Raw genomic sequence first — 230,686 nt, 5'->3', positions numbered from 1 at the left:
ATCTTTGAGAGATCTTTTTTTAATTAAATTGATTAATGCTTTGAAAGGATTTATACCATATATTTTATTGAAATTTTCCATGATAGATTTAATTTCTGCAATAGCGATAAATCCAGCAATAATTCGCTGAAAAGGGATTTCTTTTACAATATATTTTTCCAATAAAAAAGCGGATAAGACAACCAAGTTGTATATGAAAAATTTGGAAACTGTATTTCCAATCTGTTCACTTGTTATAGGGACATTTTTCTTAATGGAGGCATAGGTTCCTGTGATAAAATCGACAATGATGAGAAAAGCAACTGTAAACATTACAGAAGCAATAGGAGCAATAAGTGCCATTAACCAAAATACGTAAGGCTTAATCTTCTCCATTTTTAGATAGTTTTCTATAATCCAAAACTCTATTTTTAGGATAAGCCTTGATAGAAACTCTATTGTTCTGATTGCCTCCTAAAATGTATACATAACGCTTTGTTTGTTTTACAAAAAAACCTACATGTCCTTTCCAGCTACTTGGAGATTCACGCCATAATACGACAATATCTCCTTGTTTTGGTAATGCGGTAGATTCACCAACATTTAACCAACTTCTTGCGTTTAATTTTCCACTATATGTGTAATTTTCCGTTTTAGAAACCCAGTTTACAAACGCACTGCACCAAGCGGTTTCGTCGTGTAACTTGCTACTGTCGAATCCTAATGCTTCAAAGTATCTAATAATTTGGGGATTATCAGCTTTACCATCAACTTCTCTTACTCCATATTGTGATAATGCTTTTTGAATTAAGCTCATAGTTTTTACTTTTAATAATTGAGTGACAAATACTATTGTCTGATAATAATTTGCATACAATTACCGTATGCAACTGTGCAATTCAGTGCAATGAATTAAATATTCATGAAAATGTTGGAATTTAATTTGAGAATAAAAAAACTTGTAGATGCTGCAACTCTATTTATATAATTTTCTTAACCAGAATAAGGCTTTGCGTGCATTTTAAGATTCTTCTCAACAGTGTTTTTTTAAATACGAATCGTACAAATGATGTCCGTTCATTAGAAAAGCGAGTACAAATATAAAACATATTACAATATAAAACAAACATATTACAAAATTATTATTATTTTTTTCTGTTTTTTGTTTGAATCTACATATGTAAGATTAGAAGCATAAAAAAATCCCTTATTACAAGGGATTTTTTGAATACGTATTGTACAATGAATAATTGTAATTAACCCTAAGAACTTATTTTTCATGTACCAATATCGTATTCACTGCAGGATGCATTCTGTATTGTAACAATCAGAAGGAAAACTCCTTATGGCAAGAAAAGGAGCTTTCCAGATATACATATTTTAATGAGAGTTGAGTGACTAGCTGATTACTGTTTTAAAATATTGTATATCGTCTTTTCTGAGATGAACAGTCTATCAACCAATTCGTTGATAATTACTTTCATTTGTTTTGCAGAATTGTCTTCTACATAGTTGTGAATGAATTTTTTTCTTTTGTCTAGTAGCTCTTTACTTCGTTTCATGGCTGCTGTATTATAAGGTGTTATTGTGTATTCTACTTTTTTAAAATCGTATAAGAATGTTATATTCAAAATACGTAACCGTCAGTCTATATTTTATCTCTTTTTGTGTATTTATGAAGAATAAAATCGATATTTATACTCACAAATGTTTGATTTTCAATAATAATTCATATATTAGCAACAAATTACAGTACAAATATAAACAAATTACAGAATAATTAAAACAAAAAACAGAATTATTTTGTAAAATGTTTAAATTACTAGGAGAGATATGGAAGGAATACATGAAAAAATAAAGCAGATCATCGATCATTTTCGTCTTAACAATAATTCATTTTCCAAAAGAATAGGCGTGACTAGCACAACGATAGACAGCATTACCAATGGTCGTCCACAACCTGATGGATCTAGGAAAAGAACAAAACCTGGCTATGATTTATTAACAAGTATTATTAAAGAGTTTGACATTAATCCAGAATATTTATTCGGCATAAGCTCACAAATGTTTAAAGCTGATAAAAAAGAATTTCAAACATATGCTGGAATTCCACAAGTTGTTGCCGTAAATCAGGAAGGAGAAGAAAATGTAGTATATGTTCCTGTAAAAGCAAGAGCAGGATATTTAGATGGTTATGGTGATGCAGATTATATTGAAACATTGCCTTCTTTTAGCATGCCACATTTAACCAACGGAACATACCGTTGTTTTGAAGTACAGGGAAATTCAATGGTACGTACATTTTTTGATGGCGATTTAGTCTTTGGAAAGTATGTAGAAGATTTAAACGATGTAAAAGATGGTCGCGTATACGTTATTGTAAGTCGTAATGACGGAATTGTGCTGAAACGTGTAATTAATAGAATAGAAGAACGTGGAAAGCTAATTTTAAAATCTGATAATAAAGATGGAAATTATCCAACATATACCATTAATGCAGAAGAAATCATGGAAGTTTGGTATGTAACGATGTTTGCTTCCAAACAAATGCCAGAACCTGTGGATGTATATGATAGATTACACGATTTGGAAAGTAAAATCGTATTGCTTGAAAATGCATTGCGACAAAAAAATTAACCTAAATCTTAAAAACATAAAAAAGCGAGATCATACAATTGTGATCTCGCTTTTAAGTTATATTATAATGTTTCTATTGTCTAGCAACATTGTTATCTCTGTTAATATCTGCCATTAATTGTGAAGGATCTATTTCCACACTTTTAACCGTTTTGTTAGTTTCCAAAGCATAATATGGATATGCCCAAGCCCAGTCTGCTTTTTGAGTGGCAGTTGTAGGCTTTTCTCCACGCATCATACGCAACGGAATGTAAAATTCTTCACTAGAACCATCTGCGTAATTTACGGTAATATCTATTGGCATTGGCATCAGTCCGATACGTTCTAAAACAATAGTATTTCCTTTAATTTCCTTTACTCCATAATCTATCGTATTGGTTGTCTGCGTCCAATCTGTCAAATACCAATCTAAATGAATTCCTGAAACTTTTTCGGCAGTTCTCTTAATATCATTTGGTGTTGGATGTTTAAATTTGAAATCATCAAAGTACTTTCTAAGTGTTTTTTCAACATTTTTCTTTCCAATAACATATTCTAATTGCGACATGAAAATTTCGCCTTTCCCATAAGCAGAAATACTATACGCTCTGTTGTATTCATAACGATCAGCATGTGTGGTAAGCGGTTGCTCTTTTCCAGATTTTACCAAACTAAAATATCCCATATATGAACCTTTATGCGGATTTTCCTTGTTTGTGTCCATAATATGATCCATACAACGATGAGAAATATATGAGGTAAATCCTTCGTCCATCCACTCGTGTTTTGATTCGTTGGTTGCTAGCAAAAACTGAAACCATGTATGTGCCAATTCGTGTGCCGTAACACCAACCAAACTTCCAAACTTTCTTTTTCCTGTAATTAACGTACACATTGCGTATTCCATTCCGCCATCTCCACCTTGTATTACAGAGTATTGTTTGTACGGATATTGCCCAATATATTCATTGTAATACTCAAGCATTTCTGCTGTTTTTGGCTGTAAGTTTTTCCAGTTTTCTCTAATTTCTGGATCGTTTTTATATAAAAAGTGTAGTGTGACACCATTTGGACCCTTTCGCGTATCGTGTACAAATTCAGGATCGGCAGCCCAAGTAAAGTCATGTACGTTTGGTGCTTTAAAATGCCAAGTAAGTGTATTGCCTTCAGGTCTTTTTACCGTTCCTGTTTCATAACCATATCCAATTTCATTCGGATTTTGTAAATATCCAGTTCCACCAATAACATAGTCTTTATCAATTGTAATTTTTACATCAAAATCTCCCCAAACACCATGAAATTCGCGTGCAATATATGGTGGTGTATGCCAACCTTCAAAATCGTATTCTGCCATTTTTGGATACCATTGTGTCATTGACAAAGCAACTCCTTCCTTGTTATTTCTACCAGAGCGACGAATTTGTACAGGAACTTGTCCTTCAAAATTCATATCAAACGTAGCAGAAGCTCCTGGCATAATAGGTTTTGCTAAAGTTACCTCTAAAATAGTTCCTTCTGTAGTATGTGTTAGCGCTTGCCCATTTTGGGTTAACGAGTTAATTTTTAAATATCCAATTTCAGAATCTTTCAGTTTGCTAATTCTATCTCCAATTTTTGGACTTGGATCTGCAATAGATCTAGAGCGCACATCCATCTCACTTCCTAGCTGAAAAGCATTGAAATATAAGTGATAATATACTTTGTCTAAAACATCAGGAGAATTGTTTGTGTAAACTAATTTTTGAGTTCCTGTATATTGATAGTTATTGACATTCATATCAATATCCATCGTATAATCTACGTGTTGCTGCCAATACGTAGATGATGCACTGTAAGATGTCATATTCTTGTCGCTACTCATGGTTTCTTGCTGCGGTTTGCATGATAAAACAGTAAGTGCTAGAAGGATACTTATTTTACTGAAAATTTTCATCTATTTGTGTTTTTTTGAAATGTATTTAATTAATGAGTTGTATCTACAGTTTTACTTGACCACTGTTTACTTTAGAAGCTAAAATAAGCGCATTGTAAGCGTTTACAATTTTTCCTGAACGAGACGACTTAGAGAATGGCATTGCTGGCTGAGACTGATCTACAACTACGTCTCTATTAATTGGAAGACCAGATTGAATGATGATCTGTTTTACCTGTGCCGCTGTTAGCTTTGGATATTGTGATAAAATTAATGCTGCAACTCCTGCTACTCCAGGAGCAGCCATGGAAGTTCCTCCGATAGACTTATATTCGTTTTCTGGAAATGTTGAATAAATAGCAGACCCAGGAGCAAAAACATCTACGCTACTTTGTCCGTAATTAGAGAATCCAGAAACTAGCTGCGAACCATATTTGTTTGTTATAGAACCAACAGTTAAAAAGGTATCAGATACTTCTTCACCAGTTAATATTTGATCGTTAGGATATACCGCTTTAGTGTCTAAATCTGTATTTTCATTTCCAGCAGCATTGACAATGAGCACATTGTTTTTTCCCGCGTAAGCGATAGCATCACGAACCCATTCAGAGTTTGGAGAGAAATACTTACCAAAACTTGTATTGATAATTCTTGCACCGTTGTCAACTGCATAACGAATTGCCAAAGCAACATCTTTGTCATACTCATCACCATTTGGAACCATTCTTACAGACATGATTGCTACATTATTTGCAACACCATTTACACCTTTTCCATTGTTACGCTCTGCGGCAATAATTCCAGCAACGTGTGTTCCGTGTGATTCAGTTTTTACCGAATGCTTTACATTGTTGTTTCCATAATTAGTATCTGTAATATCTAACGGATTGTCGCCTACAATAGATCGTCCTTCAAAATTTGTATTTAAGTAATAATTCAAATAATCGGTCACTGTTTCCATGTCACCTTTTATAGCTTCTACAACACCTTCTAGATTTTTATATCTTCCGCTGGCTAAAATTTGTTTCGCCAATGCAACATGCTCCATTAAGGTTTGGTTGGTTGTTTTGATAGCATTTACATCTTCAAGTGTGTAGTTATCTTTCTTTAAATGAGCTTTTAAAGCTTCGTCAGTACTTTTTACTCTGGCTAAAGTTTGGTCAAGACGTGTTTTGATACCACTGAATTTTTCATACTCAGCATCAAGTTCTTTTTTGGCTTCTGCATAATTAGGTGTGTTTGGTCCTTTTTTGACGATACGTGTTTTTTCCATGTTTTCATTGTATGAATCGCCAAGGAAATTCCAGCCGTGAACATCATCAACATAACCGTTATTATCATCATCTTTTCCATTATTTGGAATCTCGTCAGTGTTAGTCCAAATAACATCATCTAAATCTTCATGATCGATATCAATTCCAGAATCTAAAACAGCTACAATAACTTTTTTACCTTTTTTTCCTTTGATGATTTCTGCGTAAGCTTTATCAACACTCATTCCTGGAATGGTATCATTTATTAAATCTTTATGACTCCAAGTTTTGAGTTCGTCTTTCGTTAGTGCACGCTCTTTTAAAGGTGTTGCATCTATATTTTCAATAGGAGTTGATAAAATGGGTGCTGTACTTCCGCAACCTGCTAAGAGTAGGAGAGAAGCAGCAAAAATAGAGGATTTTATAAGTTTCATTATTTTAGTGTTTTTAAATAAATAGTGGGTTTTTAAAAAATATCTTTACAAGTAAAAACTTCGTTGAGTCTTACTCCTTTTTCAGTGTGTTTTACCGTAATAATTTCGTGGTGTGCATCGTGTTCTAAAAACAGGTAAAAATTTTTATCGGCTGCCATGTTTAAAAATTTTTCCTTTTCGTCTAAGGTCAACAAAGGCCTTGTGTCATATCCCATAACAAAAGGAAGTGGTAAATGTCCAACAGTTGGTAATAAATCTGCCATAAAACAAATGGTTTTTCCTTTATAGTGAATCATTGGAATCATTTGTTTTTCTGTGTGACCATTCGCAAAAAATACATCAAAACCAAGTGCAGATTGGGTTACTATATCTACTTCTGGTTGCGCAATAAAGTTGAGGTGACCACTTTCTTGCATCGGAATGATGTTTTCTTTTAGGAAAGAAGCTTTCTCACGTCTATTGGGAATTGTTGCCCATTGCCAATGGTTTTTGTTGCTCCAAAAGCGTGCATTTTTAAACGCAGGTTCATACCCAGTACGATCTTTATTCCATTGAATGCTTCCACCACAATGGTCAAAATGCAAATGTGTCATAAAAACATCGGTAATGTCATCTTTATGAAAACCGTGAGCTTTTAATGATTTTTCGATAGAATCATCGCCCCAAAGATGGTAATAGCCATAAAATTTATCACTTTGTTTGTTTCCCATGCCAGTATCGATAAGAATTAATCGATCTCCATCTTCAATAAGCAAACAGCGCGCAGCAATATCAATCATATTGTTTGCATCTGCAGGATTAGTACGTTGCCATAATGATTTAGGAACTACGCCAAACATGGCACCGCCATCCAATTTAAAATTTCCGGCAGCTATGGGATAAAGCTTCATAAAAGTTATTTCTGGTTTTGTCTTGCAAATTAACAAAACCGCAACAAAAAAGGGTAATCGTTAAGTTTTTATTAAGAAAACCAGCTGTAAATTTTTGGTTTTGAATAAAAATTATAGTGATTTCCTTTTAAATAAATGATAAAAGTTTTAGATCTTTAAAAGATTAAATAGTACTTCTGATACAGAACAAGACATGCTAACTATAGTATAAATAGAATCTAAATAAATGAACAACTATCAACTTTCTGAAAATTGTTTGCTTTTTTAGTTACAATAAGTTCTATTTAAAAAAATAGGAATCAAATACTAATCAAGCTAAATAATAATGAAAGCAACAAAAGACGAAATAATAGAAACAGCATTACAAATATTGGAACGCTATGAACCTTTAAACAGAAGCAGTATTGTTGTTAGAGAAGAAAAAGTGCCTGTTTTTACAGAAAGTAGGGAATATTACTATAAGTATGATGGTTGGTTTTTTATGATAGATGGCACAGAAATCTATGATGTAGGACCTGATAAAATATCTGATAGTTACCTTTTATATTTTTTAGAAGATGGTACCTGTATACGTTTAAGTATTGCCAATGCAGAAGGAGGTTCTGGAATTAACACTTGTATAATTTACAAAGAAGGAGTTGGTTACAAATGGGTATCAATAAAAGATTTTTTAGCTCATCACAACTTTAACTTTAACGATCCAAAGTTTGAAAAAGTTATGTTTTGAATTTATTTTATTAAATAATTTTTGAAAATAACTCCTAATGAAAGCAACAAAAGACGAAATAATAGAAATCGCATTACAAATATTGGAACGCTATGAACCTTTAAACAGAAGTAGTATTGTTGTTAGAGAAGAAAAAGTACCTATCTACATAGGGAGTAATAAATATTATTATAAACATAACGGTTGGTTTTTTATGATAAATGGTATACAAGTTTATGATATAGGACCTGATAAAATATCTGATAGTTTTCTTTTATATTTTTTAGAAGATGGTACTTGTATACGTTTAAGTATTGCCAATGCAGAAGGAGGTTCTGGAATTAAAACTTGTATGATTTACAAAGAAGGAGTTGGTTACAAATGGGTATCAATAAAAGATTTTATAGCCCATCACAACTTTGATTTTAATGATCCTAAGTTTGAAAAAGTTCTTCATTAAAGATATTTTGAACAATTTATGCCTGAGAAACAATAAAAAGTTCTTCTTAATAAAGTGCTAAAGTGTAGTCACAACTAAAAACAGAAATAACTTAAATAAAGCGAACAGTAATCAGCAAGTTGATGGTTGTTCGCTTTTTCAGGTTCTATTTGAAATATGCTCCTCAAAATACATTCTTCAAATACTTTCCAAAGTCAAAAAGGATTTTGATTTCTTTGATATTTGCCAAAAACGGTAATTCTCTAAAATCTTGATTTAAAAAGAAAGTCTTTTCTTGAAACGATCATCGTTCTTGTATTAAAATTATATTTTTAAAATATTATAGTAACGTGCGTTTTATACCATTCAATTCTTATATATTTAAAGTGTATGTATCGAAATAATATTTTGAGATAAATCCATTTCTTTTACCTTTAAAGCAAGAAATATCTTATGGAAATTAATAAAGAGCTCGATTTAGCATTTAATTTTATAGAAAAAACGAACAGAAATCTATTTCTCACAGGAAAAGCAGGTACAGGAAAAACGACTTTCTTGCATAAAATTAAAGCAACCTCTATGAAACGAATGATAGTAGTTGCGCCTACAGGTGTTGCTGCCATCAATGCGAAAGGTGTAACTATTCACTCATTTTTTCAACTGTCTTTTGATCCCTTTATTCCAAATGCCAACGAACAAAAAGCGACTACACAACGTAAATTCAGTAAAACTAAAATTGACATCATCAAATCATTAGACCTTGTCATTATTGATGAAATCAGTATGGTTCGTGCGGATGTTTTAGATGGAATTGATGCTGTATTGCGCAGATACAAAGACAGAACAAAACCTTTTGGTGGTGTACAATTATTACTTATTGGTGATTTGCAACAACTTTCGCCAGTGGTGCGCCCGAACGAATGGCAATTATTGAAAAACTATTACCAAACCGCCTATTTTTTTAGCAGCATTGCGTATCAAAAAGCCGCTATTTTAGCAATTGAATTAAAACACATTTATCGTCAGCAAAATCAAGCGTTTATTGCAATTCTTAATGAAATTCGCAACAATGCATTGTCTAAAGCTTCCGCAGAAATTCTAAACAAGCAATATCAGCCAAATTTCCACCCGAAAAAGGAAGATGGGTACATTACACTCACTACGCACAACAATCGCGCAGATGCGATCAATCAAAAACAATTAGACAGTTTAGATACACATGAACGAACGTATGTTGCAGAAATTTCAGGCGATTTCAATGAAAAAGCATATCCAAATAGTGAAAATTTAGTACTCAAAGAAGGCGCACAAGTCATGTTTATCAAAAATGATAGTTCTATAGAAAAGCGCTATTACAATGGAAAAATTGGTACAATAGTTCATTTGGATGATGAAGTTATTACGGTACAATGTTCGGATGATGATTTCATTGAAACGACCTATGAAACTTGGGAAAACATAAAATATACGCTCAACAAGGAAACCAAAGAAATTTCCAATACAATTGAAGGTACGTATACGCAAATTCCTTTGCGATTGGCGTGGGCAATTACGATTCACAAAAGTCAAGGACTCACGTTTGACAAAGCCATTATTGACGCCGAAGCTTCTTTTGCACACGGGCAAACCTATGTTGCACTGAGCAGATGTAAAACGCTGGAAGGAATTGTGTTAAAAACACCCATAAAAGCGGCAAGCATTATTAGTGATACTACGGTGAATACGTTTACGGAGCAATTAGAAGAAAACGAACCTGATGAAGCCGAATTGAAAGCTTCCAAAAAAACATTTCAGCTAGATTTAATTAGCGAAATATTTGATTACAATCCGTTTTTATATCCTGTAAAAAGATTGATTGATCTGTATTACAAAAACAAAAATTCGCTTACAGGAAATATATTGCAACCGTTGGAAACCATCAAGGATAAAGGCATTATTCCGTTGATGAAGGTAAATACAAAGTTTAAAAGTCAGTTAGCATCATTAGCAAAAAATAGTGAAAATCCTGAGCAAGATGCAACCATTCAAGCACGATTTAAAAAAGCAGTTGAATATTTTACAGCGCAAACCAAACAACACATTGCTGAGGTATTGAGTACGTTTACTTTTGCAACTGACAATCAAGCAGTTTCAAAAGATATCGAAAAACAGCTGAAAGCTATCGAAGAAAAATTAGCTGTTAAAATCAAGATTTTAGAAGGAGTATCCGATCAATTTTCAACGGAAAACTATTTAAAACTGCGTGCAAATGCCATCTTAGAAGTTTCGGAAGTAAAAGTGATAAAACGACCTGTGGCAACTTCAACATCACACGAAGAATTGTTTGAAGATTTACGATTATTTAGGTTGAGCGTTTCCAACTCAGAAAACGTTCCGCCATTTCAAATATTTACACAAAAATCATTATTTGAAATGTGCGAATTATTACCTTCAACACCAAAACAACTCAAAAAAATTCACGGAATGGGGAAAGTTCGTGTGGAGAAATATGGGGAAGAAATTTTGGAGATCATCAACGATTATGTCACTCAAAATAATCTTTCATCCATGAAAGACGACGTAATTATTAAAGTAGAAAAGAAAAATACCAAAGAAACGTCGCTCGATTTTTTTAAAGAAGGTTTTTCTATAGAAGAAATTGCAGAAAAAAGAGCCTTGGCAGCTTCTACAATTTTCGGGCATTTAGGTCACTATGTGCTAGAAGGCGTGTTGGAAATTACCGAAATATTAGCGGAAGAAAAAGTAACCAAAGGATTGGAAATTATCAAAAACAACACATTTGAAGGTCTAAATGAGCTCAAAGAAATTGCAGGCACCAATTTTTCGTATAACGAACTCCGAATATTGTTAAAGTATAGCGAGAAAAAGTAATTTCACAAAAACAGTTGTTTTAATAAGGTAATATCTAACTTATTTTAACATTTTAATTATTAAATTTACGATTCAATAAAATAAAGAATACATGCTCGAATTAGCAGGAATTATCATTTTAGGAATATTAGCACAATGGGTTGCATGGAAATTTAAAATTCCCGCAATTTTACCATTGATTTTGATTGGTTTATTGGTTGGACCAATTGCCGCAGAGTTTTTATCGGAAGATGGAACAAAATGGATTGAACCCATTTGGGACAATGAAAAAGAAAAAGGGCTATTTCCAGGAGAAAGTTTGTATTATTTCGTTTCGTTGGCAATTAGTATCATTCTGTTTGAAGGCGGATTGACCTTAAAACGTGCTGAAATTAAAAATGTAGGTCCCGTAATTACCAAGCTCATCACGCTCGGTTCGGCAATTACATTTTTTGGCGCTGGAATTGTAGCACATTTGGTTTTTGGATTGAGTTGGGAATTGTCTTTTCTATTTTCAGGATTAATCATTGTTACAGGACCGACTGTAATTACGCCAATTCTTCGAAACATTCCGCTAAAAAAAGATATTTCGACCGTGTTAAAATGGGAAGGAATTCTAATTGATCCTATTGGCGCCTTAGTTGCCGTTTTGGTCTTTGAATTTATCAGTGTAGAAGGCGATAGTGGTTTTACAAAAACAGCATTGATTGAATTTGGAAAAATTATCCTTTTCGGAACTACTTTCGGATTCACCTTTGCACATGCATTAGCGTTTGCGATTAACAAAAAATTCATTCCGCATTATTTACTAAATGTAGTATCACTTTCTGCAGTTTTATTAGTGTTTGTTGAATCGGAAATCTTTGCACACGAATCAGGATTATTGGCAGTTGTTGTTATGGGAATGGTGTTAGGAAACGGAAAATTAGAAAACATAAAAGAACTTTTATACTTTAAGGAATCGCTTAGTGTTCTTTTAATTTCAATACTTTTTATTTTGCTTTCCGCGAATATTGACATGAACGATTTGATGTTGTTATATAATTGGAAAACGGCTGCATTATTTGTGCTTGTGGTGTTTATCATACGACCATTAGGTGTTTTCTTGAGTACTGCTAACTCAAAATTAAAAACCAACGAAAAACTCTTTATCAGTTGGGTTGGACCACGAGGAATTGTAGCGGCGGGAATTGCTTCATTATTTGGAAGTAAATTGGTAAATGAAGGTGTGCCTGGCGCAGAATATATTACGCCATTGGTTTTTATGATTGTATTAGGAACCGTTTTATTGAACGCAACAACCGCACGGTTATTTGCGAAATTAGTAGGCGTTTTTCTAAAAAAATCAAATGGAATTTTAATCGTCGGTGCTTCAAAAATATCACGATTATTAGGTCATTATTTGGAAACAAATGGACGTCATGTAGTTTTAATTGATAGTAATCAAAGTAACATTGCAAAAGCACGTGAACTAGGATTGGAAGCAATTAATACAGACATATATTCGAATACATTAACCGATAATATTGAGTTAAATGATGTCGGTTATTTAATGGCAATGACAGGAAATTCAGGTATTAATAAATACGCAATTGATAAATTTGGAGCTGAGTTTGGTGAAAATGGTTCATTCAGATTGGTAACACGAGAAGAAATGCTTGATGAAAATAACAATCCGAAAGAAGGATTATTTTCTAACACCGACGATTATGTGACGCTTTCTGCGGTAACGCGTAAATATCCATCTATCCAAGAAATTGATATTAATGATGAAGAACATTATAGAGGCTTGATTGAGATTACTAATAATGATAAAGATATCATTCCGTTATTCATTAAAAAGGAAGATAATGAGTTTTATATCATTTCTTCACACAACACAGAAGTAGACAAAATTGGAGAAAATTGGAAGTTGGTATATTTAGGAAAACCGTTTGATGTAGAAGAAACAGAAACGAATTGATTTTTTATATAAATGTTTTATCTCTAACGAAAATTATCTCAGAAGAAAGTCGTGATTCTTAAAACCATACTTCTTTTTACAGAAAACTACACAAATTGATGATCGCCAAACTTCTCGTATACTTCATCTAAAACCTGAAAAACTCCTGCAGAATCATCTGTAGTAACTAAACGTTGTCGGTATTCTTTAAAATGTGGAATTCCTTTAAAATAGTTGGTATAATGTCTTCTAGTTTCAAAAACACCTAAACGTTCGCCTTTCCAATCAATAGACATCTGCAAGTGACGGCGTGCCGCTTCTATACGTTCTTCCATAGTTGGTTTTGCCATATGCTCGCCAGTTTCAAAGAAATGCTTTACTTCTCTAAAAAACCAAGGATATCCAATACTTGCACGACCAATCATAGCGCCATCTAAGCCAAATTTATCTCGCATTAACATTGCTTTTTCAGGAGAATCTACATCGCCATTTCCAAATACAGGTATGTGCATACGTGGATTGTTTTTTACCGCAGCAATTGGATGCCAATTTGCTTCACCTTTATACATTTGCGCACGCGTGCGTCCATGAATAGCAATAGAAGCACAACCAACATCTTGTAAGCGTTCGGCAACTTCTACAATTTTGATGGTGTTTTCATCCCAACCCAAACGTGTTTTTACTGTTACAGGCAATTTGGTATGTTTTACCATAGCTTCTGTCAAAGAAACCATCAAATCAATATCTTTTAAAATTCCTGCGCCTGCACCTTTGCTTACCACTTTTTTTACAGGGCAACCAAAGTTGATATCTATAATATCGGGACCAGATTTTTCAACAATTTCAACCGATTTTAACATTGAATCTAAGTTCGCACCAAATATTTGAATTCCCACAGGACGTTCTTTTTCATAAATGTCAAGTTTCATGGTACTTTTTGCGGCATCGCGAATGAGTCCTTCCGAAGAAATAAATTCTGTATACACTACATCTGCACCTTGTTCCTTGCACAATGCACGAAAAGGCGGATCACTTACATCTTCCATCGGCGCTAAAAGCAATGGAAAGTCTGGCAATTCTATGTCTCCTATTTTAACCACAATACGTTATTCTATAAAGATTGGGCAAAGATACATGAAAAATTGTAACAGAATCAATTAGTCTTTTAAACGTTCTTGCTCTGCGGAAGATTTGGTACGTTGGTTGGTTTGAAGTTTGGTGTTTCCGAAGTTATAACGGAATCCTATACGAATGGTTTGTAAATCAAGATTTGTACGGTAAAAACTATTTTGATTAAAATATCTTGTCGTGTTTGTAAATTCCTGACCGTTAAAAATATCGTTTAATGATAGCGATAATGTAACTTTTTTATTCCACAATGTCTTGCGAAGCGAAAGGTTTACTAAACTTCTATTAGAAACTTCAGAAAGTCCTTGAATTGTTGAAGAAATATATAAAAAGGAAAGATTAGCCGTTAAACTTTGATCTTTTAAAAATGTAAAATTATTATCGATGGAAGTGTAATTTGACCACTTTTTTTGCGATACTGAAACATTATCTAAAGTAAATGTATCTTCTAAATTAAATATGGAAGTAAATACAGAAACATTCCAATTGTCTACAACAGAAAAATACGTTAAAAAATCCAATCCATAATTTACGTTATTTTCTACATTAGAACTTATATATTGAATAACATCATTATCGTTGTCTTGTAGAGTTAATTCGTAAATGGCAGCTTTGTCGTATGTGTAATATGCATCTATATAGAATTTATCAGCAATTTCAACACCTAGCTTGTAATTGTTAGCAATTGCTGGTTGCAATCTTGGGTTACCTGTGGCAAATGAAAAATCGGTAAAATTATATCGAAACGGATTCAAATCGTCAAAACTTGGACGTTGAATTCTTCGACTAAAGTCGATATATACATTCAGTTTATCCGACACTTTATGACTTATATACGCCGTTGGAAATAATTCAAAATAGTTTTGTGTGTTTATTTGATTGGTACTGAGTGAATTTCCTTTAATTTCTGTCTGTTCACCTCTAAAACCGACTTTTAAACTCCATTTTTCCCAGTTTTTAGCGTAACTGACGTATCCTGCATAGATAGACTCATCATATAAAAACGTATCTGAGTTTGCAACATCTAAGGTAGAAACACCATTTTCTATATTAAATTGCCATAAATTACTGTTGGTTTCAATGCTTGCTACTTTTGCGCCTGCTTCAAAGTTTGCGGTTTCACTTATAGGCAATTCGTAATCAACTTGTCCGCTTAAAATATTGGTTGTCTGATTTGAATGTGTGGTAAATGCTGTTGAAAAATCCGTGCTTGAAACTACGGTATAATCTGTAGCAACATGCTGATCGTTTGCTTTGTCGTAATCAGTGTAATGAATATTTGCAGAAAGTTTCGCTCCTTCTCTTTCAAAATGATGTACATAATCTAAATTTAATCCTAAATTATGTTTATCTTCATTTGCTCGGTTGATCGCTGTCAAAGAAAAATCTTCATTTGCTGCGGTTTGATTGTCTATAACAGAATTGGTTACCGTGTTTCGCTTCCAATATGGTAAATACAATAAGTTTCCAGAAAAACTCAACGTATTTTTATCATCAAACTCATAATCAACATTCAAATTAAAATTATGTTGATTTGACCACCGATTTCGGTTGATATCTGAATTCCAAACGGATGTTGTTGTTGTATTCTCTAAATAGTTAATAGTTTCGTCATTATCTCTATTAATCTTTGAATGTCTGTAGTTATAGTTTCCAAAAATATTAAACTTCCCACGTTTGTAAAACTGATTAATTCCACCACTATATCGCGGAAAAACTCCTTGTGTAAAGTTCCCATAAATACTTCCATGATAACCTACAATCAAGTTTTTTGTCATCACAATATTCAAAATAGTGCCACCTTGTGCATCATAGCGCGCTGGCGGATTGGTAATAACCTCAACAGATTTCACAGTTTCAGCAGGTGTTCCTTCTAAAAGTTGATAAATTTCGCTTGCCGAAAGATGTACTTTTCGATCATTTATATAAACTGTTGGCGTACTATTTTTAATTGATAACGTATTGTTGATAACAATAACACCTGGCGTTCTTCGCAACACTTCCCAAGTATTATCTTCCGTAAGTGCAGTTCCTTGAATATTAAAAATCAAACGATCAATTTCACGTTTTAAAACAGGTTTTTTATTGGTAATAGTTACACCGTCTAAAGATTCGTTATCTTTTTGCAACGCAATCGTTCCCAAATCTAGATTTTTGGAAATTTCTAGCTGCTTGGTATACGTTGTATATCCTAAAAAACTGATTTTTAATTTGTAAGTTCCTTTAGCAACATTTGTAATGGTAAATGTTCCCGAAGTATCTGAAGAACTTCCCTTTAAAACAGTGTCGTTATGCATCAATACAGCATTCGCAAAAGAGATCGGAGTTTCCGATTCAGAAGCAATCAATTTACCGGAGACGTTGTAGGTTTCTTGTCCAAATGCGGTAAAAAATGTAAAAAACACAAATAAACTTGTGATTTTTAGGTTCATGGCGATGGTTGGTTAATTGAGAGCAAATATATTCATTTTTATTGAACGTAGAAAAAAAGCTACATGTATAATTAAAAAATCTTCGTATATACATCTAAAACGCGGGTATTTACCTAGTAAAAGGCTATATTTGCAAATTATTAGCTATAGATTTAGATGAAGCACATTAGAAACTTTTGCATTATTGCACATATCGATCACGGAAAGAGTACGTTGGCTGACAGATTGTTAGACTTTACAGGCTCAGTAACGGAACGAGAAAAGCAAGATCAATTATTAGATAGTATGGATTTGGAACGTGAACGAGGAATCACGATTAAATCACATGCCATTCAAATGGAATATACGTATGAAGGACAAGAGTATATTTTGAATTTGATTGATACTCCTGGACACGTAGATTTCTCATATGAGGTTTCTCGATCTATCGCTGCTTGCGAAGGCGCATTGCTTATTGTAGATGCTGCACAAAGTATTCAAGCGCAAACCATTTCTAATTTATATTTGGCTTTAGAAAATGATTTGGAGATCATTCCTGTATTGAACAAAGTAGATTTACCAAGCGCCAATCCTGAAGAAGTAACTGACGATATTGTAGATTTATTAGGTTGCGATCCCGAAGAAGTAATTCACGCAAGTGGAAAAACAGGTTTTGGTGTCGATAATATTTTAGCAGCCGTTATAGAACGTATTCCTGCACCAGAAGGAAGTTATGACGAACCATTACAAGCTTTGATTTTTGACTCTGTATACAATCCGTTTCGTGGAGTTGAAACGTATTTTAGAGTGATGAATGGTTCTATTAAAAAAGGACAGCGTATCAAGTTTGTTGCAACAGGTAACGAATATAACGCAGATGAGGTTGGAACGTTGAAATTGAACCAAGTTGTAAAGAAAGAAATCAAAACGGGAGATGTTGGCTATTTAATTACAGGAATTAAAGATGCACGCGAAGTAAAAGTTGGTGATACCATTACAGATGCTAAAGAACCAACAACAAATGCTATTGAAGGTTTTGAGGACGTAAAACCAATGGTTTTTGCAGGTATTTATCCTGTGGATACGGAAGATTATGAAGAACTTCGTAATTCGATGGAAAAACTGCAATTAAATGACGCCTCATTAGTATTTACACCAGAAAGTTCTGCTGCATTAGGTTTTGGTTTTCGTTGTGGATTTTTAGGAATGTTACACATGGAAATCATTCAGGAACGTTTGGAGCGTGAATTCAATATGACGGTGATTACGACAGTTCCTAACGTGTCGTATCATGCATATACAAAGAAGAATCCTGACGAAATTATTATTGTAAATAATCCTTCTGATTTGCCCGATCCGTCAAGTTTAGATCGTGTGGAGGAACCGTATATTAAAGCTACGATCATTACAAAATCGGACTTTGTTGGTAACGTGATGTCGTTGTGTATTGAAAAACGTGGTTTAATTACCAATCAAACGTATTTGACGACAGAACGTGTTGAGTTGTCTTTTGATATGCCTTTAGCAGAAATTGTATTTGATTTTTATGATCGATTGAAAACGGTTTCCAAAGGATACGCCTCGTTTGATTACTCGCCAATTGGAATGCGCGCGTCAAAACTGGTTCGTGTTGATATTTTATTGAACGCACAAACCGTAGATGCACTTTCTGCGTTGATTCACTTTGACAATGCGTACACTATTGGTAAAAAGATGTGTGAGAAGCTAAAAGAATTGATCCCAAGACAACAATTTGACATTCCGATTCAAGCTGCTATTGGAGCAAAAATCATTTCTCGTGAAACCATTAAAGCACTTCGTAAAGATGTGACGGCAAAATGTTACGGTGGTGATATCTCGCGTAAGCGTAAACTTTTGGAAAAGCAGAAAAAAGGGAAGAAGCGTATGCGTCAAGTTGGAAATGTAGAAATACCTCAACAAGCATTTATGGCAGTTTTAAAGCTGAATGATTAAGAAGTTTTAAAGGCTCATTTTTATTTAAGTTTTGGTAAATTCTCATAGTTGCAGTATATAGATTTTATTGTCCACATTAAACAGTTAAAATAAAAAAACAACGCTACGAAATCTTTTCAATCACAAATGATTGATTTCGAAACGTAATGATATCATCAACTTTTTTACCCAAAAGTAATTTTCCGATTGGCGTATTGGTCGCAATAGCGTAGAACTTCTCATTGTTTGCTGTAATTTCGCCAACACTTACCGAAATAAAATAATTAGCTTGTGAAGTATATATAACACTTCCCAAACAACCTTGAGAAACGGTAGCTGCTGCATCAACTTTATGTAGAATTTCCTTTACTTTCTGAATTTCAGCAAGTTGATTTCCCAATTTTTCACGTTCCAATTGCAACATGGCGCGACCTGTTTCATGCTTGTCGCCTGCCGAACTTTTGGTTTCCGACAACATCGCTTCCTGAATTCTAGCAAAACTTTCCTGAACCGTTTTTTGACGATTATTAACGATTTCCAAACAAGCTTTGTATAATAGTTCTTTTACGTTCATACCAATGCTGCTAATTCTTTTCCTACCAAACTTCCAATGGCAACGCCCATTCCACCAAGTCGAACACCACAAAACACATTATCTGACAAAGGCTTTACAATCGCTTTTTTTTGCGAACCAACACCCATAATTCCGCTCCAACGCTGTGCAATTTCAAAAGGAGTTTTTGGTAAAATTGTTGTTTTTAAAATTTCTTCTAGCTTTCGCTGAATTAACTCAGTTAGGTTTAATTCGGTGGTTTCTTCTGCTTTAAAATCGAGATTTCGTCCGCCGCCAAATAGAATGCGATTGTCAATATTTCTAAAGTAATAATAACCTTTGTCAAGGTGAAACGTTCCTTTGATATGTAAGTTTGGAATTGGTTTGGTAATTACTACTTGTGCGCGTGCAGGTTTTACGTGTTCGTCAAGTAACTGAGAAGCAAAACCGTTGGTAGCAATGAGCAGTTTTTTTGTGTGAAAGTCAAAATGATTGGTAGTAATGTGTACTGTATTTCCTGTTTCCGAGAAAGCATCAACCGTAACGGAATTGAGAATCTGAATGTTGTTTGATACTGCTTTTTTCAATAAAGCATTCATCATGTTCCCCGTATCGATTTGCCCTTCAAATTTATTGAAAATATACTGTGACTGAATCTGCTGAAATTGAAAGGTATTCGGAACTTCACGAAAGACATTTTCCTGAAAAACGGGAAACAGCAACTGGTTGATCTGCTGTTTTTTTGCCAAACAAGTTTCATATAATTCCGTATCTTCTTTGGTAAACAATTCGTATCCGCCCAACGGCTTATAATCAATTGTGGCATCGCCCAAAGTTTCACGAAGCAATTGCAAGCCGTTACAACGTTTTTTGACAAGATTTAGGACTTCTTCTTCAGAATGTGTATTGAGATCATCTAAAATCTCTGAGAGGCTTCCAAAACAGGCAAACCCCGCATTTTTAGTGCTTGCTCCTTGTGGCAACATTCCTCTTTCAAGAATGATAATTTTTGCTGTTGGATATTGCTTTCGAAGTTGCAATGCGCAATTGAGTCCCACAATACCGCTTCCGACAATCGTAAAATCGACATTGGTTAGCCACGTTTTATATTCCCAATAACTCAAATTCATGTACACTTATTTTGTAATTTAAGATAATAAAACTTCTGGAGTTTAATCTAAATAACAAAAAACTCCTTACTTATCGTAAGGAGCTTTTATACTATATAGAATATTGATTCTTTTTATTTTTGCATTTCAAAATCTTCCATGAATTTTGTAGTGTAGTTTCCAGCTACATAATCAGGATGATCCATGAGTTGTCTGTGGAAAGGAATCGTTGTTTTTATTCCTTCAATTACGAACTCATCTAATGCACGTTTCATCTTATTGATAGCTTCTTCACGCGTTTGCGCTGTTGTAATCAACTTTGCAATCATTGAATCGTAGTTTGGCGGAATTGAATAACCTGCGTATACGTGTGTATCTAAACGAACTCCATGTCCGCCTGGTGCGTGTAATACGGTTATTTTTCCAGGAGAAGGTCTAAAGTTATTAAACGGATCTTCTGCGTTAATTCTACATTCAATTGAGTGTAAGTTTGGCGTATAGTTTTTACCAGAAATTGGCACGCCAGCTGCTACTAATATTTGCTCACGAATCAAATCGAAATCAATTACTTGTTCTGTAATTGGATGTTCTACTTGAATACGTGTGTTCATTTCCATAAAGTAGAAGTTTCTATGTTTATCTACCAAAAACTCTACCGTTCCTGCACCTTCGTATTTGATAAATTCTGCGGCTTTTACAGCAGCTTCTCCCATACGAGCGCGCAAGTCGTCTGTCATAAACGGCGAAGGCACTTCTTCTGTTAGTTTTTGGTGACGACGTTGTACAGAACAATCACGTTCTGACAAGTGACATGCTTTTCCTGAAGAATCTCCAACCACCTGAATTTCGATATGTCTTGGTTCTTCAATTAGTTTTTCCATGTACATATCGTCGTTTCCAAAAGCGGCTTTTGATTCTTGTCGAGCAGAATCCCAAGCATCTCTTAAATCTTCTGGTTTCCAAACGGCACGCATTCCTTTTCCACCTCCACCAGCAGTTGCTTTAAGCATGACAGGATATCCTGTTTCTACTGCTAGTTTTTCGCATTCTTCAAAGCTTTCAATAATTCCTTCACTTCCAGGTACACAAGGAACACCTGCGGCTTTCATTGTGGCTTTGGCAGTGGCTTTGTCTCCCATTTTGGAGATCATTTCTTCACTTGCACCAATAAATTTGATGTTGTGTTCACCACATATTTTTGAGAATTTCGCGTTTTCAGATAAGAAACCATATCCTGGATGAATGGCATCTGCGTTTGTAATTTCTGCAGCAGCGATAATGTTTGCCATTTTTAAATACGATTCGCTACTTGGCGCTGGTCCAATACAAACTGCTTCATCAGCAAATCGAACGTGTAAGCTATCTTTGTCGGCGGTAGAATATATAGCTACCGTTTTGATACCCATTTCTTTGCAGGTTCTAATAACTCTTAGTGCTATTTCCCCTCTATTTGCAACTAATATTTTTTTGAACATCTCTTGAAATTTTAAATTTTGAAATTTAAATCATTCACTATTGAATCGTGATGAAATTACTTCCTACGATTCGCGTGTTATTTAAAACTCCTTATGATGGATCTACCAAGAATAATGGTTGATCGAATTCTACAGGTGAAGAGTCGTCTACTAAGACTTTCACTATTTTTCCTGAAACTTCTGATTCAATTTCGTTGAAAAGTTTCATTGCTTCAATTACACAAAGCACGCTTCCTTCAGAGATAGCGTCTCCAACCTCTACAAATGCAGGTTTGTCTGGAGATGGTTTTCTGTAGAAAGTACCAATAATAGGTGATTTTATTGTCACATATTTGGAATCATCGCTTGTAGTTTCAGCTGGTGCATCTTTTGCTACGGGTGCTGCTGGTTGTGCAACGGGAACTGGAGCTGCTTGTTGTTGTGGAATTCCAGCCATTGGAATTTGTTGAACTACAGTTGTCGTTTCGCCTTTAGTGTCTCCGGTTTTAATGGTAATTTTTACGTCTTCCATTTCAAGTTTTACTTCACTTGCACCAGACTTAGCTACGAATTTAATTAAGCTTTGAATTTCTTTTAAATCCATGAGATAGGTTTTAGTCGTTTCTAGTTTTAATTATATGCCCATTTTAAGTAGATAGCTCCCCATGTAAATCCACCACCAAAAGCAGCAAAAATAAGGTTATCTCCTTTTTTGAGTTGTTTTTCATAGTCATGTAAACATAACGGAAGCGTTGCAGAAGTTGTATTTCCGTAACGTTGAATATTTACCATAACTTTACTTTCATCTACGCCCATGCGTCTTGCAGTGGCATCAATGATACGTTTGTTTGCTTGGTGAGGCACCAACCATTGTACGTCTTCATTCGTCAGATTATTATCTTCCATAATTTTGGCGCTCACATCTGCCATATTGGATACTGCGAATTTGAAAACAGTTTTTCCGTCTTGAAAAACGGTATGTTGTTTGTTTTTTACGGTTTCTTCTGAAGCTGGCAATATAGATCCACCTGCATCAATTTTTAAGAATTCACGTCCAACGCCGTCACTTCTAAGATATTCATCTTGCAACCCTAAACCTTCTTCATTCGGTTCAAAAAGAATTGCGCCTCCTCCATCACCAAAGATAATACAAGTTGCTCTATCTGTGTAATCAATGATAGAAGACATTTTATCTGCACCAATCAATAATACTTTTTTGTAGCGTCCTGATTGTATGTAACTCGCTGCAACGGACATTCCGTATAAGAAACTAGAGCATGCAGCTTGTAAGTCAAAAGCAAATGCATTGGTAGCACCGATTTTGCTAGCTGTGTATACGGCTGTAGAAGCTACAGGCATATCTGGTGTTGCTGTAGCAACAATTACCATGTCTATTTCTTTTGGGTCTAAGTTTTTCTTTGCAATTAAGTCTTCTGCGGCTTTGATAGCCAAATATGAAGTTCCAGCTCCTTCTTCTTTAAGAATTCTGCGTTCTTTGATACCTGTTCGAGTAGTAATCCACTCATCGTTAGTATCAACCATTGTTTCAAGTATCTTGTTGGTTAATACATAATCAGGAGTATATGCTCCTACAGCTGTTATTGCTGCTGTAATTTTGGTCATACCTTAACGTTGGTTTTTTTTGCTTTTTAACAAAAGTTCATTAAAAACTTAACGAAATTACTAAAATTCTCTGATAATCTCAGCAAAATATATCGTTTTTACATTTTTAACAAAAAAATGAACAAATAAAAAACTCTCACGAAAGTGAGAGCTTTTATGACTAAACATGTGTTTATTATGCTAAGTTTTCTTCTGTAGTATTATCAATCAATACTTTTCCTCTGTAATATAATTTTCCTTCGTGCCAGTGAGCTCTATGGTATAAATGTGCTTCACCAGTAGTTGGGCACGTAGCGATTTGAGGAACTGATGCTTTGTAATGTGTTCTTCTCTTATCTCTTCTTGTTTTCGAGATTTTTCTCTTAGGATGTGCCATTTTCTATCTTATTTATTATCCGTTAATAGTTTTTTTAATGTATTCCAACGAGGATCTATTTCCTCTTTAGTTTCTTTTTTTTCTGTACCAGGTTGTAATTCTTCTAACTTTTCAAGTATTTCAGATTGTAATGTACCATCTTCAATACCAGGATGAATTCTTTTTGAAGGAACTGACAATACAATCATTTCATAAATATATTGTGCTACATTGATTTCATATTCTCCATGAGGTATAATGAGAATTTCTTCATTTTCATCATTGTATTCATGTCCAAATTTTACAATCAAATCTAACGTACCTTCCACAGGTTGCTCAAAAGGTTCGTTTGTCAAATCACAATGTACGTTTACCGTACCAGATGCATTGAATGTTAATTCAAGCATGGTTTGCTTTTTGTGAAACTCCAACGTTGCTTTTACCGCAGTTGCGTTGAATTCATCAAAGTTAAAAAGTTCAAAGAACGAATTATCAATTTGATAATCAAACTGGTGTTTTCCTTCTTTTAATCCTATAAAAGGAATCGTAAAGTCCTTTAGTTCCATCATCTTAAACATCAGTTTCGAGCGTGCAAAGATATAAATTTTTCTTAATCAACCTTAAGTTGTTAACATTTTTTTGTTTATATCTTGCTTGACTGCTTTTTTAAAGGGTTTTTCGCGATTTCTTTATAGATGTTTCTGTTTCTAAAAATCTGTATTCCAGTGAATACCGCTTCCTTAAATGAGTTATGATCTGCTTTGTTTTTTCCAGCAATTTCATATGCGGTTCCATGATCGGGCGATGTACGTACTTTGTTGAGTCCTGCCGTAAAGTTGACACCTTGACCAAATGATAAGGTTTTAAACGGAATGAGTCCCTGATCGTGATACGCCGCTAAAATGGCATCAAAATTTTTATAATTACTCGAAGCAAAAAAGCTATCAGCCGCGTACGGACCAAAAACTAATTTCCCTTGATTCTTTATTTTTTCTAAGGTAGGTTTTAATACCTCATCATCTTCAACACCAATCACACCATTGTCACCAACATGCGGATTGATGCCTAATACAGCAATTTTTGGTTTCGAAATTCCAAAATCCTGCTTTAACGTATTATATATAATGTTTACCTTTTTTTCTATCAGTTCTGGAGTGATTGCTGAAGAAACATCTTTTACTGCCACATGATCGGTTAGCAAACCAACGCGTAACGTATCGTTTACCATCAACATTAAACTATCACCTTCTAAGGTTTGCCCTAAATAATCGGTATGTCCAGGAAATTTGAAATCTTCCGACTGCACATTGTGTTTGTTGATAGGAGCCGTAACCAATACATCTATTGTGCCTTCTTTCAGGGCATTTGTGGCTTCTGTAAAAGATTTGATAGCAAATTTTCCAACTTCTTCTGACGATTTTCCGTATTCAATCGTAATTGGATCTTTCGTAATATTTACTACGTTTATTTTTCCGTGCTGCGCTTTATCAGCGTGAGAAATACCGTGAAAATTTGTATGTGTATTAAAATGTTTCTTCTGAAATGATAATACTTTAGTTGAACCAAAAATAACAGGCGTACACAATTCTAACATTCTATTGTCTTTGAATGTCTTCAAGATTACCTCTGTTCCAATACCATTTAAGTCACCAACTGAAATCCCTACTTTTATTTTTTCCTCTTTCTTCATCTAAGTATTCAGACTTTTATTTCTTAATTTTACATGCAAATTTAACTAAATTAATAGATGTTTACAGGGATTATTGAAGAATTAGGTGTGATTACACATTTGGAACGCGAAAAAGAAAACCTTCACATTACGGTTCAGAGCGGTTTGACCAATGAATTAAAAATAGATCAAAGCGTCGCACATAATGGTGTTTGCCTGACTGTTGTTGATAGAAACCTTGATGAAAACACGTATGTCGTAACGGCAATTCAAGAAACTTTAGATAAAACCAATGTCGGAAATTGGCAAGTAAATGATCGTGTAAATTTGGAACGCGCCATGAAATTAGGTGATCGATTGGACGGACATATTGTACAAGGACATGTAGATCAAGTGGCAACATGTACTTCTGTTGAAGAAAGTAACGGAAGTTGGTATTATACTTTTGAGTATGATTCGTCATTAAATAACATTACTATCGAGAAAGGTTCTATAACAGTAAATGGTACAAGTTTGACGGTAGTAAATTCGGAAAGAAATTCGTTTTCGGTTGCTATTATTCCATACACATATAGCCATACAGTCTTTCAATATATGAAAGTTGGCTCAATTGTAAATTTGGAATTTGATGTTATAGGGAAATATGTTGCAAGACTTCAGGGGCTGTTGAAGTAGTTACTTTTTTACTTTTTTCCGTATACCATACAAAACTCCAGCGGCTAGCACACCAATAAGTCCAGCATCTATCGGGAATCCCGGTGGAGGCGGCGGTCCAGGTGGCGGAGGTACGATTTGGGCGTGTGTTGATGTTAAAAAAGCAAATGCTACTATAACAAAACACAACAGGGTCTTTGGGTTTAACTTTGCCATAACGGTGTAAAAGTATAAAATTATAAGGTTTGACAAAATTTTTTATGTTATATCATTGCAAAATTATCTATGAAACGCCAAAAAACGGCGTCGAACGTTTATTTTACTATGATTATTTTGTATACTACTTATAATAGAAATACGTTTTGACTTCCTAAAATACAATAAAAATTAACATTATCAAGGTATATTTTACTAAGAATTCTATCTATGAAATACATCAAATTGAATTACATTCTTATAGATTGTAAATTTTATTAAGTTTTTTTTAAGAGTCTTAAAGTAAACTAATAGATAAATTTGCAGTCAAACCATCAAAATAATCCCACCAAATGCGAAACATAGTACTTTCGGTTCTTGGCGTACTTCTTATTTTAGGCGCTGTTTATGTTGGAAACATCGTTGCCAATAGCAAGAAGAAAAAAAGGCCTGTACCTGAAAAGGTTATCAAAACAGTATATACAGATACCGTTCAAAATAAAACAATCCCAATCATTATTCCGGCAAATGGAAATCTTGTTGCCAAGCGTCGTGTAGAATTGTATGCAGAAGTACAAGGTATTTTTAAAGGAACTGGAAAGTTGTTTAAGCCAGGACAAAAGTATCGTGCAGGACAAACATTAATTCGTATTGATGCTGCCGAATACTACGCAAATGTGCAGTCTTCTAAAAGTAATTTATACAATTCTATTTCTGCCATAATGCCCGATTTACGATTAGATTTTCCAGAAGTATATCCAAAGTGGCAAAAATACCTAACAAGTTTTAATTTAGATAAAACAACTCCGAAACTTCCTGAAATGTCTTCAGAGAAAGAAAAGTACTTTATTACTGGTCGAAATATTGTCACAAACTATTACAATGTAAAAAATTTAGAACAGCGATTGGCAAAATATACCATTCGTGCACCATTTTCAGGAATACTCACGGAAGCATTGGTAACAGAAGGTTCTTTGGTACGTAACGGACAAAAATTAGGAGAATTTATTGATGATGCTGTCTACGAAATGGAAGTTGCCCTCAGCAAAAAATATGCAAGTCTTTTAAAAGTTGGCGAAAAAGTAGCGCTAAACAATCTTGATAATACGGAAAGCTTTTCTGGTGTTGTTTCTCGTGTAAACGGAAGCATTGACGCTTCTACACAAACCATTACTGCTTATATTGAAGTAAAAGATGCAACACTAAAAGAAGGCATGTATTTGGAAGCTAACTTAAATGCAAAAGAAGAAGAAAATGCCATTGAAATAAACCGAAATTTAGTTTCTGACACCAATGAAATTTTTGTGGTAAGAGACAGTATTTTAGATGTAATAGAAGTAACTCCAGTGTATTTCTCTGATACCAAAGCTGTTTTAAAAAATATTCCTGATGGAACAATCATCTTATCAAAATCGGTTCCTGGTGCTTACGCAGGCATGTTGGTAAAACCATACACAACTCAAAAAACGCAGGCAAAAATTACCAAAACTAAAAACGCAGAGTAAGTCATGAGAAAAATTATTGCTTACTTTATAAAGCACAGTGTTGCTGTAAACATTGTCGTAATTATGTTTGGTCTTTTTGGGGCTTACGGCGCTTATACTTTAAACTCATCGTTTTTTCCGCTGGTAGATTCCAAAAATGTAAGCATCAACATTACGTATCCCGGTGCCTCTCCACAAGAAATTGAAGAAGGAATTGTTCTTAAGATAGAAGACAATCTAAAAGGATTGAATGGTGTTGATCGTGTAACCTCAACATCCAACGAAAATAGTGGCGTTATCAATATCGAAATCGAAAAAGGACGAGATATTGACTTTATGCTATTGGAAATAAAAAATGCTGTTGATCGTGTGCCTACTTTCCCAACAGGTATGGAACCATTGGTGGTTGCCAAACGAGAAGCCGTGCGAGAAACGATTTCTTTTGCTATAAGTGGCGATGGAATTCCGCTAGCAACTTTAAAACAAATAGGTCGCCAAATTGAAAACGATTTGCGTGGTATTGATGGAATTTCGCAAATAAATATTTCAGGTTATCCTGATGAAGAAATAGAAATTGCCATCAACGAAGCTAACTTACTTGCTTACGATTTGTCGTTTACAGAAGTATCAAACGCTATCAATCAGGCGAGTTTAATTACTACAGGTGGAACTATTAAAACAAGTGCTGAAGAATATTTAATTCGCGCCAATGCACGTTCCTATTATGCAGATGAGTTGTCAAACTTAGTCGTAAAATCAGATGCATCTGGACGAATTATTCGTTTAAAAGATGTTGCCGAAGTACGCGATCAGTTTTCTGAAACGCCAAATGCCAACTACTTTAACGGCAATTTATCAATCAATATTAGTATTACAAGTACCAATACAGAAGATTTAATTTCTTCCGCAGAAAAAACAAAAGAATATATTGAAGAATTTAATCAAAAATATGAAAATGTCCGTTTGGATGTTGTCAATGACCGATCAACAACTTTAGTACAACGTACCGCATTACTAACGGAAAACGCCATTATCGGAATGTTGTTAGTACTCGTATTTTTATCATTATTTCTCAATACACGCTTAGCTTTTTGGGTAGCTTTTGGCTTGCCTGTTGCCTTTTTAGGAATGTTTATGTTTGCGGGTTATTTTAACGTTACCATCAATGTATTATCGCTTTTCGGGATGATAATCGTAATCGGTATTTTGGTGGATGATGGAATTGTGATCGCAGAAAATATCTATCAACAATACGAAAAAGGAAAATCGCCTGAAGAAGCTGCAATTGATGGTGTTATGGAAGTATTGCCAGCTATCATTTCTGCCATTGTCACCACAATACTAGCGTTTAGTATTTTTCTATTTTTAGATGGTAGAATTGGTGACTTTTTCGGAGAAGTTTCTGTAGTAGTTATGCTTACCTTAATTGTGTCTTTGGTAGAAGCTTTAATCATTTTACCTGCGCATTTGGCACATTCTAAAGCATTGCGTGCTCAAAATAATGAACCCAAAGGCTTTTTTCCAAGACTATTTTCAAAACTACGTTACATCAACAAGTTTGGTGATGCTATTATGATTTGGTTACGTGACAAACTGTACAGTCCATCATTGAGATTTGCGTTGAAACATCAATTTTTAACCTTTTCGTTTTTTATCGTCTTTCTAATTTTAACACAAGCCAGTTTTCAAGGCGGAATTATTAGAGGTGCGTTTTTCCCAAGAATCGCGAGCGATAGAGTGACCATTACGCTCAATATGCCAAATGGTACCAATGAAAAAGTAACAGACAGCATAATTTCTTTTATTGAAGAAAAGGCAAAAGTTGTTACAAAAGAAATCAATAACGAATATTTAGGAGAAAATTCAGAGAAATATTTGGTAGAAAATATGATCCGAAAAATTGGACCTGGCGCGGCAACGGCTTCGTTAGAAATTAACTTGTTACCAGGTGAAGAACGTCCAAATGAAATTACTTCCGACTTAGTTTCCAACCAAATAAAAGATGCTGTCGGACCCATAATTGGTATTGAAAGCTTGGTGTATGGAAGTGGCGGAAACTTCGGCGGACTTCCAGTTTCTGTGTCTTTACTAGGAAATAATATTGCCGAACTAAAAGCCGTAAAAACCGAACTCAAACAAGTACTAGAAAATAATGTATTGTTAAAAGATGTTACGGACACTGATCCTGCGGGAATCAAAGAAATACGTTTGCAACTCAACGAAAGTGCCTATGCCGTTGGCTTAAACTTACGAACGGTAATGACACAAGTACGATCGGCATTTTTTGGAGCGCAAGCACAACGTTTTCAACGCGGACAAGATGAAATTCGAGTTTGGGTGCGTTATGACAGACCAAATCGTTCTTCCATCAATGATTTAGACGATATGCGTATCATCACGCCAAGTGGACAACGTGTTCCTTTAAAAGAAATTGCAAGTTACAGCATTCAGCGTGGAGAAGTTGCCATCAATCATTTGGAAGGTCGTCGCGAAATTCAGGTTTCAGCAGATATTAAAGACACCAAAAAAACAAGTGCAACCGATATTATGGCAGAACTCAAAAATGATATCATGCCCGAAATTTTATCGCGCTATCCAACAGTAACACCTTCCTACGAAGGTCAAAACAGAGAACGTAATAAATTAATGGATTCACTTGGCCCTGTAGGACTTACGGTATTAATTTTAATTTATATTGTCATTGCATTTACCTTTAGAAGCTACAGTCAACCACTTTTATTACTATTACTCATTCCGCTGAGTTTGCCAGCAGTTGCTTGGGGACATTGGATTCACGATTTCCCTGTAAACATTCTTTCCATGTTAGGAATTATTGCCTTAATTGGAATTATGGTCAATGACGGACTCGTTTTAATTGGAAAATTCAACAATAATTTACGTGAAGGTATGGTATTTAACGAAGCATTATACGAAGCCGGTCGTTCACGTTTTAGAGCTATCTTTTTAACTTCTATTACAACCGTAGCAGGTTTGGCTCCGTTGATTTTTGAGAAAAGTAGACAAGCGCAATTTTTAAAACCTATGGCAATTTCTATTGCGTACGGAATTGGTTTTGCAACCATATTAACCTTAATTGCATTGCCAATTTTCTTATCGTTTAGCAATTATATCAAACAAAACGGAAAATGGTTGTACTACAACAGAGACATTACCAAAGAAGAAGTAGAACGTGTAGTAAGAGAACAACGACATGAAGAACAACTCCTAGAAGACAAAAGAAAAAGAGCATTGGCAGCAACAATTTCTGAAACAACAATTGATACAAATACTGAAGCTAATACAGCGCTTAACGAACCAAACGAAAACGAAACAGATGAACTCTAGAAGCTACATAACTTATATTTTAGTTTTCTTCGGAATCTATATGAATGCACAAGTGCTTACGCCAGATGAAGCCGTTTTACTAACGTTAGATCATAATTACGGAATTCAAATTGCTAGTAATACCGTAAAAGTTGCCGAAAATAATACGAGTATTTTCAATTCTGGCTATTTGCCAACTTTGACAGGAAATGCTGGCGCAACGTATAATTTAGACAATACAGAAGCCGAGTTTTCTAATGGAAATACAACCGTTTTAAATGGTGCCGAAAGTTCACGTTATAATGCTTCTGTAAACCTCAACTACACACTTTTTGATGGTTTGGGACGCTTGTACAATTACAAACGTTTAAAAGAGCAATATCAACTTACAGAACTAGAAGCGCGCGAAACCATTGAAAATACTGTATTGCAATTATTTTCAGTGTATTATTCGGTAGCACAACTTTCTGAAAATACGGATGCGATCAAAGAAACTTTTCAAATTTCAAAAGATCGTTTGGTGCGATCGGAATATCAATTTGAATATGGTCAGAATACAAAATTGGATGTCTTAAACGCGCAAGTTGATATTAATAACGATAGCATTTCTATTGTAAATACTGAACAACAATTGATAAATGCTAAACGCGATTTAAATGTAATTGTTGGAAATAAATTACCCGAAGAATTTGATGTTGATACGACTATTTCTTTCCTTTTTGACTTAAATAAAGAAGATTTGTGGACAAAAACCAAGGCAAATAACGTATCATTATTACAAATTGACAAAAACATCAATATCAGTTCGTTAGATATAAAATCGAATCGATCTCAATATTTACCTACCATTGGTTTAACGGGAAGTTATGGTTGGAACCGAAATAATAATAATGCCGCTGCATTCGTTGCCGTTTCTACCAATACAGGACTTTCTGCGGGCGTAAACTTGACTTGGAATTTGTTTGATGGCGGAAGCACTTTAACACGTGTTAAAAACGCTAAAATTGCTTTAGAAAATCAGCAATTACAAAAAGAACAGATTTTAATCGATTTGGAACGTCAGTTTAACAATGCTTGGGATGATTATAAAAACAAAGTGCTGATTTACGAGTTGCAAATAGAAAACATAAAAACGGCGCAAAATAACTTTGATCGTTCAAAAGAAAAGTTCAAAATTGGACAAGTTAACTCCATTGAATTCCGACAAGCACAGCTAAATTTACTAAATGCTGAACTTAGCAGAAACCAAGCAAAATACAACGCAAAATTGGCAGAATTAGTCGTTTTGCAGTTGAGTGGCGAGTTGTTGAATGTGAAGTTTTGATATATACCGCTAGCGCTATTAGATGTTAGACCGCTGCGCTTTTAGAACGGCTTTGCCTTTTAGATTTTTGCTTACGCTTTTGTGGATTTATTTGAAACTGCCTAATTCCCAAAACCTAATACCTTAACTTTTCATATTCAATATTAAACTTTGATTTCAGCAGATTACTTCGTCATACTTCCTCGTAAAGACGTAAAATAATATGCTCGATATGACATTTGGAATTTCTTTGAAAACGTCCTTGCGAGAATTTGATAAAATTCGTGGCAATCTGCTAGTATCATAATTGAATTTGAACTTTGATTTCAGCAGATTACTTCGTCATACTTCCTCGTAAAGACGTTTCAAATATACTGTAAACATCATCTAAAAAAGCTGACAATCTAAAAACAAAAGCGCGTCTAAAAGGCAAAGCCACGTCTAAAAGATCTAACTCTCCAATTCCAATTTATACCCAACGCCATGCACATTCGTAATTTTAATGCGTTCGTCGTCTTTTAGTTTTTTGCGGAGTTTGGAAATGTAGGTGTCTAAACTTCTACCCACAATCACGCCATTATCTTCCCAAACTTTCTTAGTAAGTTCATCACGCGTCACGACTTGATTTAGATTTGCAGCAAAAATTTGCAACAATTCACATTCTTTCTTCGACAGATTGATTTCTGTAGCTTGTTTTACCAATTTATTTTGTGTCGGATAAAAATAAAAACTACCAATTGTAGCGAAGGTTTCGTCATTTTCTATGGAAGTTGCAACAGGCTTTTTTCGGAAGAAGAACAATTCCATCACAATGAAAATAATAAAAAGAAAAATATAGATTACAGTTGAAACATTCCAAAAAGTGACTGTTTTCTCCGTAAATCGCACTTGAATTTTATAACAATTTTTAGGTAACCAACGTCCGTTACATGGAATAATCGTGCTTTCTTCCTGCGCTGTTACCAAAAAACTATACGCAACTTGTTCGTCATCACATTGAATCACCTCTACAAGATATGCCAATGGCAATTGCGATTGTATAAAACTTTGCTCCATGATAAAAACCATGTTGTTTGGCTCAAATTGAAGTGGGTTTTGAAACGACAATTCGTATTTCGCTTTAGAAATTTCTACCACGGGTAAAATTAACGATGTGCTATCTTTTTCAGACAATAATAATTTGTTTCCAACATCGCGTAATGCAATTTTTACCTTCTCTGAAAATTCTGTTTCTGCTTTGCTCGGTGTTGAAAAAATCCAAGTGCATACGGCAATCATTGCCAAAACGATATATACAAAAATGCGTTGTTTGTTCATAATTGCTGTAAATAACATATAATTTCAGGACTTTTTACAACTGTTGACACTTCTTTTACACTTTTTTGACATTTTTTAATCGCGTTCGCTTCTAGTTTTACTTCAAAATCAAAACAATCAAAAATATGAACAAATTAATTTTACTCCTAAGCATTCTTGCAATTTCAATTTCAACAGTAAACGCACAAGAAAAATTACCAATTGATATTTCTAAAAGTACCATAAAATGGTCATGTGATTATAGTTTTTATTTTAATGGTCATTATGGAATTGTCACTTTTCAAAAAGGTCATTTTACGAAAACAAATGGCAAAATTACAGGCGGAACATTTACTATTGATCTCAACACAATTACGACGCAAGACATGGAAGAAGAAGGCAATAAAAATTTGACAGCACATTTAAAAGATCCTGATTTTTTTGACGTAAAAAAGTTTCCTACTGCGACTTTAGAAATGAAAAATGTATCTTACTTAGAAACGAATAAGATTCGTGTAGAAGCCGATTTAACAATTAAAGGAATTACAAAAGATGTTAAATTTGATGCGACTCTCAATTTTGATACAAAAACCATGAAAACACGCTTTAAGATTGATCGTACTCGTTGGGGAATTAATTACAATAGTGCTGTAAAAGACAGTGCCATTTCTGACGCTATTGGTTTTGAAGTAACGATAGGAATTTAATCCAATTCATTATGAAACATATACTTTCACTATTTACAATCATTTTTTGTGCTGTAACGAGTTTTTCGCAAGAAAATACAAGAGTCAATTTGTTAACTTCTGATGCTTCTTGGGGAAAAGAAATCATTTCGATGCCAATTCACTTTGCACCACAAATTCCATACAAAGGTGTAGAAGAAATTCGCTTTGCGCCCAATTGGTCAAAGCAAGGTAAAGATGATTTTTGGTCGTATGTTTTTGTGTGGGATATCAATTTAAACAAAGAACTCACAGCAACCGATTTGGAAACCTATATGCAATATTATTTTGATGGTTTGATGCGTGTTGTCAATAAAGAAAAAGAGAAGAAACTACCCAAAACCGTAGCGTTATTCATCAAAAAAGAAAAAAGTACAAATGGTAATGAGTTTATAGGAAAGCTTCAAATTTATAATGCATTTCACACCAAAGACGTGATGCTTTTACATTGTGCGGTAACACAATATTATTGTCCTAAAAAGCAAAAATCGATAGTTGTATTTCGTTTTTCACCAAAAGAATTTGAACATACTGTTTGGAATGAATTAAATGCAGTACAATTGACGAAAAAACCTTGTGAGGGTTAGTGTTATACTGTTATAAAAAATATAAAAGCCTTTCGAGAAATCGAAAGGTTTTTTACTAAAGTGGTTCTATATTTCGATATGCTCAATACCGCGCTTGGGCTCACTTCGTCTACGCTCAGCATAAACTTCTCGCCTAAAAAACTCTTAAAAAAGCAAAAAAGCTCCTTAATTTCTTAAGAAGCTTCTGTTTGCAAAAAGTGGTCCCACTTGGGCTCGAACCAAGGACCCTCTGATTATGAGTCAGTAACGAGTTACTTTCACTTTTTAGCAATTATTTGCAATTGATTGACTTTTAAAATATTAACTGTTATTTCGTTTTCACTTGATTTCATTTGTTAGCACTTTTTATTAAAAATGTTTAACCTATGTTTAACCTAGAAATTTAAATGCGCTTAGCTCTAAATCTCTTGCTATGTTTAATGACAGGTTAAATTCTTTAAATCTAAAAATGGTAAATGTTTTACCTAAATCGAGCTTTTCTCTAATTAACTTTTTATCCAAAGTCAAGTAATTATTTAGCTCTTGAAACAGGTTGTCTAAATCTTCTAAAACAAATCTGTAGGTTACTCTACAGAGTATATCTCCATTATATTGTAAGATTACATTACGTGAAAATGGTATTCCAAATAGTGTTTTAAAATCTCCTTTTATATACTCATAATTTTCATACTCTAATCCATTACTAAAAGTTGATTCTAAACTCTTAAGATTAAACTCATTTAACTCATACTGTTCTCCAATCTTAAAGCGAAACTCTTTTAATAAGGAATTACTCATATCCTCCTTAATTAAAAGTATATTGATATTGAAAACTCTGCTGGTTAATTGTTTCTTGATGAACTGTATTTTCTTCTACAGAACCATAAAACCTCATTTGAGCTTCTGATGAATCTTCTATATAAAAATCAAGTTCAAAACTTGCTGTGTTCTCTGGAATTTCAACACTTACCATATTTTCAGTATAATCAAAATCTGAATTAATTGTTGACTCTGAACCATCTTCTAAAGTTAATGTAGTAGTTAAACTTACAGACACCCAACTTTCTAGAGTACCTGTTGTAAACTCAACTATGTGAGACTGACTAATTTCTTGTTGTGGTTGTTCTTCGTTATCATCATCACTTGAACAAGCTACTAAAGATAAAATGGCTATTAATGTTAAAAATGTTTTTTTCATAATTTTAATATGTATTGATTAATTGATTTTTTGTTAAAATGGCAAGTCATTATCTGAGTCATCTATAAAACTTGCTGGTTCTGTTTGAGGTACTGGGTTAGACATTATCTCTTGAGTGTTTAAAAGCTCTATTCTCCAACCTTGAAAAGAGTTGAAGTACTTGGCTAAACCTGCAGGATTAATCCACTCTCTACCTCTTAAATTGATGCTAAGTTTCACATCTTGACCTACAGCATAATTATCTAATAATTCACATTTGTCTTGCGTAAATTCTATTAATAAATGCTGTGGATATTTTTCATCTGTGGTGATAACAACTTCACGCTTTCTAAAGCCATTATCTCCTATATTTTGAGCCTCATTTAAGACTTTTATTTTTCCTGTAATTTCCATTGATTAATACTTTATATCATTAATAATCTCATTGATATTTACTAACTCTTTATCTAGGTTTTCATCTCTATAGTATTCGGATACTTCATATAGAGACTCATAGAGCTTTATAAATTCTGATTCTCGTTTAAGTAACTTATGCCCATCTATATCAGATTTTGGAAACTCTGCTTTTAACAAGTCAAAATCTTTAGATAGACTTTGGTATCTTTTTTCATATTTAAGCAACCACCAATCTATTTTACCTCTAGTATATAAGCCTTCATTAGACAATGATTTTAGTTCTTCTATTAGTTCTTTAAATTTCATTTTAAATATCGCTTCATTTTAGATTGAAATAAATCAAGAAGAATTGTCTTTGTTAAAATCATATATATTAGCATCACGCTTATTGTTCCCATAAAAAAAGCAACCCAATTGAAATGAAATTTACCATAACCAGAATAATACCTATTACCATCTTCTCCAGTAAAAGGTTTGTTAGTACTTAATTCAAAAAAGCTGGTTCTTGCTCTAATTCTTTCTAATGCAGCATCTTTTTTCCATTCTGATGATTGACTTAAAGCATGTGCTAACATTCCTTCATTTGGCTTTTTATAATGATACCCTAGAATTATTCCTGTCGATATAGCAATAAGAATAACTATAAGTGTTTTTAACATTTTCATTTTTAGATATTTTGATTAAACAAACATACTTATTTTATCATTTATGATAACCAAAACAGCATACTTAATTATCATTTTTGGTAACTAGATAATATATATTTAATATGGATGATAAGGAACAACTTCAGTTAGCAATTGGGAAACGAGTTAAAATGCTAAGAGAAGAGAAAGGTATGGCTCAACAAGACCTTGCAGCTAAATGTAATATTGAAAAATCTAACTTAAGTCGTTTAGAAGCTGGTGGAACTAATCCTACATTATACACCTTAAAAAGAATTGCTGATAATTTAGAAATCAAACTTGAAGAATTAGTAATTAAACTTTGAACCCATATTCTCTACAAGTTCTTTAGATAAGCTATAAGGAAACTTATCAATAAAATTATAATAGGCTACTTTTCTTAACACCTCTTTTTGTGTTTTTATTTTTGATTCACAAATTTGAACAATGTCATCTTTTTGAAAAGACATCTTGTTATTTAACCTGTCTATATAAGTATCTATATTATTTTCTATATCTAACTTACCTTCTTCTTTAGCAAGAAACAAAGTCTCAAAAATATGAACATATTCATCTAAATAAACTCCCTTTTTTCCTCTTTCAGAAAGTGGTTTATAAAATTCCTCTTTAAATAATCCTGTTTCCTCTAGCCATTTGTTGAAGGTCTTTTTATCAACCCCAAACTCTTCATTAGCTATTCTCTCTTTAGAAATTGAGAACTGATTAAATAAAGACATCATCAACTCATCATCTGTGATTTCTTCATTTTTTTTTATAAAGATTGTTTTAACGATAATAGACTTTAGACCTGATTTATCATTTAAAATTTTATCAACTCCTTTTTGATTGGTTATTAATTTTTTCAGTTCAGGTACTTTTTCTTTTATGCTTTTGAAACTTCTCATAATACCGGAAATATTATTAAAGTTTAGTTCTGAATACAAAGCATTGAAAAAGTCATAATTGACTTCTCTTTTAAAAGCCTCAAGAAACTCTTCTTCTGAATTAGCTTCATCCTTTAAAGCCTGTAGCTTATTAATAGCTTTTTCTTTATTACCATCACCCAATAAATAAACAAGTGTGCTATTTAATAACACACTTGCTCTTTTTTTAGGTAAAGAATTTATTTTTTTTCTAATCTTGTTTAGCACATAAGTAAACTTAGATTATAAAAATATAAAAACTATTTAATTAATGCTTGTGTATAAGATATTTCAGCATTGCCTCCAAAATGTTTATCCCTACAAGAATTAATTCCTCCCAAAGGCTTCCAACCATCTTGAATATGCTTATTAACAACCTTTACTAAATCTTCTAAATAAATTTCTCTCAAAACTAAATATTCCATTATTTTAAATTTAAAATTAATAATGAGTCAAACATAAATAGAATGAAATTTACCAATCCAAATTCTCCCTGATAAATTCAAATTTTCGCTATTAATACCTATCTATACACTTCACATTTTTAGATTTTAACCTCAAAAAGAGGCTATTCATACACCTACATAAAAACAAAATCATTAAAAAAGTCCTACTTTTTCCAAATTACTATATATAGAAATGGAAAAAACAGGACTATTTTAATAACCCATTATCATTAAAACTAAAAAAGTCATCTTTAGTAACAATTAAATGGTCTAACAAAGTAATTTCTAAATACTTTGCTGCCTTTTTTAATTTTTCAGTAATGCTTTTATCAGATTCACTAGGATTTAGATTACCTGATGGATGATTATGTGCTATAATTATACTTGAAGCATTACATTTTAAAGCTACTGAAAACACCAATTTAGCATCTACAACAGTACTTGCTGTTCCTCCTTTAGATAAAGGATAAATACCTAATACTTGATTGCTTCTGTTAAGCAAAAGCACTTTAAATTCTTCTTGTAATTCTAATGTGGCTTTATTCCAACAAGCCATTAATATGTCATAAGACTGCTTACTATTTGTAATCTTAAGCCTGTTTTTTTTATTGTTTGAGTATGAAACTCTTATCTCGGATATTTCCATTTAAAATAAATTTAGTTTCCTAGGAAAATAATTGTCTAAAACATTGATTTTGTAAAATTTTTCGAGTAACTTTGTCAAAGAAAGTTTCTTTCTGAAACACTTCAGCGAAATTCTTCTCAAAATGACTCAAGGAAGTAAGCAGGGAAAGCCCTAAAGTTTCTTTCTTTTGGTTCTTTTCTTTCTTTAGAAGAATTAAAACTTGTCTTTTCTCAATATCACTCTATATTGACAAATACCTTCAAGAAAATAAATACTATAGTGATTAATAGGCTATTTTATTTTTCTGAAGGTAAGAGTAAATAAGTGTAAATATTTAAAGCCTAATCTATAATTAAATAGACTAGGCTAATACTTTACATTGCTGGTTCTAGGATTCCATTTTTTGAGAAAACCCCTGAATTAGCAATTACATTTTGCTCTGGCATTGCAGTAGCTTTTGGCTTTTGTAATTCTTCTTCAGATTTATAAACCCATCTATGGTTCAAGGTAATTTCCTCACCTGTTTCCTTAATAACATAATTAAAAGGTTCACACACCTCTTTAACTATGCCCCCAGGCATTTGTGTACCAATTAGAGATTGGCATACCTCTTTTCTAAATGTTGAAGGTATATAGGCTCTTTTTGCAGTTGCGTAAAAATTTCCTGTTTCTTTGGACTTAACCATTTCTATACCTCCTTGAAGTTCCAGAACAAAGAATTCTGTTCCATCTTCTTTTTGTCGTTCCTTGTAGTTTACTATTGTAACCATTCTTAAAAATTTTGAGTTGAACATAACCACCTACAGAAATGAAAACTTCTACAGCATATAAATCACAACTATCACCTTGAATTTATTTGTCCTGCCAGAAAATTTGTTTTTCCTAAAAGTGGTAGGGGAAGCTTTATCCCCAAGACTGGGTGGGGGTGTTTGTATAGGGTAGTTCAAGCTCTCACAAATGACCTCTGAAAAATAATTTTGGTAAAATTTTTTTTGCTTCTGAATAGCCTTACATTTATAGTCATATTTAAAGAATGAATGAACAACAAAGTACACAACCAAATAGTTAGCTTTATCTGGAGTATTGCTGATGATGTTTTAAGAGATGATTTTGTAAGAGGCAAATACAGAGATATAATATTACCGTTTACCGTTTTGAGAAGGTTAGATGCCTTACTTGTGCCTACTAAAGAAGATGTTTTAAAAGGTTATAAATTTTTAAAGGAAAATAAAATTGATGATTTATCTGGCTTAACCCACCAATCTGGATATCCGTTTTTTAACACCTCTGGATTTACTTTTTCAAATAGTAGCTTATTTGACTCTAATCATCCTTATACAGCATTGACTAATGATCCTGCGAATATAGATAGTAATCTTGAAGAATATCTAGATGGTTTTTCCGAAAACATACAGCAAATTATAGATAGATTTGAGATTAGGAAACAGTTACCAAAACTAAAAGAAAATGGATTAACTCCATTGTTAATTGAAAAGTTAGCTTCAAAAGAAATCAATTTAAGCCCTGTAGAAATAAAAAACACAAAAGGAGAAGTTTTACCACCTTTAACTAATTTGGGCATGGGTTATGTTTTTGAAGAATTGATTAGAAAATTTAATGAGGAAAACAATGAAGAAGCTGGAGAACACTTCACTCCAAGAGAAATTATTCAGTTAATGACCCATCTTATCTTTTTACCTATTAAAGATAAGCTTAAAGTTGCTCAATATTCCATTTATGATTCTGCTTGTGGAAGTGGTGGAATGCTAACTGAAGCTGAAAAATATGCAAAAAGAATAACCAAAAACAAAACCTCATTTAGTTTATATGGTCAAGAAGTAAATCCTGAAACTTGGGCGGTGTGTAACTCTGACATGCTTATTAAAGGTGAAAAAGATTACCATATTGCTTATGGCTCTACATTATCTAATGATAGCTTTCAATTTAAGGAATTTGACTTCATGCTGTCTAATCCTCCTTATGGAAAGGCTTGGAAAAAGGATGAGGATTCCATTGTTATTGAAAGAGGTAAAACCAATGAGTTAATAAAAGACCCAAGATTTCAAACAGGATTACCCAAAATTTCTGATGGTCAATTATTATTCTTGTCTAATATGGTTCATAAAATGAAAAAAGGAACCGAATTAGGCAGTAGAATTGCATCTGTTCATAATGGTTCGTCATTATTTACAGGAAATGCTGGTCAAGGAGAAAGTGAAATAAGAAGGTATTTAATTGAAAGTGATTTAGTTGAATGTATTGTTGCCCTACCAGAAAAGATATTTTATAATACAGGAATACCAACATATATCTGGATTTTATCAAATAGAAAGGAAAAAAGAAGACAAGGTAAAATTCAGCTCATTAACGCATTAGAGCTATCTACTCCCCTAAGAAGAAATTTAGGAGAGAAAAATTGTGAAATGCAACCTAGTCATATTAAACAAATTGAAGATTTATACTTAAACTTCAAAGAAACTAATATTTCTAAAGTTTTTGATAATGAAGATTTTGGTTATTATGATGTTACTATAGAAAGACCTTTGAGGTACAAATCACAGTTTACTAATGAAGCTATTGAGAATTTGAGATACTTAAATACTATTGCTGATGAAATGAAATGGATGTATGCTCAATTTGGAGATAATTTATATGAAGGTATTTCAAAAGAAATAAAACAAAAAACAGAATTGTGGTTAAAAGATGAAGATATCAAAATTTCTACTGCAAACAAGAAAAAACTATTTAACAATGCAACTTGGAAAACCCAAAAAGAACTAATGCGTATTGCTAAAGACATTTTTTCTAATATTGGAGACAAGTTGTTTGATAACTTTAATCTTTTTAACAAAGAAGTTGATAAGGTTTTAAAAACACTTTCTTATAAAGTTAGTGCCACAAATAAGAAAAAAGTTCTCCTAGCTGTTAGCTGGAAAGATGAAGAAGCAGAACCAGTAATTAAGAAAAAAGCAAAAGATGGAACTATAATTTATGAAGCTGACTCTGATTTAAGAGATACAGAAATTGTACCTTTAAATGAAAATATTGAGGACTATTTTAATAGAGAAGTGATTCCTTATGTGCCTGATGCTTGGATAAATTATGATAAGATTACAAAAGGTTACATGATATCATTTACAAGATATTTTTATAACTATTCTCCCCCTAAAGATTTAGAGCTCATTAAACAGGAAATCCTTGATTTAGAAAAAGAAACAGAAGGAATTCTTGAAGAGATTATTAAAAGCTAATTATATTTTTATTTTTTAATTAACATTTAATGTTAATAATTTTATTAAATTTGCAATGGATATTACATTTGGGAACAATAAGTTAAAGAAATACGCCAACAGTGATAGAGATGGACAAAAAAAGTTGGGAGAAAAAAGATTTAAGCTCTACAAAAAAAGACTTGACCAAATTAAAGCTGCTAGAACCTTAGAAGATTTAAGATATGCACCAGGAAGATTTCATGAACTAAAAGAGAATAAAAAAGGGCAATGGGCTTGTGATTTAGACCATCCTTATAGACTCATTTTTACCCCACAAGAAAATCCAATACCCACTGATGAAAATGGAAAATATATTTGGGTTGAGATTTTAGGAGTAGAAATTATCAAGATTGAAGATTACCATTAACGAAGACAAAAGAAGGGAAACAGTATGGCAACTATTAATCAGTATTACCCAGAGAGTGTTACACACCCTGGAGAAATATTATTAGAAGCATTAGAAGAAAGAGAATTAGGAGCAAAAGAATTTGCAGTAAGAACAGGAAAACCAGAAAAAACAATTACAGCAGTATTAAAAGGCGAAAGTGCTATAACATCAGATATGGCTGTGTTGTTTGAGCAAGTTCTTAAAATCCCTGCTCATTTTTGGATGGAAGCTCAAAGAAACTTTGATGAATACCAAGCCAGAGTTAACTACCAAAACACCATTGCAGAAGCTACAGATTGGGCTAAAGATGCACCTTATGCTGAAATGGCTAGATTAGGATGGGTTGAAAAAACAAGAAAACCAGAGGTTAAAGTCATTAACCTATTTGAGTATTTTGAGGTAGCAAGTTTAAAAGGGTACGAAGATTACTATTATCATCAGAGAACCAAAGTTGCTTTTAGAATTTCATTAAAAAACCAAGAGAATGCTACTGCAATTGCAGCTTGGTTAAGGCAAGGAGAAATACAAGCGGAACAATTACATGCACCAGAATTTAACAAATCTGGATTTAAAAAGTTGTTGCCAGAAATTAAAAAAATCATGGCTAAACAACCAGATGATTTTTTTGCACAATTACAAGCATTGTGTTTAACAGTAGGTGTAAAAGTAGTACACACACCTTGCTTACCTAAAACAGCCATTCATGGTTCTACTAGATGGGTTAACAATGTACCCCTTATACAATTAAGTGGTAGGTATAGGAGAAATGACATTTTTTGGTTTACATTTTTTCATGAAGTTGGGCATATATTATTGCATGGCAAAAAATACATCTCTATTGAGAATGTAGATTATGCTGGAGAAAATGCAGCGTTTGAACAAGAAGCAGATGCTTTTGCCTCTAATATTATTTTATCTGAAAAAGAAGAAGCTGAAATTTGTGATAATGTACAGCTAACCACAGATGATATAGTAAGATATGCTAAAAAATTTGGCACACATCCCGCTGCTATTATTGGTAGATTACAATACAAAGAAGTTATTGCTTATGGACAAGGAAATGAATTTTTTGAACCTATAAACTTCTGTGATTAATTGAATGCTTACCCAAAATACAAAACCATTGCTTTTGAATATGTAACACAAATCCCAGAAGATTGGGACTTACTACCTAATATTGCCATTTTTGAAGAAAGAAATGAAAAAGGGCACATTCATGAAGAGTTACTCTCTGTTACTATTGGCAAAGGTGTCATAAAACAATCTGAACTTAATAAAAAAGACTCTTCTAATCCAGATAAATCAAACTACAAACTTGTTGAAATTGGTGATATAGTTTACAGCATGAGATTTAGACAAGGTGCTTCTGGTTATAGTAATTATAAAGGTTTAGTTAGTAATGCTTGTACCGTGTTAAAACCTAAAATGAAAATTAACCCTAAATTTTTTCATTATCAATACAGATTGCCGTTTTACCAAAACTATGCTGAAAGATACTCTTATGGTATTGCAGATGGACAAAAACCTTTAAGGTGGCAAGACTTTAAAAGAATGTACGCTTTTGTACCACCTTTAGAAACTCAAAATCAAATTGTTACTTATTTAGAAGAAAAGGAAAAACAAATTAAACAATTTGTAAAAAAGAAAAACAGAATAGTTGATTTAACAGAAAACCAACTTAATAGTTTAGTGTTTGGTAAAAATAAGTATACGGATTTTAAAGATTGGAAGGATTTATTTAATACCAGTTGGAAAATAGAAAAGGCTAAATGGGTTTTTAGTGAACGAAATATTAAGAATCATCCAAGTGAAAGGCTTCTAGCATCTACCCAAGATAGAGGATTAGTTTTCAAAGATGAAATTGAAGAAAATTACGTTACTGCAACTCAAACAGATGGTTTAAAACTTGTTTGCAAAAATGATTTTGTTATTAGCTTAAGGTCTTTTGAAGGTGGTATCGAATTATCAGAAGTACAAGGCATAACAAGTCCTGCTTATAATATTTTCTATTTAAAAAAGGAGTTTAATGATATTAAAAATCTAAAATATTACTACAAATATTTATTTAAGTCAAATCAATTCATTGGACTTCTTAATACTGTAGTTTCAGGAATTAGAGAGGGTAAAAATATTAGCTTTAAAGATTTTAGAGAATTATATATTCCAATACCAGACAAAAAAACTATTGATAAGATATACAAGTTACATCTGAAGCTTATAGATTCAAAAGCTTTAATCAAAAAAGAAAATGAGCTTTCAAAAAAACTATTAACATCATTGATTGAAAATATTATAATTGGTAAAATGAAAGTTCCAAACACGTATAATTCTAAAAAAGACACTATAAGTATAGCAGCAGAATCTGTTAACACCTACAATACACCATAATATGCAAACAACAGACTATAGTGAAAAAGGGTTTCAACAACTCATAGTTAAAGAGCTATGTGAGATAGGTTATACAGAAACCTTTTCTAAAGACTTTAATAAAGAGTTTTGTTTTAATCTTAATGAGCTATGGCAGTTTATTAAAACCACACAACCCAAGAAGTTTGATTTTATTCAGGACAAAGGAGAAAGACAATTTTTGTTAAGACTTGATAAAAAAATCAGACAAGATGGTATTGTAGATACATTAAGAAAAGGCGTAAAACACTATGATAAAACCATAGACTTATTTTACCCACAACCACCATCAGTTTACAATAAAAAAGCTCAAGATTTATTTGAGAAAAATCTGTTTACAGTAACCCAAGAGTTAATGTATACAGATGCTAACCGTAATGAAATTGACCTTGTAGTATTTTTAAATGGGCTTCCAGTTGTAACAATGGAGCTTAAAAATGCTTTTACACACCAAGCAGTAAAAAATGCTATTAAACAATATAGAAATACCAGAAACCCAAAAGACCTTATTTTCAACTTTGGTAGATGTATGGTACATTTTGCAGCAGACACAGATTTAGTATATATGGCTACAGCATTAGCCAATGAAAAAACATTTTTTCTTCCTTTTAATAAAGGGCTAAATAATGGAGATTATATTGCCCCTTTTGGTGCTGGTAATCCAGAAGTAGATGAAGGCATTAAAACATCCTACCTATGGAAAGAAATTTTAGAAAAAAGGAGTTTTATTAACATAATAGGGCAATTTGCACAAGTTGTAAAAGATGATGATGATCCTTGTAATAAAAAATTAGGTATTAAGAAAAAAAGCAGTCCTAAACTTATTTTTCCAAGATACCATCAACTAAAAGTAGTTAGAGATTTATTGTATGATGTAAAGCATCAAGGTATTGGTAAACGTTATTTAATTCAGCATTCTGCTGGTTCTGGTAAATCTAATTCTATTACATGGTTGGCTCATCAATTGGTTGGTTTATATGATAAAACAAATACCAACCATCTTTTTGATTCTGTAATTGTAGTTACTGACAGAACAGTTTTAGACAGGCAAATAAGAGAAAATATTAAACGGTTTGCACAAGTAAAGTCTACAGTTGAAGCTATAACAGGAAAAAGTGGCTCTAAAACATCACAACTTAAAGTAGCATTAGCCAACAAGAAAAAAATTATTATTTGTACTGTTCAAACCTTTCCATTTTTACTCAAAGAAATGGATGATTTACAGGAATCTAATTTTGGAATTATTATAGATGAAGCTCACAGCAGTCAAAGTGGTGATACTGCTGCTAAAATGAATGCAGCTTTAGCAGGAAAAGGTTTTGATGATTTACCAAAAAATGAAGATGGTTCTATTGATACTGATGATATTGTGAACCATATAATTGAAAGTAGAAAAATGCTGAAAAATGCCAGCTATTTTGCTTTTACTGCAACACCTAAAAACAAGACTTTAGAAACCTTTGGTGTTCCTTATAAGGATTTTGGAGATAATGGTCTAGAAAAAACAAAATTCAAGCCTTTTCACACTTACTCAATGAAACAGGCTATTGAAGAAGAATTTATTTTAGATGTCTTGGCTAACTACACTACTTATAATTCCTATTACAAACTTATTTCTCAAGCTAAAAAGCATAAAGAATTTGAGATAAAAGAGGCTAATAAAAAATTAAGGTCTTATGTAGAAGGACATAAATTTGCTATTACTGAAAAAGCAAAAATAATGGTTAACCATTTTCACCAAGAAGTGCACCATTTAATAAATGGTAAAGCTAAAGCCATGATTGTATGTAAAAGCATTGCTTCTGCTATGAAATATAAGGATGCTGTTGATGATTATTTAAAGGAAATTAAATCACCATACAGGTCAATTGTAGCTTTTTCAGGAAAAGCCAAACATTATTCAACAGGTATTGAAATGACAGAGGCTTCCATGAATAATTTTGAAGATGGAGATAATGACATTCCTTGTCAATTTAAAAAAGATAAGTACCGCTTTTTAATTGTAGCAAATAAATATCAAACTGGTTTTGACCAACCATTGCTACATACCATGTATGTTGACAAACAATTATCAAGTGTTGCAGCAGTTCAAACACTATCAAGGTTAAATAGAGCTTACAAACCTCATAAAAAAGACACCTTTGTTTTAGATTTTTTTAATAAGCTGGAAGATATAAAAGTAGCTTTTCAAGATTATTATACAACTACTATTTTAAGTGAAGAAACTGATATTAATAAGCTTAATGATTTACAGGATAATTTAGCTGGCTATCAAGTTTATTCACCAGAAATAATAGAAGAGCATTTTACATTATACTATAATAATGTTGACAGAAACAAAACAGAGCCTCTTATAAAAAGAAGTGTGTATTACTTTGATAGTGAATTGACAAAAGATGAAAAAATAAACTTTAAGTCTCAAGCTAAATCTTTTGTCAGGACTTATAGCTATTTAGCTAAAATAGTAGATGTGCAAAACCCTGAATGGGAGATATTATGGTTATATCTAAAATACCTTACACCATTATTGAAAATTGAAGATGAGCCTGATGATGAAAATATTATAGAAGCTATTAATATGGATAGTTATAGAGTTTCAAGGCATCAACAAGGGAAAATAGATTTAGTTGCAGAGCCAGCTTCTATTGAGCCTATACCTGTAAGTGAAGGTGGCTTTGGTATAGAAAAAGCATATGATACTTTAGAAAGTATTTTAAATGAGTTTAACAAAAGATTTGGTGACATTGAGTGGACAGACAATGACAAGGTAAAACAACGTTTAAGTATTGAAATTCCAAAAAGAATTAGGGAAAATCAAGAGCAGATGGCAGTTTTTAATAATTCAGACAAATCCAATGCAAGAGATTATATGAACAAAATTGTTACCGATGTAATGAAAGAACTCATTTTCTCATCTAAAGGAGATTTGGTGGTAGATACTGAAATTTATAAAACCTTTGCTGATAATGCAGACTTTAAACAAAAGTATGTGGATTTAATGTTTGATATGTTTTGGAGTAAACGAAATGATGGTAATAGACCACAATAAAATAAGGTTTATGGTAGAAGAAGAATTTGAACAAGAAGACCCTATTGAGTTAATTTACACAATGCTTGTAAATGGTGAAAAAAAGGAACATGCTTTATTAATAACTAATGCTATTGCTGACATCTTGCAAAATCCTGAAATTCAAGCTGAATCAAAAGTTGCTATCAGTCATATTTTTGCAAGTATATATGTTTGGAATGATGACTACATAAACGCCAAAAGGTATCAAAAGTACTTTTTGAATAATGATGAATTTTGCTCAAAGTTCAAAAATGAAATTGTTAGTTATTTGACTTTGGTTTTTGCTAAAAACAACGATGAATTTATTAAAGATTTATTATTGGGGTACCCATTTATAAAATCTGATTTCAATTCAATCTACAAAGCTTATTTAAGTTCTATTGTTAACCCAAATAGTGAAGAACATTACAGTTTAGATTTGTTAAAGGAATACAATTTACTATTACAAGCTCAAAGGTTATATGTAGATTAAACAATATTTGAAAAAACAATGAATAGAGCACGATTTTTTAAACTACAAATAAAGGATGACACCAGAAATATCAATAGAGTTGATGAAGTATTAGCTGACAATAGAATCACATCTAATCTTGAATATTCTGGAGACACATTCAATGAATTAGAAAAAGGTGATATTATTTTAGTGCATAAGGGTAATGCTGCTGAAGCTTTAGTTGAGATACTTTATAAGATTACCGACAATAGAGAAATTAAAGGAACTTCATTTGGAGTAGATTACAAAGTTAAGGTTTTGAGCTACTTTAAAGACTCTAATAGCTTTCCTTATCACGCAATTGGTGAAAATAAAATAGGTTTTTCAAATACTTTTTCTCCATTAACAAATACAAAAACTAAAACATACAACTTCATTCTCAATTGGTATAGCACTATTGTAAAAACAAATATTATGGAAAATATCAAAGTTTCTGAAACTAGACAAGAAGAGATTAAAGTACTTTGGAATAATTATAAAAGTGAAGTTTCTGATGCTGATAAAAATTATATAAAACTAGAAGTTAAGAAATTGCTAGATGAATGGGAATTGTACCGTGATAAAATTGAATCTAACACTTTAGAGCTAGAAGATTATACTAACAGAATAAATAATCCAGATGCAACACTTCCAGGAGGCTATTTGTGTAATTTTTTAGAGCGTACTACAAGACATATTTTTGGTTCTTCAAAGCCTGGTACTGCAAATAATTTTGGTGTTAAACTCAATGAAAATAACACTTATGCAATTGGCAACGACAACCTAGAGGCTTCTAAGGAAATTGCCAATGACTTTTACCTTAATAACATAAAAGATTTAATTAGATCAATAGTAGAATCTAAAGATGTTATTGTTAAAGTTAATACACTTGAAAATAGTAATTATAAAGCAAAACAAATTTTAAGAAAACTAGCTGTTCTGGATAATCTATATGATTTCATCTATATTTATTCAGACCCTGTAATAGATGCACTTCATAATGAATTATTAGACTCTGAAACTTCTACTAATTTGGGTAAAAATTATGAAATTAGAAAAGCTTTAAATCATATTTTAGATATTGAAAACACACCTGTTGACAATATTTTACTATCAAGATTTATTTGGAAATATGGTAACACGCAGGGTATTGCTGATGTAAATACACCAAATGTAATTTTATATGGACCTCCTGGAACAGGAAAAACATATGCGGTTAAAAATAGTTTAGATTTTTTATGCCAAGGAGATAGAAGCAGGTATGAATTTGTACAGTTTCACCCATCTTTTACTTATGAAGATTTTATTGAAGGTATTAAACCTAAAGGTGTAACAGAAAATGGAAACATCAAATTTGAATTAGTTGATGGTATTTTTAAACGTTTCTGTAAAAGAGCAAAAGAAAATCCCAACAAAGACTACTATTTTGTGGTAGATGAAATCAATAGAGCAAACCTATCTTCTGTATTTGGTGAAACACTTTTATGCATTGAAAAAGATTACAGACATGATGGGATAAGTGATGATAACCTAATAAAAACTCAATATTCTTCTTTAATAGAAGATATGATAAAGGAGAGTGAGGAAAATAAAGGTTTAGCATATCATTTAGTTGATGGAAATGCTTATTTCGGGGTACCTAAAAATGTATTCTTTATAGGTATGATGAATGACGTAGATAAAAGTATTGATGCTTTTGATTTAGCACTTAGAAGACGTTTTAAATGGATAAGAAAAGATTGCGATTATGAGGTAATTGAGAATGAAGTAAAATTTAGAAATGGTGATGATTTTCATAATATTGAAAAATATTCAAAGTCTTGTAAAAACCTAAATGACTTTATAAGTGAAGAACTAGGTATGGGGAAATCCTATGAATTTGGGCATTCTTTTTTTATGAAAATTTCTGGAATAGCTAATAGCAGAACGATTTCATATAAGAACTTAAATGTGTTATTCAATTTACATTTAAGACCTACCCTAAAAGAATATTTGAGGTCTATGTTTGCAGAAAGTCAATTAGATAATAAGTTAGAAGAAGCTTTATCTGTTTTCGTAAACCCTATTAGCAAATAGTAGATGAAAATAAGTGTACCAACAAATCATAATTTTTATGAAGAAAGTCCTTTAGTTGAAAATCAATTAAAGAATAATTTTGGTGCAAAAAATAAAAAAGAATCTAGACACATTACTGAACAACTTTTTTCTTCAACCTATCATTTTACCACTAAAAAAGAAAGTCTTGAGCAAATAAAAATTTTTGGTTTTAAAGAGCAACGCAATAAGCTAGAGGATGAGGAGCAACTCATATTAAAGCTGTATGCAAAAGAGAGTAATACTGAAGAAAAAGAATATATTGTTCAAACTGGTTTATTTGCTGGTACAATTTACCATAAAGATGTTCAGTTTAATATTGTAACTCCCTATGGTGATACTTTTTTAAAACGTATGCTAAATTTTGTCAATGATATTTATGTTGACAATCAATCTACTAAAGCTGATAAAACAGAAGAAACTAATGAGTTTCAAAACATTATTGCTTTTCTATTTATACAATCTTTAGAAAAAGCAACAGTACTAGGGTTGCCTAAAAACTACCAATCAATAACAGAAAGGAGTAATAAAGTTCGTGGAAAAATTGACATCAATGCTTATTTAAAAAGAGAGATACCTTTTACAGGAAATTTAACTTCTACATTTAGAGAACAGATTTATGTTCAAGAAATTATTGATGTGCTTTACTTGGCTTGTAAAGCCTTAGAAAAAAGATTTGGTAAAGAAATACATAAAAAAATATTAGGTGTATATCAGCTTCTAAAACTGAACTATTCTGGTGTATTCCCTCAAAACTCAGTAATTGAAAAAGCAAAGAATCATTTTGTTTTACAAAACCCTATGTTTTCTGCTTTTAAAAAAACTATCGGGTATGCTGAAATAATATTAAGAGAACAAAACTTATTAGTTTCTAATACAGATAACCAGCTTACAACTAATGGTTATTTATTTGATGTTTCTCAACTTTTTGAAGTGTATTTAGAAAAGCTTTTAAGTCGTTATTTTACAGACTGGTATGTTACTGGTCAAGAGGAACTAAATGTGTATCAGAAAATGTTTTATAAGCGCAAAATGTTTCCAGATTTAGTCATGAAACATAAGCTAACTAATCAGTTAATAGTTTTCGATGCTAAGTTTAAAAAAATGAGACTTCATAAAACCCAAAGTAGTTATTCAGATTTAGATAGAAGTGATTTTTATCAAATTCACTCTTATATCCATTATTATCAACCTGATGTTATTGCAGGAGGCTTACTTTATCCTCTTTCTAATGAAATTAACATTAACACAACTTATTCCGAAAATTTATTTGATAATCAAAACATAGAAACGAGGTTTATAGTAGATGGAATTTATGTAAATAAAGAAATGGATATGTCTGAAATAATTCAAAAAGAAAATGAGTTTTTGGTGAGAATAGAGAAAATAATCAACCTTAAGTTTAATTAAAAATATATTAAATTCAAATGAAGTTTTATCATTATACCCCAACTATAAGACTTAAAGAAATTATAGAAAGTAAAGAAATTAAATTAGCCACTCAAAGTGTTTTTAATAAAAAAGAAAAACCTGTAGCATGGGTATCTACTAATCCTAATTGGGAAAATACCGCAACTAAAATGGTTTCTACAATTTTTGGCAAACCAAGACAACTAACATTTGAAGAACAAGCAGAAAACTTGGGTTGTGCAAGAATTGAAGTTAAAAGTACTGGATTAATGACATGGGCAAAACTAAAGCATAAAGCCAATATGGATTTAAAAGCAGCTAGAGCTTTTGAATTTACTGGAAAACAAAAGAAAGCTAATCCAAATGAGTGGTTTGGCAGCTTAACCCCTATAAAAAATGATAGATGGATAAAAATTGAAGTATTTGAAAATGGGAAATGGCAAGAGTTTAAAACTTCAAAATAAATTTGGTAAAGAAAAAATATAACCCTGCCTTAAAAATTTAAAGCAGGGCTGTCATCAACTCAAAAACCAAGAATAGTTAGAATCACCATTCAGGGTATTTTTAAGTCCATTAGTAAATTCAAATGCATTTACATTTCTTGATAGAAAAGAGTCAATATAAGAGCTCTTATTAGCTCCTGTAAAGAGATTATAAACATTCCAAAGGTTAATGTTTCCATCATCATTTCTACAAAAGCTATCATCTAAATAATAGTCTTTAGCAACTGTAGAAATTTGTCCATCATTAAGTAATAATTCTGGAATTATAGATTTTTCCTGTTTTGGTAAATAGTGGTACAATCTTGCTCTACCAATAAGTTGAGCAAATTGATGTTCAGTTAAGTTTTGCTCTGATAATTGCCTCATTTCCTGTAAATGGTTTTCAGGGTTGTAATTCTGAATCAACTCTAGAATTTTACTCTGCAATTCAGAATAATTTCCAACACGCATTTCCTCTTGATAGCCATCTGTAGAAATACACAAATTACAACACACCATATTTTGAAAACCTACAAAAAACTTAAATTTCTCATAAGTCTTTCTATTGTATAGATTTTCTTGATTATAGGCTCTCACACCACCTACAGTTAAAGCTACTTCATTACCATTTATAGTTTCTGTAATTGAAGGTATTCTAATAATAAATGCCATTCTTTCAAAATACTGTGTTCTTTCATGGTCTAATAAATCTTTTGCCGATTTATGAATAGCTGAAGGCACTCTACCTTTAATTTGGTGTGAGACTCTAATTTCAGGAGTTTCTATGGTATGATGAGAAAACACCTTGCCAACACAATTTTGAGCTATCTCTATAAACTCTTGATGCGCTAAAGTCTTTTCATTATCCTTACTAAATACAGGAATAATACAATCATTTTTTAAACTAGAAAGGCTAACCTCTTTAGTGTTAGCCTCTATAAATGGATTTTGTTGATATACTTTATTTTCTGAAGGTATTTGTAAATCATGTACTATTTCAGGAATACCTTCAGAAGTATTAAGTGTTCCATTACGTTGTTTATTAAGTTCTGCTACTGATACTATTTCCATTTTGGCTGAAATTTTCTGGTTTAACTAATTGCTCTAATTGTTCTTTTTTAGCTTGATACAAAGCTTTTAATGGTAACTGAAAACTAGGATATTCTTTGTACAGTTCCATTAACTGACTTACAGACAAACATTCTTCTATTCTCTGTTTTACATCTTCCTCTTTTGTAGGGGATGTACACCATTCTAAGATGCGTTTTCCTGTAGAAGTATTTATCATAAATTCTGGCTTACCAGAAAACAAGTTAGTTCTGTCTTTACTCGCTATGGCAAAATGCTTAATATCTATGTCAAAGACTATGGTAAACTCATAAGACACATCATCACGTTGTACAGCTTTTAGCCCTACTTTTTCAGGTACATATTTTCCATCTTTTTGTTGTAATACGTAATCTTGTTTAGTTCTCATTGTTGCTATAACATGAGCATTACATTGAAGTATTTTATCAATAAATGCTTTTTGTCTTGGAGTTACCTTATTCCAATTAGTGAATGAATTACCTGGCAATTTAGAATGATAATCTATAAGTTCATCCCATACTTGAGAGATTGAATCTAAAATTATCACTTCCATTCCTGCTTCTTCACAAACAGAAATAGCTTGGATGAATTTCTCTGGTGTGTAAGGTGGTTGTAATGGTAACACATTATAGTTTCCCAAGTGAGCATAAAGGTCTGCTGAGCCATTTTCTGTGTCTATTACAGCCACTTTAGTTAGATTGTCATTAGTTAGCCCTTTAGCCAATAAAAGAGAGCTTAAACTCTTCCCTGAACCTGATGAGCCTTGTAGAGCCATTTTAATTTTAGCTTGTTTTCTTTCTGATTTTCTTAATTGCATAATCTTATGATTTTGAAGGTTAATATTTAATTGAATTTTTTAAGATGAATCTGAATAGATTCAGTGTATAATGAAAAAGACCCTCAAATAATGAGAGTCTTTTAAACTGATTAAGAAGCATACCTTAACCTTGGTTCTTCAAGCAATTTATTCATCGCATTATCTATTGCATCATTCTCAAACTCTTTTAAGTAAGCATTGGTTACACTTACATCATGATGCCCCATAGTCTGGGAAATTAAATCCGATGAAATTCCCGCATATTTTAGATTAGTAGCAAAACTATGTCTGATTACATATGAGGTAACATTCTTCTTTACACCTTGAATTGAAGCTATTTCTTTGAGCTTTTTATTAAAAGCTCTTAGTGTTTTGTTTTTACGATATTCTATTTGTATTGGTGATAAGTCATTGCTTAAAAGTATTGGAAACACATAATCTGTTGGTCTGTTTTGTGCCTTATAATATTCTACTACTTTCTTTACTGGCTCAAGCATTTTAACTGTAAAGTTTCCTTTGGTTTTAGAACGTGTATAAACAATTCTGTCTTCTTGGATATTTTCCCATTTTAGCTTCATCATATCAATGAAATTCATACCTCCAGAATAATAACTGAATACCATATAGTTTTTAGCGTCTAATAAATTTGGATTTTTAATGGTATCTATTGATTCCATAAGCTTCATCTCTTTTCTTGATAATGCTCTTTTTATTCCCTTGCTTTTTAATTTAGCCGTTTTATAAACCTTAAATGGATAATATTTTTCATCTACAACTCCTTGTTTTATTGCGCTGTTAAACATTGCCTTTATATGCCTCATTCTTACACCAATACTTCCATCATCATTGTTATTGCTTCTTAAATGTATTTCAAACTTTTCTAGAAAAACAGGCGTAATATCCCTAAAATGCAGTGACTTATTTTTAGCATATTTAAAAAGTGAATTCTTCACGTATTTTTCTATTCTAGCTGTACCTGTTTTTCCTGCCTTATTTAAATCAGATAATCTTTCATTCCAAAACTCTATAACAGTAATGTTAGAGCTTGATTTCCCTCTAAACTTTGCTTCAAACTGAGCTAATGTGAAGTCAACACCATCAAGGAAGAAATCATCTATTATTTTAAGAGCTTGTTCTTTCTTTTTTAATAACGCTCTATTTCTTTGCATGTAATTTGGTTGGCTCTTTTTAAATTTTGAATTTGCCTTATCCCAATCTTTCTCTAAACATGTTATTCCTAATGTAATTACCTTTATTTTTCGGTCTTTTATAACCTTTAAAACAACTGGGTACTGTCCTTCTTTGTTGGGCTTATTTCTTAATAATATTTTGATACTTGCCATGTTTTCTATGTTTTTGATAAATGACAAATTCCCGTTATAATAACTAAGGAATTTGTCATTCCACTTTGTTAATTATTTAGTAATTCATCAAATTTTTCAATTAAACTTGCTCTTAAAAAAGTCTTGGTTTTTAGTAAGTCGTGTTTAATTAATAGTTTTTGAAACCTTTTAGCTTCTTCACTTTTTTTGTTTCTATTTTCTCTTACAGAAAGTTTGTCCCAGAAATTAAAACTTAAATAGCTTTCCAATTTTTGTTTTTCTCGATTAGACATTTTAGAGTTTGAAGGTATGTTGTCTATAATTGTTAGTTCATCAAACCTTTTTAACAAATCGTCAAACAGAGCTCTTAAAACTTCTTTGTTTTTTAAATCGTAAATGTTAAAAACACCTAGAGGATTAAAACCTTTACTACGTATATACTTAATCTCAAATCGAATAATGTGTTCTCCTAAATTATACTGTTTTGCCTTATCATAAATTTTAAAATAATAGTTGTAATGGTTAAACTGTTTGTATTCACCTCTACCATTAAATTGTTCATTGTGATTATGAATTTCTAGCTTGTGTAAACTGATGTTTTCACGAATAATAAATTCCGCAGGCATTGGTAATTTGATATTTAAACCAAATTCCAACTGTGTTAACCTCGTTTTTCTTAAGTCTATCAATTTACTACCTAGATAATCTATTGTTTGACAAATACCTGAATATTGAAAATCATTATGATTATGACCTTTGTTGCCTTTTAATTCATTATACAGTTTGTGTATTGAGTTCATTACAAATACTGATTTATCATTAATTCTAATTTCCATACTACCAATATTTGCAGTAAATGGATAGTTTATTTCTCCTGAATGATATTCCATTACAGTAAATAATTCTTCAAAATTATTTTTGTCTGTAACAAAAGGCTCTATTTTACTTTTATCTTGGTAGTATTGTCTAACATAATCTATCATGATGCTAGACTTTTGTTAGTTCTACTTAAGTAGCTATCCAACTCATCATCTACATCATTGATAGAGTCTACTCTACTATTTAGAATCCATTGCTCTAATTCTTGACGATTTAGATAAATCTTCTTGCCTCCAGGCTTGTAATGAGGAATCTCCTTATTACTTGTCATTTTATACAGCCTAGAAGTAGATAAACCTAAAAATTCTGAAGCCTCTTCAATAGTTAAAATTTCCTTTTGCTGAAGTGTTTGTTTTTTCAGCAATTCCTTTATTTCTTTTAATTCTTTCTGGATAAATTCCATAACTTTAATTGTTATGGATATGCGCATATCCTTGTTAATAATGAGACAAAGAAAGGCAACAAAAAACCCTTTGTTTACATAGTGTATCAAAGGGTTAAGGCAAAGTGTAAGGTGAAGTGTAAGGTTATTTCAAGTGCTTCTTTTTAAGTTCCGAAATCCCAGAATCTATTTTTTTCTTCTCATTAAGATATTTGTTTTTCCCTCTTGATAGTGAAGCATAAATATCGGTGCTCTTTAAAACCTTTCCCTGCTTATTAAGAAAGATTTCACTAGCTTCAATTGTGATGTGGTTAAAACCATTAAAAAATGGTTTTAATGACTCTAAAAAGTAAGATGCTATCATGTTGTTAGCCGAAAATCTAATTTTATTAATTAGTGTTGATGGCTTTGGGGAAATAAACGCTTCTACAAAATGAGATTCCTCTATTTCAATATCATCTATTAGATAAAGTGAATATGCCAACTCGTAAAGCTCTTGGTAAAAACTATATTTAAGATTTTTGTTTTTAAAAAAAGTTATGTCTGAATCCTTAACTAAATATTTAAAGACATCGTGGTTTGACACAATGAGCTGATACCGTTGCTTAACTTTACTGGTAATTTCTAAAAGTGATGTTCTTATTGCTTCACTGTCCCTATCTTCAATATTATCAATTCTTTTAAGAAGAACTTTTAAGTCATCAAAGAATTGATTTAATAAATTCAATTTCTCCTTTTTAAGACCTTTTGAATTTAACTGAGTTTCTAACTCAGAATTAATACTAGAATTTTCGAATTGCATTAAACGGTTTAAAAAATCCTCCCTTTTTATAATATCTGTAACAAAAGTTGGCATCAAATCATCATCTTCCACCATTTCATCTTTCATGTGATAGTCATGCTCCTGAATAAAAGAATAGCCTTTATTCTTTATAGTTTCATTTCCTATAAAAGAATCTCTTATAGATGCTATTCCATATGTAAATAGCAGGTCATAATAAAAGGAAAGTAATTGTTTGTTCTGCATTTGAAATTAAAAAACTCTTTATTAACAAATATAGGAAAGCTAAAAATGTTTAACCTATGTTTAACCTGAAGACATAAAAAAAGCCTCACATTTCTGCAAGGCTTGATTTTACTTGTGGTCCCACCTGGGCTCGAACCAGGGACTTTCTGATTATGAGTCAGATGCTCTAACCAGCTGAGCTATGGGACCAATGCGGGTGCAATATTACTATTTTTTTTAATTCCGTAAAAATTTAAATACCATTAAATTATTTCCTGACACAACTCTATGAGCGTACCATTGGTAGATTTTGGGTGTAAAAAAACCACCAATTTATTATCTGCGCCCTTTTTGGGCGTTTCGTTTAGCACGATGAAACCTTCATCCTTAAGTCGTGCTACCTCGGCGTGAATGTCCGTTACATCAAAAGCTATATGATGTACACCTTCGCCTTTTTTGGCTATAAACTTTGCTATGGGACTGTCGTCTCGTGTAGCTTCTAAAAGTTCTATTTTGCTTTCGCCTAATTGGAAAAAAGAGGTTTTTACACCTTCACTTTCTACTTCTTCCATTTTGTAATGTTCTTTATTGAACAACTTTGCAAATAATTGATTGGATGCTTCAATATCTTTGACCGCGATTCCGATATGTTCTATTTTATTCACGTTTTTTACTATTTTGGATGTAAAGTTATTGCAATTCAGTAGTAAAGTCAACGTTTTATAGTCTTAATATTCTATTTTTGCAGTATTATGAGTGAAACAGAAAGTAATAGACAGAAAAAAATAGCAGGAGTTTTACAAAAAGATTTGGTAGATATCTTGCAAGGAGCTGCACGCGGTGGCGGACTGACAAACGTAATTATTTCAGTAACGAAAGTAAACGTTACGGTTGATCTTTCCGTGGCGAAAGTATATTTGAGTATTTTTCCACATAACAAAGGAAAAGAATTGTTGGAAGGAATTCAGTCAAATGCGCCATTAATTAAACACGAATTGGCACAACGCGTAAAACACCAATTGCGAAAAGTACCAAGTTTAACGTTTTACGTAGACGATTCGTTGGAATATATTGAAAACATTGAAAAGTCGCTTAAAGGAGAAGAAAACCCAATTGAAGATCGTGATTTGTTAGATAAAAGAAAGAAAGCCTAGTTGAAATTCGCTTTTTACATAGCCAAGCGTTATTTGTTCTCTAAGAGTTCGCAAAATGCCATCAACATTATCAACATTTTTACAAGTGTTGTTGTGGTGATTGGTGCATTGGCTTTGTTCATTGTACTTTCAGGATTTGCAGGATTAAAGACCTTCAGTTTGTCATTTAGCAATGATTTTGATCCTGATATTAAGATTGAAGCGGCAACCGGAAAGTCCTTTCGCGTAAGCGCAACACAACTCCAACAACTGAAAGAAATTCCAGAAATTGTATCGTTTTCACAAGTGGTGGAAGAACGTGTAGTACTGAGTTTAAAGAACAAACATCATATTGCCAATATAAAAGGTGTCGATCAATATTTCCGAGACGTTAACGCTATGGACAGCATTATGTATGTTGGCAATTGGATCAATCCGAATGCGTATGATGAAGCCGTGATTGGTTTTGGTGTTTCAAACCTTTTAGGTGTAATTGCGTATGATTATAGCAATTTACTCGAAATTATTGTGCCAAAACCTGGCACTAAGAGTATTACAAGTAGTTCTAAAAACCCGTATGAAAAAGTAAAAGTTACCACCACAGGAATTTATCGCATTAATGAAGATTTAGACGATAAATATGTGTTTACAAATTTGGCTTTAGCGCAAGAATTGCTTGAATTTGATGTGAATGAAATTACCAATATTGAATTTGATTTGTTAGCTACAGCTAATGAAACTCAGGTAAAAGAAAAGATTGCTGCTGTTTTTGATAATAATGTCATTATAAAAAATCGTATTGAGCTGAATGATGCTTTATATAAGATGTTAAATACTGAAAATATAGCGATTTACCTGATTTTTACACTTGTGTTGATTCTCGCATTATTTAATGTAGTTGGCGCCATTGTGATGATGATTTTAGACAAACGTAGTAACATGAAAACCCTGTTTAGCATGGGAACTACGGTGCGACAGATTAAGCGTATTTTTTTCTACTTAGGAATTATTATAACTACTTTGGGCGGATTGCTCGGAATTATCTTAGGCGTTATTGTAGTGTTTTTACAATTGAAATTCAAACTGTTTTACATTACACCAAGTTTGCCATATCCTGTAGAATTGAAGTTTATAAATTGTGTCACGGTTTTCTTAACCATTACCATTTTAGGAATTTTGGCTTCGTATTTGGCTAGCCGACGCATTAATAAAGATTTTATACAGACTTCTTAAACTCGCTTCGCTCCATAGAACTATTGAGAAGTACTTTTCAATAAAACTTCTTAAAATGTAATTCTTCAACTTGGATTTTTGCCTACGCAGAAATGACAAAGTTTATTAAAATGACAAAACTCCAATACAATACAGCATTGGAGTTTTGATATGATTTTAAAGTTGTTTTTTAAAGTTTGATGAATTTTTGAGTAAATACTTTTCCATCAGATTCTAATCGTAAGATATAGTTTCCTTGGCGTAAGTTTGAAACATCAATTTTATGTTCTTTTAGTTTTAAATTCATCACACGTTTTCCTTCAATGTTAAAGATCGTTGCTATTTTTCCAACTAAATTTATAGGACTGTTGATGTTCATAATTTTCCCAACAGGATTTGGATGAATTGAAACAGCATTTGCCAATTCTTCATCTTCAATACTTAAAGTTTGCCCTTCTGTAATGATATGATGCGTATTGATGGTCGGATTTTCCAAATTATCAACCGTTCCTGATGGCCAGTAAATAATGATATTTGTGATAGCATCATCAGTTCCAATTCCAAAATGAGCGTTTAATGTACTCATAAAACGGAAACCTTCTCCGCTTCGCACATCACGAATTTGAACTCCAGAAGCGGTATGCACTTCAATTCTTGCACCAATTCCGTTTATATTACTTGCAACTCCAGTCGTGGTAATTTTTACCCAATTATTACTGTTGGTCGTGTTTGTGTATAACGTTGTTCCAGAAATGGCATCAATAAATCCGTCATTATTTAAATCTCCAAAAGAACCATTATTTCCAGCGAGTATGTTATCGTAGACAGTAAATGTCAAATCACCATTTCCAAATAAAATACTTCCGTTGGATGCAATGTCTAAGTTTCCATCATTATCAAAATCGTATGTTGCATTTTCAATCCCTAAATTAGTCAAATCAGGCAATATTCCAGAAGCAGCAGTAACGTTTGTAAATGTTCCGTTTCCATTATTTCTCATAAGTTTGTGCGTTCCATCTGCAGTAGAACTTGCTCCGACAAAAACGTCCATATCTCCATCGTTATCAAAATCTCCCCAAGCAGAAGACCATGTTTGTAACGGATCAGCCAAACCTGCCGCAGAAGCAACTTCTGTAAAGTTTCCTGTTCCATCATTTTGGTGCAATTCGTTAATATTGATTGTTGTCGAACCACCACGACATTTGGCAATAAACATGTCCATGTCTCGGTCATTATCATAATCAATCCAGATAGAGCCATAGTTTCCTCCACCTGCAATATCGCCCAATCCACCTTGGTTAAACGTTAGGTTTCCGCTTCCATCATTCATGTAATATACATTCGGATCAACATCATGACACACAAACGCATCTAGGTTTCCATCTTGATCTAAATCGACAAAGTTTGAACGTTGCGAGAATACATATTCTGATCCAGAGATTTCTGTAAATCCTGTTCCTGTAGCATTGGCTCTCATAAACGTGACTCCGTTTCCACCTCCATATAATAAATCTGTAAATCCGTTTCTATCGTAATCGGCAGCAGCCAAACTCCAAGAAGGTGTATTATCTGCGTTTGTTGTGGTAATATTTGTAGCTGTATTGCTCAAACCACCAATAGTTTGCTGATAAAAGATATTTACATTTGTTGATGAGATTGAAACAACATCGTCTAAAAAGTCACCATTCATATCAACAGCAGCTCTTTGACTTCCTGTGGTAGCAACCGTTGAGGTTGTAAATGTCGCAGGTGGCGGTGGTGCTAATGTTGTAAAGTTTAAAGGTCCGCCCCAAATACTATTGTCCGTTCCGCAAATAGCACGAACATATACTTCATAATTTGTTGCTGGAGTTAATGAATTGAGATTGACATTGGTTACCGTAGAAGGAGTTCCTGCACCTGATGGAATTCCTGTTCCCGCAGCTTGCACTACATATTCCCAAGCAGTTTCTCCACTATTTGGCGTCCAGCTTATATTTGCAGCATCTTGTGTAATTCCTGAAGCTACAATGCTTGAAGGTGCAATACAAAATGTTCCGCAAGTTTCTACACGAACGAAATCGATTGACATGTCTCCAGAGAAACCTGTTCCTGTTCCTGTGTGGCTAAATTCGACATAAATGACTTGTCCTAGGTAACTATCTAAGTTTATTCCGATAGGAACCCAAGCTTCGGTTCCGCTAGTTTGTAATTCCCCTGATAATGAAAATACGGTGGTAAAAGGTCCAGAAGCATTGTTTCCAATTTTCACTTCCAATGCTCCCATATCTTCTCCGTAAGCGTGTAAGTAGAATGATAATTCTGCACCATCAGTCGCAGTTGTCAAGTCAATTGCCGGACTTACCGCAGAAGCTGTTAAAGTTGTATTTCCTGAAGCTTCGTAATTCATAAAATTATCTCCACTAAAGGCAGTATCTGGTCCTGTTCCGCCAGAAGTAGATCCATCAGGAATTTCCCATGAACCGTTACCATTATTTAAATCTCCTGTCCATCCAGAAGCAGTATCAAATTCTTCTGTAAAGATATATGATGATGAACCTGATCCACAAGTAACACCTACTGGCGCTGGCGGCGGACAGTTACTCTGCGTCAAAGAACTACTACTTACATTACAGTTTGCATCTTGGTCGTTTTGAATAGAAATTACAACATCAGTTCCGTTGGCAAATGGTCCAAACTGAACCGTTCCTGCCATTGATATTCCTTGATCTGCACTTCCTTGATTGTCTGAAACGGTTACAGATGTTGCTGATCCGAGGTCAGATATGTTTACATCGACCAAAAATCCGCCACTTGTAGCACAATCGTCTACTACAGTATATGCTACTGTTGGATTTGTACAGGTTGCACAGTTTACATCAAAATCCCAATGAGTGTAGTTATTATCAGTACAATTAATTGTTCCGTCTGAGTTGATAGAAACTGTAATGGTGTCTCCACTAGATTGAAATGTCAATCCTGTTAAGTCGCCATTGTTTCCATAGCCATTGTATAATTCAGTACCATCTGTATCTAAAACAATGAGTTCATCCCAATCATTTTCGGTTTGTCCTGCGTTGAATGTTACTTGCAAATCTGATCCGTCAGAACTTACAAAAACAAAGCTTGTTGTGTCGTTATTTGTGTAACAATAAGTTGTATTTACAGCGCCAGCCGAACAATCGACTGTAGTTTGTGCGGTTACAAAAAAGCAGGATGCCAGAAAGCATATTAGTAACGTAATTTTTTTCATAGGCTGGTTTTTATACTATGCGCTCAAAAAGCGTTTCATAGCGTTGGTTTGGTTGTTAGTTTATTATTCACATTCGGTATCAATTCCATCAATCCACTGTCCGATCATGCTTACGGCTTCTTTGTGGATAATGCTTCTACCGAGTAAAGGCATTCTAAATTCTTCTGCGGTTGTATTTAATCTGTAATACATTACGGAACGTTCTTTTAGCGAAGGAGTTACAATTTTTATCATTCCAGTAATTTCTTCATCAGGATCTACACAAACACCTAAGTTGGTATCATCCGCAGATTCGTCAAAGGCAAAACGTACAGGTCTGTAATCGCAATGCGATAATTCTGAATGGCAATGTGCGCAGTTGATATCAATATAGGAACGTACACGTAAGTCGATTGGTTGCGTTTCATCACTCCATTTTACAACCGTATTGATTGTTGCAGGTAAATTATCTTCCAAATATCCTTCATCAATTAATTTTTGCAATTGATTTGCGGTTCCGCCATCATAATCAAACATACTGTTCAAGTTTTGTGGTTTTACACCAATTGGAACGGAGTTTGTGCCTTGTTTGTGACAGGTAAAGCATTCTACTTCTGATGGAATTCTGTAGTTGGTATTTTTCATTTCGCCGGCTTCCATAAAGTCTACATTTGTAAAAGAACCGTCTAAGCTAAACGTAGCTTCTGTTTGTTCGTCATTCCACACATAATCGGCAAAATACCAATCGTCAGCCTTTTTTAACATCAAGCGTGTTTCAATAATACGCTGGTTATTAGCAGGTAATACGTTTTCGTAATAAAATGTTTTTATAAGAATGGTTCCAACAGGAAACTCAATAAGTTCGCTATCTGCCACATAAGAAGCCGCTACGTTTTCTGGCATCCAAACAAAACGTTTCTTTTTGGCATAGTCTGTAAATAGTGTTGAGATTGGTTCGTAGGGAATGACACCTAAAACAGGTTCTTGATCTTTCATTTCGCCTTCAAAAAAGTTATATTCTGAAAGTGTGCTAAAAGGAAATGCGTTCATATCTAATACGACAGGCGAAGTAGGAATTGGCACATAATCGTCATCTATTGATGTTGGTGGCGTTGTAGGATCATTATCATCGCCACAAGAAAAAAGCATAGCAGAAAGTATTGCTATGGCAGCAATTTTAAGTAATTGTTGGTTCATGTTTTAGTTTAGTTAGTGCACTAATATAACAAAAAAAATTATGTGATGATTGATTATTAGTGAGTTACTCATTATATAAGACAACTGAAAGTCTTTTTGTCCTACCTTTTGAGTGGAGATTGTTTTGATTTTTGAATTTAGATTTACGAATTATAGTATTTTTAATCCAACCAAAACACCAACTTCTAAACCTTCCAAACTCTCAAAAAACACCAATTTTCTCTCATACTTCGCCAATACCAAATAATGACTTCCTTTAAAATAACTTTGTTGTACCGTTACTTTAAAATCAGATGTGTCTGAGATTTTTAGTTGATGCGGATAGACTAAGATCGTTTCTGTAGAAGCATTTATTTCAGGAAATAAACGCGCAGGCAACTCATTGACTTCGCCAAAAAGAGAAGCGATATATTTGTTTGGTGGGTTTTGAAATAAATCCTTCGAATCGTTTTGTGCGATGAGTTTTCCATGTTGTAGTACAATTGTCGAATCTGCAAAGGAAAGCGCATCCGTACGATCGTGTGTAGCTACAATACAGGTAATGTTTTCTTTTTTGAGATAACTGAATAAGTTTCTGCGCAACGCATTTTTTCGAAAGTTATCAATATGACTAAAAGGTTCATCGAGCAGTAAAACTTCGGGTTCGCGTGCTAAGGCTTTTGCCAATGCGACACGCTGTTGCTGTCCGCCACTGAGTAGTTTTGCTTTTACATCCGCAAAAGCGGTCATTTCTACCATTTCCAAGAGTTCGTGGATGCGTTGTTGTTTTTCTTCTGGATAGAAATTAGACAAATACGTTCCGATGTTTTCTGCAACCGTAGTGTAGGGCATTAAATCGAAATCTTGTGCTACATATTTCATGCGCTCAAAACCTGGTACAAGATGAAACGCTGGACCTAAGATTTGTTCGTCGTTCCAAAAAATTTCACCTTCATTTAAGTCATACAAACCATAGAGAAGTTTGAGTAAGGTACTTTTTCCGCAACCACTTTCGCCAATAATTGAAACATGTGTTCCTTGTGGAATTTTAAAAGAAATATCTTTAAGAATAGGCGTGTTTTCTAAATAGGAAAAGGAAACGTTTTGAACCTTGAGCATAGCAATTGTTTAGAAATGTAAAAATACGGAGATTATTGAAAAATTTTCCTGATGTAGAGTCAAGATTTTTTCTGATGTCATTTTTGATTGGGTAGGAAATTGTTAAGTTTCAAAGTGGATTCCGCATGAACATTGAGCGGAGTCGAAATGTTCATGCGGAATGACAAAAGTGCTTCAAAACAAAACCGCCAAACTGAACTTCAATTTGGCGGGTTTTTATGTATTCGAGTATTTCTCGATAGATCCTGAATCAAGTTCAGGACACTCGAAATAATGTTTTTTGGAATCTTAAAATTAGTCCTTAAACTTCTCTAAAACAGCTTTGTTTGGCAATTCCTTGAAGCCCATATTGTAGAGCGTGAATCCGAAGATGTCTGCATATTGCTCAATGGTTTTAGAGATTGGTGTTCCTGCGCCATGTCCAGCATCAGTTTCTATACGAATTAGCGTCGGATTGCTTCCTGTTTGTTTTGCTTGCAATTCGGCAGCAAATTTAAAACTGTGCGCTGGTACTACACGATCATCATGATCTCCCGTAGTCACCATTGTTGCAGGATATTCAACACCTTCTTTTACATTGTGTACTGGCGAGTATCCTTTTAGGTATTCAAACATTTCTTTGCTGTCTTCCGCAGTTCCGTAATCGTACGCCCAACCTGCGCCCGCAGTAAATGTATGGTAGCGCAACATGTCTAACACACCAACGGCTGGCAAGGCAACTTTCATCAAATCTGGACGTTGTGTCATGGTTGCACCTACTAACAATCCGCCGTTTGAGCCTCCACGAATAGCTAAGAAGTCGCTAGACGTATAATCTTGTTCAATTAAATATTCCGCCGCAGCGATAAAATCGTCAAATACATTTTGCTTTTGCATTTTTGTTCCAGCATCATGCCATTTTTTACCGTATTCGCCACCACCACGAAGGTTTGCTACTGCGTAAATTCCGCCTTGTTCCATCCAAACTACGTTGGCAACACTAAATGATGGTGTTAAAGAAATATTGAATCCTCCGTAACCGTATAAGATTGTTGGATTTTTCCCGTTCATTTCAATTCCTTTTTTAAACGTAATAATCATTGGAACTCTTGTGCCATCTTTGGAAGTATAAAATACTTGCTTGCTTTCGTATTCATCTGGATCAAAGTCAATTCCTGGTTTTCTGTATACTTTTGATGTTCCGTCTTTTGGGTTGTATGTATATGTTGTACCTGGTGTTTTGTAGTTTGAGAATGAGAAATACAAGGTTTCATCGTCTTTTTCTCCACTAAATCCGCCAGCGCTTCCAACGCCTGGAAGCTCTACTTCGCGGACTAATTTTCCATCGTAATCATATTGAAATACTTTAGAAACAGCGTCTACCATATATTCGGCAAAGAAATAGCCTGAACCTTTTGAAATACTTAATACATTTTCAGTTTCTGGAATAAAATCTACCCAATTTTCTGGCGCAGGATTGGAAGCATCAACCGTCACAATTTTTTGGTTTGGCGCGTCCATATTGGTCATAATGTATAATTTAGAACCTACACTTTCTACCACATACGAATCTGTATCAGTATGATCTAAAATGGTAACAATTTTGCTGTTTGGCTTCGTTAAATCTTTCATTAACAATTTACTTCCCGATGTTGAGGTTCTTGGGTAAATAAAAAGGTATTTATTATCTTCTGTAACAGTACCACCAATATATCGATGTTTTTCTTCTGGAGTTCCACCGTAGATTAATTGATCGTCTTTTTGAGCAGTTCCAAGTTTGTGGTAGTATAATTTATGCTGATCTGTTTTGGCAGATAATTCACTTCCTTTAGGTTTGTCATAGCTAGAATAGTAAAAACCATCGTTTCCTTTCCAAGAGATTCCTGAAAATTTGATGTCTACCAAAGTATCTTCTACCACTTCTTTTGAAGCAACATCCATGATGATAACTTTTCGCCAATCGCTTCCGCCTTCTGAGATTGCATACGCTACGATTTTTTTATTATCAGAAAAATTTAAACCACTTCCCATGGAAACTGTCCCATCTTCTGAAAATTTGTTAGGATCTAAAAAGACTTCAGGTTCTCCACCTTCTTTTTGTCTGTAAATTACGTATTGATTTTGCAATCCATCGTTTTTATAAAAATATTCATAATCGCCTCTTTTTACAGGCGCACTGATTTTTTCATAATTCATTAATTGTGTGTAACGTTTTTTAAGCGCATCACGAAACGGAATGTTGTCTAAGTATCCTAAAGTGGTTTTGTTTTGATCTTTTACCCAAGCTTCTGTTTCTTTAGAGCGATCGTCTTCAAGCCAACGATACGGATCTTTTACTTCGGTATCGAAATAGGTATCAACCACTTCTTTTTGTTGCGTTTCTGGGTAATTCACTTTTATTTCTGTTTTTTTGGGTTCTTTCTCGCAAGAGAAGAAAAGTACTGCGAGACAACTAATTTTTAACAACTGTTTCATCTATAATTTTTTTATTTGTCTGATGGTATTGGTATACAAAATCTAATCAAAAAGAAAAGATATTACATACACGTATTTCATTAGAACAGGATTGGTTTCCTTCAAATTTAACCTAAAAAAAACCACTTTCAATTATTCTGAAGTGGTTTTAACAAAATGCTAAGATTTTTTTTGTGAGTTTTATTAATAGAACAAGGGTTTAAATTGTGACCAATGCTTGTAAATTAAAATGCCATTTAACAACGCGACTAAAAGTGCGCCAATTATTGCGCTAGACGGATCTAAAAAGAAATGAAATAGTAAGATGTTTGCTGATATTGGAGCAAGCAGCGTTAAGGCAAAAGGCACCCATTTTTTCATGATTAATAGAATACCAATGTAAACTTCTAGCGCACCCACAACAGGTAAAATGTATCCAATATTTTCGAAGGATTCTGTAAAAGTTGTCATTTTTAATGCGGGTAAAAAGCCAGTTTCATTAAAAATCATTAAGAGCTTGTTTGCGCCAAATACGATGAGAATTAGCCCTAATACAAAACGGATAATTTTGGTAAACTTAGAATTCATACGCGAAAATTTTGAGTTAGTGTCCTATTAAGATAGGAAAAAGATACCGTATTTACCAACTATTTTCGACAATGTGAACTATAAAGTACGTTTAATAACTGACTAATTTATAGTTATTTGGAAAGAAAAAGGACACTGAGCGGAGTCGAAGTGTCCTTTTTTTAGTTTGAATATTAAACCAATTTGTGGTCTACTAAATGTTGAGCAATTTGTACTGCGTTTGTCGCAGCTCCTTTGCGTAAATTATCGGACACAATCCACATGTTTAAAGAATTTGGTTGCGAACCATCACGACGAATTCTTCCCACGAAAACTTCATCTTTTCCTTCTGCGTAAATTGGCATCGGATATTCATCTGCATCAGGATTATCTTGAACAATAATTCCAGGAGATTCTTGTAATAATTGACGAACTTCATCAACATCAAAATCATTTTCAAATTCTACATTAACACTTTCAGAATGTCCACCAACTACAGGAATACGAATGGCTGTTGCTGTAATTGCAATAGTTTTATCGTTTAAAATTTTCTGAGTTTCGCGTACCAATTTCATTTCTTCTTTGGTATAGCCGTTTTCTTCAAATACATCACAATGTGGCAATGCATTTCTGTGAATTGGGTACGGATATGCCATTTCTGCTTTCTCACCAGCATATTCACTTTCTAATTGACGAACCGCTTTTACGCCAGTTCCCGTAATAGATTGATAGGTAGAAACTACAATACGTTTTATTTTATATTTTTTGTGCAATGGTGCCAAAGCAACTACCATTTGAATGGTAGAACAGTTTGGGTTTGCAATAATTTTATCGGTTGAGGTTAATTGCGTCGCATTGATTTCTGGAACAACTAATTTTTTAGAATGATCCATTCGCCATGCCGAAGAATTGTCAATTACGGTTGTTCCTGCGGCTTCAAATTTTGGAGCCCATTCTAAGGAAGTGCCTCCGCCCGCAGAAAATAAGGCAATATCTGGTTTGGCGTCAATAGCATCTTGCATACTTACAATAGGATATGCGTTTCCTTGATAGGTAATTTCTTTTCCAATAGATCTTTCAGAAGCTACTGGAATTAAGGTTGTAACAGGAAAATTTTGTTCTGCTAATACTTTAAGCATCACGGTTCCTACCATTCCTGTTGCGCCAACGACTGCTACTTTCATGTATTTAATTTTTGGTCTTTGTAATTAGGTATATTTGGCAAAATTAGGAATAAATACAGTATGGTTTGTATAATTTTTTTGATATCTCAAAAATTTCACAAAAAGTTATATATAACACAAAAGCCACTCATTACGGAGTGGCTTTTGTTATGTGTAATGAAGTTAATTATTTCTTCAATAAATCTCTAATTTCTGCTAATAATTCTTCTTGAGAAGGTCCTGCTGGTGCTGCTGGAGCTTCTTCTTTTTTCTTTCTTACTTTGTTGTATGCTTTTACAATCATAAACATTACAAAACCTACAATAATTAAGTTTACAATAGTGTTTATCCAACTTCCCCACATAATAGCATTTTCTGGAGTAACAACTTTTCCTGTAGCATCAACCACAGCTTCACTTAAAATAATTTTCTTATCATTAAAGTCTGTTCCACCTGTAAAATATCCGACAACTGGCATCACGATATTGCTTACAAATCCTTTCACAACTGCGCCAATAGCACCTGCCATAATTACGGCAACGGCAAGATCAACAACATTGCCCGTCATGATAAATTCTTTAAATTCTTTAAACATAATATTTGATTGTTAGTTATTAATTGAATCTAAATGTAGTGAAAAATATACTAGTTTTCAATTTGTTAAAATAGACTTTTGGTACAATTACCGAAGAAATACACGTTTTATTCGTTGAGAAACCGCTGTGAGGATTTCGTAAGAGATTGTATTTATTTTTGAAGCCAATTCTTCAGCAGTTTGTCCTTCACCAAAAATGATGACTTCATCTCCTTCATTACAACGAATTCCTGTGATATTTACCATCAGCATATCCATACACACATTTCCTATGATTGGCGCTTTTTTTCCATTGATGACAACACTTCCGACGCCGTTTCCAAATTGTCTGCTGATGCCGTCTGCATGTCCAATAGGAATCGTAGCAATAGTCGTATAATCGTTTGCGACAAATGCGCGATTGTAACCTACACTTTCTCCTTTTTCAATACGATGTATTTGTGAGATGACCGATTTTAAAGAAGCAACAGGTTGTAAATGTTTGTCGTATTTCGGATCGTTTCCAAAACCATACAAACCAATTCCTGTACGAACCATGTCAAAATGTGCTTCGGGGTAGTTTAAAATCCCAGAAGTATTGGTCATGTGTAAAATAGGTTTGTAGTTGAATGTTTGTTCAAAATTGGCTACAACATCATTGAATAAGCGGATTTGATTTTTGGTAAAATCTATTTCGTTTTTATCTTCTGAGGCAGCCAAATGCGAGAATAATGAAACTGCTTTTATCTGTGAAAGTGTTTTTAGTTTTTTAAAGATATAATCGGTATCGGTATGAAAAAATCCTAAACGATTTAAGCCTGTATTGAATTTTAAATGTACAGGATAGTCTTTTTTTCCTTGTTTTGCGGCTTCTTTTGCAAACGCGTTAAAAATACGATCATTGTATAAACTAGGTTCTAAATTATATGCAATGGCGTGTTTCAAATTTACAATTTGCGGATGCAGCACTAAAATAGGTGTTGTAATTCCTGCGGCTCGTAAATATGCACCTTCTCTGATATAGGCAACGGCAAAATAATCAACATTAAGTTCGTCTTGAAGGAATTTTGCAACTTCGATGGCATCACTTCCGTAGCCAAAGGCTTTGACAACGGCTAAAAATTTTGTGTCAGCTTTTGTTTTGGATTTTAAGAATTCAAAATTTTGCTGTAGCGCTTTAAAATTAATTTCTAAAACAGATTCTTCTATGTGTAACATTATGGTAGTTAATTGTCAGGTTGTTGTTTGGGAATGATTTCTTCCGCATCATCAACTTCAATTTCTTTCACTGATTCTTTTAGCATTGCTTTGTAGTAAGCGCCGCGACTTAATGGCTCGTATTCATCAGTTTCTCCTAGCAAGACCAGATCGTCGCTTTTGGATTTTCTAAAACTGTATTGTGCTAGGTTTCCCGTTCGGGTACAAACGGCGTGTACTTTTGTTACATATTCGGCTGTCGCCATGAGTGCAGGCATTGGTCCAAAAGGATTTCCCTTAAAATCCATATCAAGTCCAGCAACAATCACTCGAATTCCTTTGTTGGCTAAATCGTTGCACACAGCAACAATTCCATCATCAAAAAACTGTGCTTCATCAATTCCAACAACATCACAATTATCGGCTAATAATCTTATATTGGCGGCAGCGGGAACAGGTGTAGAGCGTATTTCGTTTGCGTCGTGAGACACCACTTTTTCATCATCATATCGAATGTCAACAGCAGGTTTGAATATTTCTACTTTTTGCTTTGCAAATTGCGCTCGTTTGAGTCTTCGGATCAATTCTTCGGTTTTTCCAGAGAACATTGAACCACAAATAACTTCAATCCAACCAAATTGTTCTTTATGATTTACTGTATTTTCGAGAAACATTTTGTAATTTTCAGGTCGAAAACGAATTTATACTCGTTTTTGTAAAGGTGGAACAAATTTATTAAAAAACCAAAGGTTATACAACGACATTAGTTTAAAAATTATGAAGAAAAAATTAGAAGGAGATTTAATAAGTATTGCGCATCGCATCCTTAAGTTAAAGGGCAAAGAAGACGTAGTTGCATTGCATAAAGAAGCGAAGGAAGTTTTTGAAAAATTGTCGGTAATGCTGTTTTTTGAAGAACAGTTTAAAGATTCTGTACCTGACTATGCCGATTCTTCTTTTTTCCAAACATTAGAGAACGTCTACAATCATGATAAAGTAGAAAAGAATGCCGAAGAAGATGAAATTATCCGTCATCATTTGGTAAGTGAAGATCCTGAACAAGACGAACTGATAGAACCATTGATGGAAACGATTAAAAATATGGTTGCCGAAATGCCAGAAGATGATGATGCAGACAATGATACCGCTACAGCGGAAACGCCTGTAGAACCAACACCATCTCCCGCGAAAAAGGAAACTTTAGAAGATATTTTGGCAGATGTGTTGCCACAACCAACATTTGTAAAAAGTGAAGAAGTTGTACAAGAAACACCACAACCAAAAGTTACTGAAACGGTTACCAAAGAAGTAACAACGAAAGTTGAGGTAGAAATTAAAGCGACCAAAACAGAAACCAAACCTAAGTCCTTAAATGATCGGTTGAATACAGGGATTTCTATTGGATTGAACGATCGTATTGCATTTACAAAGCATTTATTTGATGGCAATCAGGAAGATTATAACCGTGTAATTTCGCAATTGAATACGACAGAAAGTGAAGCAGAAGCGAAAGATTTTATATTCAATATGATTAAACCAGATTATAACAATTGGCAAGGAAAAGAGGAATATGAAACACGTTTCTTGGAAATTATTGAACGTAAGTTTGCGTAAGGGTTTTTTGGGATTGAAAGATTGAAAATTGAATGATTGAAAGATTGGTTTCGAAGTCAAAACGTCATTCTGAGTTTGACTTAGTATCACATTTTGACTCTGCTTGATGTTATTTTGTCTGATAAATAATTTTGAATTTTTTTGTAGAAATGTTCTTTAAGAAACACCCTATTTTCTTTAAAATTTCTCAATACTCAATACTGTTTTTCAGCTTTTGATTGAATAATTGGTTTCGAAGTCAAAACATCCAAACTAATATGTCTAAAAGCAAAGCGAACCTAATTAATGTAGCAATTTGAAAATTTGGAAATGTATCAATTAGTTTCAGACAACACTCAAATTTATCTTAGAAACATATTTAAAACTTAACATTTTATATAAAACCAAATAATGATCTCGGAAACAACCTTGAATTGAGCGAAGCGATTCCTGCCTAAGCAGGAACATGTCTAAAAGCGAAGCGATCTAATATCCAACAGCGCCAGCGGTCTAACAGCAAAGCGATCTAAACACTAATAATTCAAATAAACCCAACCCGTTTTTTCAATGGTATTTCCTTGAAGCTTGAGAATGTAAAAATAAGTTCCGACAGGTAAAATATCGTCGTTGCCAATTAGTACGACATTTTGATTGCTCTGACCATTCCAGTCGTTTGTATAGTTTCTGGTTTTGTAAACAATGGTTCCGAAACGATTAAAAATCACTAATTCGTTATCTGTAAAATTATCCAAACAAGCAATTTCCCAAACATCATTTATCATATCTCCGTTTGGCGAAAAACCATTCGGAATTGCTAAACAATCTGGGAATGTAATCGCCGTTGCTGAGTTGTTGGCAGTGTTCATGTCTACTTCTGATAAACTCGTGATTTGTACAACATTTGTATAATTGTCACCACTGATAACGGTAACATTAAGTGTCAACGTTGCCGAACTTCCCGCTGTCAAGGTTGCAATATTCCATACTTGTGAGTTATTGTCGTACAAACCGTTGCTACTGATGTGTGAAATGTATTCGTAACCATTAGGAAGCAGTTCTTCCACCAAAATATTTGTAGCATCTATATCACTATTGTTGGTAATTGTAATGGTAAATTGGATGGTTTCTCCAATAGAAGGCATTTCTGTATCTACTTCTTTTTCAATACTTAAATCGACACAACTAATTGCGGTTACTGTGACGATTTCTCTCGCAATTCCCGGACAATTGTTTTCATTGATAACTTCAATTTCATAACTCGTATCTGATGAGATGATTCCCGTTTCATACATCGTTCCCGTAAATACAATTTGTGCAGGATTTGAAGCTTCATACCAATTATAGGTATAATTTACCATAGGATTATTGATGGAAAGCGTTGCCGAATTTCCAATACAAACTTCCGAAGTATCAACCGTCAAATTTACATCATTGTGAATTTCAAACACTGTTACTTCAAGCGCTGTTTCGTCATCGTCAGCAAGTCCATCGCCTAAATCATCTACATTAAAACTTGTAGCAACATCACTGTCGAAATCTGGCAAATTGGTCGCTGTAATTTCTGCGGTACTTTCATATTGATTCACAAGCGTAGCATCAACATTTATTGCTGTTGTAGTAATTTGAGCGGTAAACGTATTGTTTCCAGCATTTGCAGGAATGGTAATTCCTGAAAGTTCCCAAATTCCTGTCGCATTTGTGTACGTTCCGCCAACATCGTCACTTATATATGTAAATCCTAGTGGATTCAAAAACTGTTCTACAGCAACATTTTCAACATCGTCAGGTCCGTTATTTGTAATTGTCAGCGTAAAAATGACGTCATCGCCTTCACAGTATTGTGTTTGATTTGTGATAAGCGAAATTTCCAAATCGGCACTTGGTGGCAACGGCAAAACATTCAGCGTTGCAAACACATTTGTCGCATCAATATTATTCAGGTTTGAAAAATTGGCAAATTCGTTGGTGTATAAATTTGGCGTTTCAGAAGTAACTAAAACGGAAAATGTACAGTTGGCAACTCCTTCAGGAAATACTAGATTGGCAATTCCCACGAAAGTGTCATTGGTCAATCCCACAAAATCTGCTGTACAACCATTGCTTTGTACCCAAATTGGTTCGCCCGCTAAAACGATTCCCGCAGGTAAATTATCAGTAAACGAAATGCCCGATTGTGCCGCGTTTCCAGGAATATTTTCAATGGTAAAGGTCAGTACTGAGGTTTGTGTTGCGATAATTTCATCTGGAACAAAACTTTTACTAACCGTAGGTGAAATAACTTGAATGCTCGAAATAGAAATATTGGTACTTGGATCAAATTCTCCGTTATTAGCAGGATCGGGTTGTACTTCGGCAACATTGTTAAACGAACCACCAAAATTTGGAGCTGTGACAGGAATTCGTAATTGTACAGTAGCATCAGGATCGAGTAATGGTATGATTCCTGAAACGATGTTCGTAGACGTATCTACATTAAATGTTGTAACACAAGTTGCATTTCCGCTTGTAATAGTACAGGTTGGCGTTCCTGTGATGGTAAATGCCGAATTTACTACTGTAGAAAATGAAGCGTCTGTCGCTGTTGAGCTGATGACGCTGTTGGTAATGTCTACAACCCATTCAAAATTTGTATTGATTGGAACTGTTGGTACGGACGGAAATGTCTGAACAATTAAATCGACACATGGCGTTAAATAGCTAATTTCCGAAGCATTTTTTTCGATGCTTTCGCCGATGATTGTTGCGCTCACTCTGTTGTTTACAGAAATTACTTGGTTGGAACATTGCGGCGTCCAATTGACCACAACTTCAAAAGTAATGGAACTTTCGGGTGCTAATTCCCAGTTTTCTGCTGCTGTGATTTCCCAAAATATATCGTTGGAAAGTGTATTGTCGACACCAATATTGGCATTTATAATATCGTAACAATCGGCAGTTCCTGTTGTTTCAATACAAGTTACGGATTGTAGTGTTCCTACAACAGAAGTATTTGAATCTGGATTTCCATAAAAGTCGGAAACTTCTAGCGGAATTGGCACTAAATTATCGTTTGTAATGGTGATGTGATAGGTAATATCGCCCCAAGGAATTGGATTTCCCGCAGAACCACCAGAAGGTAATGCTGGACTGACTTGTGTTTTGGTAATTGAAAAATCGTTTGCACTGATGCATTCGTCAGTTCCCGTAGCTGTTGGAAGCAGAATGTTTCCAAATTCATTATTATCATCAGGATTACAATCAATATGTTCTAGCATATTAATCGTACTTCTGTATGGAGAAAGAAACGGAACATTAACAGGACAGATGGGTTCTAAGTAACGAACCACGGTTCTGGTAATAACCTGTCCGCCAGACGGAATCATAAAATTATTGACTTCCCAAAATTGACCAAGTCCGTCAGATTCATAGACGATATCTCCACAAGTGAGTCCGCCAGAAGCGTTAATACATTCAACCGATATAATTTCCCACTGAAATCCTAAGTTTTGCAAGAAGAAACGAATCGTTGTGTCTAATGGTCCATTATTGGTCAGTGTGGTTTCAAAGGTTACCGTTTGGCTATAATCTGTAATAAAATTACCTGTTGTTGGATCTGTAATAATCGTACTTATAGAAACATCCGTACACGGACAAAGTGTTGAAAAAAGTAAATTGGTTAGTACATTATCTGATCGTACACTTGCTATATCTAAACTTTCAAAATTGATTTGCGCAAAACTTCGTGTCACAATCTGATCGATACTTTCTCCGCATTCACCTTCAAAATACGCATACGTAACACTAAATGTAATGCTTGCTTGTGGCGGAAAAATAATTTCATTATCATAGTGATACATTTCTTGTGTGGGAATAACAGCAACAGCGTTTCCACTGATAGAGCCTAAGTTTGTGGGACAGCTTACGCCACCTGTAGCGCTAATGCAAGAAACAGAAATTAATTGTACCAAAGCTGTTCCATTGGCAGTATCAGAATGTATCGTTTGAAAAAGTCCAAAACTAGAAACGGGGAATTCTATCGTACTATTATTTGTAATGGTAAGTTCAAAAGTAACCTGATCGCCCCAAGCGGAAATTCCAGTTCCTGCAGGTGGCGAAACTTGTTGGTAATCTACTTCAAAATCAACAGCAACATTATTTACATCCATAGAAACGATGGCAATATTACTATCGGGCATGGTGTCTGTCGTGCCTGTTGGCGGAAAAACTTCGGCTGTTGTTGAAATTCCTCCTAATTCTGTTGGCGCTCTTAGGTTGATGCGAATTTGTACACTAGAATTTGTCGGCATGTTTGGAAGTATTCCTTCAACAGAATCATTACTTCCGTTAAAAGCCAAATTGGTTGCCAAAGCTGCGCCACCAAGTGGATTGATACTTTCTACAGAAACAAAAGTGACATTTGGATTGAGTTCTTGTGAAAATGTGGCATTGTTTACAGCATTCCCTGAATTGCTGATGGTAGTTACGTAGCTAAACTCTTGAAACAAAAATACATTTGGAATTGTTGTGCCGCTTGCATCGGTAACTTCAACACTTACAGATAAGTCTGTAGATTGACTCCACGACAAAGTTGCAGTAAGTAGAAAAAGTAAAAAGTAACGTTGCTTCATATATTATAAAAGATACCCAAAACTAAAAAAGGTTGCGTATATATAACATTAAAGATACAGGAATTACGACTTACTATTTTTTTAATAGCTATTTTTGAATGAAAATTTAATAATATCTTCAACCCGAAAACGCAGTATTGATGAAACTTTATATTGTACCAACACCAATAGGAAACCTGAAAGACATGACGTTTAGAGCTGTAGAAGTTTTAAAAAATGTTGATATGATTTTGGCAGAAGATACACGTACGAGTGGAAAGCTGTTGAAACATTTTGAAATTGGTACACACATGCAAAGTCATCACATGCATAACGAGCATAAAACGACAGAAACATTGATAAAACGCATGCAAGCAGGCGAAACTTTTGCGTTGATTAGTGATGCAGGAACGCCCGCAATTTCTGATCCTGGGTTTTTATTAACGCGTGAATGTATTGCCAATCAAATTCCAGTAGAATGTTTGCCAGGTGCGACCGCTTTTGTACCAGCTTTGGTAAATAGCGGATTGCCGAATGATAAATTTGTCTTTGAAGGATTTTTACCTGTGAAAAAAGGACGACAAACGCGATTTAAAATTTTGGCAGAAGAAACACGCACCATGATTTTTTACGAATCGCCACACAAATTGGTCAAAACTTTAGGACATTTTTGTGAATATTTTGGTGAAGATCGTCAGGTTTCTGTTTCTAGAGAATTGACAAAACTCTATGAAGAAACCATCCGCGGAAGCGCCAAAGAAGTGTTGGCATATTATCAAAACAAACCACCAAAAGGGGAAATTGTGGTTGTTGTGGAAGGGAAAAAGTAGGTTTTAGATACGGCTTCGCCTTTTAGACTCGTTTCTCTTTTAGACATGTTTCTGCTTTCGTTTCGACTTTGCTCAATGATCGCGCAGAAATCTTTTTGGGTATTACTTTTTAGTGAAAATATTCTTGTCAAACTGAACTTTTACACTGAGTAAAATCGAAGTGTGATTCAGTTTTTTCATTACAGTAAGCAATTCGTGATAATAGATTCCTGCCTACGCAGGAATGACAAATTGAGTAAATAAAACAATTCGTGAATTCATTGTAAAAGCTAAGATTTTTAAAGCACTTCTCGATACAATTTTTTACCAAAAATTACTCGAAGTGACATTACAGAAGTCATACTACCAACAGATTGCTACGTCATGTTGAACTCGATTCAACATCACATAAAAATCTAAAAAAGCGAAGCAATCTAAGAGATTCCCGACTACGCGGGAACAAGTCTAAAAGCAAAGCGCTCTTAAAATCTAAGCAAGTCTAAAAAGCCAATAATCTAACTCGCTTTCTCCATAATACCTCGTATCGAAAATACATTCTTCAGCATCATACGTTTGGTGTTTTTAAACAAACCTTTTACAACGCCACTTTCTTGCTGAATGACTTCAAAAACTTCATCCAGAAGTTGCATATCTTTTGCAGTGTAGTGTTGCAAACATAAAATATAAGGCAAGTCGTTTTTGCTTGTCAAGTACCGAACACCAGCTTTAATTGCCGTATTGTAACCGCTACTTTTTTTCACATCAATAATTGAAATTGGAATAGTAACTTCTTCCTGAATTTCTTTCAATACTTCCAATGTTTTATCGGTACTTCCGTTGTTTACCAAGCAAACTTGCAACTTTGTTTTTTCAGTAAATAATTTAGTAAATTGCTGTACATCAATCACGGTTTCGTCATTACGAAATATGATTAAAACTCCAATCTTCATATATAGTAGGTTTAGGGGAAATAGGGGAAAAGGGGAAAGGGGAAACGTATTATATCAATTCTAAATTTGCTTTAGTGGCAGTTTTTCTTTTGCGATTGTAATACCAAGCAATTTGCCCTAACTGACCAATAATTTTGATTGAATCTTTCATAGACAATTTCGAACCATCTGCGTGAATCCAACGTTTCAAAGGTTTCTCACACATCATCGCACGTGCAGCATCCAATCCGAAATGTTTACGCATACGCATAAAGATTTCCACATCAAACAACCATTTTGTGATAAACTTTTTATCGAAAGCTAAATGAATTACATCTTTATGGAAAATTTTCGCGCCACATTGTGTGTCTTTAAAGTTCATTGAAAGAATTGTTCTGATGATTAAATTAATTGTCAAACTAATCACTTTACGAGCCGATTCTTTTGTAATATTTGCGCCCATTCTGCTAATTCTTGATCCGCTTACAATCTTAAAATCTGAGTTTTCAATGGTAGACACTAAATCGTCAAAATCAGCCAAATCGGTAGACAAATCCGCATCCAAAAAGCCAATATAATCCAAGTCTTCTTGTTGTGCCATGTGTAGCATTCCCAAACGAACCGCTTCTGCTTTTCCGCCATTTTGCTCACAATCGTATACGGTAATAAAGTCTTCTCTACCTTTTCGCAAATCGTGCAAAACTTCCAATGTTGCATCTTTACTTCCATCATTTACAAAACACAAACGATATCCAGAATTGCGATCTACAAAATCAGTAAATTCTTTACTCAATAAACGTTCTGCTTCATTGTAGCAAGGAATTACCACACCAACACATCGTTGTTGAATCATCACATTATTTGTATTAGAAACAGCTTCTGTTTTTGGCACACCAATCAATCGTTTTACACGTGCACAAACTTCGTTTAAGCTTAGCGGTTTTTTCATATAATCATTCACACCCAAATCAAAACCTTTGGTAATCATTTCATCATCGGTATTTCCCGATAAAATCATAATTGGTGTGTTCTTTTGTTTATCATCACGAATGTATTGTACGATTTCCATTCCAGAAATTGTTGGCATGTTCATATCTACAATCACTAAATCTGGTTGAAACGAATCGTATAATTCCTTTCCTTTTAATCCGTCAGTTTCGGTTAGTACTTCATATCCCAATTCAGCCAATCTGCTTTCTAAAGGAATCAACACTAATTTTTGGTCGTCAATAGCTAAAATTTTCATCATATGTATTTTTAATTTGATTTATATCTTATGTCGTCTTCAATAGAATTTGTGTTGTTTTCCGAACGACTTACAGGTCAAAAGTAGTTTGGAATTGCTGCTTATTTTGCCCAAAACACCTTAAACGGAGCTATCTTTAGACGAAATGCAATTTCCTTTAGTCCAATTAAAAATTACACCATTTATCTTTACTTTGTGAAACTCGGTATTGAAAAGTCTGCAAGACGTATTCAATATTGATAGTTGAACAAGAGGCTGTATAAAAAGTACAGATTTCGTCAAACCGAACTTGATTCGGTTTCTCATAATATTTGAAAATCAACATGATGCGATTCTGGGTCAAGCCCAGAATGACGTTTCAATACACTTTTTAGATAGTCTCCTTGAATTTCGAAACTCGTATTTTATAATGTGTACATTTTAAAAATGATAAGCTAAAATTGAAAAGTCTGCAAGACGCATTCAATATCGATAGTTGAACAAATCCCGTTGCAGAACGAAATTGTATATTTTAAAAATATCAGTAGATTACATAAACAATGATGGAAAAGACCACAAACAAACTACTACTATTAGCACTACTTCTCGGAGTGGCGTTTCACGGTACGGCTATCTTTTTCACGCTCGAAACAACCTATGATGCATTAATTCACTTATTTTTTGCCGACCATTACGCCAACAGTTGGTTTGAACCTTGGAGTTACAAATGGTACACAGGCTTTACTGTGATGAGTTATCCGCCGTTAGTACATCAATCTATTGGTGCGCTGTCGTTTATTGGTGGTTTAAAATTCGGATTATTTACGGTTGCAATCATTGCAGTTATCTTATTCATTACCGGAGTATATCGTTTCTCGTTACTCATGTCAGGAAACAAAAGAGTAGCTGGTTACGCTGCTATTCTTGCTGTTTTTTCATCTTCTTTTTTAGAAACCTTGCATATTTTCGGACAGCTACCAAGTATTGTGGGAATTTCTGTGTTGATGCATGCCCTTCCGGAGATTTATCTTTGGTTGAAAACAGGCAAATACAAGTACTTTTTTACGTCGCTTTCGCTGATTGCGGTTACGGTAACTTCACATCACGTAACACCAATTTTTGGAATGGTTTTCTTTATTTTTCCGTTGATCGGAATGGTCATTATGGATGCTGCACGTGAAGAAGTCAATACGACAAAAGAAATTACCTTTTGGGTGTTTTGGAGAAACTTTACAAAGCTTTTTAAACGAATTGTAGGTTTTGGAATGTGTTCTTTAGTCATTATCGTTGGCTGCATTTTACCGTATTGGATCAACTCTAAAAATAATCCAATTACGCAAGTGCCAATTCCGCATGGTTCGCGAGATCATTTCTTGGAAATTACGTCATCAGGTTTGGTTTTTTTCTTAATTCCGTGGGGAATTTTACTGTTCTTATTACCTTATATTTTCTACAGATACTACAGCAAACGCTATTTGTTTTTTGGTTTGTCCATAACCTTACTATTTATCTTAGGAACTGGCGGAACAACACCAATTCCGCGTATGATTTTAGGCGAAACCGCTTTCAATATTCTAACTTTAGATAGATTTACCTTGTGGGCTTCGATCATGTCATTACCGCTTTTTGGCGAATTTGTCTATCGTTTTTCAGAAGCAGATTTAAAAACATACTTACAGGAAAAATTTGGTGCCATGTATCATCGAATTATTGGTGGCGGATTGGCAATTTTATTCGTCTTTACAACCATTTTCACGATGAGTTTGGGATATTTCAGACCATCGCAACCACAAAAAATAAACATGTTGCCAATTGTGAATTTTCTCAACCAAGATCAACACGATCAATGGCGTTATTTACCACTTGGCTTTGGCGATCAAATGGCATGGTTGTCGGCACAAACAAACGCAATGACTGTTGATGGAAACTATCATTCGGCACGTCGTTTACCAGAACTTACTACGCGACCCATAGAACGTTTGGAAAACTCAAAATTTAAAGGCGTTGCCGGAATTGGTTCGCTGCAACAATTCTTAACAACACCTGAAAAATACAATCTAAAATACATTTTCTCCAACGATAAATTTTACGATCCAATTCTCTATTTCTGCGGTTGGCAACGTTTGCCACAACTAGAAAATGGGATCATGGTTTGGGAAAAACTGAATGTTCCACCATTATCATCAATCTTACCAAAAGATGAGGTTTCTACTTGGCAAAAATTAGCTTGGGGAATTATTCCGTTTTTTACTGTCATCTTGGCGATTTTATGCAACATTCAGCCCATATTCCTGAGATATATTCAGCGAAAGCGAAATGATTCAGAAGTATATTTACAATTCAAAAAAAGCTACACAAAATTCTCTAGAAATATTGTAAACCTAAGTCATGTTTGGGCAATAATCTTGATTGGAATTTTAGCTTTTGGAACGTATCAATTTTATATTAAAAATGATGCACAACGTTCGCCTGAAAATGTGGTAAAAGCATATTATGACGCACTCGATTTTAAAGAATTTGAAACAGCACACAGTTTTATCAATCCAGAAAACAACATTACTATTGCGCAGTATATGCTTGAAATTTCGTCTACAGATGGTTTGTTAAGTTCGTATGCAAAACTAGATGCAATAACAACCGAAATCACGACTGAAACGGATAATTTGGCAACACTAAAAGTGATTACAAAATGGATTACGCCGTTGGAAAAAATTGAAAAAACAGATTATAAAACTGCCATAAAACAACAAGGAAAATGGTTTTTGGAAGCGGAAATGATGGAAGCCGATTTGCCACCAGATCAACTATTTTCTAACAATAAAACGGCATATTTTAATCACGGAAGAAGAAGAATTACAACCGAGCAAACCTATCATGAAGATGTACTAAAACAACCTGTTTTAGAAATCATTTCGGCGAAATTGGTACAGCATAACGGACATTACGCAATTGTGGGCGAAGTACAAAACATAGACAATGTGCCAGCCGATGTTGTGCTAAAAGGAACCTTGTACAACGACGAAAATGTGGAATTGGCAACGTATAATGCAAAATACCACATGAAGCACAAATTGATGCCGAAAGAAGCGACTTCGTTCCGAATTAACTTTGAAGGAATTGCATGGTCCAAAACGAAAGATTCGATTCCAGAAACCTTCAATCCAGACGAATTTACGCCAGTGGAACTCGCAGATACACCCACAAAATTCAACTTGCAAGCCGCAGGAAATGTTTCAGGAGCTGACTTGTACAAAAATATCGCGTTGAGCAATGTAAACATCAACCAAAAAACCATCAAAGGAAATCTGTTTAATAGCGGATTGCAAGAAATCACAGTTCCACAATTACTCATTTCGTATTATGATGAAAATCAGCAACTTTTGTGGGTAGATCATCAATTTTTAGATCACGGAATTCGTCAGCAACGCAAACAAGCTTTTCAGTATAAAATTTTGCAAAATGAAACGGTAAAAATCGTCAATACAAACATGGAAAATTGTTATGTAAACGGTTTGCCGAACGAAGATATCTCGAATAAAATTATCTCAAATAGAAAAAATCACAACGTATTACAGAAAATTTCGCATCCGCTGTACAACTTTGTAAAAATTGAAATGAATGCGTATATCGGAAACCCAAAATGATGAACTTACACTATATATTTTACTGCTTTTTCTTTGTTGCGTCAAGCGCGAATGGACTCAGTACGAACACATCCGAAACGATTCGATTAGAAACTTCACAACAAGAATTTACGGCTGGCGAAACGATCGTACTTACATTTTCAGGAACGCAAGATGCTTCAATCGTGTTATATTGTACCAACAGTTACGGAACTACTTTGGTATCCGCAACAGCGAAAAACAACCAATTACAATACACGATTCCGACACAAATTTGTGCCAAAACTGGCATTGTCAACTGGAAACTTTTAGATACTAAAAACTCACTTTCAGGCACATTTACCATTCACTCACAAAACCAACCTGTTTCAATGGAAACCTATGTTGGTCCGCCAAGTATTGCCGCTGATGAAAACGATTATACGATGTTGGTCGTGATTCCAACGGATGCTTTAGATAATCCTGTAAAAGAAAATACAAAAGTTGCTTTGAAGCGTCAGTTTTTGGCAACTGAACAGCAGGAAACGATTCAGACAAAAAACCTCATTGCGTATCAAAATATTTATGCGCCGACAAAAAGTGGCAGAATGTTGCTCGCCACTGAATGTTTGGGACTGAATTCCAAAGAATTTACCGTAAACGTATTGCCTGCAATTTCTACCGATTTTGAAATTTATGCCAAGCGACCACACGAATATGCTGATGGAAATCAAATCACGACGTTTACCACTTCGATACTGAAAGATGAAAATAATAATATTGTGAGCGATGGCACTTTCGTGGAATTTTTCATTGAAAATACTGATGGAAACCTGCTAAAAACTTCAGGTATGACCATTGATGGTGTCGCAACCGCGCAACTATTGCATCCCGATCATGCCGAAACTTGGAAGGTGCAAGCTTTTGTTACTGGAATTTCAAAAAGCAATACGATTTCGTTAACGTATAAAAAAGTGATGGATGATTTTACGATTTCATTCTCCAAAAACAATCGAAATATTAAAATTGGTCCGTTGCGAAGTTTTATGAATCAACTGATTCCTGATGGTTTGCAAGTTACTTGTATTGTTTCTCAAAACGGAAAAGTGATTGAAAGTTATCTAAAAGAATCGCGTGACGGATTTGTGAATTTTGAGTTGAATCCGAATATTTTAAGCAACGGAAACTACGATTTTGAAATCACAACCGCAGGAATTACAAAAACAGTTAAAGCCAAAAAACTATGGTAAAAGCAGATAAAAATATTATGCGCGGGTTTTTAGTATTGACATATGTTGTCATTATTTCCATGCTTATTTTTCTTATTAGCAGCTCGTTTAGTTACCTAAATACGGGCGCAGATAGAAGCAAAATGCTACACACAGAAGTGAAAAAAGCGGAAGTGTATTTGCCAAAAATGACGTGGACAGATGATGGAAATGAAGGTAGAAAACTAGACTTACAAACTTTAGCAAAAATTGAAAAAGATTATTTGAATGCTTGGTATGTAAAACATGTAGCGTATAAAACCAATCAAATTGTAGGAATTGACGATTATTATACCGAAAATGCGCGTAAGAATATCATAGACTTTTTGACGCAAAATAAAGCACAACAAATTTCTGTAAACGCAACAACACTTTCGCATCAACCGAATATTGAATTTTTTAGTGAAGACGGACAATTAATTGTTTTAAAAGATGAAAATGTAGTCGAATACAAGCAATTGTACAAAGATGGAAAGTTAGTCATAGAAACTACCGAAACAGCAAATTACAAAGCAATTTTACTTTTGGAAGATGGTTTTTGGCGTGTGCGTCATTTGGTAAAAGAACAAGTGAAAACTGCTGAAAAAGTGGTAAGAACGAAAGCAGTTTCGAGCTTGAATATGAAAGGCATTAATTATTATCCGCAAGCGACACCTTGGGACATGTTTGGCGATCAATTTGATCTAGAAATTATTAAAAATGACTTTGAAATCATCAAAAATGCAGGATTGAATACGATTCGAATTTTTGTACAGTATGAAGATTTTGGCAAAGCAACTGTAAAACCAGCTAAGCTAGAAAAGTTACAACAAGTGTTGGATGCTGCTGAAACTAAAAAACTGAAAGTTGTATTGACACTTTTTGATTTTTATGGAAACTACGACATTTTAGATTGGACATTGACGCAACGACATGCAGAAACGATAGTTTCTACCTTCAAAAATCACAATGCAATTGTAGCGTGGGATATTAAAAACGAACCAAATTTAGACTTTGAATCGCGTGGAAAAGAAAATGTTTTGGCGTGGTTGGAAAGTATGATTTCGTTGATAAAATCGGTTGATAATCAACATTTGGTTACCATTGGTTGGTCAAACACGGAAAGTGCACATTTATTGCAAGATAAGCTCGATTTTGTGTCTTTTCATTATTATGACGCTGCCGCAGATTTTACGCAGCAGTATTCCAATTTGAAAGCTAAAATCAACAATAAACCTATTATTTTGGGAGAATATGGACAATCTTCGTATGGCGGATTTTGGAAACCATTTGTAGGTTCTGAACAGAAGCAAGCTGATTATTATCAAGAAATGCAAACTGTTTTAAAAGCAGAAAACCTTTCGTATTTGGCTTGGACGTTGTATGATTTTGAAGATATTCCGAGTTCGGTAGTTGGGAATCGTCCGTGGCGCACCAATCCGCAGAAAAAGTTTGGAATTATTGATAAAGATGGGAAGAAGAAATTGGCTTTTGAGGTTTTGGTTGGAAAGATTCAAGATTGATAGATTCATGAATCAGGAAGTTTTTCTGATGTCATTCCTGTGTAGACAGGAATCTACAAAGGTTCAAAGTGGATTCCGTACCAAGTGCGGAATGACAGCTCTAGAAAATAGACAATATTCGTGGTTAGACAGATTCAGGATTAAAAGAGTCAGGAATCAGGACAGTTTCCAACAACGGTTAGCAATTCGTGAAAATAATTCAAAGGAAAAGAGAGAACCGAAAAACATTCGTGAATTCGAGGTAAAAAAGAGCCAAGATTTATAGAGTCATGAATCAGGATATTTTCTTAACAGATATTTAGTTTCTTAATGTAAAAATCAAAGTTTAAATTCGGTTTCATTATTGTCAGTATCAAAAATATGAGGGTAATGTTCTTTTACATTTTTCTTCATGAAATCCAGTGGAACATCTTCAAAAAAACCATAATCGGCAGTATATTCCATAAACAAACTGCCTTCGTTATTATATTGTTGCAAAAAAGAACTATTTTCTCCATCAAACTCTAATGGTTCCACATTGAATTTTTTACATAGCGAAACATTAAACGCAGGCGACATTTTTAACCATTGATTGTTTAAAAATACATTTACCATTCCATGTGGTGTGAGTTCATTAGAACCAAATTTTTCTGTAAGTCTTTCTACGGCAATATGATTTTTTACTTTACCTAAATGAAGTCTCGCAGGAATGCCAACTGCTCTTAAACAGGCAATTAATAAAATTGATTTTTCAACGCAATTTCCTGTTTCTTTTTGTGCAATTGTACTTGCTTTGTAGTTTTCTTTTGAAAAGCTAATACTATACGGATCATATTTCCAATTGTCTCGAACATTGTTGTACAATGCAATTGCTTTCTCTTTGTCGGAAGTTGTATTTTCTTTATGAGAAGCAATTAATTTTTGAATGATCTCATTTTCAAAATCAAAAAAGTATGTAGTTTTTAGACAGTTCATTTTTTACGAATAACGCGCATTTTGTTTCTTCCTTTTTCATCAGGATATAAGTCGGGAAGCGGATCGCTTTGCCAATAATCTTTGGTATCAATATCTAAGATAGATAGTTTTCCTGTAAAAGCAGCTCCTGTATCTACATCCCATAAATTATGTGCTTTCATGGGAATATGATAATTGTATCCAATGGTTGGCGTATGACCAACATAAATTTCTTTGTAATGTTGAAAACGTCTTGGAGCGTAACGCGCATCACTGAGATTGTCAAGACCTATCTTTTCAGCTAGTAACGCAGATTCAATCAAAGTCCTATCAAAATAGAAATTCTTCGGATAATGTTCTTTTGTGACGCCGTGCATGGAGGTAAAACCTGCATGGAGAAACAGTCTATTTTGCTCATCAAGATAGTAGTTTTCTAGATTTTCATAGAATTCCAAATGTTGTTGCTTATTGTATTTGATACGTTCGTAACTTTCTAGCGTTTCTTTTCCGCCGTGCATGTACCAAACATCACTGACATGTCCGTCTAGCAACCATTCATGACACCAAACATCATGATTTCCACGAATAAAAATACATTGCTGTTTGGTGTTGAGTTGTAGTAAGAATTCTACCAATTCTGCAGATTCGCTCCATCCATCAACATAATCGCCTAAGAAAATAAGCGTATCATCTGTGGTAACCTTGGCGCGTTCTAGCACTTGCGTTAACGCTCTAAATCCTCCATGTATGTCTCCTATGGCTAGTGTTCTCATGTGATGTTAATTTCATCAAAAATACTATAAAATTTTTCTAAAATAGATCAATTTGTATTTGGTAACTTATTGATAATGTTTTGTAAATTATTATAACCCGAAAGTGGTTTTATGTTGTCTTTTAATATTTTTGGAATTTTGTCAATTCCCACGTAAGTGCCCATTATTTGTCCAGCAATAGAACAATTGGTATCTGTATCACCACCAACAGTAATGAGTTCTTCAAAGATACTTGTAATTGATTGCGTTTTTACTTTTTGAGCAGCAAAAATTGCTAAAGGAATCGAATTCACTACATAACCATTGTTTCCAAGCTTGCCAACATCTATAATTGATGTATTTTCTAGTTCATGTAGTGCAATCAATCTGTCTTTTACGTTGGTGTCGGGAAGTTTTGGAATGATATGTTTTATTAAAGAAGTGTCATTCCAATTGTTATTTATAATTTCCTTGATAGCTAAAACAACAACTAAAGCACCAACATATGCTTCTTCATTTTGATGTGTGATGTAGCTTATTTCTCGAATACGTTCTCTAGAAATATTATTTAGAAAAGCTAACGGAGCAATTCGCATGGCGCTTCCATTTCCTGCGGAAAATTCACCTTTTCTTCCTGTTTGACTCCAATGCGCTCCAGCATTTAATTCTTGTAATGCCTTTAGCGTAGCAGCTCCGATTCCATTGATACGATTTTTATTGTAATATTTTAAAAAGTACGTTATCAATGTTTTCGGAGCTACAGTTGGGTCTTCCAAAATAGCTTCACAGGTTGCTAAAGTTAGTTGTGTATCGTCTGTAAATTGCCATATTTTAGGTTTTTCAGGCTCTTTAAATAGATAAAAAGCTTTTTCATCAGGAAGTGACTGATTTTCGTAAGCACTTCCCCAAGCATCACCAATAGCGCCTAACAAAATACTACCTTTAAAACGATTTATAAATGTATTTTCAATCATCAATTCTTACATCAGTTCTTTTAAAATATTGTGAAACTCACTCAAAAACGCATCACTTGTCGTTCGGTAAGAAACAACTCTTTTTTTACCTTCAATGAGTTTGGTAATGTTGTTATCTTCCAAATTTACATCCAACACATAACCGCCATATTTGAGCGTTTGTTTTACCAATTCTAAAGGCAATGTTGTGGCTCCTGAAGTTCCGATGACAATTAAGATTCCTGTGTTTTTGGCAATGCGCATGGTAGAATCAACTTTGTACAAACGTTCGTTGTAGTATTCGTCAAACCATAATATATTTGGTCGCATGACTGCGCCACATTTTGGACATTCGAGTTTATCCCAAATATCATCGGTTAAATCTTGATCGATACGGTCAATTGTGATATCTTTTGGATATAGATATACAGCTTTTGAACATTCTAAAGAACAGCGAACCGTTCGCATGTTTCCATGAATTTCAAATACTTTGTTTCCAGAGTTTCCTCCACGTTGATGCAATCCATCAATATTTTGCGTAATAATGGAGAATTCCTCTGGTATTAATTTCTCAATTTTTGCCAATAGTTTATGGGAATCGTTTGGTTGTGCTTTTTGAAACATTCCTTTGCGGAATAGATTAAACTGCCAAACTTCTTCCTGATTTTTGCTAAAGTAGCTAAACGTTCCAAATTCTTCTGGTTTGTGATATTTAGTGCCTTTTACCCAAATTCCGTCTGTACTTCGATACGTGGGAATTCCGCTTGCGGCAGACAATCCTGCGCCCGTTAAAAATGTGATGTTATTTCTTTTTTCTTTATGAAAGTTCTCTTGTATGATTTCTTTTAATTTTTCCATGATTCCTTAGTTTTTAGGAATGAATTTGTACATAATATCCGTACGAAGTACGTATTTTGTGCCGCTTTTTAAAACGGCACCTTCATGGCGTAATCCATGTAAAAATAGTAACGCACTTCCTTTTTTAGGATGAATTGTTGTTCCTGAGCGGAATACTGTTTCTCCACCGTCAAAATCATCGTTCAAATAGATCAGAAAGCTATACTGACTCGCTTCTGTTTCGTTACGACGATAGCTTCCGTCTCGGTGCATTTTGAAACGATGTCCTTTTTCATATTTATAAAATCGCAACATTTCATTTAAACCAAAAGCATAACTATATCCGATTTGTTCAGGAACATGCATTTTTATTTTGTTCCACAGTATTGCTGCATATGCTTCATCTTTATACGTAACACGCAAATTGTTTCGAACAGTTGTCATTAATACTTGCTTTCCGTGCATGTTCACTTTGGCTTCTTCATAGCCCATTTTTTCACTTTTAGCAATTAATTCATCACATTCTTGATGCGATAAAAAGTTGTCAACGACATATATGTGTTCTGCTAGTTTTTCCATGATTTTTATCTTTTCACTTCGACTCCACTCAGTGAGCAATTAAAATTCTATAAATTCCGTAGGAACTTCTTCCGTTAACCAAACACCATTTTCTGATTGGTAGAAAGTATGATGTTGCGCATACATTTCGCCACTTCGTATCGTGAGAATGATTGGTTTTCCGCGTCGGCTTCCTACATTGATTGCAGTTTCCTTGTCTGCGCTTAAATGTACATGTTGTCGCGTGCCTTTTATCAATCCTTTTTCTTGAATGGAAGTGATAAATTTTTCAACTGTTCCATGATATAGATAGCTTGGCGGTTCTTTGGGTTGCAGCGCCAAATCGATGTTTACAGAATGTCCTTGACTTGCTCTAATCATCGTTTTATCTTCATTGAAAGCAAAACGTTTTTTATTGTTTGTGGCAACCACATATTCCAATTCCTCCATAGAAAGCGAATACGGTTCCACGTTTATTTTTTCTAGTAAGATTGCGACCGAAGTCCAACCATTTGAATCGAATGTAATTCCAAGTTTATCAGGATTGTGTCTCAATACGTAACTTAGAAATTTGCTGATATTTTTATTTTTTTTACTCATTGTAATTGTAATTTTTTTCGCAATTCGTCACCTTCTGGTAAAAAAGGACGTTCTGCGGGAATCATTAGTTTTTCGAGTTGATTCGATTTTACAAACTCGTATTGTTCTGCTACAAATTCGGAGATATTTTCTATTTCTAGAATGTCTTCTTTTGCGTACGAACGTATAAACTCATTTCTAATTCCGATTTGAATCGCTCTGCGTTCCAGTTTTGCGCCATACGGATCGTGATCTGGATCCCATTGCAAACGTACATTTGAACTTTTTACAGCTTCTTTCCACATTTCTTGCGATTCGTATAATTCAGGTTTGAACGAAGAATGTACCGCGTTTTCCAAGTATTTTTGAAACGCTTCTCGTTTTAGGTGAATTGCCAAGACGACTTCTTGTCCCACTTTTGTTCCCCAACCGTTTCGGTACATCATCCAAAGGAAATTTGGTTTGATCCACGTCATTCGTTCTAGACTAAATGGTCCACCAAAAAACTGATTTTCCGCAGCGAAAAGTCCAATAGCAGGACGATACGATTGATATACAATTATTTTTTCATCATCGTATTGCGCCATGATGTGATGACCGTTTTGTGGCCATTCATTATTTTGAGTTATATAGTTTTGTATGTTAAGTTTCATGTTGTTTTTGTATTGTTTCAACAACGTTTTTCGTGTTGAAGTATGTATTTTTTAATCGAATTAATGCTCGCATTTCTTCGTCTTTTATTTTAGACAGAATTAGAGCTTCTTCAAAATCATCTTCTGCTGTGATTTCTTCTTTATTATTAATAGCAATATAACGATCAACTTGTTCCTCATTAAGGTTGTATGAGAGCAATTTTATACGCTTCTCTGTTCCGTCAATGTTATGTTTTTTCCTTAGTGACATAAATTCGTCCATGACGTTTTTATATTCATCAAAGGTCATTTTCCCAATAACTAATCCTTTTTTAGTAAAGAATTGCTTGTGAAATTCATCTACTTGTTGTTGTAATATTTCAACCTTTTCTTTGTTTGAACAAGTTGAAGCTTCACAGTTATTTAATCTTCTCCACAATACATTTTCGATAATTCCCTCTCCATGTTCTCCACGACTTGCTCTAATATCGTTGTATTCACGGATAGCTGTATTTAGCGCTTCGTTTTCTGGATAAAAAAACAGGTTTCGCAAAAACATATTTATCCCAAAATGATTTCTTGAACTTTGTTTGATTGGAACTAAAGGAGTTTCATTTTTAATTTTTTGAATGTAGTTTTCGCTTAAACATTCTTCAATTAAAAAATCAACAGCTTCATCTACTGAAGTTATGTTGGAAGCTTTTTCTTTTAGTGCATCAAAATTACCTTTTAATTGTTTTTCTTCATTATGATTGTAATCAGCCTCAAAATAATTGTATGGTAAAACGTCTCTTGATTTGGTTTCTAGAAACCGGTACAATCTCGTTTTGTGCATTTTATTTTGATATTTAAGAAGTTCAAGTAGATTTTCATCTGTCAGGCTTTTAAATTTTTCACCAATAAAAACTTTTATGACTTTAATCCTACCAATGATTGCGTTGTTAAATTCCTCTAGTTTTTCAGCAGGAACCCAAAACTCATTGTGATGTGCACTACCAACATTTTCAGTTTTATATTTGTTGAATTCTTCTTCTGTGATTTCAAATTCAGTTACAAAACCTAAATAATTACCAAATTCGTCTTTGGTATTCCATTTAGAAGCAATTTCAACGGCATATTCTTCATTTAGTACAGGATAAAAAATAGGTTGCCATTCTAATCGCGGTGGAAACTTTGTAAAGTTACTTTCTGCAATTAGTATCAATTCTTTTTCTCCTATAGGTCTATATAAAGTTTTCATTTTTTAATTCTTTTGATAAAACTCGCTTTTCTGCCAGTTTTCTACTTTGTTTTTCCAGTCTGCTGGAATGTGTTTGTCTTTCGTATTCATCATCGTAATTGCGCCCACAATTGCACAAATGGTATCTCTGTCGCCCAAAGCGGAAACAGCTCTCCAAATGGCTTCTTGGAAATTTGTTTGATGATGCGCGGCAATCCAAATTGCAATCGGAACCGTATCTTGCGCAATCATTTTTACACCATTTCCTAAGATAGAAACGACTGTTCTAATGTCGTAATTTGGCAAAACCGTTGTTGATTTTTTAATCTTAGATGTCGTGTCGCAATCTGGTAATTCTGAAATTACTTTTTTGATGAATTCGTTTGGTGTAAGCGTTTCGTTATCAATTTGTAATTGTGTATTGATCGCTGTCGCAATAGCAACTGCCATTGCGCCCACACAACCTTCTTCGTTTGCGTGCGTGATTTCAGATGATAAAAAAGCTTGCTGTTTTACTTTTTGTAAATCATCATAAAAATACGCTCCGATTAATCCTGCGCGCATGGCGCCACCATTTCCCATTGAACCCATTCCGTTGAAAGCAGCTTTTGAGACTTTTTTCCAGTGTTCTCCAGTTTCAATAGCGCGCATCGTTCTGTGCATGGCAGGTCCATAACCGCGATTAAAATCTAAATGATAGTTTCTAGCGAATGCTTCCGCAATAAAATCCTGATTGATTTCACCGAATTTTTCTAGTGAACTATAGATTGCAATTGCCATAATTGTATCATCTGTGAATTCCCAAGTCGTTTGTGGAATCTCACGAAAGTAAATTGCCTTGTAAATAGCATCTTCTGGACCAAAGAAACTTTCGCCAAAAGCGTCACCAATACTATTTCCTAACAGTGATTTTTGTGCTAATTGTAATCTATGTGTGTTCATTTTTTAATAATTCGTGATAAATCTCATAATTCTCCTGATCGAAACAACAGAAATAGAGTTCATCAATTTTGTTTTTGTATTCGTATGTTGCAACCGTTTTGATAGCGATTTCAGCCGCTAATCGTTTGGGAAATTTATAAATTCCTGTGCTAATATTTGGAAATACAATGGTTTTGATGTTGTGTTCAATTGCCAAATCCAAACTGTTTTTATAGCAATTTGCTAATAGTTCTTTTTTGTTTTTTCCTCCGTTATTCCAGACTGGTCCAACGGTGTGAATTACAAATTTAGAAGGTAATTTTCCTGCCGTAGTAATGACCGCTTCGCCAGTGTTACATTTTCCTTGTCGCGTTCTTATTTTTTTACAGGCTTCCAAAATTTCTGATCCGCCTTTTCTGTGAATGGCGCCATCAACGCCACCACCACCAAGCAGTGATGAGTTGGCGGCATTGACGATTGCGTCTACGTTTAGTGTTGTAATGTCGGCTTGTAAAAGTTTTATTTTCATTTTAATTGATTGGCTCTTGCGCCAAAATATTTTTAACAGCTTTTCCAACAGGAATCCGATGTACGGGAATTTTAATGTTGTACTGCTGTATGTGTTTTTTAATTTCGTTATCTATTTCATGTTGATCGTATCGTGATGAAAAATGTCCTAAGATCAGTTTATCAATCTTGATATTTGCCACCATTTTAAATACTTCATCTAGTGAACTGTGTTTGTTTTTGAATGCTTTCGTATTTGTTTCCTCTTTCGTCATAAATGTAGCTTCATGAATGAGAATTTCGCTGTTGTGATAACGTTCGTAATCTTCAATTGGCGTATCTCCAGAATATGAAAGGATGTTTCTTTTGAGTTCATTGGTTAGGAAATGATCTCCGTGTTCTTTTTTGATGTTGATTAATTCTTCTTTGTTCAAATTCACAAACTTCGATTTGAGTTTTCGCTTGGTTTCAAATACTTTAAAACTTAAACTTTTTAATAATCCAGGTTGTACGACATGACCGTTTTCAATCGCTTCAACCTGAATTGAATTCTTGACAGAAAAGATTGCTTTATCTTTAATTGCTTGCCAGTTTGTTCCTTTGTTATGCGGATCAAATTTGGTAAAGAAATCGTTTAAAAACGGAAATGAACCTGCATCTTTTGGATAGTAAATGGTAGGTTTTAATCCGGCAAATAGTTGATTGAATTGTAATAAACCTGTCAAATGATCTCTATCGGCATGCGAGATAAATGCGTGTTTTATCTTTCCTGCTTTTCCTAGTAAATTTGCACAAACACCATCGCCCGCATCAAATAATATTCCTAGTTCTTCTATAAAGTACCATGTTGCGTATAATGCAGTTGAGTATCCGTGTATGGTGAGTTTCATGTTTTTTGAAATTTTGAATGTTGTATGCTAAATTTTAAATTGCTTCTAATCTTGACTTTAAATTTTAGCATCTTTTTTTAAATGATCTCGAACTTCCATTAAGGCAAAACCTAGTAGATTTTGTCCTCGCCAAAGATTCGGATTTGTTGCTTTTTCGTTTTTTTCGCTCATTCCAATTCCCCAAATTCGATCTCTTGGACTGGCTTCTACCAAAATTCTGTTTTTTGTATTTAATAGAAATTGTTTTAAATCTTCATGTTGTGAAAATTTATGATAGTTTCCTTCCACAACTACGTTGAATTTGTGTTCATCCCAAATAATTGGATCAAAGTTTTTGACTTTTCTTCCAAGCTTTTTTGCGTCATGCGGATGACTTGCCATTAAAATTTCTTTTCGAATTTCACTATTGTTAAAAATACGTGCTTTTTCTGCCATCATCCAATGTTCGGCAGTTTTATATATTTCGTTGTTAACTGTAAATGCATCTTCCCACCATTGACTGAAACAGCTTTTGGTAATACTTCCATCTTTAGAAGGTTGATGTCCCCAAAAAAAGAGGAATTTCAAGGTTTCTTGTTCGTTGAAACGTTGTTGTATATGTTGTAATGTGTGTTTCATTTTTGTAAATTTTAAACATGACACATTGAGCATTATCGAGATGTTAAATAATACTTTTGTGGAAACGATCAATTAGATTTTGAATGTCGTCATAACGTGCCAATTGAAATTTCCATGTTTCTGGAATGGTGTTAAATCCATAATACAATCCTGCTAATCCGCCAGCAATTGCGGCAGTTGTATCGGTATCTTCTCCTAAGTTGACTGCTTTTAATACACATTCTTGGTATGAATCAGTGGTTAAAAAACACCATAATGAAGCTTCTAAAGAATGTAAAACATAACCGCTAGCACGAATTTCTTCATTTCTGTATTCGAAAATATCGTTTTGTAATATTTTTTCAAATAAATCAGTTTCGTTAGTATTGAATTCGTGTGTTTCGCTGAATAAATTCACAATTTTTTTGACTTCTTTATAGGCCTGAAACTTCTCGGTTCCATTCAATAATAGCAGCCCAAATTCCACATAGATAAAACAGGCAAAAACCGATCTAAAATGAGCATGTGTAATTGCTGAAACATCTTTGATAATTTGATAACGATCTTCAATTTTTTCAACATCTTTTAAGAAATATACTAAAGGTAATGTGCGCATTAATGAACCATTTCCGTTGTCTTCTTCAAAGATATTTCCTGAAAAGTAAGCCGATTCACCTTTAACAATTCTGTCTAATGTATGTCTGGTAGTTCCTCCAATATCAAATACTTTGTGATGTGCGCCCCAATATCCTTCTTTGTACCATTTGACAAATGTTTTTCCGATATTTTCTATATCATAACCATTCGACAAACTTTCGGTAAGACATAAGGTTAGTGAAGAATCATCTGACCAAGTTCCAGGTGGTTGATTCCAACACATATAACCCATCATACCTTTTACAGGATTTTGTGTTAGGTAACTTCTGGAATTGAACTCTACTGGAACGCCCAAAGCGTCGCCTGTAGCAACTCCAAATATTCCTCCTTGTAAGCGTTCTAATAAGTTCATAATCTTTTGTTTTAAATTTTAAATATTTGATTCTATGTTGTTTATCTAAATTATTGGTTTAGAGTTTTTGTTAATTTGCTTTTCGTGTATTCGTTAATTTGTTTTTTTTCACAACTCACAACTCACAACTCACAACTCTATAACTGTACCTGTACTACTTTTTCCGATGCTATATCTCTAAATGAGTTTGTAGTGAAAATTGTTTTATATATACTTTTTAGTTCTTTAAATCCTTTGTTAAATATGCCGTGACTTACGATTAAGTGTAAATCGCCCACATTTTTTTCTTTCAATGCTTTTCCGAGTCCTAAAAACGTGCCACCACCATCACAAATATCGTCTACAACTACGGCGGTTTTTCCATTCAAATCGTCAGTATACACCGTGAAACCCGATAGTTTTCCTGTTTTTACATCGCGTTTTTTAGAACATTCAATCACTTCAATTCCTCCTAAATATGCCGATAGTTTGTATATTTTTTTTAACGCGCCACCATCGGGAGAAATTAATACGATTTCGTCTTTGATGGTTTCCAAACATTGTTTTACATATTCGTGATTGTCAATAACTTCTATATTGTTCAATAACGCGGGTGTGACTTCCGAATGCGGATCAAAAACAGTGACTTTTTGATATTTTTGACTGTTGATGAGGTTTGCATAGACTTTGATACTTAACGGTTCTCCTGAAACCATCACACGATCTTGACGCGCTGCGGGAACATACGGAATGAACAGGTTGATATCTTTTACGTGCATTCTGCGCAATGCATCTGTTGCTAATAAAATCATTCCTAAATCATTGAAAGACCTAATGCGTTGTGTAATGGTTACAGCTTCATGTACGTTTTCTTTGATTTTGATATGTGGCTCACCGCCAGAAAATGTAAATGACTCAAAGTCAATTGATTTTTCAAAAGGAGTAAAGCTCGAATCTAAATGTAAGTATTTCATATTAGCGTTATTTGTACGCAAATATAGAATGCTTTTTTCGTTCTACAAATTATTTTGTGTATTTTTTACATTAATTATTTTGAGATTGAAAGATTTAAGCATTAAAAGATTGATAAAAGGTTGTTTTTTATTTCCACTCAGCGACAAATGAAGCAGTAGTTCGCGTGAAGGATTGAGGTGGCATCCTTTTTTTTGTTTTTGATACGTCTTTACGAGGAGTTTGCGACGAAGTAATCCGCATGTAGAGAAACGGATTGCCACAACAAATTGGAAATTTGTCTCGCAATGACAAGTTTTGAAAAAAGATATAACCGAAAGCCTGACCGTTTGCGGGCACGCCCAAATTTTAATTAAAAGATGTAATGATTGAAAAATTAAAAGATTCTATTTTGACTTCGCTCAAGGTAAAGATGAGTTCTTAGTTTACATATATTCAGTTTCCCGCAACAGTGCGTAATTTGTGAAAATATTTTAAAAGAAAAAATAGTAAAAAAGACAATTCGTGATAAAAAACTATGATTTACAAAATACCTCTCTATACATTCTGAAATATATTCAGAAGACTCAAAGTTATCCTGAAAAGAAACTTACTTAATATCAAATAGGAAACCTTCTTTTTGTAGTTTGAAGTATTGTTTTTTGTTGAATTTGAACAGATTTGCAGGTCTTCCACGTCCTTCAGAAACTTTTTCGTCGAGTTCTTCCAAGATTTCGAAACTCATAATTTTTTTACGGAAGTTTCTACGATCAATTTTTTTCTCCAAAATGGTCATGTAGAGTTTTTCCAAATCGGAGAATAGAAATTTATTCGAAAGCAAGTCAAAACCAATAGGCTCGTACGTGAGTTTGTTGCGCAAACGCGTTTTTGCTTTGTCTAAAATGAGGTGATGATCGAACGCTAATTCTGGCAATTCGTTGATAGGAAACCAAGCAACATCTTGCGCGTCGGTATCCGCTTTTATTTTGTGATGTGATGGTTTTACCAATGCAAAGTATGCTACAGAAACGACTCGATTTCGCGGATCGCGATCAGGTTTTCCAAACGAATAGAGTTGCTCTAAATAATCGATAGTAACGTTGGTTTCTTCTTTTAATTCACGTTCTACGGCAGCTTCTAAACTTTCATTTTCCAATACCAAACCGCCAGGCAATGCCCATGAACCTTGAAAAGGCGCAACTTTTCTTTTGATTAAAAGTACGTTTAATTGGTGGTCTTTGTATCCAAATACCACGGCATCTACAGCTACACGAATGTTTTGCATCATGGGACAAAAATACGAATTACTTTGTAACAATTATTCATCTTTATGAGCTGTAGAAAAACTAAAAACGAGAATAGTGATAAAAATAACAAATAATACAATCTCTATAACTCTTGTCAAAACGACGCCACCAACTATCATGGCAATGTATGAATGCAAAAAAAGAAGAAATACTAGAAATAAGAAAATTAATAAAAAAATAGGAGATTCTTTTTCATGTTGTGAATCAATAGCGCCCAAAAACAGATTAGTTATACTTTATTTTCCGCAAAATTCGAATAGTTGCTTTGTAAAGTTCGTACACATCTTTATCGTAGTTTTTTAAAAGTGGTTTTGCTTGGTCTAATTTGTCTTTGGCTTCGTGAAAACCATTCAAATAACAAATCATATAGGTAGCGGGAAGGTTGCGTAAATCGCCATCTTCATCTTCGTTAAGTTGCTGATTTTTTTGTAGTTTCTGTAAAATAGTATTATTAGTATTGTAAATATGATGCAAGGTTATTTTGTTGAATTGTGGCGCTTCAAAAATCAAATTGGTAGCTACAGAGTACATTCCGTTTGGCTGAAACGTGATGGTTACTTTTTCCAACGGATAATATTTATTTTTGTTTTGCAAGCCAAGTGGCACATATTCTACAATGGTAAATACATCTTCTGTATAGGTAATTTCAACCTGATCTAAGGCGGAATAAAATAATTTTACTTGCTCGTTAATCAATTCAATATCTACACGAGAATAAAAGGTTTTATCATGCTTTTTTTGCTTAATTCCTGCCCAACAGACAATAAATTGTTCTTTAAAAACTTGGTAATGTGATTCTAGATTTTTGTGTTCATTCGTGATGAAATTAATCACGCTATCCAACGTAAGTTTGATGTTATTCTGCGCACTTTTTTCAATGGTTTTTACAATATCGGAGTTCACATCTTTAATCTTAATATCATACACTTTTGGCATGGAAATACTGCCATCACGCATAAAAACAGAACCACCGTAATACTTCCAGATATTCTTACGAAGCGAGGTAATTTCAGCATTTGGGCGAATGGTCACCAAACCCACAACTTTTCCTTTGGGCAAATGCGGAAAGTAGATATTTTCATATTGTACCATTGGCGGATTTGCCAAATACGCATTGATGAGGTTTTGAATCTTACTATCATCAAAAAAATCGACACCAACAATCTTATTATCTTCATCTTCCACACCAATTACGATGTATGAATTATTTGCAGGATTGCTGTTGGAAAGCGCGCAAATATGTTTAAGAAACTTTGCTTTTCCTTCTTTTTCGCCAATATTCAACTTTCGCTTTTTATCATAAAAACTATTCTCGTCGTTATGAGCGAGCAAGTTTTTAATCAAAAGGCGTTTATTAATCATAACAAAGTGAGTTCTTTTTGAATGTTTTCTCTAGCGATGGTTTCCCATAAATCGTAGTATTTTTCGGTGTAATAAATTCGTGGACGTTCTAAGAAATGCTGCAATACTTTCTTTCTTCCTTTATTGTACATGAAATCTGGAAACATGTTATATTCTTTGCGAATTTTTTGAGTATAGGCTTTATAGCTTTCCCAAGAAGTTCCCAAAATTGCCAAATCGAAGTCTAAAAGATAGGCATTATCTTGATTTTTAGTGTTTATGATTTCATGTTTTTTTGTGGAAACGATCAAATTAAAGCAATTTTCTATCCTTTTTGTATCAATTTGAAGCTTTTTTAGTTGTTTTTGAGCAAATTCGGCACTTTTCAATTCATTGTTACTTTTGGTCGCTTTATAGATAATATCGTGGTACCAAATGGCAAAAAGTAATATATCAAAATCATTGAAATCAGCTTTGTTTTTTGAAGCTAATTTCAACATATAATTGATATGATCTAAGTTGTGATAACGACGCCGACTTGAAGTATATTTTTTATTGATTTCTTCCCAAAGTTGAATCAGTAATGTTTCATCATTGGTATAGTTCAATACTAAATTTCGCCAAGAAGTATAGGGTTTGTTATACATTATGATTTCTTTACAATCGTACTCGAAGCTTGCGCCGTACACATCATGGTCAAATCGGCAATATTTACATGTGGCGGTCGTGATATAATAAAATAGGCAGTTTCAGCAACATCTTGTGGAGTCAAAGGTTGATATCCTTGATAAACTTTCTCAGCACGATCTTCATCGCCTTTAAAACGCACATCGCTAAATTCGGTTGCAACCAATCCAGGATTTATGGCACCTACGCGAATTCCGTGTGTATTCAAGTCAATTCGCATTCCCTGATTCAGAGCATCAACGGCATGTTTACTGGCGCAATACACATTTCCGTTCGGATAGACTTCTTTTCCTGCCGTAGAGCCAATATTCAAAATATGCCCAGAATTTCGAGCCACCATTTGCGGAATAATAGCTTTGCTTACATACAACAAACCTTTAACGTTGATATCTAACATTGCGTCCCAATCGTCCAAACTTCCTGTCTGAATCGGATCTAAACCATGCGCATTTCCTGCATTATTGATTAAAATATCGATCGTTTGAAAATTCTCAGGTAAGGAATTGACAGCAGCAGCTACTTTTTCTTTGTCTCGAACATCAAAATTTAAAGTATGCACTTCTGTATGAGTGCTCAATTCTTGTTGCAATTCGTCCAAACGTTCTTGTCGGCGACCACACAAAATTAAACGTATGTTATGTTTGGCGAATTCGCGTGCAATCTCGCGTCCAATTCCGCTTGTGGCACCTGTAATAAAAGCTGTTTTTCTCATCTGCTTTAGCTGTTCCCGTGCAAGCGGGAATCTATTTTTAAATTAAACTAAAAAATACTCAATACTAAAATCTAACATCTCAAAACTGCGAAGCTACGGAACTTTATGTCCTTGACTTTCCACCAACAACGTAAACCAATCTTCGAGCGACAAGTCAATCTCAGTAGCTTTTGAAGCATTTGTAATACGTTCTGGCGTTGTCGTTCCAATTACAGGATGTACGTTTGATGGATGTTTTAAAATCCACGCCAATACCAATTGATCTTTGGTCGCGTTGTATTTTTCTGTGAGATTATCTAATACCTTGTGAATGCGTTTGGTTTGTTCGGTTTCTTCTCTAAAGACACTTCCCAACGGTTGCCACGCCATTGGTAAAATGGAATTTGTAATCATAAAATCGAGTGTTCCGTCATGTATCGCGTCAAAATCTGTCAATGAAAACTGAATTTGATTTGCTGAAACATCGTTTTTTGTCCCAACCATCGTCATTTGTGATGGTGTAAAGTTGGAAACTCCGAAATTTTTAATTTTTCCTTGTGATTTTAGCTGATCGATCGCTTTTGCAATTTCGTCTGGATGCATCAACGGACTTGGTCTGTGCAACAACAAAAGGTCTAAATAATCGGTTTGTAAATGTTGAAGCGAAGTTTCTACCGACCAAATAATATACGCTGCTGAATAATCGTAATGTTTAATCGTATTTTGTCGATTTTCTGCTTGATATTGAATACCACATTTGGAAATAATTTCGATGCTTTCGCGATGAATGCCGCTTTGCGCGAATGCCTTTCCAAAATCAGCTTCGGTGGTGTAACCGCCATAAATATCTGCGTGATCGAAGGTTGTAATTCCAGTGTTTTTGCAATGATGCATCAGCTCGATCATTTGTGAAGTATTGAGTTGTTTTCCCCAAATTCCCCACGTCATCGTTCCTGCTATAATTCTTGAATAATTTGTATTCACAGTATAAATAAGTTTTCCTGTAAAAGTACGAATTTGATCTTTCTCAATCGTCAGTTTGAGTGGTTTTTCAGAATAAAATGAAGAAAAATTGTATCGAAAACAATTTCCAGATTTAAAGTGCTTCTCGAATACAAAATCTTTTTTGATTTGTTTTCTACGTCATTCCGAACTTGATTCAGAATCTTACAAAATTTTCACGTACTGTTATGAGAAGCTGAATCAAGTTCAGCTTGACGAACTTTCTAATAATTTAAGAAGTCTAAGTAAGTCTAACAGCGAAAGCGATCTAAGAGATTCCCGCCTATGCGGGAACAAGTCTAAAAAACCGTCGTTCGAATCTTTTTCCAAAGTCTTATCAAAATAAATCCTGAAGTAAAAGCAACTACAGTTAAACTTATTGCTAGTGTAGTTTCGCCATAAATCCAATATCCTGTAGCAAACATAATGCTGTAAATAAAAATCATCGCAACTAGCATGGCTAAAATTCCTGAGGGAACATTCCAAGGTTTTGTATCGGTTACAATTTCCACATTTGCTTCTTTGGCATCAGCAATGGTTTTTTTCCAACCAGGACCGCCAGGCTGTATCTTTTTGTAGAAATTAAATAAGGTTTCTTTCGTTTCTGGTTGTGTCATGAATGTCACAGTTAGCCATACAATAGTTGTAATCAGAACCACTAGCGGAAATTGTGCATAACTTGGCATCCAACCTTCTATGGTTCTTCCGTCTAAATCTTTGTATGTAAACATAATTTCTCCAATCACAGTAAATTTAAATAAAATAGAAATTACACCAGAAACAATCATCGCAGAAATTTCGCTCCAAGCATTAATTCGCCACCAAAACCATCTTAAAATAAAAATGAGTCCGGTTCCTGCGCCAAACATAATGATGATTTCAAAAAGTTGTGATGCATTTTTTAGTTTTAATGCAAAAAACGCACTCAAAACCATTAAAACAACCGTAGAAATTCGTCCAACATTTACCAGTTCTTTCTCAGAAGCCTCTTTGTTAACAGTAGTTTTATAAAAATCATTGACAATATAAGACGATCCCCAATTTAAATGTGTCGAAATCGTAGACATATATGCTGCAACCAAGGAAGCCAATACCAAACCTAACAATCCACTAGGCAATTTTGTCAACATTGCAGAATATGCTAAATCATGTCCAAGTTTATTAGCAGGAATATCCGGAAATGCTGTTTGAATACTCGCAATATCTGGGAAAATCACTAACGAAGCCAACGCTACCAAAATCCAAGGCCACGGACGTAATGCATAATGCATAATATTGAAAAAGAACGTTGCGCCAATTGCATGATTTTCATCTTTTGCAGCTAACATTCGTTGTGCAATATAACCACCACCGCCAGGTTCTGCACCTGGAAACCACGAACTCCACCATTGCACTGCCAACGGAATGATAATTAGTGTAATTAATATTTCTTTATTATTAAAATCTGGAAAAATATTGAGTTTGTCCGCAACATTTTCATGCGTGATTAGCTTTTCAATGCCACCAACTTCTGGAAGATTTACACAATAATACGCTGCGCCAATTGCTCCAGCCATCGCGACAAAAAAGAGTAAAAAATCGGTATAAATTACACCCTTAAATCCGCCAATAGCGCTAAAAATTACGGTAATTAATCCTGCATATACAACTGTTTCCCAAGGTTGCAAACCTAACATAATACTACCAATTTTAATGGCTGCCAAGGTCACTCCAGCCATTGCAAATATGTTGAAAACAACTCCTAAATACATCGCACGAAACCATCGAAGAAATTTTGCAGGTTTTCCGCCGTAACGCAATTCATAAAACTCCATATCGGTTGCTACATTCGATTTTCGCCACAACTTTGCATAGACAAAAACCGTCAACAAACCTGTAATTAAAAACGCCCACCACATCCAGTTGGAAGAAACGCCATCTTTTCGAACAATATCTGTTACAAAATTTGGTGTATCAGTTGAAAATGTGGTGGCAACCATGGAAACTCCCAAAATCCACCAAGGCATATTTCGACCAGATAAAAAATATTCGGTAGCGTTTTTTCCAGAGGTTTTAGAAACGTAAATTCCAATTCCTAAAACAATAGCGAAAAATCCAAAAATAAGGCTGTAATCTAATCCTGATAATTCCATAAAATAGTGTTCAAAAAAAGCAATACAAGTCGCTAAAAGTCAAATCTATAAAGCTTTGAGTTATCAACAAAAAAATATGATCGTTCGTTTTTAACCACACTTTTGAGTTTTAAAGGCTTCAATATATAAATATCCTTAATATTTTAACCAATTATTAACAGCAATAAACGAATAATTTTAACAATTTGCATCGTTAAAATGTGATTCATAAATTCACGCCACAAAAAAGTACCCAAATGGAAGAAACAATAGATATTAGAGCTATTAACGAAAAAATTGAAAGAGAAAGTGCATTTATTGATTTACTAACGTTGGAAATCAACAAGGTAATTGTCGGGCAAAAGCACATGGTAGAACGTTTATTAATTGGCTTGCTTGGAAAAGGACATATTCTGTTGGAAGGTGTTCCTGGATTGGCAAAAACGTTAGCCATTAATACGTTGAGTAAAGCTGTGCAAGGAAGCTTTAGCAGAATTCAGTTTACGCCCGATTTACTTCCAGCTGATGTTGTAGGAACCTTGATTTACAACATGAAAGAGAATGACTTCTCCATCAAAAAAGGACCCATTTTTGCAAATTTTGTGTTGGCAGATGAGATCAACCGTGCACCAGCTAAAGTACAATCAGCATTGCTTGAAGCTATGCAGGAAAAGCAAGTAACTATTGGTGATGAAACGTTTGTGTTAGATAAACCATTTTTAGTAATGGCAACTCAAAACCCTGTGGAGCAAGAAGGAACGTATCCATTACCAGAAGCGCAAGTAGACCGTTTTATGCTGAAAGTTGTGATTGATTATCCAAAAATGGATGAAGAACAACTCATCATGCGTGCCAATTTAAAAGGAAGTTTTGAAACTGTAAATCCAGTGGTTTCTGTAGACCAAATCTTAAAAGCGCAAGAAGCTGTCAAGGAAGTCTACATGGATGAAAAAATTGAAAAATATATTTTGGATATCATTTTTGCTACACGTTATCCAGAAAAATACAAACTAGAAGACTTAAAACCATTAATCAGTTTTGGAGCGTCGCCTCGTGGAAGCATCAACTTAGCAAATGCCGCTAAATGTTTTGCTTTTATCAAACGTAGAGGTTACGTTATCCCAGAAGATGTGCGTGCTGTAGTACACGATGTATTGCGTCACAGAATCGGAATTACCTATGAAGCAGAAGCTGAAAATATCACTTCCGAAGAAATCATCAACAAGATTGTAAATGAAATTGAAGTACCGTAGGCTAAGTTTTGAGTTATGAGTGTTGAGTTGTGAGTTATTCTCTAATAACATTCAATGCTTATTATGAACCGACTGAAAGCTGAAAACCGTTCACTGAACACTGAACACTGAAAACTGAGTACTGTACACTGAAACAATGGATACAAAAGAGTTACTTAAAAAAGTACGAAAAATAGAAATTAAAACGCGCCGACTGAGCGATCATATCTTCGGAGGAGAATACCATTCTACCTTCAAAGGTCGTGGAATGACGTTTAGCGAAGTGCGTCAGTATCAGTTTGGCGACGATGTACGAAATATTGATTGGAATGTAACCGCGCGTTACAACGAACCATACATTAAAGTTTTTGAAGAAGAACGTGAACTTACCATGATGTTAATGGTAGATGTTTCTGGCTCAGAACTTTTTGGAACCAATACGCAATTCAAAAACGAAACGATCACGGAAATCTCTGCAACATTGGCTTTTTCGGCGATGCAAAACAATGACAAAGTCGGATTGATTCTATTTTCAGACGAAATCGAATTGTTCATTCCACCAAAAAAAGGAAAATCGCACGTATTGCGCATCATTCGTGAACTACTTGAACACAAACCCAAAAGTACCAAAACAGATGTTTCACAAGCATTGCGATTTCTATCAAGCGTAATGAAGAAAAAAGCCATCGTGTTTATTCTTTCTGACTTTATTGCAGACGAATACGAACAAACGTTGAAAATTTCTGCCAAAAAGCACGACTTAACAGGAATACGAATCTATGACAAGCGTGAAGAAGAAATTCCAAATCTCGGAATTGTACAAATGCTCGACAGCGAAACAGGCGAAAGCATGTTGGTCAACACAGGTTCAAAAAAAGTACGAAACAACTATGCGAAGTTTTACAGAAACAAAGTAAACTACTTTCAGGAATTATTTTCCAGAAGTGGCGCAGGGACAATAAATACAAGAGTTGACGAAAGTTACGTAAAAAAACTATTAGGCTATTTTAAAAGGAGAGGCTAAGCGAATTATGAAGAACGAAGTAAGAATTATGAATACAAAAGGACAACGACCTAAAGCAAAAAAAGCATTCTTACGAATGAGCAGCTTTTGGATGGTGCTCTTTTTGCTGTTTACAAGCTATTCATTCGCACAAAAAGTAGCGGCAGTTGTCGATTCTACGCAAATAAAAATTGGAGAAGAAATAAAACTGTCCATTTTAGTGGAAGCCGACACAACAGCAAGTGTGGTTTTTCCAGAAGGGAATAATCTCTTTGTTCCGTTAGAATTGCTGGAATCTTACAAAACTGATACACTCAAAAAAGAAGCAAAATACAGTCTCATAAAAAAGTATGGACTTACGCAATTTGACTCAGGAACATATTTCATTCCGAAGCAAAAAATACTCATTGACGAAAAACCATTCTTTACCGATTCTATTCGTATCGCTGTGGCGGATGTTGCTGTGGACACGTTGAAGCAGAAAATGTTTGAAATAAAATCGATCGTTTCTGTAGAAAAAGGAAGTAGCAATTGGTGGAAATATCTATTAATTGTTCTTGGTTTAATCATTCTTTTCGGATTGTACTTTTACTACTTTGTATTTCAGCTAAAAGACAAAAAGAAGAAAAAGAAAAAGGCGGAAATTCCTCCGTATGATCGCGCATTATTACAATTGAACGAACTCGATAATTCTACGCTATTACTCAAATCAGAATACAAAAATTACTATTCTGAATTGACCAATATTGTACGTCAATACATAGAAGAAGAAGTACGAATTGATGCGCTAGAAAGTACCACAGCAGAACTCATCCGTAAAATAGAAGCACAAAAAGATGCAGGATATTTAGATTTAAAAGACGAAACGATCAAAAATCTAAAAAATGTATTGCAAACTGCCGATTTAGTAAAATTTGCAAAATCAAAACCAGATGATGCTGTCATAAAAGCCGATCGTAATTTGGTGCAACACATCGTAGTAGAAACCAAAGAAGCCATTCCTGAAATATCTGAAGAAGAACGCAAAAAAGATGAAGAATATCAATTGCGTTTGCTAGAACAACAACGTAAAAAACGTCGTTTCAGAAACGCTGCTATCGGAATTGTGGCAATGATAATTGTTTTTGGTGGATTAATTGGATATGCTACTATATCATATATAAAAGAAAATACTTACTTAGGACATTCCATGAGCGATTTAGTTGATGGCGAATGGGTTACAAGTCAATATGGTGCTTCCGGATTTACCATTGCAACACCGCAAGTACTCAAGCGAATGACACCGATAAAAAGTAAAGACAGCGTTCCGTTGCCTGTAGAAACAGAAATATACGCGTATCAAAGTCATTTAGCACCATTTTCTATCGCACTTGAAGTAGTCACATTTAGGGAAAAACCAAAAATCACGTTAGATGATATTGGCGAACAAATCTTAAAAGGTTACGAAGCCAGAGGCGCCACAAAACTCATCGTAAAATACGACGAATACGAATCGCCAACAGGCATCAAAGGTCTTAAAATGTACGGAACAGGCATCTTCGTAGACGAAGAAAGTCCGTTTGGTGGCACGCAAGAAAGTGCATACGAAGCCTACATCTTTGAAGAAGGTCGTGGCATACAAATACTGAAAATGCTACATGCAGAAGACGATGAACAAGCAGAAAAAATAGTCGCTAGAATCTTGAATTCTATCACACAAACAGAAAACAATGATGTTAGATAATTACAGTTTTGCACATCCAGAGTTTTTTTGGTTGCTAGTATTCATTCCACTAGCAATCGCTTGGTATATTTGGAAAAAACCAAAGCAACTGGCAACTGTAAAAATGTCAAGTTTGCAAGGTTTCAAAGCAACACCAAGCATATTGCCAAAACTAAAACCCATACTATTTGTATTGCGAATGTTAGCAATTATGGCATTAATCACAGCATTGGCACGTCCGCAAACCAAAGAAGTTTCTACACGTATCAAAACCAACAAAGGAATTGATATTGTCATGGCAATTGATGTTTCGGCAAGTATGTTGTCCAAAGACTTACGTCCAAACAGGCTTACAGCACTCAAAAAAGTAGCTGCTGAATTTATTGAAGGACGTCCAAGCGATCGTATCGGATTGGTCGTGTATGCTGGAGAAAGTTTTACCAAAACGCCAATTACGACTGACAAAAGCATCATTCAAAATGCATTAAAAGATATCAAATACAAACATGGTGAATTAATTGGTGGAACCGCCATTGGCATGGGATTAGCAACTGCTGTAAATCGTTTAAAAGACAGTAAAGCCAAAAGTAAAGTCATCATTTTACTAACGGATGGTGTCAACAATGCAGGATTTATAGAACCACAAATTGCTTCCGAATTGGCAGTAGAATATGGCATCAAAACTTACACTATTGGTATTGGAACCAACGGAATGGCTTCCACGCCAGTTGCTTTAAATCCAGATGGAACCATATTATTTAGAAACATGCAAGTGGAAATTGATGAAAAGCTATTGCAGCAAATTGCAAAAACCACAGGAGGAAAATATTTTAGAGCGACCAATACAAAGAAATTGGCGGAAATATATGATGAAATCAACAAGCTAGAAAAGACAGAAATCGAAGAATTCCGATACACTAACTATGAAGAAAAATTCAGGATCTTTGTATTCTTTGCAGGAATATTGCTGTTGATCGAAATCCTATTGCGCAAAACACTCTTTAGAAGTTTTATCTAATAATGAAAACAAAAGGAGTCATACTATTAGGAAGCTCGCGAAGTCACGGAAACACACATACCATTGTTTCTGAGCTTCAAAAACAAACAAATTTCGACGTGATCGATTTAAAACAATACAAAATCAATCACTTTGCATACGATCTGGACAATGAAGATGATTTTAATACGCTGTTTAAAAAACTAACGGCAACTTATACAACATTTGTCTTTGCAACGCCAATTTATTGGTATACCATGAGTGGCGTGATGAAAGTATTTTTTGATAGAATATCTGACTTTCTATACGAAGAAAAAGACATTGGAAGACGCTTACGCGGAACCAACATGGGCGTGCTAAGTTGCGGATCTGATAAAGAAATAAAACAAGGTTTTGAAATGCCTTTTGTAGAAAGTGCTCATTATTTAGGCATGCAATACAAAGGACACATTCATACATGGATAGAAAATAAAACAATAACACCAACAGTTCAGCAAAGCATTACAAAATTTGCGAACCAATTGATGGAAAACTAATATGTTAGAAGAAAAAAAATATTTTTACTTACTAATTATCATCCCAGTTGTGGTGTTGGTATTCATACTCTTGCAACTTTGGAAACGAAGTGCGCAGCGTAAATTTGCCAACAAACAATTATTACAACGTTTAAGTCCGGAAAAATCAATCTTCAAACCAATTTTGAAATTGACCATTTGGTGTTTGGCAATCGCTTCGTTAGTCGTTGCGTTGGTAAATCCGAAAATTGGCACGAAATTAGAAACGGTAAAACGAGAAGGTGTCGATATTGTATTTGCCGTAGATGTCTCTAAAAGTATGTTGGCAGAAGACATTTCGCCAAGTCGATTGGACAAATCAAAACGTATTGTATCGGAAATCATCAATAACTTGGGAAGTGACCGTATAGGAATTATCGCTTACGCGGGAAGAGCCGTACCACAATTACCAATTACTACTGATTTTTCGGCAGCGAAAATGTTCTTAAATAACTTGAACACCAACATGTTATCATCGCAAGGAACAGCCATTGATGATGCGATTCGTTTGGCAAAAACCTATTACGACGATGTAGAACAAACCAATAGAGTTTTGGTCATAATTTCCGATGGAGAAGATCACACAGGTGGCGCAGGACAATTGGCAGAAGAAGCAACGAAAGAAGGAATAAAAACATACACCATTGGCGTTGGAACCACAAAAGGAGGACCAATTCCGATAAAAAGACGCGGCATCACGGAATCATTTAAGCGTGACTTGCAAGGAGAAGTTGTCATTACAAAACTCAACGAAAAAACCTTAAAAGACATTGCTGCGGAAGGTAACGGCGAATATATTGATGGAACCGTAACAGAAGAAGCTGTAGCATTCATCAAAAACAGATTAAGTACGATGAATAAAACAGAATTTGAAGCAAAAAAATTCTCAGAATACCAAGATCAATTTCAATGGTTTCTTGGGTTGGGAATCTTCTTATTACTGTTAGATGTTTTTCTACTAGAACGAAAAACAGCATGGTTGCAAAAGTTGAACTTATTTAATGAAAAAAGAGCATGAAATACGTAAAACACATATGGATTGTATTGTTGACGGTTGCCATTGCAAATGGGCAAAATAAGGAAGCCGAACAAATCAAAAAAGAATCAAATAATTATACCTACAAAGCCAATAAAGCTTTGGAAGATGATAGTTTTGTAGATGCAGAAGCGGAGTATCGAAAAGCAATCTCAAAAGATGGCGAAAATGCCACGGCAAAATACAACTTAGGAAATGCCTATTACCAAAATGAAAGCTACGAAGAAGCCTTCAACCGATACAAACAAGCTGCTGAGGTTGCAATGACTAAAGCTGAGAAACACAGCGCGTATCACAACATGGGAAATGTATTCATGAAAAATAAAGAATACGAAAAAGCAGTAGCTGCGTACAAAAATGCATTGCGCAACAATCCTTCAGACGATGAAACGCGCTACAATTTTGCATTAGCTAAAGAAATGCTAGAGAAAAATCCTCCGAAAGAAGACGACAAAGACAAAAAGGACAAAGACAAAAAAGAGGAAAACAAAGAGCAAGACAAAAAAGATCAGAACGACAAAGATCAAAAAGACAAAAACGAAGATAAAGGCGATAAGGAGAAAGACGAAGGCGGAAAGGACGACAAAGATAAAGACGGAAAAGGCGATCAGGAAAAAGATAAAAAGAAACAAGACGATAAAAACGATCAAAACAAAGCTGACGAAAAGAAAGACGACAAAAAACAACAACAACAGCCAAAGCCAAATCAGTTGTCGCCACAACAAGTAAAAAGTTTGTTGCAAGCCATGAACAATGCTGAGAAGAAAACGCAGGACAAACTCAATGAAAAGAAAGCCAAAGGCATTAAGGTAAAAGCTGAGAAAGACTGGTAATTATTCTATATTGTCCGATAAAAGATATAAGATCGTTGCGCTTTTAGAATAAAGAACAAAGACCTTGTAAAACTATCTGACAACTAATAGTAATTTTAAATAATTATATACTAATTATTATATATAAAAAACGATAAAAAGTTCGTTCGCATACATGAAAACAAAAGCATACATATCAACTATCATTTTCTTGCTATTTGCAGGTATTGTAACTGCGCAGGTTACTTTTGAAACCAAAGTGAGCAAAAAGAAATTGGGCGTGAATGAGCGTTTGCGTGTAGACTTTAAAATGGATAGAGATGGCGATAATTTTACTGCGCCAAAATTCACAGGATTCCGCGTCGCTGGCGGTCCCATACAATCTATGAATCATGTTTGGAACAATGGAAAGCGTTCGTTCTCAAAAACATATACATATTTTTTACAGCCAACAGCAGAAGGAACATTTACCATCAAACAGGCAAAAGTTGAAATTGAAGGACAAATTTATAAAACCTTACCTGTAAAAGTTCAGGTAACAAAAGCAGTAGCCAAACCAAAAGATGGAAATAATGCTGACTATGTAGTTTCTGAAGGAATTCATTTGGTGACAGAAATTTCGAATGGAAATCCTTATCTAAACGAACCTGTTACAGTTTCATACAAACTCTATGTAAAACCTGGCATTAATGTTAATGATTATAGGGAATTGGGAAAACCAACATTCAATAATTTTTGGAGCCAAAATCTTGAAACACGTCTCAAAGCACAAAACGGAACATATCAAGGTGAACCATATCCGTATGTAGTTTTAAAACGTTACGTATTATATCCGCAAAAAACGGGTAAACAAGTCATTGAACCCTTTTCAATAGATGTACAAGTCTCGGTGCCAACGCAACGTAGAGATGTTTTTGGAAGACGTTACGAAACGGTTCATAAAACACTATCTTCAGCACGAAGAACAGTCAATGTAAAAGCCTTGCCAGAAGCTGGAAAACCTGCTGATTTTGCTGGTGCAGTTGGAGATTTTGACTTTCAAGTTACAACTAGCAAAACGTCGTTAAATGCTTCTGAGTCGCTTCAAGCAAAAATAGAAGTCTCAGGAAAAGGAAATCTAAAATTATTTCAACTACCAAAATTAAAACTGCCAAGTTCGTTAGAAGTATATGATCCTGAATTTACGGAACGTGTCACCACACGAATTACGGGAATGCAAGGGAAAATTTCAGACAGTTACACAGTAGTACCACAATACAAAGGGAAATATCCAATTCCGAGTGTTTCCTTCTCGTATTTTGATCCAAAAGCAAAAACATACAAAACATTACGATCTGACGAAATTGTCATTGATGTGGTAGATGGTCCAGCAAATACGGCTACAGCCGATAATACTGACAACAATACAACCACACAAAAACAACTCATTACCACCAACGGTTCGCAGTTTAGATTCTTAAAAACGGATGCAAACTTAATGCCGATGGTAACAGAAGATTTTTTCAAATCAAACCTTTTTTACGCTTTACTACTTTGTCCGTTTATCTTTATTCCAATCATTTTAATTGTAAGAAGAAAAAAGCGAGCGTTTGACAATGATATCGAAGGAAGCAAAACGCGTAGAGCAAATCGTTTGGCGAAGAAATACTTATCAGAAGCAAAACGAAAATTAGGCGATAAAGAAGCGTTTTACGAAGTATTAGAAAGAGCATTGCACAATTATTTACGTGCAAAACTCAGCATAGAAACTTCGGAATTCAGCAAAGAAAAAATACACCAATTACTCACAGAACGCAGTGTAAAACCAGCAACCGTTGAGGAATTTATCAGCTTACTAGAAAGTTGTGAATTTGCACGTTATACACCAGCTTCTGATGTTACGATTAATAAAGATTACGAAAAATCGGTGGAAACCATTTCGCAAATAGATAAACAAATAAAATAACAGATGAAAACTAAGATCACTTATTTATTTCTCGTGTTCGTAGCTAGTTGTACGCTTGTTTTTTCACAAGATAATACAGCTTTGTTTGAGTCTGCGAATACAGCATATAACGATGGAAACTACGCGGAAGCAATTGCACAATACAAGTCAATTTTAGAAACAGGAAATCATTCCGCAGCTATCTATTACAATCTTGGAAACGCATATTACAAAAGCAACGAAATTGGTCCGAGTGTGTACTATTTTGAAAAGGCATTACAGCTTTCGCCAGATGATAAAGACATCCTAAACAATTTGGCATTTGCCAATAATATGACAATTGATGCTATAGAACCATTGCCAAAAACACAACTTTCCAAATTCATCGGAAACATCACAGGAACATTTACCTATAACGAATGGGCGTGGATTGCGGTTTTTTGTGGTTTTTTATGTGTGATATCATTCTTATTGTATCAATTTGCGTATGAAACATTAAAAAAGAGGATTTACTTTCTAATTAGTTTTCTCGCGTTTCTATTCATCATAGGAACCGTTGCAATTGCTTATCAACAATACGGAAAAGCACAAAAAGATCGTCCTGCCATTGTATTTGCAAAAGAAACTACAGTAAAATCGGAACCAAACTTACGAAGCGATGAGGTTTTTGTATTGCATGAAGGAACCAAAGTACAAGTATTAGATACGGTTGATAACTGGAAAAAAATTCAACTTATTGATGGAAAAATTGGTTGGATTATTTCTGAAGATGTAAACGAGTTGTAGAAAAATATAGTTATTATGCTTATATTGAGTAAAATATGATTAAAAAACTCAGATATGAAAAAGCGTAGTCTCAAACAAATCGAAATCGAAAATAAACTTTCTATTGTTTCGCAAATAACACAGATAAAAGGCGGAAGCATGTCAGGAATGACCTCTGAAACGGAAATTGTAGAATTTGAAGAAGGTTGAAATTTATAACCGATTTTCTCAGTTACAAACTAAAACAATATAACAAATGGTAAAAGTTGTGAAGCATTGAGTTTTGCAACTTTTTTTTGTGGATTAGAATATCAAATCAAACAAAAAGTCAACGAATTGCCATAATATATACAAAATTAGCAAGATCAGTAAAAAGATCATTCCTAAACAACAACCGCAGTTTGGGCTTCTTTTGCTTGATTTCATATTAAAATAATAGTTGTTATTATTCTGCTGTGGTTGCGAAACCTGATCGGTTGGTAAAAAATAACCGCGCATCTTTCCTTCAGGAATAGCCAATTCCCAATCAGTTTCACAAAATGTACATTGATATGTAGACTGCCAAGAAGGCATTTCGGTTTCATCAGCATTGACAATACGGATAAAAGTTCCGTCAACACATTTTGCTTCCAACTCTTTTTCAAAAGCGATAAAATCTTCCTGTGAAGAAAATTTTTTCTTTGCAAAAGGAGCACAATGTACACATGGAGTTGTGGTAGTCGTAGCAGGAAGCATTTATTTCGTGTTTCTTTTTTTGACTTTCCCTTTCAAAGAAGCTGTATTTAGCTTTTTCTGAAGCGGTTTTAGATCATTTTCTTCAGAATGCCTTATTTCAGGATCTACACATTTTTCACACATAACAATTAGTTTTCGTTTTCTTCAATTTCTTGCAAATCGTTTTGTTGGCGTTCTTCGTCGCGTTGTTTTTCTTCTTCCAAATCTATGTCAGTATTTGTTTCTTCCAACACAAAAGCAAACACAAAACCGCCAATTTCTTTTACAGGTTCATACAACACAGAAGCTTCAATCTTTTCCTTTTCTACAAACTCCATGGTATTGTTGGTTTTATCAAAGAAAATCAATACGGCACCAGCAATTACTGCCATTTTCAATCCGCCAAAAGCACCACCTAAAAGTTTATTTAAAATTCCTAGTGCAGCAAAATCGGCAATCTTTGTCAACAGTTTTCCTGCCAAGGTAATCAGCACTAAAATAATGATAAAAGTAATGGCAAAAGCGGCTAAATTGATATATTTCTCATCCCAAGTTTCAAAGCTTTCTTTTAGGAAATCGCCTGCGTAATATGAAAAATGAATGGCTCCGTACATTCCGGCAATCAAGGCAACGAGTGAAGCAACTTCTACAAAAAGTCCTTTCATCAATCCGCGTACAAATCCTGCTACGATCATCCCGCCTAAAATGAGATCTATAAAATTCATGAAAATCGAGTTTTAACAAATATAGAACTTTTATTCAGAGTGAATTATTGCATTTTAAAAGCTTTCCGCTATAATTTCAGTTGAAAAATAAGGATATCAGCCAACGTTAATTACCTTTGTAGCTGAAATGCAGGAAACATGGCAAGAGACGAACAATTAAAAGAACGATGGAATACGGTTGTAGAAAAATTGACGCTTCAATTTGCAGAAGGCGATACGCTTGATTTGGATTCAATTATATATTTAATTGGTGTTCAGGAACTTGGGCAAATTCATAGAAACTTTAAAAAAGATGACAAAGTAAACTTAATGCATATTGCTATTTGTAGATTGCTTGAACCTTACGGTTACTACGAATTTGATTACTTTGATGATGATGGTTGGCCGCATTACAAATTCAAGGAAGAATTGCCAACGTTAAAAGCAGGTGAACAAACCGTTTTGATGAAAGAAGCCATTGTCAATTACTTTTTAGAAAAGGAATACATTCAATAAGTGAGTTTTTTGTGTAAATTTGCAAGCTAAATCAAAATATCGTCATGATAGATAAGATCAAGGAACATATTGCTGAGGTAGAAAAGTTTACCACACAAGCAAAAGAAGATATTGAAAACTTCAGAATCAAATATTTAGGAAAAAAAGGATTACTAAATGAATTTTTTGCGGAGTTTCGAAATGTTCCAAATGAACAAAAGAAAGAATTTGGGCAAACCATTAATAAATTAAAAGAGGCTGCTCAGGAAAAAGTAAACGCACTCAAAGAAGCTTTAGAAAACAAAGCGGAAGAAAAAGGCGTTTATGGTGACTTAACACGTCCTGCGCAACCGATGGAAATTGGTGCACGTCATCCAATATCATTAGTAAAAAATCAAATTACCGATATTTTTTCTCGTATAGGATTTAATGTATCTGAAGGTCCAGAAATTGAAGACGATTGGCATAACTTTACGGCGTTGAACCTTCCAGAATATCATCCGGCACGTGATATGCAGGATACGTTTTTTATACAAACAAATCCAGATATTTTATTACGCACGCACACAAGTTCGGTGCAAGTTCGCTATATGGAAAATAATAAACCGCCAATTCGTACCATTTCTCCAGGTCGAGTATATCGTAACGAAGCAATTTCGGCGCGTTCGCATTGTTTTTTCCACCAAATTGAAGGATTATATATAGACAAAGAAGTTAGTTTTGCAGATTTAAAACAAACACTTCAACACTTCACTAAAGAAATGTTTGGGAAGTCAAAAATTCGTTTGCGTCCATCGTATTTTCCGTTTACAGAACCAAGTGCAGAAATTGATGTGTATTGGGGATTGGCAACGGAAACCGATCACAAAATTACCAAAGGAACAGGTTGGTTGGAAATTGGTGGTTGCGGTATGGTTGATCCGAATGTATTGACTAATTGTGGCATTGATCCAACAGAATATTCAGGATTTGCTTTTGGTGTCGGAATTGATCGTATTGCAATGTTATTGCACCAAATAGGCGACATTCGTTTGTTAAGTGAAAATGATGTGCGTTTCTTAGAGCAATTCAAATCGGCGTTATAATCGAATTGTCATTACGAGCATAGTGAAGTAATCAGCTTTTCTAGAAACAGATTGCTACAACTTTCTTCAAAAGTTTCGCAAAGACGAAATATGAACGACAAATACTATGAAAAAAGATATTGAAATTCCAGAAGTAGAAGGCGTGTATATGGCAGTTGTACAAGAATACAACGAAATCTACAAAACGGACGATTGGAACGCGTACATCATCAATGATAAAGAGGTAGATTTGGAGATGATTCTCATTGTTTCTCGCGGTTATGATGAAAAAAGAGAAACGTCTACGATGCGTCACAAATTGGCAAAACTACCTGCAAAATCGTATGCAAAAGCAGAATGGATGCAAGAAGATGTATTGGCACTCAACAATGAATTTCGCGTGACGTTCTTTGAAGGAAACAAGATGTACGACAAAAAATATCTGTTCAGAAAAAATACGATTAATACCAATGCTTTTCGTCCGCTTCCGTTGATGGAAACTACGGGGATTTTAGTGAAATAGACTTTTTTTAGACTTTCTTCGCTCTTAGACTCGCTAATGCTTTTAGATCGCGCTATGCGCTTTTAGACTTGGCTTCGCCTTTTGGTATTTTAGTATCGCTTCGCTCTTGGTACTATAGTCTGTTTCTGAGAGAATTTGGATTTTTCTTTAAAATGAATTTTCAAATTGACACATTTTCAAATCATCAAATAAAATCATTAATCAATCCAACTTCTCTGTCAATTTTTTAAAGACTTTCTTCGGATTTTTATTCTGATACAAAATTGCATACACTGCGTCAATAATAGGCATATTGGTTTTCTTTTCATTCTTCTGATTCAACAGATATGCACTATTGGTGGCATAATAACCTTCGGCAACCATATTCATCTCCATTTGTGCAGATTTTACCGTGTAACCTTTTCCAACCATATTTCCAAACATGCGATTTCGAGAAAAAACAGAATAGCCTGTCACTAATAAATCGCCCAAATAAGCAGAATTGTTAATGTTACGTTTCATCTTATGGACTTTTTTGATAAAACGTTTCATTTCGCGAATAGCATTACTCATCAATACGCTTTGAAAATTATCTCCATAACCCAATCCGTGTGCAATTCCCGCAGCAATGGCATAGATGTTTTTTAGCATCACAGCGTATTCTGTACCAATCACATCATCACTAATTTTTGTTTTGATGTAATTGCTCGATAATTTATCAGCAATCGCTTGTGCTTTCTCTTGATCGGCACAAGAAATCGTTAAATACGACAAGCGTTCCAAGGCAACTTCTTCTGCATGACAAGGTCCAGCAATTACAGCAATATTTTCAAAAGGAGTTTTGTACACATCATGAAAATGCTCTCCGACCAACAATCCCGATTCAGGAATAATTCCTTTGACAGCAGAAACAATAGTTTTATCTGTAATATCAACTGTTAATTTTTGCAACTCACCATAAATAAACGCAGATGGAATCACAAAAATTAATACATCTGCATAGCTGGCAATTTCATTAATATCGTTGCTTAACTTTAGTTTATCAGTGTCAAACTCTACCGAACTTAAGTAACTTGGATTGTGTTGTTCCTTTAGCAAATGTTCTTTTGTATACACGCTTCGCATGTACCAACCAATTTCATCCAGGTTTTCACAAAGCATTTTCACAATGGCAGTTGCCCAACTTCCCGCACCAAAAACAGCATATTTTAATTCTTTGTCCATACTTCAAAAATACGCAAAATATCGTTGTGATCTTAGTATTGAAAATCAGGAGTTTAATTTTTTGGCATACGTTTTGAAAGTAACTAAGCATCAACATTAAAACGATTGGCTTATGAAGACTTTAAAATTACTTTTAGCAATTACATTATTTAGCTCTGTAATGACTTCATGTTATACAGAAGTTATTGTAGAAGACCCAATTATAGACGAGCCAAGCATTACGTTGAATCAATTATTAAGCTCGTATGAATTGTGGTATGTAAATATTAACGAAACAACAGGAAATGGAGAAGTACCATTTTTACAACGAGCATTTACCGTTTCATTTATTAATGGAACTTTATATGCAAACAACAATATTTCAGGAATAGGAAACAATGGAAACGGTTACGGAATTGACGTTGGAGCTTACGGAACTGATTTTGATTTTGTAGATATCGATCACGACATTGACGGATATTATCCACTGCGTGTAGATCAGTTAGGAATCAATAGAATTCGTTTGGTAGATACTTCTACAAACACAAGTTATTACTTAACAGGATATCAGCGATCAAATTTTGATTATGACTTTGTATTCTATGACAACATTCACTATTTATTACAAGAATTTACAGCTTGGAAAAAAGTATATACAAGTCAGGCAGGAATGTTAAATCAGTTTGATGATGAAAACTTTTTAAGCTTTTTAGCAGGTGGAAACGATGATACGTTCTTATCATCTACAGACAGTCCAGATACACCAATTGCAAATTTAGTCTACGATTACGAAGGAATTTATACGGTGTACGATGTAGAAGGCGATCCGTACGCAAAAGTTTTAACATTAGATTATGATTACCTAGACAATGAATACTTTGAATTGAACGTTATAGATGACGGAACAATAGAATTATTTCACCCAGATTCTGGAACAACATACGAATTTCAAGGTAGAGGATACATTCAGTATTTACGTTCTTCTACAGATGGAAGTTCTACAAAGTTGAAGCAGACTGACAAAAAACGTAAAAAGATTATCAATAAGAAGTTCAACAAGGACGACTTTAAGAAATAAACATATAAAGACTTTGGTTGGTTATTTAGTTTAGAAACAGTTTTTACACTTGTGTAAAAACTGTTTCTTTTTTTAATGAAACTCACTTTTGAAAAGTCTGAAAAGACGCATTCAAAAGTGAGTTGAATTAATTCCGTCGCAGGACGGAATCTCTTAAAATGATTTCAAGTATTTTTTATGGAATTGCTTCACATGTTCAAATTACTAGCAAAGAAAAGTCTGAAAGACGCATTCAAAAGTGTACGTTGAATTAATTCCGTCGCAGGACGGAATCTTCTAAATTTTTCTAGTGAATTTCTTCACTTTCAAGATAAAACTACAGGTATTTTGATTTTTTAAATCTTCCCCAAAAAACACGATTCATCATTTCGCTGAAAATTTCCAAACTGCAACGATATTTTAAAGCTATAAATCGAACAATAATGCAATACATCGTAAAGTTACAGAAATACTGCTGAGCTTTTGTGAATCGCTGGACTTTTCGTACTTTAACAACACAATAAAAAACTTCATTAATAATAAAAAAAGTAAAGAATTATGGGATTATTTTCATTTATCAAAGATGCTGGAGCAAAACTATTTGGCGGAAAAACATCTGCTGAAGAAGCTGCCGAAAAAGCCGCTGAAGCTGCTGCGGAACATGCTGAAGCAGTTGCTGCCGAAAAAGCCAAAGCCGAAGCATCAATTGTAGAAACAATTGGCGATTTAGAATTACATGTAGAAGATTTAAGTGTTTCACTTGAAGGTGATACAGCTATTATTACAGGAAAAGCACACGATCAAGCTACAAAAGAAAAAGTAGTTCTAGTAGTTGGAAATACGCAAGGAATTGCAATGGTTGATGACCGAATGGAAGTTGAACACAAAGAACCAGAAGCACAATTTCATACGGTTGCCAAAGGAGATACACTAGGAAAAATTGCAAAACATTATTACGGAAATGCAATGAAATATCCAGTGATCTTTGAGGCAAACAAGCCAATGTTAAAAGATCCAAATTTAATTTATCCAGGGCAAGTATTACGAATTCCTTCTTTAGATAAATAATAAAAACAATAAAAGAGGCTGTCTAAAAAGTAAAGATTTCGTCAAACCGAACTTGATTCGGTTTCTCATAACATTTGATAATCAGTACGATGAGATTCTGGATCAAGCCCAGAATGACGTTTAAAGCACATTTTAGACAGCCTCTTTTATTGAATATAAGTTAAAAACCTACAAAAAAGGGGATTTTTCCCCTTGTGTGGTACCCTGAAAATCTTCTAATATTGCCCTATCTAAAAGAAACCAATATTATGAAGAGCTATCGTCCTCTAATTATCATTCCGCTTTCTATACTATTATTGATTCTTATGGGAATTACCTCTTTTGTAATGCCTAAAAAGGAAATCATAGGTGCGTGGGTTTCTCAGGAAAACCCTGAATACAAATTAGAATTTCTTCAAAATGGTATCTGTAAGGATTATTATGCCAATAAAGAACACAAAAAATATCACTATACAATTTCTACACAATGTGATGAAAACAGTACATATCGTTCGTTGTTTATCAAAATAGAAGACAATGAAGGTTTCTTCTCTAAATGTTACGAATTAAAAGGTGTCAACGAAGGAAACGACGGAATTTTGGTCTTAGCGGATATGGATAAAGATGAAGAATACCTTTATACTAAGATTGACAATTAAGGTAGTTTGTGGTTGGGAAGTACTGAGAATTTAGTCATGAGTATTGAGATGCTAAACACAGATTATTAAGAATATACAATACAAGCTTTTTGTTCCTTAAATCGTATACAACAATTTCGTCATGCTGAACTCGATTCAGCATCCCACAACAGTAAGCAATTCATGAAAATCATCAAAGTAAAGACAAGAAGAAAAACAATTCGTGAATTCGTGGTAAAAAAGTATTGAGTATTTAGATATGAGTATTGAGAACGGAAACCTAACAAACAGATTACTTCGTCATACTACCTCGTAAAGACGTTTCAAAGGACTTTCCACAACAGTAAACAATTCGTGAAAATAATCAAAGCAAAGAGAAGAAGAAAAACAATTCGTGAATTCGTGGTAAAAAACTATAATTTTCAAAACGTTTTTAGATATTTCAACCAACCTCATACCTAAAAATCTGAGAAGTCTAACAAATCTAAAAGCAAAGCAGTCTAAAAACCTACTTCCTATAAAAATTCATCTCATCCACATATTCCCAAACATTCTGCGGCAATAAAGGTCTAATGTTTTTCTGATCTTTAATGGCTTTTCGAATAAATGTAGAAGAAATTTCCATAATCGGAGCCGCCACACGATGAATCTTCGGATGATCGGTAAATTGATGCTCCACAGTTCCCTCTGAAATTCGTGGATACACATACACATCGTGGTTGTCTAAAATCACTTCGTAATTCTTCCATTTGTGCAAACTTTTTAAATTATCTTCGCCCATAATCAGGCAAAACTCATACTTTGGATATTTTTCCTGCAAATGAGCTAATGTATTTACCGTATAATTTGGTTGAGGTAGATCAAATTCAATAGTACTTGGCTTAATTTTTGGATAATCGTCTGTTGCAATCATTACCATTTGGTAGCGATGATTATTATCCAACAAAGAACTTTTCTTTTTAAACGGATTATGCGGCGTCACCACCATCCAAATAGCATCTAAGTCGCTATATTCTGCCATATGATTGGCAATGGTCAAATGTCCAATATGAATTGGATTAAACGTACCAAAATACAAACCAATTTTCATCCGAATTACGCTTTTTCAATTCCTACAAAGGCAGCAACAATACGTTCTGCTTCTGCTTTTGCTTTATCCAAATCATCATTCATAATACGCACATCAAACTGCGGCGCGTTTGCCATTTCTGCAGGCGCTTTGGCAATACGCATATTAATTTTTTCTTGACTTTCCGTTTTTCTATTTTTCAGGCGAACAATCAATTCGTTGATATGTGGTGGTTCTACAAAAACAGTCAAAGTTTCTTCGGGGAACTTTCGTTTAATGCGCAATGCGCCAACGACATCAATATCAAAAATGACGTTCTTTCCTGCGTCACAAATACGATCAACTTCCGTTTGTAATGTTCCGTAATAATTTTCAGGATATACTTCTTCCCACTCCAAAAACTCTTTGTTTTTAATCTTTTGTCTAAAATCTGTCGGAGATAAAAAATAATAATCTTTTCCATCAACCTCATTGCCACGCTTTTCGCGAGAAGCCGCAGAAATAGAAAACTCCAAGTTCAATTCAGGTATTCCTAACAAATGATGAACAATAGTGGTTTTTCCAGCGCCAGAAGGAGCTGCAAATACAATCAGTTTTCCTCTTTTCATTACAATACGTTTAGCAATTGTTCCTTAATTTTTTCCAATTCGTCTTTCATTTGAACAACCAATTGTTGCATAGGCGCATAATTAGATTTAGAGCCTATCGTGTTGATTTCACGACCAATTTCTTGTGAAATAAAACCTAATTTTTTTCCGTTAGAATCTGCAGAATGTAACGATTTTGAAAAATAATCCAAGTGATTTGCCAAACGAACCTTTTCTTCCGTGATGTCAAATTTCTCTAAATAGTAAATCAGTTCTTGTTCAAAACGATTTTCGTCTACTTGTTCTTTCAAATCATCCAATGCGCGACGCAATCTGTCTTTTACAGAAGCCATTCGTTCACTGTCCATATCAATTACCTGTTGCAACAAACTTGAAATATTATTGATACGTAACAAAAAGTCTGTTTCAAGTACTTTTCCTTCTGCAATTCGGTATTCGTCTAATTGAGAAATGGCGTGTTGCAATGCTTTTTGAATGACTTCAAATTCTTTTTCGTCTATTTCTTCGCGTTCTGTTTTTAATGAATCTGGCATTCTAACTACCATTTTCAACAACTCTACGTCATCAGCATTGGGTTCAATATCGCGAAGTTGGTGCATGTATTCTTGTACTACAGCTTTGTTGATTACGGTAGAAGTTTCTTCCGCAGTCATCTCTAAATACAAAGAAAAATCAACCTTTCCTCTCAACAAGGTTTTGGCAATTGTTTTGCGCATTGCCAATTCTTTTTCTCTGTAATAAGAAGGAATTCGAGCATTCAAATCCAAACTTTTACTATTCAGCGATTTGAGCTCAATAGTTATTTTCTTTGTCGGAAGTTGTTCTACAGACTTTCCGAATCCTGTCATAGACTTTATCATGCAGCAAAAATAATAAAATTAGCGACAAAGCTTCTGTTTATTGTAGGCTATTCTGTATGTTTTCGAGACTTTTACAAAAAAAGCGATTTTGTAACTATTTAAAGTTTTAAGAAAGGATTTCCGCGATAAACCACTAGAAATCCTTCATTTTATCTTTCGTTTTTTTATTTTTGACAAAACTACCTATGCCGTTAATATTATTATCTATTGCGCCTGCATTACTCATTATAGTTTATATTTATTACAGCGATAAATATGACAAGGAGCCACGGCACCTATTATTTATCTGTTTTTTGCTTGGTGCTATTGGTAGTATTCTCATTGCTTCGGTATCACATTTATTCTTTTCACAAACCTATCCACAACTAGAGGAGCAAGTCATTTGGATTCAGTTTTGCAAAGCTTTTTTGGTGATTGCATTGGTGGAAGAATTCAGCAAATACATCTTTGTACGCTATTTTGCACAACGCCACAAAGAGTTCGATGAACCGTATGACGGCATTATGTATGCCATTATGGTTTCGATGGGCTTTGCGGTTACCGAAAACTTAGCGTATGCGTTTCAAGGTGGCGTAAATGTTGCTATTTACAGAGCTTTTACGGCAGTTCCTGCGCATGCTACTTTTGGAATTATCATGGGATATTACATGGGGAAAGCAAAATTTTCTAGAAACCGTGTCAAATACAATCTCACGGGATTGGGATTGGCAACTTTTTTTCACGGAATCTATGATTTCTTTCTTATTATAGAATACATTCCGGGAATTTCCATTGGTGCGTTTATGTCGCTTGCGGTAGGATTGTTACTGTCACAAAAAGCCATACGACTTCATCAGCAAAACTCCAATTTTAAGCCAAAGTAGCAAAGTTGAGCGCTCTTTCTTCGTTGTAATATACTTCAGTTCCAGTGAAAAAACCGACATGTCCGCCATATTTTGGCATTTCTAAATAAAAATTTTCGTTCTGTTCGGCTTCTTCAATAGGAAAGCAATCTTTTGACAAAAACGAATCATTTTTTGCGTTAATCAGCAGTGTTGGAATTTTAATATTTGAAATAAATTGTCGCGACGAAGCTTTCATATAATACTCAAAAGCATCTTTATAACCGTGCGCTCGCGACGTATACAAATGATCGATTTTCAGCATAGAATTGGCTGCTTTTATATCTTCAAGCGTAATTAAACTTGGAAAAGAAGCATGCTTATATTCAAGCTTTTTTTGAAGGTATTTAATAAACATACGTGAATACAAATAATTTTCCAAGCGTTTCATCTGAGTCAATGAACTTTTTAAATCGCAAGGAACAGAAATGGCGATTGCCGATTTCACTTCTTTAGGAATACGAATAGGTTCACCCAAATACTTCAACAACATATTTCCACCCAAGCTAAAGCCCTTCAAAACAATATGTGAATATTGTGGATAATTTTTGATAATATATTCAATAACTTCTCTCAAATCTTCGGTGGCGCCAGCGTTGTATGAGCGAAACAAACGATTTGGTTGTCCGCTACAACTTCTAAAATTCATTCCAACGGCATCATAACCGCTATTATTAAACAATTTTGCAGTTCCTTTAATATAAGCGCGTTGTGCATTTCCTTCCAAACCATGAAGAATTATAATAAGTTTAGAAACATTTTGATGATACGCGGCATAACTCCAATCTAAATCTATAAAATCCTGATCGCTCAATGTCACACGTTCACGCTTTTGATAAACGCCTGAAACATTTCTGTATAATCCGGAATAAATAGTGGAAAAATGACCGTTTTTGAAAATATGTGGTGGATTGTAATGACTTTTAACTATTGGCATGCTATTTTTGAAAATAAAAAATAAATATAATGTATTTTAAAGAATTTGACATTCGTTGGAGTGATTTAGATGCAAATCGCCACTTAGCCAACTCAGCTTACATAAATTTCATGAGTCATACACGCATGGGTTTCCTTATTGAAAACGGCTTCACACAGAGAGAATTAGCCAAAAACAACATTGGTCCTGTCGTATTTTATGAGCACATGTATTATTTTAAAGAAGCATTTCCTGGAAAACCTGTAAAAGTTTCGTTGGAAATTGCTGGGTTAAGTGAAGACGGAATGTTCTTTGAATTTCTTCATAATTTTTATGATGTAAATGGAAAAAATTTTGCAAGTTGTGAAATGATGGGTGCTTGGATCGATCTAAAAACGCGTCAATTAATAGGCTTGCCTGATGGATTTAATGAAGCATTACGCAATGTGCCACGCGCAAAAACATTTAAAATATTAACTAAAGAAGATACACGTCGTTTTGGGAAAAAACCAGTGAATTTAGAGTAACTGTTTGATTGTTAGTGAAAAAGAAGTACATTTAAATACACCTAAATAACTTTAGTAACTAACATCAAATATTATGGAAAACGTAAATTGGATTGCACTCATTGTAGCCGCATTATCTACACTCGTGATTGGATTTTTGTGGTACGGACCTTTATTTGGTAAAGCTTGGATGAAAGAAACAGGCATTACCGAAGCACAAGCTCAAAAAGGAATGCCATTACGATTTGGACTCAGCGTTGTATTAGCTTTTTTTGCTATATTCTTTATCTATGTAAATTCGGTTGTCACAGGAGGAATTCCGCCAGATGAATTGCACGGAATAGATGTTTCAAGATATCATACTTTTGGTCATGGAGTTGTACACGGAATTTCAGTAGCACTATTTATTGCCATGCCAGTTTTAGTAACCAACGCACTTTTTGAACAAAAATCGTTCAAATACATGCTGATAAATGTTGGATATTGGATCGTAACTTTTGCCATTATGGGCGGAATTGTAAATGCTTGGGTATAAACAATCACACATAAAAAAGGTTGCCTAAGAAGTTTAATTCTCAGACAACCTTTTGATTTTATAAATTTTTTTAATCTTATCCTTTCCAGATAGAATGATTCAATCCAATTACATACGGAATTCCTCTAAAAACAGCTAAATCTAATCCTTTTCCGCCGCCTTGATATTCAATCCAACGACTTCTTTGGTAACGAAAAACTCCGTTATTAATTCCAATTACCCAAACGGTTCCATCTTGATCGCATGCTATTTTCTGTCCAATTCCTCTACCGCGAAGTTGAATCCAACCCATGCCGTTTCCGCGCCAAATACTACCATCTTCTGCAATAATATAGGGAATGCCACGATGTGCGGCAATATCTACAGCTTTTCCTTGTCCTGGATATAAATTCCAATTGCGACCATCAAAAGAGAACACATTATTATTCAATCCGATAAGCCACAACTGACCGTTATCACTATAAATCTTTTTCCCAAGTCCATTTCCAGGCATCGGAACCCAACCAGAACCAGTTCCTTTCCAAATACCGTTATTCAGTCCAATAATATAAGGTGTACCTTTATGCACAGCAATATCTAGGGCTTTTCCGCCACCAGGATATTCGCTCCACAAGCGCCCATTATGTGTAAAAATGCTATTTCCCATGCCAATTACCCAAACAGTTCCTTTATCATTATAAATAGCTTTTCCTTTTCCACCACCGCGCAGTTGTTTCCAAACTTGTGCATTTACGGTAGTAAAGCAAAATAAAAGTAAGATGAATACGTATGTAATTTTTTTCATGATAGAATTATTATGGTTGTATCTACTAAAAGTACAAATTTAATGCCATTCCTTAATGATTGATACGTCATTGAAGCAAAAAAGCCTTCGAAATATAAATTTTGAAGACTTTTTCAATTGTAAAAGTTGTTAGTAATTATTCTCCTCTATCGCGCTTTCCTGGATATGCAATAGTTCCGTGCTCAGCTAAATCCAGTCCTGTTTCTTCAACTTCTGCACTCACACGCAAACCAATTGTTTTCTTAAGTGTAAATAACACAATGAAAGACAAGACGATTGCCCAAACTGCATACGCCAAAACGCCAATAGCTTGTGTACCTAATTGAGAAGCTCCACCACCATTAAAAAGTCCAATGCCTTTATCACCATCAATTCCCCAAAGACCAATTACAATTGTTCCCCAAGCACCAACAACACCATGTACGGAAACGGCTCCGATAGCATCATCAATTTTTAGTTTTTTCTCAATAAATTCTATCGAAAATACGACTAAAACACCACCAATTAAACCTGCTAAAAATGCACCACCGTCAGACATATTTCCACAACCAGCAGTAATACTTACCAAACCAGCAAGTGCACCATTAAGTGTTTGTGCCAAATGTGGTTTTCCATACCAAATCCATGTAGTAATTAACGCTCCCAAACCGCCTGCCGCAGCAGAAATATTTGTAATTAATACAACATTTGAAGCGCCAACGGCATCAGCGCCGCCCCAAGCAAGTTGCGATCCACCATTAAAACCAAACCAACCTAACCAAAGAATGAATACACCCAAAGTTGCCATAATTTGATTATGTCCAGGAATCGGAATTACTTTTCCATCTACAAACTTTCCAATACGTGGTCCTACTAAAATAGCAGCGACCAAAGCAGCCCAACCACCAACAGAGTGTACAATAGAAGATCCTGCAAAGTCAATAAAGCCAAGATCAGTTAACCAGCCTTCGCCTTGCCATTGCCAACCTCCAGAAATTGGGTAAATAACGGCTGTCATCACTAAAGAGAAAATGATATACGTTGAATATTTTGTTCTGCCTGCAATTGCTCCAGAAACAATAGTAGCAGCAGTAGCAGCAAACATAGTTTGAAAAAATAAATCAGCGCCTTCTCCTTGAAACAATCCGCTCCAAAAAAACCAGCCGTTGGAAGTATCTCCATACATCAAAGAATATCCTACTAGCCAATAAGTCAACGAACCAACGCAAATGTCAAGAACGTTTTTCATGGCGATGTTTACCGCGTTTTTAGAACGTGTCATGCCCGATTCTACAAGTGTAAAACCAGCTTGCATAAAGAATACTAAAATACCTGAAAGTAGCATCCATAACATTCCCATGTCGGTATTAATTGCTTCAATTGCTGCTTTTAAATCTTCGCTTGAAACAGCAGTAGCATCTTGAATTGTAATGAAATTTGGTAAAATGGTTAAAAAATTATCCATCATAATGGTATTTATTATTAGTAATTATGTTTGATTAAAATTTGTAGATAGCCGCTAAAACAAAAGAACCTAAACTTTTAGTTGCCATTAAATCGGTGTCGATAAAAATATCTTCTGAACCGCTATCAAATCGAAATTCAGGTTTAATGATTAAATCTTCTTCAATTACATAACTTCCAGTTAATGTGACTGAAAAAACACTTGGATCATCACTCACAAGATCACTTTGCGTTTGAAAATATTCACCTCGTAAACCTACAGTTAAAGATTCTGTGGCACTATATTGTGGATAAATCGCTGCTCCGTAAAAACCTTCGCCTTCATTATCCGCAAAAGCGGCATTAATTCCAACATAGAAATCTGCGGAAGCGTCAAAACCACCTGTATAATCTATTTCAAAACCCAATCCGGCTTTGTCATAAAGTAAATTCAGGAATTGACTTTTATAACCTAATTGTGCGCCTACAGCGTAACTTCCATCAGGATTAAACTCCGTAACATCAGTCTGATTAAAAACACCAAGCATCAAGCTAAAATCTTCCGAAAGGGTGAAATCGGCTTTCAAACCTGTATGTGAAAAAGGTCCGTTTGAAAACAAATAAGAAGTACTATAATTAAAATTTCCTGTTGGAGAAATTACCTCATATCCTAAAAATGTATTGAATTTACCAATAGTCAATTTCGTGTTTTCGCTAATGTTGTAATAAGCAAACAACTGATTAATTACAGTGGCGCTTGCAGCTTCTCCACGTGGTCCAAAAACCAAATCGGCGACACCTCCAATTTTTCCTTTCTCGTAAGAAGCAATAATATTTGCCATTCCTAAAGAGAAACCAGCAGTATCTGCAAATGAAGTTGCGGGCGCAATTTGATTGTCATCATTAGGAGCTGTAAAGTTGGTTCGGTAGTAAGCATCTAAACTTCCGCCAAAAGTGAATTTTTTTTTAGGGATTTCGGTTTTTTCTTGTGCACTCAACGTAAAAGTTGTGAAAAGCAACAAGCATGCAAAAAAGTTTTTCATAAATTCAAAATTGTTAGTTAGTTGCTCTCAAAACTATACAAATTAAATTTACACCTATAAAAAAATAGGGTTAAAATTATAATTTTTATCATTTTTAAAATTTGAACCCTATATTTTTTAGGGTTTACTTTTTTTTATTGAATTTTTTATAAAATTGATAATTCAAATTTTGAAGAATATGTAGCTTTTTAGTTAAATTGATAATGATATTTTAAAAATTGAATAATTTCGCAAACGTTTTCGCAAAATTTAACATTTAATTTTAAAATTAATCGAGTTGTATTTTTCGTAAAAATTAAGCTTTAAATTGATAATTCTTCATTTAAAAAGGCTTTAATTACGGATTTAGAAAAAGTGTTTCGGCTTTTTTTATTATAAAATTCTTGCTTCTATATTAGACAATAAATAAAGGTGTAAAAAAACCTAAAATTATCTGATGATGCTTAAGAAACAAGGACTCTATTTACCAGAATTTGAACACGACAATTGCGGCGCAGGATTTATATGTAGTTTAACAGGAAAACGTTCTAATGATATCATTCACAAAGCACTTGAAATTTTAGTAAAACTTGAACATCGTGGCGCCGTTAGTGCCGATGGAGTTACAGGCGATGGTGCAGGTATTTTAATAGACATTCCGCATAAATTCTTTGAAAAATCTTGCGACTTTATATTGCCAAATCTTGGTGAATATGCCGTAAGCAATGTATTTCTTCCACAGAAAAATAATCAACGCGAATATTGTATCAATGTATTTGAGGCAGAAATAAAAAAGCAAGGTCTGGAATTAATTGGATGGAGAAATGTGCCTGTAAATAGTAAAGTTTTGGGCGAAATTGCCAAAGAAACTGAACCTTTTGTAAAACAACTATTCATCGGAAAATCAGATGCAAAACAATCGGATGTAGACTTCAAGCTCAAACTATTTGCCGCTCGAAAAATCACGGAACATATTATATATGATTCCAAACTTTCAGAATCTAAGTTCTTTTACGTACCAAGCTTATCAACGAAAATCATTATTTTCAAAGGTTTGCTCAAGCCAGAACATATCAATGAATATTATCTAGATTTATTTGATGCCGATTTAGATACACGTTTGGCATTAGTACATCAACGTTTTTCAACCAATACATTTCCCACGTGGGATTTGGCGCAACCTTTCAGATACATCTGTCATAATGGAGAAATAAATACACTTCGCGGAAATGTTTCCAGAATGTTTTCAAGGGAAGAAATCATGAAAAGTCCGTTGTTTGGCGAAGACATCAAAAAAATAATTCCAACAATCTTAAAAGGAAAATCAGATTCTGCAACCTTAGATATGGTGGTAGAATTATTACTCATGACAGGTCGTTCGTTGCCAGAAGCCATGATGATGTTAGTGCCCGAAGCTTGGGAGAAAAACCCAAACATGTCGGATGCTAAAAAAGCCTTTTACGAATACAATTCTTGCTTGATGGAACCTTGGGATGGACCAGCATCAATTCCGTTTACCGATGGAAATTACATCGGAGCCGTTTTAGATAGAAACGGATTGCGTCCGTCGCGATATACGGTTACCAAACACGGAAATGTTATCATGTCGTCAGAAACTGGAGTGGTGGATATAAAACCAGAAAATGTAGCATTTCACGGGCGATTAGAACCTGGAAAAATGTTTTTGGTAAATATGAATGAAGGTCGAATTGTTAACGATGAAGAAATCAAGGAAACCATTGCTGCCAAACATCCGTACCGAAAATGGTTGAACGAAAACTTAGTGCATTTACGCGATATTTCAGCAAAAAAAGGACCGATTAAATATGACGAAATCGAGCTCAAAAAACGCGAAGTTGTATTTGGGTACACGCAAGAAGATTTAAACACCATCATTCGTCCCATGGCACAATTGGCAAAAGAACCGATCGGTTCTATGGGAAGCGATACACCAATCGCGATTCTGTCGGAAAGACCACAACTCATCTACAACTATTTCAAACAACTATTTGCCCAAGTAACGAATCCGCCGTTAGATGGTGTTCGTGAAGAATTAATCACAGACATCAGTTTGACGCTTGGAAGCGATGTAAATCTTTTTGATATCAATGCGGAACACTGTAAAAAACTAAAAATTCAGAACCCTGTCATTTCCAAACATGACTTAGACAAAATCAGAAACTACGATAGCAATCCTAATTTTAAAGTAGAATCCATTTCGATGTTATATGAGGTAAATCGTGGATTAAACGAACTCGAAATTGCCTTAGAAAACCTCATGCACAAAGCTTCTAAGGCAATTGATAATGGCGCAAATATTATTATCCTTTCGGATAGATATGTAGATGAAAAACACGCGCCAATTCCAGCATTACTGGCATGTTCCTATCTAAATCACGCGTTGCATAAGCTCAAAAAACGTTCAAAAATAAGTCTGATAATAGAATCAGCCGAACCACGGGAAGTGCATCATTTTGCCTTACTATTTGGTTTTGGAGCAAGCGCGGTAAATCCGTATATCGTCAATGAAATCGTAGAAAAACAAGTAATTAATGGTGACATTACAGAATTAGAATATTTGGCGGCGATTAAAAATTACAACAAAGCAGTCGGGAAAGGAATTCTAAAAGTGATGAACAAAATCGGAATCTCAACACTAAACTCCTATCGTGGATCACAACTATTTGAATGCATCGGAATCAATTCGACCACAGTCAAAAAATACTTTCCAAACACACCCACACGCATACAAGGAATTGGCTTGCGCGAAATAGAACAAGAAATCGTAAAACGTCACAAAAAAGCATTTCAAGTCAATGAAGTCAACGCAGACATTGAAGTTGGTGGCGAATACAGATGGCGACGCGGACAAGAAAAACACGTATTCAATCCGTTAACGGTTGCCAAACTACAAGAATCGGTACGAACCAACAAAGCATCTACTTTTAAAGAATATTCAGCATTAGTCAACAATCAATCAAAAAGTTTGATGACTATCAGAGGTTTGTTTGAATTCGATCAATACGATCCAATTCCGCTTGAAGAAGTAGAACCGTGGACGGAAATTGTAAAACGATTCAAAACAGGTGCTATGTCGTACGGATCTATCAGCAAAGAAGCGCATGAAAACTTAGCGATTGCCATGAACAGAATCGGTGGAAAATCAAACTCTGGTGAAGGTGGAGAAGACCAAGAACGCTTCTACAAAAGCTCGCAAGGTGACTGGAAAAACTCCGCGATCAAACAAGTCGCTTCTGGACGTTTTGGTGTCACTTCAAATTATCTCACAAGCGCAAACGAAATTCAAATCAAAATCGCACAAGGAGCAAAACCTGGAGAGGGCGGACAATTGCCTGGACCAAAAGTAAATCCGCAAATCGCAAAAACACGAAACTCTACACCGTATGTCGGGCTCATTTCGCCGCCACCGCATCACGATATCTATTCCATTGAAGACTTATCACAATTAATTTATGATGTAAAATCAGCCAATCGAGAAGCGCGCATCAATGTAAAATTGGTTTCAGAAGTTGGTGTTGGAACTGTTGCTGCCGGAGTTGCCAAAGCAAAAGCAGATGTCGTTTTAATCTCTGGTTTTGATGGCGGAACAGGCGCTTCTCCTTTAACTTCCTTAAAACATGCTGGCTTACCGTGGGAATTAGGAATCGCAGAAGCGCAACAAACCTTAGTAATGAACGATTTGCGTAACCGAATTGTCTTAGAATGTGACGGACAATTAAAAACGGGACGCGATGTTGCGATTGCCTGTTTGCTAGGCGCAGAAGAATTCGGTTTTGCCACAGCACCATTAGTAGCTTCAGGTTGTATAATGATGCGAGTTTGCCACTTAAATACCTGTCCTGTCGGAATTGCAACACAAAATCCTGTCCTGCGAAAAAAATTCAAAGGAAAACCAGAACATGTTGTCAATTACATGTATTTCGTAGCGCAAGAATTACGAGAAATCATGGCAAAACTAGGTTTCAAAACAGTCAATGAAATGGTTGGACAAGTACAAAAACTCAACCGAAACAAAGCGATTGAACATTACAAAGCTTCGGGAATCGATTTAACACCAATTCTACACAAAGTAGAAGTTTCAGACGATGTAAAACTATACAATACAGAAAAGCAAGATCACAACTTAGAAACACACTTAGATTTCAAAATCATCAAGCAAGCACATCAAGCATTATTTAGAAGACAACGAACAGATTTAAATCTTAATATTACGAATATTGATAGAGCTGTTGGTGCAATTGTAAGTAATGAAATCTCCAAAATATACGGTGCAGAAGGTTTGCCAGAAGATACGATAAACATAGATTTTAAAGGCGCTGCAGGACAAAGCTTTGGTGCGTTTGCTACCAAAGGAATTCGCATGACAGTTCACGGAAACACGAATGATTATCTGGGAAAAGGCTTATCTGGTGGAAAACTCATTATAAAAGTTCCTTCAGCTTCGACAATTATTCCTGAAGACAATGTCATCACAGGAAATGTCACCTTATACGGAGCAACTTCTGGAGAAGTTTACATCAATGGAAAAGCTGGAGAACGTTTTTGTGTGCGAAACTCAGGAGCAAAAGCGGTTGTAGAAGGCATTGGCGATCATGGATGCGAATACATGACAGGCGGAATTGCCGTAATTCTTGGGCAAGTTGGACGCAATTTTGGCGCAGGAATGAGTGGCGGAATCGCGTATGTTTTAGCGGAAGACGATACTTTTTTCCAACACTGTAATTCAGAAAGTTTAAATATTGATGCGATTGAATTAGAAGAAGACGAAACGCAACTAAAACAACTCATCAAAAATCATTATCAAGCAACATCGAGTCCGTTAGCAAAACGAATACTAGACAATTGGGAAGACTATCTTCCAAAATTCATAAAAGTGCTTCCAGAAGAATACCGAAAAGCATTAGTACGATTAGCACAAGAACAACTTCAAACAGCGTAACACATGGGAAAAATAACAGGATTTTTAGAATACAAACGTCAGGATGAAGCGTATCAAGTTCCGTCAGAACGAATAAAAAATTACAAAGAATTTACCATTGCGCTAAAAGAAGAAAAACTTCAAGAGCAAGGCGCACGTTGTATGGATTGCGGTATTCCGTTTTGTCACAGTGGTTGCCCGCTCGGAAATCTCATTCCAGATTTCAATGATAAAGTGTATCGCGGAAAATGGAAAGAAGCGGCAGAAATATTACACAAAACCAACAACTTTCCAGAATTCACAGGTCGTTTATGTCCTGCGCCGTGTGAAGAAGCCTGCGTATTAGGAATCAATGAAGATCCTGTAAGTATTGAAAACATTGAAAAAAATATTGTAGAAACCGCTTTTGCGGAAGGCTGGATTGTGGCAAAACCACCAAAAGTACGCACTGAAAAATCAGTCGCAATCATTGGTTCTGGTCCAGCAGGTTTGGCGGCGGCACAACAACTCAATCGTGCAGGTCACAACGTTACTGTTTTTGAACGTGATGGAAAAGTAGGCGGATTATTACGCTACGGAATTCCAGATTTCAAAATGGAGAAAAATGTCATTGATCGCCGTATTCAAGTGTTAGAAGAAGAGGGAATTACATTCAAAACAAATGCGCATGTTGGTGTAAATATAGAAGCAAATCAACTCAAAAAAGACTTTGACGCAATATTACTTTGTGGAGGCGCAACGGTAAGAAGAACGATTCCTGTTGATGGCGCAGATGCAAAAGGCGTTCACCAAGCAATGGATTTCTTAAAACAGAATAATCAATATGTTGATGGTTTGCGCAATTTTGATGAAATTATCTCAGCGAAAGGAAAAAAAGTAATCGTCATTGGCGGTGGCGATACAGGTTCAGATTGTATTGGTACGAGCAATCGTCATGGCGCAATATCAGTCATAAATTTTGAAATCTTAAACAAACCAACTATTGGTCGTCCTGCGCATCAACCGTGGCCGTATTGGCCTATGAAACTCAAAGAAACATCATCACACCAAGAAGGTGTAGAGCGTTTTTTTAGTATTTCCACTAAGAAATTTGTAAGCGATGTCAATGGAAATCTCACAGGATTAAAAACCGTAGAAGTCGAATGGATTCTCAAAGAAGGCGAACGACCGCAACTCAAAGAAATTCCAAATACAGAAAAACATTGGGATTGCGATTTAGTATTACTCGCTTTAGGTTTCACAGGAGCCGAAAAAACATTGGCAGAAGCCTTTGAACTCGAAATGGATTTCAGAAGCAACATCAAAGCAACCACCAAAAACTATGCAACCAATCAATCAGGAATATTCACGGCGGGTGACATGCGCAGAGGACAATCGTTAATCGTTTGGGCAATTTCAGAAGGTCGCCAAGCTGCACATCATGTAGATGCATATTTAATGGGAAGCTCTAATTTGCCATTGAAAGATGATAGTGATTTGCCGCGGGTTTAGCTTTAATATAAACGTTAACAATTTTCAAAATTTTGCATATTTCATTAGAAGTAAGTGTTATGGATTTACAATCCAACTTACTTTACTCTACTGCAAACACAGAAAAACCAACAACATTTTTCAACCATAAATTAGGAATACAAAAAAACTTTTACAATATTTGATCTAACAAATGAACAAACAAATTATAAATATCATTTCTATCAATGTCATTGTGATTCGCTCACAACGATAAGGAATGCTATATAATTTCACTATAAAATTTACAAAGCCTTCCTTTATCGGGAAGGCTTTTTTATTTCAAATCACACACTAAAAGTGTGAATTGAAATAATCCCGTTGAAAAGCGGGATTTCAAAATATGAAGTTAAAATTTCGTCAAACCGAACTTGATTCGGTTGCTCATCACAATAAAAACCCAGTTTTATGGGATTCTGAATCAAGTTCAGAATGACGTTATAAAAAACAAAACAATGAACAAAACCATAATTAGCATCATCGTCATTATTATTATGAACTCCACCTGAGTTGATACGATTTGCTATATAAAACAAAAAGCCTGTATCACAATTGATACAGGCTTTTTGTTTTGGTAAAAAATCAAAAAAACAATAGAAACGACGAAAAACAAAGAACAAAGAACAAAAAACACATTAAAAAAACAGCAAGTTGAACATTGTATTTGATAAAGTGTAAAACTTTAAAAATCAGATAAATAAATAAATAAATTAACAATTGGTTTTAGGTGAAATTCCAAAACTGAATTCAAAAAAGAAACACAATAATTTAAATTCGAATCATAATAACACTAACAATGTATTACAAAGAAAACAGCATCATTTACCACAATGGTACCTTTATGCATCCAGAAAAAGCTTCTGGAAACCTATACAGTCAAGCATTACACTACGGAAATGGTGTATTTGAAGGAATCAGAGCATACAAAACTAAATTTGGTACAAAAATTTTCAAAGCAACCGAACATTACGAACGCCTAAAATATGGTGCTGAGGTCATGGGAATTCCGTTCAATCACACAATTGAAGAATTAGTAAACATCACCTACCAATTACTAGAAAAAAACAACCTACAAGACGCATACATTCGTCCAATACTAACCACAGGTTCAAACATGAGTTTACTCACATCAGACGAATCTGTACTCACAATCCAATGTTGGGAATGGGGAAAATACATGGGCGACAAACTTCTCAAAGTAAAAACCTCTCGCTTTGAACGTCCAAATCCGAAATCATGTTTCGTAGAAGCCAAAGTCACAGGACATTATACAAACTCCATTCTCTCTACCAACGAAGCCAAAAATGCAGGTTACGACGAAGCATTATTGCTAGACATGAACGGAAACGTAGCAGAATGTTCTGGAGCCAACGTATTTATGGAAAAAAATGGCAAACTCTACACGCCAAAACGAGGACACATCATGGCAGGAATCACCCGATCTACCATTATTGAAATCTGTAAAGAAGAAGGTTTCTCTGTAGAAGAAAAACACTTTACGCTAGCCGAGCTAAAACAAGCAGACAGCGCATTCTTTACAGGAACGGCGGCAGAAGTAGTTGGACTAAAATCATTAGATGACTATCATTTTCCACTTTCGTGGGAAGCGTCTCTCGGTTACAAACTCATGAAATTATACCAAAAAGAAGTGCTTTGCGAACGCTCCAAAAAACTATCAGAAGCAGTATAAATATGAACAATCTCAATAAATACAGCAAAACAGTCACACAAGATCCTACGCAACCTGCGGCACAAGCCATGTTGCATGCCATTGGATTAACGAAAGAAGACTTTTTCAAACCCATCATCGGAATTGCAAGTACAGGTTACGAAGGAAATCCGTGCAACATGCACCTAAACGATCTGGCAAAACTGGCAAAACAAGGAACAAAAAATGAGGAGGTTGTCGGACTTATTTTCAATACAATTGGCGTAAGTGATGGAATCTCCATGGGAACACCAGGAATGCGTTATTCATTGCCTTCACGCGATATCATTGCCGATTCTATGGAAACGGTAGTGCAAGCAATGAGTTATGACGGATTAATCACGGTTGTTGGTTGTGACAAAAACATGCCAGGCGCACTAATGGCAATGATTCGCCTAAATCGCCCAAGTATCTTAGTCTATGGCGGAACCATTGATTCTGGTTGTCACAACGGAAAAAAACTCGATGTTGTTTCTGCTTTTGAAGCTTGGGGAAGCAAAGTTGCAGGAACTATGGACGAAACAGAATACCAAAACATTGTTGAAAAAGCGTGTCCAGGTGCTGGTGCTTGTGGCGGAATGTACACCGCAAACACCATGGCTTCTGCTATAGAAGCATTGGGAATGACATTACCATTCAATTCATCAAATCCTGCGTTGAGCGATGCTAAAAAACAAGAATCGGTTGCGGCGGGCGAAGCAATGCGTGTTTTGTTAGAAAAAGATATCAAACCATCAGACATTATTACTCGAAAATCTTTGGAAAATGCAGTTCGTTTAGTAACAATTTTGGGCGGATCAACCAATGCAGTATTACACTTCTTAGCAATTGCCAGAGCTGCACAAATTGATTTCACACTCAAAGACTTTCAAGAAATAAGCGATGAAACGCCGTTTTTGGCAGACTTAAAACCTAGTGGAAAATACTTAATGGAAGACGTACACGCTGTCGGCGGAATTCCTGCGGTATTAAAATATTTACTCAAAAAAGGATTGCTTCATGGCGATTGTTTAACGGTTACGGGAAAAACAATGGCAGAAAATTTATTAGATGTCGATGACTTAACAGAAGGTCAAGATGTCATCAAACCTGTGGAAAATCCAATAAAAATATCAGGACACTTACGCATGCTTTATGGAAACCTAGCAAGTGAAGGAAGCGTGGCAAAAATCACAGGAAAAGAAGGTTTAAAATTCTCTGGAAAAGCAAAAGTATTTGAAGGTGAATACGAAGCCAATGACGGAATTCGTGATGGAAAAGTGCAAAAAGGAGACGTCGTCGTCATTCGGTATGAAGGACCAAAAGGCGGACCAGGAATGCCAGAAATGCTAAAGCCAACAGCAGCAATCATGGGTGCAGGTTTAGGAAAAGATGTTGCATTAATTACTGATGGACGCTTTTCTGGAGGAACACACGGTTTTGTCGTCGGACACATCACGCCAGAAGCACAAGAAGGCGGAACACTTGCTTTAGTAAAAGATGGCGATATCATTACCATTGATGCAGAAACGAATACGATACAATTAGAAGTTTCAAACGAAGAACTTCAAGAACGTAAAAAACAATGGAAAGCACCCGAACTCAAATTTGAACGCGGTGTATTATACAAATATGCAAAAACAGTTTCATCTGCATCCAAAGGTTGCGTAACTGATGAATTTTAGTATAAAATTCGTCATTCCCGCGCGAACGTTGAGCGCAGTCGAAACGAAAGCGGGAATCTCATCATCAGTTTGTCACATCGAGCGCAGTCGAGATGTATTTGAAAATCGAAAGGCATTAAAAAATTAGAATTATGGAAACAAAAACCATACAAAAACAACAAAAAACACAACCACAAACAGAACGTCTCTCAGGAAGCGAAGCGATCATCAAATGTTTGTTGGCAGAAGGTGTAAAGACACTATACGGATATCCTGGCGGTGCCATCATGCCAGTATATGACGAATTATACAAATGTCAAGATCAAATTCATCACGTATTAACGCGTCATGAACAAGGTGCAACACATGCCGCGCAAGGATACGCGAGAATCTCTGGAGAAGTTGGAGTCGCAATAGCAACGTCTGGTCCAGGAGCAACAAATTTAATCACAGGAATTGCCGATGCACAAATAGACTCTACACCAATGGTATGTATCACAGGACAAGTCGCTTCGCATTTACTAGGAAGTGATGCATTTCAAGAAACTGATATTGTCGGAATCTCTACGCCAGTCACTAAGTGGAATCATCAAATTACGAAAGCTTCTGAAATTCCAGAAGTCATGGCAAAAGCATTTTATATTGCTAGAAGTGGTCGTCCAGGTCCAGTTTTAATCGACATTACCAAAGATGCTCAATTTGAAGAATTTGACTTTTCGTATAAAAAATGCACAGGAGTTCGCAGTTACAAAGCGATACCTGAAACGGATAAAAATGCTTTGAGCGCTGCCGCAGAATTGATAAATAACGCGAAAAAGCCAATGGTAGTTTGGGGACAAGGTGTGATTTTGGGCAAAGCCGAAGCAGCATTTAAAGCCTTTATTGAAAAAGCAGGAATTCCTGCTGCATGGACGATTTTGGGCGTTTCTGCAATTCCAACCGAACATCCGTTAAATGTAGGAATGGTAGGAATGCACGGAAACTATGCACCGAATGTATTAACCAATGAATGTGATGTATTAATTGCGATTGGAATGCGTTTCGATGATCGTGTCACAGGAAATTTAGCAACCTATGCCAAACAAGCCAAAATCATTCATTTCGAAATTGATCCTGCAGAAGTTGATAAAAATGTAAAAACAGATGTCGCAGTTTTAGGTGATGCAAAAGTGAGTTTAAAAGCTATTTTACCATTAATTCATAAAAAATCGCACAATGTGTGGAAACGTGCATTCGACGATTTATACGCGATTGAATATGAAAAAGTTATAAAAAATGACTTGCATCCAACCAAAGAAGGATTGACAATGGGAGAAGTAATGAAAGAAATCAACATACAAAGCAAAGGCGAAGCCGCAATCGTTTCTGATGTCGGTCAGCATCAAATGATTGCCTGTCGTTATGCAAACTTCAATCAGTCAAAAAGCAATATTACTTCTGGCGGATTGGGAACGATGGGATTTGGTTTGCCAGCCGCCATTGGAGCGAAAATGGCTGCGCCCGATCGTGAAGTAGTTTGTATCTGTGGCGATGGCGGTTACCAAATGACCATTCAGGAATTAGGAACCATCTTTCAGCAAAAAGCTGCGGTAAAAATTGTGGTGTTAAATAACGAATTCTTAGGAATGGTGCGTCAGTGGCAACAGCTGTTTTTTGACAAACGTTATGCTTCTACCGAAATGACGAATCCCGATTTTGTAGCAATCGCAAAAGGCTATCATTTAAATGCACGACGTGTCACTAAACGAGACGAATTAGCGGAAGCGGTACAAGAAATGATGCAAAGCAAAGAAGCCTACTTCCTTGAAGTATGTGTAGAAAAAGAAGATAACGTATTTCCAATGATTCCAACAGGAGCATCGGTTTCAGACATAAGATTGAGTTAATATGGAAACAACAAGCAAACAATTTACGGTTTCGGTATATACTGAAAATAACATCGGATTGTTGAATAGAATTTCAGCGATCTTTCAACGAAGACACATCAATATAGAAAGTATCAATTCGTCGGTTTCTGAAATAGAAAATGTTTCAAAATGGACTATTGTAGTGAATTTGACAGAAGAACAAATGAAAAAAATCATCGGTCAAATAGAAAAACAAGTCGAAGTCATCAAAGCGTATTATCATACCGAAGAAGAAATCGTGTATCAGGAATCGTGCATTTTCAAAATGAAATCAGACTTATTATTTAATGAGCAACAAATTCAAAACATTATCATAGATAACAATGCGAGAATTGTCACAGTAAACAAACAATTCTTTGTCTTAGAAAAATCGGGACGTAAAGAAGAAATAGAATTGCTATATAGAGAACTCAGCGGTTTTGGAATCATGCAATTTACACGTTCAGGACGTATTGCAGTCTCTAAAGAGGAAATGAAAATATCAAAAATACTAGAAGCGATCAATTATTAAAATAGAACCAGATGTTTGAGTCAGAATTCTAGACGAAATCAAACAAATCACAAATAACGAAAAACAGTAAAAAACATAAGAGTAAAAAAATCTAGGCTCTAGATTCTTGACTCTAATATCAAAAACATAGAAAAATGTCAAATTATTTCAACAAACTATCATTACGAGAACAATTAGCACAATTAGGAAAATGTAGATTTATGGATGCTTCTGAGTTTACAGAAGGTGTCAACGCACTCAAAGGCAAAAAAATCGTCATTGTCGGATGTGGCGCACAAGGACTGAACCAAGGATTAAACATGCGCGATTCTGGTTTGGACATTTCGTATGCGTTGCGACAAGCTGCCATTGACGAAGAACGCAACTCATACCAAAATGCAACATCGCACGGTTTTAAAGTTGGAACTTACAAACAACTCATTCCTGAAGCCGATTTGGTACTAAACCTTACACCAGACAAGCAACATACCAACGTTGTAAAAGCCGTAATGCCGTTAATGAAAAAAGGTGCTACACTAAGCTATTCGCACGGTTTCAATATTGTTGAAGAAGGCACAAAAATTCGCGAAGATATCACGGTAATCATGGTCGCGCCAAAATGTCCAGGAACGGAAGTGAGAGAAGAATATAAACGTGGTTTTGGTGTGCCAACATTAATTGCAGTACATCCAGAAAATGACCCAGAAAACAAAGGTTGGGCGCAAGCAAAAGCGTATGCCGTTGCGACTGGCGGACACAGAGCTGGTGTACTAGAATCGTCTTTCATTGCAGAAGTAAAAAGTGATTTAATGGGCGAACAAACCATTCTTTGTGGCGTATTGCAAACAGGTTCTATTTTGGCTTTTGATAAAATGGTCGCAGATGGAATTGACGCAAATTATGCAGCAAAACTCATTCAATTAGGTTGGGAAACGATCACGGAAGCACTGAAACATGGCGGAATTACCAATATGATGGATCGCTTGTCAAATCCTGCAAAACTGAAAGCTTTTGAACTTTCTGAGGAATTAAAAACCATTATGAAACCATTATTTGAGAAACATATGGACGATATTATTTCAGGGCATTTCTCTAAAACGATGATGGAGGATTGGGCAAATGACGATAAAAACCTATTAAAATGGCGTGAAGCAACAGGCGAAACTGCATTTGAAAAAACAGCGTTAACCAGCGATCATATCTCGGAGCAAGAATACTTCGATCATGGTGTGTTGTTGGTTGCTTTTGTAAAATCGGGAGTAGAATTGGCATTTGAAACAATGGTGCATGCTGGAATCATTGAAGATTCCGCCTATTACGAATCATTACACGAATTACCATTAATCGCAAATACGATCGCACGAAAAAAACTATTTGAAATGAATCGTGTCATTTCAGATACAGCAGAATATGGTTGTTATCTGTTCGATCATGCAGCAAAACCGTTGCTAACAGACTTTATGAAAACGGTTGATACATCTGTGATAGGAAAATCATTTGCAACCTCAAATGCAGTAGACAATCTAGACTTAATTGCGGTAAATGATGCCATACGAAATCATCCAATTGAAGCGGTTGGAAAACGACTCAGAGCAGCCATGACAGCGATGAAAACGATCAAAACAACGGTAAATAATGAAAAGCCTATTGCGGTTTAAAACATGCTTTTTTATAAAAACGATGATTCGTCTTTACGAGCGACAGCGCGGTAATCTCATTATCAAAAAGCATATTTAGTATTTGAAGTAACAGATTGCCACAAGTTTTTTCATAACTTTCGCAAAGACGTATCTAATAGATGTATCAATTTGATAATTTGAAAATGTACCAATGTTTTATTGATTGAAAAATTTTTCGTCAAACTGAACTTGATTCAGTTTCTCACGGATAGCTAAAATTTTCATAGAAAAACAACATAAAACAAAGAACAAACAACAAACTCGTGACCACAACCACAAAAACATACGCTCCAACGTTAGCAGCTGTTAAAAAAGCTGCAAAAACACTCAAAGGCATTGCTTCGGTAACGCCTTTGAGTTATAACGATTACTATTCCAAAGAATTTAATTGTAATATTTACTTAAAGCGAGAAGACTTGCAACAAGTACGATCGTATAAAATTCGTGGCGCATACAACAAAATAGCTTCCTTAACGGCAACACAAATAGAAAATGAAATCGTGTGTGCAAGTGCTGGAAATCACGCACAAGGAGTAGCATTATCTTGTAAACTTTTACAAATAAAAGGCACGATATTCATGCCAACACCAACACCAAACCAGAAGATTGAACAAGTCAAAATGTTTGGTGAAAACTATGTTGAGGTTGTTTTAATTGGCGATACGTTTGACGATGCGTATCATGCAGCCATGGAACAATCAGAACGTTTAAATAAAACGTTTATTCATCCGTTTAACGACGAAAAAGTCATTGAAGGACAAGCAACCATCGGATTGGAAATTTTACATCAATTAGAAACTCCGATTGATTATGTATTTGTGCCTGTTGGCGGCGGCGGATTGTCCGCAGGATTATCTTCTGTATTCAAAATGTTGTCTCCAAGCACAAAAATTATTGGTGTAGAACCAAAAGGTGCGCCATCAATGTCTACTTCCATTCAAAAAGAAAGAAATACAAGCTTAAAAAACATAGAAAACTTTGTGGACGGTGCTGCGGTAAAACGTGTTGGTGATTTAAATTTTGCCATCTGTAAAGAAAATTTACACGATATGATTACGGTTGACGAAGGCGAAGTTTGTCAGACGATTTTAGATTTATACAACCGACAAGCGATTGTGGTAGAACCTGCTGGAGCTTTAAGTTTGAGTGCATTATCGCAATATGCAACTGAAATAAAAGATAAAAATGTGGTGTGTGTCATCAGCGGAAGCAATAATGATATTACACGAACTGCCGAAATCAAAGAACGTGCATTACTACATGCAAACTTAAAACACTATTTTATTATCAAATTTCCACAACGTGCAGGAGCTTTGCGTGAATTTGTAGTAGAAATTTTAGGTCCAACTGACGATATCACACATTTTGAATATACCAAAAAAACCAATCGTGAAAATGGTGCAGCAGTCGTAGGATTGCAATTAAAAAATGCCAAAGATTTAGACGCCTTAATTACGAAAATGAAATTACGTAACTTTTATGGCGACTATCTAAATAATAAACCTGATTTATTTCAGTTTTTAGTTTAAAACCAAAAGAAAAAAACCAACCATGAAAATTCCTGAAAAGTATCAAATTAAAGAAACCATTACACAAAATACCTACTTAGTGAATGGCGAATTAAAAAAGTGGACAGGACAAACGTCTGAAGTGTATTCAACGATTTCTTCCACAGAAAATTACCAAAAAACATTACTTGGAACCATTCCAACTTTAGGTGAAACCGAAGCGTTAGAAGCGTTAGATTCTGCCGTAAATGCATATAACAAAGGACAAGGTTTATGGCCAACGATGAAAGTTGTGGACCGAATTGCGTGTATGGAAAAGTTTGTAGCACAAATGAAAACCAAACGCGAGGAAATTGTCAAATTGCTCATGTGGGAAATTGGGAAAAACTTAGCCGACTCTGAAAAAGAATTTGATAGAACTGTTGAATATATTTACGATACCATTGAAGATTATACACAAATGGATCGCGATAGTGCAAAGTTTGAAAAGCACGGAGGCGTAAATGCGCATATTCGTCGCGGACCGTTGGGCGTCGTTTTATGTCTCGGACCCTATAATTATCCGTTGAATGAAACATTTGCTTTGTTGATTCCTGCGATTATCATGGGAAATACCACCATTTTCAAACCTGCAAAATTTGGCGTTTTATTATTATCTCCACTATTAGAAGCGTTTCAAAATAGTTTTCCAAAAGGTGTAGTCAATATTATTTACGGACGCGGACGAACAGTTGCGTCGCCAATTATGAAAGACGGTCGTGTAGATGTGTTGGCGTTGATTGGAAATAGTAAATCTGCCAATGCGTTACAAAGCGTGCATCCTAAAAGTAACCGTTTGCGAATGGTGTTAGGTTTGGAAGCGAAAAACCCAGCAATTGTATTGAAAGATGCCGATTTAGAGTTGGCAATTAACGAATGTATTGCAGGAACAACTTCGTTTAACGGACAACGTTGTACAGCGTTAAAAGTATTGTATGTGCATGAAGCTATTGTGGACGAATTTAACAAGCGTTTCTCTGAAAAAGTAGACGCACTAACATTTGGAAATCCTTGGGAAGATGGCGCAAAATTAACGCCATTACCTGAACCTGATAAACCTGCGTATATTCAAGAATTGATTGATGATGCAACTGAAAAAGGTGCAAAAATCATCAATAAAAAAGGTGGAGAAACCACAGATAATTATATTTTTCCAGCCGTTTTATATCCTGTAAGCAAAGACATGCGCGTGTATGAAGAAGAACAATTTGGACCTGTAATTCCTGTAATTTCTTTTTCAGATATAGAAGAACCTTTAAACGACATGGCGGAATCTAATTACGGGCAGCAAGTGAGTTTGTTTGGAAAAGATACTAAAACATTGGCGCCATTAATTGATACGTTGGTAAATTTGGTATGTCGTGTGAATTTGAACAGTTCATGCCAACGTGGACCTGATGTTTATCCATTTACTGGAAGAAAAGATTCTGCGGTTGCAACCTTAAGTGTGCATGATGCATTGCGATCGTTTTCTATTAGAACGTTTGTCGCTTCCAAAGACAATGCCTATAACAATGCTATTTTAACCGAATTATTACAAACGAGAGCTTCTAATTTTGTGAGTACGGATTATATACTTTAAAAGACTGTTTTTATAGTACTTCTAGATAGCTTTTTCGATATTACGACGAAGGTCACTTCGATTTTTATAAAAAGTTTGATTCGTCATTACGAGCGATAGCGTGGTAATCTGTTGAAACCAAAGCAGTAATCGTATTTGAAGTAAGCAGATTGCTACAAGTTTTTCCAAAACTTTCGTAATGACGTATTTAGATAAAATTGTCACTTTGAGTGATTTTCGTTAGAAAATAGTATCGAGAAGTACTTTAAATCTTTGAACTAAGCGAAGCGAATCTAAGAAGTCTACTTTTTAAATGGCGCATGCTCTTTAAAGTCTTTAATCTTAATATTTTTGATAAACGGTTTCATCAAACTATTAACAAAAGGTCTTTTATGACGTATATAACAGGTTAAATCTTGTGGTTTTGCGCCTAAAGTACTTTTAATTTCAGAAGCGGTTCTTCCTAAATTGATACGTTTCGATTGGTGTAAAATTCCCAAACGCACATAATCGTTTAAAATTCTTGGATAAATGGAGTAGTCTTTATTTAAATCGTAATCTAAACCAATAAAATGCGCATCTAAATTCTCTTGATTGACCATTGCAGATAAGAATCCTACCAACTTATCTTCCAAAAAATATCCTTTAACAATAAACCGATCGCCGTGTGTTTTTTTGAGAACAATATAGGTGTCTAAATCGAGTACTTGTGCATTAAAATTAGCATTTGCAATCGTATTTTCATACAAAGCTTGCAGTTCACTTTTATACGTGTCAATTTCTTGGTAGCTCAACTCTTTGGCAATAAGATGTTCACTTTTGCTATCGGCTCTATTGGCTTTGACTCTGTATTTTGATTTGAGCGCGTCTTTATAATCATCAAACGATTTCCATTCAGGTTTCAATGTAATAATCATATTGGGCTCTACCTTCATGGACGAATACTCGTAATCTTTCAACTGATCCGTAAGCGGAAGTGAAGTTTCTTTAAAATCCTTTATAAAAACCGCATGCAGCTTTTTCGTTTCCTTCATAACAATTTTTAGCGCAGCCACCAATTCGTGAAACAAACGGTTAAAATTTTCTCCATCCTTGATAAAAGTTCCGTACTCACCACTCAAAAAAACGTTTCCGCAAAACATAATTTTGGGTGAATTATTACAAAATAACTTATTGATTACCTTCTTTAACAAATTTGAAATTTTAATATTTTTCGTAATTGTTTTAATAGAAATAGTAACTACTTGTGTAGCTGCAAAGGCAACAGCTTCTTTTTTGTCATTCACAATCACAATATATCGAAACACAATATCGTCGTTTGCCACTTCGTAAGCACGTAAAAATTCGGGTGTGTAATATGTGTTGGATAAGCAGCCTAACTGTTGCCAATATACTGTGGGAATATCGTTAACACTATTATAAAAAATAGGTTGTGCTTGACTCATGCTTTTGCTTTGGATTTATTTAAAGTAACTAGATAAACCCCAGAAAATATCAATATGGCAGCTACAATTTTAATAATATCAAGGGAATCACTACCCACAAGTACGGCAAAAATTCCCGCAATTACAGGTTGAAGGTATAAAAAAGTGGTTACAGTTGAAGCTTTCAATTCGCGCAAAGCCATAGGGTTTAGTAAATATGTCGCAAAAGTGGCACCAACAATTACAAAAGCAACTTCAAAAAATATGTATGGTGAAAAAACAGCCCAATCTACAGTGCTTAATTGTGAAAATCCGAAAGGAAAAACTAAGATCGTTCCAAACAAAAATAACCATTTTATAAAGGTAAACGGATGATATTTAGATGTTAATTTTTTAATGATGATAATATAAATACTATAAGAAACCGCATTGATAAAGACTAACAAATTCCCAAGAGGAATGTTGGATGAATTTGCAGTTGCTTTTCCGTACAAACTCAGTACAACAGCTCCCGAAAGTCCCAAAACAATTCCAATGATTTTAGTAGGAATTACTTTTTCTTTTAAGAAAATAGCCGATAATATCAATACAATAATGGGCACAACAACCATAATTACCGAAGCATGAATGGGCGTTGTATATTCAAATCCTTTAAAAAAGCAGAGCATATTAATAGCAATTCCGAAAACGGCTCCTAAGAAAAAGGTAAGAAAGTCTTTGCGTGCTATTTTTTCTTTGGGTGCAAACATGCTAAATATCCAAAACAAAACTCCTGCGCCAGCAACGCGTAGCAATATAAATCCGAAAGGTTTTATGTAACCACCTTTTATCACATCAGATGCAAACGTAAAGGTAACTCCATAAAAAACTTGCACCATAAAGGCAGCAATAAAAGCAAAGGTTTTTTTAGACATGATTAGAAAATTGCTTCTTTGGCCGCTGCAACCGTTTTTGCCGAATTTCCAATAAAAATTTTGTCATTTACAATAATAACTGGTCGTTTTAAAAATGTGTAGTGTTCCAAAATAAATTGCTTATAATCTTCTTCGCTTAAGTCCTTATTTTTCAGATCCTTTTCTTTGTATAACCGAGCACGTTTGCTAAATAAAGCCTCGTAACTTCCCGAAAGTTCGTGCATTTCTTCCAACTGTTTTGCAGTAATTTCTTCTTCTTTTATATTTTGAAGGACAACATCGGGAGTTGGTTGAATCTCTTTAATAATTCGCTGACACGTATTACATGTCTGAAGGTGATATATTTTTTTCACGAGTATACAGTTTTAAAAGGAGGTTGTTTAAAATGAATCGTAATAATTTTTACAAAGAAAATCCATTTCCATCAAAAATGAATACTTTTAATGAAAATATAACGAAAATGAATTTTTCTTTCGAAATATTTATATGAAATTCGAAACCTACATGAGTAATCTTGAACAAGATTTTTTGTAAGTGTCAAGATGATAAAACGACTCATGTCAATTCAAAAAAAATCTAAATTAACCTATATTTGTAAGCTTTATAACGTATAAAATAATGGAAGGCACTACAGCACTCACATACATAAAAAATGTTTTAGAAAACATTCCCGATAATTGGTTGCGATTAACAACGCATAGACTAGATATTTACAATGAAAAATTGGCGAAAGTTCAGTTTTTAGAGCATTTTGAAATTTTATTTAACGACAACAATACAACAACATCTTCGCTTGAAATATTACCAACGGCGTACGATTATATTCGTTTAGGACATCCGCTTTCATGTGTGTTAGAATGGACAATTGCAAAAATAAACGATCTTGAGCCAGAAAATGTCATTAGTTTTTCTTCAAAAGTGACGCCTATTTTGGCAATTCTGAGAAAAAATTTATTAGATCAAAAAAATACACAAATCCTATACACGGGAGAATTGCCTGCTTTTTTTGATGCTGAAATAGTGCGAAATGTGTATGGATATACTTTTGAATTGAAAAAGATTGAAAGTACTTCTGAGATCACAAAATTTGACGGAAGTACCATTTTCATTTCCCAAGATAGCGATCTTCAATCAATTGATTTTACATCAAACATTGACTTCTTTATCAGTTTTCAAGAAACTTTAGGAAGTATCGTAATGACGAATGAAGAAAATGCGCATTACATTTCTGAAATTCAGCATGTACGTCGTAGAGAAACCATTGCGATGACGCCTGCCGATTGTTTGAAAGTGTTAAAAGTGCTTACAGAAAAAACAGCTTTAGCAACTTCTGAAACAACTGTAGAAACAGATAAAACAGACGTTTTAAATGCAATTACGACAATTACAGGAGTTGACACAAAACCGTTGGTCGCTTCGAGCGGATTGTCTATTCAATATGCTATTATGATGGGATTGATTCATGATGCAATGGAGAATTATCCTGAAAAAGCCATTAAATTTATCGTTCCTCCAAATTGTTACGGTGGCACCAACGATCAAGCCAGACGTGTGGCAGCTTGTGTGGAAAATGTTGCCGTTGTAGATTTACCAGTAGATGGCGATAATGATATGGTAAAAAGTGTCAATACTGTACTAAATAAAGTGGCTGAAGAAGATGCAATTCCTTTTATCATTGCAGAAATTCCGACAAATCCAAGAGTGGAAGTTCCCGATTTAATCGCTTTAAAAGAAGCTTTAGAAAAACAACGAAAAACTTCTAAAGGGGAAACAGCAATAGAACCCGTTTTTATTTTAGATCAAACATTTTGTCCCAACGTACTTTTCTTGGGCGAAGGCAAAATACTTTCTACCGTAAAAGCAATTTCGTATGCCAGCGGATCAAAATTTCCAAGCGGCGGTTTGTGTACTGCAGGTTATTGTGTTGGAAACCAAAAAGCAGCAGCTTTAATGGAAAAAATAGAAAAACATCTGAATCTTTGCGATAATGAAGCGACAGCGTTGCAATACGAAATATTGGCAAAACAATTGCCTTCTATGAATCAGAGAATTGCAGATGCGTATAAAAATACACGTGAATTTGTAACCTTTATCCAAGAGACATTGCCAGCGGCAAAAATTAACTTTGTTTCTGAAGAATTGGCGGCAGAAGGATTTACACCTTCTGTATTTTCATTAGACCTTCCGACCAAAGGAAATACAGATGAAGAACGCGAATCGTACAAGCGAAAACTGAATCATAAACTTATCAACATGATGATTACCGAAATTCCAGACGAAAGTAAATATTGCGTGAGTTACGGACAATTAAAAGGTTGTTATTGGACGATTCCTGCGACATCAACACAAGGAACCACCAAAGAAGGTGACAAGGATTATATAGCGCGTGTGGCGTTATCTCCAAAGATGGATTTAGAACATCATCAAGAAGTCTTTATGGATTTTGTTGAGGAGATTTGATTTTTTTTAGATTCGCTTTGCTGTTTTAGACCGCTATCGCTTTTAGATACAAGATCGCTAACGCTCTTAGACTTGTTCGTGTTTTACTTCTTCTCTTTACTTTGATGAATTTTCACGAATTGCTCACTGTTGTGGGAAATCCTTTGCAACGTCATTACGAGGAAGCATGACGAAGTAATCTGTTTGTTATGTTTCCGTTCTCAATACTCATATCTCAATACTAAATACTTTTTTACCACGAATTCACGAATTGTTCACTGTTGTAGGATATAACTTCTGAGTAAAAGTCTAATTGCAGAGCAATCTAACAATCTAAGAAATTCTCGCCTGCGAGAACATGTCTAAAAGCGAAGCAAAGCTAAATTACTTTTCTTCTTCCATCGTCACATAAAAGTTCGGATTCAACTCTCTATTTGTAACTGGAGAAGCTAGTTTTTTAGTTTGCCATTCGGTCGTTGGAGAAAGCAGCATTATTTCTTTATTCAGAGCGACTTCTACTTTCATATCAAAATCAGGAACACAGTTTTCCCAACGATAAGTAAATTTATTTCCATCTCTTTTGTAACGTAATACAGGAATATTTGTAGTTCTCAAATATTGGTCAAAAACGGAAGATAAATCAATTCCAGATTTTTCACTGATGTAACTTTCAATCTGTTGTGTGGTTACCGTTTGATGATAAAAATCTTTATTCAATCCACGTAAAATACTGCGCCATTTCTCATCGTCGTTTATCAATTGGCGAATGGTGTGCAACATATTTGCACCTTTATAATACATATCGCTCGAACCTTCATGATTCACATTATATTTTCCAATAATTGGACGATCATTTTGAACACTTTCGCGTGTTCCAATCACATATTTTGAACTTGCATCTTTCCCGTAGAAATAATCCAAAAATAAATTCTCAGAATACGCCGTAAAACTCTCGTGAATCCACATATCGGCAATATCAATATTGGTAATATTATTGGCAAACCATTCATGTCCTGATTCATGCACAATAATAAAATCGAACTTCATTCCCCAACCTGTACGACTTAAGTCATAACCGCGATAACCATTTGTATATCCGTTTCCATACGTAACCGAACTTTGATGTTCCATGCCTAAATATGGTGCTTCTACCAGCTTATAACTATCTTCATAAAACGGATACGGTCCAAACCAATGCTCAAAAGCTTCCATGGTACGTTTGGCATCTTTAAATTGTTCTTTCGCTTTGGCTAAATTTTCTCTGAGTACATAATAATCCATATCCAACTCACCTTTTTCACCAGCATATTTTTCGCCAAAGTGGACATAGTCTCCAATATTAATATTTACACCATAATTATTTATCGGATTCAACACATTCCAATGATAGGTTTTGGTGTTATTGTCTAACTCATCAACTTTTATCAAACGTCCGTTTGACACATTCATCAAATTTTTCGGAACATTCACACTTATTTTCATACTATCAACTTCATCATACATATGATCTTTGCATGGCCACCAAACACTCGCGCCCAAACCTTGACAAGAAGAAGCGATAAACGGAAGTCCGTTACTATCTTTTTTCCAAGTAATTCCGCCATCCCATGGTGGACGTTTGGCAACTTTTGGTTTTCCCTCATAAAAAACTTGTACACTGTATACTTTTCCTTTTTTTTGTCTTTTCTTTAGATGGATAAAATGTGCATTTCCATCGTGTGTAATTTGTAATTCTTCTCCATTTTGGACTGCTTTTGTCATTTGTAATGGTGGTTGCAAATCCACTTGAAGCTTCTTTTGTCCTCTTTCTAATACTGTATACTGAATGGTATTGCTTCCGCTAATGGTTCGCTCATCAGGATCAACTGAAATATCTAAATGATAATGTGTCAAATCCCACCAAGCACGTTCAGGCGTAATAGAGCCGCGTAAGGTATCTTGTTTGGTAAAATTTTGAGAAAATACATGTATACTACAAAGCGTAAATACAAAAAGAAGGTATTTTGGTAAATTGTTATTTTTATATATCATTTCAACAAAAAAGTTAATTACTGATAAAGGTACATCTATAATCTGAAAATCTACAAACGAAACGTTAAATTTGTAGAAGACTCAAAGAAGCAGCTTATGAAATTCAATACCAAAACCATTCACGGCAAACAAGAACCAGACAAGGCGTACGGAGCTGTGATGCAACCAATATATCAAACCTCTACGTATGCGCAAAGTACGCCAGGCGGACATAAAGGTTATGAATATTCACGCACGCACAATCCGACACGAAATGCCCTAGAAAATGCGCTGGCGAGTATTGAAAACGGAAACTACGGTTTGGCATTTGCTTCTGGTTTGGCAGCAATTGATGCCATTATAAAACTATTAAAACCTGGTGATGAAGTCATTTCTACAAACGATTTATATGGCGGAACATATCGTTTGTTTACAAGAATTTTTGAAGGTTTTGGTATCAAATTTCATTTTGTAGGCATGGAAAATGTAGCAAAAATTGAATCGTATGTAAACGAAAATACCAAGCTTATTTGGGTAGAAACGCCTACAAATCCGATGATGAATATTATTGATATTGAAGCTGTTTCTGTCATTGCCAAAAAACACCAAGTTATGTTGGCGGTTGATAATACCTTTGCGACACCATATTTGCAAAGACCTTTAGATTTGGGCGCAGACATTGTGATGCATTCTGCTACAAAATACATTGGCGGACACAGTGATTTGGTGATGGGCGCTTTGATTGTAAATGATAAAGAAATTGCAGATAAATTATACTTTATTCAAAATGCAAGTGGCGCTATTTGCGGACCGATGGACAGTTTTTTAGCGTTACGAGGTATCAAAACCTTGCATGTGCGTATGCAACGCCATTGTGAAAATGGAAAGGCGATTGCAGTATACTTAGCGAATCATCCGAAAATAGAAAAAGTGTACTGGCCAGGACTTAAAAATCATCCAAATCATGCTATTGTAAAAAAACAAATGGACGATTTTGGCGGAATGATTTCTTTTGTCATCAAAGGGAATAATTATGAAGAAGCGATCAAAATTGTAGAAAACTTAAAGATTTTTACCTTGGCAGAATCTTTAGGAGGTGTAGAATCTTTGGCGGGTCATCCAGCAAGTATGACACATGCAAGCATTCCTAAGGAGGAACGAGAAAAAATTGGTGTCGTAGATGCTTTAATCCGCTTAAGCGTAGGTATTGAAGATGTTGACGATCTTATTGCTGATTTAGAGCAGGCATTATCAAAAATAACGAAATAAAATATGTAACAAAAAAAGCCATTCTTTACGGGAATGGCTTTCTCATTGTATATTGTTTGTTTAGAAATTTAAATAATAAATATAACCTACATTAATAATAAATCCCCAATCGTTTGCTTTATTTTCAGGATAGAGATTTTCATCAGGATTTAATCCATCAACCCAGTTTGAAAAATAATATCTCCAACGTACATCAAACAACAAATCGGATGTTTCTGTAAATTTATAACGTGTTCCAAAACTTGCTACAATAGACCATGTAGACCCTGATTCATTTTGGTAAGCATTTTGATATTTTACGGGTAATACGGTAGGATCGGTAAGTGGTCCTAAATCAGATTCAACCGTAGGTGTAAAGTAATTATACTGAACTCCTAAGGCTGCATAAGGTGCTAATAAATATCCACCGCTTTCAAACTCACGAATACTTCTTGGGAAGAATTCCAATTGTGTTCCAAGGTTTAAAACACGTGTGTTTCCATGCATGGCACGTAATTGGTCTGCTGTTAGAGATACTTTGTCGTCACCAACATATCTACCAAAGTGTTCTAAATTAACAGAGGTAAGTGTTAACTCATTTCTTACTTTAAAGTGATCGTTAAAATAGGTGTAACGAGTGAAGCAGTTACATTCGGCACGGTATGAAAAGTTCAAATAATGTACAATACCAAGTTCGAGCCCAACATTTCCAATATTGGTTTCAAAGTCATTACGTTCTCCATAATCTGATTGAAATGCATTTGGACCAATGACAAAACCAATTTCGTGAGAAAAACCAAATTGAGCGTTCACTGTACCAGCGCACATCAGCATGAAAAGTAGGAAGATAGGGCGAATTCTATTTAACATGTTATAAACCAGCTATTTTTATAAGGCTATACAGCAAATATATAAAAACCCTCAAAACAAAAAAACAAAAAGTGTATTATCTGATGTTTATTCTTTTGTAAGCATCCTAAGATTAACGGAATACAGAAAGTCAGATTGTGTACGTTAAAAATTATCAAATTGTAAAAAAAAAGGTGTTTTTTTTTAATTAAATGTATATTTGTACTGTCAAATAATGATATTAATAAAAATTTGTTAATCAAACTTCGTTTATGGAAGCAAAAGTAAAAGACTTTTTAGACTTGGTAAAGCAGACAAACGGACACGAACCTGAATTTTTACAAGCAGTTCAGGAAGTTGCGGAGGCTGTAATCCCTTATATTGAAGGAAAAGAAAAATATAAAGGAACAAAAATACTTGAAAGAATGGTAGAACCTGAGCGTGTAGTAATGTTCAGAGTTGCCTGGGTAGATGATAATGGAGAAACTCAAGTAAATCGCGGATACAGAATTGAAATGAATTCTGCTATCGGACCTTATAAAGGAGGATTACGTTTTCACCCAAGTGTAAACTTAAGCATCCTTAAATTCTTGGCTTTTGAGCAAGTATTTAAAAATAGTTTAACAACACTTCCTATGGGAGGTGGAAAAGGAGGATCGGATTTCAATCCAAAAGGAAAATCTGATTTAGAAATTATGCGTTTCTGCCAGGCTTTCATGTCGGAATTATTCAGACATATTGGTCCAGATACTGACGTTCCTGCGGGAGACATCGGAGTTGGTGGTCGTGAAATTGGGTACATGTTCGGTATGTATAAAAAACTGAGAAACGAATTCACTGGAGTTCTTACTGGAAAAGGTATTACTTGGGGCGGATCGTTAATTCGTCCAGAAGCTACAGGATACGGAAACGTATACTTTGCACAAAGTATGTTAGGAACGAAAGGAGCATCTTTTGAAGGAAAAACAGTTACAATTTCTGGTGCTGGAAACGTAGCGCAATATGCTGCAGAAAAAGCAACTCAACTTGGGGCTAAAGTCGTTACCATGTCTGATTCTTCTGGATATATTCATGATGCTGATGGAATTGACGAAGAAAAGTTAGCCTTCATCATGGAACTCAAAAATGTAAAAAGAGGAAGAATTCACGAATACACAGAAAAATATCCTTCGGCAACATTCCACAAAGGAGAAAGACCATGGAGCGTTGCATGTGATGTTGCATTGCCATGTGCTACTCAAAATGAATTGAATGGCGAAGAAGCACAAACGTTAGTAGATAATGGTTGTATTTGTGTGAGTGAAGGAGCAAATATGCCTTCTACACCAGAAGCGATTGAAGTATTTTTAAACAATAAAATATTATTTGCACCAGGAAAAGCATCCAATGCTGGTGGAGTGGCAACTTCTGGTTTAGAAATGACACAAAACTCTTTACGTTACAGTTGGAGTCGCGAAGAAGTAGACGCAAAACTAAAGCAAATTATGAAAGATATTCACAGTGCTTGTGAAGAATACGGAAAAGATGAAAACGGATTCATTGACTACGTAAAAGGAGCAAATATTGCTGGTTTCGTAAAAGTAGCTGATGCAATGATTGCACAAGGAGTTCTGTAAGTAATAAGAATTAATACGCATACAAAAAGCTTTCTGTTTTAATACAGGAAGCTTTTTTTTGTTACAATAATATATGATAACCAATTCATTTACGTTATTATTAGATATATTTGATAAAATATTCTAAAAGATGGAATAGTATTATGAAGTATTAATTGCTTTTTTTACATACGAAGTGTCATCTAATCAGAATAATAAATAAACACAAAAAGATGAGGAGAAGTTTGTATTTGCTAGTATTACTATGCTATATTTCGGTACACGGACAATCTTTTAATAACTCTTGGCTAGGTCATTTTTCATACAATAATGTTGTAGACATATCACAAGGTTCAGGTAAAATTTATGGAGCTTCTGAAAATGCTTTCTTTACGTACGATTTACAATCGAATGAAATAAAAAAATATTCAACGGTTGATGGACTTGCGGGAGAACAAATAAGCACGGCGTATTACAGCGAATCTGCCCAAAAATATGTAATAGGATATGACAACGGACTTATTGAAGTGTTTGATGCTGTAACCGAAGAAATACGAAAAGTGGTTGATATCGTTGAAAAACCAACCATTCCACCAAACAAAAAAGATTTAAACCATATTCTAGAATACAATGGAATAATATATATATCAACTGATTATGGAATTTCGTTATACGACATCAATGCTTTAGAATTTGGTGATACTTATTTTATTGGACCAGACGGAAGTCAGATAGAAGTAAGACAAACCACTATTTTTGGGGAATTTATTTACGCAGCAACCAATGTTGGCGTATTTAGAGCCGTAGTTGATAATGATAACTTAATTGATTTCTCAGAGTGGCAACGTGTTATTACTTCCAATTGGCGTGGAATTACGGCTTTTGGAGAGGATTTATACGTTGTAAACAATAACAGAAGAATTTACAAATACAATGGAACAAGCTTTACTCCACAACTTCAAATTCCGCAATACGCAACCATTTTAGAAGATTTAAAAATTAATGAAAATCATATGGTTTTAGTACATGATAGAGAAGTACATGTATACGATTCAGATTTAAATGAAGTCGTAGGAATTGAAGCATTAGAAGACTATCCAGACATTGAGTTCAACTCAGCTTGGTTGCTTGGAAACAGCATATACTTAGGTACAGAAACAGAAGGAATTTTGCAAACAACCTTCCCTATGCCAAGTGCTGCAAACCAAATATTACCTGATGGTCCTTTACTAAATGATACTTTTTCTATCACGGCAATTCCAAACGAATTATGGGTTGTTTATGGAGATTACAACGCAGGATACAATCCGTATCCGTTAGATCGTAGAGGTGTAAGTCACTTGCAAGAAATGTCGTGGGTAAACATTCCGTACACGCCAGAATATGACGCGAGAAGTGTTGTGCATGCTACAGTAAATCCTTCAAATACAAGTGAAGTATATTTAAGTTCTTTCTTCTCAGGGATGTTACGCATAGAAAACAATGAACCTGTAGAAATCTTAAATCTCTCCAACAGTGGCTTAGAAACCTTAAACAACGGAAACCCAGATTATGTAGACATTCGTATTGGTGAAACAAAATATGACGAAAATGGTGATCTTTGGGTGTTAAACTCTAAAGTAGAAAATGGTTTAAAAGTTTTGCGCAGTAGCGGACAATGGGATTCATTTCCAGTATCTGAAATCATTCCTGACCCTCAAAATGGAGAAAACGGGTTGGCAAAATTAGAAATTACCGACAATGGCATCAAATTCTTTACAACACAATCACACGGATTGATTGCCTTTGATGATACGCGCAGTTCTGGTTCTCGCTTTTTAAGTATAGGAGAAGAAACTGAAGGCAATTTACCAGCAAATGATGTAAGAGCTTTGGCTGTTGATCTTACAGGAAACTTATGGATTGGAACAATCAGAGGAATCAGAGTGTATTTTGGAGCAGATAATATTTTTGAAGACAGCGATCCGCAAACAGACGATATCATTATTGTTGATGAAGATGGCGTGCCCAAAGAACTACTATTTGAACAAACAGTGACCGATATTGAAGTTGATGGATCTAACAACAAATGGATTGCCACATCAGCTTCAGGTGTATTTTACATGTCGTCTGATGCTACAGAAACACTGGCTCATTTCACAAAAGACAATTCGCCATTACCAACAAATACTGTAAACAATATTGAAATAGACTCAGAAACAGGACGTGTATACATTGCAACAGCAAAAGGATTGTTATCCTTTCAAGGAACAGCAACTGGACCAAAAGAAAGTCTAGAAAATGTATATGCATACCCAAATCCTGTACGACCAGGATTCAGCGGAAACCTAACAATTTCGGGGCTAACAGACAATGCCAATGTAAAAATCACAGATATAGAAGGAAACCTAGTGCATGAAGCAACTTCGGAAGGCGGAACTATGTTGTGGGATTTAACAGCATTTGGGAGGCATAAAGTAGCATCTGGAGTATATCTCATCTTAATTGCTAGTGAAGATGGTTCAGAAAGCAAAGTAACCAAAGTGATGGTGGTTCGCTAAATGATAGTCACAACAAAAGCCATTGTCATATCTACCATAAAATATGGTGATACAGGTGTTATTGTAAAATGTTTTACAGCTTCCGATGGTATAAAAAGTTACCTGTTAAGAGGAATTCTCAAATCAAAAAAAGGCAAACTCAAAATTGCTTACTTTCAACCATTAATGCAGCTTGAAATTGTTGCGAGTCACAAAAACAAAGGAAGTTTAGAATATATCAAAGATGTAAAAACGGTGTATCCGTACACTTCTATTCACACGCAAATTGCCAAAAGTGCTATTGTTCTCTTTCTATCAGAAATTCTTAACTATTCCATTCAAGAAGAAGAAAAAAACGATGCATTATTCGAATTTATAGAAAATGCGCTACAATGGTTGGACATTCATGATGAAATTGCCAATTTTCACTTAGTATTTTTAACCAATCTTACCAAGTATTTTGGGTTCTATCCAGAAACGGAAGACATTCACAAAGATTACTTTGACTTACAAGAAGGTCAGTTTTTCGATCAAAGCACCATGAATCAATGTATCACGGGTGAAAATTTAACATACTTTAAACGCTTATTAGGCATAAAATTTGATGAGCAGAATACCATAATGTTGTCTTCATACAGAAGAAATGAGATTCTTGCAATATTCATTCAATATTTTAAATTACATTTGCAAGGATTTAGGCAACCAAAATCAATGGAAGTGTTACATGAAGTATTCAAATAAAATAAAAGGTATTGCCGCGATAATTTCTTTTATTTTTTCTACAGCTCTTTATGGTCAGGAAATTCAAGTAAAAGATATCGTTAATGATAGAAACATTTCTAACGTTAATGTGTACAATGCAGACCAATCTAAAGGAGGAATTACCAATGCAAGAGGGAAAATAGATATCTCCATATTTTCAAACGACGAAAAAATAACATTTCGTCATATCTCCTATTTGCCTGTAACGCTTACAAAAGCTGAAATCCTTCAAGACAAAAATATTGTTTATCTCGTAAAAAGCTCTGCAGAACTATCTAAAATCGTAATTTCGGTATCAAAATGGCAACAAGATAAAAATGATGTTCCCAAAAAAATTGTAAGCATTGACAGCAAAGAAATTGCATTTTCTTCGCCACAAACGGCTGCCGACTTACTAGAAAAAAGTGGTAAAATATTCGTTCAGAAAAGTCAGCTTGGAGGTGGAAGTCCCATGATTAGAGGATTCTCTACAAACAGGCTTTTAATCTCTGTTGATGGTGTCCGTATGAATAATGCCATCTTTAGAGGCGGAAACGTTCAAAATGTAATCTCAATTGATCCTTTCAATATCAACAACACAGAAGTGATTTTAGGTCCAGGCTCGGTCATATATGGTAGTGACGCTGTTGGTGGGGTAATGAATTTTTATACAAAAAAACCAACACTTTCGTGGAATGAAAAAACGGTAATCTCAGGAAGTGCAAGCGCACGTTACGCATCTGCCAACCGAGAAAAAACAGGACATGTTGATTTTAACATCGGACTTAAAAAATGGGGATTTTTAACTAGTGTAACCTACAGTGATTTTGATGATTTACGCATGGGAAAACACGGCGATGACGTTTATTTACGACCAGAATTTGTCGCTAGAATAAATGGTACAGATGCAGTAATTAATAACGGGAATCCACTCAAACAAAAATTTACAGGATACAGTCAAATAAACCTTGCGCAACGTATAAAATTAGTGCCAGATGATATTTGGGAATTTGACTTAGGATTGCATTACTCTGCCACTTCCAATGTGCCACGTTACGATCGTTTATTACAGTACAGAGATGACGCACTACGTTACGGAGACTGGTTTTATGGACCGCAACGATGGTTTATGGGGAACTTTCAAACGCAGAAAAAAGGAAACAATACCTACTACGATAACGTAAAATTTACCAATGCATACCAACGTTTTGAAGAAAGTAGAAACAATCGTAACTTTCAAGATGTCATCCTAAATGTAACCGAAGAAAAAGTAGATGCTATTTCCTCAAGTTTAGACTTCGAAAAAAGATTCAATCCAAAAATAAAAACCTTTTACGGATTGGAATATGTGTACAACAAAGTTCACTCAGACGGTTACGACAGAAACATTGAAACAGAAGAAATTACAGATGCTCCTTCGCGTTATCCAGATGGAGCTACATGGCAATCTATGGCGGCATACGCAAGCTTAGAATACAAAATGAATCCGAAGTTTACACTACAATCAGGATTGCGTTACAATCACATTCTCATTGATACAGACTTTGACACTACTTTCTTTCCATTTCCATTCACAGAAGCAACTACAAACACAGGTGCTTTTACAGGAAGTATCGGATTTAGCTGGTTGCCCAATAAATGGCAAATTACAGCAAACATCGGAACTGCTTTCCGAGCACCGAACATAGACGACATTGGGAAAGTATTTGATTCTGAACCAGGTTCGGTAGTTGTGCCAAATCCAAACCTAGCTCCTGAGCATGCTTACAGTGCCGAATTTGGAGTGCAAAAACGTATAGGAAGTAGCTTTGATCTTAACTTTACAGCTTTTTATACATTGTTGGATGATGCGCTCATTCGAAAAGATTTCAATCTCAACGGAGAAACTGAAATAGTTTATAATGGCGAATTGAGTAATGTGCAAGCCATTCAAAATGCTTCAAAAGTATTTACCTATGGTTTCGAATTTGGATTTGCAGCAAAATTTGACAAAAGAACAAAAATAACAGCAGATTTGACCATTCCTCGTGGAGAAGAAGAACAAGCAGATGGCACTAAAGTTCCGTTGAGACATGTGTCGCCTATTTTCGGAAATGTACACTTTATCTATAAAAATGATCGTTTAAAATTTGACATCTTTACCAATTTCAATAGTTCAATAAGCTACAATAATTTGGCACCTTCAGAAAGAAGCAAAGCATATCTCTATGCGGTAGATGAAAATGGAAATCCGTACGCACCTTCATGGCTCATTGTAAGTGCAAAATCAAACTTTGAAATTACAGAAAAAATCAACCTAACAGCATCACTTGAAAATATCACCGATAAGCGATACAGAGTCTATTCTTCTGGAATTACTGCTCCTGGTAGAAATCTCATTTTAGGATTAAACTATAATTTTTAGCAGAAAAACATTGTTAAAATTGCAACTCATCGAAATTAATTGATAATTATAACGACAAATTCATAGTTTTCATCTAAATTCATAGTTCTAATAATAAAAAACTACCAAAAAAATAATAAATGAAGTAAATTTACCTTGCCTTAAAATACCTAACATATGAAAAAAACCTACTCACTTTTAGCTTTATTGCTATTCTTTGCTTCTGCTAGTGCCCAATATTGTATTCCTGCAGGAAATGACCCTTCCTTGGACTTTGTGGATAGCTTTCAAGTAGGCACTGATATCAATAATCCACCAACAACACTTGGATATAGTGACTTTACTGCCACAACTTTTACAACGATCAAAAGAACATTAAACTACCCTGTAACTATAATAAAAAATTCTACAGACGACCAAGGAGCTGCCGTTTGGATTGATTACAATCAAGATGGTGACTTTGATGATGCCGGAGAACTTGTAGTAAACTTTACACAAGATTTCGTAGCTTCTTTTTCAGGATCGTTTACTGTCCCAGTAACGGCACTTACAGGAACCACACGAATGAGAGTAATGCTTGAATACCAGTTTTCTCCTGGTGTTGGAGATGCTTGTAGACAATTTATATTTGGAGAAGTTGAAGATTATACCGTAGAAATAGAAGCATTGCCGTATCCTGGAAACGTTATTTCAAACCTACAACTTTGGATGCGGGCAGATGCCGGAACTACACTAACAGGAACCGACGTAGATGCTTGGGAAGATCAATCACCAAATCAATTCAGTGCCGCTTCACAAGGAACTTCCGATGCACAGTTCATTACAAACGGACTCAACTTTAATCCTACATTACGATTTACGGGGACACAATTTTTAAATGTTGGAAATCAGCCTGAGCTAGACATACAACCGCTTACGGATGAAATGACCGTCATTACTGTTATAAACGCCTCGTCTTTTGGTACTGTTGTAAGTAAAGCAGATGAATTTGACCGAAACTATCAAGTCTGGTCTGGCTTTACCGACAGAGCATTACATCACACGCTAGGAAGAGCTACAGGTGACCCTACAACCTCAGTTCGTTTTGGAACACTACACATTCGTGATGAACCAAAAATTACAAGTGGAGTTGTTGCAAACACAGGAAATAGTTTTACAAGACTAACACCATACATGAACGGAGTAGTAGATGTTGCCGCGACCAATGAAGGTATTTCTAACGGAACTGTTGCTGCAGATGTACTTATTGGCGCTAGACGATCAAGTGGAAACACAGGTTCAAGCTTTCGGTTCAATGGAGATATCGCAGAAGTTATCATTTATGACAGAGATTTAACAACTGCCGAATTGGAAAGAGTTGAATCATACCTAGCCATAAAATATGGAATAACACTCGGAGCTAATGAAGCTTTTTGGGACACTGCAACCGTATCAACATCACCAACAGGATACGCTGGTACAAGTAAAAATTACCTAGACTCAAACGGAACTATCATTTGGAATGGTTCTTCGAATGCAGGATACGGATTCAACGTATTTGGAGTAGGTAGAGATGATAACTCAGGATTATTACAAACACAATCAAATAGTGTTAATGTTGATGTTATAGACATATTAACAATGGAGGTTGAAAGCGGAAGTATTGCTACCGATAGAAGTTTCCTAATGGTTGGAAGCAACGGACTTGCCGAAACAATTCAGACAACAACATTGCCTGCTCGTACGATGGGAATACTAAACAAAGTTTGGCATGCTCATGAAACGACAGCTGAAGTAGGAACTGTTGAATTACGATTTGACATGAGTGGTAGTGGTGTCGCAAACCTAGACGATTTAGAATTATACATAGCAACCAATGATAGTTTTTCTGATTATGAAAACTATGAAGGAACAAACGTTGGTGGAATAATTACTTTTACAGGAGTAAACCTAAGTGACGGACAATATTTTACACTTGCAGAGCCAGAAGTTATTACAGGAAATAATTCGCTATTTTTTGATGGTATAGACGATTATGTAGAAGATAGATCGCCAGTAACCAGAGGGTTAACTGATTATACCGTGATGGGATGGATTAGAAATCCGGGACAGTCTTCCACAATTGCTGACCGTAGAATACTTGGTGTTACGGGACAATACAAATTCTTTCTAAATTCAGGATTATTAGGGTTTCAAGAAGGACAAACAGGAGCTGTAGGGCAAACAGGTAGCTCAACAATTAGAGATTGGGTTCATTTTGCCATCATAGTAGACACAGCCTCAGGTAGGGCCAACTTCTACTTAAACGGACGTGGCGCAGGTGGAGGAGGAATTGATCCGCTAGCCTCAAATACCAACCCGTTTAGAATGGGAACAGAGTCAAATGTGAACTTCTTTAGAGGCTCCATTGATGAGGTAAGAGTTTTTAATGTTGCTCTAACATTAGATCAATTGCGTGAAATGGTGCACCAAGAAATTGAACAAAACGGCGCTAATGTAATGGGTTCTGTAATTCCTAAAGATATAGAAGACTTTACTACTGGTAACAACGTGCCTTGGTCTTCATTAGTAGCTTATTATGACATGTCTTCCATAAAAGGAAATCGAATTGAAGATGTAACAGGAAATGACAATACGTTATTTATGAAAAACATCAATGCGGTAGAACCTCAAACTGCTCCAATGCCATACACAAGTATTGCTGATGGAAATTGGGGAGACGATGCTACTTGGGAATTTGGTAATGTATGGGATATTCCTTCTGCAGCAAGTATCAATTGGTCTATAGTTCAAATAAAAAATGATGTAACGGTCAATGCAAATTACTCTACCTTAGGATTAACGGTAGATGCCGGAGCAACACTTACAGTAACAGGGACAAATCCTGTAGTAACCAATACATCTCCGTTTGCAGCTACACGAGGAACAGGTTTTGAATTAATCAACACTTGGTATACAGAACTCAACGGAATCATTGATTTAAACGGAGAAAGTCAATTTAGACAAACTGTACGAAGTGATTTAGCAACTACAAGTTCTGGTTACATTGAAAAAGATCAACAAGGTACAGCAAATAACTTTACATACAATTATTGGTCTTCGCCAGTAGGAGCTATTAATACAACAGCAAACAATCAAAGTTTTGCATTGGAAGATGTTTTCCTTGATGGTACTAATGTAAGTGCACCAGGACCTATTGCTTGGACAGTGCCAGCAAACGCAGATGGATCAACATCTCCATTCACAATCAGTTCACGATGGATATACAAATTTATCAATGGTGGCGATGAAGATTACGATGCATGGTTATATACAGGAAACGCAGGAAGCATTTCTGTAGGAGAAGGATTTACCATGAAAGGTGTTTCTAATACAAGTGATGAACTAGAAGAACAAAACTATGTCTTTAGAGGAAAACCTAACAATGGTACAATAACAGTAAGTCCTTTAGGTGACACAAACTTGTATTTAGTTGGAAATCCATATCCTTCTGTCTTAGATGCCAATCAATTCATTGCTGATAACTTGGCTAATGATGCTACTTCAGGAACATTATATTTCTGGGAACATTGGGGCGGAGGAACGCATGTTCTTTTAGCATACCAAGGAGGATATGCTACATATACTACCTTAGGAGGAACACCAGCAATGTCGCACCCAACGGTAAATCAAACAGATTCAGGAACAAAAACTCCTGGACGATTCATTCCTGTTGGACAAGGTTTCTTTGTGCAAGGTGATAACAATGCAGGAAATGGACTTACCGCAACGGTTGAGTTCAACAACGGACAACGTGGAAACTCTGCTGGTTTAATTCGTGAATACGGATCGTCTCCAACATCAGTTTTTGTAAGAGATGGTGTTGATGACACATTAAATCCTGGCATGTTTGAAAACTCAGAAAATGCAACAAATACTGCTGCTGAAAATATCGAAAGTGATGATGATACTTCTTCTGACGATGACGACGATATTGAATACGACGAAGATGGTGTGCCTGTAGATACCAGACAAAAAATTCGCTTAGGTTACATCAATCCAGAAGGTTTCCGTAGACAATTACTATTAGGATTTGACGAAAATTCTACTGACGGAATTGATTTAGGTTACGATGGAGAATCTATCGGAGTTACTGCAAATGACATGTATTGGTCATTAGAAAATCAAAAATTCGTAATTCAGGCATTGCCAGATTTTAATATAGATAGAGAAGTGGCAATTGGTTTAGTTACTGAGACAGTAGGTGGCGGAACAATAACATTAGATGCATTAGAAAATATAGACAACACTGTTGGAATCTATATAAAAGATAACTACACTGGCATAACACACGATTTGCGTGCAAGCGATTTTCAAGTGTCAATTCCTGTAGGAGCTACTGATGATAAATATTCGTTGGTTTTCAAACCAGAAAATGCACTAAGTGTTAACAATGAAATTCTAGAAAGTGGAATTACCATGTACACCGATACAGAAACGGAAGAATTGGTAATTACAAACAATACCAACTTCAAACTAGAACTAATTGATTTACACACCATTCTTGGACAAAAGATAATTTCTATCAAAGAAGGAATTGACGAAAACATTATTCGAATTCCTATTGACAACCAAGCAAGTGGTATTTACGTAATAAGTATCTATTCTGAAAAAGGAAAAATTAGTAAAAAGCTAGTCATTCAATAACACAGAATAACTCATATACAAAAGACCACTTGACAACCAAGTGGTCTTTTTTTATTTAACACATTACAATTCAATGAAATTCATTAATTTCGCAAATTCAATACAGAGCAGAAAAAATGGCTAACAAATTTACAGAATACAAAGGACTCAACTTACCCGTAGTAGCAGAAGAAATACTAAACTATTGGGAAGAAAACAACATCTTTGAAAAAAGTATAACCTCACGTGAAGGAGCTGAATCATTCGTGTTTTTTGAAGGACCACCTTCAGCAAACGGATTACCAGGAATTCATCACGTATTGGCTAGAGCTATTAAAGATATTTTCTGTCGCTACAAAACCCAAAAAGGATATCAAGTAAAACGTAAAGCTGGTTGGGATACACACGGACTTCCTGTAGAACTTAAAGTAGAATCAGAACTCAATATCACCAAAGAAGACATTGGCAAAAAAGTATCTATCGATGAATATAACGAAGCTTGTAAAAAAGCAGTTATGCGTTATACAGATATTTGGAACGATATGACCAAAAGAGCTGGATATTGGGTAAATATGGACGATCCGTACATCACGTACAAACCCAAATACATGGAAAGCGTTTGGTGGTTGTTAAAGCAAGTCTACGACAAAGGCTTAATGTATAAAGGTTATACCATTCAGCCATATTCACCAAAAGCTGGAACAGGACTAAGTTCGCACGAAGTCAATCAACCTGGAGCGTATCAAGATGTCACAGATACAACTGTTGTAGCGCAATTTAAAACCATCAAAGAAACCTTGCCAGAAGCCTTACAAAACATAGGCGATGTACATTTCTTAGCATGGACAACAACACCGTGGACATTACCATCAAACACAGCACTAACTGTTGGACCAAAAATCGATTATGTCGTTGTAAAATCATACAATCAGTACACATTTGAACCTATAAATGTCGTATTGGCAAAAAACTTAGTTGGGAAACAATTTACGGGTAAATTCACGAAAGTGGAAACCCTCGAAGAACTAGAAGCGTATCAACAAGGAGACAAAAAAATACCATTTTTAGTAACTAGCGAGCACAAAGGAAGCGACTTGGTTGGTATAAAATACGAGCAATTGCTTGATTACGCATTGCCATATCAAAATCCTGAAAATGCTTTTAGAGTCATTTCGGGTGATTTTGTTACCACAGAAGATGGAACAGGAATCGTACACACAGCGCCAACATTTGGAGCAGACGATGCTAAAGTTGCCAAAGAAGCAACGCCAGAAGTTCCGCCATTATTAGTATTAGATGAAGAAGGAAATCCTGCGCCACTTGTAGACTTGCAAGGACGATTCAGACCAGAATTGGGCGAATTTGGAGGGAAATATGTAAAAAATGAATACTATGCAGAAGGTGAAGCTCCAGAAAAATCAATTGATGTCGAATTAGCCATCAAGCTAAAAACTGAAAACAAAGCATTTAAAGTAGAAAAATATGTGCACAGTTATCCACATTGCTGGCGTACAGACAAACCAATATTATACTATCCGTTAGATTCATGGTTTATCAAAATCACGGACGTAAAAGATAGAATGCATGAACTCAATCAAACCATCAACTGGAAGCCAAAATCGACAGGAGAAGGACGTTTCGGAAACTGGATTGCAGGTGCCAACGACTGGAACTTATCTCGATCACGTTTCTGGGGAATTCCATTACCAATCTGGCGTACAGAAGATGGAAAAGAAGAATTGATAATTGGTTCTTTAGAAGAATTAAAAGCGGAAATCAAAAAAGCAATCGACGCTGGTGTAGAAACCAAAGACGTTTACGCTTCTTTTGAAGTTGGAAACATGTCTGATGAAAACTACGACAACGTAGACTTGCACAAGCATATTGTAGATCAAATAACGCTAGTTTCGCCTTCTGGGAAACCAATGAAACGCGAAAGTGACTTAATTGATGTTTGGTTTGACTCAGGTTCTATGCCGTATGCACAATGGCATTATCCGTTTGAAAACAAAGAACTCATAGACAACAACGAAAACTATCCGGCAAACTTTATTGCAGAAGGTGTCGATCAAACTCGTGGTTGGTTCTACACGCTTCACGCAATAGGAACGATGGTTTTTGATTCGGTTGCGTATAAAAATGTGGTATCAAACGGTTTAGTGCTAGACAAACACGCACAAAAAATGTCTAAACGTCTTGGAAATGCAGTTGATCCATTTACAACCTTAGACAAATACGGACCAGATGCGACGCGTTGGTACATGATTTCGAATGCAAATCCGTGGGACAACTTAAAATTCGATCTAGAAGGAATCGCAGAAGTACGCCGTAAATTCTTCGGAACGTTATACAACACATATTCATTCTTCTGTCTATATGCAAACATTGACAATTTCAGCTACAGCGAAGACGAAATTGTACTGGCAGAACGTCCAGAAATAGACCGTTGGATACTTTCTGAATTGCACACACTTATCAAAAACGTAGATCAATTTTACGCAGAGTACGAACCTACAAGAGCTGCAAGAGCCATCTCAGAATTTGTACAAGAAAATCTAAGTAACTGGTTTGTGCGTTTAAGTAGAAGAAGATTCTGGAAAGGTGATTACGGACATGATAAAATATCAGCATACCAAACCTTATATACGTGTATGCTAACAGTTGCCAAACTAGGCGCGCCAATCGCACCTTTTTATATGGATAGACTTTACAAAGATTTAACGCTAGCAACAACTACAGAAAACTTTGAGAGTGTACATTTGTCAGCGTTTCCAAAATACGATGAATCGTTCATTGACAAGTCGTTAGAACGTAAAATGGAAAACGCACAAACAATATCTTCGCTCGTATTATCGTTAAGAGCTAAAGAAAAGATCAAAGTGCGTCAGCCATTACAACGTATCATGATTCCTGTGTTGGATGAACAAAACAAAGCGGAGATTTTGGCTGTTGCCGAATTAATCAAATCGGAAGTAAACGTAAAAGAAGTAGAACTCTTAGATGATGCTTCTGGAATATTAGTCAAGCAAATAAAGCCAAATTTCAAAGTTTTAGGACCAAAATTTGGAAAAGACATGAAGGCAGCTGCAGCAGTAATCATGCAATTTGGACAAGAAGAAATTGCCGAAATTGAAAAAACAGGAAAAATACCCGTAGAAATTAACGGAAAAAATAGTACATTAGACATAACAGAAGTAGAAATCACTTCTCAAGACATAGAAGGTTGGTTAGTAGCCAATTCGGGAGGAATTACCGTAGCGTTAGACGTTACCATAACTCAAGAGCTCCGTAAAGAAGGAATTGCAAGAGAACTTGTAAACAGAATTCAAAACTTACGTAAAGATTCAGGGTTTGAAGTCACGGATAAAATCCAAGTAACACTACAAAAAGATGAACATTTAGTCGATGCTATCAATGCAAATATAGACTATCTGAAAACGGAAACGTTGACAGCAGAACTTATATTTGTGGATCAACTAGAAAATGGAACAGAAATTGCTTTCGATGAAGTAAACACCGTATTGTTTATTAAAAAAATATAGAGATCATGGAAGACACTAAAATAAGATACTCAGACAAGCAGCTTGGAGAATTCAGAACAATCATTCAAGACAAAATAGATCAAGCGCAAAAAGATTTAGCACTATTAAAAAGTGCTTATATGAACGATCATAACAATGGAACTGATGATACTTCACCAACATTCAAAGCTTTTGAAGAAGGATCAACAACCATGTCGAAAGAAAAAAATATGCAATTGGCTATTCGTCAAGAGAAATTTATTCGTGATCTAAAAAATGCTTTAATTCGTATTGAAAACAAAACATACGGAATCTGTAGAGTAACAGGAAAACTAATCAATCCTGAACGCTTAAAATTAGTGCCACATGCAACTTTAAGTATTGAAGCAAAAAATATGCAGAAATAAAAATCTATATATCATACAAAAAGCGCTCAATGAGCGCTTTTTTAGTTTACAGTTGAAAATTTAGGTATTAGATTTTGGGAATTAGGTATTAGGAAGTTTCTAAGTGTATTTGAAGTTTCAAAGAACGAGTCCATACTTTGGCAAACTCAGTGCAGGCTAAAAACAAAGTTGAAGTTTAAGCGTTTATAAGTTTAGCAGTTTACACTATGATTTAAAATATAGAAATAACAACTTAACCCAAAACCCAAAACAATGCAAAAAGTGACTTACATAACCTATTTTTTTATGCTATTCACAACTGCATGCTTTGCCCAAAAAATAACGCAACAAACCATTACAATTGATGGAATAGAAGAAATCCGAATCAATACGGAAAAAATATTTCAGCTCAACATCTTCAGCACAAACGATCCTTTCATTAAAATTGAAACCAGTATGGAAGGCGAATATTACCAAGATGTCAATGTCATTACAGCAACCAAAAACAAGCAACTACAACTTTCATGTGAACTCGCAGAAGGTTTTCAAATGCCAAACGACAAACTAAGCGCGCACAAGGTATTTTCAATCAAAATGAATCTCTATCTACCTAAAAAGCTCAAAGTTCAGCTAGAAGGCTACGAAACGCAAGTATACATCAAAGGAAACTATCAAAAATTTTTGGCGGTCTTACTCTCAGGAAACGTTACTTTAGAAGATTTTTCTGCGGAAGCAAAAATTCAATCCAAAAAAGGGAACATTCACCTTACAAACAAAAAGCAACTTGATTTTGAGACGAAAAAACCTCAGGAAATCATCTTCTACAAAAATGGGAAAAGAATAGAATTAAAAGCCAACAATGGAAAGATTACATATTCTTCTGATAAAGCCTAAAATATTCTTATTTTAGCGGGCAATTAAATTTTCAATCGAAAATTGTACGACACATGTCATTAAAAAAAGCTATTGGAATCATTGTTTTGGTCTTACTCATAGATCAAATCAGTAAAATATATATCAAAACGAACTTTGCGCTCGGAGAATCCGTAGAAGTATTTAGTTGGTTTAAAATTCTCTTTGTAGAAAACAAAGGAATGGCTTGGGGCGTTGAATTGCCTGGAAGCTATGGAAAATTATTTCTCACCTTATTTCGATTATTTGCCATCACTGCCATTGGATATTGGTTGTATGATTCGGTAAAGAAAAAAGGCTCTCGAATTCTCATTGTAGCTATTGCGCTCATCTTTGCAGGTGCTTTTGGAAACATCATTGACTCTGTATTTTACGGACTTATTTTCAATGAAAGTGTATATCAAGGAGAAGTAGCTACATTTATGCCTGAAGGCGGTGGATATGCTCCTGTATTCTACGGACGTGTGGTTGATATGCTTCATTTTCCGATGATTGATACTACATGGCCAGCATGGATGCCATGGATTGGTGGCGATCGTTTTACGTTCTTCGATCCTGTGTTTAACATTGCTGACTCTGCAATTACTATTGGAGTTTTGTTGTTAATTATTTTTAACAAAAGAGCGTTTCCGAAGAAGCCAAAAAACGTAAAAGAAATTGCCGTAGAAGAAGAAATTGCGACAGAGTAAATTTAAAACTCAAAAACTTTTTCAGGCGTTACACAAAAATCCAAACCAATATCAGTTGCATCTACTGTAAACAAAGTTGTTTCTGGTGGAAAAAAGGACAAACCAATCTTAATCGTTTCGGGTTTGCATTCTGCCAAAAAGCGATCGTAAAAACCTTTTCCGTAACCAACTCTATTTCCGTTCGTATCATACGCTAACAATGGTATAAAAACCACATCAATTTTTGTTGAAGGAACTTCGATGCCATCTACAGGTTCAGGAATATTATAGGCATTCTTTTTAATGATGGTATTATCTGTTAGTAGAAAATGTGTCAACGAATGATTTTTAAAATCACTCTTAGACAAAACAACATCTTTATCTTTTCCCAAAAGAATATTCAACACAAATTCGGTATCAATCTCTTTTTGTTCGGTAATTGTCAAAAACAAATGATAATAGCGTTTTTCCCAAACGGGAAGTTTCAACAAATTATTGGCGATGGCAATGCTAAAATCATCTAACTGCTGAGGTGTCAGCTCATTTCGTAATGCTTTATATTTCTTCCGTAAGGTAGTTTTTGACATTCTAAAAGATTTATCACAAAAATAAAAAATTGTAACTTAGATGAAGCAATACGAATCCTTTGTTTTTGGAAGAATTGCGAGTAACTTTGTTTGCACGAAATGTACTATGGAAGAATTAAAAAAAGCGTTAGACCTTAAAAAAGAATTAGATACTCTACGACCAATTGATGCTGAAACAGAAGCTATTATCATGCAAAAATTTCGGTTAGATTGGAACTACCATTCAAATCATTTAGAAGGAAACACGTTGACATATGGAGAAACAAAAGCATTACTTCTTTTCAATATTACAGCACAAGGAAAACCACTCAAAGATCATATTGAAGTTACAGGACACAATCAAGCGATTAATTGGGTAATTGATGTGGTAAAAGGAGATTATCCACTGACAGAAAGTTTTATCCGACAAATTCACGAGTTATTACTCAAAGAACCATACGAAGTTGATGCGATTACGCTAGATGGAAAACCAACGAAAAAGAAAGTACATGTTGGTAAATACAAAAAAACACCAAATCATGTAAAAACGGTTACGGGAGAAATATTCCGATTTGCTACACCAGAAGAAACGCCAGCAAAAATGACCGATTTACTCAATTGGTATAACGAAAAAATAACAGAAGAAACTGTAAATCCTATATTATTAGCGGCAGAATTTCATTATAAATTTATACGAATTCATCCATTTGATGATGGAAACGGGCGAACTGCAAGAATCCTCATGAATTTTATCTTGATGAAATATGGTTTTCCACCAACGATCATTAAAACAGAAGACAAAGAAAATTACTTCGCAGCCTTACGATTGGCAGACGCAGGAAACATAGAAGCTTTTATCAATTACATTGCACAAAACTTAGTATATTCTTTACAACTTATGATTGCTGGCGCAAAAGGAGAGAATATTGAGGAAGATGATGATGTGGAGAAAGAAGTTGCTTTGTTGGAACAACGCTTTAAGCATTTGAATGATACGATTATAGTTAGAAATAAGGAGCAAGTTGAAAAGATAATAAATTACTCTGGAGCAAAACTATTTGAAAAAATTGAAATAAAACAAAAAGAATTATTTAATCGATTTTATGAAAAATCAAATTTTGAAACTGATTTTGAAAGAATTGAAAATGCATTTGGAGAGAAATATGATCTTTTTGAAATTTCTTTCGAATTTGAAACATTAAAATCTGGAATTTTAAAGGGAGATTTTTATTTTGTAATATATTTTGAATTTTATGAGGAGAAGTATAACGTTTCCTATGAGCAAGGGAATGAAGAAGAAATGTTTGATGAAGTTACTTTCGTGACGAAACAGTATGGAGTACAATTAACAATTGATGAAATTGATGAAATAATAGAATTAAGTCTTAAGAGACATAAAGAATCATTCGAAGAACTTATAAAGCAAAAAGAAAACTCCAAAAAATAACAATATGTTAGTTCGAGCACAGTCAAGAACACTTTGAAAACGTAAAATGTAAAAATATTTTTAATCTTAGAACCAATCTCAATACTAATATCTCAGTACTCAATACTACCAAATGACCGAAGCACTACAACTACAACTCAAAACCTTACCAACCAATCCTGGTGTCTATCAATACTATGATAAAGACGGAAAGTTGTTGTATGTAGGAAAAGCGAAAAACTTAAAAAAACGAGTCGCATCTTACTTTACCAAAAATCATGAATATGGAAAAACGAGGGTTTTGGTCAAAAAAATCGTTTCCATAAAACACATTGTAGTAGCTACAGAAACAGATGCGTTGCTGTTGGAAAACAATCTCATCAAAAAATACCAACCGCGTTACAATGTCATGCTAAAAGATGACAAATCGTATCCATGGATTTGTATCAAAAATGAACGTTTTCCACGTGTATTTCCCACACGTAGAGTTATCAAAGATGGCTCAGAATACTTTGGTCCGTATACGAGTATGAAAACGGTTCGAACGCTACTAGACTTAATCAAAGGTCTCTATCCGTTGCGAACCTGCAATTACGATTTATCACAAGAAAAAATTAACGCAGGCAAATACAAAGTGTGTCTCGAATATCATTTGGGCAATTGTTTGGGTCCGTGTGAAGGTTATCAAACCATACAAAGTTACGACGAGCAAATTGTAGCAATTAGAGAAATTATCAAGGGAAATTTCAAAGATTCACTCAATCAATTTAAAGCGCAAATGAAAACCTATGCGGAAGCAATGGAGTTTGAACAAGCGCAAAAAGTCAAGGAAAAAATAGACATTCTAGAAAACTATCAAGCAAAATCAACAGTTGTCAATCCAAAAATTAGCAATGTCGATGTTTTTACAATCGTATCCGACGAAAGTTTTGGGTACATTAACTTCTTGCAACTCTCGTTAGGTTCTATTATCCGATCGCACACGATGGAAATCAAAAAGAAATTGGACGAAACCGACAAAGAATTACTCGAACTCGCTATCACAGAAATTCACCAACGTTTCAAAACAAACTCCAAAGAACTATATGTACCTTTTGAAGTTGAGGTTGGCGAAAAATTCAAAATCACAATTCCAAAATTAGGTGACAAAAAACGAATCTTAGAACTGTCATTACGAAATGCGAAATACCATCGTATGGAACGTTTCAAGCAAATAAAACTGACAGATCCAGACAAGCACGTCAATCGTATTATGGCGCAAATGAAAAAGGATTTACGTCTCTCAGAAGAACCGCGACACATTGAGTGTTTTGACAACTCCAACATTCAAGGAAGCAATCCTGTGGCGGCTTGTGTAGTATTCAAAAATGGAAAACCAAGCAAAAAAGAATACCGACATTTCAACATTAAAACCGTAGTTGGTCCCGACGATTTTGCTTCTATGGAAGAAGTCGTGTATCGCCGATACAAACGTTTGGTAGAAGAAAAGCAACCTTTACCACAATTAATTGTCATTGATGGAGGAAAAGGACAACTATCTTCGGCATTAAAAAGTTTAGATGCACTAAATTTACGAGGAAAAATAGCAATCATCGGAATTGCAAAACGTTTGGAAGAAATATACTATCCAGGTGATTCAATTCCACTATATTTAGATAAAAAAAGCGAAACGCTAAAAATTATACAACATTTACGAAATGAAGCACACCGATTCGGAATTACGTTCCACCGAAACAAACGAAGCAATAGTGCGTTAAACTCAGAATTGGAAACCATTGCAGGAATTGGCGAAAAAACCATCGTAGAACTGTTGAAAAAATTCAAATCGGTCAAACGAATTTCAGAAGCTTCTCTCGAAGACATTTCGGCAGTAGTTGGAAATAGCAGAGCAAAAAAAATATACAATAACTTTCATAAAAAATAAGCGTTCACACCATGAAAAAGTGGATCTGTATTTACATAGCAATCTTTAGTTTCTTTATTGTCTCGGCACAAGAAAAAACACCACAAAAGCAAGACCTTAAAGTAGGTTTGGTACTCAGTGGTGGCGGAGCAAAAGGGTTGGCGCATATTGGAACACTCAAAATAATTGACAGTTTGGGAATTCGGGTAGATTATATTGGAGGCACAAGTATGGGCGCCATCATCGGATCATTATATGCCTCAGGTTATACCGGAAAACAAATCGATTCCATCTTTAAAATTACAGATTTCAACAAACTAATTCAGGATGATTTACCACGATCTGCCAAAACATTTTACGAAAAAGAAGATGCAGAACGTTATGCAATCACGTTGCCGTTTGAAAACTTCAAAGTAAGCTTTCCTTCGTCAATTTCTAGAGGACAAAACGTATACAACAAACTTGCAAGCTTACTATTGCACGTAGATCATGTAAATGATTTTAGTAAACTTCCCATTCCGTTTTTATGTATTGCTTCAGATATTGAAAAAGCAGAATCTGTCATTCTTGAAAAAGGATTTTTGGCGGAAGCAATAACGGCAAGTGGTGCGTTTCCGTCTCTATTTGAACCTATTCCTATGTCGGGTAGACTACTCATTGACGGTGGTGTTACCAACAACTATCCTGTTGATGAAATCAGAGCAAAAGGTGTTGATGTCATCATTGGTGTAGATGTGCAAGACGATTTGGCAAGCAGAGACAAATTGAAATCTGCAGTATCAATCCTCAACCAAATCAATAACTTCCGTACCATAAAAGCAATGCGGGAAAAAAGTAAAAAAACAGACATTTACATTCGTCCAGATATTGTTGGTTTCTCTGTGATGTCGTTTGACAGAGGTCGCGAATTAATAGCAAGAGGTCATGAAGCGGGCAAGAAACAAATTGAAGCATTACAAAAAGTTGCGGCACAGCAAAAACAAAAACGACAATTACCACCTGTAAAAATAAAAGATTCTATCAATGTAAATTACATTCACTTACGTGGAAATAAAAAATACACACGTTCCTACGTACGTGGTAAACTTCGCTTCAAAACGCCCAAAAAAGTATCGTTCAAAAAATTTCAAGAAGGAATTAGTAACCTTGCCGCAACAGGAAACTTTACAGGAATTCGTTATAAAACTGTAAAAAATGACGATGGCACAAAAGACGTAATCTTAAACCTGAGAGAGCGTCCAAACAAAACATTTTTACGTTTGGGAGCACACTATGACGATGTATACAAAACGGCAGGATTGATAAATGTTACGGCAAAAAAAGTACTCTTTAACAATGATGTGGCTTCGTTCGACTTTATTATTGGCGACAACATTCGCTACAACTTTGAGTATTATATTGACAAAGGATATTATTGGAGTGTCGGACTCAAATCGCGTTTTAACACCTTTGAGCGCGGAATAAATTTTGATTTAATTCGTGAAGGCAATGAAAATCCAAACCTAAACAGAATTGATCTTGATGTTGCCGATTTAACCAACCAATTGTACATTCAAACTGTCGTTCGAGAAGAATTTGTATTTGGCGTCGGAGCAGAACACAAACGACTAAAACTCACCTCAGAAACCATTGTGGAAGGCAATGAAGAAGAAACTACTTTTGAAAAAAGTGATTTTATCAGCACATTCGGATTCTTAAAATTAGATACCTACAACAATAAATATTTTCCGTCAAGCGGATTGTTCTTTGAAGGTGACTTTAATTGGTATCTCTATTCATCTGACTTCAACAAAAACTTCAATCCATTCTCTATCGCAAAAGCGAAAATGGGATATGCAACCACAATTATTGACAATGTTTCGCTAAACATTACTTCCGAAGGCGGATTTAAAATTGGAGATAATTCTACCAATTCCTTAGATTTTGTTTTGGGAGGATTTGGAAACAACTTCATCAATAACTACACGTCTTTTCTTGGTTACGACTTTTTAAGCTTTACAGGAAATAGTTTTGTAAAAGGAAGTATTTCATTTGATTATAATTTCTTAACGAAGCATCACGTAAATCTAACGGCAAACTATGCAAATGCTGGAAACGATATTTTTAGAAGCGGTGAATGGTTTACAAAACCAGACTTTAACGGTTATGCCGTTGGTTATGGTTTAGAAACCTTTTTTGGACCTTTACAAGTCAAATATGCTTGGACTCCCGAAATTGATGACGATCAGCTATATTTTAGTATTGGATTTTGGTTTTAGACGCTCACAAAAAAGTGCGTTTTAAATCAATAACAGCTTGTAAAATACATGATTAAATCTCCATAATAAATCCCAAACATGACTTCAATCATAAAAAATCTATAAATAATTACGATATTTGTAAACAGGTGAATAAAAAATACCTGGAAAATTTAAACAAGTGAAACCTTTTTGGAACGACTTACTAGCGCATTTACACTATCTTATCAAGCGAAATCCTGAATAAGAAAGCGTTGTTTTTTTGCTAAATGTGACCTCTTTTCTCACATTTTTCTATATATTATTACACTATATTTTACGATTACAAAAAAATAACAATATGCCTTTTTATCATAAATTAGGAAATATTCCACCAAAACGACACACGATATTCAGAAAGCCAAACGGCGATTTATACTACGAACAACTTTTTGGAACAATTGGCTTTGATGGAATGTCCACCAACAGTTACCACGAACACAGACCGACACAAGTCAAAGAAATTCGCAAGCAATACAGCGTACAACCCAAAATTGCCAAAGCGAATAATATGCAATCTTATCGCTTCCGCGGATTTCAAGTGCCACCAGAAGCAGACTATTTAGAAAGTAGAAAAGTAGTGTTGACCAACAGTGATTGCAACATCATTTTGGCGGCTCCACAAGAATCTACGCGTGATTATTTCTATAAAAATACAGACGCAGACGAACTCATCTTCATTCACAAAGGAACAGGGAAACTCCGCACAATGCTCGGAAATCTTGATTTCAAATATGGAGATTATCTATTAGTTCCACGCGGAATCATTTACAAACTAGATTTTGATACAGACGACAATCGTTTGTTCATCGTAGAATCGTATCGACCAATTTATACACCAAAACGTTACAGAAACTGGTTTGGGCAACTCTTAGAACATTCGCCTTTCTGTGAACGTGACATTCGCAGACCATACGAACTAGAAACCAACGATGAAAAAGGAGAATTCCTCATCAAAGTTAAAAAGCAAGGTGACATTTTTGAAATGATCTACGCCACACATCCATTTGATGTTATTGGTTATGATGGTTACAACTATCCGTATGCGTTTTCCATTCACGATTTTGAGCCAATCACAGGTCGCATTCATCAACCGCCACCAGTACATCAAACTTTTGAAACAGACGCATTTGTAGTCTGCTCATTTGTGCCAAGATTATACGACTATCATCCTGAAAGCATTCCAGCACCTTACAATCACAGCAATATTGATAGCGACGAAGTTTTATACTATGTAGATGGAGACTTTATGAGTAGAAACGATATTGACGCAGGACACATTTCACTACATCCAGCAGGAATTCCTCACGGACCACATCCTGGTGCTGTAGAACGAAGCATCGGACAAACAGAAACAGAAGAATTGGCAGTCATGGTCGATACCTTCAAACCTTTACAAGTAACCGAAGAAGCCATGAAAATTGCTGATGAAGACTATTTCAAATCTTGGTTAGAATAAATACAAGACTGATGACACAACACACAACCAACATTGCAACGCAAATTCGTGCCATGTGGTAAGTAAACAAACTTACTTACAGGATTTATCACACACAAAAACGAATTGCAAACGCATAAAAAATTATAAAAAGATGGCAGCAGAAATAAAAAACTTAAAAGATTTACAAAATACAGAATACGGACTCAAAAAATTATTTGACGAAGCAGAAGACTTTCTTCCACTTTTAGGAACAGACTACGTAGAATTATACGTCGGGAACGCCAAACAATCGGCACATTTCTACAAAACGGCTTTTGGTTTTCAATCAGAAGCTTACGCAGGATTGGAAACAGGATTAACCGACAGAGTTTCATACGTATTAAAACAAGATAAAATTCGCTTGGTCTTAACAACACCATTAGGAAAAGGTGGCGAAATCAATGAGCATATCGATTTACACGGCGATGGCGTAAAAGTAGTAGCACTTTGGGTAGAAGATGCTACAAAAGCCTTTGAAGAAACGACCAAAAGAGGCGCAAAACCGTACATGGAACCAACAAAAGAAGAAGATGAAAACGGATATGTAATTCGCTCAGGAATCTATACGTACGGAGAAACGGTTCATGTTTTTGTAGAACGTAAAAACTATAACGGAGTCTTTTTACCAGGATATCAAAGATGGGAATCTCACTACAATCCGGAGCCAGTTGGCTTAAAATTCATCGATCACATGGTAGGAAATGTAGGTTGGGGAGAAATGAAAGAATGGTGTGAATTCTACGCGAAAGTAATGGGATTTGCGCAAATTATCTCCTTTACAGATGATGATATTTCTACCGATTTTACTGCGTTGATGAGTAAAGTAATGAGTAATGGAAATGGTAGAATCAAATTTCCAATCAATGAACCCGCAGAAGGAAAAAAGAAATCGCAAATTGAAGAATATCTAGACTTTTACAATGGTTCAGGAGTACAACATATTGCGGTTGCTACAGACAATATTATTGATACGGTTTCGCAAATGCGCGAACGTGGAGTAGAATTCTTATACGTTCCAGATACATATTATGATGACTTGTTAGAACGTGTTGGCGACATCGATGAAGATGTAGAAGAACTCAAAAAACACGGAATCTTAATTGATCGTGATGAAGAAGGATACTTATTGCAGTTATTTACCAAAACCATTGTAGACAGACCAACAATGTTCTTTGAAGTCATTCAGCGTAAAGGCGCACAATCATTTGGAGTAGGAAACTTTAAAGCTTTATTTGAAGCGATAGAAAGAGAACAAGCTGCTCGCGGAACATTGTAATATAACTAATTAAAAACGTACACTGAGCGGAGTCGAAGTGTACGTTTTTTTGATTTTCTCTCCCTAAAAACAACAACATGACCAGAGAAGAATTACTCGCTGCCATAGACAAAAAATATTTGGATATGGGACAAGATCCTGATGTACACCTTTCAGGACTATTGCATGCTGAACCTATGAAATATTGGGATTTCATTCAGGTAGATGCACTTTTAGGATTGCAAACACAACGCACACAATTACCTGATGAAATGGTGTTTTTAATCTACCATCAGATAAACGAATTGATTTTTAAAATGATTCTGTGGGAAATGCAACAAATTGCACATACGGAAAACATTGTACCAGAAAAATTTATCATGCATCTCATGCGAATCAGTCGTTATTTTGACTTACTTTCCAATTCGTTTGACATTATGGGCGAAGGAATGGAAGTGTCACAATACATGAAATTTCGCGATACCTTAACGCCAGCCAGCGGATTTCAATCGGCACAATACCGTAAAATTGAAATTGCTTCTACAGAACTTATCAATCTAATTGATTACAGATTTAGAGCAACAATTGATCGTGAGACGCCATACTTACATGCGTACAACAATATGTATTGGCAAGTGGCAGGACACGATCATAAAACGGGAAAACGCAGTAAATTGATGATTAATTTTGATGAGAAATACAAAAAAGAACTCATTGAATGGATGAAAGAATACAATACCATCAATCTATGGACAAAGTTTAAGCAATTACCAAGAGAATATCAAAATGATACTGCTTTGATAAACGCGATGCGTCATTACGATCATACGGTAAATATTAGTTGGGTAATGCATCATTACAACACAGCGGCAAAATATATCAATTCCAATGAAGGAAATCCTGAAGCAACTGGCGGAAGCGATTGGCAAAAATACATGCATCCAAAATATCAAAAAAGGATCTTTTTTCCGCAACTTTGGAGTGAAGATGAACTAAAAAATTGGGGAATTACCAATTTAGAAGGCTATAAAACAATAAAATAGCCAAATTTACAGAAGTAAAAACTGTCAAAATGTTGAATAATTTTCAAATAATCTAAAAAACTATTAAATATTCAATAATAAACATCGACAAAATACCATTCTGAATATAATAATTGTGTTAAAGTCAAATACTGTGCTTGCATAGTATAATTCTCGTTTTATATTTGCAGTGCAAAAGCGAGTGGTTTCCTTTTGCAACTTTAAGATGAGAGATTTTCATAATTTAAAGTTTTGGTTGGTTAATAAATAAAAAAAAGCTCGATCGTAAGATCGGGCTTTTTTTGTGGGCTTTTTTTCAGAAATAAAAATTGTTAACAAATTCATAATAAAATTTAAATTTAACTGAATATTCAATAATAAACATCGACGAAATACGATTCTGAATGCAAAAATTGTGTTAAAGTCAAATACTATGCTTGCATAATAAATGTTCCGTTATATATTTGCAGTGCAAAAGCGAGTGGTTTCCTTTTGCGACTTTAAGAAAACTAGATTTTCATAATTTAAAGTTTTGGTTGGTTAATAAAAAAAGAAAGCTCAGTCGTAAGATTGAGCTTCTTTTTTTTGTCTAAATTTTTCTGTATAATTCAGTCAAAAAAGGACTTTCAATCTTAACTACTTGTCACTAATTAGTTTTAAGATTCTTCTATACAATTGGCTTTTAAGATTCAGCTGTAATACGTAAAAATTTTTATAATATTTTTTAACTGACGATTGTTTGTAGTATAGTTTCCTTCTGAAAAAAATCTGTTAATAAGTTAGCTCAAAAGTATTCAGAAATACGCAATGTAACATTCAATGCAACTATTTGTTATACATGCGTTTTTAATCGATGTAGACCTAGAAGATAAAAAGAATCGCAAAAAGCAAAAACACAAAAATATAAGCTTAAAAACAACGTTACATTCTTGGAAAGACAAATTTCTACACTTTTTTTTGGAATAGTAATTGCGTTACAACAATAAATTAACAAAAAGTAATGCGAATTTTATTATTTTTACAAACCTTTACATCAAACATGAAACGTACACTTACAATACTTTGCCTGCTTATAGGCTTCGCTTTACAAGCACAACAAAAAGAAACAGCATTCACCTCAGGAGAATGGTTTAAATTTAGAATTCACTACGGATTTATCAACGCGAGTTATGCCACGCTTGAGGTCAAGGATGAATACTTGAATGGAAAAAGTGTATATCATGTAGTTGGAAAAGGAAAAACGACTGGTTTCGCAAGTTGGTTTTTTAAAGTAGATGACAATTACGAAAGCTATTTTGACAAAGAAACAGGACAGCCATACAAATTTATTCGTAAAATTGATGAAGGCGGACATACAAAAGACATTGAAATTGACTTTAACTACAAAAAACAAAAAGCATTAGTCAACAATAAAAAGCACAATACAAAAAAAGAATACAACATCGAAAAAGATGTACAAGACATGGTTTCTGCATTTTACTATTTGCGAAACAACTATGATGTTTCTGACATCAAAGAAGGAGAAGAAATTGTGTTAAACATGTTTTTTGATAAAGAAAACTTCAAATTCAAGCTCAAATTCTTAGGACGAGAAAACAAGCGTACAAAATTTGGAAAAGTACCTTGTTTAATCTTTAGGCCTTATGTACAAGCAGGACGTGTTTTTAAAGAAAATGAAAGTTTAACACTTTGGGTTTCTGATGATGAAAACAAAATTCCGATCTCTATCAAAGCAAAACTCATGGTAGGTTCGTTAAAAGCAGACTTAGACGCTTTCAAAGGACTCAAACATCCTTTTAAAATAATTGTAGACTAAATACGTATGGAAATTCCACCAGAAATTGCGGAACGAATTGAAAAATTAGACAAGAAATACACAAATTCTGGGCAAGACTTAGGCTCGTATCTTGACGGCTTATTGCACCAAAGATATCTTACCTATTGGGATTATATTCACTTAGATACACTACTAAGTTTACAAATACCACGTACATTTTTTCCTGATGAAGAAATCTTTATCATGTACCATCAAATTACGGAATTGTACTTTAAACTCATCATTCATGAGCAAAAGCAAATCATTGATGATAAAGACCAAACAGCAGAATTTTTTACCCAACGCATTCATCGCATCAACAACTACTTTAAGGCATTAACGTCTTCTTTCGAAATCATGATAAATGGTATGGAAAGAGAGCAATTCTTAAACTATAGAATGTCGTTATTGCCTGCAAGCGGATTTCAATCGGCACAATACAGAATGATTGAACTCTATTCAACGCCAATGGAAAACTTGGTACATCATACAGTTCGCGACCAATTCTCATCAAAAAATACCTTAGACGATCTTTACGAAAACATCTACTGGAAAAAAGGAGCTACTGATAGTAAAACAGGTGAAAAAACACTCACGCTCAAACAATTTGAATATCGATATACGCCGCGCTTCATGCGAATTGCAAAAGAAGTAGAAACCAGCACAATATATCACCGTTATTTAGCGTTGCCTTCCAAAGTAAAGCAAAATAAAAACGTAATTGCGGCGCTTAAACAGCTTGATCTCAATGCAAATGTCAATTGGCCACTCATGCATATGGGTTCGGCATATCGCTATTTACGACGTGAAAAAAAGACTATTGAAGCCACTGGTGGCACAAATTGGAGAGAATACTTGCCTCCAAGTTTTCAAAAAGTGATCTTTTTTCCCGAAATTTGGAGCGAAAATGAAAAAAGCGAATGGGGAAAAGAATGGGTAGACCATGTCTTTAACACAGAAAGGAAACAATGAGAATAGGGAAAATTTTATTATTAATAGTAGTAATATTAGGCTTTAACGCATGCAAAGAAGCCAAAAAAGAAACGCAAGAAATTGCAGAAATTGAAGCGCCAGCTCCAGACCCGATGGAATTCGGTTTTCACTTAAATGACTTTGTCGTTGTAAAAGATACGGTAAGAAGTGGCGATAGCTTTGGCGAAATCCTTCAAAAAAACAACATTGGCTACTCAAAAATCTTTCAAATAGCCGAAAAAACAAAAGATACCTTCGACATCAGAAAATTGGTAGCAGGAAAACCATACACACTGCTTTGTACCAAAGACGACTCGTTGCAACGACCAGAATGTTTCATTTATCAGCCAAACAGTATTGACTATGTGGTAATTAAATTCAAAGATTCTATCAATGCTTATACAGAGAGTAAACCTGTAAAAATTGTTCAAAAAGAAGCATCAGGAATCATTACAAGCTCATTATCGGGTGCATTAGATGATGCCGGATTGAGTCAGCGATTGGCATACGACATGTCTGATATTTACGCATGGACAATTGACTTTTTCCGACTGCAAAAAGGAGATGAGTTTAAGCTAATTTATACCGAAAAATACATAAATGATACCACTTTCGTGGGAATTGACAAAATTCACGCTGCATACTTCAAACACAACAAAGAACCGTTTTATGCCTTTGAATTTGAAACCGATAGCATAAAACAAATCGTTGATTACTACGACGAAAACGCCAAAAACTTACGTCGTGCTTTTCTAAAAGCGCCAGTTCGTTACAAACATGTGCGCATTTCCTCACGTTACAACTTGCGAAGACGCATCAAACTATACGGAAATCGTATTCGTCCACACAAAGGAACCGATTTTGCGGCACCAATCGGAACGCCAATTATCTCAACAGCCAATGGAGTCGTAGTTGAATCTGCTCGTAGAGGTGGAAACGGAAACTATGTCAAAGTAAAACACAACAGTACATACACCACGCAATACTTGCACATGAAAAAGCGCAAAGTAAAAGTGGGCGAATATGTAAAACAAGGCGACATAATTGGTTGGGTTGGAATGACAGGAAACACCTCAGGTCCACATGTATGCTATCGTTTCTGGAAAAATGGAAGACAAGTAGATCCATTCAAGCAAAAACTACCAGATGCCGATCCGATAGATGCAAAACTCAAAGAAGCCTATTTAGAATTCATCAAACCGTTAAAAATTCAACTTGACGGAATAGAAGTCGAACTTCCAGAACCTGTGGAAGAAGAAATTACAAAAGAAGCAATAACTGCGATAAACTAAAAACCATGTTAACAAACATAAATCCTACAGAAACTGAAGTTTGGAATAAACTTCAGGAGCATTTCTATGCAACGAAATCGTTTGCGATAAAAGAATATTTTAAAAAAGATGCAGAAAGAGCAGATCGGTTTACCATTCAATGGCAAGATTTCTATGTAGACTATTCCAAAAACAATATTTCGCAAGAAACGATGGATTTATTGTTGGAATTGGCTGCTGAGGTCAATCTTAAGGAAAACATTCAAAAATACTTTGATGGCGAGAGTATCAATCAAACTGAAAATAGAGCTGTATTACACACCGCTTTGCGCGAAAAGGAAAATGCTGAAGTTTTTGTAGATGGAAAAAATATCATTCCTGAAATATATGAAGTCAAGCAAAAAATAAAAAATTTCTCAGAAGCAATCATTTCAGGAAGTAAAAAAGGACATACCGAAAAAGCTTTTACAGACGTTGTAAACATTGGAATTGGTGGTTCTGATTTAGGTCCAGCCATGGTAACGGAAGCTTTACAATATTACAAAAACCACTTAAATGTACATTTTGTCTCTAATGTAGATGGCGATCATGTGCAAGAAGTAATTAAAAACCTAAATCCCGAAACTACTTTATTTGTCATTGTTTCTAAAACCTTCACTACACAAGAAACGTTAAGTAATGCCATGACTATCCGCAAATGGTTTATGTCACACGCATCTGAGGAAGCAGTAGCAAAACACTTTGTAGCAGTATCTACGAATTTGGAAAAAATAAGCGAATTCGGAATTGCGTCGGAAAATGTATTTCCTATGTGGAATTGGGTTGGCGGACGTTTCTCGCTTTGGAGTGCGGTCGGTTTATCTATCAGTTTGGCAACAGGATACGACAATTTCGATAAACTATTGGCTGGAGCACATAATATGGACAACCATTTCAAAACGGCTTCTTTCGATCAAAACATTCCAGTTGTATTGGCGCTATTAAGTGTATGGTACAATAATTTTTATGGAGCAGAAAGTGAAGCCATCATTCCGTACACACAATATTTACAGCGTTTTTCAGCCTATCTACAACAAGGTATCATGGAAAGTAATGGTAAAAGTGTAGACCGAAATGGAAATCGTGTCAACTACCAAACGGGAACTTTAATTTGGGGTGAACCAGGAACCAACTCACAACACGCGTTTTTTCAACTCATACACCAAGGAACTAAACTAATTCCTGCGGATTTTATTGGATATATTCATTCATTACATCATAAAGAAGATCATCATGAAAAACTCATGGCAAATTTCTTCGCACAAACGGAAGCATTACTCAACGGAAAAACTAAAGAAGAAGTTGTTGCTGAGTTAACAGCGAAAGGAATGAGTGCTTCTGAAATAGAAAAATTACTTCCATATAAAATATTTCAAGGCAATAAACCGACGAATACCATCTTAATAGACAAACTCACTCCAAAAAGTTTGGGAGCACTCATTGCTTTATACGAACATAAAATATTTGTACAAGGTGTTATTTGGAATATTTTTAGTTACGATCAATGGGGAGTTGAACTAGGAAAACAACTCGCAACTAAAATTTTAACAGACATTAAGAGCTCTGAAATTGCTGAACATGACAGTTCTACAACGAATCTTTTAAGATTCTTCAAAGAAAACAGAAAATAAGTGTTGATAATTTGGTTTATATCTTAATTAACTGCAAAACAATCAAATAAGTTAAAAATGTATTTTTGAACAAATGTTAAAACATTTAACATTCGCTTAATATATGCATGCACAATAAATACGATTTTTGCGGCATTAAATAAACTAATAAAACTTATGAAAACGATTAACAATTTGTTTTTTGTAGTAGCGATGTTCTTAGTAACATCAGTTGCTTTTTCTCAGGGAACAATTACAGGTAAGGTAGTAGAGGCTGATGGTCCATTACCAGGAGCTAGTGTAGTTGTTAAGGGAACGTCTAATGGAACATCAACCGACTTTGATGGGAAATTTAAATTAAATGTAAAAAGTGCTACAGGTACTATTGAAGTATCATTTGTAGGATTTGGAACGAAATCTATTCCATTCAACGTAACTGGTGGAACGCAGGATTTAGGAACTATCACTTTAGTATCTGACAATTCTCTTGATGAAGTAGTAATTGTTGGTGTAGTTGATATCGCAAAAGAGCGTGAAACTCCTGTAGCAGTATCTACTATTAAAGCTGAAGAAATTGTTGAAAGATTAGGTAACCAAGAACTTCCAGAATTATTAAACGCTACACCTTCTGTGTATGCTACAAAATCTGGTGGTGGATTTGGAGATTCAAGAATCAACATTCGTGGATTCGATCAGGTAAACACTGCTGTATTAGTAAATGGTGTGCCAGTAAACGACATGGAAAACGGAGCTGTTTACTGGAGTAACTGGACTGGTTTAGCAGACGTAGCTTCTGCGATTCAAGTACAAAGAGGTTTAGGATCTTCTAAATTGGCGATCTCATCTGTTGGTGGTACATTAAACATTGTAACAAAAACTACAGAAAGAAACGAAGGTGGATTTGTTGGTACGACATTAGGTAACGACAACTACTTAAAAACTATTGCTTCGTACTCTACAGGAAGAATGGACAACGGATTTGCATTCACTGGATTATTCAGTAGAACTGCTGGAGATGGATACATAAACGGAACTGCTTTTGAAGGATACAACTATTTCTTAGGATTTGGATGGACTGACGAAGACAGAACACACGACGTTCAATTTACTGTTACTGGTGCGCCACAGGTTCACAACCAAAGAACAACAAGTTTCTTTAACGCAGCAACAATTGCACAATATTTACAATTTGGTGATAAGTACAACTTCAACCATGGTACATTAAATGGAGAAGAGTTCAATTGGAGAAGAAACTTCTACCACAAGCCAGTATTATCTTTAAACTGGGATTGGAACATCAATGACAACATGAAATTATCTACTGTTGGATATGCATCATTTGGTCGTGGTGGAGGAACTGGAGACATCGGACGTTTACCAGGATTTAACTTTGCTTCTAGTTCAATCTTCAGAAACCAACAAAATGGTGAAGTATTATGGGATAGAATCGTACAGTACAACAGTGGACAGGCAGTTACTTTCTCTGATGGAAACGTATATCAAAGAACTGATCAAGAAAACGGTTTATTCATTAACGACAGTAGAGATAACGGTTTATCAAGAAGAGCTTCTATCAACTCTCACAACTGGTTTGGTTTATTAGCAAACTTAAATACACAACTAAACGAAAACTTAACGTTAGATGTTGGTATCGATGCTAGAACATACAAAGGTTTCCACTACAGAAGATTAGATAACCTATTAGGAGCGGATGCATATAGAGATAACGATAACGTAAACAGTCCAAACAGAGTATTAACAAACACATATTCTTCTGATTTCGGATCAATCGTAAACGTATTTAAAGATATCGACGATGAAGATAAAATTGACTACTACAACATTGGATATGTTCGTTGGTTAGGTCTATTCGGTCAGTTAGAATATAAGAAAGATGCTGTTTCTGCATTCGTACAGTTCTCTGGTTCTAACCAAGGATTTAGTAGAGAAGATTTCTTCTTAGTAACACCTGCTGAAGGACAACGTACAGACTGGGAAAACATCTTAGGAGGAACCATCAAAGGTGGATTGAACTACAACATTGACGAGAATCACAATGTATTTGGTAATGTTGGTTATTACTCAAAGCAACCTTTATTTGATGCTGTTTATCTAGATAACACTAACGATGTCAACGAGGATTACAGAAACGAAAAAGTATTTGGGGCTGAATTAGGATATGGATATAAGTCTGAAAAGTTAAACGTGAGCTTGAACTTATACAGAACTTCTTGGAAAGATAGATACATTAGTATCTTCGGAACATTCCAAGACCCTTCTATGCCAACAGATCCAAACGCAACAGTTCAAGGACGTACAAACCTTGTAGGATTAGAGCAAATTCACTCAGGAGTTGAATTAGAGTTCACATACCGTCCATTAGACTTCTTAACTTTCAATGGTATGGCGTCAGTTGGTAATTGGGAATACGGAGGAACACTTTCTGGACCTGCATTCAACGTGAACGATCAAAACCAGCAAGTTGGTGAAAACACATTGTACTTAGATGATGTAAAAGTTGGAAATGCTGCACAAACAACAATGCGTTTAGCAATGATTGTTGAGCCAGTTGAAAACTTAAAGTTTGACATTGCTGGATTTAGAGCTGATAATTTATACGCTGATATTAGAGCAGAAGACTTTGACGAAGAAGACAACAGAGGTTCTTTACAATTACCAGCATACAACTTATTTGATGGTGGTGTATCTTACAAATGGTTTGTTGGAGAAGAAAAAGACAAAACAATCAACTTCAGATTGAACGTTAACAACTTATTCAACACAACATACTTAGCTGAATCGCAAACAAACATTTTTGCTGATCCAGGAGACGATACGTATGACGGAATCAACACGGCAAACAAAGCATTCTTCGGATTTGGAAGAACTTGGAACTTTAGCGTTCGTTACAACTTCTAAGAAGAAATCTCAATATATAATTATAAAAGCCTCGCAATGCGAGGCTTTTATTTTAGTATTTTTTTTAGTCTAAGATTAAGATTCTCTATCACAGTGAGAATCCCCTATAGTATCACAACATGCGCTTTCCGCTGTTGGAGGGCAGCCAGGCGTATAATTACAAGTGCTTGCTCCACTAGTACCAACAGTAATAGTGCACCAAACAGTTCCAGCTCCTCCTTTTACAACTGCCAAGTTAGAAATTGACATTTTTTTTAAACTTAACTTTCTTTGATTTTTTTTCATGATTAAAATTTTAAATGAACCATAAATATCTTAATTACTCCACTCAATAAGTGTTGAAGATTCGTTAAACTTATATAAATTTTTTCTTAAATAAGTATAAATTTCCCTGATCTCTTTGATTTCTCTTTTTTCTAATGCCAATAACCATAACTTAATGAATTCTTGATCAGGAAAACTGGTATAACCGTACATTTCTAAATAATGTTTATCAGTCAAAAATCGATGTAATTTACTGTCGTTTTCAAATATAATTTCGGTATTTAAAACACTCGCATAAAAATTTAATGCATTCTTTAAATACAATATATAGTTATAGGTATAAAAAGGATCATCGGGAGTAGTATTAAGAATATATTCATATTTTTTATGAAGGGAATACATATGAAGCTGTCGATCAGTTTCAGAAGTTTTTCTGGGAATCAGTCCTGTTTCTACATAGTTTTTGGCAATTTGTTGCAGTGTAGCAATATCTCGATATGGATCAAATAAAATTTTACCAACATTGTAGATACGAGCCTCCATTTTTACATGTGAAAAAAACTGTTTGTTGAACTTTTCTAACGTTACAGCTTTGCTTCTACCAATATATGAAAAGCTAAAGCCATCAATCGTTTCTAGGCCTTTAAAAGAAGTTGTCGTAGTATTATCCAAAACCAGACGAATATCAATATCTGAGTTTTCATTCTGTATTCCAACGGCGTAGCTTCCTGTGAGAAGAATTCCTCTTACAATACCTTTCTGTTTCCAACGAGCTATAAATTTTTCGAGAGCTTTTTCCATACTTAACTATATCAATATACATTTTGACCATTCTGGGCTTACACTATCATTCAAAGAAAAGTCAATCAAACCGATTCCTGAATATCCTTTCCAAATACTATTGTCATTTATGGTATGTTCTAACAAGTTATCAGTTACCTTTGTAAAACACTTAAAAGCTTCTTCTTTTAAGGAATTGTTATCAGTTTCTTTTGTTATTTTTTGATAGATCAAAGCACACTTAGCTAATGATATTACATCTTCGTTTAAAATACTTTTCTTAGCGGTATTCAGCAATTGAAGTGCTTTTTTCTGTAGTTCATTATCATTTAATACAATTGACGCCTTCCATAAACAAAACGCTTGATCTAGTCGAATTTTTTTATAAGTTTCCAATTTATATATCAACCAATCGCTTGACTTTTTTATTAAAATTGTACAAAATGACGTAAATTCTTTATTATAAGAAATATCTGTCAAAAGTAATATTATTGAGGAAATATTAGAAAGTGAACTCAATTGAAAACACATAGAGTCTTCTTCAAAAGGATATTCAGGATGTTTCCAGAAGATACCTTTCTCGTCTTTATTCTTAATGAATTCTAAATAAAAAAGAAAATGCATAATATAAGTTCTATACAGTTCTTTCTGACTGTTATCACGCACACATTGATACCTTTTTAAGAAGTAATAGCAAATGCCTGCAGCGCCATAAAAAAAATCATAGATACTTCTATTTAAAAAATCGAGCATTGTCTCATATAAATAGGTATCTACGGAAGTATCTAAAAAATCGTCAATGTCTATATCAACAAATTCTTGCTCTTTCAAATGTAACACCAACCAACCAATACCAGCTACACCACTGTAAAAACTTGTATCTGCTGAGTTTTTACTACCGATTTCAATAGCAGTTTGAAGTTTTTCAATTCCTTTTTCATAGAGTACTTCATCGTCATTCAACAATGCGCTTCTATAAAAATAATACAAACTCTCACCTGCAAGCCCATCGAGAAGACCTGCTTTTGTTGTGGTTGGTTGCTTTTCGATTGCTTTAAAGATAGAATCTGACAAAAAATTATCTAAACACATAATATACTACTTGAAGTATAAAATTAGGATAAAGTTCTAGAAAATTTCTTACTTTTTTAAACTTTAGCAAAACAATAACACAATCAAAAAATTAAGTACCTTTGCACATCAACTAAAAACAAAACTATGTACGAAACTATACAAATGCTCCATTCCTATTGGGCATACTTTGTGTTAATCATGTTAATTGCAGCTGTAGGAAATGCAATAATTGGATATGCAACCAATAGAAAGTTTGCGGTTAAAGACTTACGGGTGTCATTATTTGCACTCATCTTCACACACTTGCAATTGGTCATTGGAATTATTCTATATTTCATTTCTGTAAAAGGTTTTCAAATGATTCAGCAAAACGGAATGAAATTAGAAAGTGCGGACCGTTTACAAGCCTTAGAACATCCTGTAGTTGGAATCTTAGCAATTGTTTTAATCACTATTGGTTGGTCTAAACACAAAAAAGCGCAAACAGACAAAAGAGCTTTTGGTAAAATAGCGTTATTCTATGGCTTAGGTTTACTACTAATACTATCAAGATTGCCTTGGAAAGATTGGTGGAATTTATACTAAGCAAAACAAACACAAAAAAATCCTTATCAAGTACGATAAGGATTTTTTGTATTTTCATTTCTGCGCAATGAAGCTAATTTTCAAATTACTACATTGTCAAATTGATACATTAAAAGTTACTTCACTTCCTTAATTAAATGTACATACACAGGGAAATGGTCACTATAACCACCTGTATAACTTCCGCCAGCAAAACTTCTAAAAGGATATCCTTTATAACGTCCACGTTTATTAGACAAATAAACCTTATTGTAAATTCCTGCTTTATAATAACGGTATTCCGTAAAATCTTTCTTCAACAAAGGCGCTGTAAAAATAATTTGGTCAAACAAGTTCCAGCCGTCTCTATATGCCAATGTTCCATTTCCGTTTCTTGCCATTCCTTCCATTGGATTAAACAAATCTTTACCATTAGCCTCATCGCGATCTTCCTTAGTTTTCAGTACTTCTTTCATACTTACATTAAAAGGATCGTCATTCATATCGCCCATGGTAAAAATCTTCGCTTTCTTATCAATATCTTGTAGCGAATCAATAATATGCTTATTCAACTCGGCAGCTTTCACACGTTTTGGTCTACTTCGAGCTTCTCCACCTCTACGCGATGGCCAGTGATTTACAATAATATGTACTTCTTCATCATCTAAAACACCAGAAACTAATAATTGATCTCTTGTGTAAATACGTTTATCTCCATCATAAATATATAATGGATGCTTAGAAAAGCTATGAGGTTGAAAAACTCCTTGTTTATAAAGCAAACCAACATCAATTCCACGCTTATCAGGAGAATCAAAGTGAATAATACCATAATCAGCATCTTTTAACTTCGGATCATTAACTAAATCTTCTAAAACCTGTCTATTCTCAATTTCGGCAACTCCCAAAATAGCAGGAGAAGTCTTCGCAATATCGTAGCCAATGTCAGATATTACACGCGCAAGTTTTGAAATTTTATCTTTATAAATCTTTGATCGATCACCTTGAATTTCCATAATTGGACTCTTCTCGTCATCTTTCAGTGGGTCATTAATAGTATCAAACAAGTTTTCTACATTATAAAATGCAATCGTTTGTACCTTATACTGCTTTTTTTTCTGTGCCCATGCCTGTACAGAAACTACTAAAAAAGCTAAGAATACTAGGGATTTAAGGTTTTTCATTTATTGAATGTTATGTTATCTTAAATAATCTATGCAAAAGATAGACCAAAAGTAGTTATTAATTATAAATAATGTACATTTGCGCGTCGTTATTAAAGATTTTTTAAACTTAAATAATAATTAATTGCAAATTACAGTATGAAAAAATTTATTTTTTTATTTGGATTGCTATCAGTTTGGTTCGTCAGCGGACAAAATTCAATTACAGGTATGGTAATTGATGCCAATACAGATGACCCAATTCAAAATGTTTTGGTTTCAGTTGCAGGTAACAATAATAAAGAAGTTGTTACAGACGCATCTGGAGTCTTCAAATTAACAAATGTGGTTGCAGGCGAAGTGGATGTCGTTTTCAAAAAAGACGGATATGCAATTCTAAGAATGCCAGTAACAGTTACAGATGGTCAAGCAATTGATCTAGGGACAATTTTGTTAAAAAGATTCGTTCAGGAAGATGTGACACTGATCTCATTGACTGACGATGAATTGAATGATGACTCAACAGCAGCAGACAATATCTCTGGATTATTACAATCTTCAAGAGATATATTCTTAAGAACTGCCGCTTTTGAATTTGGATCTACCTTCTTTAGAGTAAGAGGTTTAGATTCCGAAAATGGAACAGTACTGATTAACGGTATTGAAATGAACAAACAGTTCAACGGAAGACCACAATGGAGTAATTGGGGAGGATTAAATGATGTTGTAAGAAATCAAGAACTTACAAATGGTTTAAGTGCTTCAGATTATACTTTTGGTGGTATTTTAGGAACAACAAACATTAACACTAGAGCTTCACAGTACAGAAAAGGTGGTAGAGTTACCATATCTTCATCTGATAGAAGTTACACGAGCAGAGTTATGGCAACATATTCTTCTGGTTTACTAGAAAGTGGATGGGCGTATACAGTTTCAGCAGGAAGAAGATGGGGAGATGAAGGTTTTAACGACGGTACTTTCTATGACGCAAATTCTTTATTCGTTTCAGTTGAAAAGAAATTAAACGACAAGCACAGCTTAAATTTCACAGGAATCTACGCACCAAACAGGAGAGGTCAATCTTCTGCAAACACACAAGAAGTTTTTGACTTAAAAGGAATTAGATATAACGACTTTTGGGGATATCAAGATGGTGAAAAGCGTAACTCAAGAGTTCGTAGAGTTGTAGAGCCTATTTTAATGTTAAATCATTATTGGAATATTGGTGAAAGCACTACATTAAACACAAACGTAGCGTATCAATTTGGTGAGCAAGGAAGAAGTCGTATTGACTTTGGAGGTACGGACCTTGATGCAAGCGGTTTTCCAATTGGAAGCGGTGTAAATGTGAGTCCAACATATTACCAAAAATTACCAAGTTTCTTCGCGAGAAACAATCCTGAAAATCCAGCGTTAGAGTTTGGAGCAAGAGAAGCTTTCGTAAATGGAGGACAAATTGATTGGGCTGGATTATATGCAGCAAACCAAAGTAACTTAGTTGCTGGAGGAAATGCCATCAATATAGTATATGAAGATAGAACTGACGACAGACAATTTACAGCAAACACTATATTAAATACGGCAATTAATGATAACATTACATTAAATGCAGGTGCTACATTCACTTCACTAACATCTGAAAACTTCGCAGAAGTAACAGATTTATTAGGAGCGCGTGGTTATTTGGATGTTGATAACTTTGCAGATGATTTAGCAAACGATCCTGGAAGTGTTCAAAACGACTTAAACAATCCTAACAGATTGGTAGGAGAAGGAGATCGTTTCCGCTATGCGTTTGATATCGAATCAAATACTATTGGAGGTTTTGCACAAGCACAATTCAAATACAAAAAAGTTGATTTCTTCGTAGCTGGTAGTGTAAAAAATACAACATACCAACGTATCGGATTATACAGAAACGGTGGTTTCCCAAATAAATCATTTGGTGAAGGTGAAAAATTATCTTTCACAGGAATTGGAGCAAAAGCGGGATTGACGTATAAATTAACGGGACGTCACTTATTTGATTTCAACGGTGGATACATCACAAAAGCACCTTCAATTCGTAACACTTATTCCAACTCAAGAGAAAATCACGATATCGTACCAAACATCACTGAAGAAAAAATTACTTCTTTTGATGCAAGTTACATCTACCGTTCGCCAATAATCAAAGCAAGATTAACTGGATATTACACAAAAATGGAAGATGCAAACGAAATTTCGTTCTTCTTCGCAGATGGTATTGGAGGAGACAATCAAGCGTTTGTTCAAGAAATCTTACAAGGAGTTGACAAAAGACATTTTGGAGGAGAACTTGGATTGGAAGCACAAGTAACATCAACCATCAAATTAAAAGGTGTTGCTTCTGTTGGTCAGTTTACGTATGACAACAATCCTGACCTATACTTATCTTCAGAAGATTTTGAAGAAACACTGTACTTAGGAAAATCTTCATTAAAAGATTATAAAATTGCCGGTGGACCACAAAGAGCATTCTCTTTAGGATTTGAATATAGAGATCCAGATTACTGGTGGTTTGGAGCGACAACCAACTTTTTCTCTAACGCATATATTGATGTGAGTCCATTACAAAGAAGTAGTAATTTTTACACAGATTTTGACGGACAACCATTTAATGATTACAATCCAGAATTGGCACGTGAATTATTAAGACAAGAACAATTTGACGATTACATGTTAGTAAACCTTATTGGTGGAAAATCATGGAAATTAGGAGATTACTACGTTGGGTTCTTTGCAAGTATTAGCAACGTTTTCGACAAAGAATACAAAACTGGAGGTTTTGAGCAAGGAAGAAATGCTAACTTCAGAGAATTAAGAGACGACTCTGCACTAGAAACAAGAGTATTTGGTAACAGATATTGGTATGGTAGAGGAAGAACATATTTCTTAAATTTATATTTTAGATTCTAAACAAAACAAAAAAATTAAAGATTGCGTATCTTTAGATAACGCAGAAAAAAATAAAATCGAACAAATGAAAGCAAATAAAATTTTTAGTTTAATAGCTGTCTTAGGAACTATGGGATTAGTTATTACTTCTTGTGTTCAAGACGATGAATTTGCAATTCCTACAGGAACAACAACTGTTGATCCAGGATTAACAGCAAACGCTACTTTCCAGAATATGGTAGCACGATACCAACAAGCTGTAGCAAGCGGAGACGATATCGCAGAAATTGCACTTGATGAAGCAGAAATTATTATTGAAGGATATGTAGTATCTAGCGACCAAGCTGGAAACTTCTTCGAAGAAATAGTAATTCAAAACAAAAAAGACGCGTCTGATGATGCAGCTGATCCAAGATTAGGATTCCGCGTAGATATCAACCAGTCTGGATTATTCCAAAGATACGAGTTTGGTAGAAAAGTATACATCAAAATGAATGGTTTGGCTATTGGAGTTGAAAACGGAGTATACGCTATTGGAAAACCAAATGGAAACGACATCGATCAAATTCAACCATTTGAATTAGACAGTTTCGTAGTGCGTAGTACAGAAGTAGCAGAAATCACACCAAAATCAACAACAGTTGGTGAATTGACAGAAGCTGATGAAAACACATTAATTCAATTAAATGATGTACAATTTAGCTTAAACGTTCTTGGATCAACATACGCTGGTGAAGCATCTGATAGTTTTGACGGATTCAGAAATCTTGAAGAATGTGTTGACGGAGGAATTATTGCATTACAAACAAGTACGTTTGCAGATTTCAAGTCATTAACAATAGACGATAGAAAAGGAACGATTCAAGGAATTTTTACAAGAGATTTTGGTGATGATGCCAATGTTTTAGTAATAAATACCTTAGCGGATGTAAACTTTACAGAAACAGTTCGTTGTGATCCAGATGTATTAGACTGTACAGGACCAGTTTCTACAGCAACAACAATATTTGAAGAAGATTTCCAAGCAATTACAAATGAAGCACAATTAGACGCTTTAGGATGGACAAACGTAAACGTTTCAGGAGGTTCTGAGCGTTATGAAGACAGTTCATTTAGTGGAGACAGATACATGAAAATTTCTGCTTTCGGAACAGGAGAAAGCCCATTAGAAGCTTGGTTAGTTACGCCAGCAATCAACTTAGACGGAACTACGCAAGAAGAATTATCTTTTGAAATCTCTGCAAACTTTGAAACAGGAACAATTCTAGAAGCATTCATTACAGAAAACTACACAGGTGATCCAACAACAACAGAATGGACATTACTTGACGCTAACATTCCAGTAGGAGGAAGCGGATTTGGTAGCTTTGTATCTTCTGAATTAAATATCTCTTGTTTAAACGGAGACGTACACGTTGCTTTCAAATATTTAGGAGCTGATGGTGGAGCTGAAACAAGATATCACATTGATGACATCAAAGTAACAGGAATGTAAAATTCTTGAAAACATAATTGACCCGTCCTAAAAAACCGTTACAGTTATTTAGGATTAAAAATAGTTAAAACACAGATAAGACAGCTGTCTTATCTGTGTTTTTTCTTTTATAGGTTTTTATGTTGACTTTATTTTGTTTGTGCATCTGTTCTGGAGTTAGCATTTGACATGATAAATGCGGTCTTTTGGTATTATAAACTTTAATACTCTGTTGTACTATTTTCTTCATTAGTTTGATGTCTATTTTAGAGGTGCCCATTAAAAACTCTTGTTTCAAGATTCCGTTGATTCGCTCTGCTACTGCATTTTGATATGGATCATAGGATTCTGTCATACTACATTTAATATGACTCTTAGTTAATATTCTTTGATATTGATTACTACAATATTGTAAACCTCTATCAGAATGATGTATTAGCCTTTCCTTGGGATATTTTCTGTTTTTAACAGCTTGCTTTAATGCTTTTATAGAACTATCTACTGCTAAGGTATTGGATAGATAATACCCAACGATCATCTTAGAATATGCATCTGTAATAAGCGATAAATACATGGGATTAGCTCGATTACCTACATAGGTAATATCTGCTACCCAAACTTGTTCTGGTCTGTTTACATCTAAATTCTCTATTACATTGTTATGTTTTCTAAACCGATGATGAGAGTTAGTAGTGATATGATAGCTCCGCTTGGGTTTAATCAACATATGATTTGCCTTTAAAATAGCAAATAAACGATCTCTGCCGACACCTAAACTACGTAAAGACTCTTGTAGAATATGATATAACTTCCTTGTGCCAATGCGTGGTTGCTCTATTCTAACAGATTGAACCAGCTCTATCACATCACTAGCAATACACTGTCGTTTCTCTTTTGAACGTATCGCTCGGTAATATACTTGCCTGCTTACCCCAAGTAACTCACAAGTAGATGAGATACTTTCTCTGTAATGTATTCTAAACATATCGATTACTTGGGTTTGGAGTTTTTTCTGATAGGAATATTAAACTCTTTTTCTGCTAAATCAATCATCATATCAAACAAAATAGCTTTCTTGTCAGCACGCTCCGCCAGATGTTCTGCACGAGCCTTCTGCTTTTCTAACAGTTTGATTTTTTCTTCTAATTCTAAAATCTTTTGTTCTGGAGTCTTTGTCATAGAAAGTGGAGTTTGATTATGCCAATCAAAGTTACCATATTTTTTTAACCAAGTTCTGATGGTAGATCCAGATTGTATACCATACTTTGATAAGACTTGTGAGCGTGTCAGTTTGCCCTGTTCAATCTCTTGAACTACTTGGAGTTTAAAAGATAATGAATAATCTTTTTGAGTACGTTTTACATAATTTGTTTTCATTACGCTTAAAATTTAGTGTAACGCTATTTCAGGACGAGACAAATTTTATACAAAAAAAGAGCGCTAGGAATAGCGCTCTTTTTTTGTATAAAATTAAAAAAGTTTTTTTTCAAGTTAATTTCTTACCTCCTTATTGCAAAGAAGCTTGGTTTTTGTTTGAATCTATTTTAAGGCTACTCAGTTATACAAGTGCTTATTGATTTTAAAAGAAAGAATTTTCTTTTAAAAAAGTAGGTTTAACGCTTTAAAAATTACGCTATATATTTAAATTAAATTAAGATTATAAATTATATAGTTTTGGTTTGAAATATAATTAATGCATAATTACAAACCAATGAAAAAAAGTTATTTGTTCAGTCTTATGTTTTTGAGTGCTATCCTTGTTGTGCATTCTCAAAATTATGACTATGTTAATACAGATAGAGGGACATCTTATGATGATGATAGTTCTGGTGGGAAAAATATAAGAATCCCTCTTCATACTGTTCGTATAGATGGAACTAAAATTCCTATATACTTATCTTACAATAGTAAAGGAAAGAAAGTCTCGGAAATGCCTACTAGTGTAGGATTTAATTGGCGATTAAACGCTGGAGGAGAAATTCGTAAAAAAATAAATCATTTAGTCGATGAATCAGAGAATGGGTGGCTTCATAATTCAAATTTGAGCGATTATCAGGAAAATATAGTTGTAGGGCAATCGTCAACTATGAAGGATTTATTAAAAAAGATTGATGCTGCTCCTGATATATTTATGATGAGTTTGAGTAATGGTGATTATACAAACTTTATCTATGAGCATAAAGAAACTACAATAGGAACTTTTTTAGAGCCTGTACTAATTAATCAGAGTAAAAATATCAATAAAATTTATACAAACTTAGAACTATTAAGTCAATATAGATATCCAGTTAATAGTGATTTTGAATATGCTAATGATCTAGAAGCTGATATTACTTTTACAGGAAGAAATGGTGTTAATTATAAATTTAGAAAAGGTATTAAAAGAGAGCGAGCTTGGGATTTAAGAAGGCGAACTGACTCATATATAGATTCTGCAGATTACAAAAATTACTATTTGCATAAAATAGTGACAGATATAAATAATGAAGAAATAGATTTTGAGTATGATGAAACTAAGTTATACAAGTTTATGCCCCATGCAAAAGCTACTAGAAGACAAACCAATAGCAATCCGCAAACAGTCCCTTCTTCAAGTGATCCAATAGTAACTGAAGGGTATTATTATGATGTTTCTGTAGAAGATGTTTCAAGAAAAGACATACGAAGAATTATAACACAAAATGAAATAGTAGAATTTACCTATAAGGACCATGATTATGTTACAAATTTACAAGTTCCTATAAATGAAAGACCAAGTACACCAATTTATAATAAGCTTCAACAACAAATAGTCCAGTTATTAGATGAAATTAAGATATACGATTACCAAGGGAACTATGTTTTTGGTTACAAATTTGAGTATACTGAACAAACAGGAAATCAAAATACATTTGAAGGAATATTCAAGTTAAAGAAAATTTTAAAGTATGGAAGAAATCATAAAGATTATATAGTATATAGAAAGTTTGATTACTATTCTGATGGATCTACAAGTTCACCTATAAGTAATGCTCAAGATGTTTTTGGATATCCTAATTCTGCTTTCTCAAATAATGAATCAAATTTTACCCCTATTTATATTTTTCAGGGTATAGCGGATAGAATGCCAGACGAAGCTGCACTGACTAGAGGAATGTTAAAGACTATTACCAATATTACAGGTGGAAAAACAGAATACAAATACAAAGAAAACACTTATAATAATATCTACTATGGAGGTTTATTAATTAAAGAAATATTGACGTATGACAATGTAAATTCCTTGGCTAAACATGTTAAGTATGAGTATGATAACCCTGAAGGTTTTGGCTTACCTGTATATGATACTTCACAATATAATCAAGGAGTAACCCCACCAAATGGATACTCACAAGGATATTATGAAGGCTATCAACAAGCTTGGCAAACATATTTCACAAAGCAGGATCCAATTATAGATCACTATCAGTATCCATATCTTACATCTTACAATGTAAGTAGTATGCCTTATGACCTTTTAAAGGAAACTCCTTTACTAGATCAATTAATATTGAATTTAGGCTTTCAAACATTTACTCAAATTGATTCAGGTTCTTTTTACTCAAAAGTAACGCAAACTAATCATAATGTTACAAATGGATTAGCAGAAAAAGGTTCTACTGTACACAACTTTATACCGTCTATAAGTGGGTTTAACCTATCAAAAAAAATGAGTAAAACTACTCAATATGATAGTCAAGGTAAGAAAGTAAAAGAAGTACTCTATAACTACGATACAGTTAATTTTGGGATAATTGATGCCTTTGAATTTGACAATGTCCATTTACAAGCAAATCATATTAATCCATCATTATATAGGTATGTAGTTAAAAGCTATCCTATATACAAAACTTTGGATGTACTAAAGAGTGTTGTAAAAAAAGATTACGTTGAAGATGGAAATGAGTTGAGTTATGAAACTACGTTCATATATCTTAATGAATTAGATGGTTCATTAAATACTACCGATTATACAAGAGTAAAGGAAATGATTACTTCTGCTAACGGAGATGAGTTTGAAAAAACTAATTTTAAATATCTTTCAGAGTATGATAATTTACCAGATGATTTTCAAGGCTTACACTTAAAAAATCCTCAAGTAGAACAGAATAAATGGGTGAAATCTGGAACTGTATGGAAACTAGAAAAATCTCAGGTATTTAATTATTTATTAGATGGAAAAGTTAAAAAAATAGGGGAGGTTTTAGGAAATCAAAATACTGGTACCTATTATACTGAGGCAACTTTTATTTCTTCTTCTTTTGATGCATCCAGTAACTTTATTTCACTTGCAGAGTATATTACAGAGTACGAGTATAGTACTGAAGGAAAACTCATGATTGAGAAAGACTTAAAATCTCAAACACATACACTTTACCAAAGAAGCAATGAGTATGGCGGATTAAGGGTAGATGCTATTTTAGAGACGCGTTCCCTTTCAAATACTTTTCTAAAAAAGAGTTTTGAAAACCTATCAGAGACTGGTGTAGTAAAATTTAATAAAGCCTTTTCAGGTAAATATGTATATAATGGAAATACTCTTTTACTTGGAAATTTTCCTGCAGGATATGAAGTTTCTTTTTGGACATATAAAGGAAATCATTGGTCTTTTAATTCTTATCTGCATACTGGAGGTATGCTTACCATAGAAAAGCCAATAGGAGTCTTATGCATAGATGAAGTAATTGTAAAGCCTAAAAACTCAACTGTAGCTACACGTACTTATAGTAATCAAGGAATAACAAGTTCTTTGGATGAAACAGGAAATGGAACCAGAGTAGAATTTGATCTATTTGCACGGAAATTATATGATTTAGATAAACAACATAATATTCTCAAAGAGTACAGGTACAATACTAAAAATCTAAACACTACTAATTAAGATATATACTATTATGAAAAAACTATTTTTTTTAATTGTACTTCTTACTTTTGGTGGGAATGTATTTGCACAATTTGATAATCCATATCTATTACCGATATATCATATTCAGGACCAGCCTAACACAGGCTTAGAGTCTTACTTTTATATGAATACAAGTCAAAGAAAAAATTTCTTTGACCTTGTATTACAGGTAAATACAATGACAGCTGATGAGAGGGCTGCTTGGATTGCTTCTGGAGATGTAAGTAATCCATACGACTACCTTGGGTGGGGAGATTGGGGATATCGCTTATCAAAACGAGTTTACATAAGTACTAATACATATACAGGCTATAAGTATATTGAGTTTGAAAAATATTACAAAGACGCCGATTTAGATGGTTATGGAAATAAAAATGAATATTCATATTTCTTTAAAGTTCATGCGGCAGGTTATTCACATGGAGGATATGAACCAGGTATTTCCAGAACTTTTGACGATCTAGTTCTGTATGATATGTATGGTAATTCATTTAACGAAACTAAAATTATAACTTCTTATACAGATGTTAATAATGTTAAATGGGTAAATAATAATTTCGGTTTTGATTGTAACGATACTAATGCTAATTTACCTACAAACGTTGAAATATACTATCTTGATTTTGACAATGATGGTTATGGCGGTTCTGCAGTTTCTGATAAAAGAATTAGACTAATTGGTTGCCCTGATACAACAGAACCATACTCAGCAACTTCTCCTAATAATGAAGATTGTAACAGCTATGATGTAAATGTAACTACAGCTCCCATAAACTGGTATTATGATGGAGATAACGATGGTTATGGCGATGTAAATATTTTTATAAATTCATGTACTCAGCCATCACAATATGTTATAAATTCTGATGATTGTAATGATACAAACGCTATGGTTAATATAACGCCAATTACTTGGTATGCAGATGGTGATGATGATGGTTTTGGAGATTTAAATGACACTATTCAATCTTGTTATAAGCCTGAAGGCTATATAACTAACTGTTACTTTGATGAGTGTCCAACGGAAACAGGAACTAGAAATAATGGTTGTACTCAAATAACCTATGATTTTGATAATGATTCTCAAAACTATATCTATGAGAGAGTTTATAAATCGGAAGTACAAAAAGATGAGTTAGAAAATGTCATTGATAATGATCTGTTGGAAAAAATAACATATTTTGATGGTTTAAATAGATCTCAACAACAAAACTTCATTAAGAGTTCTCCATTAGGAAAAGATATTATTACACATCAAGAATACAATGGAAATGGAGAAGTGGAGAAAGAGTATTTACCATATGTTAGTACAACAGGTTCAGGTTTGTTTGATGTAAATAGCTTGGCTAATACTAATAATTATTACGATACTGCTGAGTATGAAAATACAACCAATCCTTATACACAAGTAATACGAGACGACTCTCCTTTAAATTTGATTTTAGAAGCAGGAGCTCCTGGAGATCCTTGGAAAGTCGATACTAGTAGTGATAATGATCATACAAATAAAAGACAATATGAACTTAATACATCTTCAACCACTGATGTGACAGATAATGTTAAAATGTATAAGGTAAATCATATAGGTGATAATATAGAAAACCCTCAATTAATATATAATGGATTGTATCCAAGTTCTTCTCTAAGAAAGACAATAACTAAAGATGAAAACTGGAATCCTAACCTTATAAACATTAAAGATCATACCAAAGAAATATTTCAAGACAAACAAGGGCGAACTGTTTTAGAACGTGCTTATAATGGCGAGGATAAGCATGATACATATTATGTTTATGACGATTTTGGAAATTTAACATATGTATTGCCACCATTAGTTGCTTCTAACACTAGTATTAATACTAATGATTTAAATAAATTATGTTATCAATACAAATATGATTACAGAAATAGAGTAATTGAAAGAAGGATTCCTGCAAAAGGAATAGAGTATATTGTTTATGACAGATTAGATCGACCGGTATTAACACAAGATGCAAACCTTAGAGCAGAAAATAAATGGTTATTTACTAAATATGACAGATATGACAGAGTTGTTTACACTGGGATTTATATAAATGACGACCATATAAGTGATGTTAGGCTTAATGCAGCAGCAGAAGAAAATGTTTTTGAATCAAAAACTACTACAGTCAATACTTATAATGGGACAAATATATACTACACCGCAAATGTATATCCGCAAGGAGATGAGATTATAGATATTTTAACCATAAACTATTTTGATGATTATTCTTGGGATAGTAGTGGTTCACTTCAAGAAAATAGTGATACAACTAAAGTTGGAATAACACAAAATGGTAATATTTTAGAAAAAACTAGCAGTACTTCATGGACAAATGCAGGATTGTTAACAGATGCTACCATTGAAGGAGATGGATATGTAGAATACACAGTTACTCAAGCTGATAAACGAGTAATGGTTGGTCTATCTCATATAGCTACTGCTTCTGCGACTAATTATAGTAGTATAGATTATAGAATCTATACTGGTTATGGAGGTCTCAATCGAGTGTATGTATACAATGGTAGTGTTATTGAATCTTTTCCAGCTACTTACTTTGAAATAGGAGATACTTTTAAAATTGAACGTTTTGAGAACCAAGTATTATTCAAAAAAAATGAAGAAGTTTTTCATGCGGTAACTACAGATTATTCTGGAGAACTCATAGGTAGTGCTTCTTTTTGTGAGAATGGAACAAAAATAGAAAATCTACATATTGGATATTCCACTTATGGTAACGAATATTCTAATAATACCAAAGGTTTATTAACAGGAAGTAAGATAAGAACGCTTGATACTAATAAATGGGAAACATTAACATCTTATTACGATGAGGAAAGAAGAATAGTTCATGTAACATCTTTTAATGAATATTTGGATACTCACGAAACTCTTAGTAATAGACTAGACTTTGTAGGAACGATTTTGGAAGCTAAAACAACGCACAAAAAGTCTAATGGAAGTCTAATTATAACAAATGATGAGTTTGTATTTGATAAAAATTTAAGACTACTATATCAAACAAAACAAATAAATAATGAAAATAAACAACTGATAACCAGAAATAATTTTAACGATCTTGGACAACTTATAAAAAAACAAGTCGGAGGTGTAATTCCTAAAATTAGCACATATACTAATGAAAATAATGTAACTGTAACAGATAATTTAATTACCAAAAATGGCTCTAATGGATGGGATGGAGCATTGACAACTAGTAATTCTATTACTGGCGATGGTTATTTAAGCTATAATGTCCCTTTCAGAAATAGTTATGCTATGGTTGGCTTGGCAGATACTGTTGGAAATAGCAGTTATTCTAGTATAGATTATGCTATAAATACAACAGCTCATGGAATAGTCAGAGTTTACGAAAATGGAAGTAACAGAGGAGATAAAACTACTTATGTTGCAGGAGATGAATTTACTATTGAAAGAAGGGATGCAAAAATATACTATGCTAAAAATGGAGAAGTGTTTTATGTTTCTGAAATTAATGATATAGGTAATACATTATTAGGAGATATTTCAATATACACATCCGAAGGAAAAATAAAAGATTTAGTTTTAGTTGATTTAGAAAAAGAACTCCAAGAAGTTGATTATACATACAACATTAGGGGTTGGTTAAAAGGGATTAATCAAAACTATCAAAGTAATGATTTATTCAGTTTTTTACTTACGTATAATAATATCTATGATCCAAATAAAGCGCTATTTGATGGAAATATAAGTAGTACTTCATGGCGAACAAGAGGTCAAAATACTACAATAAAAAGTTATGTATATGACTATGATGCTCTTAACAGAATTGTAAAAGCAACTGACAATACGGGAAGATATAATTTAGAGTACGTTAATTATGATCTAAATGGAAATATTATAAAACTAGAAAGAAAAGGACATCTAGATGAAGAGGCTTCGTCTTTTGGAACAATGGATGCTCTTGATTATAAATATGATGGTAATCAGCTATCGTTTGTTGATGATACAAGTGCTAGCCAATATGGTTTTAACGATGGAAATACTGTAGGAAATGATTTTGAATATGATGCAAACGGAAACCTAATAGTTGACAAAAACAAAAAAATTGAATCAATCAGCTATAACCATCTTAATCTTCCAAAACAAATATTATTTCAAGACGGAAGTGAAATATCTTACGTATATGACGCATTAGGAGAAAAGCTAGAGAAAGAAATAAGAAACAATACTTCTTCAACATCACAACAAACTTTTTATGCAGGAAATTATATTTATAAAGATACGACTCCAGAAAGTTTAATCTTTTTTAATACAGAAGAAGGTTATGTTGAGCCTAAATTTAACACTACTGATCCAACACTACTAGAATCATTTCATTACACATTTCAATATAAAGATCACTTAGGAAATATCCGTTTGTCTTATGAAGATATGAATTTAGATGGAAGTATAGATTTTTCTACTGAAATTAAAGAAGAAAATCACTATTACCCTTTTGGATTAAAACATAAAGGCTATAACGGAAGTATAGTTGGTAGAGACCACAATTATGGGTTTAATGGAATAGAAGAGTCAAATGACGGATTAGGATTAGATATGTTAGAAATGGATTTCCGTCAGTATGATTATGCTCTAGGACGTTGGATGGTTTTAGATCCAGTAATACACTACAACTATTCTCCATACCAAGCATTTGATAATAATCCTATATATTTTGCTGATCCTTCAGGGGCAGATAGTGAAGGTGATGGTGATGATGATTTTGCTTGGGCAAATTTAATTAACCCTGAAGAATTAGATGCAGTTACTGTTATAGGTACTAATCGAAATAAAATGCCTGCATATATAAGATATGGCTTTGAAGACTGGACGGATTCTTCAGATATATATGGTGATTTAACTTTAGAAGAGTACAATGAAAGATACGGAACTGATTATCGTTACGATAGTAAATATGGCAGCGCTTGGTCACAATGGTATTATGATAACTATTATAAACCTCAATTGAATTCTATAATTAAACACATGCACGATGGTACTGGTTTTGTTGCAAAAATTATTTTTGAAGTAGGTACTAATTTCATTCCAATGGGATGGGTTTTTAAAGGAGGTAAATGGGTATATCAAGGAGCTAAGGTTTTCATAAGAGGCAGAAGTGTAGCTTATCAAGGGGGAAAAACGCTTGCGACTAAAGTTGCAGTTAAAACTGGATTAAATAAAAAGGTTATGTACCCTATCATAAAAAAAAGTATAGGGGCAGATACAAATAAATTATTTGCTAAATTAGCAAAGATTGCTAATAATGCACGCTATGCTAAAGGCAAGCAAGGCTCGGAATTGCTTCAGAAATTAGCTAAAAAAGCTGGTTTTGAACTTGAGAATGGAGCAAAACATATCAAAGTATTCGATGAAGGACAATTGTTTACTACAATACCTTATAGTGCAAAAGGTAATAATACAAATAGAGCAATAATTAAAGCCATTATGGATCGAGCAGGTTTTTAAAAATAAAAGAAAATGAGTGAAAAAGTGGTAAAAGAAACTAAAAAAATACAAGAAGCATGGAGATTCGAATTTGCTTTGTATCATGATTCTGATGATAGAATGCTTAACATAAACGTTCCATCAGAACTACTAAAAATGATAATTTCATGGGCAGAAGAGCATGATTGTTTGGTAGGAGGTGGTTTTCGTGCATACACGGACGAGGAAAAGAACGATAATAGTATTCTCTATGAGTTGCCCAATGAATAAAATTTAAAAAGGTATTATACAAATTGCGCAAGATTTAAAGACTTAGGATTGAATCCAGTCCTGAGTCTTTTTATTTTAATCAATGAATACATTATACATTTCTGTTCTATATCCAAATATTATAATGGTTTACTTACCATAAAGTAAATCTTGTATAAATACTAAATGTTTCCAAAACAAAAAAATGGATAGTGTCAATTTTTTTATTTATAATGAATTTCTCAGAAATATTCGATTGGTTTTATGTTTTTACAACTATTTTGTTCATTATCCTATTTATGTATGAATTATCAAATAGATATATCATCTGACGATAATGGTTGTTTCGGTTGCTAAGCTCATTAAGTATAATTATCTTAATGATTTCTATTTTGTTTTTTTATTTGATGTAGTATTAATATTAAAACAAATCCACAAAAAAGGAGCAAAAGGCTCCAACCAAACACCCGATACCAAACACCCAATACCCAAAACCTATCATATCGAGCGGAGTCGAGATGCAAAAACCTAATTCACCCGATACTTCTCACTTCCCGTTTGCCACAACGCGAACGAAATAATATCAGCCAATTCTTCACGCTTGCTTTTTTGTGTACGATCAAAACCGTGACCTTCATCAAAATTAATAGATAACAACACAGGACTTCCAGAACTTGTCGCAACTTGAACGCGCGCCGCAAACTTTGCAGGTTGCCATGCAGCAACTCTCGAATCGTTAATACCCGCAGTTAATAACATCGCAGGATAATGAGTATCTTCTTCTACATGATGATAGGCGTCCATTTCTAATAAAGCTTCAAACTCTATCGAATCTTTAATTGTTCCAAACTCTTTAATATTATTCTGTCCGTTAGGTGCAATTTCAGAACGTAACGTATTTAGTAAACCCACACGAATAATCGCTACGGCATACAAATCGGGACGTTCTGTAACGGCGCGACCAATATTAATACCTCCAGCACTTCCGCCCCAGACAGCAAATTTTTCAGGCGAAGTATATCCTTTATCAATCAAATATTCCGTACAAGCAATAAAATCTTTCCAAGTATTTGGTTTTGTCGTTTTGTAACCTGCTTTGTGCCATTGTTCTCCTTTTTCTCCACCACCGCGCACATGTGCAACAGCATAAACGCCACCTTCAGCAATCCAATACAACAAATACGGATACAGCATGGGCGCATTTATCCAATTGTAACTTCCATAACCATTTAAAAGCATGCGGTTTTTACCGTTTTTAAGCATTCCTTTTCGGTAAATGATCGACAAAGGAACCTTTACACCATCATGAGAAGCGATTTCGATCTCTTTTACGACAATATCTTCCAATTCAGGATATTTGACAACAGGTGTTACATTTTCCTTAACAAATGTCTTCTTTTCAACGTTGTAGCGATATCTATTTCTGTGACTAATCCAACTTTCAGTTTCAATCCACAATGCAGGTGATGTCGTAGCAATTGATGATAAACTGATACTTCCTGTAGCCGCTGGTAAGGTGATTTTTTCAACAGTGGCATCTTCCAAACGAAATAAACTTGCAGACACACCATTTTTGGTAGTTGTATAAAATAAGCCTTCAGAAGTAATTACAAAATCTTTTAAAATTTCGTTTGCTAAAGCAGGTACAACTTCGGTTGGTGTATCAAAATTCAATTGGTCAAAAGAAGTTTTAAACAAACTAAAATTAGAAGCTTTTTGCGCGCTTAAAAAGTAAATTTCATCTTGATAAGGTAAAAACTTTTCAATCTTATGTTTCTTCTTAAAAAGTGGTTTCCAAGAAACCGTTTCGTTCTCTAGTTCGCTTGTCGGCGCATAATAATAGTCTTTAAAACCAATACCACCAACTCTGCCAAACATGTATTTTTGATTTTTTCCAAAAATATTCACAATAGGAAAATCCGCAGGTTTCAAATTGAGTTGCGGATGTGTTTTTCTTGAAAAAATAATGTGTAAATCTTTCGGATTATCTCCCAAACGGTACACAACCGTTGCAGCGTCCAAAATATAGTTTGGAGAGGTTGTATCAATATCAGGAATATGCAAATAGGTAAATCCGGAGTTATCATCCAACCAATTAATTCCGCCCAATTCAGAAGGCCAACAATGATCTATAATTTCATCGTGAAACGTTTTTGTAGCCACATCATAAATGACAACTTCCGAGAATTCTTCGTCGTTTTTTGTAAAACCAATGGCTATTTTTTTACCGTTCCAGCTTGGCTGAAAATAATTAATAATATACTTGTGTTTTGAAGTTTTTTTATAGTTCTCTGAATTAAAAAGCTCTGTTTCTGCTCCATCAATTCCAGCTTGAAAATATAAAATATTGGCTTCGTGATTATCTGAATACTTTAAATAATAATACGCATTGAGCGAAAGTACTTTTAGATTAAAAACTGCTTCTGAGCGCATTTCATCATTCTCTTTAATCCTTTCTAGCAGTTTTTGTCGCCCAGAAATGTTTTGAAGTATATTTCTTGTATAATCATTTTGATAATTTAGCCAAGAAAGCACTGTAGTATCTTTTAAATTTTCTAAATGTTGATACGGATCTTCTATCGTTTTTGAAAAATAAGTATTGGTGGTTGTATGGTGAAGTATGGCATTTGAATGATCTTCATTTGTGACACATTGTTCAAATAATCCTAAGCATAAAAAATATAAAACAAACGAATACTTCATTCTTTGTGTTGCTGATTTAATGTTGTTTATAAAAGGGTAAAATGCTAAAACAAGATATTTTTATATAATAATATCTGAAATAGCATCTTACTAAATAGAGGAATATAAAAGTTTGTTTTTATTGTGTATCAATGGTATCACCATTACAATTGTATGTACATGTATCGGTCGTGGCACAATTGTCAGATTCTTTTGGGATAGAACCTCCGTACAAACTATTAATGTCTCCTACTTTAGCTATTTTCAATTTTGATAAGCTTAATGTTCCTAAGTTTCTTTTCGAGTTTTTCATTGATATAAGTTATTGTTGATTACGATGTAAAAGTATGTCAAAACTACATACTATAATAATGAAGTATCGTGATATTTATAAATATCACGACAAAACATGAATTTTAATTAATTGAAAATCAGATATTTGATTCTGATTTCTGATTTTCAAGTTGTTTCAGGAAGTATGAAGGATTGATTCCCGTTTTTTTGTGAAAAGCGGTCGAAAATGACTGTGCATTATTAAAGCCAACTTCAATAGCAATGGCCTTAATTGTGTAAGATCTGAACACTTTATTTTCTTTCAGTTGTTCAATTGCATAATCAATTCGTATCTCATTCATATATTTAGCAAAGTTCATACCTTTTGTCATATTAATGATTTTTGACAAATAAGTACTGTTGGTATCCAACTCCTTCGCAAGTTTGGTAAGGGTATAATTTTTCTTAGTAAATTGGTGTGTATCTTCAAACTTTTCGAGCTTTATCAAAATAGCATCAACGATTTCTTGTGGCAACCCGATGTCTTCTTTTTGTGTGGTAACTGATACTTTTTCTGATGAAGGAATTTGCTTCTTTTCGGCTTTCTCTTTTTCTTTTTGAACCTTCTTCTGTTCGTAGTTTTCCATCAATGCATTAAAGCGTTTCTTCTGAACCACATTTCTTCGGAAGAAATAGAAAATAAGCACCAATAATATTGCTGAAACAATAACAAGTGCAATTACTTTCTTTTCAGATAAAAAGTTTTCATCTTGCAACTGATTGATTAATGCTTCTTTTTCGTTTAATAAAGTTTCCTTTTCAGAAATTATTAAAGGTGTTTCGTATTTCTGAACGATTTTCTTTCCTAAATTTTGGTATTCTTCCGTGATAATTTCATCAACAACCAACAACTTTTCAATAATTTCTAGTTGTTTCTGATGCTTTTTGGCAGCCTTCAACTCTTTATTCAAAAGTTCATACGCTTCTCTAGCTTGAAAAATGACTTTTGGTTTTTTCTGGTAAATAGAATCTACCTTATACAAATAATCAATAGCTTCCTCAGTCTTATCTTGTTTTTCCAAACATTTATAAATGTACAGATAATTGGAGCACAATGATTTTTCGTTGTTTTTAAGCAATTTGGTAGCTTTTAGTAAACTATCAATTCCTTTGGTATAATTTCCTTTATAATAAGACGTAATTCCATAAGAAGTTAAAAACCAAGGATACAAATACTTATTAGGATGTTGCAAGCTTGCTTTAATTCCGCGTTGGTGTACAACTTCGGCAGAATCTAACACGCGATTTTTATTGTAAGAATCTGCCAAAGCGAACAACGATTTTAAATATTGTTCCGAATCTTTTTCTTGAAAATCGTTCTCATGAATAAAATTGATATTATCCTGAAAAATCTTCAAGGCTTCCTCGCGTTCTTCACTTACATTCTTCAACAAACCAATATAATGTTTTATAGAAATTTGTTGTCTTAAGTTCTTATTCGCCAGTGCAAGGTCATTAGCAGTTGCAAAATTTGTCAGTGCATCGTTGTAAGTAGAGTTGTAATATAATTGTATTCCTTTCAACAAATAACCTTCTGCAGGATAATGTTCCAGCTTGGTGTTTTTGGTCAATAATATAATACTATCAGTATACGAAATTGCCTTTTTGGTATGACTGTAGTGCGAAACAAACAATTCGTAACCCGCAACAATTTGTGCAGCATCATTTTCTTTTTTTGCTTTCGCTAAATAGGAAGTAGCAATCTCAAATTCTTTCTCAGAATTTCCTGAAGCAGCATAAAAATCTTGTTTCATGTCTTCAAATGTGCCAGAATTGAGTTGCGAAAACATCAAATTTGAACTAAAAACAATTAAAACAATACTTACCACCAAAGAAATAGGTGCTTTTCTGCTAAGAAAAGTTGTAGGTAAAGTCAAAAAAGAAGACAAATGTTGGATATATTTTTTCACTTTTTTTCTAAATTTTTTCAATCGGATGTAAAAATAGCTTCGAAATATAGTTGCGACACTTGAAAAGTAATCCCGAAATGTAAGATAAATAATACATTTAAATTGAAATTATCAAAATATTCCTATAAAATGGTTACAAACGCCCATAAATATAGCATTTTTTGCAAGAATAATAATACTTACTTCAGAAGCAAGTGTTTATAAGAGCTATCGGTCAAATGATACACTTGAAATTTATAAATACGTTGCGTGAGATTTATAAAGCCAAAGATTAACTGTTTGATAATTAGTTATTAAGGTTGTTATTTAGCATTGTGAATTTGTTGCAACAAGCACAAAGGTGTAATCCGAAAAACCTTTAACAGAGTAGGAAATACAATCATTTAAACTTTAATATTATGAAATTAAGTAACAAGAACATCAAAGCAATGTCAACAACAGAATTAGAAGCAATCTCAGGTGGATTAAGATCTGAAGGAGATACTGCAACTGCAACTGCAACAGCAAGTTTTAACTCGTCTGCAGAAGCTGAAGCTGAAGCTGAATCTGCTGAGTAATCAAACCAGCAATTAGCACACAGCTTATCAAGCATATAACTAATGGCTGTACACACAAAAACAGCCATTAGTATATATCTTCTTTACTTCTCAAAGTGTACCAACGTATTTCATCATCAATCTCATACGGACCATTCATAAAAACAAACCTCAAAACACTTAGAAGCCCGAAAATGTAATCAATAATCAAAATCACACAGGAAATGTCAAGCATGAACACAGCTAAAAAAACACTCATTCTAAGTCGTCAAGACGACGGAAGTACCAGCAATGTTATCGAATGGATTGTAAAATATGGAAAACCATACATTCGTATCAACACTGATGACGATAAAACAAAGCTAGATTTCGTGGACATTGATGCGCGAGAACTTACCGTAAGCAAACACGGAGAAGAAACGAACTTATTTGATATTGCCTCAGTATGGCACAGAAGGAGAGGTTTCTCTCTAAAAAATGTGTCGATAAACGAGGAAGAACTCAACAAAGGAATTTTATTCGACACGCCAAACTATCACAAAAAGCACGTTAACTCAGAATATAAAGTACTCACAGAATACTTTCATTACATCTTAGAAAGAGACGTTCCAACTATTGGAAACTATAAAAGTACTGATGTAAATAAACTGATTGTTTTAGAAATCGCAAAAAAATACGGTGTTCCTATTCCGCGAGGCTATGTAGTAAGCACCAAAAAAGCATTAAAAAAAGTGTTAGACGCTACTGACGCTAGCTTCGTGATTACAAAAGCAATAAGTCAGGGCGTTTATCACTTTACCAAAGAATATGGTTATTATACGTATACCGAACGTATTACGGAAGAAAGTTTGGCAGCTTTGCCAGATCGGTTTTTCCCATCCTTAATTCAAGAAGAAATAAAGAAAAAATACGAACTCAGAGTTTTCTATCTCAACGAAGAATTTTACGCAATGGCAATATTTTCACAAAAGTGTAAAGATACTGTTGTCGATTTTAGAAAACACACCGACCAAGATTCGCCACAGCGAAAAGTACCATACAATTTACCAGAACACGTAAAAACGGGACTTATTAAAATTATGAATGAACTCGAACTCAATACAGGTTCTATTGATATTTTGGTAGATGAAGACAACAACTACATCTTCCTAGAAGTAAATCCTGTTGGACAATTTGGAATGACATCTGCTCCATGCAACTACTACTTAGAACGTAAAATCGCAAACATCCTGTAATCATGATAAAACTAAAGAAACTTTCCATCAGTGAACCGCAATTAGAAAACTTACCATTATTCTATAACTATCTTATATATAATGAATTATTGCCGTCAGATCCTTTTTTTAGAACAAACTACAGCGAAAAATACAGCAGTATCATTTTCTATTCAAGTGGAGACAAGCCCATTTCTAAAATTTTAGATACAACCCAACTTAAAAAATAATCACATGAAAGAACTAGAAGCTATAAAAGATAAATATCTCTACCTATTTGCAGACTGTTTTCCTGTGAAAGGTTATACGAGAACGATGCTGTGCGATGTTTCACGACAAAAAGTATATTTTGTAGATAATACCTATCACGAATTACTCACTGTGCTAAAAGACAATACCATTGGCACTGTTGCTAGCATGCTTGAAGATGACGAAGATATCATGAACTTTAAAGAATTTATTAACTATTTAGTCGAAATTGAATTGGCACTTGTGGTAGACGATCTTTCGTTATTTCCCGATATCGCATTAGAATGGGATCATCCATCAGATATTATGAATTCTATCATTGATGTACGAGACGAAATGCACGACTTTGAAAAGATTTTTAACGAATTGGAAATTCTTGCCTGCTACCATATTCAAATCAGAGCTTATTGTACAATGTCTGTAGAAAAACTAGAAGAAATACTAGCTTTAACTGTTGGTAAAAACTTCAGATCTGTTGATTTCTTATTAGAATATGACGAAAAAGAAGCAGAAATTGCCGCTTTGCTTACCAAATACGAAATTGCTTCAGTAACCTATCATACCTACAAAATGGAATTACTTGAGGAAGAAGCAGAAGCAAAAAACAGATCAAGAGTATATCACGGAAGTTTAGCCTACACAAAAGAAAAAGTGAGTGGTTGCGATTCTTGCGGACTCATCAATATGCATTCGTTAGGAATAAGAGATATCAAAGGATTTACGGAAAACAGAATGTTTAATGGTTGCCTAAACCGTAAAATTTCTATTGACGAAACAGGAAAAGTAAAAAACTGTCCATCCATGACAAAAGATTACGGACACATCAACGAAACATCGCTAACAACAATTGCACACGATAAAGATTTCCAAAAACCTTGGAACATCAACAAAGACTCAATAGACACTTGTAAAGATTGTGAATACCGATATATCTGTACCGATTGTAGAGCTTATACAACAGATGGCGGATTGTACTCAAAACCTGCAAAATGTCAATACGATCCGTACACAGGAACATGGGCAAATAAAGTAAAAAATGTCAATACCGTTTTTGCATAACTTGAAATATAAAATATCATGAAAATGCTACTTTTTATAACAATCATTACCATTTCTATGAATATGGAAAGTCAAAACAAAATCAAGATTACACAGCTAGATTATAAAGAACTTCAAACACAATTGGAAGCAATTCGCATTGAAGATCAAACCTTGCGACAATTACTTCCGGAAGCAACTGCAAAATTTGGCGCAGACAGTGACGAACTCAAACATATATGGAAGCTCATTCACAAGCAAGATCGTATCAATGAAGAAAAAGTGCTTCACATCATAGATACTTACGGTTGGCTTGGAAAAAGCGATATTGGCGAAATGGCAAATCAAACTTTGTGGTTGGTCATTCAGCATGCAGCAATTGATGTACAAGAAAAATACCTTCCACAATTGGAAGCTTCTGTCAAAAAAGGAGCATCTGAAGGTTGGCATTTAGCATTCTTAGAAGACCGAATACGCATGCGAAAAGGAAAAAAACAACGCTACGGAACACAGGCAAAAAAAGACAAATTATCAGGAATCACATACATTTATCCGATAGAAAATAAAGAAACCGTAAATCAAAGACGGAAATCCATAGGACTCAATACCATTGAAGAATATGCAAAAAACAATAACTATGTAATACGATAGCTCAATTAGTTAGTTGAACACTTATTGAACTTAACCTATGTTTTGAAAAGACTGTCTGAAAAGTATGCGTTTATAACAACGTTCCCAAAAGCTTTTTAGACAGTCTCTTTTTACGGTGTAATTAAACTTATTTCAGCTTATCGGCAAACAATTTGCGAAGCTTTGTCAACTTTGGCGTAATCACAAAGCTGCAATATCCTTGTTCTGTGTTCCTTCTGTAATAATCTTGATGTTCAGCTTCGGCTTCATAAAAAGTTTCGGCAGCAGTAATTTCTGTTACAATAGGCGCATCGTAATATTCCGAAAGTTGTTCCTTTACAGCTTCGGCAATCTTTTGTTGCGTTTCATCATGATAAAAAATCACAGAACGATATTGTGTTCCTACATCGGCACCTTGTCTGTTTAAAGTAGTAGGATCGTGTGTTGCCATAAAAATCACTAAAATTTCCTCATAAGAAATAATATTGGCATCAAATGTCAACTGAATCACTTCTGCATGTCCTGTGAGTCCAGAACAAATCTCTCTGTAGGTAGGTTTCCCAGGAACGGTTCCTCCAGTATATCCAGAAACGACAGTTTCAATACCTTTTACTTCTTGAAAAACGGCTTCTGTACACCAAAAACAACCGCCGCCAATTGTGGCAGTTTGTATATTTTTATTTTCCATAATATATTGCTTCTAACAACGCTTTAAAGATACCTATAAAACGCTTTCGTTTTTTAGGTTGGTCGTAATAAAACAGAAAAGTTTGCTGATGTCATAATTATCACGATATACAGACGATTTTTAACTTTTAAGACACATAAAGTAAGAATATTTAACAGTAATTTGACACAAGTATATTCATTTATCTATAAAAAGGATTCATTCGTCGAAGGTTTGGTAGTTGTTGTCTAATTTATAGGGTTTTATACGTCAGAGAATAGTATATTTGGACTTAACTTTTTTTCATGGTTAAAGTAATTTATTGGTTATAAATTATTTCCCTTATTACCCTAAGACCCCAAATAAGAATAACCAATTTTTGGTAAGAGAAAAGAGCCTTCGCAAGAAGGCTCTTTTTGATTCAACGAAACTCGGTTTTGTGAAGTCGAAGACGCACACAAAATCGCTAGTTGAGTTGATTCCCCTGTAGAGGGGAATCTCAAAGTCAATTCTCCACATTTTAAAGTGTTACAACTTTTTCTGTGAAACAATATTTTGTGAAGTCGAAGACGCACACAAAATCGCTAGTTGAGTTGATTCCCCTGTAGAGGGGAATCTCAAAGTCAATTCTCCACATTTTAAAGTGTTACAACTTTTTCTATGAAACAATATCTTGTGAATTCGAAGACGCACACAAAATCGCTAGTTGAGTTGATTCCTTCGCAGGAAAGAATCTCAAAGAATTTTCCACTATGTTTTTTGGAATTAATAACTATCCAACAAAAAAGCTGCCTAAAAAGTAGCGTTTTCATCAAACCGAATCAAATTCAGTATGACGATTTTATAACTTTTTAAACAGCCATCGGAGCGTTTCTTAGTGTGTTGTCAGATTTTACTCAGCCACCAACACCATATATTGCCAAGGTTGTAACGCAACATCTTGTCCTTCTCGAAACATAATTGCATCACCATTCATATAATTGGTAAAACTTCCCGCAAGATCGATTTTGGTAATGACAGCTTCCTTAGATAAATTCCCAATATAATATACTTGTTTACCATCTTTTTCACGCTTAAATGCCAATACTTGATCGCCTTTACTCGTTTTTAATTTGCTATATGAAGCTGCATTTTTTCCACCGTGCAACGCAACATTTGTATTTTTCAAACTTCCTAATTTGGCTAATAAAGGCCACATATTACCTTTTTCTTTCGGAATTTCATCTTTTTCGAAGAATTTCAATCGGTGTTTCATATCATATTCTTGTCCAGAATAAATCAATGGCATTCCAGGCGCTGTATAACTTAAGGCTGTAAAGGCTGCTGCGCCTTCGCCCATGCGTTCTTCAATGGTTCCATTCCATGAATTTTCATCATGATTGGTCACAAAATTCATTAAAATATCATCATCTTCGTATAAAGAATCGATTTGTTGCATGCGTTTGTCCCAATCAGCAACGGTTTCTTCTCCTTTCGCAATATGATTCATACGATGATGTGTATCCCAACCGTACGCCATATCAAACAATTTACCTTTCAATAATTCAGGTTCCCAAGCTTCAGCTAACATAAAAATGTCTTTGGTGGCACGCAATTGCGGAATGGCTTCTTTCCAAAAATCAGTAGGAACTGAGCCTGCCACATCGCAACGAAAACCATCTACATTTTCTTCTGTCAACCAATACTTCATGTCTTTTACCATTTCTTTACGCAATTCTTTATTGTCGTAATTTAAATCGGCAACATCTGCCCAGCCTACAGGAATTCCGTCTTCATTCAGTGGATCAGTAATTTCACCTTTGTCATTTTTAGTATAAAACTCAGGATTTGTTTTTAACCACGTATGATCCCAACCTGTATGATTTGGAACCCAATCCAAAATCACATAAATATCATTTTCATGTGCCGTTTTGACCAATTCTCTAAAATCTTCAATGGTTCCAAATTCAGGATTAATTTTTGTAAAATCTGAAACGGCATAATAGCTTCCTAAATACTTTTTGCGTTCTTCAGGATCTTCAATTTTACTAGCAAAATCACCACCTGTTGCTTTGCGTTTGGTTTCCGAAATTGGAAAAATCGGCATTAGCCAAATCACTTTTACGCCCAATTCTTTTAACTGTGGAATATCTTTCGTGAAGGCATCAAAAGAACCTTCTTTCGAATATTGACGAATGTTTGCTTCATAAATTACCGCGTTTTCCATCATTTCGTCAGAAACAGCTGCAATTTTGACCTCTTTCTTTTCTTCTTTTTTTTCAGCTTCCTTTTTTTCCGTTTTGCACGACATAAAAAGGAGTGTTATACATAATAATAAACTTAGTTTTTTCATTAGTTGAGATATTTATTTCTATAATTTGATCGTAATTTTACGTTCTTTTTTTGTGTTCCAAGCAATTGTAAATCTAATGGTGTTATATGTTTTATTCCACTTAAAATCAACACGCTTTCCGCGGAATTTTACTTTATTAGGTTTTTTGTGAATGTTGTGAACAACGACTTCAATATTCTTTGTACTTGTTGCGTAGTTTTTACCAGTTTCTGCTTCTAGCTCAATTTCTAAACGGTTCTTTTTTAATTTACTTTCAAACCCCAACAATTCATACATGCCTTTTTCAAAAGCATTCTTAGTTTCTCCATCATCTATATACATTTCGCGTTCACTTTCGGTAATACTTTCATCATGGTAATAATGCAGTTGCAGCTTATTCGGATTGTACATTGCAGTCGTTTGCATCTGATTGGCTATTGGAATAAACGCACCACCACGCACATATACAGGAATAGAACGTTCTTTCGTTTTCACCATTTTTGTTTGTCCGCCAACAACTTTTTCATCAGTTTCAAAGTCAAACCAAACCGAACCTTTTGGGAAATATACTTCTTTCGTTGTTACACTATCTTTTAGAATTGGAGTTACCAAAAAATCATTTCCCCACAAATACGTAGCAGCGTTTGTGTATAAAGCTTTGTTGTCACTTTCTTCAAAAAATAGCGGACGCATTAATGGTGTTCCTTTTTGGTTGTTTTCAAAAGCAATCGAATAATTATATGGCAATAATTGATAACGCAACTCAATAGCTTCTTTTGCTAATTTTTTCGCTCTTGCGGAACGAAACACAGGTTCGCTAGCTACTTCTTCCTGCGCATGCGGTCGGTAAATTGGCTGAAAAATTCCGTATTGCAACCATCGGATGTATAAATTATCATCTAAATTCGCACCAGCAAAACCGCCTAAATCCGAATGCATATAACTCAATCCTTGCAAGCCCATTTGTAGCGCAATTTCAGGTTGCGATTGCAATCCGCCCCAAGTTCTATTTACATCGCCCGACCACGGAATGAGTCCGTAACGTTGCGAACCTGAATAGCCAGCGCGCATCAAAATAAATGGTCGCACGCTTGGAAAATCTTTTGCATATCCTTCATAGATCAATCGTGCCCAATCGTGTCCGTAAATGTTGTGCACTTCGTTTGCTGTTCCTGTGTGATGTAGAAGTTTTTCAGGATGCACTTCTGGTTCTCCCAAATCGCCCCAAACGCCTGCAACGCCTAGTTCTGCTAATTCTTTGTAAATATTCCAAAACCACGCTTCTCCTTTCGGATTGTAAATATCAATCAAACCTGTATTTCCAAAATAGAAATCGAATTTGAATGGATTTCCCACTGAATCTTTTGCTAAAATTCCCAAATTTGACGCTTCATACCAACGTTTGGAAGTCGTTAAAATAAACGGTTCGGTAATGAAAACTGTTTTGACACCTTTGTCGTTCAAATTTTGAATCATTTGCTTCGCGTTGGGAAACGAATCTTTATACACTTGTAGATTTCCCATCGTACCTTTGATGTCTTTCCCAAACCAATACAAGTCTAAAATTACCGCATCTACAGGAATTTTTTCATCTTTAAAGGCTTTAATTGTTGCTTCGGTTTCTGCTTGCGAATGATAGCCAAATCGGCTTGAAAAGTTTCCAAATGCCCAACGTGGTGGCAACGGTTGTTTTCCTGTCAAGTTGGTATAATTCTCTACGATATTTTCCCAAGAATCACCCGCAATTACTTGATAGGTTTTGCGACCTGAAATGGTTTCGTAGGCAAGTGTATTGTCTTTTTTACTGTCTAAATCCAAATATCCAATCGGTGCGTTGTCAAAATGTAGCATGTATTTGTTGGATGAAATTACGATTGGCAACGTAAAATTCATCAATTCCGAATGTGTTTCATACCCGTAATGCGCACGATTGTAAAGTTTTAGACGATTTCCACGACGATTCATTCCCAAGGCACGCGCACCGCCGCCCATAAGAATTTCATCATTTGTAATATTAAAGTCAATTGCTTCGCCTTCTGCTATTTTTTGATAACCGTTTTTCTCAGAAATAATCGGTTTCCCTTTGTATTTATATGAGATTTGAAATGGTGATTTTTGAATATGAACTGAAATTCCATCCGAGATCAAATCTACGGAAGTACTAGTTTCAGAGACATTTTTTATCTTTTGAATATCTTTTAAAATCACAGCATGACTTGGAGAAGTGATTTTTTGTCCTTTTGGAATAAAAGTCGTTCCAACCATATTGTCATTAATCAGCCGAATAAAATAACGTCCATCAGAAACTTCAACGGAATGTACATTGACACTTTCGCTGTAATTGATAAACTTTCGTTCTGTATTTTGAGCCAGTGCAAACTGAACACTTAGCAATGATATCAATAAAATTTTAACTAACTTCATATATTATTTTTCTAATAAGAATGTAAACGGAATGTGTAATCGTTTTTGCCAAGCATTTTCAGAGTGATTGGCTCCTTCAAATTTTAGATTTCTATAGTTTGCGTCTGTATATCCTTTTTTCATAAAAATTGTATCAACAATTGATGCGTATTGCGGATAGTATTGATCGAGCGTTTCGGTTCCGTAATCAAAATAGAAACGATGTGTTTCTGGCGATGGCAAATGATCGCTCATGTACGCAAAAAATGTATCAGGAATCGGATTGTTTTTTGTTGTTGGAACAATGCCTTCCCAATGTGTCGAAATACACGCTGCGGCACTAAAAACTTCAGGATATTCACACATGGCGTACATAGAAATTAATCCTCCCATACTTGAACCAGCAACGAAAGTATGTTCGCGATCGGTTTTTACAGCATAGGTTTTGTCAATGTATGGTTTTAGTTCTTCCGTAAGGAATTTTAAATAATTATCAGCATTAAATACGACCTCAAAATTCATAGCTTTTGCTTTTGCCAACAACGAGTTTTTTGCTTCTTCATTTAAATATTCAAATGCTTTTTGTGGAAAGTAATCTTGCCAGCGAATTTCAGCAATATTCCAAGGCGAAACGACAATAAAATCCTGTACTTTTCCTTCGCGCATTAGTTTTGTGGCAACTTCGTCTACTTTCCATTCTTGCTTATTCCAAGTCGTAGAAGCATCGTATAACATTTGTCCGTCGTGCATGTACAATACATTGTATTTTTTGTCTGATGAATAGTTTTCAGGCAACCAAACATCTACATTTCTTGGGCGGATATATTCTGAAGGAAAATCTACGACACGCATGAGTTTCCCAGCGGCAAGTTTTACGGTTTTTACTTCTTTGGCAACAGGTCTGTCACTTGGTTGAAACGTTATATCTTCCGCAAATAACCAAAGTAATGCAGTTTTGAGTTCGCTTCGCCAAAATGCTTCACTGTGTGTGCCGTTTGGTGAAAATTTTGAAAGAACTTGATCTTTTGGGAAATTATTTTTGTTCAACAGTTGTAACATTTTGTTGAGGTCTGCAACCATATTTCCACCTTCTTTTTCTCCCATTAAGTAGTATAATTTGGAGTTTTTGGCTTTCGCCAGATGGTTCTTTGTAAAGGCAAATGTTTCTTCTGAAAACCAAAATGAGGGCGAGAAAATACCCGCTTTTCCAAATACATTTGGATATTGAAAAGCGGCATAATGTGAAATTAATCCGCCCATAGAACTTCCCATGATCGCAGTGTTTTTGGCATCTGTTTTGGTTCTGTATTGTTGATCGATGGCAGGTTTTAAGGTTTTTGCGATAAAGTCAATGTACTCTTTTCCTTTTGGCGTATCGTATTTTTTATGTTCCCAAGCGGTGTATTCTTGCATGCGTGCTTCGCTATTGTCAATAGAAACTACAATCACGTCCAAACCATGTGTTTGATGTAATTTATTTAGGGTTTCATCTACTTCCCATTCGCCTGAATATGACGTTGCTTTGTCAAAAACATTTTGCCCGTCGTGCATGTACAATACAGGATATTTTTTGTGCGATTTGGCATAGTTTGGTGGTAAATAGACTAAAATTTTTCGTGTGGTATTGAGTTGTGGTATGTTGAATGCTTCTGCAAAGGTTGCTACATTTGGTTGTTTGGTAGAAACAGTTTCGTTGTTGTTTCCGTTGGACCAAGCGCCAATAGTAATATTGATAGTTTCAGGAGCTTCTTTAAAAGTGTAGCTTCTGTTTTCTATGTTTTGTTTTTTGGCATCTAATTCAACAGTGTCCCAACTTCCCAACGTAAATTTATATTGAATAGTTTCTTTATGATTTGGTAGTGTGATTTGATAGGTTTTGTCTTTTTTCTCCAGTTTTAATTCAGGTCTTCCGCCAGACCAACCTTCAAAATCACCTGAAATGTAGATATTTTTTGAAAAATCGTGATCGCTTGGCAAGTTGGTCACTACAAACGTTACAGATTTTTTTCCATCGGTATTGTCATCTTTTTGCTGTCCTTTGCAGGAAAGGAGTAGCATGGAGATCAGTAATATGGTTAGTTTTGTTTTCATGTTTTTTTATATATACTAGATGTTAGTATTGAGAATTGAGACAAGTTTATTGAGCGTTTCTGTTTTTCATGTACTTCTCGACAGATCCTGAATCAAGTTCAGGACACTCGAAGTGGCGTTTGGTACTCAATAGGTTTTCGGTTCTTGACTAATGCCCAAAACCTAATGCCTAGAATATCACTCGAAGTGACGTTTTTTTTAATGTGTCAATTCGCTAATTTGAAAATGTACCAATGTTTTTTCAAATACGAATGTTGCCTTGATTTAGACAGATTGCTTCTGCTGTTGCCTCGCAATGACGTTTCAAAATCTCAATACTCACTACTAACATCTCATATCTAATTAGATTTCGTTGTCAAAATTATACTTCCTTTTTCTTTTAATTCAATACCTTCATTCCAAGTAAATTTTTCGCCAGTTATCACATTCGTCAAGGTTTTTCCTTTTAAATTCATTTCTGCATAGCGTTTTAAATCTATCGTGATAGGTTTTTCATTTTTGTTGATGATATGCACTACGGTTTCATCACTTAAAGTTCTAAATAAAAAATAGGTTCCTAAGAATGGCGCAAAATGTACCGTTTTTCCCTCGTGAATTGCTTTACTTGTTTTTCGGAAATTCAATAGTTTTTTAAGGTACATTTGCATATCTTTTTGATCGGCAGTCAAACCATCGCCTGTAAATGCATTTGTAGTGTCACCTTGCCAACCGCCAGGGAAATCGGTTCGGATTAATCCATGATCGCCTGGTTTTGCAAAGTCGTTCATTAAAATTTCGGTTCCGTAATAGATTTGTGGAATTCTTGGCAATACCAATTGATAACTCAACGCCATTTTGGTATTGGCAACATCACCGTTGAGTTGTGTAAAGATGCGACTCATGTCATGGTTGTCTGGAAAAATCATGATGTCTTTTGGATTTGGATAGTAAAAGTCATTTGCCAAGCCTTCATAGATTTTTACCAAACCTTTGTCCCACGATTCTTTTTCAGATAGTGCTTCTACCGTTTTGCGTTGCATGGCAAAATCCATGGTAGATGTTAGATTGCTTTCGTAACCGTCTTTGTTTTTTGCACCTTTTTGCCAGTAACCAATTAACAACGGATTGTAACTCCATTCTTCGCCAACGATGGAAAAGTTTGGATATTCGGTCATGATGGCACCAGCCCAATTGCTCATAAATTCTTTGTCAGGATATGGATAGGTATCTTGACGAATTCCGCTTAAACCTAAGGATTCTATCCACCAAATACTGTTTTGAATGATGTATTTTGCCATGTATGGATTGCGCTGATTAAGATCGGGCATCGCACTGACAAACCAACCTTTTGCCAAACCTTCTTTGTCACTTTGGGAAGCATATACATCTTGATTCGCAGTTCGTCGGTGATTGGATGAGTTTATTTTTTCTCCATTTTCAAATTCTTTTTGATAGTTTACCCAATCATTGAATGGTAAATCTTTCATCCACCAATGTTCTAAACCGCAATGGTTTGCTACTTGATCCATGATGAGTTTTATTCCTCTTTCACTGGCTTTGTCTACCAATTCTTTGTATTCAGCCAAGGTTCCAAAACGCGGATCTACTTGGTAGTAATCTGTGATGGCGTATCCGTGATAGGAACTACGCGGCATGTCATTGGTGAGTAATGGACACGACCAAATTGCCGTAAAACCCATTTCGTCTATATAGTCTAAATGTTGTGTAATTCCTTTGATATCGCCGCCGTGACGTGCATAATCGTCTTTGCGATTGATGGTTGCTTCTTTGAGTAAACTTACTTTTTGCCCAGCTTCATTGATTCCTGTTTTTTTGAAAGGAATGTCGTTGGTTTGATCGCCATTTGCAAATCGATCTGGAGTGATGAGATATAAAACGTCTGAACTGTCAAAACCTACGTAGTCTGTTGCTTGTTTTGTACGTTTTTTGAGTTCGTAGGTTTGCGTGAGTGTTTTTCCAT

The 230,686-nt window shown here is 34.5% G+C and carries 185 protein-coding genes and 1 tRNA gene (2 of these 186 only partly in view); 90 read left to right on the top strand and 96 right to left on the bottom strand.

Annotation, left to right across the window (positions count from 1 at the left end; all coding sequences use genetic code 11):
• From KAOT1_RS15715 to KAOT1_RS15705, 3 genes are all read right to left on the bottom strand, one after another.
• Positions 1-375, bottom strand: partial view of a phage holin family protein gene (locus KAOT1_RS15715; protein WP_007095848.1) — the 5' portion only. Its footprint begins 66 nt before the window's first position; only the first 375 of its 441 coding nucleotides appear in the window; its start codon is at positions 373-375; its stop codon lies beyond the left edge, outside the window.
• Positions 362-796, bottom strand: a complete 435-nt coding sequence (locus KAOT1_RS15710; RefSeq protein WP_007095847.1) for a TIGR02594 family protein — start codon at positions 794-796, stop codon at positions 362-364. The genes KAOT1_RS15715 and KAOT1_RS15710 overlap by 14 nt, the downstream gene beginning before the upstream one ends.
• A 589-nt stretch (positions 797-1,385) precedes the next feature.
• Entirely contained in the window at positions 1,386-1,541 is a 156-nt protein-coding gene (locus tag KAOT1_RS15705) for a hypothetical protein (protein ID WP_158269150.1), read from the bottom strand.
• 271 nt (positions 1,542-1,812) lie between these two features.
• Here KAOT1_RS15705 and KAOT1_RS15700 point away from each other — a divergent pair, with 271 nt between their 5' ends.
• Positions 1,813-2,616 carry a S24 family peptidase gene (locus KAOT1_RS15700; RefSeq protein ID WP_007095845.1) on the top strand — a complete coding sequence of 268 codons (804 nt, stop codon included), beginning with the start codon at positions 1,813-1,815 and terminating at the stop codon, positions 2,614-2,616.
• 73 nt (positions 2,617-2,689) lie between these two features.
• On the opposite strand, the gene KAOT1_RS15695 is transcribed toward KAOT1_RS15700, so the two are convergent.
• The 3 genes from KAOT1_RS15695 to KAOT1_RS15685 are packed head-to-tail and all read right to left on the bottom strand — an operon-like array spanning position 2,690 to position 7,084.
• Positions 2,690-4,528 (bottom strand): M1 family metallopeptidase, encoded by a 1,839-nt coding sequence (locus KAOT1_RS15695; RefSeq protein ID WP_007095844.1) that lies wholly within the window; start codon positions 4,526-4,528, stop codon positions 2,690-2,692.
• A 43-nt stretch (positions 4,529-4,571) separates the two neighbouring features.
• Positions 4,572-6,194: a S8 family peptidase gene (locus tag KAOT1_RS15690; RefSeq protein WP_007095843.1), complete on the bottom strand. Its 1,623-nt coding sequence runs from the start codon at positions 6,192-6,194 to the stop codon at positions 4,572-4,574.
• Between the two features lie 32 nt (positions 6,195-6,226).
• Positions 6,227-7,084 (bottom strand): MBL fold metallo-hydrolase, encoded by an 858-nt coding sequence (locus KAOT1_RS15685; RefSeq protein ID WP_007095842.1) that lies wholly within the window; start codon positions 7,082-7,084, stop codon positions 6,227-6,229.
• Between the two features lie 325 nt (positions 7,085-7,409).
• Between KAOT1_RS15685 and KAOT1_RS15680 the strand changes: the two genes are divergently transcribed.
• The 4 genes from KAOT1_RS15680 to KAOT1_RS15665 all read left to right on the top strand — a co-directional run bounded on the left by KAOT1_RS15680 (position 7,410) and on the right by KAOT1_RS15665 (position 13,042).
• Positions 7,410-7,811 carry a hypothetical protein gene (locus KAOT1_RS15680; RefSeq protein WP_007095841.1) on the top strand — a complete coding sequence of 134 codons (402 nt, stop codon included), beginning with the start codon at positions 7,410-7,412 and terminating at the stop codon, positions 7,809-7,811.
• A gap of 37 nt (positions 7,812-7,848) precedes the next feature.
• Positions 7,849-8,250, top strand: coding sequence for a hypothetical protein (locus KAOT1_RS15675; RefSeq protein WP_007095840.1), 402 nt, complete (start codon positions 7,849-7,851; stop codon positions 8,248-8,250).
• A 432-nt stretch (positions 8,251-8,682) separates the two neighbouring features.
• The gene (locus KAOT1_RS15670) at positions 8,683-11,100 is read left to right on the top strand and encodes an HRDC domain-containing protein (RefSeq protein WP_007095839.1); all 2,418 of its coding nucleotides are present in this window, start codon (positions 8,683-8,685) and stop codon (positions 11,098-11,100) included.
• Between the two features lie 91 nt (positions 11,101-11,191).
• Positions 11,192-13,042 (top strand): cation:proton antiporter, encoded by a 1,851-nt coding sequence (locus KAOT1_RS15665; protein WP_007095838.1) that lies wholly within the window; start codon positions 11,192-11,194, stop codon positions 13,040-13,042.
• 86 nt (positions 13,043-13,128) lie between these two features.
• Here the strand turns inward: KAOT1_RS15665 and dusB are convergent, their stop codons facing one another.
• Positions 13,129-14,121 (bottom strand): tRNA dihydrouridine synthase DusB, encoded by a 993-nt coding sequence (gene dusB, locus KAOT1_RS15660; RefSeq protein WP_007095837.1) that lies wholly within the window; start codon positions 14,119-14,121, stop codon positions 13,129-13,131.
• Between the two features lie 57 nt (positions 14,122-14,178).
• Positions 14,179-16,581 carry an outer membrane beta-barrel family protein gene (locus KAOT1_RS15655; RefSeq protein WP_007095836.1) on the bottom strand — a complete coding sequence of 801 codons (2,403 nt, stop codon included), beginning with the start codon at positions 16,579-16,581 and terminating at the stop codon, positions 14,179-14,181.
• Positions 16,582-16,737: 156 nt separating this feature from the next.
• Between KAOT1_RS15655 and lepA the strand changes: the two genes are divergently transcribed.
• Positions 16,738-18,534 carry a translation elongation factor 4 gene (gene lepA / locus KAOT1_RS15650; protein ID WP_007095835.1) on the top strand — a complete coding sequence of 599 codons (1,797 nt, stop codon included), beginning with the start codon at positions 16,738-16,740 and terminating at the stop codon, positions 18,532-18,534.
• Positions 18,535-18,637: 103 nt separating this feature from the next.
• Here lepA and KAOT1_RS15645 read toward each other — a convergent pair whose 3' ends face one another.
• The 8 genes from KAOT1_RS15645 to pdxA form a co-directional block, all read right to left on the bottom strand.
• The gene (locus KAOT1_RS15645) at positions 18,638-19,087 is read right to left on the bottom strand and encodes a hypothetical protein (protein ID WP_007095834.1); all 450 of its coding nucleotides are present in this window, start codon (positions 19,085-19,087) and stop codon (positions 18,638-18,640) included.
• The gene (locus KAOT1_RS15640) at positions 19,084-20,196 is read right to left on the bottom strand and encodes an NAD(P)/FAD-dependent oxidoreductase (RefSeq protein ID WP_007095833.1); all 1,113 of its coding nucleotides are present in this window, start codon (positions 20,194-20,196) and stop codon (positions 19,084-19,086) included. Before KAOT1_RS15640 ends, KAOT1_RS15645 begins: the two co-directional genes overlap by 4 nt.
• A gap of 113 nt (positions 20,197-20,309) precedes the next feature.
• A complete protein-coding gene (gene accC, locus KAOT1_RS15635) occupies positions 20,310-21,650 on the bottom strand; it encodes an acetyl-CoA carboxylase biotin carboxylase subunit (RefSeq protein WP_007095832.1) in 1,341 nt (446 codons plus the stop codon).
• Between the two features lie 91 nt (positions 21,651-21,741).
• On the bottom strand, positions 21,742-22,233 hold the full coding sequence (accB, locus tag KAOT1_RS15630; protein ID WP_007095831.1) for an acetyl-CoA carboxylase biotin carboxyl carrier protein: 492 nt from the start codon (positions 22,231-22,233) through the stop codon (positions 21,742-21,744).
• A 26-nt stretch (positions 22,234-22,259) separates the two neighbouring features.
• Complete coding sequence (locus KAOT1_RS15625; protein WP_007095830.1) at positions 22,260-23,252, bottom strand: beta-ketoacyl-ACP synthase III; 993 nt, start codon at positions 23,250-23,252, stop codon at positions 22,260-22,262.
• 175 nt (positions 23,253-23,427) lie between these two features.
• Complete coding sequence (gene rpmF / locus KAOT1_RS15620; RefSeq protein ID WP_007095829.1) at positions 23,428-23,628, bottom strand: 50S ribosomal protein L32; 201 nt, start codon at positions 23,626-23,628, stop codon at positions 23,428-23,430.
• Between the two features lie 8 nt (positions 23,629-23,636).
• A complete protein-coding gene (locus KAOT1_RS15615; protein ID WP_040559610.1) occupies positions 23,637-24,176 on the bottom strand; it encodes a YceD family protein in 540 nt (179 codons plus the stop codon).
• A gap of 74 nt (positions 24,177-24,250) precedes the next feature.
• The gene (gene pdxA, locus KAOT1_RS15610; protein ID WP_007095827.1) at positions 24,251-25,297 is read right to left on the bottom strand and encodes a 4-hydroxythreonine-4-phosphate dehydrogenase PdxA; all 1,047 of its coding nucleotides are present in this window, start codon (positions 25,295-25,297) and stop codon (positions 24,251-24,253) included.
• A gap of 57 nt (positions 25,298-25,354) precedes the next feature.
• Between pdxA and KAOT1_RS15605 the strand changes: the two genes are divergently transcribed.
• The 4 genes from KAOT1_RS15605 to KAOT1_RS15585 all read left to right on the top strand — a co-directional run bounded on the left by KAOT1_RS15605 (position 25,355) and on the right by KAOT1_RS15585 (position 32,257).
• Positions 25,355-25,951, top strand: coding sequence for a riboflavin synthase (locus tag KAOT1_RS15605; protein ID WP_007095826.1), 597 nt, complete (start codon positions 25,355-25,357; stop codon positions 25,949-25,951).
• A 527-nt stretch (positions 25,952-26,478) separates the two neighbouring features.
• Positions 26,479-27,630, top strand: a complete 1,152-nt coding sequence (locus KAOT1_RS15595; RefSeq protein ID WP_007095824.1) for an efflux RND transporter periplasmic adaptor subunit — start codon at positions 26,479-26,481, stop codon at positions 27,628-27,630.
• Between the two features lie 3 nt (positions 27,631-27,633).
• Positions 27,634-30,954, top strand: a complete 3,321-nt coding sequence (locus KAOT1_RS15590; RefSeq protein ID WP_007095823.1) for an efflux RND transporter permease subunit — start codon at positions 27,634-27,636, stop codon at positions 30,952-30,954.
• Entirely contained in the window at positions 30,944-32,257 is a 1,314-nt protein-coding gene (locus KAOT1_RS15585; RefSeq protein WP_007095822.1) for a TolC family protein, read from the top strand. Before KAOT1_RS15590 ends, KAOT1_RS15585 begins: the two co-directional genes overlap by 11 nt.
• A 429-nt stretch (positions 32,258-32,686) precedes the next feature.
• Here KAOT1_RS15585 and KAOT1_RS15580 read toward each other — a convergent pair whose 3' ends face one another.
• A complete protein-coding gene (locus KAOT1_RS15580; RefSeq protein WP_007095821.1) occupies positions 32,687-33,571 on the bottom strand; it encodes a winged helix-turn-helix domain-containing protein in 885 nt (294 codons plus the stop codon).
• Positions 33,572-33,678: 107 nt separating this feature from the next.
• Here KAOT1_RS15580 and KAOT1_RS15575 point away from each other — a divergent pair, with 107 nt between their 5' ends.
• Positions 33,679-34,239 carry a YceI family protein gene (locus tag KAOT1_RS15575; protein ID WP_007095820.1) on the top strand — a complete coding sequence of 187 codons (561 nt, stop codon included), beginning with the start codon at positions 33,679-33,681 and terminating at the stop codon, positions 34,237-34,239.
• A gap of 11 nt (positions 34,240-34,250) precedes the next feature.
• Positions 34,251-34,844 (top strand): hypothetical protein, encoded by a 594-nt coding sequence (locus KAOT1_RS15570; RefSeq protein WP_007095819.1) that lies wholly within the window; start codon positions 34,251-34,253, stop codon positions 34,842-34,844.
• A gap of 369 nt (positions 34,845-35,213) precedes the next feature.
• Here KAOT1_RS15570 and KAOT1_RS15565 read toward each other — a convergent pair whose 3' ends face one another.
• The 5 genes from KAOT1_RS15565 to KAOT1_RS15545 are packed head-to-tail and all read right to left on the bottom strand — an operon-like array spanning position 35,214 to position 37,076.
• Positions 35,214-35,621 carry a hypothetical protein gene (locus tag KAOT1_RS15565; RefSeq protein ID WP_007095818.1) on the bottom strand — a complete coding sequence of 136 codons (408 nt, stop codon included), beginning with the start codon at positions 35,619-35,621 and terminating at the stop codon, positions 35,214-35,216.
• 7 nt (positions 35,622-35,628) lie between these two features.
• On the bottom strand, positions 35,629-36,021 hold the full coding sequence (locus KAOT1_RS15560; protein WP_007095817.1) for a putative periplasmic lipoprotein: 393 nt from the start codon (positions 36,019-36,021) through the stop codon (positions 35,629-35,631).
• A 33-nt stretch (positions 36,022-36,054) separates the two neighbouring features.
• Positions 36,055-36,414: a DUF3127 domain-containing protein gene (locus tag KAOT1_RS15555; protein ID WP_007095816.1), complete on the bottom strand. Its 360-nt coding sequence runs from the start codon at positions 36,412-36,414 to the stop codon at positions 36,055-36,057.
• 3 nt (positions 36,415-36,417) lie between these two features.
• Positions 36,418-36,723, bottom strand: coding sequence for a hypothetical protein (locus tag KAOT1_RS15550; protein WP_007095815.1), 306 nt, complete (start codon positions 36,721-36,723; stop codon positions 36,418-36,420).
• Positions 36,720-37,076, bottom strand: a complete 357-nt coding sequence (locus tag KAOT1_RS15545; RefSeq protein WP_162014345.1) for a hypothetical protein — start codon at positions 37,074-37,076, stop codon at positions 36,720-36,722. Before KAOT1_RS15545 ends, KAOT1_RS15550 begins: the two co-directional genes overlap by 4 nt.
• A 110-nt stretch (positions 37,077-37,186) precedes the next feature.
• Here KAOT1_RS15545 and KAOT1_RS15540 point away from each other — a divergent pair, with 110 nt between their 5' ends.
• Positions 37,187-37,408, top strand: coding sequence for a helix-turn-helix domain-containing protein (locus tag KAOT1_RS15540; RefSeq protein WP_007095813.1), 222 nt, complete (start codon positions 37,187-37,189; stop codon positions 37,406-37,408).
• Here the strand turns inward: KAOT1_RS15540 and KAOT1_RS15535 are convergent.
• The 4 genes from KAOT1_RS15535 to KAOT1_RS15525 form a co-directional block, all read right to left on the bottom strand.
• Positions 37,391-38,233, bottom strand: a complete 843-nt coding sequence (locus KAOT1_RS15535) for a hypothetical protein (RefSeq protein ID WP_040559605.1) — start codon at positions 38,231-38,233, stop codon at positions 37,391-37,393. The genes KAOT1_RS15540 and KAOT1_RS15535 overlap by 18 nt on opposite strands.
• 32 nt (positions 38,234-38,265) lie before the next feature.
• Positions 38,266-38,430: a DUF1737 domain-containing protein gene (locus tag KAOT1_RS23025; RefSeq protein WP_007095811.1), complete on the bottom strand. Its 165-nt coding sequence runs from the start codon at positions 38,428-38,430 to the stop codon at positions 38,266-38,268.
• Between the two features lie 229 nt (positions 38,431-38,659).
• On the bottom strand, positions 38,660-39,097 hold the full coding sequence (locus tag KAOT1_RS15530) for a JAB domain-containing protein (protein ID WP_007095810.1): 438 nt from the start codon (positions 39,095-39,097) through the stop codon (positions 38,660-38,662).
• A gap of 353 nt (positions 39,098-39,450) precedes the next feature.
• Complete coding sequence (locus KAOT1_RS15525) at positions 39,451-39,846, bottom strand: hypothetical protein (protein ID WP_007095809.1); 396 nt, start codon at positions 39,844-39,846, stop codon at positions 39,451-39,453.
• Positions 39,847-40,113: 267 nt separating this feature from the next.
• On the opposite strand from KAOT1_RS15525, the gene KAOT1_RS15520 reads away from it, so the two are divergent.
• Genes KAOT1_RS15520 through KAOT1_RS15480 form a run of 9 tightly spaced genes read left to right on the top strand, consistent with a single transcriptional unit; the run spans position 40,114 to position 52,652 of the window.
• Entirely contained in the window at positions 40,114-42,327 is a 2,214-nt protein-coding gene (locus KAOT1_RS15520) for a type I restriction-modification system subunit M (RefSeq protein ID WP_007095808.1), read from the top strand.
• Positions 42,328-42,382: 55 nt separating this feature from the next.
• A complete protein-coding gene (locus KAOT1_RS15515; RefSeq protein ID WP_007095807.1) occupies positions 42,383-42,715 on the top strand; it encodes a type II toxin-antitoxin system RelE/ParE family toxin in 333 nt (110 codons plus the stop codon).
• Between the two features lie 24 nt (positions 42,716-42,739).
• The gene (locus KAOT1_RS15510) at positions 42,740-43,831 is read left to right on the top strand and encodes an ImmA/IrrE family metallo-endopeptidase (RefSeq protein WP_007095806.1); all 1,092 of its coding nucleotides are present in this window, start codon (positions 42,740-42,742) and stop codon (positions 43,829-43,831) included.
• Positions 43,832-45,124 carry a restriction endonuclease subunit S gene (locus KAOT1_RS22075; RefSeq protein ID WP_007095805.1) on the top strand — a complete coding sequence of 431 codons (1,293 nt, stop codon included), beginning with the start codon at positions 43,832-43,834 and terminating at the stop codon, positions 45,122-45,124.
• Between the two features lies 1 nt (position 45,125).
• The gene (locus tag KAOT1_RS15500) at positions 45,126-48,191 is read left to right on the top strand and encodes a type I restriction endonuclease subunit R (RefSeq protein ID WP_007095804.1); all 3,066 of its coding nucleotides are present in this window, start codon (positions 45,126-45,128) and stop codon (positions 48,189-48,191) included.
• Positions 48,192-48,201: 10 nt separating this feature from the next.
• Positions 48,202-48,684 (top strand): hypothetical protein, encoded by a 483-nt coding sequence (locus tag KAOT1_RS15495; RefSeq protein WP_007095803.1) that lies wholly within the window; start codon positions 48,202-48,204, stop codon positions 48,682-48,684.
• An 18-nt stretch (positions 48,685-48,702) separates the two neighbouring features.
• The gene (locus tag KAOT1_RS15490; RefSeq protein ID WP_007095802.1) at positions 48,703-50,760 is read left to right on the top strand and encodes an McrB family protein; all 2,058 of its coding nucleotides are present in this window, start codon (positions 48,703-48,705) and stop codon (positions 50,758-50,760) included.
• 3 nt (positions 50,761-50,763) lie between these two features.
• Complete coding sequence (locus KAOT1_RS15485) at positions 50,764-52,188, top strand: 5-methylcytosine restriction system specificity protein McrC (protein WP_007095801.1); 1,425 nt, start codon at positions 50,764-50,766, stop codon at positions 52,186-52,188.
• A 17-nt stretch (positions 52,189-52,205) separates the two neighbouring features.
• The gene (locus KAOT1_RS15480) at positions 52,206-52,652 is read left to right on the top strand and encodes a hypothetical protein (protein WP_007095800.1); all 447 of its coding nucleotides are present in this window, start codon (positions 52,206-52,208) and stop codon (positions 52,650-52,652) included.
• Between the two features lie 54 nt (positions 52,653-52,706).
• Here KAOT1_RS15480 and KAOT1_RS15475 read toward each other — a convergent pair whose 3' ends face one another.
• The 8 genes from KAOT1_RS15475 to mce form a co-directional block, all read right to left on the bottom strand.
• Complete coding sequence (locus tag KAOT1_RS15475; RefSeq protein WP_007095799.1) at positions 52,707-53,741, bottom strand: DUF3871 family protein; 1,035 nt, start codon at positions 53,739-53,741, stop codon at positions 52,707-52,709.
• Positions 53,713-54,576, bottom strand: a complete 864-nt coding sequence (locus KAOT1_RS15470) for an AAA family ATPase (protein ID WP_007095798.1) — start codon at positions 54,574-54,576, stop codon at positions 53,713-53,715. The genes KAOT1_RS15475 and KAOT1_RS15470 overlap by 29 nt, the downstream gene beginning before the upstream one ends.
• 110 nt (positions 54,577-54,686) lie before the next feature.
• Complete coding sequence (locus tag KAOT1_RS15465; protein WP_007095797.1) at positions 54,687-55,919, bottom strand: site-specific integrase; 1,233 nt, start codon at positions 55,917-55,919, stop codon at positions 54,687-54,689.
• A 68-nt stretch (positions 55,920-55,987) separates the two neighbouring features.
• Positions 55,988-56,881 carry a hypothetical protein gene (locus KAOT1_RS15460; RefSeq protein ID WP_007095796.1) on the bottom strand — a complete coding sequence of 298 codons (894 nt, stop codon included), beginning with the start codon at positions 56,879-56,881 and terminating at the stop codon, positions 55,988-55,990.
• On the bottom strand, positions 56,878-57,180 hold the full coding sequence (locus tag KAOT1_RS15455; RefSeq protein ID WP_007095795.1) for a helix-turn-helix domain-containing protein: 303 nt from the start codon (positions 57,178-57,180) through the stop codon (positions 56,878-56,880). The genes KAOT1_RS15460 and KAOT1_RS15455 overlap by 4 nt, the downstream gene beginning before the upstream one ends.
• A gap of 124 nt (positions 57,181-57,304) precedes the next feature.
• Positions 57,305-58,186: a DUF6617 family protein gene (locus KAOT1_RS15450; protein ID WP_007095794.1), complete on the bottom strand. Its 882-nt coding sequence runs from the start codon at positions 58,184-58,186 to the stop codon at positions 57,305-57,307.
• Between the two features lie 115 nt (positions 58,187-58,301).
• A tRNA-Ile gene (locus tag KAOT1_RS15445) sits at positions 58,302-58,375 on the bottom strand.
• Positions 58,376-58,428: 53 nt separating this feature from the next.
• On the bottom strand, positions 58,429-58,830 hold the full coding sequence (gene mce, locus KAOT1_RS15440) for a methylmalonyl-CoA epimerase (RefSeq protein WP_007095793.1): 402 nt from the start codon (positions 58,828-58,830) through the stop codon (positions 58,429-58,431).
• 87 nt (positions 58,831-58,917) lie between these two features.
• Here mce and rbfA point away from each other — a divergent pair, with 87 nt between their 5' ends.
• Complete coding sequence (gene rbfA / locus KAOT1_RS15435) at positions 58,918-59,319, top strand: 30S ribosome-binding factor RbfA (protein WP_007095792.1); 402 nt, start codon at positions 58,918-58,920, stop codon at positions 59,317-59,319.
• Positions 59,320-60,531, top strand: coding sequence for an ABC transporter permease (locus tag KAOT1_RS15430; protein ID WP_007095791.1), 1,212 nt, complete (start codon positions 59,320-59,322; stop codon positions 60,529-60,531). It abuts the gene before it with no gap.
• A 169-nt stretch (positions 60,532-60,700) separates the two neighbouring features.
• Here KAOT1_RS15430 and KAOT1_RS22070 read toward each other — a convergent pair whose 3' ends face one another.
• The 9 genes from KAOT1_RS22070 to KAOT1_RS15385 form a co-directional block, all read right to left on the bottom strand.
• On the bottom strand, positions 60,701-63,742 hold the full coding sequence (locus KAOT1_RS22070; protein WP_007095790.1) for an FG-GAP-like repeat-containing protein: 3,042 nt from the start codon (positions 63,740-63,742) through the stop codon (positions 60,701-60,703).
• A gap of 63 nt (positions 63,743-63,805) precedes the next feature.
• Positions 63,806-64,918 (bottom strand): hypothetical protein, encoded by a 1,113-nt coding sequence (locus KAOT1_RS15420; RefSeq protein ID WP_007095789.1) that lies wholly within the window; start codon positions 64,916-64,918, stop codon positions 63,806-63,808.
• A gap of 150 nt (positions 64,919-65,068) precedes the next feature.
• A complete protein-coding gene (locus KAOT1_RS15415) occupies positions 65,069-66,016 on the bottom strand; it encodes an ABC transporter ATP-binding protein (RefSeq protein WP_007095788.1) in 948 nt (315 codons plus the stop codon).
• 294 nt (positions 66,017-66,310) lie between these two features.
• Complete coding sequence (locus KAOT1_RS15410; RefSeq protein WP_007095787.1) at positions 66,311-68,470, bottom strand: prolyl oligopeptidase family serine peptidase; 2,160 nt, start codon at positions 68,468-68,470, stop codon at positions 66,311-66,313.
• A gap of 183 nt (positions 68,471-68,653) precedes the next feature.
• Positions 68,654-69,037, bottom strand: coding sequence for a hypothetical protein (locus KAOT1_RS15405; protein WP_007095786.1), 384 nt, complete (start codon positions 69,035-69,037; stop codon positions 68,654-68,656).
• Positions 69,038-69,210: 173 nt separating this feature from the next.
• A complete protein-coding gene (locus KAOT1_RS15400; RefSeq protein WP_007095785.1) occupies positions 69,211-70,200 on the bottom strand; it encodes an aspartate-semialdehyde dehydrogenase in 990 nt (329 codons plus the stop codon).
• Positions 70,201-70,366: 166 nt separating this feature from the next.
• Positions 70,367-70,774 (bottom strand): large conductance mechanosensitive channel protein MscL, encoded by a 408-nt coding sequence (gene mscL / locus KAOT1_RS15395; RefSeq protein ID WP_007095784.1) that lies wholly within the window; start codon positions 70,772-70,774, stop codon positions 70,367-70,369.
• An 87-nt stretch (positions 70,775-70,861) separates the two neighbouring features.
• Complete coding sequence (gene alr, locus KAOT1_RS15390; RefSeq protein ID WP_007095783.1) at positions 70,862-71,971, bottom strand: alanine racemase; 1,110 nt, start codon at positions 71,969-71,971, stop codon at positions 70,862-70,864.
• Between the two features lie 8 nt (positions 71,972-71,979).
• Positions 71,980-72,624, bottom strand: coding sequence for a thymidine kinase (locus KAOT1_RS15385; protein WP_007095782.1), 645 nt, complete (start codon positions 72,622-72,624; stop codon positions 71,980-71,982).
• A 103-nt stretch (positions 72,625-72,727) separates the two neighbouring features.
• Here KAOT1_RS15385 and KAOT1_RS15380 point away from each other — a divergent pair, with 103 nt between their 5' ends.
• On the top strand, positions 72,728-73,564 hold the full coding sequence (locus KAOT1_RS15380; RefSeq protein WP_007095781.1) for a hypothetical protein: 837 nt from the start codon (positions 72,728-72,730) through the stop codon (positions 73,562-73,564).
• Between the two features lie 512 nt (positions 73,565-74,076).
• Here the strand turns inward: KAOT1_RS15380 and KAOT1_RS15375 are convergent.
• Entirely contained in the window at positions 74,077-78,150 is a 4,074-nt protein-coding gene (locus KAOT1_RS15375) for a T9SS C-terminal target domain-containing protein (RefSeq protein WP_007095780.1), read from the bottom strand.
• A gap of 137 nt (positions 78,151-78,287) precedes the next feature.
• Here KAOT1_RS15375 and rsmI point away from each other — a divergent pair, with 137 nt between their 5' ends.
• The gene (rsmI, locus tag KAOT1_RS15370) at positions 78,288-78,959 is read left to right on the top strand and encodes a 16S rRNA (cytidine(1402)-2'-O)-methyltransferase (protein WP_040559602.1); all 672 of its coding nucleotides are present in this window, start codon (positions 78,288-78,290) and stop codon (positions 78,957-78,959) included.
• A gap of 494 nt (positions 78,960-79,453) precedes the next feature.
• Here rsmI and KAOT1_RS15365 read toward each other — a convergent pair whose 3' ends face one another.
• Positions 79,454-79,888, bottom strand: a complete 435-nt coding sequence (locus tag KAOT1_RS15365) for a glycosyltransferase (protein ID WP_007095778.1) — start codon at positions 79,886-79,888, stop codon at positions 79,454-79,456.
• A 49-nt stretch (positions 79,889-79,937) separates the two neighbouring features.
• On the bottom strand, positions 79,938-81,113 hold the full coding sequence (locus KAOT1_RS15360) for a response regulator (RefSeq protein WP_007095777.1): 1,176 nt from the start codon (positions 81,111-81,113) through the stop codon (positions 79,938-79,940).
• Between the two features lie 542 nt (positions 81,114-81,655).
• Here KAOT1_RS15360 and KAOT1_RS15355 point away from each other — a divergent pair.
• Genes KAOT1_RS15355 through KAOT1_RS15345 form a run of 3 tightly spaced genes read left to right on the top strand, consistent with a single transcriptional unit; the run spans position 81,656 to position 87,464 of the window.
• Positions 81,656-84,736: a hypothetical protein gene (locus KAOT1_RS15355; protein WP_007095776.1), complete on the top strand. Its 3,081-nt coding sequence runs from the start codon at positions 81,656-81,658 to the stop codon at positions 84,734-84,736.
• Positions 84,736-85,944, top strand: coding sequence for a hypothetical protein (locus KAOT1_RS15350; protein ID WP_007095775.1), 1,209 nt, complete (start codon positions 84,736-84,738; stop codon positions 85,942-85,944). Before KAOT1_RS15355 ends, KAOT1_RS15350 begins: the two co-directional genes overlap by 1 nt.
• Positions 85,938-87,464, top strand: a complete 1,527-nt coding sequence (locus KAOT1_RS15345; protein ID WP_007095774.1) for a glycoside hydrolase family 2 TIM barrel-domain containing protein — start codon at positions 85,938-85,940, stop codon at positions 87,462-87,464. The genes KAOT1_RS15350 and KAOT1_RS15345 overlap by 7 nt, the downstream gene beginning before the upstream one ends.
• 318 nt (positions 87,465-87,782) lie before the next feature.
• Here KAOT1_RS15345 and KAOT1_RS15335 read toward each other — a convergent pair whose 3' ends face one another.
• The 20 genes from KAOT1_RS15335 to KAOT1_RS15235 form a co-directional block, all read right to left on the bottom strand.
• Complete coding sequence (locus tag KAOT1_RS15335) at positions 87,783-88,418, bottom strand: transglutaminase-like domain-containing protein (protein ID WP_007095772.1); 636 nt, start codon at positions 88,416-88,418, stop codon at positions 87,783-87,785.
• Complete coding sequence (locus KAOT1_RS15330) at positions 88,415-89,170, bottom strand: metallophosphoesterase (RefSeq protein ID WP_007095771.1); 756 nt, start codon at positions 89,168-89,170, stop codon at positions 88,415-88,417. The genes KAOT1_RS15335 and KAOT1_RS15330 overlap by 4 nt, the downstream gene beginning before the upstream one ends.
• Before the next feature lie 47 nt (positions 89,171-89,217).
• Positions 89,218-90,123 (bottom strand): ADP-ribosylglycohydrolase family protein, encoded by a 906-nt coding sequence (locus KAOT1_RS15325; protein ID WP_007095770.1) that lies wholly within the window; start codon positions 90,121-90,123, stop codon positions 89,218-89,220.
• A gap of 6 nt (positions 90,124-90,129) precedes the next feature.
• Positions 90,130-90,960, bottom strand: a complete 831-nt coding sequence (locus tag KAOT1_RS15320) for an SIR2 family NAD-dependent protein deacylase (RefSeq protein WP_007095769.1) — start codon at positions 90,958-90,960, stop codon at positions 90,130-90,132.
• A gap of 6 nt (positions 90,961-90,966) precedes the next feature.
• Positions 90,967-91,518 carry a prolyl hydroxylase family protein gene (locus tag KAOT1_RS15315; RefSeq protein WP_007095768.1) on the bottom strand — a complete coding sequence of 184 codons (552 nt, stop codon included), beginning with the start codon at positions 91,516-91,518 and terminating at the stop codon, positions 90,967-90,969.
• Between the two features lie 39 nt (positions 91,519-91,557).
• On the bottom strand, positions 91,558-92,097 hold the full coding sequence (locus KAOT1_RS15310) for an RNA 2'-phosphotransferase (protein ID WP_007095767.1): 540 nt from the start codon (positions 92,095-92,097) through the stop codon (positions 91,558-91,560).
• Entirely contained in the window at positions 92,094-92,729 is a 636-nt protein-coding gene (locus KAOT1_RS15305) for a DUF4291 domain-containing protein (RefSeq protein WP_040560118.1), read from the bottom strand. The genes KAOT1_RS15310 and KAOT1_RS15305 overlap by 4 nt, the downstream gene beginning before the upstream one ends.
• The gene (locus KAOT1_RS23585) at positions 92,719-93,948 is read right to left on the bottom strand and encodes a hypothetical protein (protein WP_007095765.1); all 1,230 of its coding nucleotides are present in this window, start codon (positions 93,946-93,948) and stop codon (positions 92,719-92,721) included. The genes KAOT1_RS15305 and KAOT1_RS23585 overlap by 11 nt, the downstream gene beginning before the upstream one ends.
• A gap of 3 nt (positions 93,949-93,951) precedes the next feature.
• Positions 93,952-94,869: an ADP-ribosylglycohydrolase family protein gene (locus KAOT1_RS15295; RefSeq protein ID WP_007095764.1), complete on the bottom strand. Its 918-nt coding sequence runs from the start codon at positions 94,867-94,869 to the stop codon at positions 93,952-93,954.
• A complete protein-coding gene (locus tag KAOT1_RS15290; protein WP_007095763.1) occupies positions 94,856-95,377 on the bottom strand; it encodes an O-acetyl-ADP-ribose deacetylase in 522 nt (173 codons plus the stop codon). The genes KAOT1_RS15295 and KAOT1_RS15290 overlap by 14 nt, the downstream gene beginning before the upstream one ends.
• 1 nt (position 95,378) lies before the next feature.
• Positions 95,379-96,245, bottom strand: coding sequence for an MBL fold metallo-hydrolase (locus tag KAOT1_RS15285; RefSeq protein ID WP_007095762.1), 867 nt, complete (start codon positions 96,243-96,245; stop codon positions 95,379-95,381).
• Between the two features lie 57 nt (positions 96,246-96,302).
• Positions 96,303-96,863 (bottom strand): NADAR family protein, encoded by a 561-nt coding sequence (locus KAOT1_RS15280; RefSeq protein WP_050765272.1) that lies wholly within the window; start codon positions 96,861-96,863, stop codon positions 96,303-96,305.
• A gap of 43 nt (positions 96,864-96,906) precedes the next feature.
• Positions 96,907-97,851 (bottom strand): ADP-ribosylglycohydrolase family protein, encoded by a 945-nt coding sequence (locus tag KAOT1_RS15275; RefSeq protein WP_007095760.1) that lies wholly within the window; start codon positions 97,849-97,851, stop codon positions 96,907-96,909.
• 137 nt (positions 97,852-97,988) lie between these two features.
• Entirely contained in the window at positions 97,989-98,804 is an 816-nt protein-coding gene (gene prs, locus KAOT1_RS15270) for a ribose-phosphate diphosphokinase (protein WP_007095759.1), read from the bottom strand.
• Positions 98,805-99,391: 587 nt separating this feature from the next.
• The gene (locus tag KAOT1_RS15265) at positions 99,392-100,066 is read right to left on the bottom strand and encodes an NUDIX hydrolase (RefSeq protein WP_007095758.1); all 675 of its coding nucleotides are present in this window, start codon (positions 100,064-100,066) and stop codon (positions 99,392-99,394) included.
• A 247-nt stretch (positions 100,067-100,313) separates the two neighbouring features.
• Positions 100,314-101,450, bottom strand: a complete 1,137-nt coding sequence (locus tag KAOT1_RS15255; RefSeq protein WP_007095756.1) for an ATP-binding protein — start codon at positions 101,448-101,450, stop codon at positions 100,314-100,316.
• Entirely contained in the window at positions 101,447-102,076 is a 630-nt protein-coding gene (locus KAOT1_RS15250) for an HD domain-containing protein (RefSeq protein WP_007095755.1), read from the bottom strand. Before KAOT1_RS15250 ends, KAOT1_RS15255 begins: the two co-directional genes overlap by 4 nt.
• Positions 102,076-102,828 carry an SDR family NAD(P)-dependent oxidoreductase gene (locus KAOT1_RS15245; protein WP_007095754.1) on the bottom strand — a complete coding sequence of 251 codons (753 nt, stop codon included), beginning with the start codon at positions 102,826-102,828 and terminating at the stop codon, positions 102,076-102,078. Before KAOT1_RS15245 ends, KAOT1_RS15250 begins: the two co-directional genes overlap by 1 nt.
• A gap of 93 nt (positions 102,829-102,921) precedes the next feature.
• Positions 102,922-103,791, bottom strand: coding sequence for an aldo/keto reductase (locus KAOT1_RS15240; protein WP_007095753.1), 870 nt, complete (start codon positions 103,789-103,791; stop codon positions 102,922-102,924).
• Positions 103,792-104,108: 317 nt separating this feature from the next.
• Complete coding sequence (locus tag KAOT1_RS15235; RefSeq protein ID WP_007095752.1) at positions 104,109-105,941, bottom strand: sodium:solute symporter family protein; 1,833 nt, start codon at positions 105,939-105,941, stop codon at positions 104,109-104,111.
• A gap of 236 nt (positions 105,942-106,177) precedes the next feature.
• On the opposite strand from KAOT1_RS15235, the gene KAOT1_RS15230 reads away from it, so the two are divergent.
• From KAOT1_RS15230 to KAOT1_RS23690, 10 genes are all read left to right on the top strand, one after another.
• On the top strand, positions 106,178-107,173 hold the full coding sequence (locus KAOT1_RS15230) for an AAA family ATPase (protein ID WP_007095751.1): 996 nt from the start codon (positions 106,178-106,180) through the stop codon (positions 107,171-107,173).
• A gap of 136 nt (positions 107,174-107,309) precedes the next feature.
• Positions 107,310-108,176 (top strand): DUF58 domain-containing protein, encoded by an 867-nt coding sequence (locus KAOT1_RS15225; protein WP_007095750.1) that lies wholly within the window; start codon positions 107,310-107,312, stop codon positions 108,174-108,176.
• Positions 108,177-108,183: 7 nt separating this feature from the next.
• Positions 108,184-109,878, top strand: coding sequence for a hypothetical protein (locus KAOT1_RS15220; protein WP_007095749.1), 1,695 nt, complete (start codon positions 108,184-108,186; stop codon positions 109,876-109,878).
• Positions 109,868-110,875, top strand: a complete 1,008-nt coding sequence (locus KAOT1_RS15215; protein WP_007095748.1) for a vWA domain-containing protein — start codon at positions 109,868-109,870, stop codon at positions 110,873-110,875. Before KAOT1_RS15220 ends, KAOT1_RS15215 begins: the two co-directional genes overlap by 11 nt.
• A gap of 2 nt (positions 110,876-110,877) precedes the next feature.
• The gene (locus tag KAOT1_RS15210) at positions 110,878-111,390 is read left to right on the top strand and encodes a flavodoxin family protein (protein WP_007095747.1); all 513 of its coding nucleotides are present in this window, start codon (positions 110,878-110,880) and stop codon (positions 111,388-111,390) included.
• Between the two features lies 1 nt (position 111,391).
• Positions 111,392-112,426, top strand: a complete 1,035-nt coding sequence (locus KAOT1_RS15205) for a vWA domain-containing protein (RefSeq protein WP_007095746.1) — start codon at positions 111,392-111,394, stop codon at positions 112,424-112,426.
• A complete protein-coding gene (locus KAOT1_RS15200; protein ID WP_007095745.1) occupies positions 112,423-113,277 on the top strand; it encodes a tetratricopeptide repeat protein in 855 nt (284 codons plus the stop codon). The genes KAOT1_RS15205 and KAOT1_RS15200 overlap by 4 nt, the downstream gene beginning before the upstream one ends.
• A 154-nt stretch (positions 113,278-113,431) precedes the next feature.
• A complete protein-coding gene (locus tag KAOT1_RS15195; protein WP_007095744.1) occupies positions 113,432-115,201 on the top strand; it encodes a BatD family protein in 1,770 nt (589 codons plus the stop codon).
• 3 nt (positions 115,202-115,204) lie between these two features.
• Positions 115,205-115,966: a tetratricopeptide repeat protein gene (locus KAOT1_RS15190; RefSeq protein ID WP_007095743.1), complete on the top strand. Its 762-nt coding sequence runs from the start codon at positions 115,205-115,207 to the stop codon at positions 115,964-115,966.
• Between the two features lie 54 nt (positions 115,967-116,020).
• The gene (locus KAOT1_RS23690) at positions 116,021-116,155 is read left to right on the top strand and encodes a hypothetical protein (RefSeq protein ID WP_007095742.1); all 135 of its coding nucleotides are present in this window, start codon (positions 116,021-116,023) and stop codon (positions 116,153-116,155) included.
• Positions 116,156-116,248: 93 nt separating this feature from the next.
• Here the strand turns inward: KAOT1_RS23690 and KAOT1_RS15185 are convergent, their stop codons facing one another.
• Both KAOT1_RS15185 and KAOT1_RS15180 read right to left on the bottom strand, forming a co-directional pair.
• A complete protein-coding gene (locus tag KAOT1_RS15185) occupies positions 116,249-116,680 on the bottom strand; it encodes a hypothetical protein (RefSeq protein ID WP_007095741.1) in 432 nt (143 codons plus the stop codon).
• A 128-nt stretch (positions 116,681-116,808) separates the two neighbouring features.
• The gene (locus KAOT1_RS15180) at positions 116,809-117,384 is read right to left on the bottom strand and encodes a CvpA family protein (RefSeq protein WP_007095739.1); all 576 of its coding nucleotides are present in this window, start codon (positions 117,382-117,384) and stop codon (positions 116,809-116,811) included.
• Between the two features lie 138 nt (positions 117,385-117,522).
• Here KAOT1_RS15180 and KAOT1_RS15175 point away from each other — a divergent pair, with 138 nt between their 5' ends.
• The 3 genes from KAOT1_RS15175 (at position 117,523) to KAOT1_RS15165 (ending at position 119,445) form a co-directional block, all read left to right on the top strand.
• A complete protein-coding gene (locus KAOT1_RS15175) occupies positions 117,523-117,879 on the top strand; it encodes a hypothetical protein (RefSeq protein ID WP_007095738.1) in 357 nt (118 codons plus the stop codon).
• A 44-nt stretch (positions 117,880-117,923) separates the two neighbouring features.
• A complete protein-coding gene (gene pheS / locus KAOT1_RS15170) occupies positions 117,924-118,943 on the top strand; it encodes a phenylalanine--tRNA ligase subunit alpha (protein ID WP_007095737.1) in 1,020 nt (339 codons plus the stop codon).
• Positions 118,944-119,049: 106 nt separating this feature from the next.
• A complete protein-coding gene (locus tag KAOT1_RS15165; protein ID WP_007095736.1) occupies positions 119,050-119,445 on the top strand; it encodes a hypothetical protein in 396 nt (131 codons plus the stop codon).
• A gap of 201 nt (positions 119,446-119,646) precedes the next feature.
• Here KAOT1_RS15165 and KAOT1_RS15160 read toward each other — a convergent pair whose 3' ends face one another.
• The gene (locus KAOT1_RS15160) at positions 119,647-120,648 is read right to left on the bottom strand and encodes an NAD(P)H-dependent glycerol-3-phosphate dehydrogenase (protein ID WP_007095735.1); all 1,002 of its coding nucleotides are present in this window, start codon (positions 120,646-120,648) and stop codon (positions 119,647-119,649) included.
• Between the two features lie 112 nt (positions 120,649-120,760).
• On the opposite strand from KAOT1_RS15160, the gene KAOT1_RS15155 reads away from it, so the two are divergent.
• From KAOT1_RS15155 to KAOT1_RS15145, 3 genes are all read left to right on the top strand, one after another.
• The gene (locus KAOT1_RS15155) at positions 120,761-121,705 is read left to right on the top strand and encodes a hypothetical protein (RefSeq protein WP_007095734.1); all 945 of its coding nucleotides are present in this window, start codon (positions 120,761-120,763) and stop codon (positions 121,703-121,705) included.
• A gap of 537 nt (positions 121,706-122,242) precedes the next feature.
• Entirely contained in the window at positions 122,243-122,752 is a 510-nt protein-coding gene (gene lysM / locus KAOT1_RS15150; RefSeq protein ID WP_007095733.1) for a peptidoglycan-binding protein LysM, read from the top strand.
• 248 nt (positions 122,753-123,000) lie between these two features.
• Positions 123,001-123,390, top strand: coding sequence for a hypothetical protein (locus tag KAOT1_RS15145; protein ID WP_007095732.1), 390 nt, complete (start codon positions 123,001-123,003; stop codon positions 123,388-123,390).
• 487 nt (positions 123,391-123,877) lie between these two features.
• Here the strand turns inward: KAOT1_RS15145 and nadD are convergent, their stop codons facing one another.
• From nadD to KAOT1_RS15130, 3 genes are read right to left on the bottom strand one after another with little or no spacing between them, the layout of a single operon-like run.
• Complete coding sequence (gene nadD / locus KAOT1_RS15140) at positions 123,878-124,459, bottom strand: nicotinate (nicotinamide) nucleotide adenylyltransferase (protein WP_007095731.1); 582 nt, start codon at positions 124,457-124,459, stop codon at positions 123,878-123,880.
• Positions 124,460-124,464: 5 nt separating this feature from the next.
• Entirely contained in the window at positions 124,465-125,046 is a 582-nt protein-coding gene (gmk, locus tag KAOT1_RS15135) for a guanylate kinase (protein WP_007095730.1), read from the bottom strand.
• Positions 125,046-125,906 (bottom strand): YicC/YloC family endoribonuclease, encoded by an 861-nt coding sequence (locus tag KAOT1_RS15130; RefSeq protein ID WP_157560151.1) that lies wholly within the window; start codon positions 125,904-125,906, stop codon positions 125,046-125,048. Before KAOT1_RS15130 ends, gmk begins: the two co-directional genes overlap by 1 nt.
• 185 nt (positions 125,907-126,091) lie before the next feature.
• On the opposite strand from KAOT1_RS15130, the gene KAOT1_RS15125 reads away from it, so the two are divergent.
• On the top strand, positions 126,092-126,769 hold the full coding sequence (locus KAOT1_RS15125; protein ID WP_007095728.1) for a PrsW family intramembrane metalloprotease: 678 nt from the start codon (positions 126,092-126,094) through the stop codon (positions 126,767-126,769).
• On the opposite strand, the gene KAOT1_RS15120 is transcribed toward KAOT1_RS15125, so the two are convergent.
• Positions 126,756-127,724 (bottom strand): YheT family hydrolase, encoded by a 969-nt coding sequence (locus tag KAOT1_RS15120; RefSeq protein ID WP_007095727.1) that lies wholly within the window; start codon positions 127,722-127,724, stop codon positions 126,756-126,758. The two genes, KAOT1_RS15125 and KAOT1_RS15120, sit on opposite strands and share 14 nt — an antisense overlap.
• Before the next feature lie 29 nt (positions 127,725-127,753).
• Here KAOT1_RS15120 and KAOT1_RS15115 point away from each other — a divergent pair, with 29 nt between their 5' ends.
• Positions 127,754-128,230, top strand: coding sequence for an acyl-CoA thioesterase (locus KAOT1_RS15115; protein ID WP_007095726.1), 477 nt, complete (start codon positions 127,754-127,756; stop codon positions 128,228-128,230).
• A gap of 73 nt (positions 128,231-128,303) precedes the next feature.
• Positions 128,304-128,744, top strand: a complete 441-nt coding sequence (locus tag KAOT1_RS15110; RefSeq protein ID WP_007095725.1) for a DUF1761 domain-containing protein — start codon at positions 128,304-128,306, stop codon at positions 128,742-128,744.
• 76 nt (positions 128,745-128,820) lie between these two features.
• Here KAOT1_RS15110 and KAOT1_RS15105 read toward each other — a convergent pair whose 3' ends face one another.
• The 3 genes from KAOT1_RS15105 to KAOT1_RS15095 form a co-directional block, all read right to left on the bottom strand.
• A complete protein-coding gene (locus KAOT1_RS15105) occupies positions 128,821-129,528 on the bottom strand; it encodes a hypothetical protein (RefSeq protein ID WP_007095724.1) in 708 nt (235 codons plus the stop codon).
• Positions 129,529-129,664: 136 nt separating this feature from the next.
• Positions 129,665-130,972, bottom strand: a complete 1,308-nt coding sequence (locus KAOT1_RS15100) for an ammonium transporter (RefSeq protein WP_007095723.1) — start codon at positions 130,970-130,972, stop codon at positions 129,665-129,667.
• 34 nt (positions 130,973-131,006) lie between these two features.
• Positions 131,007-131,993, bottom strand: a complete 987-nt coding sequence (locus KAOT1_RS15095; protein ID WP_007095722.1) for an outer membrane beta-barrel protein — start codon at positions 131,991-131,993, stop codon at positions 131,007-131,009.
• A gap of 436 nt (positions 131,994-132,429) precedes the next feature.
• Between KAOT1_RS15095 and gltB the strand changes: the two genes are divergently transcribed.
• From gltB to KAOT1_RS15050, 9 genes are all read left to right on the top strand, one after another.
• Positions 132,430-136,932, top strand: coding sequence for a glutamate synthase large subunit (gene gltB / locus KAOT1_RS15090; protein ID WP_007095721.1), 4,503 nt, complete (start codon positions 132,430-132,432; stop codon positions 136,930-136,932).
• A 3-nt stretch (positions 136,933-136,935) separates the two neighbouring features.
• Complete coding sequence (locus tag KAOT1_RS15085) at positions 136,936-138,402, top strand: glutamate synthase subunit beta (protein WP_007095720.1); 1,467 nt, start codon at positions 136,936-136,938, stop codon at positions 138,400-138,402.
• A gap of 814 nt (positions 138,403-139,216) precedes the next feature.
• The gene (locus KAOT1_RS15080) at positions 139,217-140,110 is read left to right on the top strand and encodes a branched-chain amino acid transaminase (protein ID WP_007095718.1); all 894 of its coding nucleotides are present in this window, start codon (positions 139,217-139,219) and stop codon (positions 140,108-140,110) included.
• Positions 140,111-140,112: 2 nt separating this feature from the next.
• On the top strand, positions 140,113-141,792 hold the full coding sequence (gene ilvD, locus KAOT1_RS15075) for a dihydroxy-acid dehydratase (RefSeq protein ID WP_007095717.1): 1,680 nt from the start codon (positions 140,113-140,115) through the stop codon (positions 141,790-141,792).
• Positions 141,793-141,923: 131 nt separating this feature from the next.
• Entirely contained in the window at positions 141,924-143,657 is a 1,734-nt protein-coding gene (ilvB, locus tag KAOT1_RS15070; RefSeq protein WP_007095716.1) for a biosynthetic-type acetolactate synthase large subunit, read from the top strand.
• Position 143,658: 1 nt separating this feature from the next.
• Positions 143,659-144,189: an acetolactate synthase small subunit gene (gene ilvN, locus KAOT1_RS15065; protein WP_007095715.1), complete on the top strand. Its 531-nt coding sequence runs from the start codon at positions 143,659-143,661 to the stop codon at positions 144,187-144,189.
• 134 nt (positions 144,190-144,323) lie between these two features.
• Positions 144,324-145,826 carry a ketol-acid reductoisomerase gene (ilvC, locus tag KAOT1_RS15060; protein ID WP_007095714.1) on the top strand — a complete coding sequence of 501 codons (1,503 nt, stop codon included), beginning with the start codon at positions 144,324-144,326 and terminating at the stop codon, positions 145,824-145,826.
• Between the two features lie 284 nt (positions 145,827-146,110).
• Positions 146,111-147,376, top strand: coding sequence for a threonine ammonia-lyase IlvA (ilvA, locus tag KAOT1_RS15055; RefSeq protein ID WP_007095713.1), 1,266 nt, complete (start codon positions 146,111-146,113; stop codon positions 147,374-147,376).
• 22 nt (positions 147,377-147,398) lie between these two features.
• Positions 147,399-148,976: an NADP-dependent glyceraldehyde-3-phosphate dehydrogenase gene (locus KAOT1_RS15050; protein ID WP_007095712.1), complete on the top strand. Its 1,578-nt coding sequence runs from the start codon at positions 147,399-147,401 to the stop codon at positions 148,974-148,976.
• A 281-nt stretch (positions 148,977-149,257) separates the two neighbouring features.
• Here the strand turns inward: KAOT1_RS15050 and KAOT1_RS15045 are convergent, their stop codons facing one another.
• Genes KAOT1_RS15045 through KAOT1_RS15035 form a run of 3 tightly spaced genes read right to left on the bottom strand, consistent with a single transcriptional unit; the run spans position 149,258 to position 151,646 of the window.
• The gene (locus tag KAOT1_RS15045; protein ID WP_007095711.1) at positions 149,258-150,400 is read right to left on the bottom strand and encodes a hypothetical protein; all 1,143 of its coding nucleotides are present in this window, start codon (positions 150,398-150,400) and stop codon (positions 149,258-149,260) included.
• A complete protein-coding gene (locus tag KAOT1_RS15040; protein ID WP_007095710.1) occupies positions 150,397-151,293 on the bottom strand; it encodes a DMT family transporter in 897 nt (298 codons plus the stop codon). The genes KAOT1_RS15045 and KAOT1_RS15040 overlap by 4 nt, the downstream gene beginning before the upstream one ends.
• Before the next feature lie 2 nt (positions 151,294-151,295).
• Entirely contained in the window at positions 151,296-151,646 is a 351-nt protein-coding gene (locus KAOT1_RS15035) for an arsenate reductase family protein (protein WP_007095709.1), read from the bottom strand.
• 265 nt (positions 151,647-151,911) lie between these two features.
• Between KAOT1_RS15035 and KAOT1_RS15030 the strand changes: the two genes are divergently transcribed.
• Entirely contained in the window at positions 151,912-153,753 is a 1,842-nt protein-coding gene (locus KAOT1_RS15030; protein ID WP_007095708.1) for a PLP-dependent aminotransferase family protein, read from the top strand.
• A 363-nt stretch (positions 153,754-154,116) separates the two neighbouring features.
• Here the strand turns inward: KAOT1_RS15030 and KAOT1_RS15025 are convergent, their stop codons facing one another.
• Positions 154,117-155,763 (bottom strand): M1 family metallopeptidase, encoded by a 1,647-nt coding sequence (locus KAOT1_RS15025; protein ID WP_007095707.1) that lies wholly within the window; start codon positions 155,761-155,763, stop codon positions 154,117-154,119.
• A gap of 48 nt (positions 155,764-155,811) precedes the next feature.
• On the opposite strand from KAOT1_RS15025, the gene KAOT1_RS15020 reads away from it, so the two are divergent.
• Positions 155,812-157,011, top strand: a complete 1,200-nt coding sequence (locus KAOT1_RS15020) for a cystathionine gamma-synthase (RefSeq protein ID WP_262494785.1) — start codon at positions 155,812-155,814, stop codon at positions 157,009-157,011.
• A gap of 60 nt (positions 157,012-157,071) precedes the next feature.
• On the opposite strand, the gene KAOT1_RS15015 is transcribed toward KAOT1_RS15020, so the two are convergent.
• On the bottom strand, positions 157,072-157,860 hold the full coding sequence (locus tag KAOT1_RS15015) for a THC0290_0291 family protein (RefSeq protein WP_050765269.1): 789 nt from the start codon (positions 157,858-157,860) through the stop codon (positions 157,072-157,074).
• A 251-nt stretch (positions 157,861-158,111) separates the two neighbouring features.
• Between KAOT1_RS15015 and gdhA the strand changes: the two genes are divergently transcribed.
• The 9 genes from gdhA (at position 158,112) to KAOT1_RS14970 (ending at position 175,229) form a co-directional block, all read left to right on the top strand.
• On the top strand, positions 158,112-159,455 hold the full coding sequence (gene gdhA, locus KAOT1_RS15010) for an NADP-specific glutamate dehydrogenase (protein ID WP_007095704.1): 1,344 nt from the start codon (positions 158,112-158,114) through the stop codon (positions 159,453-159,455).
• Positions 159,456-159,667: 212 nt separating this feature from the next.
• On the top strand, positions 159,668-161,974 hold the full coding sequence (gene porZ / locus KAOT1_RS15005) for a type IX secretion system anionic LPS delivery protein PorZ (protein WP_007095703.1): 2,307 nt from the start codon (positions 159,668-159,670) through the stop codon (positions 161,972-161,974).
• On the top strand, positions 161,975-162,694 hold the full coding sequence (gene recO, locus KAOT1_RS15000) for a DNA repair protein RecO (RefSeq protein WP_007095702.1): 720 nt from the start codon (positions 161,975-161,977) through the stop codon (positions 162,692-162,694). It abuts the gene before it with no gap.
• Positions 162,678-165,098 (top strand): TonB-dependent receptor plug domain-containing protein, encoded by a 2,421-nt coding sequence (locus tag KAOT1_RS14995; RefSeq protein ID WP_007095701.1) that lies wholly within the window; start codon positions 162,678-162,680, stop codon positions 165,096-165,098. The genes recO and KAOT1_RS14995 overlap by 17 nt, the downstream gene beginning before the upstream one ends.
• 156 nt (positions 165,099-165,254) lie before the next feature.
• Positions 165,255-169,742, top strand: coding sequence for a GEVED domain-containing protein (locus KAOT1_RS14990; protein WP_007095700.1), 4,488 nt, complete (start codon positions 165,255-165,257; stop codon positions 169,740-169,742).
• 116 nt (positions 169,743-169,858) lie between these two features.
• Positions 169,859-173,263, top strand: coding sequence for an isoleucine--tRNA ligase (gene ileS, locus KAOT1_RS14985; RefSeq protein WP_007095699.1), 3,405 nt, complete (start codon positions 169,859-169,861; stop codon positions 173,261-173,263).
• 5 nt (positions 173,264-173,268) lie between these two features.
• On the top strand, positions 173,269-173,649 hold the full coding sequence (locus KAOT1_RS14980; RefSeq protein WP_007095698.1) for a TraR/DksA family transcriptional regulator: 381 nt from the start codon (positions 173,269-173,271) through the stop codon (positions 173,647-173,649).
• Between the two features lie 252 nt (positions 173,650-173,901).
• The gene (locus tag KAOT1_RS14975; RefSeq protein WP_007095697.1) at positions 173,902-174,522 is read left to right on the top strand and encodes a DUF4097 family beta strand repeat-containing protein; all 621 of its coding nucleotides are present in this window, start codon (positions 173,902-173,904) and stop codon (positions 174,520-174,522) included.
• A gap of 53 nt (positions 174,523-174,575) precedes the next feature.
• The gene (locus KAOT1_RS14970) at positions 174,576-175,229 is read left to right on the top strand and encodes a lipoprotein signal peptidase (RefSeq protein ID WP_007095696.1); all 654 of its coding nucleotides are present in this window, start codon (positions 174,576-174,578) and stop codon (positions 175,227-175,229) included.
• Between the two features lie 2 nt (positions 175,230-175,231).
• Here the strand turns inward: KAOT1_RS14970 and KAOT1_RS14965 are convergent, their stop codons facing one another.
• Entirely contained in the window at positions 175,232-175,795 is a 564-nt protein-coding gene (locus KAOT1_RS14965; RefSeq protein ID WP_007095695.1) for a 5-formyltetrahydrofolate cyclo-ligase, read from the bottom strand.
• 40 nt (positions 175,796-175,835) lie between these two features.
• On the opposite strand from KAOT1_RS14965, the gene KAOT1_RS22065 reads away from it, so the two are divergent.
• From KAOT1_RS22065 to KAOT1_RS14910, 11 genes are all read left to right on the top strand, one after another.
• A complete protein-coding gene (locus KAOT1_RS22065) occupies positions 175,836-177,221 on the top strand; it encodes a Fic family protein (RefSeq protein WP_007095694.1) in 1,386 nt (461 codons plus the stop codon).
• A 112-nt stretch (positions 177,222-177,333) separates the two neighbouring features.
• Entirely contained in the window at positions 177,334-179,124 is a 1,791-nt protein-coding gene (uvrC, locus tag KAOT1_RS14955) for an excinuclease ABC subunit UvrC (protein ID WP_007095693.1), read from the top strand.
• An 11-nt stretch (positions 179,125-179,135) separates the two neighbouring features.
• Positions 179,136-181,361 carry a patatin-like phospholipase family protein gene (locus KAOT1_RS14950; protein ID WP_007095692.1) on the top strand — a complete coding sequence of 742 codons (2,226 nt, stop codon included), beginning with the start codon at positions 179,136-179,138 and terminating at the stop codon, positions 181,359-181,361.
• A 319-nt stretch (positions 181,362-181,680) separates the two neighbouring features.
• Entirely contained in the window at positions 181,681-182,838 is a 1,158-nt protein-coding gene (locus KAOT1_RS14945; RefSeq protein ID WP_007095691.1) for a homogentisate 1,2-dioxygenase, read from the top strand.
• A gap of 133 nt (positions 182,839-182,971) precedes the next feature.
• Complete coding sequence (hppD, locus tag KAOT1_RS14940) at positions 182,972-184,135, top strand: 4-hydroxyphenylpyruvate dioxygenase (RefSeq protein WP_007095690.1); 1,164 nt, start codon at positions 182,972-182,974, stop codon at positions 184,133-184,135.
• Positions 184,136-184,212: 77 nt separating this feature from the next.
• Positions 184,213-185,157, top strand: a complete 945-nt coding sequence (locus tag KAOT1_RS14935; RefSeq protein ID WP_007095689.1) for a tryptophan 2,3-dioxygenase family protein — start codon at positions 184,213-184,215, stop codon at positions 185,155-185,157.
• A 1,018-nt stretch (positions 185,158-186,175) separates the two neighbouring features.
• Positions 186,176-186,952 (top strand): DUF3108 domain-containing protein, encoded by a 777-nt coding sequence (locus tag KAOT1_RS14930; protein ID WP_040560110.1) that lies wholly within the window; start codon positions 186,176-186,178, stop codon positions 186,950-186,952.
• A gap of 6 nt (positions 186,953-186,958) precedes the next feature.
• Positions 186,959-187,924 carry a tryptophan 2,3-dioxygenase family protein gene (locus KAOT1_RS14925; protein ID WP_007095686.1) on the top strand — a complete coding sequence of 322 codons (966 nt, stop codon included), beginning with the start codon at positions 186,959-186,961 and terminating at the stop codon, positions 187,922-187,924.
• Positions 187,921-189,216 carry a peptidoglycan DD-metalloendopeptidase family protein gene (locus tag KAOT1_RS14920; RefSeq protein ID WP_007095685.1) on the top strand — a complete coding sequence of 432 codons (1,296 nt, stop codon included), beginning with the start codon at positions 187,921-187,923 and terminating at the stop codon, positions 189,214-189,216. The genes KAOT1_RS14925 and KAOT1_RS14920 overlap by 4 nt, the downstream gene beginning before the upstream one ends.
• 5 nt (positions 189,217-189,221) lie before the next feature.
• Positions 189,222-190,865 (top strand): glucose-6-phosphate isomerase, encoded by a 1,644-nt coding sequence (gene pgi, locus KAOT1_RS14915; protein WP_007095684.1) that lies wholly within the window; start codon positions 189,222-189,224, stop codon positions 190,863-190,865.
• Positions 190,866-191,021: 156 nt separating this feature from the next.
• Positions 191,022-193,763, top strand: coding sequence for a TonB-dependent receptor (locus tag KAOT1_RS14910; protein WP_007095683.1), 2,742 nt, complete (start codon positions 191,022-191,024; stop codon positions 193,761-193,763).
• 75 nt (positions 193,764-193,838) lie between these two features.
• Here the strand turns inward: KAOT1_RS14910 and KAOT1_RS14905 are convergent, their stop codons facing one another.
• The 3 genes from KAOT1_RS14905 to KAOT1_RS14895 all read right to left on the bottom strand — a co-directional run bounded on the left by KAOT1_RS14905 (position 193,839) and on the right by KAOT1_RS14895 (position 195,899).
• Entirely contained in the window at positions 193,839-194,012 is a 174-nt protein-coding gene (locus KAOT1_RS14905; protein WP_157560149.1) for a hypothetical protein, read from the bottom strand.
• 66 nt (positions 194,013-194,078) lie between these two features.
• Entirely contained in the window at positions 194,079-194,828 is a 750-nt protein-coding gene (locus KAOT1_RS14900) for a nucleotidyltransferase domain-containing protein (RefSeq protein ID WP_007095681.1), read from the bottom strand.
• Positions 194,829-194,834: 6 nt separating this feature from the next.
• The gene (locus tag KAOT1_RS14895; protein ID WP_007095680.1) at positions 194,835-195,899 is read right to left on the bottom strand and encodes a lanthionine synthetase LanC family protein; all 1,065 of its coding nucleotides are present in this window, start codon (positions 195,897-195,899) and stop codon (positions 194,835-194,837) included.
• A gap of 126 nt (positions 195,900-196,025) precedes the next feature.
• Here KAOT1_RS14895 and KAOT1_RS14890 point away from each other — a divergent pair, with 126 nt between their 5' ends.
• Entirely contained in the window at positions 196,026-196,466 is a 441-nt protein-coding gene (locus tag KAOT1_RS14890; protein WP_007095679.1) for a hypothetical protein, read from the top strand.
• Positions 196,467-196,582: 116 nt separating this feature from the next.
• Here KAOT1_RS14890 and KAOT1_RS14885 read toward each other — a convergent pair whose 3' ends face one another.
• Complete coding sequence (locus KAOT1_RS14885; protein ID WP_007095678.1) at positions 196,583-197,629, bottom strand: endonuclease/exonuclease/phosphatase family protein; 1,047 nt, start codon at positions 197,627-197,629, stop codon at positions 196,583-196,585.
• Positions 197,630-197,767: 138 nt separating this feature from the next.
• On the opposite strand from KAOT1_RS14885, the gene KAOT1_RS14880 reads away from it, so the two are divergent.
• Complete coding sequence (locus KAOT1_RS14880) at positions 197,768-200,545, top strand: carboxypeptidase regulatory-like domain-containing protein (RefSeq protein ID WP_007095677.1); 2,778 nt, start codon at positions 197,768-197,770, stop codon at positions 200,543-200,545.
• A 64-nt stretch (positions 200,546-200,609) separates the two neighbouring features.
• Entirely contained in the window at positions 200,610-202,019 is a 1,410-nt protein-coding gene (locus tag KAOT1_RS14875) for a DUF5689 domain-containing protein (RefSeq protein ID WP_007095676.1), read from the top strand.
• Between the two features lie 64 nt (positions 202,020-202,083).
• Here the strand turns inward: KAOT1_RS14875 and KAOT1_RS14870 are convergent, their stop codons facing one another.
• Both KAOT1_RS14870 and KAOT1_RS23445 read right to left on the bottom strand, forming a co-directional pair.
• Positions 202,084-202,983, bottom strand: coding sequence for an IS3 family transposase (locus KAOT1_RS14870; RefSeq protein ID WP_007092993.1), 900 nt, complete (start codon positions 202,981-202,983; stop codon positions 202,084-202,086).
• Between the two features lie 5 nt (positions 202,984-202,988).
• On the bottom strand, positions 202,989-203,375 hold the full coding sequence (locus KAOT1_RS23445) for a helix-turn-helix domain-containing protein (RefSeq protein WP_007092873.1): 387 nt from the start codon (positions 203,373-203,375) through the stop codon (positions 202,989-202,991).
• 334 nt (positions 203,376-203,709) lie between these two features.
• On the opposite strand from KAOT1_RS23445, the gene KAOT1_RS14855 reads away from it, so the two are divergent.
• The 3 genes from KAOT1_RS14855 to KAOT1_RS14845 are packed head-to-tail and all read left to right on the top strand — an operon-like array spanning position 203,710 to position 212,683.
• Positions 203,710-206,898, top strand: coding sequence for a hypothetical protein (locus KAOT1_RS14855; protein WP_040559596.1), 3,189 nt, complete (start codon positions 203,710-203,712; stop codon positions 206,896-206,898).
• 13 nt (positions 206,899-206,911) lie between these two features.
• Entirely contained in the window at positions 206,912-212,434 is a 5,523-nt protein-coding gene (locus tag KAOT1_RS14850; protein WP_007095674.1) for a DUF6443 domain-containing protein, read from the top strand.
• A 12-nt stretch (positions 212,435-212,446) separates the two neighbouring features.
• Positions 212,447-212,683 carry a hypothetical protein gene (locus KAOT1_RS14845; protein WP_007095673.1) on the top strand — a complete coding sequence of 79 codons (237 nt, stop codon included), beginning with the start codon at positions 212,447-212,449 and terminating at the stop codon, positions 212,681-212,683.
• Between the two features lie 507 nt (positions 212,684-213,190).
• Here KAOT1_RS14845 and KAOT1_RS14835 read toward each other — a convergent pair.
• The 3 genes from KAOT1_RS14835 to KAOT1_RS14830 form a co-directional block, all read right to left on the bottom strand.
• Positions 213,191-215,365, bottom strand: a complete 2,175-nt coding sequence (locus KAOT1_RS14835; protein ID WP_007095671.1) for a prolyl oligopeptidase family serine peptidase — start codon at positions 215,363-215,365, stop codon at positions 213,191-213,193.
• Positions 215,366-215,483: 118 nt separating this feature from the next.
• The gene (locus KAOT1_RS23020; RefSeq protein WP_007095670.1) at positions 215,484-215,657 is read right to left on the bottom strand and encodes a hypothetical protein; all 174 of its coding nucleotides are present in this window, start codon (positions 215,655-215,657) and stop codon (positions 215,484-215,486) included.
• 118 nt (positions 215,658-215,775) lie between these two features.
• Positions 215,776-217,587 carry a helix-turn-helix domain-containing protein gene (locus tag KAOT1_RS14830; RefSeq protein WP_007095669.1) on the bottom strand — a complete coding sequence of 604 codons (1,812 nt, stop codon included), beginning with the start codon at positions 217,585-217,587 and terminating at the stop codon, positions 215,776-215,778.
• A gap of 398 nt (positions 217,588-217,985) precedes the next feature.
• Between KAOT1_RS14830 and KAOT1_RS22395 the strand changes: the two genes are divergently transcribed.
• From KAOT1_RS22395 to KAOT1_RS14805, 5 genes are all read left to right on the top strand, one after another.
• The gene (locus KAOT1_RS22395; protein WP_007095668.1) at positions 217,986-218,144 is read left to right on the top strand and encodes a grasp-with-spasm system A modified peptide; all 159 of its coding nucleotides are present in this window, start codon (positions 217,986-217,988) and stop codon (positions 218,142-218,144) included.
• Positions 218,145-218,356: 212 nt separating this feature from the next.
• Positions 218,357-219,358, top strand: a complete 1,002-nt coding sequence (gene gwsG, locus KAOT1_RS14820; RefSeq protein ID WP_050765266.1) for a grasp-with-spasm system ATP-grasp peptide maturase — start codon at positions 218,357-218,359, stop codon at positions 219,356-219,358.
• Between the two features lie 2 nt (positions 219,359-219,360).
• Positions 219,361-219,567, top strand: a complete 207-nt coding sequence (locus tag KAOT1_RS14815) for a hypothetical protein (RefSeq protein WP_007095666.1) — start codon at positions 219,361-219,363, stop codon at positions 219,565-219,567.
• A 4-nt stretch (positions 219,568-219,571) separates the two neighbouring features.
• Positions 219,572-220,645, top strand: coding sequence for a grasp-with-spasm system SPASM domain peptide maturase (gene gwsS / locus KAOT1_RS14810; protein WP_007095665.1), 1,074 nt, complete (start codon positions 219,572-219,574; stop codon positions 220,643-220,645).
• 24 nt (positions 220,646-220,669) lie between these two features.
• The gene (locus KAOT1_RS14805; RefSeq protein WP_157560147.1) at positions 220,670-221,275 is read left to right on the top strand and encodes a DUF6624 domain-containing protein; all 606 of its coding nucleotides are present in this window, start codon (positions 220,670-220,672) and stop codon (positions 221,273-221,275) included.
• A gap of 127 nt (positions 221,276-221,402) precedes the next feature.
• On the opposite strand, the gene msrA is transcribed toward KAOT1_RS14805, so the two are convergent.
• From msrA to KAOT1_RS14780, 5 genes are all read right to left on the bottom strand, one after another.
• Complete coding sequence (gene msrA / locus KAOT1_RS14800; RefSeq protein WP_007095663.1) at positions 221,403-221,942, bottom strand: peptide-methionine (S)-S-oxide reductase MsrA; 540 nt, start codon at positions 221,940-221,942, stop codon at positions 221,403-221,405.
• An 871-nt stretch (positions 221,943-222,813) separates the two neighbouring features.
• The gene (locus KAOT1_RS14795; RefSeq protein ID WP_040559593.1) at positions 222,814-224,253 is read right to left on the bottom strand and encodes an alpha-amylase family glycosyl hydrolase; all 1,440 of its coding nucleotides are present in this window, start codon (positions 224,251-224,253) and stop codon (positions 222,814-222,816) included.
• 18 nt (positions 224,254-224,271) lie between these two features.
• On the bottom strand, positions 224,272-226,656 hold the full coding sequence (locus KAOT1_RS14790; protein ID WP_007095661.1) for a glycoside hydrolase family 31 protein: 2,385 nt from the start codon (positions 226,654-226,656) through the stop codon (positions 224,272-224,274).
• Positions 226,657-226,659: 3 nt separating this feature from the next.
• A complete protein-coding gene (locus tag KAOT1_RS23580; RefSeq protein ID WP_007095660.1) occupies positions 226,660-228,726 on the bottom strand; it encodes an alpha/beta hydrolase-fold protein in 2,067 nt (688 codons plus the stop codon).
• A gap of 338 nt (positions 228,727-229,064) precedes the next feature.
• Positions 229,065-230,686: the 3' portion of a glycoside hydrolase family 13 protein gene (locus KAOT1_RS14780; RefSeq protein ID WP_007095659.1), read on the bottom strand. 343 nt of this gene lie beyond the right edge of the window; the window shows 1,622 of its 1,965 coding nt (coding positions 344-1,965); the start codon falls outside the window, past its right edge; it ends in the stop codon at positions 229,065-229,067.

Origin of the sequence: Kordia algicida OT-1 (assembly GCF_000154725.1) — a bacterium.
GTDB classification, from domain to species: Bacteria; Bacteroidota; Bacteroidia; order Flavobacteriales; family Flavobacteriaceae; genus Kordia; species Kordia algicida.
The sequence above is the reverse complement of the archived record's forward strand: the minus strand, read 5'-3'. Positions and strand labels throughout refer to the sequence as shown.

Excerpts from the sequence above, each read along its gene's own strand:
- KAOT1_RS15710 (WP_007095847.1), bottom strand. The coding sequence starts at position 796 with ATGAGCTTAATTCAAAAAGCATTATCACAATATGGAGTAAGAGAAGTT.
- KAOT1_RS15705 (WP_158269150.1), bottom strand. The coding sequence starts at position 1,541 with ATGAAACGAAGTAAAGAGCTACTAGACAAAAGAAAAAAATTCATTCAC.
- KAOT1_RS15700 (WP_007095845.1), top strand. The coding sequence starts at position 1,813 with ATGGAAGGAATACATGAAAAAATAAAGCAGATCATCGATCATTTTCGT.
- KAOT1_RS15695 (WP_007095844.1), bottom strand. The coding sequence starts at position 4,528 with ATGAAAATTTTCAGTAAAATAAGTATCCTTCTAGCACTTACTGTTTTA.
- KAOT1_RS15690 (WP_007095843.1), bottom strand. The coding sequence starts at position 6,194 with ATGAAACTTATAAAATCCTCTATTTTTGCTGCTTCTCTCCTACTCTTA.
- KAOT1_RS15685 (WP_007095842.1), bottom strand. The coding sequence starts at position 7,084 with ATGAAGCTTTATCCCATAGCTGCCGGAAATTTTAAATTGGATGGCGGT.
- KAOT1_RS15680 (WP_007095841.1), top strand. The coding sequence starts at position 7,410 with ATGAAAGCAACAAAAGACGAAATAATAGAAACAGCATTACAAATATTG.
- KAOT1_RS15675 (WP_007095840.1), top strand. The coding sequence starts at position 7,849 with ATGAAAGCAACAAAAGACGAAATAATAGAAATCGCATTACAAATATTG.
- KAOT1_RS15670 (WP_007095839.1), top strand. The coding sequence starts at position 8,683 with ATGGAAATTAATAAAGAGCTCGATTTAGCATTTAATTTTATAGAAAAA.
- KAOT1_RS15665 (WP_007095838.1), top strand. The coding sequence starts at position 11,192 with ATGCTCGAATTAGCAGGAATTATCATTTTAGGAATATTAGCACAATGG.
- KAOT1_RS15655 (WP_007095836.1), bottom strand. The coding sequence starts at position 16,581 with ATGAACCTAAAAATCACAAGTTTATTTGTGTTTTTTACATTTTTTACC.
- lepA (WP_007095835.1), top strand. The coding sequence starts at position 16,738 with ATGAAGCACATTAGAAACTTTTGCATTATTGCACATATCGATCACGGA.
- KAOT1_RS15645 (WP_007095834.1), bottom strand. The coding sequence starts at position 19,087 with ATGAACGTAAAAGAACTATTATACAAAGCTTGTTTGGAAATCGTTAAT.
- KAOT1_RS15640 (WP_007095833.1), bottom strand. The coding sequence starts at position 20,196 with ATGAATTTGAGTTATTGGGAATATAAAACGTGGCTAACCAATGTCGAT.
- accC (WP_007095832.1), bottom strand. The coding sequence starts at position 21,650 with ATGTTCAAAAAAATATTAGTTGCAAATAGAGGGGAAATAGCACTAAGA.
- accB (WP_007095831.1), bottom strand. The coding sequence starts at position 22,233 with ATGGATTTAAAAGAAATTCAAAGCTTAATTAAATTCGTAGCTAAGTCT.
- KAOT1_RS15625 (WP_007095830.1), bottom strand. The coding sequence starts at position 23,252 with ATGACCAAAATTACAGCAGCAATAACAGCTGTAGGAGCATATACTCCT.
- rpmF (WP_007095829.1), bottom strand. The coding sequence starts at position 23,628 with ATGGCACATCCTAAGAGAAAAATCTCGAAAACAAGAAGAGATAAGAGA.
- KAOT1_RS15615 (WP_040559610.1), bottom strand. The coding sequence starts at position 24,176 with ATGATGGAACTAAAGGACTTTACGATTCCTTTTATAGGATTAAAAGAA.
- pdxA (WP_007095827.1), bottom strand. The coding sequence starts at position 25,297 with ATGAAGAAAGAGGAAAAAATAAAAGTAGGGATTTCAGTTGGTGACTTA.
- KAOT1_RS15605 (WP_007095826.1), top strand. The coding sequence starts at position 25,355 with ATGTTTACAGGGATTATTGAAGAATTAGGTGTGATTACACATTTGGAA.
- KAOT1_RS15595 (WP_007095824.1), top strand. The coding sequence starts at position 26,479 with ATGCGAAACATAGTACTTTCGGTTCTTGGCGTACTTCTTATTTTAGGC.
- KAOT1_RS15590 (WP_007095823.1), top strand. The coding sequence starts at position 27,634 with ATGAGAAAAATTATTGCTTACTTTATAAAGCACAGTGTTGCTGTAAAC.
- KAOT1_RS15585 (WP_007095822.1), top strand. The coding sequence starts at position 30,944 with ATGAACTCTAGAAGCTACATAACTTATATTTTAGTTTTCTTCGGAATC.
- KAOT1_RS15580 (WP_007095821.1), bottom strand. The coding sequence starts at position 33,571 with ATGTTATTTACAGCAATTATGAACAAACAACGCATTTTTGTATATATC.
- KAOT1_RS15575 (WP_007095820.1), top strand. The coding sequence starts at position 33,679 with ATGAACAAATTAATTTTACTCCTAAGCATTCTTGCAATTTCAATTTCA.
- KAOT1_RS15570 (WP_007095819.1), top strand. The coding sequence starts at position 34,251 with ATGAAACATATACTTTCACTATTTACAATCATTTTTTGTGCTGTAACG.
- KAOT1_RS15565 (WP_007095818.1), bottom strand. The coding sequence starts at position 35,621 with ATGAGTAATTCCTTATTAAAAGAGTTTCGCTTTAAGATTGGAGAACAG.
- KAOT1_RS15560 (WP_007095817.1), bottom strand. The coding sequence starts at position 36,021 with ATGAAAAAAACATTTTTAACATTAATAGCCATTTTATCTTTAGTAGCT.
- KAOT1_RS15555 (WP_007095816.1), bottom strand. The coding sequence starts at position 36,414 with ATGGAAATTACAGGAAAAATAAAAGTCTTAAATGAGGCTCAAAATATA.
- KAOT1_RS15550 (WP_007095815.1), bottom strand. The coding sequence starts at position 36,723 with ATGAAATTTAAAGAACTAATAGAAGAACTAAAATCATTGTCTAATGAA.
- KAOT1_RS15545 (WP_162014345.1), bottom strand. The coding sequence starts at position 37,076 with ATGTTAAAAACACTTATAGTTATTCTTATTGCTATATCGACAGGAATA.
- KAOT1_RS15540 (WP_007095813.1), top strand. The coding sequence starts at position 37,187 with ATGGATGATAAGGAACAACTTCAGTTAGCAATTGGGAAACGAGTTAAA.
- KAOT1_RS23025 (WP_007095811.1), bottom strand. The coding sequence starts at position 38,430 with ATGGAATATTTAGTTTTGAGAGAAATTTATTTAGAAGATTTAGTAAAG.
- KAOT1_RS15530 (WP_007095810.1), bottom strand. The coding sequence starts at position 39,097 with ATGGAAATATCCGAGATAAGAGTTTCATACTCAAACAATAAAAAAAAC.
- KAOT1_RS15525 (WP_007095809.1), bottom strand. The coding sequence starts at position 39,846 with ATGGTTACAATAGTAAACTACAAGGAACGACAAAAAGAAGATGGAACA.
- KAOT1_RS15520 (WP_007095808.1), top strand. The coding sequence starts at position 40,114 with ATGAACAACAAAGTACACAACCAAATAGTTAGCTTTATCTGGAGTATT.
- KAOT1_RS15515 (WP_007095807.1), top strand. The coding sequence starts at position 42,383 with ATGGATATTACATTTGGGAACAATAAGTTAAAGAAATACGCCAACAGT.
- KAOT1_RS15510 (WP_007095806.1), top strand. The coding sequence starts at position 42,740 with ATGGCAACTATTAATCAGTATTACCCAGAGAGTGTTACACACCCTGGA.
- KAOT1_RS15500 (WP_007095804.1), top strand. The coding sequence starts at position 45,126 with ATGCAAACAACAGACTATAGTGAAAAAGGGTTTCAACAACTCATAGTT.
- KAOT1_RS15495 (WP_007095803.1), top strand. The coding sequence starts at position 48,202 with ATGGTAGAAGAAGAATTTGAACAAGAAGACCCTATTGAGTTAATTTAC.
- KAOT1_RS15490 (WP_007095802.1), top strand. The coding sequence starts at position 48,703 with ATGAATAGAGCACGATTTTTTAAACTACAAATAAAGGATGACACCAGA.
- KAOT1_RS15485 (WP_007095801.1), top strand. The coding sequence starts at position 50,764 with ATGAAAATAAGTGTACCAACAAATCATAATTTTTATGAAGAAAGTCCT.
- KAOT1_RS15480 (WP_007095800.1), top strand. The coding sequence starts at position 52,206 with ATGAAGTTTTATCATTATACCCCAACTATAAGACTTAAAGAAATTATA.
- KAOT1_RS15475 (WP_007095799.1), bottom strand. The coding sequence starts at position 53,741 with ATGGAAATAGTATCAGTAGCAGAACTTAATAAACAACGTAATGGAACA.
- KAOT1_RS15470 (WP_007095798.1), bottom strand. The coding sequence starts at position 54,576 with ATGCAATTAAGAAAATCAGAAAGAAAACAAGCTAAAATTAAAATGGCT.
- KAOT1_RS15465 (WP_007095797.1), bottom strand. The coding sequence starts at position 55,919 with ATGGCAAGTATCAAAATATTATTAAGAAATAAGCCCAACAAAGAAGGA.
- KAOT1_RS15460 (WP_007095796.1), bottom strand. The coding sequence starts at position 56,881 with ATGATAGATTATGTTAGACAATACTACCAAGATAAAAGTAAAATAGAG.
- KAOT1_RS15455 (WP_007095795.1), bottom strand. The coding sequence starts at position 57,180 with ATGGAATTTATCCAGAAAGAATTAAAAGAAATAAAGGAATTGCTGAAA.
- KAOT1_RS15450 (WP_007095794.1), bottom strand. The coding sequence starts at position 58,186 with ATGCAGAACAAACAATTACTTTCCTTTTATTATGACCTGCTATTTACA.
- rbfA (WP_007095792.1), top strand. The coding sequence starts at position 58,918 with ATGAGTGAAACAGAAAGTAATAGACAGAAAAAAATAGCAGGAGTTTTA.
- KAOT1_RS22070 (WP_007095790.1), bottom strand. The coding sequence starts at position 63,742 with ATGAAAAAAATTACGTTACTAATATGCTTTCTGGCATCCTGCTTTTTT.
- KAOT1_RS15420 (WP_007095789.1), bottom strand. The coding sequence starts at position 64,918 with ATGAACCAACAATTACTTAAAATTGCTGCCATAGCAATACTTTCTGCT.
- KAOT1_RS15415 (WP_007095788.1), bottom strand. The coding sequence starts at position 66,016 with ATGCTCAAGGTTCAAAACGTTTCCTTTTCCTATTTAGAAAACACGCCT.
- KAOT1_RS15410 (WP_007095787.1), bottom strand. The coding sequence starts at position 68,470 with ATGAAACAGTTGTTAAAAATTAGTTGTCTCGCAGTACTTTTCTTCTCT.
- KAOT1_RS15405 (WP_007095786.1), bottom strand. The coding sequence starts at position 69,037 with ATGAATTCTAAGTTTACCAAAATTATCCGTTTTGTATTAGGGCTAATT.
- KAOT1_RS15400 (WP_007095785.1), bottom strand. The coding sequence starts at position 70,200 with ATGAAAGTAGCAGTCGTTGGCGCAACAGGAATGGTAGGAACCGTGATG.
- mscL (WP_007095784.1), bottom strand. The coding sequence starts at position 70,774 with ATGTTTAAAGAATTTAAAGAATTTATCATGACGGGCAATGTTGTTGAT.
- alr (WP_007095783.1), bottom strand. The coding sequence starts at position 71,971 with ATGTTACACATAGAAGAATCTGTTTTAGAAATTAATTTTAAAGCGCTA.
- KAOT1_RS15385 (WP_007095782.1), bottom strand. The coding sequence starts at position 72,624 with ATGTTTCTCGAAAATACAGTAAATCATAAAGAACAATTTGGTTGGATT.
- KAOT1_RS15380 (WP_007095781.1), top strand. The coding sequence starts at position 72,728 with ATGAAGAAAAAATTAGAAGGAGATTTAATAAGTATTGCGCATCGCATC.
- KAOT1_RS15375 (WP_007095780.1), bottom strand. The coding sequence starts at position 78,150 with ATGAAGCAACGTTACTTTTTACTTTTTCTACTTACTGCAACTTTGTCG.
- KAOT1_RS15365 (WP_007095778.1), bottom strand. The coding sequence starts at position 79,888 with ATGAAGATTGGAGTTTTAATCATATTTCGTAATGACGAAACCGTGATT.
- KAOT1_RS15360 (WP_007095777.1), bottom strand. The coding sequence starts at position 81,113 with ATGAAAATTTTAGCTATTGACGACCAAAAATTAGTGTTGATTCCTTTA.
- KAOT1_RS15355 (WP_007095776.1), top strand. The coding sequence starts at position 81,656 with ATGGAAAAGACCACAAACAAACTACTACTATTAGCACTACTTCTCGGA.
- KAOT1_RS15350 (WP_007095775.1), top strand. The coding sequence starts at position 84,736 with ATGAACTTACACTATATATTTTACTGCTTTTTCTTTGTTGCGTCAAGC.
- KAOT1_RS15345 (WP_007095774.1), top strand. The coding sequence starts at position 85,938 with ATGGTAAAAGCAGATAAAAATATTATGCGCGGGTTTTTAGTATTGACA.
- KAOT1_RS15335 (WP_007095772.1), bottom strand. The coding sequence starts at position 88,418 with ATGAACTGTCTAAAAACTACATACTTTTTTGATTTTGAAAATGAGATC.
- KAOT1_RS15330 (WP_007095771.1), bottom strand. The coding sequence starts at position 89,170 with ATGAGAACACTAGCCATAGGAGACATACATGGAGGATTTAGAGCGTTA.
- KAOT1_RS15325 (WP_007095770.1), bottom strand. The coding sequence starts at position 90,123 with ATGATTGAAAATACATTTATAAATCGTTTTAAAGGTAGTATTTTGTTA.
- KAOT1_RS15320 (WP_007095769.1), bottom strand. The coding sequence starts at position 90,960 with ATGGAAAAATTAAAAGAAATCATACAAGAGAACTTTCATAAAGAAAAA.
- KAOT1_RS15315 (WP_007095768.1), bottom strand. The coding sequence starts at position 91,518 with ATGGAAAAACTAGCAGAACACATATATGTCGTTGACAACTTTTTATCG.
- KAOT1_RS15310 (WP_007095767.1), bottom strand. The coding sequence starts at position 92,097 with ATGAGTAAAAAAAATAAAAATATCAGCAAATTTCTAAGTTACGTATTG.
- KAOT1_RS15305 (WP_040560118.1), bottom strand. The coding sequence starts at position 92,729 with ATGAAACTTAACATACAAAACTATATAACTCAAAATAATGAATGGCCA.
- KAOT1_RS23585 (WP_007095765.1), bottom strand. The coding sequence starts at position 93,948 with ATGAAAACTTTATATAGACCTATAGGAGAAAAAGAATTGATACTAATT.
- KAOT1_RS15295 (WP_007095764.1), bottom strand. The coding sequence starts at position 94,869 with ATGAACACACATAGATTACAATTAGCACAAAAATCACTGTTAGGAAAT.
- KAOT1_RS15290 (WP_007095763.1), bottom strand. The coding sequence starts at position 95,377 with ATGAAAATAAAACTTTTACAAGCCGACATTACAACACTAAACGTAGAC.
- KAOT1_RS15285 (WP_007095762.1), bottom strand. The coding sequence starts at position 96,245 with ATGAAACTCACCATACACGGATACTCAACTGCATTATACGCAACATGG.
- KAOT1_RS15280 (WP_050765272.1), bottom strand. The coding sequence starts at position 96,863 with ATGAAACACACATTACAACATATACAACAACGTTTCAACGAACAAGAA.
- KAOT1_RS15275 (WP_007095760.1), bottom strand. The coding sequence starts at position 97,851 with ATGAACTTATTAGAACGCTTACAAGGAGGAATATTTGGAGTTGCTACA.
- prs (WP_007095759.1), bottom strand. The coding sequence starts at position 98,804 with ATGAAATACTTACATTTAGATTCGAGCTTTACTCCTTTTGAAAAATCA.
- KAOT1_RS15265 (WP_007095758.1), bottom strand. The coding sequence starts at position 100,066 with ATGCAAAACATTCGTGTAGCTGTAGATGCCGTGGTATTTGGATACAAA.
- KAOT1_RS15255 (WP_007095756.1), bottom strand. The coding sequence starts at position 101,450 with ATGATTAATAAACGCCTTTTGATTAAAAACTTGCTCGCTCATAACGAC.
- KAOT1_RS15250 (WP_007095755.1), bottom strand. The coding sequence starts at position 102,076 with ATGTATAACAAACCCTATACTTCTTGGCGAAATTTAGTATTGAACTAT.
- KAOT1_RS15245 (WP_007095754.1), bottom strand. The coding sequence starts at position 102,828 with ATGAGAAAAACAGCTTTTATTACAGGTGCCACAAGCGGAATTGGACGC.
- KAOT1_RS15235 (WP_007095752.1), bottom strand. The coding sequence starts at position 105,941 with ATGGAATTATCAGGATTAGATTACAGCCTTATTTTTGGATTTTTCGCT.
- KAOT1_RS15230 (WP_007095751.1), top strand. The coding sequence starts at position 106,178 with ATGGAAGAAACAATAGATATTAGAGCTATTAACGAAAAAATTGAAAGA.
- KAOT1_RS15225 (WP_007095750.1), top strand. The coding sequence starts at position 107,310 with ATGGATACAAAAGAGTTACTTAAAAAAGTACGAAAAATAGAAATTAAA.
- KAOT1_RS15220 (WP_007095749.1), top strand. The coding sequence starts at position 108,184 with ATGAAGAACGAAGTAAGAATTATGAATACAAAAGGACAACGACCTAAA.
- KAOT1_RS15215 (WP_007095748.1), top strand. The coding sequence starts at position 109,868 with ATGTTAGATAATTACAGTTTTGCACATCCAGAGTTTTTTTGGTTGCTA.
- KAOT1_RS15210 (WP_007095747.1), top strand. The coding sequence starts at position 110,878 with ATGAAAACAAAAGGAGTCATACTATTAGGAAGCTCGCGAAGTCACGGA.
- KAOT1_RS15205 (WP_007095746.1), top strand. The coding sequence starts at position 111,392 with ATGTTAGAAGAAAAAAAATATTTTTACTTACTAATTATCATCCCAGTT.
- KAOT1_RS15200 (WP_007095745.1), top strand. The coding sequence starts at position 112,423 with ATGAAATACGTAAAACACATATGGATTGTATTGTTGACGGTTGCCATT.
- KAOT1_RS15195 (WP_007095744.1), top strand. The coding sequence starts at position 113,432 with ATGAAAACAAAAGCATACATATCAACTATCATTTTCTTGCTATTTGCA.
- KAOT1_RS15190 (WP_007095743.1), top strand. The coding sequence starts at position 115,205 with ATGAAAACTAAGATCACTTATTTATTTCTCGTGTTCGTAGCTAGTTGT.
- KAOT1_RS23690 (WP_007095742.1), top strand. The coding sequence starts at position 116,021 with ATGAAAAAGCGTAGTCTCAAACAAATCGAAATCGAAAATAAACTTTCT.
- KAOT1_RS15185 (WP_007095741.1), bottom strand. The coding sequence starts at position 116,680 with ATGCTTCCTGCTACGACTACCACAACTCCATGTGTACATTGTGCTCCT.
- KAOT1_RS15180 (WP_007095739.1), bottom strand. The coding sequence starts at position 117,384 with ATGAATTTTATAGATCTCATTTTAGGCGGGATGATCGTAGCAGGATTT.
- KAOT1_RS15175 (WP_007095738.1), top strand. The coding sequence starts at position 117,523 with ATGGCAAGAGACGAACAATTAAAAGAACGATGGAATACGGTTGTAGAA.
- pheS (WP_007095737.1), top strand. The coding sequence starts at position 117,924 with ATGATAGATAAGATCAAGGAACATATTGCTGAGGTAGAAAAGTTTACC.
- KAOT1_RS15165 (WP_007095736.1), top strand. The coding sequence starts at position 119,050 with ATGAAAAAAGATATTGAAATTCCAGAAGTAGAAGGCGTGTATATGGCA.
- KAOT1_RS15160 (WP_007095735.1), bottom strand. The coding sequence starts at position 120,648 with ATGGACAAAGAATTAAAATATGCTGTTTTTGGTGCGGGAAGTTGGGCA.
- KAOT1_RS15155 (WP_007095734.1), top strand. The coding sequence starts at position 120,761 with ATGAAGACTTTAAAATTACTTTTAGCAATTACATTATTTAGCTCTGTA.
- lysM (WP_007095733.1), top strand. The coding sequence starts at position 122,243 with ATGGGATTATTTTCATTTATCAAAGATGCTGGAGCAAAACTATTTGGC.
- KAOT1_RS15145 (WP_007095732.1), top strand. The coding sequence starts at position 123,001 with ATGAAGAGCTATCGTCCTCTAATTATCATTCCGCTTTCTATACTATTA.
- nadD (WP_007095731.1), bottom strand. The coding sequence starts at position 124,459 with ATGAAAATTGGTTTGTATTTTGGTACGTTTAATCCAATTCATATTGGA.
- gmk (WP_007095730.1), bottom strand. The coding sequence starts at position 125,046 with ATGAAAAGAGGAAAACTGATTGTATTTGCAGCTCCTTCTGGCGCTGGA.
- KAOT1_RS15130 (WP_157560151.1), bottom strand. The coding sequence starts at position 125,906 with ATGATAAAGTCTATGACAGGATTCGGAAAGTCTGTAGAACAACTTCCG.
- KAOT1_RS15125 (WP_007095728.1), top strand. The coding sequence starts at position 126,092 with ATGCCGTTAATATTATTATCTATTGCGCCTGCATTACTCATTATAGTT.
- KAOT1_RS15120 (WP_007095727.1), bottom strand. The coding sequence starts at position 127,724 with ATGCCAATAGTTAAAAGTCATTACAATCCACCACATATTTTCAAAAAC.
- KAOT1_RS15115 (WP_007095726.1), top strand. The coding sequence starts at position 127,754 with ATGTATTTTAAAGAATTTGACATTCGTTGGAGTGATTTAGATGCAAAT.
- KAOT1_RS15110 (WP_007095725.1), top strand. The coding sequence starts at position 128,304 with ATGGAAAACGTAAATTGGATTGCACTCATTGTAGCCGCATTATCTACA.
- KAOT1_RS15105 (WP_007095724.1), bottom strand. The coding sequence starts at position 129,528 with ATGAAAAAAATTACATACGTATTCATCTTACTTTTATTTTGCTTTACT.
- KAOT1_RS15100 (WP_007095723.1), bottom strand. The coding sequence starts at position 130,972 with ATGGATAATTTTTTAACCATTTTACCAAATTTCATTACAATTCAAGAT.
- KAOT1_RS15095 (WP_007095722.1), bottom strand. The coding sequence starts at position 131,993 with ATGAAAAACTTTTTTGCATGCTTGTTGCTTTTCACAACTTTTACGTTG.
- gltB (WP_007095721.1), top strand. The coding sequence starts at position 132,430 with ATGATGCTTAAGAAACAAGGACTCTATTTACCAGAATTTGAACACGAC.
- KAOT1_RS15085 (WP_007095720.1), top strand. The coding sequence starts at position 136,936 with ATGGGAAAAATAACAGGATTTTTAGAATACAAACGTCAGGATGAAGCG.
- KAOT1_RS15080 (WP_007095718.1), top strand. The coding sequence starts at position 139,217 with ATGTATTACAAAGAAAACAGCATCATTTACCACAATGGTACCTTTATG.
- ilvD (WP_007095717.1), top strand. The coding sequence starts at position 140,113 with ATGAACAATCTCAATAAATACAGCAAAACAGTCACACAAGATCCTACG.
- ilvB (WP_007095716.1), top strand. The coding sequence starts at position 141,924 with ATGGAAACAAAAACCATACAAAAACAACAAAAAACACAACCACAAACA.
- ilvN (WP_007095715.1), top strand. The coding sequence starts at position 143,659 with ATGGAAACAACAAGCAAACAATTTACGGTTTCGGTATATACTGAAAAT.
- ilvC (WP_007095714.1), top strand. The coding sequence starts at position 144,324 with ATGTCAAATTATTTCAACAAACTATCATTACGAGAACAATTAGCACAA.
- KAOT1_RS15050 (WP_007095712.1), top strand. The coding sequence starts at position 147,399 with ATGAAAATTCCTGAAAAGTATCAAATTAAAGAAACCATTACACAAAAT.
- KAOT1_RS15045 (WP_007095711.1), bottom strand. The coding sequence starts at position 150,400 with ATGAGTCAAGCACAACCTATTTTTTATAATAGTGTTAACGATATTCCC.
- KAOT1_RS15040 (WP_007095710.1), bottom strand. The coding sequence starts at position 151,293 with ATGTCTAAAAAAACCTTTGCTTTTATTGCTGCCTTTATGGTGCAAGTT.
- KAOT1_RS15030 (WP_007095708.1), top strand. The coding sequence starts at position 151,912 with ATGGAAGGCACTACAGCACTCACATACATAAAAAATGTTTTAGAAAAC.
- KAOT1_RS15025 (WP_007095707.1), bottom strand. The coding sequence starts at position 155,763 with ATGATATATAAAAATAACAATTTACCAAAATACCTTCTTTTTGTATTT.
- KAOT1_RS15015 (WP_050765269.1), bottom strand. The coding sequence starts at position 157,860 with ATGTTAAATAGAATTCGCCCTATCTTCCTACTTTTCATGCTGATGTGC.
- gdhA (WP_007095704.1), top strand. The coding sequence starts at position 158,112 with ATGGAAGCAAAAGTAAAAGACTTTTTAGACTTGGTAAAGCAGACAAAC.
- porZ (WP_007095703.1), top strand. The coding sequence starts at position 159,668 with ATGAGGAGAAGTTTGTATTTGCTAGTATTACTATGCTATATTTCGGTA.
- recO (WP_007095702.1), top strand. The coding sequence starts at position 161,975 with ATGATAGTCACAACAAAAGCCATTGTCATATCTACCATAAAATATGGT.
- KAOT1_RS14995 (WP_007095701.1), top strand. The coding sequence starts at position 162,678 with ATGAAGTATTCAAATAAAATAAAAGGTATTGCCGCGATAATTTCTTTT.
- KAOT1_RS14990 (WP_007095700.1), top strand. The coding sequence starts at position 165,255 with ATGAAAAAAACCTACTCACTTTTAGCTTTATTGCTATTCTTTGCTTCT.
- ileS (WP_007095699.1), top strand. The coding sequence starts at position 169,859 with ATGGCTAACAAATTTACAGAATACAAAGGACTCAACTTACCCGTAGTA.
- KAOT1_RS14980 (WP_007095698.1), top strand. The coding sequence starts at position 173,269 with ATGGAAGACACTAAAATAAGATACTCAGACAAGCAGCTTGGAGAATTC.
- KAOT1_RS14975 (WP_007095697.1), top strand. The coding sequence starts at position 173,902 with ATGCAAAAAGTGACTTACATAACCTATTTTTTTATGCTATTCACAACT.
- KAOT1_RS14970 (WP_007095696.1), top strand. The coding sequence starts at position 174,576 with ATGTCATTAAAAAAAGCTATTGGAATCATTGTTTTGGTCTTACTCATA.
- KAOT1_RS14965 (WP_007095695.1), bottom strand. The coding sequence starts at position 175,795 with ATGTCAAAAACTACCTTACGGAAGAAATATAAAGCATTACGAAATGAG.
- KAOT1_RS22065 (WP_007095694.1), top strand. The coding sequence starts at position 175,836 with ATGAAGCAATACGAATCCTTTGTTTTTGGAAGAATTGCGAGTAACTTT.
- uvrC (WP_007095693.1), top strand. The coding sequence starts at position 177,334 with ATGACCGAAGCACTACAACTACAACTCAAAACCTTACCAACCAATCCT.
- KAOT1_RS14950 (WP_007095692.1), top strand. The coding sequence starts at position 179,136 with ATGAAAAAGTGGATCTGTATTTACATAGCAATCTTTAGTTTCTTTATT.
- KAOT1_RS14945 (WP_007095691.1), top strand. The coding sequence starts at position 181,681 with ATGCCTTTTTATCATAAATTAGGAAATATTCCACCAAAACGACACACG.
- hppD (WP_007095690.1), top strand. The coding sequence starts at position 182,972 with ATGGCAGCAGAAATAAAAAACTTAAAAGATTTACAAAATACAGAATAC.
- KAOT1_RS14935 (WP_007095689.1), top strand. The coding sequence starts at position 184,213 with ATGACCAGAGAAGAATTACTCGCTGCCATAGACAAAAAATATTTGGAT.
- KAOT1_RS14930 (WP_040560110.1), top strand. The coding sequence starts at position 186,176 with ATGAAACGTACACTTACAATACTTTGCCTGCTTATAGGCTTCGCTTTA.
- KAOT1_RS14925 (WP_007095686.1), top strand. The coding sequence starts at position 186,959 with ATGGAAATTCCACCAGAAATTGCGGAACGAATTGAAAAATTAGACAAG.
- KAOT1_RS14920 (WP_007095685.1), top strand. The coding sequence starts at position 187,921 with ATGAGAATAGGGAAAATTTTATTATTAATAGTAGTAATATTAGGCTTT.
- pgi (WP_007095684.1), top strand. The coding sequence starts at position 189,222 with ATGTTAACAAACATAAATCCTACAGAAACTGAAGTTTGGAATAAACTT.
- KAOT1_RS14910 (WP_007095683.1), top strand. The coding sequence starts at position 191,022 with ATGAAAACGATTAACAATTTGTTTTTTGTAGTAGCGATGTTCTTAGTA.
- KAOT1_RS14905 (WP_157560149.1), bottom strand. The coding sequence starts at position 194,012 with ATGTCAATTTCTAACTTGGCAGTTGTAAAAGGAGGAGCTGGAACTGTT.
- KAOT1_RS14900 (WP_007095681.1), bottom strand. The coding sequence starts at position 194,828 with ATGGAAAAAGCTCTCGAAAAATTTATAGCTCGTTGGAAACAGAAAGGT.
- KAOT1_RS14895 (WP_007095680.1), bottom strand. The coding sequence starts at position 195,899 with ATGTGTTTAGATAATTTTTTGTCAGATTCTATCTTTAAAGCAATCGAA.
- KAOT1_RS14890 (WP_007095679.1), top strand. The coding sequence starts at position 196,026 with ATGTACGAAACTATACAAATGCTCCATTCCTATTGGGCATACTTTGTG.
- KAOT1_RS14885 (WP_007095678.1), bottom strand. The coding sequence starts at position 197,629 with ATGAAAAACCTTAAATCCCTAGTATTCTTAGCTTTTTTAGTAGTTTCT.
- KAOT1_RS14880 (WP_007095677.1), top strand. The coding sequence starts at position 197,768 with ATGAAAAAATTTATTTTTTTATTTGGATTGCTATCAGTTTGGTTCGTC.
- KAOT1_RS14875 (WP_007095676.1), top strand. The coding sequence starts at position 200,610 with ATGAAAGCAAATAAAATTTTTAGTTTAATAGCTGTCTTAGGAACTATG.
- KAOT1_RS14870 (WP_007092993.1), bottom strand. The coding sequence starts at position 202,983 with ATGTTTAGAATACATTACAGAGAAAGTATCTCATCTACTTGTGAGTTA.
- KAOT1_RS23445 (WP_007092873.1), bottom strand. The coding sequence starts at position 203,375 with ATGAAAACAAATTATGTAAAACGTACTCAAAAAGATTATTCATTATCT.
- KAOT1_RS14855 (WP_040559596.1), top strand. The coding sequence starts at position 203,710 with ATGAAAAAAAGTTATTTGTTCAGTCTTATGTTTTTGAGTGCTATCCTT.
- KAOT1_RS14850 (WP_007095674.1), top strand. The coding sequence starts at position 206,912 with ATGAAAAAACTATTTTTTTTAATTGTACTTCTTACTTTTGGTGGGAAT.
- KAOT1_RS14845 (WP_007095673.1), top strand. The coding sequence starts at position 212,447 with ATGAGTGAAAAAGTGGTAAAAGAAACTAAAAAAATACAAGAAGCATGG.
- KAOT1_RS14835 (WP_007095671.1), bottom strand. The coding sequence starts at position 215,365 with ATGAAGTATTCGTTTGTTTTATATTTTTTATGCTTAGGATTATTTGAA.
- KAOT1_RS23020 (WP_007095670.1), bottom strand. The coding sequence starts at position 215,657 with ATGAAAAACTCGAAAAGAAACTTAGGAACATTAAGCTTATCAAAATTG.
- KAOT1_RS22395 (WP_007095668.1), top strand. The coding sequence starts at position 217,986 with ATGAAATTAAGTAACAAGAACATCAAAGCAATGTCAACAACAGAATTA.
- gwsG (WP_050765266.1), top strand. The coding sequence starts at position 218,357 with ATGAACACAGCTAAAAAAACACTCATTCTAAGTCGTCAAGACGACGGA.
- KAOT1_RS14815 (WP_007095666.1), top strand. The coding sequence starts at position 219,361 with ATGATAAAACTAAAGAAACTTTCCATCAGTGAACCGCAATTAGAAAAC.
- gwsS (WP_007095665.1), top strand. The coding sequence starts at position 219,572 with ATGAAAGAACTAGAAGCTATAAAAGATAAATATCTCTACCTATTTGCA.
- KAOT1_RS14805 (WP_157560147.1), top strand. The coding sequence starts at position 220,670 with ATGCTACTTTTTATAACAATCATTACCATTTCTATGAATATGGAAAGT.
- msrA (WP_007095663.1), bottom strand. The coding sequence starts at position 221,942 with ATGGAAAATAAAAATATACAAACTGCCACAATTGGCGGCGGTTGTTTT.
- KAOT1_RS14795 (WP_040559593.1), bottom strand. The coding sequence starts at position 224,253 with ATGAAAAAACTAAGTTTATTATTATGTATAACACTCCTTTTTATGTCG.
- KAOT1_RS14790 (WP_007095661.1), bottom strand. The coding sequence starts at position 226,656 with ATGAAGTTAGTTAAAATTTTATTGATATCATTGCTAAGTGTTCAGTTT.
- KAOT1_RS23580 (WP_007095660.1), bottom strand. The coding sequence starts at position 228,726 with ATGAAAACAAAACTAACCATATTACTGATCTCCATGCTACTCCTTTCC.